This is a genomic window from Pseudomonas sp. C11 (assembly GCF_034683865.1).
Classification (GTDB): domain Bacteria; phylum Pseudomonadota; class Gammaproteobacteria; order Pseudomonadales; family Pseudomonadaceae; genus Aquipseudomonas.
Genome location: NZ_JAWIIP010000002.1, coordinates 258,399 through 489,084 on the forward strand (window position 1 = coordinate 258,399; position 230,686 = coordinate 489,084).

The 230,686-nt window shown below is 63.3% G+C and carries 192 protein-coding genes, 2 tRNA genes, 3 pseudogenes and 1 riboswitch (1 of these 198 running past the window's edge); of the genes and pseudogenes, 78 read left to right on the forward strand and 119 right to left on the reverse strand.

The annotated features are described in order from the left end of the window. Positions 1-2: 2 nt before the first annotated feature. From VC352_RS04250 to VC352_RS04345, 20 genes are all read right to left on the reverse strand, one after another. Positions 3-76, reverse strand: a tRNA-Arg gene (locus VC352_RS04250). Between the two features lie 71 nt (positions 77-147). Continuing rightward, a tRNA-Ser gene (locus VC352_RS04255) sits at positions 148-238 on the reverse strand. Between the two features lie 61 nt (positions 239-299). After that, positions 300-485 carry a carbon storage regulator CsrA gene (gene csrA, locus VC352_RS04260; RefSeq protein WP_003244478.1) on the reverse strand — a complete coding sequence of 62 codons (186 nt, stop codon included), beginning with the start codon at positions 483-485 and terminating at the stop codon, positions 300-302. A 188-nt stretch (positions 486-673) separates the two neighbouring features. After that, positions 674-1,912: an aspartate kinase gene (locus tag VC352_RS04265; RefSeq protein ID WP_322978342.1), complete on the reverse strand. Its 1,239-nt coding sequence runs from the start codon at positions 1,910-1,912 to the stop codon at positions 674-676. Between the two features lie 102 nt (positions 1,913-2,014). Continuing rightward, positions 2,015-4,639, reverse strand: coding sequence for an alanine--tRNA ligase (alaS, locus tag VC352_RS04270; RefSeq protein ID WP_322978343.1), 2,625 nt, complete (start codon positions 4,637-4,639; stop codon positions 2,015-2,017). A 113-nt stretch (positions 4,640-4,752) separates the two neighbouring features. Further along, positions 4,753-5,757 (reverse strand): low-specificity L-threonine aldolase, encoded by a 1,005-nt coding sequence (ltaE, locus tag VC352_RS04275; RefSeq protein ID WP_322978344.1) that lies wholly within the window; start codon positions 5,755-5,757, stop codon positions 4,753-4,755. Between the two features lie 150 nt (positions 5,758-5,907). Then, positions 5,908-6,921 carry a succinylglutamate desuccinylase gene (gene astE, locus VC352_RS04280; protein WP_322978345.1) on the reverse strand — a complete coding sequence of 338 codons (1,014 nt, stop codon included), beginning with the start codon at positions 6,919-6,921 and terminating at the stop codon, positions 5,908-5,910. Positions 6,922-7,000: 79 nt separating this feature from the next. Continuing rightward, a complete protein-coding gene (locus tag VC352_RS04285; RefSeq protein WP_322978346.1) occupies positions 7,001-7,279 on the reverse strand; it encodes a topoisomerase II in 279 nt (92 codons plus the stop codon). 25 nt (positions 7,280-7,304) lie between these two features. Beyond that, positions 7,305-8,651, reverse strand: coding sequence for an N-succinylarginine dihydrolase (gene astB, locus VC352_RS04290; protein ID WP_322978347.1), 1,347 nt, complete (start codon positions 8,649-8,651; stop codon positions 7,305-7,307). Continuing rightward, positions 8,651-10,114 (reverse strand): succinylglutamate-semialdehyde dehydrogenase, encoded by a 1,464-nt coding sequence (astD, locus tag VC352_RS04295; protein ID WP_322978348.1) that lies wholly within the window; start codon positions 10,112-10,114, stop codon positions 8,651-8,653. The genes astB and astD overlap by 1 nt, the downstream gene beginning before the upstream one ends. A 59-nt stretch (positions 10,115-10,173) precedes the next feature. Next, positions 10,174-11,190: an arginine N-succinyltransferase gene (astA, locus tag VC352_RS04300; protein WP_322978349.1), complete on the reverse strand. Its 1,017-nt coding sequence runs from the start codon at positions 11,188-11,190 to the stop codon at positions 10,174-10,176. Positions 11,191-11,266: 76 nt separating this feature from the next. Next, entirely contained in the window at positions 11,267-12,283 is a 1,017-nt protein-coding gene (aruF, locus tag VC352_RS04305) for an arginine/ornithine succinyltransferase subunit alpha (RefSeq protein WP_322978350.1), read from the reverse strand. A 98-nt stretch (positions 12,284-12,381) separates the two neighbouring features. Continuing rightward, complete coding sequence (locus VC352_RS04310; RefSeq protein ID WP_322978351.1) at positions 12,382-13,599, reverse strand: aspartate aminotransferase family protein; 1,218 nt, start codon at positions 13,597-13,599, stop codon at positions 12,382-12,384. Between the two features lie 298 nt (positions 13,600-13,897). Continuing rightward, the gene (gene argR / locus VC352_RS04315; RefSeq protein ID WP_322978352.1) at positions 13,898-14,878 is read right to left on the reverse strand and encodes a transcriptional regulator ArgR; all 981 of its coding nucleotides are present in this window, start codon (positions 14,876-14,878) and stop codon (positions 13,898-13,900) included. Positions 14,879-14,932: 54 nt separating this feature from the next. Next, the gene (locus VC352_RS04320; RefSeq protein ID WP_322978690.1) at positions 14,933-15,697 is read right to left on the reverse strand and encodes an ABC transporter ATP-binding protein; all 765 of its coding nucleotides are present in this window, start codon (positions 15,695-15,697) and stop codon (positions 14,933-14,935) included. Positions 15,698-15,725: 28 nt separating this feature from the next. Beyond that, positions 15,726-16,424, reverse strand: coding sequence for an ABC transporter permease (locus VC352_RS04325; protein ID WP_322978353.1), 699 nt, complete (start codon positions 16,422-16,424; stop codon positions 15,726-15,728). After that, positions 16,421-17,110: an ABC transporter permease gene (locus VC352_RS04330; protein ID WP_322978354.1), complete on the reverse strand. Its 690-nt coding sequence runs from the start codon at positions 17,108-17,110 to the stop codon at positions 16,421-16,423. The genes VC352_RS04325 and VC352_RS04330 overlap by 4 nt, the downstream gene beginning before the upstream one ends. A 159-nt stretch (positions 17,111-17,269) precedes the next feature. Beyond that, positions 17,270-18,043: an ABC transporter substrate-binding protein gene (locus VC352_RS04335; RefSeq protein WP_322978355.1), complete on the reverse strand. Its 774-nt coding sequence runs from the start codon at positions 18,041-18,043 to the stop codon at positions 17,270-17,272. Positions 18,044-18,456: 413 nt separating this feature from the next. Continuing rightward, a complete protein-coding gene (locus VC352_RS04340; protein ID WP_322978356.1) occupies positions 18,457-19,638 on the reverse strand; it encodes a CaiB/BaiF CoA-transferase family protein in 1,182 nt (393 codons plus the stop codon). 967 nt (positions 19,639-20,605) lie between these two features. Continuing rightward, entirely contained in the window at positions 20,606-21,928 is a 1,323-nt protein-coding gene (locus VC352_RS04345; protein ID WP_322978357.1) for a dicarboxylate/amino acid:cation symporter, read from the reverse strand. A 340-nt stretch (positions 21,929-22,268) separates the two neighbouring features. On the opposite strand from VC352_RS04345, the gene VC352_RS04350 reads away from it, so the two are divergent. After that, the gene (locus tag VC352_RS04350) at positions 22,269-23,264 is read left to right on the forward strand and encodes an AraC family transcriptional regulator (protein WP_322978358.1); all 996 of its coding nucleotides are present in this window, start codon (positions 22,269-22,271) and stop codon (positions 23,262-23,264) included. A gap of 3 nt (positions 23,265-23,267) precedes the next feature. Here VC352_RS04350 and VC352_RS04355 read toward each other — a convergent pair whose 3' ends face one another. The 6 genes from VC352_RS04355 to VC352_RS04380 all read right to left on the reverse strand — a co-directional run bounded on the left by VC352_RS04355 (position 23,268) and on the right by VC352_RS04380 (position 30,221). After that, positions 23,268-25,463: an OsmC domain/YcaO domain-containing protein gene (locus VC352_RS04355; RefSeq protein WP_322978359.1), complete on the reverse strand. Its 2,196-nt coding sequence runs from the start codon at positions 25,461-25,463 to the stop codon at positions 23,268-23,270. Positions 25,464-25,639: 176 nt separating this feature from the next. After that, positions 25,640-27,025 (reverse strand): ATP-binding protein, encoded by a 1,386-nt coding sequence (locus VC352_RS04360; RefSeq protein WP_322978360.1) that lies wholly within the window; start codon positions 27,023-27,025, stop codon positions 25,640-25,642. Continuing rightward, the gene (locus VC352_RS04365; protein ID WP_322978361.1) at positions 27,022-27,699 is read right to left on the reverse strand and encodes a response regulator transcription factor; all 678 of its coding nucleotides are present in this window, start codon (positions 27,697-27,699) and stop codon (positions 27,022-27,024) included. The genes VC352_RS04360 and VC352_RS04365 overlap by 4 nt, the downstream gene beginning before the upstream one ends. A 69-nt stretch (positions 27,700-27,768) precedes the next feature. After that, the gene (locus VC352_RS04370) at positions 27,769-28,374 is read right to left on the reverse strand and encodes a hypothetical protein (RefSeq protein ID WP_322978362.1); all 606 of its coding nucleotides are present in this window, start codon (positions 28,372-28,374) and stop codon (positions 27,769-27,771) included. Between the two features lie 114 nt (positions 28,375-28,488). Next, on the reverse strand, positions 28,489-29,661 hold the full coding sequence (locus tag VC352_RS04375; RefSeq protein WP_322978363.1) for an MFS transporter: 1,173 nt from the start codon (positions 29,659-29,661) through the stop codon (positions 28,489-28,491). A gap of 95 nt (positions 29,662-29,756) precedes the next feature. After that, entirely contained in the window at positions 29,757-30,221 is a 465-nt protein-coding gene (locus VC352_RS04380; RefSeq protein ID WP_322978364.1) for a TlpA disulfide reductase family protein, read from the reverse strand. Between the two features lie 30 nt (positions 30,222-30,251). Between VC352_RS04380 and VC352_RS04385 the strand changes: the two genes are divergently transcribed. Both VC352_RS04385 and VC352_RS04390 read left to right on the forward strand, forming a co-directional pair. Continuing rightward, positions 30,252-31,658: a PilZ domain-containing protein gene (locus VC352_RS04385; protein ID WP_322978365.1), complete on the forward strand. Its 1,407-nt coding sequence runs from the start codon at positions 30,252-30,254 to the stop codon at positions 31,656-31,658. A gap of 140 nt (positions 31,659-31,798) precedes the next feature. Next, on the forward strand, positions 31,799-32,194 hold the full coding sequence (locus VC352_RS04390; RefSeq protein WP_322978366.1) for a hypothetical protein: 396 nt from the start codon (positions 31,799-31,801) through the stop codon (positions 32,192-32,194). Positions 32,195-32,199: 5 nt separating this feature from the next. Here the strand turns inward: VC352_RS04390 and VC352_RS04395 are convergent, their stop codons facing one another. Together VC352_RS04395 and VC352_RS04400 are read right to left on the reverse strand one after the other, a co-directional pair. Next, positions 32,200-32,391: a hypothetical protein gene (locus VC352_RS04395; RefSeq protein WP_322978367.1), complete on the reverse strand. Its 192-nt coding sequence runs from the start codon at positions 32,389-32,391 to the stop codon at positions 32,200-32,202. 144 nt (positions 32,392-32,535) lie between these two features. Then, positions 32,536-33,771: a virulence factor BrkB family protein gene (locus VC352_RS04400; protein WP_322978368.1), complete on the reverse strand. Its 1,236-nt coding sequence runs from the start codon at positions 33,769-33,771 to the stop codon at positions 32,536-32,538. A gap of 201 nt (positions 33,772-33,972) precedes the next feature. Between VC352_RS04400 and arsC the strand changes: the two genes are divergently transcribed. The 4 genes from arsC to VC352_RS04420 are packed head-to-tail and all read left to right on the forward strand — an operon-like array spanning position 33,973 to position 36,009. After that, on the forward strand, positions 33,973-34,326 hold the full coding sequence (arsC, locus tag VC352_RS04405; protein ID WP_322978369.1) for an arsenate reductase (glutaredoxin): 354 nt from the start codon (positions 33,973-33,975) through the stop codon (positions 34,324-34,326). Then, positions 34,323-34,919, forward strand: a complete 597-nt coding sequence (gene wrbA / locus VC352_RS04410) for an NAD(P)H:quinone oxidoreductase (protein WP_322978370.1) — start codon at positions 34,323-34,325, stop codon at positions 34,917-34,919. Before arsC ends, wrbA begins: the two co-directional genes overlap by 4 nt. A 2-nt stretch (positions 34,920-34,921) precedes the next feature. Then, positions 34,922-35,332: a DUF2069 domain-containing protein gene (locus VC352_RS04415; protein WP_322978371.1), complete on the forward strand. Its 411-nt coding sequence runs from the start codon at positions 34,922-34,924 to the stop codon at positions 35,330-35,332. Then, on the forward strand, positions 35,332-36,009 hold the full coding sequence (locus tag VC352_RS04420) for an alpha/beta fold hydrolase (protein ID WP_322978372.1): 678 nt from the start codon (positions 35,332-35,334) through the stop codon (positions 36,007-36,009). The genes VC352_RS04415 and VC352_RS04420 overlap by 1 nt, the downstream gene beginning before the upstream one ends. A 166-nt stretch (positions 36,010-36,175) precedes the next feature. Here the strand turns inward: VC352_RS04420 and hda are convergent, their stop codons facing one another. From hda to VC352_RS04435, 3 genes are all read right to left on the reverse strand, one after another. Further along, complete coding sequence (gene hda, locus VC352_RS04425) at positions 36,176-36,880, reverse strand: DnaA regulatory inactivator Hda (protein ID WP_268183226.1); 705 nt, start codon at positions 36,878-36,880, stop codon at positions 36,176-36,178. Beyond that, complete coding sequence (locus VC352_RS04430) at positions 36,877-37,959, reverse strand: AI-2E family transporter (RefSeq protein WP_322978373.1); 1,083 nt, start codon at positions 37,957-37,959, stop codon at positions 36,877-36,879. The genes hda and VC352_RS04430 overlap by 4 nt, the downstream gene beginning before the upstream one ends. Before the next feature lie 66 nt (positions 37,960-38,025). Beyond that, complete coding sequence (locus VC352_RS04435; protein ID WP_322978374.1) at positions 38,026-39,075, reverse strand: DUF2066 domain-containing protein; 1,050 nt, start codon at positions 39,073-39,075, stop codon at positions 38,026-38,028. Between the two features lie 241 nt (positions 39,076-39,316). Between VC352_RS04435 and purM the strand changes: the two genes are divergently transcribed. The 3 genes from purM to VC352_RS04450 are packed head-to-tail and all read left to right on the forward strand — an operon-like array spanning position 39,317 to position 41,744. Continuing rightward, the gene (gene purM, locus VC352_RS04440) at positions 39,317-40,375 is read left to right on the forward strand and encodes a phosphoribosylformylglycinamidine cyclo-ligase (RefSeq protein WP_322978375.1); all 1,059 of its coding nucleotides are present in this window, start codon (positions 39,317-39,319) and stop codon (positions 40,373-40,375) included. Then, positions 40,375-41,019, forward strand: a complete 645-nt coding sequence (gene purN, locus VC352_RS04445) for a phosphoribosylglycinamide formyltransferase (RefSeq protein ID WP_322978376.1) — start codon at positions 40,375-40,377, stop codon at positions 41,017-41,019. The genes purM and purN overlap by 1 nt, the downstream gene beginning before the upstream one ends. Positions 41,020-41,027: 8 nt before the next feature. Then, positions 41,028-41,744: a DUF3108 domain-containing protein gene (locus VC352_RS04450; RefSeq protein ID WP_322978377.1), complete on the forward strand. Its 717-nt coding sequence runs from the start codon at positions 41,028-41,030 to the stop codon at positions 41,742-41,744. Between the two features lie 57 nt (positions 41,745-41,801). On the opposite strand, the gene VC352_RS04455 is transcribed toward VC352_RS04450, so the two are convergent. Next, the gene (locus VC352_RS04455; protein WP_322978378.1) at positions 41,802-43,010 is read right to left on the reverse strand and encodes an ammonium transporter; all 1,209 of its coding nucleotides are present in this window, start codon (positions 43,008-43,010) and stop codon (positions 41,802-41,804) included. A 357-nt stretch (positions 43,011-43,367) separates the two neighbouring features. Here VC352_RS04455 and VC352_RS04460 point away from each other — a divergent pair, with 357 nt between their 5' ends. The 7 genes from VC352_RS04460 to VC352_RS04490 all read left to right on the forward strand — a co-directional run bounded on the left by VC352_RS04460 (position 43,368) and on the right by VC352_RS04490 (position 51,167). Beyond that, on the forward strand, positions 43,368-43,685 hold the full coding sequence (locus VC352_RS04460; RefSeq protein WP_322978379.1) for a YqjD family protein: 318 nt from the start codon (positions 43,368-43,370) through the stop codon (positions 43,683-43,685). A 10-nt stretch (positions 43,686-43,695) separates the two neighbouring features. Then, positions 43,696-44,055 (forward strand): phage holin family protein, encoded by a 360-nt coding sequence (locus VC352_RS04465; RefSeq protein WP_322978380.1) that lies wholly within the window; start codon positions 43,696-43,698, stop codon positions 44,053-44,055. After that, complete coding sequence (locus VC352_RS04470) at positions 44,052-44,381, forward strand: hypothetical protein (protein WP_322978381.1); 330 nt, start codon at positions 44,052-44,054, stop codon at positions 44,379-44,381. The genes VC352_RS04465 and VC352_RS04470 overlap by 4 nt, the downstream gene beginning before the upstream one ends. Positions 44,382-44,479: 98 nt before the next feature. After that, complete coding sequence (locus VC352_RS04475) at positions 44,480-45,643, forward strand: EAL domain-containing protein (protein ID WP_322978382.1); 1,164 nt, start codon at positions 44,480-44,482, stop codon at positions 45,641-45,643. Between the two features lie 69 nt (positions 45,644-45,712). Further along, a complete protein-coding gene (locus VC352_RS04480) occupies positions 45,713-47,044 on the forward strand; it encodes a deoxyguanosinetriphosphate triphosphohydrolase (protein WP_322978383.1) in 1,332 nt (443 codons plus the stop codon). A 6-nt stretch (positions 47,045-47,050) separates the two neighbouring features. Next, complete coding sequence (locus VC352_RS04485; protein WP_322978384.1) at positions 47,051-48,115, forward strand: FUSC family protein; 1,065 nt, start codon at positions 47,051-47,053, stop codon at positions 48,113-48,115. Positions 48,116-48,215: 100 nt separating this feature from the next. Continuing rightward, complete coding sequence (locus tag VC352_RS04490; RefSeq protein ID WP_322978385.1) at positions 48,216-51,167, forward strand: HD domain-containing phosphohydrolase; 2,952 nt, start codon at positions 48,216-48,218, stop codon at positions 51,165-51,167. 42 nt (positions 51,168-51,209) lie between these two features. On the opposite strand, the gene VC352_RS04495 is transcribed toward VC352_RS04490, so the two are convergent. Further along, entirely contained in the window at positions 51,210-51,551 is a 342-nt protein-coding gene (locus VC352_RS04495; protein ID WP_322978386.1) for a YggL family protein, read from the reverse strand. Positions 51,552-51,709: 158 nt separating this feature from the next. Between VC352_RS04495 and dacB the strand changes: the two genes are divergently transcribed. Next, a complete protein-coding gene (gene dacB, locus VC352_RS04500; RefSeq protein ID WP_322978387.1) occupies positions 51,710-53,149 on the forward strand; it encodes a D-alanyl-D-alanine carboxypeptidase/D-alanyl-D-alanine-endopeptidase in 1,440 nt (479 codons plus the stop codon). A 92-nt stretch (positions 53,150-53,241) separates the two neighbouring features. On the opposite strand, the gene rlmKL is transcribed toward dacB, so the two are convergent. Then, positions 53,242-55,419, reverse strand: a complete 2,178-nt coding sequence (gene rlmKL / locus VC352_RS04505; RefSeq protein WP_322978388.1) for a bifunctional 23S rRNA (guanine(2069)-N(7))-methyltransferase RlmK/23S rRNA (guanine(2445)-N(2))-methyltransferase RlmL — start codon at positions 55,417-55,419, stop codon at positions 53,242-53,244. Positions 55,420-55,832: 413 nt separating this feature from the next. Between rlmKL and rmf the strand changes: the two genes are divergently transcribed. Continuing rightward, a complete protein-coding gene (rmf, locus tag VC352_RS04510; RefSeq protein WP_322978389.1) occupies positions 55,833-56,048 on the forward strand; it encodes a ribosome modulation factor in 216 nt (71 codons plus the stop codon). A 121-nt stretch (positions 56,049-56,169) separates the two neighbouring features. Here the strand turns inward: rmf and VC352_RS04515 are convergent, their stop codons facing one another. Both VC352_RS04515 and VC352_RS04520 read right to left on the reverse strand, forming a co-directional pair. Continuing rightward, entirely contained in the window at positions 56,170-57,192 is a 1,023-nt protein-coding gene (locus tag VC352_RS04515) for a quinone-dependent dihydroorotate dehydrogenase (protein ID WP_322978390.1), read from the reverse strand. A 79-nt stretch (positions 57,193-57,271) separates the two neighbouring features. After that, positions 57,272-57,493 carry a DUF2835 domain-containing protein gene (locus VC352_RS04520; RefSeq protein ID WP_322978391.1) on the reverse strand — a complete coding sequence of 74 codons (222 nt, stop codon included), beginning with the start codon at positions 57,491-57,493 and terminating at the stop codon, positions 57,272-57,274. 138 nt (positions 57,494-57,631) lie between these two features. Between VC352_RS04520 and VC352_RS04525 the strand changes: the two genes are divergently transcribed. Beyond that, entirely contained in the window at positions 57,632-58,507 is an 876-nt protein-coding gene (locus VC352_RS04525; RefSeq protein ID WP_322978392.1) for a DUF6685 family protein, read from the forward strand. Here VC352_RS04525 and recX read toward each other — a convergent pair. The 3 genes from recX to VC352_RS04540 all read right to left on the reverse strand — a co-directional run bounded on the left by recX (position 58,504) and on the right by VC352_RS04540 (position 60,606). After that, the gene (gene recX / locus VC352_RS04530) at positions 58,504-58,971 is read right to left on the reverse strand and encodes a recombination regulator RecX (RefSeq protein ID WP_322978393.1); all 468 of its coding nucleotides are present in this window, start codon (positions 58,969-58,971) and stop codon (positions 58,504-58,506) included. The genes VC352_RS04525 and recX overlap by 4 nt on opposite strands. A gap of 3 nt (positions 58,972-58,974) precedes the next feature. Further along, positions 58,975-60,018: a recombinase RecA gene (gene recA, locus VC352_RS04535; protein WP_322978394.1), complete on the reverse strand. Its 1,044-nt coding sequence runs from the start codon at positions 60,016-60,018 to the stop codon at positions 58,975-58,977. Between the two features lie 87 nt (positions 60,019-60,105). Further along, positions 60,106-60,606: a CinA family protein gene (locus tag VC352_RS04540; protein ID WP_322978395.1), complete on the reverse strand. Its 501-nt coding sequence runs from the start codon at positions 60,604-60,606 to the stop codon at positions 60,106-60,108. 79 nt (positions 60,607-60,685) lie between these two features. Here VC352_RS04540 and mutS point away from each other — a divergent pair, with 79 nt between their 5' ends. Together mutS and fdxA are read left to right on the forward strand one after the other, a co-directional pair. Further along, entirely contained in the window at positions 60,686-63,253 is a 2,568-nt protein-coding gene (mutS, locus tag VC352_RS04545; RefSeq protein ID WP_322978396.1) for a DNA mismatch repair protein MutS, read from the forward strand. A gap of 138 nt (positions 63,254-63,391) precedes the next feature. Continuing rightward, positions 63,392-63,715, forward strand: coding sequence for a ferredoxin FdxA (gene fdxA, locus VC352_RS04550; protein WP_021441853.1), 324 nt, complete (start codon positions 63,392-63,394; stop codon positions 63,713-63,715). Between the two features lie 498 nt (positions 63,716-64,213). On the opposite strand, the gene rpoS is transcribed toward fdxA, so the two are convergent. The 9 genes from rpoS to VC352_RS04595 all read right to left on the reverse strand — a co-directional run bounded on the left by rpoS (position 64,214) and on the right by VC352_RS04595 (position 72,264). Beyond that, a complete protein-coding gene (gene rpoS, locus VC352_RS04555; RefSeq protein ID WP_322978397.1) occupies positions 64,214-65,221 on the reverse strand; it encodes an RNA polymerase sigma factor RpoS in 1,008 nt (335 codons plus the stop codon). Positions 65,222-65,322: 101 nt separating this feature from the next. Further along, positions 65,323-66,195 (reverse strand): peptidoglycan DD-metalloendopeptidase family protein, encoded by an 873-nt coding sequence (locus tag VC352_RS04560; protein ID WP_416340084.1) that lies wholly within the window; start codon positions 66,193-66,195, stop codon positions 65,323-65,325. Between the two features lie 55 nt (positions 66,196-66,250). Further along, complete coding sequence (locus VC352_RS04565; RefSeq protein ID WP_322978398.1) at positions 66,251-67,180, reverse strand: DUF368 domain-containing protein; 930 nt, start codon at positions 67,178-67,180, stop codon at positions 66,251-66,253. A gap of 26 nt (positions 67,181-67,206) precedes the next feature. After that, complete coding sequence (locus tag VC352_RS04570) at positions 67,207-67,842, reverse strand: protein-L-isoaspartate(D-aspartate) O-methyltransferase (RefSeq protein ID WP_322978692.1); 636 nt, start codon at positions 67,840-67,842, stop codon at positions 67,207-67,209. 38 nt (positions 67,843-67,880) lie between these two features. Beyond that, entirely contained in the window at positions 67,881-68,630 is a 750-nt protein-coding gene (surE, locus tag VC352_RS04575) for a 5'/3'-nucleotidase SurE (protein WP_322978399.1), read from the reverse strand. Beyond that, positions 68,618-69,676 (reverse strand): tRNA pseudouridine(13) synthase TruD, encoded by a 1,059-nt coding sequence (truD, locus tag VC352_RS04580; protein WP_322978400.1) that lies wholly within the window; start codon positions 69,674-69,676, stop codon positions 68,618-68,620. The genes surE and truD overlap by 13 nt, the downstream gene beginning before the upstream one ends. Further along, on the reverse strand, positions 69,673-70,146 hold the full coding sequence (gene ispF, locus VC352_RS04585; RefSeq protein WP_322978401.1) for a 2-C-methyl-D-erythritol 2,4-cyclodiphosphate synthase: 474 nt from the start codon (positions 70,144-70,146) through the stop codon (positions 69,673-69,675). Before ispF ends, truD begins: the two co-directional genes overlap by 4 nt. A 101-nt stretch (positions 70,147-70,247) precedes the next feature. Then, a complete protein-coding gene (gene fghA / locus VC352_RS04590; protein ID WP_322978402.1) occupies positions 70,248-71,084 on the reverse strand; it encodes an S-formylglutathione hydrolase in 837 nt (278 codons plus the stop codon). A gap of 67 nt (positions 71,085-71,151) precedes the next feature. Next, entirely contained in the window at positions 71,152-72,264 is a 1,113-nt protein-coding gene (locus VC352_RS04595) for an S-(hydroxymethyl)glutathione dehydrogenase/class III alcohol dehydrogenase (protein WP_322978403.1), read from the reverse strand. A 139-nt stretch (positions 72,265-72,403) separates the two neighbouring features. Here VC352_RS04595 and VC352_RS04600 point away from each other — a divergent pair, with 139 nt between their 5' ends. Both VC352_RS04600 and VC352_RS04605 read left to right on the forward strand, forming a co-directional pair. After that, a complete protein-coding gene (locus tag VC352_RS04600) occupies positions 72,404-73,291 on the forward strand; it encodes a LysR substrate-binding domain-containing protein (protein ID WP_322978404.1) in 888 nt (295 codons plus the stop codon). A gap of 113 nt (positions 73,292-73,404) precedes the next feature. Then, positions 73,405-73,719, forward strand: a complete 315-nt coding sequence (locus VC352_RS04605; RefSeq protein WP_322978405.1) for an HPF/RaiA family ribosome-associated protein — start codon at positions 73,405-73,407, stop codon at positions 73,717-73,719. A 3-nt stretch (positions 73,720-73,722) separates the two neighbouring features. Here VC352_RS04605 and ispD read toward each other — a convergent pair whose 3' ends face one another. The 23 genes from ispD to rpsB all read right to left on the reverse strand — a co-directional run bounded on the left by ispD (position 73,723) and on the right by rpsB (position 99,483). Beyond that, positions 73,723-74,427, reverse strand: coding sequence for a 2-C-methyl-D-erythritol 4-phosphate cytidylyltransferase (ispD, locus tag VC352_RS04610; RefSeq protein WP_322978406.1), 705 nt, complete (start codon positions 74,425-74,427; stop codon positions 73,723-73,725). Then, on the reverse strand, positions 74,424-74,702 hold the full coding sequence (ftsB, locus tag VC352_RS04615; RefSeq protein WP_322978407.1) for a cell division protein FtsB: 279 nt from the start codon (positions 74,700-74,702) through the stop codon (positions 74,424-74,426). The genes ispD and ftsB overlap by 4 nt, the downstream gene beginning before the upstream one ends. A 287-nt stretch (positions 74,703-74,989) precedes the next feature. Then, positions 74,990-76,279, reverse strand: a complete 1,290-nt coding sequence (eno, locus tag VC352_RS04620; protein WP_322978408.1) for a phosphopyruvate hydratase — start codon at positions 76,277-76,279, stop codon at positions 74,990-74,992. Positions 76,280-76,427: 148 nt separating this feature from the next. Next, positions 76,428-77,273: a 3-deoxy-8-phosphooctulonate synthase gene (gene kdsA, locus VC352_RS04625; protein ID WP_322978409.1), complete on the reverse strand. Its 846-nt coding sequence runs from the start codon at positions 77,271-77,273 to the stop codon at positions 76,428-76,430. Between the two features lie 3 nt (positions 77,274-77,276). Continuing rightward, entirely contained in the window at positions 77,277-78,908 is a 1,632-nt protein-coding gene (locus VC352_RS04630; protein WP_322978410.1) for a CTP synthase, read from the reverse strand. A gap of 150 nt (positions 78,909-79,058) precedes the next feature. Then, a complete protein-coding gene (tilS, locus tag VC352_RS04635) occupies positions 79,059-80,381 on the reverse strand; it encodes a tRNA lysidine(34) synthetase TilS (protein WP_322978411.1) in 1,323 nt (440 codons plus the stop codon). A gap of 58 nt (positions 80,382-80,439) precedes the next feature. Then, positions 80,440-81,390 (reverse strand): acetyl-CoA carboxylase carboxyltransferase subunit alpha, encoded by a 951-nt coding sequence (locus VC352_RS04640; RefSeq protein ID WP_322978412.1) that lies wholly within the window; start codon positions 81,388-81,390, stop codon positions 80,440-80,442. A gap of 126 nt (positions 81,391-81,516) precedes the next feature. Next, complete coding sequence (gene dnaE, locus VC352_RS04645) at positions 81,517-85,047, reverse strand: DNA polymerase III subunit alpha (RefSeq protein WP_322978413.1); 3,531 nt, start codon at positions 85,045-85,047, stop codon at positions 81,517-81,519. Between the two features lie 71 nt (positions 85,048-85,118). Continuing rightward, positions 85,119-85,715 carry a ribonuclease HII gene (gene rnhB, locus VC352_RS04650; protein ID WP_322978414.1) on the reverse strand — a complete coding sequence of 199 codons (597 nt, stop codon included), beginning with the start codon at positions 85,713-85,715 and terminating at the stop codon, positions 85,119-85,121. After that, complete coding sequence (gene lpxB, locus VC352_RS04655; RefSeq protein ID WP_322978415.1) at positions 85,715-86,848, reverse strand: lipid-A-disaccharide synthase; 1,134 nt, start codon at positions 86,846-86,848, stop codon at positions 85,715-85,717. The genes rnhB and lpxB overlap by 1 nt, the downstream gene beginning before the upstream one ends. 5 nt (positions 86,849-86,853) lie before the next feature. Next, entirely contained in the window at positions 86,854-87,630 is a 777-nt protein-coding gene (gene lpxA / locus VC352_RS04660) for an acyl-ACP--UDP-N-acetylglucosamine O-acyltransferase (protein ID WP_322978416.1), read from the reverse strand. After that, positions 87,627-88,067 (reverse strand): 3-hydroxyacyl-ACP dehydratase FabZ, encoded by a 441-nt coding sequence (gene fabZ / locus VC352_RS04665; protein WP_036998539.1) that lies wholly within the window; start codon positions 88,065-88,067, stop codon positions 87,627-87,629. The genes lpxA and fabZ overlap by 4 nt, the downstream gene beginning before the upstream one ends. A 47-nt stretch (positions 88,068-88,114) precedes the next feature. Beyond that, positions 88,115-89,176, reverse strand: a complete 1,062-nt coding sequence (gene lpxD / locus VC352_RS04670; protein WP_322978693.1) for a UDP-3-O-(3-hydroxymyristoyl)glucosamine N-acyltransferase — start codon at positions 89,174-89,176, stop codon at positions 88,115-88,117. After that, on the reverse strand, positions 89,173-89,676 hold the full coding sequence (locus VC352_RS04675; RefSeq protein WP_322978417.1) for an OmpH family outer membrane protein: 504 nt from the start codon (positions 89,674-89,676) through the stop codon (positions 89,173-89,175). Before VC352_RS04675 ends, lpxD begins: the two co-directional genes overlap by 4 nt. 36 nt (positions 89,677-89,712) lie before the next feature. Then, complete coding sequence (bamA, locus tag VC352_RS04680) at positions 89,713-92,073, reverse strand: outer membrane protein assembly factor BamA (protein WP_322978418.1); 2,361 nt, start codon at positions 92,071-92,073, stop codon at positions 89,713-89,715. 73 nt (positions 92,074-92,146) lie between these two features. Then, entirely contained in the window at positions 92,147-93,499 is a 1,353-nt protein-coding gene (gene rseP, locus VC352_RS04685) for a sigma E protease regulator RseP (protein ID WP_322978419.1), read from the reverse strand. A 19-nt stretch (positions 93,500-93,518) separates the two neighbouring features. After that, entirely contained in the window at positions 93,519-94,703 is a 1,185-nt protein-coding gene (gene ispC / locus VC352_RS04690) for a 1-deoxy-D-xylulose-5-phosphate reductoisomerase (RefSeq protein ID WP_322978420.1), read from the reverse strand. After that, entirely contained in the window at positions 94,700-95,515 is an 816-nt protein-coding gene (locus VC352_RS04695; RefSeq protein WP_322978421.1) for a phosphatidate cytidylyltransferase, read from the reverse strand. The genes ispC and VC352_RS04695 overlap by 4 nt, the downstream gene beginning before the upstream one ends. Beyond that, the gene (uppS, locus tag VC352_RS04700) at positions 95,515-96,261 is read right to left on the reverse strand and encodes a polyprenyl diphosphate synthase (protein WP_322978422.1); all 747 of its coding nucleotides are present in this window, start codon (positions 96,259-96,261) and stop codon (positions 95,515-95,517) included. The genes VC352_RS04695 and uppS overlap by 1 nt, the downstream gene beginning before the upstream one ends. Positions 96,262-96,279: 18 nt before the next feature. Then, positions 96,280-96,837 (reverse strand): ribosome recycling factor, encoded by a 558-nt coding sequence (gene frr, locus VC352_RS04705; protein ID WP_322978423.1) that lies wholly within the window; start codon positions 96,835-96,837, stop codon positions 96,280-96,282. Then, the gene (gene pyrH / locus VC352_RS04710) at positions 96,834-97,577 is read right to left on the reverse strand and encodes a UMP kinase (RefSeq protein WP_322978424.1); all 744 of its coding nucleotides are present in this window, start codon (positions 97,575-97,577) and stop codon (positions 96,834-96,836) included. Before pyrH ends, frr begins: the two co-directional genes overlap by 4 nt. Positions 97,578-97,766: 189 nt before the next feature. After that, positions 97,767-98,630, reverse strand: a complete 864-nt coding sequence (gene tsf / locus VC352_RS04715; RefSeq protein ID WP_322978425.1) for a translation elongation factor Ts — start codon at positions 98,628-98,630, stop codon at positions 97,767-97,769. Positions 98,631-98,742: 112 nt separating this feature from the next. Beyond that, a complete protein-coding gene (gene rpsB / locus VC352_RS04720) occupies positions 98,743-99,483 on the reverse strand; it encodes a 30S ribosomal protein S2 (RefSeq protein ID WP_322978426.1) in 741 nt (246 codons plus the stop codon). A 284-nt stretch (positions 99,484-99,767) separates the two neighbouring features. Between rpsB and map the strand changes: the two genes are divergently transcribed. Next, positions 99,768-100,550 carry a type I methionyl aminopeptidase gene (gene map, locus VC352_RS04725; RefSeq protein WP_322978427.1) on the forward strand — a complete coding sequence of 261 codons (783 nt, stop codon included), beginning with the start codon at positions 99,768-99,770 and terminating at the stop codon, positions 100,548-100,550. A 33-nt stretch (positions 100,551-100,583) separates the two neighbouring features. Then, positions 100,584-103,283, forward strand: a complete 2,700-nt coding sequence (locus VC352_RS04730) for a [protein-PII] uridylyltransferase (RefSeq protein ID WP_322978428.1) — start codon at positions 100,584-100,586, stop codon at positions 103,281-103,283. Between the two features lie 45 nt (positions 103,284-103,328). Here VC352_RS04730 and VC352_RS25300 read toward each other — a convergent pair whose 3' ends face one another. After that, on the reverse strand, positions 103,329-104,093 hold the full coding sequence (locus tag VC352_RS25300; RefSeq protein ID WP_416340096.1) for a methyl-accepting chemotaxis protein: 765 nt from the start codon (positions 104,091-104,093) through the stop codon (positions 103,329-103,331). A gap of 90 nt (positions 104,094-104,183) precedes the next feature. Further along, positions 104,184-105,221: pseudogene (locus VC352_RS25305) on the reverse strand (cache domain-containing protein); the annotation flags it as partial. 196 nt (positions 105,222-105,417) lie between these two features. Between VC352_RS25305 and dapC the strand changes: the two are divergent. Next, entirely contained in the window at positions 105,418-106,614 is a 1,197-nt protein-coding gene (dapC, locus tag VC352_RS04740) for a succinyldiaminopimelate transaminase (protein ID WP_322978430.1), read from the forward strand. A gap of 161 nt (positions 106,615-106,775) precedes the next feature. Here dapC and VC352_RS04745 read toward each other — a convergent pair whose 3' ends face one another. Continuing rightward, positions 106,776-108,410, reverse strand: coding sequence for a Na+/H+ antiporter (locus tag VC352_RS04745; protein ID WP_322978431.1), 1,635 nt, complete (start codon positions 108,408-108,410; stop codon positions 106,776-106,778). A 158-nt stretch (positions 108,411-108,568) separates the two neighbouring features. Between VC352_RS04745 and VC352_RS04750 the strand changes: the two genes are divergently transcribed. From VC352_RS04750 to VC352_RS04765, 4 genes are all read left to right on the forward strand, one after another. Beyond that, complete coding sequence (locus tag VC352_RS04750) at positions 108,569-108,916, forward strand: ArsC family reductase (protein ID WP_322978432.1); 348 nt, start codon at positions 108,569-108,571, stop codon at positions 108,914-108,916. Positions 108,917-108,953: 37 nt separating this feature from the next. After that, a complete protein-coding gene (gene dapD / locus VC352_RS04755) occupies positions 108,954-109,988 on the forward strand; it encodes a 2,3,4,5-tetrahydropyridine-2,6-dicarboxylate N-succinyltransferase (RefSeq protein ID WP_322978433.1) in 1,035 nt (344 codons plus the stop codon). A 73-nt stretch (positions 109,989-110,061) separates the two neighbouring features. Further along, positions 110,062-111,264, forward strand: a complete 1,203-nt coding sequence (locus VC352_RS04760; protein ID WP_322978434.1) for a cysteine desulfurase — start codon at positions 110,062-110,064, stop codon at positions 111,262-111,264. A 118-nt stretch (positions 111,265-111,382) separates the two neighbouring features. Beyond that, positions 111,383-111,787: a SufE family protein gene (locus VC352_RS04765; protein ID WP_322978435.1), complete on the forward strand. Its 405-nt coding sequence runs from the start codon at positions 111,383-111,385 to the stop codon at positions 111,785-111,787. Here VC352_RS04765 and VC352_RS04770 read toward each other — a convergent pair. The 3 genes from VC352_RS04770 to tcdA form a co-directional block, all read right to left on the reverse strand. Continuing rightward, entirely contained in the window at positions 111,784-112,254 is a 471-nt protein-coding gene (locus VC352_RS04770; RefSeq protein ID WP_322978436.1) for a DUF1456 family protein, read from the reverse strand. The two genes, VC352_RS04765 and VC352_RS04770, sit on opposite strands and share 4 nt — an antisense overlap. A gap of 20 nt (positions 112,255-112,274) precedes the next feature. Beyond that, a complete protein-coding gene (locus VC352_RS04775; protein ID WP_322978437.1) occupies positions 112,275-113,057 on the reverse strand; it encodes a substrate-binding periplasmic protein in 783 nt (260 codons plus the stop codon). A gap of 95 nt (positions 113,058-113,152) precedes the next feature. Beyond that, on the reverse strand, positions 113,153-113,968 hold the full coding sequence (gene tcdA / locus VC352_RS04780; RefSeq protein WP_322978438.1) for a tRNA cyclic N6-threonylcarbamoyladenosine(37) synthase TcdA: 816 nt from the start codon (positions 113,966-113,968) through the stop codon (positions 113,153-113,155). A 141-nt stretch (positions 113,969-114,109) separates the two neighbouring features. Here tcdA and dapE point away from each other — a divergent pair, with 141 nt between their 5' ends. Genes dapE through VC352_RS04795 form a run of 3 tightly spaced genes read left to right on the forward strand, consistent with a single transcriptional unit; the run spans position 114,110 to position 116,438 of the window. Continuing rightward, positions 114,110-115,252: a succinyl-diaminopimelate desuccinylase gene (dapE, locus tag VC352_RS04785; RefSeq protein ID WP_322978439.1), complete on the forward strand. Its 1,143-nt coding sequence runs from the start codon at positions 114,110-114,112 to the stop codon at positions 115,250-115,252. Beyond that, positions 115,249-116,061, forward strand: coding sequence for a putative RNA methyltransferase (locus VC352_RS04790; protein WP_322978440.1), 813 nt, complete (start codon positions 115,249-115,251; stop codon positions 116,059-116,061). Before dapE ends, VC352_RS04790 begins: the two co-directional genes overlap by 4 nt. A 5-nt stretch (positions 116,062-116,066) precedes the next feature. Continuing rightward, positions 116,067-116,438 (forward strand): hypothetical protein, encoded by a 372-nt coding sequence (locus VC352_RS04795; protein ID WP_322978441.1) that lies wholly within the window; start codon positions 116,067-116,069, stop codon positions 116,436-116,438. Positions 116,439-116,744: 306 nt separating this feature from the next. Here the strand turns inward: VC352_RS04795 and VC352_RS04800 are convergent, their stop codons facing one another. From VC352_RS04800 to VC352_RS04820, 5 genes are all read right to left on the reverse strand, one after another. Next, complete coding sequence (locus VC352_RS04800; RefSeq protein ID WP_322978442.1) at positions 116,745-116,954, reverse strand: cold-shock protein; 210 nt, start codon at positions 116,952-116,954, stop codon at positions 116,745-116,747. Positions 116,955-117,185: 231 nt separating this feature from the next. Then, a complete protein-coding gene (locus VC352_RS04805) occupies positions 117,186-118,175 on the reverse strand; it encodes a DUF4340 domain-containing protein (protein WP_322978443.1) in 990 nt (329 codons plus the stop codon). A 220-nt stretch (positions 118,176-118,395) separates the two neighbouring features. Next, entirely contained in the window at positions 118,396-120,228 is a 1,833-nt protein-coding gene (locus tag VC352_RS04810; protein ID WP_322978444.1) for a GldG family protein, read from the reverse strand. A gap of 11 nt (positions 120,229-120,239) precedes the next feature. Further along, a complete protein-coding gene (locus VC352_RS04815; protein ID WP_322978445.1) occupies positions 120,240-120,971 on the reverse strand; it encodes an ABC transporter permease subunit in 732 nt (243 codons plus the stop codon). Then, positions 120,971-121,891 carry an ABC transporter ATP-binding protein gene (locus tag VC352_RS04820; protein ID WP_322978446.1) on the reverse strand — a complete coding sequence of 307 codons (921 nt, stop codon included), beginning with the start codon at positions 121,889-121,891 and terminating at the stop codon, positions 120,971-120,973. The genes VC352_RS04815 and VC352_RS04820 overlap by 1 nt, the downstream gene beginning before the upstream one ends. A 378-nt stretch (positions 121,892-122,269) precedes the next feature. On the opposite strand from VC352_RS04820, the gene VC352_RS04825 reads away from it, so the two are divergent. From VC352_RS04825 to VC352_RS04860, 8 genes are all read left to right on the forward strand, one after another. Then, positions 122,270-124,069 carry a methyl-accepting chemotaxis protein gene (locus tag VC352_RS04825; protein ID WP_322978447.1) on the forward strand — a complete coding sequence of 600 codons (1,800 nt, stop codon included), beginning with the start codon at positions 122,270-122,272 and terminating at the stop codon, positions 124,067-124,069. A gap of 36 nt (positions 124,070-124,105) precedes the next feature. Further along, positions 124,106-124,498 (forward strand): VOC family protein, encoded by a 393-nt coding sequence (locus VC352_RS04830; RefSeq protein ID WP_322978448.1) that lies wholly within the window; start codon positions 124,106-124,108, stop codon positions 124,496-124,498. Between the two features lie 682 nt (positions 124,499-125,180). Continuing rightward, positions 125,181-126,206, forward strand: a complete 1,026-nt coding sequence (locus tag VC352_RS04835; RefSeq protein WP_322978449.1) for a hypothetical protein — start codon at positions 125,181-125,183, stop codon at positions 126,204-126,206. A gap of 147 nt (positions 126,207-126,353) precedes the next feature. Further along, positions 126,354-126,770, forward strand: a complete 417-nt coding sequence (locus VC352_RS04840) for a GFA family protein (RefSeq protein WP_322978450.1) — start codon at positions 126,354-126,356, stop codon at positions 126,768-126,770. Next, complete coding sequence (locus VC352_RS04845) at positions 126,767-127,342, forward strand: hypothetical protein (RefSeq protein ID WP_322978451.1); 576 nt, start codon at positions 126,767-126,769, stop codon at positions 127,340-127,342. The genes VC352_RS04840 and VC352_RS04845 overlap by 4 nt, the downstream gene beginning before the upstream one ends. A gap of 89 nt (positions 127,343-127,431) precedes the next feature. Next, the gene (locus VC352_RS04850) at positions 127,432-128,274 is read left to right on the forward strand and encodes an EamA family transporter (protein ID WP_322978452.1); all 843 of its coding nucleotides are present in this window, start codon (positions 127,432-127,434) and stop codon (positions 128,272-128,274) included. A gap of 446 nt (positions 128,275-128,720) precedes the next feature. Beyond that, positions 128,721-131,204 carry a glycerol-3-phosphate 1-O-acyltransferase PlsB gene (gene plsB / locus VC352_RS04855; RefSeq protein WP_322978453.1) on the forward strand — a complete coding sequence of 828 codons (2,484 nt, stop codon included), beginning with the start codon at positions 128,721-128,723 and terminating at the stop codon, positions 131,202-131,204. 202 nt (positions 131,205-131,406) lie between these two features. Next, on the forward strand, positions 131,407-132,120 hold the full coding sequence (locus VC352_RS04860; protein WP_322978454.1) for a serine protease: 714 nt from the start codon (positions 131,407-131,409) through the stop codon (positions 132,118-132,120). 311 nt (positions 132,121-132,431) lie between these two features. On the opposite strand, the gene VC352_RS04865 is transcribed toward VC352_RS04860, so the two are convergent. The 5 genes from VC352_RS04865 to VC352_RS04885 all read right to left on the reverse strand — a co-directional run bounded on the left by VC352_RS04865 (position 132,432) and on the right by VC352_RS04885 (position 137,548). Next, complete coding sequence (locus tag VC352_RS04865) at positions 132,432-134,039, reverse strand: malate:quinone oxidoreductase (protein ID WP_322978455.1); 1,608 nt, start codon at positions 134,037-134,039, stop codon at positions 132,432-132,434. A 293-nt stretch (positions 134,040-134,332) separates the two neighbouring features. Next, positions 134,333-135,016: an LrgB family protein gene (locus tag VC352_RS04870; protein ID WP_322978456.1), complete on the reverse strand. Its 684-nt coding sequence runs from the start codon at positions 135,014-135,016 to the stop codon at positions 134,333-134,335. Continuing rightward, positions 135,013-135,369 (reverse strand): CidA/LrgA family protein, encoded by a 357-nt coding sequence (locus tag VC352_RS04875; protein WP_159973168.1) that lies wholly within the window; start codon positions 135,367-135,369, stop codon positions 135,013-135,015. Before VC352_RS04875 ends, VC352_RS04870 begins: the two co-directional genes overlap by 4 nt. Then, positions 135,366-135,884: a DUF934 domain-containing protein gene (locus tag VC352_RS04880; RefSeq protein ID WP_322978457.1), complete on the reverse strand. Its 519-nt coding sequence runs from the start codon at positions 135,882-135,884 to the stop codon at positions 135,366-135,368. The genes VC352_RS04875 and VC352_RS04880 overlap by 4 nt, the downstream gene beginning before the upstream one ends. Continuing rightward, the gene (locus VC352_RS04885; protein WP_322978458.1) at positions 135,881-137,548 is read right to left on the reverse strand and encodes a nitrite/sulfite reductase; all 1,668 of its coding nucleotides are present in this window, start codon (positions 137,546-137,548) and stop codon (positions 135,881-135,883) included. Before VC352_RS04885 ends, VC352_RS04880 begins: the two co-directional genes overlap by 4 nt. Positions 137,549-137,890: 342 nt before the next feature. Between VC352_RS04885 and ccoG the strand changes: the two genes are divergently transcribed. The 3 genes from ccoG (at position 137,891) to ubiM (ending at position 142,284) form a co-directional block, all read left to right on the forward strand. Continuing rightward, a complete protein-coding gene (gene ccoG / locus VC352_RS04890) occupies positions 137,891-139,303 on the forward strand; it encodes a cytochrome c oxidase accessory protein CcoG (RefSeq protein ID WP_322978459.1) in 1,413 nt (470 codons plus the stop codon). Positions 139,304-139,469: 166 nt separating this feature from the next. Continuing rightward, on the forward strand, positions 139,470-140,882 hold the full coding sequence (gene mapR / locus VC352_RS04895; RefSeq protein ID WP_322978460.1) for a GntR family transcriptional regulator MpaR: 1,413 nt from the start codon (positions 139,470-139,472) through the stop codon (positions 140,880-140,882). Positions 140,883-141,111: 229 nt separating this feature from the next. Further along, complete coding sequence (gene ubiM / locus VC352_RS04900) at positions 141,112-142,284, forward strand: 5-demethoxyubiquinol-8 5-hydroxylase UbiM (protein ID WP_322978461.1); 1,173 nt, start codon at positions 141,112-141,114, stop codon at positions 142,282-142,284. Positions 142,285-142,288: 4 nt separating this feature from the next. Here the strand turns inward: ubiM and VC352_RS04905 are convergent, their stop codons facing one another. The 3 genes from VC352_RS04905 to VC352_RS04915 all read right to left on the reverse strand — a co-directional run bounded on the left by VC352_RS04905 (position 142,289) and on the right by VC352_RS04915 (position 145,484). After that, positions 142,289-142,954: a TIGR04211 family SH3 domain-containing protein gene (locus VC352_RS04905; RefSeq protein WP_322978462.1), complete on the reverse strand. Its 666-nt coding sequence runs from the start codon at positions 142,952-142,954 to the stop codon at positions 142,289-142,291. Between the two features lie 202 nt (positions 142,955-143,156). After that, on the reverse strand, positions 143,157-144,512 hold the full coding sequence (locus VC352_RS04910; protein ID WP_322978463.1) for an EAL domain-containing protein: 1,356 nt from the start codon (positions 144,510-144,512) through the stop codon (positions 143,157-143,159). A gap of 72 nt (positions 144,513-144,584) precedes the next feature. After that, entirely contained in the window at positions 144,585-145,484 is a 900-nt protein-coding gene (locus VC352_RS04915; protein ID WP_322978464.1) for a LysR family transcriptional regulator, read from the reverse strand. 101 nt (positions 145,485-145,585) lie between these two features. Here VC352_RS04915 and VC352_RS04920 point away from each other — a divergent pair, with 101 nt between their 5' ends. The 6 genes from VC352_RS04920 to VC352_RS04945 all read left to right on the forward strand — a co-directional run bounded on the left by VC352_RS04920 (position 145,586) and on the right by VC352_RS04945 (position 151,052). Then, positions 145,586-146,449 (forward strand): MBL fold metallo-hydrolase, encoded by an 864-nt coding sequence (locus VC352_RS04920; protein WP_322978465.1) that lies wholly within the window; start codon positions 145,586-145,588, stop codon positions 146,447-146,449. Continuing rightward, a complete protein-coding gene (locus VC352_RS04925; RefSeq protein ID WP_322978466.1) occupies positions 146,446-147,138 on the forward strand; it encodes an SDR family oxidoreductase in 693 nt (230 codons plus the stop codon). The genes VC352_RS04920 and VC352_RS04925 overlap by 4 nt, the downstream gene beginning before the upstream one ends. Positions 147,139-147,368: 230 nt before the next feature. After that, complete coding sequence (locus VC352_RS04930) at positions 147,369-149,147, forward strand: acyl-CoA dehydrogenase C-terminal domain-containing protein (RefSeq protein ID WP_322978467.1); 1,779 nt, start codon at positions 147,369-147,371, stop codon at positions 149,145-149,147. A gap of 128 nt (positions 149,148-149,275) precedes the next feature. After that, positions 149,276-149,815 carry a chalcone isomerase family protein gene (locus tag VC352_RS04935; RefSeq protein WP_322978468.1) on the forward strand — a complete coding sequence of 180 codons (540 nt, stop codon included), beginning with the start codon at positions 149,276-149,278 and terminating at the stop codon, positions 149,813-149,815. A gap of 8 nt (positions 149,816-149,823) precedes the next feature. After that, positions 149,824-150,357, forward strand: coding sequence for a DUF3833 domain-containing protein (locus VC352_RS04940; protein ID WP_322978469.1), 534 nt, complete (start codon positions 149,824-149,826; stop codon positions 150,355-150,357). Next, the gene (locus tag VC352_RS04945) at positions 150,354-151,052 is read left to right on the forward strand and encodes an SDR family NAD(P)-dependent oxidoreductase (protein ID WP_322978470.1); all 699 of its coding nucleotides are present in this window, start codon (positions 150,354-150,356) and stop codon (positions 151,050-151,052) included. The genes VC352_RS04940 and VC352_RS04945 overlap by 4 nt, the downstream gene beginning before the upstream one ends. A gap of 7 nt (positions 151,053-151,059) precedes the next feature. Here the strand turns inward: VC352_RS04945 and VC352_RS04950 are convergent, their stop codons facing one another. Next, positions 151,060-151,461 (reverse strand): hypothetical protein, encoded by a 402-nt coding sequence (locus VC352_RS04950; protein WP_322978471.1) that lies wholly within the window; start codon positions 151,459-151,461, stop codon positions 151,060-151,062. 892 nt (positions 151,462-152,353) lie between these two features. Between VC352_RS04950 and VC352_RS04955 the strand changes: the two genes are divergently transcribed. Then, on the forward strand, positions 152,354-153,031 hold the full coding sequence (locus VC352_RS04955; RefSeq protein WP_322978472.1) for a DUF4197 domain-containing protein: 678 nt from the start codon (positions 152,354-152,356) through the stop codon (positions 153,029-153,031). Between the two features lie 55 nt (positions 153,032-153,086). Here the strand turns inward: VC352_RS04955 and VC352_RS04960 are convergent, their stop codons facing one another. The 6 genes and pseudogenes from VC352_RS04960 to VC352_RS04980 form a co-directional block, all read right to left on the reverse strand. Further along, positions 153,087-153,866, reverse strand: a complete 780-nt coding sequence (locus tag VC352_RS04960; RefSeq protein ID WP_322978473.1) for an EAL domain-containing protein — start codon at positions 153,864-153,866, stop codon at positions 153,087-153,089. Positions 153,867-153,917: 51 nt separating this feature from the next. Next, positions 153,918-154,781: a methyl-accepting chemotaxis protein gene (locus VC352_RS25310; RefSeq protein ID WP_416340098.1), complete on the reverse strand. Its 864-nt coding sequence runs from the start codon at positions 154,779-154,781 to the stop codon at positions 153,918-153,920. Further along, positions 154,773-155,549, reverse strand: a pseudogene (locus VC352_RS25315) (CHASE3 domain-containing protein); the annotation flags it as partial. The pseudogene VC352_RS25315 and the gene VC352_RS25310, both read right to left, overlap by 9 nt. 295 nt (positions 155,550-155,844) lie before the next feature. Further along, entirely contained in the window at positions 155,845-157,806 is a 1,962-nt protein-coding gene (acs, locus tag VC352_RS04970; protein ID WP_322978475.1) for an acetate--CoA ligase, read from the reverse strand. Positions 157,807-158,048: 242 nt separating this feature from the next. Beyond that, a complete protein-coding gene (locus tag VC352_RS04975; protein WP_322978476.1) occupies positions 158,049-159,068 on the reverse strand; it encodes a TRAP transporter substrate-binding protein in 1,020 nt (339 codons plus the stop codon). Positions 159,069-159,186: 118 nt separating this feature from the next. Then, entirely contained in the window at positions 159,187-160,107 is a 921-nt protein-coding gene (locus VC352_RS04980; RefSeq protein ID WP_322978477.1) for a LysR family transcriptional regulator, read from the reverse strand. Positions 160,108-160,274: 167 nt separating this feature from the next. On the opposite strand from VC352_RS04980, the gene VC352_RS04985 reads away from it, so the two are divergent. After that, the gene (locus VC352_RS04985) at positions 160,275-161,477 is read left to right on the forward strand and encodes a CaiB/BaiF CoA-transferase family protein (protein WP_322978478.1); all 1,203 of its coding nucleotides are present in this window, start codon (positions 160,275-160,277) and stop codon (positions 161,475-161,477) included. Between the two features lie 251 nt (positions 161,478-161,728). Continuing rightward, the gene (locus VC352_RS04990) at positions 161,729-162,664 is read left to right on the forward strand and encodes a hydroxymethylglutaryl-CoA lyase (protein ID WP_322978479.1); all 936 of its coding nucleotides are present in this window, start codon (positions 161,729-161,731) and stop codon (positions 162,662-162,664) included. Between the two features lie 149 nt (positions 162,665-162,813). Here the strand turns inward: VC352_RS04990 and VC352_RS04995 are convergent, their stop codons facing one another. From VC352_RS04995 to VC352_RS05035, 9 genes are all read right to left on the reverse strand, one after another. Further along, complete coding sequence (locus VC352_RS04995; RefSeq protein WP_322978480.1) at positions 162,814-164,340, reverse strand: DHA2 family efflux MFS transporter permease subunit; 1,527 nt, start codon at positions 164,338-164,340, stop codon at positions 162,814-162,816. Position 164,341: 1 nt separating this feature from the next. Beyond that, positions 164,342-165,529, reverse strand: coding sequence for an efflux RND transporter periplasmic adaptor subunit (locus VC352_RS05000; RefSeq protein WP_322978481.1), 1,188 nt, complete (start codon positions 165,527-165,529; stop codon positions 164,342-164,344). 9 nt (positions 165,530-165,538) lie between these two features. Then, complete coding sequence (locus VC352_RS05005) at positions 165,539-166,984, reverse strand: efflux transporter outer membrane subunit (RefSeq protein WP_322978482.1); 1,446 nt, start codon at positions 166,982-166,984, stop codon at positions 165,539-165,541. Beyond that, positions 166,984-167,451, reverse strand: coding sequence for a MarR family winged helix-turn-helix transcriptional regulator (locus tag VC352_RS05010; RefSeq protein ID WP_322978483.1), 468 nt, complete (start codon positions 167,449-167,451; stop codon positions 166,984-166,986). Before VC352_RS05010 ends, VC352_RS05005 begins: the two co-directional genes overlap by 1 nt. Before the next feature lie 468 nt (positions 167,452-167,919). Further along, on the reverse strand, positions 167,920-169,473 hold the full coding sequence (locus tag VC352_RS05015; protein WP_322978484.1) for a sigma-54-dependent transcriptional regulator: 1,554 nt from the start codon (positions 169,471-169,473) through the stop codon (positions 167,920-167,922). Between the two features lie 152 nt (positions 169,474-169,625). Beyond that, the gene (locus VC352_RS05020; RefSeq protein ID WP_322978485.1) at positions 169,626-172,700 is read right to left on the reverse strand and encodes an efflux RND transporter permease subunit; all 3,075 of its coding nucleotides are present in this window, start codon (positions 172,698-172,700) and stop codon (positions 169,626-169,628) included. Continuing rightward, on the reverse strand, positions 172,697-173,779 hold the full coding sequence (locus VC352_RS05025) for an efflux RND transporter periplasmic adaptor subunit (protein ID WP_322978486.1): 1,083 nt from the start codon (positions 173,777-173,779) through the stop codon (positions 172,697-172,699). The genes VC352_RS05020 and VC352_RS05025 overlap by 4 nt, the downstream gene beginning before the upstream one ends. Then, positions 173,776-174,777: an efflux RND transporter periplasmic adaptor subunit gene (locus tag VC352_RS05030; protein WP_322978487.1), complete on the reverse strand. Its 1,002-nt coding sequence runs from the start codon at positions 174,775-174,777 to the stop codon at positions 173,776-173,778. The genes VC352_RS05025 and VC352_RS05030 overlap by 4 nt, the downstream gene beginning before the upstream one ends. A 145-nt stretch (positions 174,778-174,922) precedes the next feature. Beyond that, positions 174,923-175,783 (reverse strand): alpha/beta hydrolase, encoded by an 861-nt coding sequence (locus tag VC352_RS05035; RefSeq protein WP_322978488.1) that lies wholly within the window; start codon positions 175,781-175,783, stop codon positions 174,923-174,925. Positions 175,784-176,911: 1,128 nt separating this feature from the next. On the opposite strand from VC352_RS05035, the gene phhA reads away from it, so the two are divergent. The 4 genes from phhA to VC352_RS05055 all read left to right on the forward strand — a co-directional run bounded on the left by phhA (position 176,912) and on the right by VC352_RS05055 (position 181,383). After that, positions 176,912-177,697: a phenylalanine 4-monooxygenase gene (gene phhA / locus VC352_RS05040; protein ID WP_322978489.1), complete on the forward strand. Its 786-nt coding sequence runs from the start codon at positions 176,912-176,914 to the stop codon at positions 177,695-177,697. Positions 177,698-177,939: 242 nt separating this feature from the next. Next, the gene (locus VC352_RS05045) at positions 177,940-178,293 is read left to right on the forward strand and encodes a 4a-hydroxytetrahydrobiopterin dehydratase (RefSeq protein WP_322978490.1); all 354 of its coding nucleotides are present in this window, start codon (positions 177,940-177,942) and stop codon (positions 178,291-178,293) included. Then, positions 178,290-179,486, forward strand: coding sequence for an amino acid aminotransferase (locus VC352_RS05050; protein ID WP_322978491.1), 1,197 nt, complete (start codon positions 178,290-178,292; stop codon positions 179,484-179,486). The genes VC352_RS05045 and VC352_RS05050 overlap by 4 nt, the downstream gene beginning before the upstream one ends. Before the next feature lie 637 nt (positions 179,487-180,123). Next, positions 180,124-181,383, forward strand: coding sequence for an OprD family porin (locus VC352_RS05055; protein ID WP_322978492.1), 1,260 nt, complete (start codon positions 180,124-180,126; stop codon positions 181,381-181,383). A gap of 210 nt (positions 181,384-181,593) precedes the next feature. Here VC352_RS05055 and VC352_RS05060 read toward each other — a convergent pair whose 3' ends face one another. Both VC352_RS05060 and VC352_RS05065 read right to left on the reverse strand, forming a co-directional pair. Further along, the gene (locus VC352_RS05060; protein ID WP_322978493.1) at positions 181,594-182,970 is read right to left on the reverse strand and encodes a GntP family permease; all 1,377 of its coding nucleotides are present in this window, start codon (positions 182,968-182,970) and stop codon (positions 181,594-181,596) included. Positions 182,971-183,021: 51 nt separating this feature from the next. Next, complete coding sequence (locus tag VC352_RS05065) at positions 183,022-183,555, reverse strand: gluconokinase (RefSeq protein ID WP_322978494.1); 534 nt, start codon at positions 183,553-183,555, stop codon at positions 183,022-183,024. Between the two features lie 338 nt (positions 183,556-183,893). Between VC352_RS05065 and VC352_RS05070 the strand changes: the two genes are divergently transcribed. From VC352_RS05070 to VC352_RS05085, 4 genes are all read left to right on the forward strand, one after another. Beyond that, complete coding sequence (locus VC352_RS05070; protein ID WP_322978495.1) at positions 183,894-184,925, forward strand: LacI family DNA-binding transcriptional regulator; 1,032 nt, start codon at positions 183,894-183,896, stop codon at positions 184,923-184,925. Positions 184,926-185,011: 86 nt separating this feature from the next. Continuing rightward, entirely contained in the window at positions 185,012-186,838 is a 1,827-nt protein-coding gene (gene edd / locus VC352_RS05075) for a phosphogluconate dehydratase (RefSeq protein ID WP_322978496.1), read from the forward strand. 102 nt (positions 186,839-186,940) lie between these two features. After that, positions 186,941-187,627, forward strand: coding sequence for a bifunctional 4-hydroxy-2-oxoglutarate aldolase/2-dehydro-3-deoxy-phosphogluconate aldolase (locus tag VC352_RS05080; RefSeq protein WP_322978497.1), 687 nt, complete (start codon positions 186,941-186,943; stop codon positions 187,625-187,627). A gap of 76 nt (positions 187,628-187,703) precedes the next feature. Next, positions 187,704-189,332 carry an NADP-dependent glyceraldehyde-3-phosphate dehydrogenase gene (locus VC352_RS05085; RefSeq protein ID WP_322978498.1) on the forward strand — a complete coding sequence of 543 codons (1,629 nt, stop codon included), beginning with the start codon at positions 187,704-187,706 and terminating at the stop codon, positions 189,330-189,332. A 124-nt stretch (positions 189,333-189,456) separates the two neighbouring features. On the opposite strand, the pseudogene VC352_RS05090 reads toward VC352_RS05085, so the two are convergent. Beyond that, positions 189,457-189,633 (reverse strand): annotated as a pseudogene (locus VC352_RS05090) (hypothetical protein); the annotation flags it as partial. 95 nt (positions 189,634-189,728) lie between these two features. Further along, positions 189,729-190,853 (reverse strand): M14-type cytosolic carboxypeptidase, encoded by a 1,125-nt coding sequence (locus VC352_RS05095; RefSeq protein WP_322978499.1) that lies wholly within the window; start codon positions 190,851-190,853, stop codon positions 189,729-189,731. Positions 190,854-190,977: 124 nt separating this feature from the next. Here VC352_RS05095 and VC352_RS05100 point away from each other — a divergent pair, with 124 nt between their 5' ends. Further along, positions 190,978-191,508 carry a tetratricopeptide repeat protein gene (locus VC352_RS05100; RefSeq protein ID WP_322978500.1) on the forward strand — a complete coding sequence of 177 codons (531 nt, stop codon included), beginning with the start codon at positions 190,978-190,980 and terminating at the stop codon, positions 191,506-191,508. Between the two features lie 91 nt (positions 191,509-191,599). Beyond that, positions 191,600-192,463, forward strand: coding sequence for a DUF6279 family lipoprotein (locus VC352_RS05105; RefSeq protein ID WP_322978501.1), 864 nt, complete (start codon positions 191,600-191,602; stop codon positions 192,461-192,463). Positions 192,464-192,466: 3 nt separating this feature from the next. On the opposite strand, the gene ung is transcribed toward VC352_RS05105, so the two are convergent. Then, positions 192,467-193,156 carry a uracil-DNA glycosylase gene (gene ung / locus VC352_RS05110; protein ID WP_322978502.1) on the reverse strand — a complete coding sequence of 230 codons (690 nt, stop codon included), beginning with the start codon at positions 193,154-193,156 and terminating at the stop codon, positions 192,467-192,469. A 140-nt stretch (positions 193,157-193,296) separates the two neighbouring features. Between ung and VC352_RS05115 the strand changes: the two genes are divergently transcribed. After that, positions 193,297-194,109 carry an HDOD domain-containing protein gene (locus VC352_RS05115; protein WP_322978503.1) on the forward strand — a complete coding sequence of 271 codons (813 nt, stop codon included), beginning with the start codon at positions 193,297-193,299 and terminating at the stop codon, positions 194,107-194,109. Positions 194,110-194,279: 170 nt separating this feature from the next. Here VC352_RS05115 and VC352_RS05120 read toward each other — a convergent pair whose 3' ends face one another. Continuing rightward, complete coding sequence (locus tag VC352_RS05120; protein ID WP_322978504.1) at positions 194,280-195,161, reverse strand: AraC family transcriptional regulator; 882 nt, start codon at positions 195,159-195,161, stop codon at positions 194,280-194,282. Positions 195,162-195,282: 121 nt separating this feature from the next. Between VC352_RS05120 and VC352_RS05125 the strand changes: the two genes are divergently transcribed. From VC352_RS05125 to mmsB, 7 genes are all read left to right on the forward strand, one after another. Further along, on the forward strand, positions 195,283-196,779 hold the full coding sequence (locus tag VC352_RS05125; protein WP_322978505.1) for a CoA-acylating methylmalonate-semialdehyde dehydrogenase: 1,497 nt from the start codon (positions 195,283-195,285) through the stop codon (positions 196,777-196,779). Between the two features lie 93 nt (positions 196,780-196,872). Continuing rightward, positions 196,873-198,120 carry a substrate-binding protein gene (locus VC352_RS05130; protein WP_322978506.1) on the forward strand — a complete coding sequence of 416 codons (1,248 nt, stop codon included), beginning with the start codon at positions 196,873-196,875 and terminating at the stop codon, positions 198,118-198,120. 6 nt (positions 198,121-198,126) lie between these two features. Further along, positions 198,127-199,290 (forward strand): isobutyryl-CoA dehydrogenase, encoded by a 1,164-nt coding sequence (locus VC352_RS05135; RefSeq protein WP_322978507.1) that lies wholly within the window; start codon positions 198,127-198,129, stop codon positions 199,288-199,290. 78 nt (positions 199,291-199,368) lie between these two features. Beyond that, positions 199,369-200,187, forward strand: coding sequence for an enoyl-CoA hydratase (locus VC352_RS05140; protein WP_322978508.1), 819 nt, complete (start codon positions 199,369-199,371; stop codon positions 200,185-200,187). Between the two features lie 92 nt (positions 200,188-200,279). Then, positions 200,280-201,383, forward strand: a complete 1,104-nt coding sequence (locus VC352_RS05145; RefSeq protein WP_322978509.1) for an enoyl-CoA hydratase/isomerase family protein — start codon at positions 200,280-200,282, stop codon at positions 201,381-201,383. 148 nt (positions 201,384-201,531) lie between these two features. Continuing rightward, positions 201,532-202,362, forward strand: coding sequence for an isocitrate lyase/phosphoenolpyruvate mutase family protein (locus VC352_RS05150; protein WP_322978510.1), 831 nt, complete (start codon positions 201,532-201,534; stop codon positions 202,360-202,362). A 22-nt stretch (positions 202,363-202,384) separates the two neighbouring features. After that, positions 202,385-203,266: a 3-hydroxyisobutyrate dehydrogenase gene (gene mmsB, locus VC352_RS05155; RefSeq protein WP_322978511.1), complete on the forward strand. Its 882-nt coding sequence runs from the start codon at positions 202,385-202,387 to the stop codon at positions 203,264-203,266. 36 nt (positions 203,267-203,302) lie between these two features. On the opposite strand, the gene VC352_RS05160 is transcribed toward mmsB, so the two are convergent. From VC352_RS05160 to VC352_RS05170, 3 genes are all read right to left on the reverse strand, one after another. Beyond that, entirely contained in the window at positions 203,303-204,661 is a 1,359-nt protein-coding gene (locus VC352_RS05160; RefSeq protein WP_322978512.1) for an HlyD family type I secretion periplasmic adaptor subunit, read from the reverse strand. Then, positions 204,651-206,807, reverse strand: coding sequence for a type I secretion system permease/ATPase (locus VC352_RS05165; RefSeq protein ID WP_322978513.1), 2,157 nt, complete (start codon positions 206,805-206,807; stop codon positions 204,651-204,653). The genes VC352_RS05160 and VC352_RS05165 overlap by 11 nt, the downstream gene beginning before the upstream one ends. 99 nt (positions 206,808-206,906) lie before the next feature. Then, complete coding sequence (locus tag VC352_RS05170; protein ID WP_322978514.1) at positions 206,907-208,259, reverse strand: TolC family outer membrane protein; 1,353 nt, start codon at positions 208,257-208,259, stop codon at positions 206,907-206,909. Between the two features lie 336 nt (positions 208,260-208,595). Between VC352_RS05170 and VC352_RS05175 the strand changes: the two genes are divergently transcribed. Together VC352_RS05175 and VC352_RS05180 are read left to right on the forward strand one after the other, a co-directional pair. Then, positions 208,596-222,830 carry a retention module-containing protein gene (locus VC352_RS05175; protein WP_322978515.1) on the forward strand — a complete coding sequence of 4,745 codons (14,235 nt, stop codon included), beginning with the start codon at positions 208,596-208,598 and terminating at the stop codon, positions 222,828-222,830. A 114-nt stretch (positions 222,831-222,944) separates the two neighbouring features. Then, positions 222,945-223,289: a tryptophan synthase subunit beta gene (locus VC352_RS05180; protein ID WP_322978516.1), complete on the forward strand. Its 345-nt coding sequence runs from the start codon at positions 222,945-222,947 to the stop codon at positions 223,287-223,289. A gap of 15 nt (positions 223,290-223,304) precedes the next feature. Here VC352_RS05180 and lapD read toward each other — a convergent pair whose 3' ends face one another. From lapD to VC352_RS05200, 4 genes are all read right to left on the reverse strand, one after another. Beyond that, positions 223,305-225,263 carry a cyclic di-GMP receptor LapD gene (gene lapD, locus VC352_RS05185; protein WP_322978517.1) on the reverse strand — a complete coding sequence of 653 codons (1,959 nt, stop codon included), beginning with the start codon at positions 225,261-225,263 and terminating at the stop codon, positions 223,305-223,307. 8 nt (positions 225,264-225,271) lie between these two features. After that, positions 225,272-225,910: a cysteine protease LapG gene (gene lapG / locus VC352_RS05190; RefSeq protein WP_322978518.1), complete on the reverse strand. Its 639-nt coding sequence runs from the start codon at positions 225,908-225,910 to the stop codon at positions 225,272-225,274. Between the two features lie 190 nt (positions 225,911-226,100). Then, entirely contained in the window at positions 226,101-226,346 is a 246-nt protein-coding gene (locus VC352_RS05195; protein WP_322978519.1) for a DUF1145 domain-containing protein, read from the reverse strand. 80 nt (positions 226,347-226,426) lie between these two features. Beyond that, a complete protein-coding gene (locus VC352_RS05200) occupies positions 226,427-226,840 on the reverse strand; it encodes a hypothetical protein (protein ID WP_322978520.1) in 414 nt (137 codons plus the stop codon). 296 nt (positions 226,841-227,136) lie between these two features. Further along, positions 227,137-227,239: riboswitch (guanidine-I (ykkC/yxkD leader) on the forward strand. A gap of 65 nt (positions 227,240-227,304) precedes the next feature. On the opposite strand from VC352_RS05200, the gene VC352_RS05205 reads away from it, so the two are divergent. The 4 genes from VC352_RS05205 to VC352_RS05220 all read left to right on the forward strand — a co-directional run. Next, positions 227,305-228,375 (forward strand): putative urea ABC transporter substrate-binding protein, encoded by a 1,071-nt coding sequence (locus tag VC352_RS05205; RefSeq protein ID WP_322978521.1) that lies wholly within the window; start codon positions 227,305-227,307, stop codon positions 228,373-228,375. Between the two features lie 62 nt (positions 228,376-228,437). Next, on the forward strand, positions 228,438-229,253 hold the full coding sequence (locus tag VC352_RS05210) for an ABC transporter permease (protein WP_322978522.1): 816 nt from the start codon (positions 228,438-228,440) through the stop codon (positions 229,251-229,253). Then, a complete protein-coding gene (locus tag VC352_RS05215) occupies positions 229,250-230,053 on the forward strand; it encodes an ABC transporter ATP-binding protein (protein ID WP_322978523.1) in 804 nt (267 codons plus the stop codon). Before VC352_RS05210 ends, VC352_RS05215 begins: the two co-directional genes overlap by 4 nt. Positions 230,054-230,055: 2 nt before the next feature. Beyond that, a protein-coding gene (locus VC352_RS05220; RefSeq protein ID WP_322978524.1) for an urea amidolyase associated protein UAAP1 crosses the window boundary here: on the forward strand, positions 230,056-230,686 show its 5' portion. 98 nt of this gene lie beyond the right edge of the window; the window shows 631 of its 729 coding nt (coding positions 1-631); it begins with the start codon at positions 230,056-230,058; its stop codon lies off the right edge, out of view.

Genomic DNA, 230,686 nt, shown 5'->3' on the forward strand with positions numbered 1-230,686 from the left:
GGCGGACTCAGGAGGATTCGAACCTCCGACCGCTCGGTTCGTAGCCGAGTACTCTATCCAGCTGAGCTATGAGTCCGGTCGGTGCTTTTATACCAGATCACCTCTGGTTGATTCGCCAGCCTGGCTTACGCCTGACTCGCTGAATAATGGCGGAGAAGGGGGGATTCGAACCCCCGACACCCTTTTGAGGTGTACTCCCTTAGCAGGGGAGCGCCTTCGGCCACTCGGCCACCTCTCCGCAACACGGGGCGCATGATAACCATGTTTTCCCCGTTTGCAAACAAAAATTTGTAGAAAAATTAGTGGCTTGGTTCGTCACCCTTCTCTTTCTGGATGCGTTGGTAGATTTCTTCACGGTGTACGGCAACCTCTTTCGGCGCATTGACACCAATGCGCACCTGGTTACCTTTCACACCCAACACGGTGACAGTCACATCATCACCGACCATCAGGGTCTCTCCGACCCGGCGAGTCAGAATCAGCATTCCTTTCTCCTCACGGATTACATTTCAGGACAACAGTCTGCAAAAAAGAAAATGGTGACAGCCTGCGGCCAAATCAAGCCCACACGCGTCCACCCAAGTATTGACCAGCCGGCGCAGAAAGAAAGTTCCCGCATGCCAATCAAAAAGACGAAAGGCGCGGAACCAGCCGCGCCTTTCGGATCAAGCCATCACTCGCCCTGTCGGGCCGGAGCGTCGAGCTCGAACGCCGTGTGCAGAGCACGTACGGCCAGTTCCAGGTACTTCTCTTCGATGACCACGGAGACCTTGATCTCGGAGGTGGAGATCATCTGAATGTTGATGGTCTCCTTGGCCAGCGCTTCGAACATGCGGCTGGCAACACCGGCGTGCGAGCGCATGCCGACACCGACGATGGACACCTTGGCGATATTGGTATCACCGACGACTTCACGGGCACCCAGTTCGTCAGCAGTCTTCTGCAGCACGTTGAGGGCGTTGTTGTAGTCGTTGCGGTGCACGGTGAAGGTGAAATCGGTGGTGTTATCGTGCGAAACGTTCTGCACGATCATGTCGACTTCGATATTGGCGGCGCTGATCGGGCCGAGAATCTTGAAGGCGATGCCTGGAATATCCGGCACCCCACGGATGGTCAGCTTGGCTTCGTCGCGGTTGAAAGCGATGCCGGAAATGATCGGCTGTTCCATGGATTCCTCTTCATCAAGGGTAATGAGGGTGCCCGGCCCCTCCTGGAAGCTGTGCAGGACGCGCAGCGGGACGTTGTACTTGCCGGCGAACTCCACCGAGCGAATCTGCAGCACCTTGGAACCGAGGCTGGCCATTTCCAGCATCTCTTCGAAGGTGATCTTTTCCAGACGCTGAGCTTTCGGCACCACGCGCGGGTCGGTGGTGTAGACACCATCGACATCGGTATAGATCTGGCACTCGTCAGCCTTCAGCGCTGCAGCCAGGGCCACACCGGTGGTGTCGGAACCGCCACGACCGAGGGTCGTGATGCTGCCCTGCTCGTCGACACCCTGGAAGCCAGCGACAACCACGACGCGGCCGGCTTTGAGGTCAGCGCGAATCTTCTGGTCATCGATCTGCAGAATACGCGCCTTGTTGTAGGCGCTGTCGGTGAGGATGCGCACCTGGGCGCCGGTGTAGGACACGGCCGGCACACCACGCTTGATCAGCGCCATGGCCAACAGGGCAATGGTCACCTGCTCACCGGTGGACACCATGACATCCAGCTCACGCGCAATCGGCTCGCCATCGGTGATCTGTTTGGCCAGATCGATCAGGCGGTTGGTTTCGCCGCTCATGGCGGAAACCACGACGACGATATCGTCACCGTTCTCGCGGAACCTCTTCACCTTCTCGGCCACCTGCTGGATACGCTCGATGGTGCCGACGGAGGTGCCTCCAAACTTCTGTACGATCAAAGCCATTTCAAAAAGCCGCCTGATTCCTCGAAGGGCGCCCATTAAACCCGCATCGGGTCATACTGCCAAGGCCCGCCGGACGCACTGCGGGCCCCGCTCTCTCGCTCGTTACGAAGCCTGCTCGACCAGGGTCGCAGCCAGGGCCAGTGCCTCATCCAGCTTGCCGGCATCGACGCCGCCACCCTGAGCCATGTCCGGGCGACCACCGCCCTTGCCGCCTACAGCTGCCGCGGCCTGACGCATCAGGTCACCGGCCTTGAGCTTGGCGGTCAGATCCTGGGTGACACCAGCGACCAGCACCACCTTGTCCTCGAACACGCCACCGAGCAGGATCACGGCACTGCCCAGTTTGTTCTTCAACTGGTCGACCAGCGCCAGCAGCGCCTTGCCGTCCAGGCCATCGAGACGCGCAGCCAGCACCTTGGTGCCCTTCACGTCCACGGCCGAGCCGGCCAGATCGTTACCCGCAGCGCTGGCGGCCTTGGCCTTGAGCTGCTCCAGTTCTTTTTCCAACTGACGGTTACGCTCGATCAGCGCAGACAGTTTGTCGAGTACGTTGTCGCGGCTGCCCTTGACCAGCGAAGCGGCTTCCTTGAGCTGCTCCTCTGCACCGTTGAGATAGGCCAGCGCGGCTGCACCGGTGACTGCCTCGATACGACGCACACCAGCGGCAACGCCGCCCTCGCTGACGATCTTGAACAAGCCGATGTCGCCCGTACGGGATACGTGGGTACCGCCGCACAGCTCGACGGAGAAGTCGCCGCCCATGCTCAGCACGCGCACCTGATCGCCGTATTTCTCACCGAACAGTGCGGTCGCGCCCTTGGCCTTGGCGGTTTCGATATCGGTGACTTCGGTTTCCACCGCCGAGTTCTCGCGCACCACGCGGTTGACGATATCCTCGAGCTGCTTGATCTGCTCGGGCTTGATCGCCTCGAAGTGGCTGAAGTCGAAGCGCAGGCGCTGGCTGTTGACCAGCGAGCCTTTCTGCTGCACGTGCTCGCCCAGCACCTGGCGCAGGGCTTCATGCAACAGGTGAGTGGCGGAGTGGTTCAGCGCGGTGGCTTGGCGCACCTCGGCTTCGACCTCAGCCTTGACGCTGGTGCCGACGGAGAGGCCGCCCTTGGTTACAACACCGTGGTGCAGGAAAGCGCCGCCAGCCTTGGTGGTGTCACGCACGTCGAAGCGCACGCCGGCACCCTCCAGATAGCCGCAGTCGCCGATCTGGCCACCGGACTCGGCGTAGAACGGAGTCTGATCCAGCACCACCACGCCCTCCTCGCCTTCGGCGAGGCTGTCGACTGCGCTGCCAGCCTTGAACAGGGCAATGATCTTGCCGCTGCCGCTGGTGCCTTCGTAGCCGAGGAAGCGGGTGTCACTGTCGACCTTGACCAGCGCGTTGTAATCCATGCCGAAGGCGCTGGCAGAACGGGCGCGCTCGCGCTGGGCTTCCATTTCACGCTCGAAGCCCTCTTCGTCCACCGACAGCTCGCGCTCGCGGGCGATGTCGGCAGTCAGGTCGACCGGGAAGCCGTAGGTGTCGTAGAGCTTGAACACCACATCGCCCGGGATCACATTGCCCTTGAGCTCGGCCAGATCCTGCTCGAGGATCTTCAGGCCCTGCTCCAGGGTCTTGGCAAACTGTTCTTCTTCGGTCTTCAGTACGCGCTCGATATGCGCCTGCTGTTGCTTGAGTTCGGGGAAGGCTTCGCCCATCTCGGCCACCAGGGCGGCGACGATCTGGTAGAAGAAGCTGCCCTTGGCGCCCAGCTTGTTACCGTGGCGGCAAGCGCGACGCACGATGCGGCGCAGCACGTAGCCACGGCCTTCGTTCGACGGGGTCACACCATCGGCGATCAGGAAGCTGCAGGAACGGATATGGTCGGCAACCACTTTCAGCGAAGCCTGACCCTCATTGGCGCAGCCGATAGCCTTGGCCGAGGCAGCCAGGAGGTTCTGGAACAGGTCGATCTCGTAGTTCGAGTTGACGTGCTGCAGCACGGCGCTGATGCGCTCCAGGCCCATGCCGGTGTCCACGCTCGGCGCCGGCAGCGGGTGCAGTACACCATCCGCGGTACGATTGAACTGCATGAACACGTTGTTCCAGATCTCGATGTAGCGGTCGCCGTCTTCTTCCGGGCTGCCGGGTGGGCCGCCCCAGATGTGCTCGCCGTGGTCGAAGAAGATCTCGGTGCACGGACCACACGGGCCGGTATCGCCCATCGCCCAGAAGTTGTCGGAGGCATACGGCGCGCCCTTGTTGTCACCAATGCGGATCATGCGCTCGGTGGGGATGCCGACTTCCTTCGTCCAGATGTCGTAGGCCTCGTCATCGGTGGCGTAGACGGTGACCCAGAGCTTTTCCTTGGGCAGGTTCAGCCACTTGTCGGAGGTCAGAAATTCCCAGGCGTAATGAATGGCATCACGCTTGAAATAGTCGCCGAAGCTGAAGTTACCCAGCATTTCGAAGAAGGTGTGGTGACGCGCGGTGTAGCCGACGTTTTCCAGGTCGTTGTGCTTGCCACCGGCCCGCACGCACTTCTGGCTGGTGGTGGCGCGGGTGTAGGCGCGCTTTTCCAGACCGAGGAAGCAGTCCTTGAACTGGTTCATGCCTGCGTTGGTGAACAGCAGGGTCGGGTCGTTCGCCGGGATCAGCGAGCTGGAAGCGACACGGGTGTGCCCTTTTTCTTCGAAGAAGCTCAGGAAGGCTTCACGGATTTCTGCGCTTTTCATAGGGATATCCACGGAATCAGGCGGCCACGGCAAAGGGACGCATTATATCGGCCCTTTCGCCCGCGGCTAGTGCCTTGTTGATAGCCGAAAGCTATGAACTGTCGGCATCTTGCTCAATGAGAGCGGAAAGCGGCGAACGCCTCGATCACGCGCTCGACGCCCTCGGTTCCGACATCCAGGTGAGTGAGCAGGCGCAGACGCGGCGCAGCACTGACGGCGATGCCGCGTTCGGCCATGAATGCCTTGATCTGCTCGGCACGTTCTCCGAGCTGTACGTAGACCATGTTGGTCTGCACGGGCTCGACGCTGTAGCCCAGCTCGCTCAACGCATCGCCCAGGCGTGCGGCCTTTGCGTGATCCTCGGCCAGGCGCTCGACCTGATGCTGCAGGGCATACAGCCCCGCCGCCGCCAGCACGCCGGCCTGGCGCATGCCACCGCCAACCATCTTGCGCAAACGACGCGCCTTGGCGATCAGCACATTGCTGCCACAGAGCACCGAGCCAACCGGCGCACCGAGGCCCTTGGACAGACACACCGACACCGAGTCGAAGTACTGGGTGATCTGCCGCGCCGGCACCTGCAGCTTGACCGCTGCGTTGTACAAGCGTGCGCCATCCAGATGCAGGCTCAAGCCTCGGCGACAAGTCAGTTCGCGGGCGGCGGCGAGATAATCGAGGGGCAGCACCTTGCCCTGCATGGTGTTTTCCAGCGCCAGCAGGCGGGTGCGGGCGAAATGGAAGTCGTCCTGCTTGATCGCCGCCTCGACCTTGGCCAGATCCAGCGAACCATCGGCCTCGCCCTCGATCGGCTGCGGCTGGATGGAGCCGAGCACGGCGGCACCGCCGCCCTCGTATTTATAGGTGTGCGCCTGCTGGCCGACGATGTACTCGTCGCCACGTTCGCAGTGCGCCATCAGGCCCAGCAGGTTGCTCATGGTGCCGGTAGGTACGAACAACGCCGCCTCGAAGCCAAGCTCAGCAGCCAACCAGTTTTCCAGACGGTTGACGGTCGGGTCCTCGCCGTAGACATCGTCGCCCAGCTCGGCGCCAAGCATGGCTTCGCGCATGGCGGCTGTGGGCTGGGTGACGGTGTCGCTGCGCAGGTCGATCAGGGGCATGGCTGGCTTTCCCATAGATTGGCGAAAGGCCCATGCTAAAGAGGTCGCCCGAAGGGTGACAGATACAGTTGAGGGCAAAAACCGTGGCAGGCGTTTCAGCGGCCATCAGGATGTCGCTACGTCGCGGCTAAAGCCCCTCCCACAGCAGCACTACACCAAACCGGTACCGTCGTCGGGGACGATCAGGATGCCGGCACGCAGGCCGTTCCTGACCTTGGGATTGGGGAAGATGATCCGTTCGCCCTGCTCTTCCACGATCCAGCGGGTGTCGGCGATATCCTCGGCCAGCAGGTAACCTGGCTCCAGCTCGGTGAAGTTCTCGATATCGGCAGGCAGGTGCAGACGGAAATCGTCGCTGTGCTTGATGATTTCCCGCGACACGGCGAACAGCTGCAGCCCCTCCAGCGTCGGCTCGCCATCAATGACCTCGCGCCCCTCGATCAGGGCATGCAGGGCATGCTCAAGCAGGTCGAGATTGACCAGCTCGTTCTGCCCGAACGCACGCGCCTTGCCCAGCTCCAGGGTGAACGCCTCGGCCCCGAGCTGCGCATAGGTATAGGCACTGAAGGTGATGGACGGTTTGCTCTGCAGCAGCACGGCCTCGATGCCGGCGGCGCGCAGACGCTCCAGCTCGCGGCGCGAATGGGCGCGCCCCTCGTGCCAGGGATAGAGGGCGAACTGCTCGATCTTCGAGCCTCGAATGGCGGTATGCAGATCGTAGTGCAGACGGGTACGGCCGCTGTTCTTGCCGAAGAAGGTGGCGACCAGATGCTCCAGATCACAGGCGCGAATCGCCTCGAAGCCACTGGACTGTTCATGCCGGCCATTGAACAGGCGATTGAGATCCTGCTCGACGTAACGCTCACCACGACGCATGGCCTCGGGATTGCCGAACAGAAAGAGAATCCGTGCTGCCGGATGCAACTCCTTGCGAGCGATACCGCGCAGCAGGCGGTCGAGCAGTTCGATCGGCGCGGTTTCGTTGCCATGCACACCGGCGGACAACACCAAGTCGAGCCCATTGTCACGCGCCGCAGGCGGCGTCACCTCCAGCGCGCCCTCGTCGAGCCAGCGCAGGCGCGTGCCGTCGGGCGTCAGTTGAATCTTCGCCGAGGGCTCGTGGCCGGCCAGGGTCAGTTCAAGCAGTTTGCCGAGAGCAAGCATTGCGCCTCCTTGGTTCGCAGCATTTTTGTGGGGTGGGCCGGGCGGCGCTCCGCTTCAGCCCTCCCACAACGGGCCACGATCAGTGATTGCAGTCGGGGCCATGCACGTGATCGTCGTCACCGACATCGGCCGGCTCCATTTCCAGCTGCAGGCTGACCAGGTTGGTGGCCTGCGGACGCAGCAGCAGGTTGGCGTACTCGGTATCGCCCTCCTCCACGTCGACGCCGATCAGCAGTTGATCACCCACGGCCTGAATCCACACTTCCTTGCCCTGCCAAACCACGGCGAAACGGGTGCAGGAGGTTTCCAGTTGGGTGCCGTCAGTGTCTTCGAGAACCAGTTGCAGGGCGTCGCTCATAAAATCTCCGGGATTGCTTCGGGGGTCAGGTCATCTGGAAAGGATAGACCGAGCCCAGTTTAAGGATCTGTGTCAGTTCATCCAATGCCGTGCGGCATTCGCTCAGCAATTGCGGGTCGGCCAGGTCGGTTTCGCTCAGACGGTCGCGGTAATGCTTGTCGACCCAGGCCACCAGAGTGTCGTGCAGCTCATGGCTCATCACCACGCCCGGATTGACCGCCGCCAGTTCCTGCTCCTTGAGCGCCACACGCAGGCGCAGGCAGGCCGGGCCACCGCCGTTCTGCATGCTCTGCTTGAGGTCGAACACGCGTACCTCGCGGATCGGCCCGCCACTGGCGGTCAGTTGCTGCAGATAGCGCCAGACGCTGGCGTTGTTACGGCACTCTTCCGGCACGATCAGCAACATGCTGCCATCGCTGCGCGTCAGCAACTGGCTGTTGAACAGATAGGACTTCACCGCATCCGCCACACTCACGGCAGAGGTCGGCACGCACACCGCCTGCAAACGTCCGCCACGTCGCGCCAGCTTGTCGCTCAGCTCGGCGAGCACCTTGCCGGTGTCGAGGAAGGCGTCCTGGTGATGGAACAGGACTTCGCCGTTGCCCACGGCGATCACATCGTTATGGAAAACGCCCTGGTCGATCACTGCGGGATTCTGCTGGGCGTAGACCACGCCCGCCTCGCTCAGCCCATGCAGGCGGGCGACCGCCTGGCTGGCCTCCAGGGTTTGCCGCGCCGGGTAGCGTGCCGGCGCCGGGTAGCGGGTGTCGAAGGCACTGCGGCCGTAGACGAAGAACTCCACACCGGCCTCGCCATAGCCCTTGCAGAAGCGCGTATGGTTGGCCGCCCCTTCGTCACCGAACTGCGCCACTGCAGGCAAGGCTGGGTGGTGAGCAAAGTGCGCATCATTGGCGAACATCGCCTGCAGCACGCGGCTGGTGGTCGGATGTTCGATGCTGCGATGGAACTTGCAGTTGAGGTTGGCAGCGGTGAAATGCACGCGCCCGTCTGCCGTGTCGGCGCTGGGGCTGACGGTGCAGGCATTGGCCGTCCACATGCTCGACGCCGAGCAGCTCGCCACCAGCAACGGCATGGCGTCACGCGCAGCGCGCTGGATCACCTCGACATCGCTACCGGTAAAGCCCAGACGCCGCAGCGCGGCGACATCCGGGCGCTCCTGCGGGGCCAACACGCCCTGCTTGAAGCCCATGTCCATCAGCGCCTTCATCTTCGCCAGGCCCTGCTTGGCGGCCTCCTTCGGGTTCGAGGCGACGTGGCTGTTGCTCTGCGAGGCCACGTTGCCGTAGGACAACCCGCCGTAGTTGTGCGTCGGCCCGACCAGCCCATCGAAATTCATTTCATAGGCAGGCATCACAGCGTCACTCCCGGGGCCAGGGTCGCGGGCAAGGCCAGGCTGTCGCTTTCCAGCGAGGCCACCGGGTAGGCGCAATAATCCGCCGCGTAATAAGCGCTGGCGCGATGATTGCCGGATGCACCGATACCGCCGAACGGCGCACTGCTGGCCGCGCCCGTGAGCGGCTTGTTCCAGTTGACGATGCCGGCGCGGCTATGCAGCCAGAACTGCTCATAGCGCGCCCGCGAATCGGACAGCAGGCCGGCGGCCAGGCCATAGGCGGTGGCATTGGCCTCGGCGATGGCGGCCTCGAAGCTGTCGTAGCGGATCACCTGCAGCAACGGGCCGAAGAATTCCTCGTCAGGACGCGCGCTCACGGCCGTGACATCGAGGATGCCAGGCGTGAGCAGCGCGGCATCGGCATGCGGCTGGGTCATCGCCAGCAGCGCCTTAGCGCCGCCACCCAGCAGATCCCGCTGCGCCTGCAGCAACTGCGCAGCCGCCGGCAGGGAAATCACCGAGCCCATGAACGGCGCCGGCTGCGCATCGAAACGACCGACCCTGATCCGCCTGACGACCTCTAGCAGACGCGCCAGCAGCGCATCCCCCCAAGCCCCTTGCGGCACCAGCAGACGGCGTGCGCAGGTGCAACGCTGCCCTGCGCTGATGAAGGCGGACTGGACGATGGTGTAGATCGCCGCATCGACATCAGCGACCTGATCGACGATCAGCGGGTTGTTGCCGCCCATCTCCAGCGCCAGGATCTTCTCCGGACGACCGGCGAACTGCGCATGCAGCAGGTTGCCGGTGCGGCTGGAGCCGGTGAAGAACAGCCCATCGATACCGGGATGACCGGCCAGGGCGATGCCGGTGTCACGCCCACCCTGCAGCAGGTTGAACACGCCCGCGGGCAACCCGGCCTCGATCCAGCATTGCACGGTCAGCTCCGCCACCTTGGGCGTCAGCTCGCTGGGCTTGAACAGCACGCAATTGCCGGCCAGCAAGGCCGGCACGATATGCCCGTTGGGCAAGTGACCGGGAAAGTTGTAGGGGCCGAACACGGCCACGACGCCATGGGGTTTGTGCCGCAGCACGCTGTTGGCCTCGGCGACCTGGCTGCGCTTCTCACCGGTGCGCTCGCGATAGCTCTGGATGGAGATGGCGACCTTGGCCACCATGCTGGTGACTTCGGTGGCGGCTTCCCACAGCGGCTTGCCGGTTTCTTCACCGATGGTCTGCGCCAACTGCTGCGCGCGATCCTTCAGGTGCACGGCAAAACGCTCCAGCACGGCGATACGGGAATCCAGCGATTGCCCGGCCCAGGCCGAGAAGGCCTGACGTGCGGCGGTGACGGCCGCATCGACCTGCCCGGCATCGGCGCCGCACCCTTCCCAGACCAGCGCCTGACTGACCGGATCGAGCGATTGCAGAGGCTCGCCAAGGCCTGCCAGCCACTGGCCGGCGATATAGTGAGTGCTCATTGTATTTTTCACTCCACACATTCACGGCCGGCAGGCTGACCGGCTCGGTACAAACTTTCTCAGTGGCCGACCGCCAACGGCACGGCACGCACCAGATCCCCGGCGGACAGACGCAGGCGCTTGGCCGTGAGTGGCGCCACCACCAGCGTGCCAGCGGCGACCCGCGCCGGCGCTGCGGTGATACGGCAGTCGTAGCGTTTGCGGTTGTGCACCAGATAGGGCACCGCATCGTCGCCTGGCGTGCCAATGGCCAACACCAGTTGCTGGCTGTCGCGCACGGCACGGATCTTCGCGGTTTCCGCCTCGATGGCCGGCCCCGCATCGAAAATATCGACATAGCCCTGGTAACTGAAGCCCTCGGCCTTGAGCATGGTCAGCGCCGGCTCGGTGTCCGGATGCACCCGGCCAATCACCGCCCGCGCGTCCTCGGAGAGAAAGCAGGTGTAGAGCGGAAACTTGGGCATCAGTTCGGCGATGAAGGCCTTGTTGCCAACGCCGGTGAGGTAGTCGGCCTGGGAGAACTCCATCTTGAAGAAGTGCCGGCCCAGGCTTTCCCAGAACGACGAACGACCACTCTCGTCGGACATACCGCGCATCTCGGCGATCACCTTGTCGCCGAACAGCTCACGAAACTCGGCGATGAACAGAAAGCGCGCCTTGGACAGCAGGCGACCGTTGAGTCCGGTGCGGTGGTCCGCGTGCAGGAACAGCGAGCACAGCTCGCTGTTGCCGGTCAGGTCATTGGCCATGAACAGGGTCGGAATCTGCCGATGGATATCCAGCTCCTGCGAGGCGGTGACGGTCAGGCCAACCCGGTAGTTGTACCAGGGCTCACGCAGGCCGACGGCAGCCGCCACGGCGGAAATCCCCACCACCTTACCGGCATCGTCTTCGAGCACGAACAGGTAGTCGGCATCGGCACGCTCGGCCTCGCCGCGAAAGGCCTTCTCCGCCCAGCCGACACGCTGCGCCAGACGCGCCTCATTGGCCGGCAAGGTGGTCAGGCCGGCGCCGGTACTGCGTGCCAGGTCGATCAGGGCCGGCAAGTCGGCACTGCGCACGGGACGAACGATCATTGGGATCCTCCGGATCAGCTATTAGCGCCTAGCGGCCAGCTACAAGTCAGCAGCCAGGCCAACTGGCCACTTCGATTCAAACCGCCACCAGGCGGACACTGCCACCTTCGCCCACCCCAAGTACCTCGGCGGTTTCGGCGTTGAGTGTCACGGGCTTGCCAGGCACCCAATCAAGCCTGGCGACGATGGCGCGAAAATCCTGCAATTGGCCATTGCTGACCAGATATTGGCGACCGCCCTGCTCGCTCTCGCCGATGCGCACCGGCACCAGGCGACTCTGCGCAATCGAGCGAATGCCCGAAGTGCGCGCATGCAGGGTCGGCCCGCCATCGAAGATGTCGATGTAGTGGTCGGTTTCGAAGCCTTCACGCATGAGGATGTCGAAGGTGATCTGCGCACGCGGGTGCACCTGGCCCATGGCCTCCTGTGCTTCGTCAGACAGCAGCGGCACGTAGATGGGGTAATTCGGCATCAGCTCGGCGAGGAAGGTGCGGCTCTTCAGCCCGCACAGGCGCTCAGCCTCGGCGTAGTTCATGTCGAAGAAGTTGCGCCCCACCGCATCCCAGAACGGCGAATCGCCGTTTTCGTCGCTGTGGCCAACTATTTCCACCACCACCGCATCGGCGAAGCGCTCGGGGTGCCCCGCCATGAACAACAGGCGCCCACGCGAGTTGAGCTCGGCGAACACGGTCGATACCAGCGGGCGCTCGACGTAGAAGCTGGTCAGCAGGCTGTTGCCGGTGAGGTCGTGGCACAGCGAGAGGACGTGAATCTTGTTGTGGATCTTCAGCTCACGCGAGTGGTGCACGAAGGTTTCGTTGCGAAAGCTGTAGAACGGCTCGGAATAGCCGGCCGAGGCGACGATGCCGGAGCAGCCGACCAGGCGTCCGCTGACGGTATCCTCGAGGACGAAGAAATAGGTTTCCTCGCCATTGAAGCTGACCTCGGCCGAGAAGGACGACTCCGACGCGACGATCTTGTCACCGAGACGGCCGGCATCATCGGGCAGTGAAGTGACTCCGACCGGGCTGTCTGCAGCCAAACGCTGCACATCGGCCAGGTCTGCCATTTGCGCGGGGCGCATCACCAGCATGGATCACTCCTTGTAAACGCGGAAGTTGCACGATTTGCAGCCAGAGTGGGAGGTACTCAAGCCGCAATTGTCGCGGCTAAAGCCCCTCCCACAGCCTGTCACGCTGTCAGTTTGCTCAGCGCACGCTCGAAACGGTTCAAACCCTCTTCGATGTCCGCATCGGACACCACCAGGCTCGGCGCGAAGCGCACTACGTCAGGCCCGGCCTGCAGCACCATCAGCCCTTCGGCAGTGGCGGCATCTAGCACCTGCTTGGCCTGACCTTTCCACTTGTCATTGAGCACGCAGCCGAGCAGCAGACCCATGCCACGCACCTGCTCGAACAGACCGTACTGCTCGCCGAGCGCCTGCAGGCGGGCCTTGAACTGCTCGCTCTTGGCCTTGACGCCATTCAGCGTCTCAGCGGTGTTGACGATATCCAGCACCGCCTCGCCCACCGCACAGGCCAGCGGGTTGCCGCCGTAAGTGGTGCCGTGGGTGCCGGGGGAGAAATGCTTGGCCAGCACGGTGGTGGTGAGCATCGCCGCGATCGGGAAGCCGCCGCCCAGGCTCTTGGCACTGGAGAGGATGTCCGGCACTACGCCGTAGTGCATGTAGGCGAACAGTTCGCCGCTGCGGCCCATGCCGCTCTGCACTTCGTCGAAAACCAGCAAGGCATTGTGTGCATTGCACAGCTCGCGAGCGCCTTCGAGGTAGGCCTTGTCCGCCGGCAGCACGCCGCCCTCGCCCTGGATCGGCTCCAGTACCACGGCGCAGGTCGTGTCGGAAATCGCGGCTTTCAGCGCGTCCAGATCGTTGTATGGCACATGGGTAATGCCCTGGATCTTCGGCCCGAAACCATCGGAATACTTCGGCTGACCGCCCACGCTGACGGTGAATAGGGTACGGCCGTGGAAGCTATTGGTGGCGGCGATGATCTCGTGCTTTTCCGGGCCGAAGCGGTCATGGGCGACACGCCGCGCCAGCTTGAACGCGGCCTCGTTGGCCTCGGCGCCGGAGTTGCAGAAGAACACGCGCTCGGCGAAGGTCGCCTCGACCAGCTTCTTGCCCAGGCGCAGGGTCGGCTCGTTGGTGAAGACGTTGGAGATGTGCCACAGGGTATTGGCCTGCTCGGTCAGCGCCGCGACCAGTGCCGGGTGGCAATGGCCGAGCACGTTGACGGCGATACCGCCGGCGAAGTCGATCAGCTCGCGACCGCTCTGATCCCAGACTCGCGAACCCAGGCCGCGCACGGGTACGAAGGCGGCAGGGGCGTAGTTGGGAACCATGAACTGGTCGTAGTCGGCGCGTTGCACCGCATCGTGCTGAACGGACATCGAAGCTCTCCTGCTGAGAAATACCGGCCGCGAACGGGCAGCCAAAACGCCCGAAACGACAGGGAATGCCAAGGATTGTAGGGACTGAAGCGGGGTCGGCATTGTCGCCATGCGACATGTTCTTACAGCGCAACCCCAGGTTTTCCGCGGGTTGTCGTCAAAGCGACAGAAAGCATCGGAAAGGCGCAGTTTAAACGCTGTTCAGCGCTGCGGTGCATGGCCCGGAAAAAAATCTCCACTGACGGCCTGCACCCGCATTTGCGCACCCGGTTGGCCAGGTGACCCAGCAAAGGCGGGATCAGCCACGCTCGACCGGCGTCGAACTCAGCTCGAAGGGGCTGTTACTGCGGCGCTGGTTGCGATCATCACGCGGCGTGGCGCCGAAGAAATTGCGGTAGGCGCTGGAGAAATGCGGCCCCGAGGAGAAACCGCAGGACAAGCCGATCTGGATGATCGACTTGCTGGTCTGCATCAGCAGTTGTCGCGCCTTGTTCAGGCGCAGCTCCAGGTAATACTGGCTGGGCACGCGATTGAGGTACTGCTTGAAAATGCGCTCCAACTGGCGACGCGACACGCACACATGCTGGGCGATCTCATCGGTGGTCAGCGGCTCCTCGATATTGGCCTCCATCAACAACACCGCCTGGGTCAGCTTGGGGTGACTGGAGCCCAGGCGGTTCTGCAGCGGAATACGTTGGCGCTCGCCACCCTCGCGGATGCGCTCGACCACCAGCTCCTCGCTCACCGCACCAGCCAGCTCGGCGCCATGATCGCGCGCCAGCACGGCCAGCAGCAGGTCGAGCACGGCCAGGCCGCCACAGGCGGTAAGGCGGTCACGATCCCAGTCGAACAGATGGCTGGTGGCGATGACCTTGGGGAAGCGCTCGGCGAAATCGTCCTGCCAGCGCCAGTGCACCGCCGCGCGATAGCCGTCGAGCAAACCAAGCTGAGCCAGTGGATAGACCCCGGCCGACAGCCCACCGATCATGCAGCCACTGCGCACCTGCTGCTTGAGCGCAGCAGCCAGGGACGCCGACACCTGCGCCGGCGGGGCATCGGCGAGCAGAAACAGCTTGTGCAGGCCATCCAGATGCCCGGCCCAAGGCTCACCCGGCAGGCGCCAGTCGCCTGCTACCAGCGGCTCGGCCTGAAGGAATACCAGCTCGTAAAGCACCTCGGGGTGCACCCGCTGCGCCACGCGCAGGGCTTCCTCGGCCAGAGAGAGGGTCAGGGCCTTGGTGCCGGGCCAGTAGAGAAAACCGATTCGATGGGGAGTCATGTGTGCCTTGAACGCCTGCAGCGCACCGTTTCAGGTGCGCAGTCTAGCTTCTTATTATTTGAGACTGCCGGAAAGAAACTGTTTGAGCCGTTCGGATTGCGGATTGGCCAGCACTTCGCGCGGACAACCGCGCTCCTCCACCAACCCCTTGTGCAGAAAGACCAACTGGTTCGACACCTCGCGGGCGAAGCCCATCTCGTGGGTCACCACCACCATGGTGCGCCCTTCGCTGGCCAGATCCTGCATCACCTTGAGCACCTCGCCGACCAGCTCCGGGTCGAGCGCCGAGGTCGGTTCGTCGAACAGCATCACCTCAGGCTCCATCGCCAGGGCACGGGCGATGGCCACGCGCTGCTGCTCGCCACCGCTCATGTGCGCCGGGTAGGCGTCCTTGCGGTATGCCACGCCGACCTTGCTCAGGTAATGCTCGGCCTTGTCGCGGGCTTCGGCCTTGCTCACGCCGAGCACGTGCACCGGCGCTTCCATCACGTTCTCCAGGGCGCTCATGTGCGACCACAGGTTGAAGTGCTGGAACACCATGGCCAGGCGCGAGCGCATGCGCTGCAGTTGCTTGGCATCGGCGGCGCGCAGCGAACCGTCCTTGGCCGGCACCAGTTTCAGCTCTTCGCTGTTGAGCAGGATCTTGCCGGCATGCGGCTGCTCCAGCAGGTTCAGGCAGCGCAGGAAGGTGCTCTTGCCCGAACCGCTGGAGCCGATGATGCTGATCACGTCGCCGGCCTTGGCCGCCATCGACACACCCTTGATCACCTCATGGCTGCCGTAGCGTTTATGCAGATCCTGGACTTCGAGTTTGTACATGTTCGGGTTCTCTTGAATCGGCATGGCGTCAGGCCTTGCGCGGAGCCATGTAGGCCAGCCAGCGGCGCTCGGCCCGTTTGAACAGGCGCACCAGGATGAAAGTCAGCGCCAGATAGAACAGGCCAGCGGTAATGAAGGCCTCGAACGGCATGTAGTACTGCGAATAGACCGTGCGCGCCGCGCCGGTTATGTCCACCAGGGTGACGATGGAGGCCAGCGAGGTGGTATGCAGCATCATGATCACTTCGTTGCTGTACTGCGGCAGCGCGCGGCGCAACGCAGACGGCAGAAGAATGCGGCGATACAGCTTGCTGCGTGACATGCCCATGGCCTTGGCCGCCTCGATCTCGCCCGGCGGCGTGGCCTTGAGGCTGCCCGCCAGGATTTCAGCGGTGTAGGCGCTGGTGTTGATGGCAAAGGCCAGACAGGCGCAGAAGGTGGCGCTGGAAAAGTACGGCCAGAGGAAGCTGTCGCGGATGAACTCGAACTGCGCCAGACCGTAGTAGATCAGGAACAACTGCACCAGCATCGGCGTGCCGCGAATCACGTAGGTGTAGAGCCAGGCCGGGAAGTTGATCCAGGGCGACTTCGACACCCGCATCAGCGCCAGCGGCAAAGCCAGCGCCAGCCCGACGCTCAGGGAAATGGCCAACAGCTTGAGCGTCACCAGCACACCGCTGAAGTACAGCGGCAGGTTCTCCCAGATCATCTGATAGTCGAAGATCATAGTTCAGCCACCTTGCTGCCCACCGAGTAGCGTTTTTCCAGCAGGCGCAAGGCCAGCAGCGACACGCTGGTCAGCAGCAGATAGAGCCCCGCCACTGCCAGATAGAAGGTGAACGGCTCGCGCGTGGCATCAGCGGCGTTCTTGGCCTTGAACATCATGTCCTGCAGGCCGACCACGGAAATCAGCGCGGTGGCCTTGGTCAGCACCAGCCAGTTATTGGTGAAACCGGGAATGGCGAAACGGATCATCTGCGGCACGAGGATGCGGAAGAACACCTGCGAACCGCTCATGCCATAGGCCGCGCCGGCCTCGCCCTGCCCCTTGGGAATGGCCATGAAGGCGCCACGGAAGGTTTCCGACAGGTAGGCACCAAAGATGAAACCCATGGTGAACACGCCCGCCACGAAGGGGTTGATGTCGATGTAGTCGTCATAGCCGACCATCGGCGCAAGCGTGTTCACCAGGCTCTGCCCGCCGTAGAAGATCAACAGGATCAGCACCAAATCGGGAATGCCGCGAATCACCGTGGCGTAGGTTTCCCCCAGCACGGCCAGCCAGCGCATCGGCGACAGGCGGCAGGCCGCACCGATCAGGCCGAGAACGATCGCCAGCGCCATCGACGTCAGTGCCAGAAGCAGAGTGAGCCAGGCACCATCGAGAATGGTCGAGCCGTAGCCTTGAAGCATGCGCGGGTACCTCATCGGCACCTAATCGGCGCCAGGGACACGGTGGAGAAGAAGGCGGTGGCCTACAGGCTCACCCCAAGGCCACCCGGCAAAGGTAGCCATGAAAAAGTGGCACGGCTCAAAGGAGCGCGTGCCACTGAGTCAGTCAGCAGGTTGGACTTATTCGCCGTAGACGTCGAAGTCGAAGTACTTGTCCTGCACCTGCTTGTAGGTACCGTTGGCACGGATCGCCGCGATGGCCGCGTTGATCTTGTCGAGCAGCGCCTGGTCGCCCTTGCGCACGGCGATGCCCTGCCCTTCGCCGAAATATTTCACGTCGGTGAAGTCCGGGCCAGCGAAGGCAAAACCCTTGCCGGCGTCGGTTTTGAGGAAGCCGTCATCGATGTTCACCGAGTCAGCCAGGGTGGCGTCGAGGCGACCGGCCTGCAGGTCGAGGAACACTTCGTTCTGCGAGCCGTAGCGCACCACTTCGGCACCGGCCGGGGCGAAAACCTCGGTGGCGTAGCGGTCATACACGGAGGAGCGCTGCACGCCGATTTTCTTGCCCTTCAGATCGACTAGCGGATCCTTCAGCTCGCTGCCGGCCTTCATCGCCAGCTTGGCCGGGGTAGCGTAGTACTTGCCGGTGAAGTCCACGGACTTCTTGCGATCTTCGGTGATCGACATGGACGAGAGCACGGCGTCGAACTTGCGCACTTTGAGCGCCGGGATCAAGCCGTCGAACTCCTGCTCGATCCACTGGCATTTGACCTTCATTTCTTCACACAGGGCATTGCCGATGTCGTAGTCGAAACCGGCGATCTGGCCATCGGGGGTCTTGAAGGCAAAGGGCGGATAGGCTGCCTCGATGCCGATACGCAGCGGCTTATCGGCCATGGCCAGGGGCGACAACAGAGACAGCGCCAGGGCGCCGAACAGTGCGAACTTCTTCATGACTTGCTCCTTCGAATTGGGTAGGGCATCGATGGCAGTGAGGGGCCCGGGCCTTTTATGGGTATTGAAGGCAGTGCTGCGCTGTCGTGCAGGGTGGACGACAAGGGGCCTTGGCTGGGTGTGCGGCATTCTAGCGGCAGGCAATGAGGCGATATTTCTTCAATGCGACAACTAATTACAGAAGCGCAGAATGCACAGGCGAAGGATATTGACAGTCAAGAAAAGGATTGATCAACAAGAAAAGGACAAACGAGTCATCACAGCAAGACTCAGACCAGAAATCATCAAATGCCTCTATCTCAGCCTATACAGCGGAGATCCATCTCTTCGTTGGACGCAGACGCGCACCGCATCAGGACATCGTCGTTTCCGAAACGCCCAATTCGGTGCGGGCTGTTACGCCCGCCCCTGAATCAGCCAAACACCCGTGCCTTGCGCAGCGCCTCGATGCGCGCATCATCAAACCCCAGCTCCGCCAGCACCTGCTCGGTATGTGCACCCACGGCGGCGCCGACATGGCGGGGCGGCGGCAGACCATCGGAGAACTTCAATGGGCAGGCCAACTGAGGCTGCGCCGACAGATTCTCACGCGGCACCTCGGTAACCAGGCCACGCGCCTGAATCTGCGGGTGCTGCAGGGCTTCGGACAGCGGCAGCAACGGCTCCACGCAGGCATCGAGCCCAGCGAAGCGCTCGCACCAGTCGGCGAAGTCACGCTTCTCGAACTCGATTTCGATCTCACGCTTGAGTGCACGCTGATCCTCGGGCTTCTGCGACAAGCCACGCGCCGCCAACTCCGGTCGGCCGATGGCCTGACAGAACGCCTGCATGAACTGCGGCTCCAGGCTGCCCACGGAGAACCAGCGGCCATCGCGGGTGCGGTAATAGTCATAGAAGCTGCCGCCATTGAGCGCCTGGTTTTCCATGGCCGGCTCCACACCGGCGCCCAGATACCCAGCCCCCGCCATGCCATGCAGGCTGAAGGCGCAATCGGTCATGCTTACGTCCACCTGCTGCCCCTTGCCGGTCACCTGACGCTGCACCACGGCAGCCAGCAAGCCGATCACGCCATGCAGCGAGCCGCCAGCGAGATCCGCTAGTTGCACGCCCAGCGGCAGCGGGCCACTGTCGCGACGCCCGGTGTAACTGGCGATGCCGGACAACGCCAGGTAGTTGATGTCATGCCCGGCACGGTCGCGATAGGGGCCGGTCTGCCCATAACCGGTGATGGAGACGTAGATCAGCCGTGGATTGATCGCCTTGAGCGCCTCATAGCCGACGCCCAGCTTGTCCATCACGCCGGGGCGAAACTGTTCGAGCACGATGTCGTAGTCCGCCACCAACTGGCGCACCACCTCCACGGCCTCAGGACGTTTGAGATCGAGGGCAATGCTGCGTTTGTTGCGATTGAGGTAGGCGTGGCTGGTGGACGTGCCACCATCATGCGGCGGCAGTACGCGCACCAGATCCATCCGCGTGGGCGACTCGACGCGCAACACCTCGGCGCCCATGTCGGCCAGCAGCAAGGAGGCGAAGGGCCCTGGTAGCAGGGTGGAAAAGTCGAGGATTTTCAGCGATGACAACGGCCCGGACATGATGCCTCCGATGAATTGCGGACGGCCAGTGTGACGCTGCACGCCAGCCTGCATTGACGCAGCTTAGGCAGCGGCACGTCGCCACTCAATGACACTTGCGCTCAAACGGCATGACCTCAAAGCTCGCCAAGCCCGCGGCTTATGGTCGGGATGGAATAGTAATTGAAGAGGCTTTCGCATCTTTTGGTGGACTGATTGCTTAATGCCGGACTGGCAAGTTGTTGGCTTCAGTGCTCAAGCTGCTTATCGGTGTTTCGATGATGTTTTTGGTTTCGCCTTCCCAGGCGAGTCACTTTTGCGGGCAAAAGTAACCAAAACCCTCCGCCCGTTCATCCGGCCCTGGCTGCGCCAGGGTTCGTTCACTCCATCGCCGCTCCAGAGGCCCGCCACGATGGGCCATCCATGGCCCTCCGTGGCTCTCGCGACATCCTGTCGCTCGACCTCTTCCACGACGACTCCGTTCGCCCTCCTGGGCGGGCTCTGCACGCGCCTGAACCAGCGGTAACCCAGAGGCTGTTCGGAGTGGTCTAGCAGGAGCAAGAGCAACCGACATGACTACGTAGTTAAACCAATAGTTTCAGGCGCGCGAATGGCCCCTTCAGGAGGGAGAGAGGAATCGTTGTGTAGAGGGTTGAGCGGCATGGATGCCGCGAGAGCTGCGATGGGCCAGGGATGGCCCTTCGCAGCGTACCCTCGGAGCAACGATGGAGCGAACGAACCCCGGCGCAGCCGGGGCCGGATGATGGGGTGCGCTTTCTTTTGCTTACTTTTCTTTGCGCACTTCAAAGAAAAGTGAGTCGCCCGAGGGGGCGAAACCCGGAATATCCGAAACACCCAAAGCGGCGTTCAGAACACCAACGCAAGCCATCAAGATCACACAAACTTGCCAGCCCAATCTTAGCCCCAATAAAAAGCCCGCCGAAATGGGCGGGCTGGAAACACTCCAGTGCGTGGCAGGAGCGAAAACTTAAGCGGTTTCGCGCGAAACGACAGCCGGACTTTCAGCTACAGGTACGTTACGTCCACCATCCGCCAGCTCACGCTGCAGCGTGTCCTCATCGAGCTCCTTGCACCACTTGGCAACCACGATGGTGGCCACGCCATTGCCGATCAGGTTGGTCAACGCACGCGCCTCGGACATGAAGCGGTCGATGCCGAGAATCAGCGCCAGGCCAGCCACCGGCAGGTGACCGACTGCCGACAGCGTGGCAGCCAGCACGATGAAACCGCTGCCGGTCACGCCCGCCGCGCCCTTGGACGCCACCAGCAATACCAGCAACAAGGTGATCTGATGGGTGATGTCCATCGGCGTATCGGTCGCCTGGGCGATGAACACCGCCGCCATGGTCAGGTAGATCGAGGTACCGTCGAGGTTGAAGGAGTAGCCGGTGGGAATCACCAGGCCGACCACCGACTTGTTGGCACCGAGCTTTTCCATCTTGCTCAGCATGCGCGGCAGTGCCGATTCGGAGGACGAGGTGCCGAGCACGATCATCAGCTCCTCACGGATGTAGCGAATGAAGCGCAGGATGCTGAAACCATGGGCGCGGGCGATGCCGCCCAGCACCACCAGAACGAAGAACACGCAGGTGATGTAGAAGCACATCATCAGTTGCCCCAGCTGTACCAGCGAGCCAACACCGTACTGGCCGATGGTGAAGGCCATGGCGCCGAAGGCACCGAGCGGCGCGACCTTCATGATCATGTTGATCACGCCGAACATGACGTGGGCAATGCGGTCGATGAACTCCAGCACCGGTTTACCGTAGTCGCCCATACGCTGCAGGGCGAAGGCGAACAGCACGGAGAAGAACAGCACCTGGAGGATGTCGCCATTGGCGAAGGCACCGACCACGGTGTTGGGGATCACGTTGAGCAGGAAGCCGATGGTGCTCTGCTGCTCGCCTGCCGACGCGAAGGCGGCGATCTTGCTGGCATCCAGGGTGTTCGGGTCAACGTGCATGCCGGCCCCCGGCTGAAGGACGTTGACCACCACCAGGCCGACGATCAGGGCGATGGTGGAGACCACCTCGAAGTACATGAGCGCGTAGCCGCCCGTACGACCGACCGCCTTCATGTCCTGCATGCCGGCGATGCCGCTGACCACGGTGCAGAAGATGATGGGCGCGATGACCATCTTGATCAGCTTGACGAAACCGTCGCCGAGCGGCTTCAGCGCAACACCGGTTTCCGGAGAGAAGTGACCGAGCAGAATGCCCACGGCAATGGCGAACAGCACCTGCACGTAGAGCATCTTGTAGAAGGGTTGGCGGGCGACGGCAGTCGTCATGGCAGTACCTCAATGACTCATGGCAGCATCCGCAGCGCACCATGAAGCCTTGCATAAGCGATGGCCCTCCATCCGGAGGGTTTTATTGTCGAGGTGCGCCCTGCGCACCCTTGAGCGCCTTATCGCAAACGCCATGCCATAGATTACAAAATATTAAATCCCCTTATTTTCAAAGGCTTGCAGAAGCTTATCGCCCACGGCGCACGTCAGCGGCTGGCGGTTTTCCGCACGCCCTCTCTTCACGCCTGGCGGATATCCCACTGCAAACCCCACGACGAACCGACTTGTTCGCCGCCACCACCGATGGCTACCATCGGCGACAAACAACAACGAGCACGCCATGCGCGAACGCACCATTGCCAGCCACTTCGTCCGGGCCGCCCTGCGCGGCGCTCAGCGTCATGGCCTGCCCTGCGACGGCATCCTGCGCGAGGCCGGCATTCAACCGGCCATCCTGAGTGAAGGCCGCGCGCGCATCGCCCCCGAGCAGTTCGCACGGCTGATACAACGGCTCTGGGAAACACTGGACGACGAATACCTGGGCTTCGGCAAACAGCCGAGCAAGCGCGGCACCTTCGCCATGATGGGCCACGCCATCATTCACTGCCGCACGCTGGAAAAGGCCTTGGGGCGCGGCGCCCTGTTCTATGGGCTGTTCCCCGATGCGCCGCGCATCGCGCTGCAGATCGAAGGGGATTGGGCCCGCTTGAGCGTGGACGACAGCGCACTATGGGATCCGGATCACTTCCTGCTGGAAAGCCTGCTGGTGATCTGGCATCGCCTCGGCAGTTGGCTGATCGGCCAGCGCATCCGCCTGGAGGAAGCCACTTTCGCCTACGCCGAGCCTGAACATGCGGCCGAGTACGACCTGCTATTCCCCTGCGCCAGGCGCTTCAGTGCCGGGCGCAACAGTCTGCTGTTCCATGCCCGCTACCTGGATATGCCGCTACTGCAGGACGAGCGCACACTCAAGCAGTTTCTCCTGTACTCCCCTGCCGACCTGCTGGCCCGCCCGGATGGCGGTGACAGCCTGATCAGCCAGATTCGCCGTCTGCTCGGCCGCGATTGCCGCACCTGGCCCGACCTGGAGCAGGTCGCGCACAGGCTGCACACCAGCCCGCAGACCTTGCGCCGGCATCTGCGCGAGGAAGGCAGCAGCTTTCAGGAACTCAAGGATCACCTGCGCCGCGACCTGGCCATCTACCACCTGGGCCGCGACGAGCTGAGCATCCAGGTCATCGCCGAGCAGCTCGGGTTTTCCGAACCATCGGCGTTCCACCGCGCCTTCAAGAAGTGGACGGGGCTGACGCCCGGCGCCTATCGGGCCGCCCAGTAGCGATCAGCTCAAACCAGCAGCGCGCGCACGGGCGGCGTGCAGTTTCTTGTAGCTGTCGATCAGGCGCTGGTGCTTGTCCAGACCTTCCAGCGCCAGGCTGGTCGGGGTCAGGCCATGGAAGCGCACGCTGCCATCTACCGAGCCAATCACCGCGTCCATGCGCTCGTTGCCAAACATGCGCCGCAGGTTGTGCTCGTAGTTGGCCAGCTCCAGCTCGTCGTCCAGCTGGATCTCCAGCACTGCGTTGACCGCCTGGTAGAACAGGCCACGCTCGACGGTGTTGTCGTTGTACTGCAGGAAGGCTTCGACCAGTTCCTTGGCGTCGTCGTATTTCTTCAGCGCCAGGTTGATCAGCAGCTTAAGCTCAAGAATGGTCAACTGGCCCCACACCGTGTTGTCGTCGAACTCGACGCCGATCAGCGTGGTGATGTCGGTGTAGTCGTCGACCTCGGTGTTGTTGAGGTTGCGCAGCAGCGACTTCAGCTCGCGGTCGCTGAGGGCATGCAGGTTGAGGATGTCCTTGCGAAACAGCAGCGCCTTGTTGGTGTTGTCCCAGATCAGATCCTCGACCGGGTAGATCTCCGAGTAGCCCGGCACCAGGATGCGGCAGGCGTTGGCGCCGAGGTCATCGTAGGTGGCCACGTAGACTTCCTTGCCCATGTCTTCGAGGATACCGAACAGGGTCGCGGCTTCCTGCTCGTTGGAATCGCTGCCTTCACCGGAGAAATCCCACTCGACGAATTCGAAGTCCGGCGTGGTGCCGAAGAAGCGCCACGACACCACGCCGCTGGAGTCGATGAAATGCTCGACGAAGTTGTTCGGCTCGGTCAGCGCCAGGCTGTCGAAGGTCGGCTGCGGCAGGTCATTGAGGCCCTCGAAGCTGCGGCCCTGCAGCAGCTCGGTGAGGCTGCGCTCCAGCGCCACTTCCAGGCTCGGATGGGCGCCGAAGGAGGCGAACACGCCGCCGGTGCGCGGGTTCATCAGGGTCACGCACATCACCGGGAATTCACCGCCGAGCGAGGCATCCTTGACCAGCACCGGGAAGCCTTGCTCCTCCAGGCCCTGGATGCCAGCGACGATGCCGGGGTACTTGGCCAGCACGTCTTGCGGCACGTCCGGCAGGCACAGCTCGCCTTCGAGAATTTCACGTTTTACCGCCCGCTCGAAAATCTCCGACAGGCACTGCACCTGGGCCTCGGCCAGGGTGTTGCCAGCGCTCATGCCGTTGGAGAGATACAGGTTCTCGATCAGGTTGGAGGGGAAATACACCGTCTCGCCATCGCTCTGGCGTACGAAGGGCAGCGAGCAGATGCCGCGCACAGTGTTGCCCGAGTTGGTGTCGTACAGGTGCGAGCCGCGCAGTTCGCCATCCGGGTTGTAGATGGCCAGGCAATGCTCGTCGAGAATCTCTTCGGGCAGTGCATCCTTCGGCCCTGGCTTGAACCAGCGCTCGTTGGGGTAATGGACGAACTCGGCGCTGGCGATGTCTTCGCCCCAGAACTGGTCGTTGTAGAAGAAGTTGCAGTTCAGCCGTTCGATGAACTCGCCGAGCGCCGAGGCCAGGGCGCTTTCCTTGGTCGATCCCTTGCCGTTGGTGAAGCACAGGTTCGACTGCGCATCGCGAATGTGCAGCGACCAGACGTTGGGCACGATGTTGCGCCAGGAGGCGATCTCGATCTTCATGCCCAGATCCGCGAGGATGCCCGACATATTGGCGATGGTCTGCTCCAGCGGCAGATCCTTGCCCGGGATGTAGGTGGTGGTATCGGACACCGGCATCAGCAGCGCCTGGGCGTCGGCGTCGAGGTTTTCCACCTCCTCGATGATGAACTCGGGGCCCTGCTGCACCACCTTCTTCACGGTGCAGCGGTCGATGGAGCGCAGGATGCCCAGGCGATCCTTCTCGGAAATGTCCGCCGGCAGCTCGACCTGAATCTTGAAGATCTGCGCGTAGCGGTTCTCCGGGTCGACGATGTTGTTCTGCGACAGGCGAATGTTCTCGGTAGGGATGTCGCGGGTCTGGCAGTACAGCTTGACGAAGTAAGCCGCGCACAGCGCCGAGGAGGCCAGGAAGTAGTCGAACGGCCCCGGCGCCGAACCGTCGCCCTTGTAGCGGATCGGCTGATCGGCGATCACCGTGAAGTCATCGAACTTGGCTTCGAGGCGAAGATTGTCGAGAAAGTTGACCTTGATTTCCATGGAGCGGCACCGGCAAGCGAAACGAAATGGCCGCCATTATCCGGGTTTTGCTTCGGATGTCTTGCGCCATGCGCCAAAGGGCGGGCAATCGGAGCGGTCGCGGCTGAAGCCCCTCCCACATCGAACCGACACCGTGGGAGGCGCTTCAGCGGCGACTCATTGGCAAGCAGCCCGCCTCAGTCGTACAGGCGCACACGGAAGCAGGCCCCGCCGAGTTCGGAATCTTCCAGGCTCAGCTCGCCGTCGTAGCTCTCGACGATGTCCTCGACCACGGCCAGGCCGATCCCCTGCCCCGGGTTCTGCACGTCCAGGCGCTCGCCACGCTGCAGCACGCGTGCACGCTGGTCAGTTGGCACGCCGGGGCCATCGTCCTCGATGGTCAGCAGACAGCCGCCCGGCAGCGGCGCCAAGCGCACCCGCACCTGGCGCAGGCACAGGCGATAGGCGTTCTCCAGCAGGTTGCCGAGCAGTTCCATCAACGCCCCACGCTCCATGGTGATCTGGCTGTGCTCGGGTACATCGAGGGTCGTCTCGACCTGTTTGTCGCGGTACACCTTGGCCAGCGAGCGACACAGGCCGTCAAGCAAGGGCCAGACCTGCTCGCGATGGCGCACCAGGCCGCTGCGGCGCAGGCTGGCACGCTGCAGCTGATAGCCGACCTGCTGGCTCATGCGCTCGATCTGCGCCTGCATCAGCAGCGCCTGCTCACGATTTTCCGGCTGCGCGGTGAGGGTTTCGCCAATGCCCTGCAAGACGCTGAGTGGCGTCTTCAGGCTGTGCGCGAGATCCTCCAGGGAGTCGCGATAGCGCTCACGCTGACGCCGCTCGCTGTCGAGCAGGCGGTTGAGGGAGTTGGTCAGGCGCAGCAGTTCGCGCGGATGGTCGTCACTGAGGCGCTGGCGGGTTCCCGCCTCGACGCCATCGAGTTCATCGCTCAAGCCGCGCAGGCTGCGAAAGCCCCAGGTCAGACCGAACCAAAGCAACCCCAGCAGCACCATCAGCGCCAGCCCCAGCCACAGGCGCAATTGCCAGGCGAAGCCATTGAACAGCGTCTGGTACTCACGCGTCGGTTGCATGGTGACGATGCTCAGCGCCGTTTCATCGCCGCGCAGCAGATCCACCTCGATGTCGTAGACGAAGTACTCCTGGCCGTTGTTGTCGTCACGCACCCGCACGAATTCGTGGCCGCGGCCGTCATACTGCGGCAGGTAACGCACCAGTTCGTCCTGGGAAGAGCGCGAGCGCCAGATCAGCTTGCCGTCGCGGTCGAAGATGAAACCGAGCAGGTGCGAGTCGAGGTTGTCGAATTCCTCGTCCGGCATCTTGTCCGGCATATGCAATTGGCCGTCATGGATGCGCGCTGCTGAAATCAGCGCTGCCGCATCGGAGGCCAGGCGCTTCTCCACGGTCTGTTCCAGGGCCATCATGAACACGCCCTGCAACACCGGCATCAGCAACAGCATGAACAGCACCGCCAGGGCAGCGGTGCCCAACATCAGGCGTAAACGCAAGGAACGGAAGCGAGCCCGCAGCGTGCGCAGAATGATGCGCGCACGCCTCACTTGCAGCGCTCGTTGAACAGGTAGCCCTGGCCACGCACGGTTTCGATCAGCTTGCTGTCCAGCGCACCTTCGAGTTTGCGGCGCAGGCGCCCGACCAATACTTCGATGACGTTCGGGTCGCGCTCGTCATCGCCAGGGTAGAGCTGCTCCATCAGGCGCTCCTTGGCAACCACCTGCTGATGATGCAGCATGAGGTATTCGAGGATGCGGTATTCGTAGGCGGTCAATTGCAGCGACTGCTCGTCGACGGTCGCCTGCTTGCGGTTGAGATCGAGCACCAGACTGCCGGCCTCTATGGTCGACTTGGTGAAGCCCGAGGAACGCCGCAGCAAGGCGTTGAGGCGCGCCTCCAGCTCCTCGAACTGGAACGGTTTGACCAGGTAATCATCGGCCCCGCAGGACAACCCTTCCACCTTGTCCTGCCAGTTGCCACGGGCGGTGAGAATCAGGATCGGGAAATGCTTGTCCTGGCTGCGCAACTGACGAATCAGGTCGATGCCACTCATGCCCGGCAGACCAAGATCGACCAGGGCCAGATCATGGTTGAAGTTCTCGGCACGATACAGCGCTTCCTCGGCGGTACGCACGGCATCGACCACATGGCCGTTCTCACTGAGGCGAGTGAACAAATGGTGACGCAGCAGCGCCTCGTCCTCGACCACCAGCAATTTCATGACGCGCTCCCCTCTTTCTAGTTGTACGAAGGCCGGGCATGCGCCCGGCCCGTGAACGAATGCCTCGGATCAGAAGGCGTAGTTGGCACCGAGGTAGAACTGCGAACTGCTGTGCAGATCCAGCGACCCGGCCTTGCCCTCACCGTGCGGCGCCAATTCGGTACTGGCGTTGGTGCGCAGGTAGCGATACCCGCCTTCGATCGAAGTATTGCTGCCCAGTTCCTGCACGATACCCGCCTGCAGGCCGGCGGCCAAACCTACGTCACTGTCACGGGAGAAGCCGGGGCTTTCCTGCTCCAGTTTGACCAGGCCGGCACTGACGCCACCGAACAGCTTGGTGCCGTTGTCACCCAATGGCAGAAACTTGTCGTAGCTGGCCAACAGGTTCTGCTGGCGCAGCTTGTAGCCTCCGTGGCTGTCGGAGAAATTCTCGTAGCCGAGGTAGTAGCGCCCGTCAGCCTGCTGCTGTCCGACACGTACCCCCCAGGTGCCGGTACCATCGATCACCTTGTCCAGGCTGGGATCATCGAGATTGGCGTTCAGCGCGTGGGACTTCTGAATGTTGTTGCTGGTCTGCCCCCAGGTCAGGCCCAGGAAGTTTTCATCCGCCTTGGCGGCGGTAGCACCCAGTGCCAGGCAAGTCGTCAGCGCGATGCGGTTCAGAATGACTTTCATCGAAGCGTTCCTCTCGTTGCGGTTGCGATCAACTCGCCAACGAGTCTGGGCGAAGACTACTGAATCCCTGCTGAACCCTCCTTGAACCTGCACTGAACGGCTGGCATTCCCTCGTTACAAGCGTCGCACCAGCACCGCCGCGAGCAGAAACAGGGCCGCCAATACGGCCAGCAATGCCAACCAGCCGGCATGCTCCCAGACGTAACCGCCCAGGTAACCCACCAGGCTCGAGCCCAGGTAATAGGCGCACAGATAAAGCGCCGACGCCTGCGCTTTGGCACCCTGCGCATGCACGCCAACCTGCCCGCTGGCCACTGCATGGGCCGCGAAGAAGCCCAGGGTGAATAGCGCCAGCCCCGCCACAGCGGCGCTCAGCCAGGGCGTGGCGCACAGGGCAACGCCCAGTAGCATCAGTGCGATGCCGCCGAGCAGCACCTGACGGGCACCGAAACGCGGCACCAGCCGCCCCGCCCAACCGGCACTGAGGATGCCCAACAGATAAACCACGAACAGCAGACCGATGACCGTCGCCGAGAGATTGAACGGCGCAGCGGCCAGGCGAAAGCCGACATAGTTGAACAGCGCGACGAAGCCGCCCATCAACAAAAACGCCAGGGCGAACAGCAGGCGCAGACGTGGATTGCCCAGGTGCATGGCGAAGTTGCGCGACAGCCCACGCAGCGACAGCGGCTGTGCCGTGAAATGCCGCGAAGGCGGCAACAGCCAGACGAACAGCCCCAACACCAGCAGCCCCAGCCCGGCGATACCACCGAGCGCCCAGGGCCAGCCACCGAGATCGCTGAGCAAGCCCGCCAGCAGCCGACCCAACAGACCGCCAAGAGCCGTGCCGCCGATATACAGGCCCATCGCCGCAGGCAGCGACTCCGGCGCGAACTCCTCACCGACATACGCCATGGCCAGCGCCGGCAGGCCGCTCAGCGCCAGGCCCAGCAGCGCACGCAGAATCAGCAGACTGTTCCATTGCTCCACCCAGGCGCAGGCGATGCCGAGCACTGCCGCCAGCCCCAACGCGGCCACCATTACCGGCTTGCGCCCCCAGCTTTCGGCCAGGGCGCCGGAAACCAGCAGGCACAGCGCCAGACTCAGGGTGGTCAGCGACAACGCCAGGCTGCTGCTGGCCGCCGACACGCGAAAGTGCGCCGCCAGCAACGGCAGCAGCGGCTGGACGCAGTAGAGCATGGCGAAGGTGGCGAAACCGGCGCAGAACAGCGCCAGCGTGGCACGCCGATAAGCGGCGGTACCACGAACGAGGTGGGTGGCGGACATCGAAGCGACTCTTGCAACTCGGCTCAGGAACGAACGAGGCAAAATCTTAGCATGCTATCGATATCCGCGACTGTCCGTCGCAGGTGTTTCTCCGCTTATTGCCCGCGCAGGCGCTGCAAATGAGCCTGCAGACCGGCCGCGGTCTGCTCGCCGAGCAGGCGTTCGCGCAGCTTGCCATGCTCATCGATGATGTAGGTCACCGGCAAGGCGTCGTTGTGCGGCAAGGCGAAGCGCGGCGCGGGATCCTGCGCCAGTACGGTGAACTGGATGTCGAAGGTATCGGTGGCATGCTTGAGATCCTCGCCCTGCAAGCCATCGAAGTTGACCCCGATGACGCGCGCGCCCTTCCCCTCCAGGGATTTGGCCAGCGCGTTGAGCTCGGGGATTTCGGTGCGACAGGGCGCACACCACTCGGCCCAATAATTGATGACCAGCCACTGGCCATCGAGGCTGTCAGCCGTTACCTTTCGTCCATGCTGATCCGGCCCAAAGTCCTCGCTGCAAGCGGCCAGCAACAGACCTGCGCAGATACCCATCACCATCTTGCTGAGAGAGCCCATGCCCTCGATCCTCGTGCTTCCGGGGTTGATATGACGCTGGATGCCCTACGCCTGGAAGTCCCGGAGATTCGCGCAGATGGCAGCGGCGTACCGGCGGATCTGGTCGAACAACTGGCCCAGGCGCGCCAGCAGGATCTGGGCAGCGCACTGCAACGAATCGTGGGCCTGCTGTTCAACCTCAACCGCAGCGTGGTGACCTTACTGGAAAGGCAACGCGCGCTGCAAAGCTTCAGTGACGAATTTCGCCACTATGCCGCCCTCACCGATGCAGGCAGCACGCCAGACAACCTGTTCGTGCGCCTGTGCCGAGAACTGGCGATCGGCTTCAAACGTCTGCTGCTGCAGATCCTCCAGGGACGTCAGCCATCACGCCCGCACCTGGCCTGGTGCCTGTACATGGCGCAGCACTTTCTCGCCCAGCAGATGCTGCGTCATTACCAGCTGTATCAGGAGCCACCGGCGTCGGTCTGGCGTGACAGCCACCTGCTGTACTGGATCGGCGAGCATCAGCAATGCCTGGACGAACCCATCGCCGCCGCCTTTCAGCCCAGGCCAGCCAGCACCCTGCGCGGGCTCTATCAGCAAAGCCTGCTGCTGGCCCTGAGCAATCCGTTCCACCTGGCCGAAGGTGAATGCCTGCTGCTGTTCGCCGCGCTCTCCCCTTACGCCGGTCTGGCACGACTGCTCGACTGGGAAGAAGACGAGGAAAGCGACGACCCGGTGGTCGATCTCAGCCAGTCACAGGCCTGCCTGAGCATGGATCAGCAAGCACAGGGCAGCGCGCAAAATCTGCGCCGCCTGGAACTGGGCGCCCTGCTGATCGCCCTGAATGAGCCGGCGCCCCTGCAAAGCCAGGCGGAACATGAGTTGCTGGCACGTGTTCATCATCACTGGCTCGGTCGTCAGCAGCGCAAACATGAACGCGCCGAACTCGACGGCCAGTGCGATCTGCTCGTTGGCCTGGCCGCGATCCATGCGCAGTTGCTCGACAAGCGGCCGCCGCGCACCGCTGCCACCCTGCTCGATGCCAGCGCCGGCGGTGCGCGCTTGCTGTGCAACGGCAACGAGGGCGCGCAAATGTGCGTCGGCCAGTTGGTGCTGCTGCTCACCAGCGGCACGCCCACCCTGGCGCTGGTGCGGTGGCGGCATCTCAACCATGAAGGTCTGCACCTGGGCCTACGCTACCTCAAGGGGTTACCTCGCCCGGTATGGTTGCGCCGCGCGCCGAGCGCTCAAACCCACCCTGGCGTGCTGCAAAGCACGCCCGCGCCAGGCAATGGCTGGCACCACGGGCTCTGGCTGCCCAGCGGTCAGTTCGTCGAAGGTGAACACCTGTGGCTGCAGTTGGCCAATGTCCACAACCAGGCGATCCTGCCGCTACCGGCCAGCAACCTGGACACGCCCGTGGTGACCCGCTACCCACTGCGGCTCAGCTGAACCAACGGCCTTACGCGCCGAATCTGCGAGACCGGTCACGCCCGGCAACGGCCGAGCGCACAGTTTGTACGGCACCCTCCTGCCTATAATTCTCGGCAAACGTGCTTTCTTTTCTCGGCCATAAGCGTGGAACTGTGCCCATGTCGCTTAACGTCCATGACAAGCTGATCGGCTCCGTGCCCGCACGGATCGTCGATGTCGCCCGCTCTCAACTGACGGCCTACGAGGGACGCGTGGCCGACTACAACATCGCCACCTGGCTGCAGTTGCCCGGTCAGGCCAACTTGCCGGTGTCGCTGCTGGTCAGTTACCGCGACGGCGAGCGGCGGCGGGAAGTCGAGGTGGATCACGGCAAGGTCAATGCACAGGGCAAGATCCTCTTGTCCGGCATTGCCCGCATGCCCTTCAAGCAGCGTATCGAAGACATGCAGGTGCGCCTGCGCTCGGCGGTGCCGGCGGCGACACTGGTGGTCGAGGAATTCTTCGTTCAGGCCGTGGAGCTGAGCAGCAGCGAGAATCGCCAGGCACTGGCCTGATCGGCTCAGCCTGGCTGCACCTTGGCGGGAGTGGGCTCGACCACCGTCTCACCACTGCCTTCCTGTGATTCGACATAAGCGAGCAGCGACTCCGGCCATTGCCTGAAGCGCAGCCCGGTGACGCGATTGAGGCGCTCCAGCGCCTCCTGCGGATCACGCTGATGCAGATGGATGACCCTTTGTCCGCGCGTTTTCATGCTTCACTGCCCACTCGATCATCCTACCCTGCTGCAACCTTAGCCAGAAGCATGCCAGCGCAGCGGTGGCCCACTGCGCTGTGTCATAGCGGCCAGAGCAGCCTGAATGCCTGGCGGAGCAACGCCGCAATCTGACATTTTCCGTCAGTGGGTCGCCTGAGATCCCTGACGCCCGGCCAGCCAGGCCGCCAGGTTGTCGCCAAACAGCTCATCCTGTTGCGCCTGCAGGGTTTGCAGGGCCTGACGCATGGCCGGATACCAGGGTTCGTCGAGGTGTTCGGGCAACTGGCGCAGATTCGGTAGCGGCCAGGGGCTGCTGGCCAGCAATTGCTGCAGGCTGAAGTGGTGCAAGTCGCGGCACAACACCCAGCCGCCGCCACTGGCACGGCAGGCGAGATGCTCCCGCTCGAGAAACGCCATGACTTCGCCCCACTCATCTTCCGGCACTCGCCAGCCCGAGCCCTGCAGATCATGGTGTTGCAACGGCTCGCCGCGCTGCTGGCGCTCCAGCAGCAAACGCAGAATGCCGAGTAACACCAGCGAGCGCGGCAGCGGGCGCCGTCGCCAGTGCTTGGGCAACGACAGGCTGCAGACCAGTTCGGCCCCCAGCAGCACGATCAGCCACGACAGGTAGATCCACAGCAGAAACAGCGGCACGGTGGCAAAGGCACCGTAGATCAGGTGGTAACCGGGAAACAGGCGTACATAAAGGCCGAACAGCGCCTTGGCGATTTCGAACAGCACCGCCGTGAACGCACCACCCAGCAGCGCGTGACGCAAGGGCACGCGGATATTGGGTACTGCCGCGTAGAGCAGCGTGAATGCCGCCACGCTCGACAGCAACGGCATGAACCGCAGCAGGGTCTTGGCCCCGAGCACCGCATCCGGCCCGGAGATCAACGACAGCGAGGTGATGTAGGTACTGACGGCAAAACCGGCGCCGAGCAACAGCGGGCCGAGGCTGAGAATCGCCCAGTACAGCAGGAAGCTGGACATACCACGTCGCGGCTGGCGTACCCGCCAGATGGCATTGAAGGTTTTCTCGATGGTCACCAGCATCAGAAAGGCCGTGACCGCCAGCACTGCGACACCGATCCAGGTCAGTTGCCGCGCCTGACCGGTGAACTCGCGCAGGTACTGCTGCACCGTCTCGCCAGTAGACGGCACGAAATTGTGGAAGATGAAGGTCTGGATATCCTCACCCACGCCCTGGAAGGCCGGGATGGCCGAGAGCATGGCGAAGGTGACGGTCATCATCGGCACCACCGCGAACAACGTGGTATAGGTCAGCGCCGCCGCACTGCTGGTGCCACGATCATCGACGAAGCGTTGCAACAGGGAGCGCCAGAAATCCAGCCAATCCCGCAGTCGATGCTGCATGCCCTCTCCTTTTGCACAACTGTGATCGACCCAGCGGGCCGCCGATGGACTGCCTTTCACGACAACCGCGCAAACCGCAGTTGCCGAACCACAATGGACAGCCCGCCGCGCGAAAAGGTCGCACCAGGCGCATGGGCGACCTTCACGTATCCACGCGGGAGGCGGTTAGAATAGCCAGCACCTCAAGCCGAATATAGTCCCATGACCGACCTGACCCTCTACCACAACCCACGCTGCTCAAAATCCCGTGGCGCGCTGGAGTTGCTCGAAGCGCGCGGCCTGCAGCCGAACGTCGTGCGTTATCTGGAAACACCGCCCAGCGCCGCCGAGCTGCGCGACCTGCTCGGAAAACTGGGCATCAGCGCCCGGCAACTGCTGCGCAGCGGCGAGGATGAGTACAAAGCACTGGGCCTGGACGATGCCAGCCTGAGCGAGGCGCAACTGATCGACGCCATGGCCAGCCATCCCAAGCTGATCGAGCGCCCCATCCTGGTCGCGGGTGGCAGAGCCGTGATCGGTCGGCCGCCGGAAAAAGTACTGGAGCTACTGGCATGAGCGCCCCCTATATCCTGGTTCTTTACTACAGCCGCCACGGCGCCACCGCGCAGATGGCCGCGCAAATCGCCCGCGGCATCGAACTGGCCGGGCTCGACGCACGCCTGCGCACGGTACCGGCGGTGTCCAGCGAATGCGAAGCCGTAGCGCCGAGCATCCCCGACGAAGGCGCCCCCTACGCCACCCTCGATGACCTGAAGAACTGCACCGGCCTGGCTCTCGGCAGCCCGACACGGTTCGGCAACATGGCCGCCCCGCTGAAGTATTTCCTCGATGGCACCAGCAACCTGTGGCTGACCGGCGAGCTGGTCGGCAAGCCGGCGGGCGTGTTCACCTCCACCGCCAGCCTGCATGGCGGCCAGGAAAGCACCCTGCTGTCGATGCTGCTGCCCCTGCTACACCACGGCATGCTGCTGTGCGGCCTGCCCTATAGTGAGTCGGCTTTGCTGCAGACCCAAGGCGGTGGCACGCCCTACGGCCCCAGCCACCATGCCGGCAGCGACGGCAAGCGTCCACTCGACGAACATGAAGTCGCCCTGTGCCGGGCCCTTGGCACGCGCCTGGCGCGCATCGCCCAGAAGCTGGAGAACTGACCGTGGCCCGTGCCAAGAAACCCCTGCCCAGCCTGCAATGGCTCGAACCGCGCATGAAACTGAGCCGCACCCTCAGCCTGTTCAGTTTCATCGCCCTGGTGCTTCTGCTGCTGATCTGGAACCTGGCTTTCGCCGATCTGCACGGTGCACGCATCGGCGTAGTGCTGGCCATCCAGCTGATCCCTTTGGCACTGCTCGCCCCTGGCCTGATCATGGGCAACGCCCGCGCGCATGCCTGGATCTGCTTCGTGGTGAACATCTACTTCATCCAGGGCGTACTCGCCGCCATCGACCCACAGCGCGCCTTGTTCGGCGCGCTGGAAGCGGTGATCAGCTTCGGCCTGTTCTGCTGCGCCCTGCTCTATACACGCTGGCGCTTCCAGTACGACCGCAAGCTGGCAGGAGAGGTCTGATGCGCCTGGTGCTGCTGCCTGGCATGAACGGCAGCAGCACTCTCCTCGGCCCCTTGCTCGACGCACTCGCGGGTATCGATTGCCAGGTTATAAACCTGCCAGCAAAGGGGCTGCAGGACTATCACAGCCTGAGCGAAGCACTTTATCCGCAGCTTGGAGGCACGCCCTTCGTGCTGCTGGGTGAGTCGTTTTCCGGCCCACTCGCTTACCGGCTTGCCCTACGCCAACCAACGGGTCTGCGCGGTGTGATCTTCGCCGCCTCGTTTCTGACCCGACCCAATGCCGCTCTGCCACTGTTCAGGCACCTGCCCATGCCGCTGGCACTCGCCACGCAGCCCTGGCTGCTGCGCGCGCTGTGCCTGGATAAGGCGGCAGAAGAAGAGATCCTGGAACGGGTGCTGTGGGAAGTTCGCCGGCTGGATCAAAAACTGCTGCGCGCACGACTCACCACTCTGGCCCGCCTGCAAGCACCGACGCAGGCACTGGATCTACCCTGCCTGCACCTATGGCCCCTGCAGGATCGCCTGGTCGCCAGCGCAGCCGCTGAACGGCTGCCCCAGTTCTGCAGCGATATCCGCCAGATTCGCCTGAATGGCCCGCACTTCATCCTGCAGACGCAGCCAAAGGCCTGCGCCGAGGCAATCGCCGAGTTCATGCAGGAACTGGGCGCGAGCTAGAAAGCCCTGGAGCGCGCCATGAATGTAGGAGCGAGCTCTGCTCGCGAAGCGCCTGTGCAGCTAAAAGTTCGCGAGCAACCCGTGGCCCGGATGAAATACGGGGATGGAGTGGGAAGGTTCCCGGATTGCATCCAGGCTACGCTCTGCAGCTTGAAGCTGCAGCCCTTCACCAGCCCAGGGTTTCCTTGAGGAAAGGAATGGTCAGCTTGCGTTGTGCCTGCAGCGAGGCCTGATCGAGGCGTTCGAGCAGTTCGAACAGTGCGCTCATGCCGCGCTCGCCACGGGTGAGGATGAAACGCCCGACCTCGTCGCTCATCTGCAGGCCGCGGCGCGATGCGCGTAGCTGCAGGGCACGCAGCTTGTCCTCGTCGGACAGCTCGTGCAGCTGGAAGACCAGCGCCAGGGTCAGCCGCGACTTGAGATCGGGCAACTGGATCGGCAATTCGCGCGGCGACATGGTGCCGGCCAGCAACAAACGCCGACCACTGTCACGCAAGCGGTTGAACAGGTGGAACAGGCCCTCTTCCCAGTCACTGCGGCCAGCGATTGCATCCAGATCATCGAGGCAGACCAGCTCGCACTGCTCCAAGTTGTCGAGCAGCTCCGGGCCATGCTGCACCACCTCGCCCAGCGGCAGATACACCACCGCCTCGCCACGCTGCTCAAAGCGCAAGCACGCTGCCTGCAACAGGTGGCTGCGCCCGACACCTTCGGCGCCCCACAGGTAGATCAGGCTCTCCGTCCAGCCCGCATCGGCCTCGCACAGACGCTCGACATAGCCCAAGGCCGCGGCATTGGCACCAGGGTAATAGTTGGCGAAGGTGGCGTCGTCGCGCAGACGCACCCCCAAGGGAAGCTGGATGGGTTTCATGTCGGGGGCTCGTGGGAACCGCTGTTCTCTCCGTAAAGGCCGGAAAGTTTATATAAATCATGAGCATGACGCAGCAAAACCATGATCACCGCCGCCACCGGCAGGGCCAGCAGCACCCCGGTGAAGCCGAACAGCTGGCCACCGGCGAGGATGGCGAAGATCACCGCCACCGGATGCAGGCCGATGCGATCACCCACCAGCAGCGGGGTCAGCACCATGCCTTCGAGCAATTGGCCAATCATGAACACCACCCCAATGCCGATCAGCGGATAGGGGTCGAGGCCGAACTGGAAGAGCGCGGCGGTCAGCGCCGCACCGATGCCGACGATGAAGCCCATGTACGGCACGATGCTCGCCAGGCCGGCCAGCACGCCGATCAAAAGCCCCAGTTCCAGGCCCACGAACATCAGGCCAACGGCATAAACGACACTCAGTGCCAGCATCACCATCAGTTGTCCACGCAGGAAGGCGCCGAGCACTTCATGGCATTCACCCGCCAGCTTGACCACCAGTCCTTCGCGCTGGCGCGGCAGCAGGCGGCGTAGGCGCTCGACCAGCAAATCCCAGTCACGCATCAGGTAGAAGCTGACCACCGGAATCAGCAGCAGGTTGCCCAGCCAGGCCAGCAGTGCCAGACCCGACGACGTCGCCTGGGCCAGCACGGTCTTGAGCACGTCGGTGGTCTTGCCGAGGTTGTCGGAGAACACCTGCTTGAGCTGATCGACCTGCAACACGTCGTTGCTCACGCCAAGGTGCGACTGCGACCAGGGCAAGGCCGTGCCCTGCAGCCAGTCGAGCATTTCCGGCGCCAGTTGATACAGGCGCACCAGTTGCCGCCCCAGCATCGGCACCAACACCAGCAACAGGATCAGCAAGGCCAGTGTGAACAGGGCGAAGACCACCACTACGCCACCAGTGCGCGACAGACGATGGCGCTCCAGGCGATCGACCAGCGGGTCGCCCATATAGGCCAGCAGGATGCCGACCAAAAAGGGGGAAAGAATCGGGTGCAGCAGATACAGCAACCAGCCGAGCAGAAACAGCCCAGCCATCCATAGCCAGCGAGTGGAATCGGTCATCCTCGGCTCCTTGGTATCGGGGCGCGCCACACAGGCGCTCCGGCCGGACGGCCAGAGCGCGGCAGTTTACCAGCGGAAATGCAGGGCGTTGTTGCTTGGCTGCACAGGCGTGGAAACCGGAGCACCCGGGGCCTGGCCAGCGGCGGCGGGCGCCGGTGTCGGCGCGATTTGCGGCGCTGCTTCTTCCTGCAACTGGCCCAGAGCCAATTGGGCGCGCAACTGATCGGCGCTGGCGCTGACCTGATAGGTCAGTTGCTTGCCGTTGACTGCCACCAGGCGCGGGGCGAACGGCTCGAGCAGGCGCTCGACGGCCGCGAAACGGTTCAGATCGGCACCGTCGAGCACCAGCGTCAGACTTTGCGCAGCACCCGGCTTGATGACGAAACGCGGCGCCAGGCGCTCGTTGACCGCCAGCATCACGGCATCGGCCAGGGCGGCCTGATCGGCAGCCTCGACACTGCCCTGCTCGCGCTCCTCGCCGATCCACAGGCGCCATTGCGCCTGCCACTTGTCATCGCGCTGCGTTGCCCGCACCGCCAGCAGCGCGTCCGCGCCATAACGTTCGGAGGCATCGCGCAGAGCCTGCGGATCATTGGCCGCGAGACCTTCCGGGGTGGCCACCAGTTGCTCGCTGAGATCGGCCATCGGCAGGCGCAGCGGCAGCCCGCGATGCTGAGCGGCATCGCGCAGTGGCGCGGCCTCCGCCTGGCTCTCGCCGACCAGTTGGCTGCCATCGCTGGTCTCGTTGAGCCACCAGGTGAGGATGGCCGGGCGATTGGCGCCCCACAGCGGCAGTCCGGCGCCACGCAGCAAACGTTCGGTGCTGGCCGGATCGAAGTCCACCATCAGTGCGTCGCCCTCGTAGCCGAACTGACTGACGATCTGCTGAGGATCCTTGCGCAGGCCGTCCAGCCCCGGATTGTTCACAGCCTTGGCGTCACCGGTCAGGCGTTGCACCAGGGTCTGCAGCGCCCGCTGCATGGCCTCGTCGCGGCTGGCAGGCTCCTGATCGGCAACCGGCTCACGCACCTGATACAGGCCACTGACCGGCGCCGCCATGACAGGCAGGCAGAGCAGCGACAGGCAGAACAGCAACAGACGGAGGAACGGACGCATGATGGGCTCTCGCAGAAGGAACGACGGCGCGGGGCCGTAAAGGGCCTATACCTTAAACAGCCGCTGACGACCGGGCAACCGGCGATGCCGAGCGCGACGAAGCGCATGCGCGTGAGTGGCCGCTACCGGGCAAGCCTGATAAAATCGCGCGCCTTCGCCAGCCGGTAGGCGCGCCGGGCTCCTTGGATGAGCCTGCGCCATGTCGGCGCTACCCGAACTCCCCATTCAAAGGCCCGGATCTATGAGCAAGCAACCCTCCATCAGCTACAAGGACGCAGGCGTCGACATCGATGCCGGTGAAGCCCTGGTCGAGCGCATCAAAGGCGTGGCCAAGCGCACTGCCCGTCCGGAAGTCATGGGTGGCCTGGGTGGCTTCGGCGCCCTGTGCGAGATCCCGGCCGGTTACAAGCAGCCGGTGCTGGTCTCCGGCACCGACGGCGTCGGCACCAAGCTGCGCCTGGCGCTGAACCTGAACAAGCACGACAGCATCGGCCAGGATCTGGTCGCCATGTGCGTCAACGACCTGGTGGTCTGTGGCGCCGAGCCGCTGTTCTTCCTCGACTACTACGCCACTGGCAAACTCAACGTCGACGTCGCCGCCACCGTGGTCACCGGCATCGGCGCTGGCTGCGAGCTGGCTGGCTGCTCCCTGGTCGGTGGTGAAACCGCCGAGATGCCGGGCATGTACGAAGGCGAAGACTACGACCTGGCCGGTTTCTGCGTCGGCGTGGTGGAAAAGAGCGAAATCATCGACGGCTCCAAGGTCGTCACCGGCGACGCGCTGATCGCCCTGCCCTCCTCCGGCCCACACTCCAACGGCTACTCGCTGATCCGCAAGATCATCGAAGTCTCCGGCGCCGACATCGAGCAGGTGCAACTGGACGGCAAGGCCCTGGCTGACCTGCTGATGGCGCCGACCCGCATCTACGTCAAGCCGCTGCTCAAGCTGATCAAGGAAACCGGCGCGGTCAAGGCCATGGCTCACATCACCGGTGGCGGCCTGCTGGACAACATCCCGCGCGTACTGCCGCAAGGCGCCCAGGCGGTGATCGACGTGGCCAGCTGGAATCGCCCAGCCGTGTTCGACTGGCTGCAGGAACAAGGCAACGTCGACGAGCATGAAATGCACCGCGTGCTGAACTGCGGTGTCGGCATGGTCATCTGCGTCGCTCAGGATCAGGTCGAAGCCGCTCTGAGCAGCCTGCGCGCCAGCGGCGAGCAACCTTGGGTCATCGGCCAGATCGCCGCGGCCGCCGACGGTGCCGAACAGGTCGTACTGAACAACCTGAAAGCTCACTGATGCCCTGCAATGTCGTCGTCCTGATCTCCGGATCAGGCAGCAATCTGCAAGCGCTGATCGACAGCTGCACGCATGACGACAACCCGGCACGCATCCGCGCGGTGATTTCCAACCGCGCGGACGCCTACGGTCTGCAGCGCGCGCAGCAGGCCGGCATTGCCACCCGCGTACTCGATCACAAGCACTACGACGGCCGCGAAGCCTTCGATGCCGCATTGATCGAGGCCATCGACGCCCATCAGCCCGATCTGGTGGTGCTGGCCGGTTTCATGCGCATCCTCTCCCCGGGTTTCGTCAAGCACTACAGCGGACGTCTGATCAACATTCATCCGTCCCTGCTGCCTCGCCACAAGGGCCTGCACACCCATCAACGCGCCCTGGAAGCTGGCGATACGGAGCACGGCTGCAGCGTGCACTTCGTGACCGAGGAACTCGATGGTGGCCCTCTGGTCGTACAAGCTGTGCTGCCCGTGCTGGCAGACGACACGGCCGAGCGCCTGGCCAGCCGCGTGCACCAGCAGGAACACCGCATCTACCCGCTGGCGGTACGCTGGTTCGCTGCGGGCCGCTTGCGTCTTGGCGCTCAAGGCGCAATGCTGGATGGCCAGCCGCTGCCCGCCAGCGGCCACGTGATTCGAACCTAGGAGACTTTATGCGTCGCGCCCTGTTGTTCGCCCTGACCCTGTTCAGCCTGCCGGCTTTCTCGGCAGAACTGGAACCCTTCTCCGCCAGCTACACCGCAGACTGGAAGCAACTGCCGGTCAGTGGCAGCGCCGAACGCAGCCTCGAGAAAGTCGATGGTGAGCGCTGGAAACTGGATTTCGAGGCATCGATGCTGGTCGCCGGCCTGACCGAACAAAGCACCTTCACGCTCGATAACGGCACGCTGCTGCCGCTGAGCTACCGCTTCGACCGCAGCGGCCTGGGCAAGAGCAAGAAGGTCGAGCAGGACTTCGACTGGCAGCAGAAGCAGGTCATCGGCAGCGACCGCGACAATGCCGTGCGCCTGCCACTCAATCGCGGCCTGCTGGACAAGTCCAGCTACCAGATCGCCCTGCAGCTCGACGTCGCCGACGGCAAGCAGAGCATGAGCTACCAGGTCGTCGATGGCGATGAAGTCGAGACCTATGACTTCCGTGTACTGGGCGAGGAAGTGGTACGCACGCGCGCAGGCCTGATCGACGCGATCAAGGTCGAACGCGTGCGCGACCCCACCCAGAGCAGCCGCAAGACCGTACTCTGGTTCGCCAAGGATTGGGGCCATTTGCTGGTGCGCCTGCATCAGGTGGAAACCGACGGCAAGGAATACCAGATCATGCTCAAGGAGGGCACGGTCAACGGCAAGCAGGTCGAAGGCCGCAAAGGCTGATCTTCAGCGATGAAAAAGCCGGGCCAATGCCCGGCTTTTTCACGCCCGTAGCAAACCTCAGTCGTGGCTCACCGAGCCGATCTTGTGAATCGACAGGTCGGCGCCATTGAACTCCTCTTCCTGACCCAGGCGAATCCCCAGGGTCGCCTTCAGCAGGCCATACACGGCAAAGCCACCCACCAGCGCAACCAGCACACCGACAGCCGTGCCGATCAGCTGGCTGGCCAGGCTCACACCACCCAGACCACCAAAACTTTCCTGGGCGAAGATGCCACACGCGATCCCGCCCCAGACGCCGCACAGGCCATGCAATGGCCATACGCCGAGTACGTCGTCGATCTTCCATTTTACCTGCGTGGCGGTGAAGGCCCAGACGAACAGTGCACCGGCAATCAGGCCGGTGAACAGCGCGCCTACCGGATGCATCAGATCCGAGCCTGCGCAAACGGCCACCAGGCCTGCCAGCGGGCCGTTATGCAGAAAGCCGGGATCGTTACGCCCCACCAGCAGGGCCGCCATGGTGCCGCCGACCATGGCCATCAGCGAGTTGACCGCCACCAGGCCGCTGATGTTTTCCAGATTCTGCGCGCTCATGACGTTGAAACCGAACCAGCCGATGATCAGGATCCATGAGCCCAGCGCCAGGAACGGGATATTCGACGGCGCCATCGCCACCAGACGACCATCGCGGTAGCGGCCATTGCGCCGGCCAAGCAGCATGACCGCACCGAAGGCCAACCAGCCACCGACGCCGTGCACCACCACGGATCCGGCAAAATCGTGGAAGCTGGCACCGAAATGCGCCTCCAGCCAGGCCTGGAAGCCATGGTTGCCGTTCCAGATCAGCCCTTCGAAGAAGGGGTAGACGAACGCCACGATCAGCACGGTGGCGCACAACTGCGGGCAGAACTTGGCACGCTCGGCGATGCCACCGGAGATGATCGCAGGAATGGCCGCGGCGAAGGTCAACAGGAAGAAGAACTTCACCAGACCGTAGCCATGGTTTTCGGTGAGCACGGCAGCCGGCTCGAGAAAGGTAATGCCGTAGGCCACCCAGTAGCCGACGAAGAAATACGCCAACGCCGAAACGGCGAAGTCCGAAAGAATCTTCGATAGCGCGTTGACCTGGTTCTTCTGCCTGACGGTTCCTACCTCGAGGAAGGCGAAACCGGCGTGCATGGCCAGCACCATGATCGCACCCAGCAGGATGAACAGCGTGTTGGAACCATGCACCAGCGAGGCGACGGCACTGTTGAGGTTTTCCATCTAAGACGAGGGCTCCGAAAATGGAAAAAGCACCAAATGAAAGCAAACCCTGGCAACTGCGCACCAGCAAGTGGCAAGCCAGACGGCATCGCCCGATACTGGCGCTGCACGACGGCACCAAAATGGCACCGTCAGCTTCTTTCGAAAAGGTACTTATTTTTTATTTATCAATAGGTTAATAGCGATTTCGGCCATCCTGACCCCACCCGAAAAAGCCCCATCAAAGGGCACGATCGAGGCATCACGCACCAGCACAATGCAATCGATGTACCAGCACACAGTTTGCTAATCTGACTGAACCCTCAAGGCCGTTCTGCACTCACAAGCCTTACATTCACCACGCAGAGGATGCGCACGATGCCCCGCAAAACTGCCGCTTCATCTCAACAAGACAGCCTGCTCGACGAGTTCCAGGCCCTGGTCAACGACACCGAGAAACTGCTGCAGCACTCCGCCAGCCTGGCCGGCGAGCAGGCCGATCATCTGCGCGAGGACATCCGCAGCAGCCTGTCTCGCGCCCGCGAAACCCTGCAGCACGCCGAGACCAGCCTGCGCGAGCAGGGCAAGATCGCCGTCGACGCCACCGAAGACTATGTGCACAAGCACCCCTGGCAGGCGCTCGGACTCTCGGCTGCCATCGGCATGCTGATCGGCCTGCTCCTGAGCCGACGCTGATACCGTGCAGATGAGCGATAGCCCTTCGCCGCGCCGCCTTGGCGGCGCCCTGCTCGGCTGGCTCCAGGGTCACCTGGAGCTGGTCGGCCACGAACTGGAAGAACAGCGCAGCCAGGCGTTGCGCATCCTACTGCTGGGCGGGCTGAGCCTGGGCTTCGCCCTGCTGCTGCTGATCGGCTTGTCCGCGTTGCTGCTGATCCTCTACTGGGACACCCATCGCCTGGCCGTGGCCATCGGGCTTTGTGCGTTCTATGGCATCGGCCTGTTGCTCTGCGCCGGCTGGCTGCTGGTCAGCCTGTTGCGTGCGCCCGCCCCGTTCAGCGCCAGCCTGGAAGAACTGCAACGTGACCGGGAGCAACTGCTGCCATGAGCCTACCCACACTGCCCAGTAATGCCTCGCGCCGTGAGTTGCGCAAAGCCATGTTGCGCATGCGCCTGGAAATGCGCCGCCAGGAAATCCGCCATGAGGCGCTGCTGCTGACCCAACCCTTGCGCCAGGCGAAAGACTTCGGCCTCAGCCTGCGTAGCGGCAGCGCACCAATATGGCTCACCGGTGGTGCCTTGGCCCTGGCTGGCCTCATCGGCGGCAAACGCGGCTGGCGCCGCTGGCTGCGCCTGGCCCTGCTGCTGGCGCCACTGCTCAGGCGCCGTAATTCCAACGCCCCTGCCACTCCGAGCGATATGACCAGCCGATAATTTTTTCGCTGGTCTATACCGCCTGGCCGCGATCTTGCTTAGTCGAGCCGTCTGCTTATCCAATAGCCATAACACAGCTCACAACTAAGGATGCCCAGGTGATCGACGGACTGCCTTTCGCCGTCTTCCAGCCCTTCATCGACACGGCAACCGGGCGCATTGCCGGGGTCGAAGCGCTGGCACGGCTGCGCGATGAGCACGGCCAGGCGCGCTCGGCTGGCCCTCTGTTCGCCGATCCCAAAACGCCGCCAGCGGCCCTGCGCCGGCTCGATCGCCAGGTTCGCGAAGATGCCCTGATGCGCTTTCACGAAGCGCCCAAGGACTGGTTTCTCAGCCTCAACATCTCACCGCGCTGGATCAGCCGCCTGCGCCCCACTCAGCCTTTGCCCAGCCTCATCCAGCTGGAACGCAGCGGCATCGAACCGGGCCGCATCGTCTTCGAGATCACCGAGCTGGGGGGCGCCAGTCAGCGCCTGCCACACGTGGTCGCGCAGTACCGCGAGGCCGGGGCACGCATCGCCATCGACGATTTCGGTGCCGGCTACTCGCAGCTCGACCGCGTACTGGCGCTGCAGCCGGACATCCTCAAGCTGGACATGCGCCTGTTCCAGGAGGCCGCCCGTGGTGGCCCCAGCGGTGAAGTGGTCAAGGCACTGGCACAGATGGCCGAGAAAACCGGCTGCTGGATCATCGCCGAGGGCGTGGAAACCGAGGCCGAGCTGAATTTCGCGCTGGAATGCGGCGCCCGCTACGTACAAGGCTTCCTGTTCGCCCGACCCGAGCGCGAACTGTTCGCCAGCGACGCCTTCGTCGGCCGTTTCGCCCACCTGCGCGACAGCTACGTGCAGCACAAGCTGTCCGAGCGCGCACGCTTGGTGAACATGCGCCAGCAACTGGCCGAACTGATGAGCGAGCTCAAGGCCTGGGCCGAAAGCGGCGCCTCGGCCGAGGCCCTGCGCCCACCGGATGGCTACCCCTGGCTGCTGCGCATCTACCAATGCGACCGTCATGGCACGCAACTCACGCCCAACCTGGAGTGGCGCGCACAACGCTGGCAGGCCGACAACCGCTATCTGGGCCACAACTGGTCGTGGCGACCGTACTTCTACCAACTGCTCGCCGAAGGTTGGGAAGAACGCCGCCTGACGCTCTCCAGCACCTACCGCGACGCCACCAGCAACCAGTACTGCCTGACGGCTGGCCAGTTCATAGATAACGGCCGTCGCCTGCTACTGGTCGACATCGACGCCGCCGGCCTGTAATCCGCGACTTGCAGGCAACCGCCCGAACACCCAAGCTAGGGGCCTTGATCAACCCGGCGAGGATCGGCCTTGGATTGGCATACCCTGCTCACCCGCGAACGTCTCGGCAAACCAGCGCCCAGCTCGGCCGAGTTGGGCCGTAGCCCGTTTCACAAGGATCATGACCGCATCATCTTCTCCGGCGCCTTTCGCCGCCTGGGACGCAAGACCCAGGTGCACCCGGTATCGAGCAACGACCATATCCATACCCGCCTGACCCACTCGCTGGAGGTCAGCTGCGTCGGCCGCTCGCTGGCGATGCGTGTCGGCGAGATGATCCGCGACGAACTGCCCGACTGGTGCGAGCCGAGCGATCTGGGCATGGTCGTGCAGTCGGCCTGCCTGGCCCATGACATCGGCAACCCGCCGTTCGGCCATTCCGGCGAGGATGCCATCCGCCACTGGTTCCAGCAGGCCGCCGGCAAGGGCTGGCTGGACGCCATGAGCGATGCCGAACGCGACGACTTTCTCAACTTCGAGGGCAATGCCCAGGGCTTTCGTGTACTCACCCAGCTGGAATACCACCAGTTCGACGGTGGCACGCGCCTCACCTACGCCACCCTGGGCACGTACCTCAAATACCCCTGGACGGCGCGCCACGCCGAAGCCCTGGGCTACAAGAAGCACAAGTTCGGCTGCTACCAGAGCGAGTTGCCGCTGCTCGAACAGATCGCGGCCAAGCTGGAGCTGCCCCAGCTGGAAAGCCAGCGCTGGGCGCGCCACCCGCTGGTCTATCTGATGGAAGCCGCGGACGACATCTGCTACGGCCTGATCGACCTGGAAGACGGCGTCGAGATGGAACTGCTCGACTACAGCGAAGTGGAAGCCCTGCTGCTCGACCTGGTCGGCGATGACCTGCCGGAAACCTACCGTCAGCTCGGCCCGAAGGATTCACGCCGGCGCAAGCTGGCGATCCTGCGTGGCAAGGCCATCGAGCACCTGACCAACGCTGCCGCCGGCGCGTTCGTCGAGCAACAGCAGGATCTGCTGCGCGGCGCCCTGCAGGGTGATCTGGTCGAGCACATGCACGGCTCGGCCAAACGTTGCGTGCAGCATGCCAAGGCCCTTGCGCGAGAGAAGATCTTCCACGACAAGCGCAAAACCCTGCACGAGATCGGCGCTTATACCACTCTGGAGATCCTGCTCAACGCCTTCTGCGGCGCGGCACTGGAGCTGCACAGCGGCCGCCCGCTGTCGTTCAAGCACCAACGCATCCTCGATCTGCTCAGTTACTATGCGCCGGAGCCGGGCTGGCCGCTTTATCGCTCGTTCATGCGGGTGATCGATTTCATCGCCGGCATGACCGACAGCTATGCAACCGAAATGGCCCGGGAAATGACCGGTCGCTCCAGCCCCATCTAGGCGTCCATGAAGAACCTGATTCGCAACAGCTTCACCTGGCATGCCGGGCCACCCGCCTGGGGCCCCGCCGTGATCGCCGGGCTGGGCTGCGCCCTGCCCTTGCTGCTGGGCCTGTTTACCTCGCACACGGGCTTTCTCTGGGCGTCGGTGGGCGCGTTTCAGGCGGCGCAGGCCAATCCGCTGCATCGCTTCGGCATGCTGCGCATGCTGCTACTCACCGCCCTTGGCGCCTGCAGCGCCGGCCTGGGTTTCTGGGCCGGCAGCCATCCGCTGATCAGCCTCGCGCTGTTCGCCACGTTCGGCCTGCTGCTGGCCTGGCTGCAACGCTTCGGCAGCGAGGCAGGCAAGCTCGGCATCGGCCTGTCGATCTGTCTGTGCCTCGGCCAGGGCCAGTTCGGCATGGGCAACTTGCACAACCCCTATGCCGTAGCCACGCTGTTCAGCCTCGGCGGCCTGTGGGTGATGCTGCTGGCGTTCGGTCTGCGCGGCGTGCATGGCCTGCGCATGTGGCCCTACATGCCGCGCGTGATCAGCCTGCTCAAGGTACTGCGTCGACATGCCCAGCGTCTGCCGCGTCGCCAGTGGCGCCTGCACGCACTGGCCTGCATGCTGGCCTTTGCCGCATCGGGGCTGGTGGTCAACCTCGCCGGCTTGTCGCGCGGCTATTGGTTGACCTTGGCAGTGATCACCACGCTGCAGCTGGATTTTCACAACAGCCTGGTGCGTGCCGTTCAGGCCAGCCTCGCCAGCCTTGCTGCCGCCGGGCTGCTGATCCTGCTCGGGCACAGCCTGCAGAGCCCGCCGATGATGGTGATGATGCTGCTGCCGCTGATCGTCCTCAGCCGCGCCCTGCAGGCCAATCACTATGGCCTGTTCGTCCTGCAGACCAGCCTGTGTTTCGTGCTGCTGGCCGAAAGTCTTTCGCGCGACTGGCATCTGCCCGAAGTGCGCCTGTTCAACGCGCTGATCGGCACCGCCCTGGCGCTGGCGGTGGCCTTGCTGATCCATGCGCTGCAATTGCGCCTGGGAAAAACGCCAGGCAGTGCACAGACCGACAAGACTCAGCACTGACGTCCCAGCAAGTCGGCCAACTCTTCACTACGCTTCAGAGGGCTCGCCTTATCAGCCAGCCCGAACCGTCGTCCGCAGCGCGACCAAGGAGTGAAGAGCGATGCTCAAGGCAGCAGTTCCCCGCGAACGCCGTTTTCCCCTGCACGTTCACATCAGCGTGCTGTTCACCCTGCTTCTGCTCTTTACCGGCGTTGTGCTCGGCCTGTTCAACTACCGACAGACCAGCCACCTGATCTTCTCCAGCAGCAGCACGCTGTTCGAGCGTATCCAGCTCGACGTCGAGAAGGATCTGGACAGCACCTACCGACCCATTCGCCACCTGCTCAGCCTGATCGCACTCAACCCCTCGACCCAGGCCGACAACCTCGACGACCGCCTCGCCCTGCTACCGCTGTTCGTCCAGGCGCTGCGCGACAACCCCAAACTGGCGTCGATCTATCTCGGCTACGAGGATGGCGACTTCTTCATGGTGCGCCCCCTGCGCAGCGACGTACTCAAGGAGCGCTTCGATGCCCCGGACAAGGCCGCCTTTCAGGTCTGGGCCATCGAGCGCAGCAGCATTGGCACGGCCAGCGACTACCTGTTCTATGACGGCTCGCTGAATCTGCTGAGCCGCCGGCAGAACCTCAGCGAGCGCTACGATCCGCGCGAGCGCGACTGGTTCAAGCGCGCCCGGGGTGATGGCGGGCAGATTACGACCGCGCCCTACCTGTTCTTCTCCACCCAGGAGATCGGCACCACCCTGGCACGCCGTACCGGGTTGACCACCGTGCTGGCGGCCGATCTCACCCTCGACGACCTGTCCGCCACCCTCGCCGCCCATCGTGTGACGCCCAACAGCGAAGTGGTGCTGGCGGACAGCGACGGCAATGCGGTCGCCTATCCGGACAGCAGCCGCTTGCTGGCAGAGAAAGATGGGCGCACCAGCCGGGTCAAGGTGCGCGACCTCAATCCCGCACTCGGCGAGCTGCTCGAACGCAACCTGGGCGAGCAAAGCCAGGGCGTGATCGAACTGGCTCATCAGCGCTGGGTCATGGCTCAGCGCCATATTCGTGAAGGCGGCCCGCAAGGGCTGAATCTGGCCCTGCTGGTGCCGGAGCACGAATTGCTGGCCGAGGCCTATCGCATCCGCTGGCAGGGCGCCCTGATCACCCTGACCACGCTGCTGCTGTGCCTGCCACTGGGCTGGCTGACCTCGCGGCTGGTGGTCAAGCCGCTGCGCTCGCTGGTCGAGGAAGCCGAGGCCATTCGCCGCTTCGACTTCGGCCATCCGGCCAGCGGCCGCTCGCCGATCCTCGAAGTCGACCAGTTGGCGCTGTCCATGACCCACATGAAGGACACGCTGTCACGCTTTCTCGACATCGCCGCCAGCCTCTCGGCGGAAACCCGCTTCGAGACGCTGATCAAGCGGGTGATGGATTCCACCGTGGCCATCAGCGAGGCTCAGGGCGGGCTGCTCTACCTGCTCGACGCCGACAGCGCGCGCCTGGAGCCCCAGGGTGTGTTGATCGACGGCGAAAGCCAGTCCATAGCGGCGCTCGGCATCGAGGCGTTGCAGCGTGATGACAGCAGCCTGCCGGCATGGCTCAGCGGCCCGGCACGCGGTGGCAATAGCGTCGCGACCTCAATCGGCTTCGACCAGGCCGGCCAGTTCCGCGGTCTGCTGTCGGCCATGGATAGCCCGCGCCTGCACCTGATCGCCGCCGGCCTGCACAATCGCCAGGGCGAAACGGTCGGTGTGCTGGTGCTGCTGCAGCGCGATAGCGGCGAACAGGACGACAGCATGCTCAGCCCCGAGCGCGTGGCATTCGTCGATGCGGTTTCCGGCAGCGCAGCCCTGTGTATCGAAAGCCAGCGTCTGCTGGCCCGGCAGAAACAGCTGCTGGACGCCTTCATCCAGTTGATCGCTGGCGCCATCGACGCCAAGAGCCCCTACACCGGCGGCCATTGCCAGCGCGTGCCGGAAATCACCCTGATGCTCGCCGAGGCTGCGGCCAATAGCGATGCACCGGCCTTTAGCGACTACCAACCCAACGAGGAAGAGTGGGAAGCACTGCATATCGCGGCCTGGCTGCACGACTGCGGCAAGGTCACCACCCCGGAATACGTGGTGGACAAGGCCACCAAGCTGGAAACCCTGTACGACCGCATCCACGAAATACGCATGCGCTTCGAAGTGCTCAAGCGCGATGCCTGGGTCAGCTACTGGAAAGGCTGCGCCGAGGGTGGCGATACGCAGGCATTGGCCCTGCTGCGCGACGAGTTGCTGGGCCAACTCGACGACGAATTCGCCTTCGTCGCCCACACCAACCTCGGCGGAGAAGCCATGGCCGAAGCCGATCTCGCCCGCCTCCAGCAGATCGCCCAGCGCCGCTGGCTGCGCACGCTCGACAACCGTCTTGGGGTGTCCTGGGAAGAGGCCCAACGCCTGGAGCGCACGCCAGCGGCCGCTCTGCCGGTCGCCGAGCCGCTGCTGGCCGATCGCCCCGAGCACCTGATCGAACGCGCCGAACAGGAGCGCATCGATGCGGACAACCCCTGGGGTTTCCAACTGGAAGTGCCCACCTACAAATTCAACCGCGGCGAACTGCACAACCTCGGCATCGGCCGAGGCACGCTGACGGCCGAGGAGCGCTACATCATCAACCACCACATCGTGCAGACCATACTCATGCTCAGCCGCCTGCCATTTCCACGGCACCTGCAGAACGTCGCCGAGATCGCTGGCGGTCATCATGAAAAAATGGACGGCAGCGGCTACCCCAAGCGCCTGACACGCGAGCAGATGAGCCTGCCGGCCAGGATGATGGCCATCGCCGATATCTTCGAAGCCCTGACGGCGGTAGATCGCCCTTACAAAAAGGGCAAGACACTATCCGAGGCGCTGAACATCATGGCCGGGATGTGCCGAGGCGCGCATATCGACCCCGATTTGTTCGCGCTCTTCATTCGTTCGGGCGTCGCAATGCGTTACGCCGAACGTTTCATGCAGAAGCAGCAGATCGATGCGCTGGACGAACAGGCCATCCTGGCGAAGGCAGGGCTGGCCTGAACGAGCAAAGAGAGAGTGCCGGGAGCCCGGCACTCCACAGGCTCACGCCTGGTTGATCGGATTACCCGGATACCAGACATCGAGCAGCGGGCTGACCTCGAAGCCCTGCAGCTCGTCACGGCCCTTGAGCCAGGCTTCGACGGCACTGCGCTGCTCTTCGTTGACCGAACCACGTTTGGCCAGGCACACCAGGCCATAATCTTCGCCACCGACGTAGTCCAGACCATTGCCGGCGATGGCATCGTCCAGGAACTGGTCGATGAAACTGTCGATCACCTGATCGCTCAGGTCGGCCTTGAAGTTCAGGGTCAGCTCGAAGCCCAGTTCCTGGAATTCATCGACACAGAGCTTCTTGCGCAGACGGCGGGAACGATTGGTCGCCATGTAACTTTCCTCTTAGGTGATAACGCGCGGCACTCTAGCAGTTTCCACGCCCGATAGCCCGTCTTGATCGCGTGCAAAAGCACAGCCGTACGGCATAATGGGCGCCATTCGTCCCTGCCCATCTATCGTTGCTCCGCTGCACGCGGAAGGTTTTCTCGATGATCCAACGGTTTCGCCAACTGGCGCTCGGCGCCTTTCTGCTCCCCCTCGCTCTGACCACCTACGCGGCAACGTCCATCAGCCTGCCGGCGAATGTCGAAAAAGCTCTGCGAGCGAACAAGATTTCCACCCAATCGCTGTCCGTGGTGACACTGCCGCTCAGTGGCCAGCCTGGTGGCTTGCAGTTCAATGCCGACGTTTCGGTCAACCCGGCATCGACCATGAAGCTGGTTACCACCTTCGCCGCACTGGAACTGCTGGGGCCGACCCACCACTGGCAAACCGAGTTCTATGCCGACGGCCCGCTGGAGAACGGTGTGCTGCAAGGCAACCTCTATCTCAAGGGCGGTGGCGATCCCAAGCTGAACATGGAGAAGCTCTGGCTGTTGCTGCGTGATCTGCGCATCAACGGCGTACAGCAGGTTCAGGGCGATCTGGTGCTCGACCGCAGTTTCTTCGTCACCCCGCAGCTACCTGCCTTCAATGACGACGGCGGCGATGAGAACAAGCCCTTCCTGGTCAAGCCTGATGCGCTGCTGGTCAACCTCAAGGCGCAGCGTTTCGTCGCTCGCGCCGCCGAGGGCAAGGTGCAGATCGCCATGGATCCGCCGATCCCCTCAATCCGTATCGACAACCAGGTCAAGCTGCTCAAGTCCGCGCCCTGCCCCGCCTGGCCGGACGTGCGCTACAACCCGGTCAGCCAGTACGACGGCACCACGGTGATCGTCACCGGCAAGCTCCCCGAGGGCTGCAGCGCACAGACCTACCTGTCGCTGCTCGACCACCCCAGTTACGCCGCTGGTGCAGTACGCGGGATCTGGCAGGAGCTGGGCGGCAAGATCCTCGGCAAGGATCGTCAGGGCCAGGTACCGGAGAAGGCGCGTCTGCTGGTGCAGGCGCAATCACCGGATCTGGTGGAAGTGATCCGCGACATCAACAAGTACAGCAACAACACCATGGCCAAGCAGCTGTTCCTCAGCCTCGGCGCGCACTTCCGCACCGCGGCCGACAAGGACGACGGCATGGCCGCTCAACGGGTGATTCGCAGCTGGCTGGCGCGCAAAGGCATCACGGCCTCGCAACTGGTCATGGAGAATGGTTCAGGGTTGTCGCGGGCAGAGCGCATCAGCGCACGCGAGATGGCTGCCATCCTCCAGGCCGCCTGGCGCAGCCCCTATGCCGCCGAGTTCCGCAGCTCCCTGCCGCTGGCGGCAATGGACGGCACCATGCGCAAACGTCTGCGCCGTACGCCGCTGGCTGGTGAAGCGCACATCAAGACGGGAACCCTGAACAATGTGCGCGCCATCGCCGGCTACAGCCGCGACAGCAATGGGCAGGACTGGGCCGTGGTGGCGATTCTCAACGATCCGAAACCCTGGGGCGCCAGCTCCATCCTCGATCAGGTGTTGCTGGACACCTACAAGCAGCCGAAACGCTGAGTCAGAACGCACGGCGGATGGCGCTTTGTCCATCCAGCCTGATATCGGCAGGTGATGACTGAACGCCTCAGTCATCACCTGCCGTTCTCGCGCTATCGTGCCGTGAAGCGCCAGGCACGGTGGATCTTGGGATTGCGCGCGAAATCCGCATCCAGCGTCTGCACACTGATCTCCTCCACCTGATAACGCGCCGCCAGCCCTTCATCGAGTTGGAACTTGCGGAAGTTGTTGGAGAAGTACAACACGCCACCACGCGCCAGACGCGCCATGGCCATGTCGATCAGCTCGATGTGGTCACGCTGCACGTCGAACACGCCCTCCATGCGCTTGGAGTTGGAGAAGGTTGGCGGATCGATGAAGACCAGATCGTATTCCTGGCGGTCAGCCTGCAGCCATTCCATGACGTTGGCCTGCTCCAGACGGTGCTTGTCGGAAAAGCCGTTGAGCGAGAGATTGCGTCGTGCCCAATCGAGATAGGTCTTCGACAGATCGACACTGGTAGTGCTACGCGCACCGCCCTTTGCGGCATGCACGGTAGCCGTCGCGGTGTAGCAGAACAGGTTGAGGAAGCGCTTGCCTGCGGCCTCCTTCTGCAGACGCAGGCGCAGCGGACGATGATCGAGGAACAGGCCGGTGTCGAGGTAATCGGTCAGGTTGACCAACAACTTCACGCCGCCCTCGACCACCTCCATGAACTGCCCCTGAGCGGCCTGGCGCTGATACTGCTTGGTGCCGACCTGACGCTCACGGCGCTTGATCACCACACGGTTCTGGGCCACGCCCAGCGCTTGTGGAATCGCAGCCAGGGCATCGAGCAGGCGCGCCTGCGCCTTCTCCGGGTCGATCGAACGCGGCGCAGCGTACTCCTGCACGTGCACCCAGTCGCGGTACAGATCGACCGCCAGGGCATACTCGGGCATGTCGGCATCGTACAGGCGGTAGCACTCCACACCCTCGCGGCGCGCCCATTTGCCCAGTTGCTTGAGGTTCTTCTGCAGGCGATTGGCGAACATCTGCCCACCTTCGGACAAGCGCGCCGGCGTCGCCGCCTCGGCGGGTACGTCTTCCTCGCTACGCACCTTGCGCTCACCGGTGACGAACTGCTCGGTCTGCACCTTGATCAACAACAGCTTGCACGGCAGCGCACCGTTCCAGAAGGCATATTGCTTATGGCTGCGCAGCCCCATGCGCTTGCCCAGCTCAGGTGCCCCGGTGAACACCGCAGCCTCCCAGCCCAGACAGGCCTGACGCAGGCGCTCACCGAGATTCTGATAGAGGTACAGCAGGCTGGCCTCGTCGCCCAGACGCTCACCGTAGGGCGGGTTGCTGATCACCAGACCTTTCTGATTCTGGTCGGGGCGCGGCTCGAAGGTACCGAGTTCGCCTTGATAGATCTTCACCCAGTCGGCCAATCCAGCGCGCTCGACGTTGTTGCGCCCCGGCTGGATCAGCCGGGGATCCGCCTCGTAACCTCGAATCCACAGCGGCGGCTTGGCCAGACCGGCGGCAGCACGCTGCTCGGCCTCGACATGCAGTTTTTTCCACAGCGCCGGCACATGACCGAGCCAGTTGGAAAAACCCCAGCGCTCGCGCTTCAGATTGGGGGCGATATCGGCCGCCATCAGCGCCGCCTCGACGAGGAAGGTACCCACCCCGCACATGGGGTCGGCCAGAGCGCCGCCCTCGGCAGCGATACGCGGCCAACCGGCACGGATCAGCACGGCCGCGGCAAGGTTCTCCTTGAGAGGTGCGGCGCCCTGCTGCAGACGATAACCACGCTGGTGCAGGCTATGCCCAGACAGATCCAGCGACAACACGGCCTCGCCCCGGTCGAGGCGCAGGTGCACGCGCAGATCCGGGTTGAGCTTGTCGATGCTCGGCCGCTCGCCCGTGCGGGTGCGCAGGCGGTCGACGATAGCGTCCTTGACCTTCAATGCGCCGAAATGCGTGTTGTCGATGCCGGAACCATGGCCACTGAACTCGACGGCCAGACTGCCCGCCGGCTCCAGATGATCACGCCAGTCCACGGCCTGAACACCCTCATACAACTGCTCGGCGCTGCCCATGGAGAAGCGCGACAACACCAGCAGCACGCGGTTGGCCAGACGCGACCAGAGGCACAGCCGATAAGCCACCTCCAGATCGCCCTGCCCGCGGACAGCCGCGGTCTGCTCGCGCGCCTCTTCCAGACCGAGACTGCGCGCCTCTTCCAGCAGCAGGCCTTCGATCCCCTTGGGGCAGGTAAGTACGATTTCGTAACGCTCGGACATGAACAATCCAGTGCCAGTGGCAGGTAAAAAAGGTGCAACGCACCTCGACTCACATTAAGTGACAAAGCGTCGCAGCGCGACCCTTCGTCGGAATAAGCAGCAATCTCATTTGCGCCATCACGGTGACAGCGCCGCAGTTGCAGCCCAGTCTTCACGCCGTTTGGCTGGCGCTGACTGGACGCATGACCAGTCTACTTATGGCTTGACCCTCGATAAGGTTACGCCCTTATGACAAATCGATCATTCACAGGGCAGAGGGCATTCGTTAGAACTCTACCTAAGGCTTCGCTGCAACGGCGAACGCAACAGGAGGCTCGCCACGCCGGCAGCGACCTCCGCAGGCAGACATCCATCTGCCAGGCCTCGCCACGAGGCCAACGGGACATAACAGTCAACAGTGAGGGCAACACCCTATGAGAAGACTTAAGCGTGATCCGTTAGAACGAGCTTTTCTGCGCGGCTATCAATACGGCATCAATGGTAAATCCCGCGAACTTTGCCCATTCACCCTGCCATCGGTACGTCAAGCCTGGATGAACGGCTGGCGTGAGGGCCGTGGCGACAACTGGGACGGGCTCACCGGCGCGGCCGGTATCCACCGACTCAACGAACTTCACGCTGTCGGCTGATTCAGGAGCCTGGTTCTACTGCCCAATCAGTTAGCCAGGCTCCAAGACTCTTCAGACTTCACCATGCCGACCCCATCCGGGCGGCGGGCGCAAGCCCAGGGGCTCCAGAGGGAGCCCCTTTTCATTTGCGGATGGCGGCAATCGCATCCACGGCTTCACGGATCAGCGCCGGCCCCTTGTAGATGAACCCAGAGTAAATCTGCACCAGACTCGCCCCGGCAGCGATCTTCTCCGCAGCATGCTTGCCTTCGGTAATACCGCCGACCGCGATGATCGGCAGGCGTCCGCCCAACTCACCTGCCAGCACCTTGACTACATGCGTGCTCTTGTCGCGCACCGGGGCTCCGGAAAGGCCGCCTGCTTCTTCGCTGTGCGCCAACCCTTCGACACCCTCACGGCTCAAGGTGGTATTGGTGGCGATCACCGCATCCATACCTGCCTCGACCAGAGCAGCGGCCACCAGAGCGGTCTCTTCATCATTCATGTCAGGGGCGATCTTGATGGCCAGTGGTACGCGCTTGCCATGCAATTGGGCCAGATCTTCCTGGCGCAGGCGCAACGCCTCAAGCAGAGCCTTGAGCTGATCACCGAACTGCAGGCTGCGCAACCCGGGTGTATTGGGCGAGCTGACGTTGACCGTCACGTAGCTGGCATGTGCGTAGACCTTGTCCAGGCAGGCCAGGTAATCATCCACGGCGCGCTCGACGGGCGTGTCGAAATTCTTGCCAATATTGATGCCAAGCACGCCTTTGAACTTCGCTGCCTGCACCCGTTGCAGCAGGTGATCGACGCCAAGGTTGTTGAAGCCCATACGGTTGATCACCGCTTCAGCCTGCGGCAGGCGGAACAGACGCGGCTTGGGGTTGCCCGGTTGGGGGCGCGGGGTGACGGTGCCGATCTCGACAAAACCGAAGCCCAACTGCGCGAAGCCGTCGATGGCATCACCGTTCTTGTCCAGCCCGGCGGCCAGGCCTACCGGATTGGCGAACTGCAGCCCCATTACCTGGGTCGGCAGGCTCGTCGGCGCCTTGGTCAGAAGTGCATTTAGCCCCAGGCGACCGCCAGCGCCGATCAGATCGATCGACAGCTCGTGGGAGGTTTCCGGGGACAACTTGAATAGCAGCTCGCGGGCCAGGGAGTACATGGACAGGCTCAGCTCGGCAGAAGATGGAGGGTCGCGATTATAGCCGCCGATCCCGCAACGACGCGAGGCGCGTCGCGCATCAGCCCAGTCGACGCAGACTCAGTAACTCGCCCTCGAGACTGAACTCCAGCTCGAAGGAACCATGGATGCCGGTATGAGTCAGAAAGGGCCGGAAATGGTGTGCAGGTAAACTGACTCGGCGTCCGTCACGGCTTTGCGCCATAATCCGGTTGGCATGGCCGCGATAGATGGCTTGCACCCGTTCCGCCGATAACGCGATATCCAGCACCAGGCTGGGCATGGAGGCACCCTCGCAAATGAATGCAGCTATTCTGCCACAGCGCAGACCCTACAGTTTTGCCCGTGGCGCCTGCCTGCATGCAGCAGCCAGCACTGTCTGCCACAATGAAGCAGATCCATCTGGAGCCGCCTGTTGGCCATGACTCTGCCCGAGCCTCAGACTTTCAGCACTCGGCTGACCTCGCTAGCCCAACGCCTGGGCTTGATCGGCCGCGGTGCGCGACAGACATTCCTGCGCGCAAGCGCCCTGCAGTTGCCATTCAAGCCACTGCCAGCACAGCATGACAGCATTGTCTGGCAAGACGGCCCGCCTCTTTACCGGCTGGTGGATTTACCGCGCGACGCGCTTTCCGGGCCGGTGCAGGAAGACAAAGCCCTGGCACACGCCGCCCTGGCCGGCGTGGTGTCCATCGAGCAATACACTCTGCAGTCCTTCGATCTACGCCTGGTCGACGGTTTCTCCAATACGCTTGCCAATGGCGCGAGCTATCGAACGTTCGAGGATTACGCCGCGAGCGAACACTGCAAACAGGTTCGCATCATCAGCTACAAGGATTTCATCCGTACATTCAGCCTGGCACTGCCCCGCTATCTGGCGGGCGATCCGATCGAACTGCGCCAGGCCAGTTGGCGCGCTCAGCGCACGTTCTGGGCTGGAGAACAGCAAGGCGCGAACTTCGCGGGCGCAATCGTTTATGCCCGCCGCCGCGGCCTGGAAGTGATGCTGCCTGCCAACTTGACGCATTACCGCCTCGACTCCAACGCTCTGGCGAGCCTTGAGCAGCGTTATCACGTCCTGGCGATGCCCTGCGAAGCCTGGAACGACCCGGCATTCATGGGGCTGTTACTGGATAGCGGCATGCCTTATGCCCGCCTGTCACTCTGGAAGAGCGCAGGCACGCCCGAACTGCTATTGCTACCCAAGGATCATCCGCAAGCCACGGCTTTGGGAGAAGGTCTGCGATTGGCCGGCGCACCGGACATGCTCACCTACCTGCACGACCTGACCGGCTAGTCCCACTCGCCACGGCCACTCAACAGGCGACCGATCATTTCCATGGAATAGCCACGATAGGCCAGGAAGCGCCCCTGTTGAGCACGCTCGCGTGCATCGCCGGGCAGACAACCTGCAAACTTGCGCTGCCAGACTTCACGCAACTGGGTGAACCAGTCAACGCCGCTATCACGCAACGCCTGATCGATATCACCCCGCGCAAGCCCGCGTTGCGACAACTCCTCACGAATGCGTTGCGGGCCGTAGCCAGCTCGCGCCCGTGATGCGACGAAACTTTCCAGATAGCGGGCCTCTGAGAGCAGCCCCTCCGCGGCGAGGCGCTCCAGCGCAGCGTCGATCAGCTCTTGCGGCGCACCACGCCGCAGGAGCTTGCGCGACAACTCGACACGACCGTGCTCACGCCGCGCCAGCAGATCCATGGCCGCCCGCCGCACTGCCGACGGGCTGTCCAGCACGACCGGCATGCTTTAGAAGTCGACTTCGGCGTCAGCCATATCCTCGGCCGAAGCCTTGGCAGGCGCACCGCCTACGAGCAATTTGTCGCGGATCTGACCTTCGATCTCGCGTGCAACAGCCGGATTGTCCTCCAGGTACTTCGCGGCGTTGGCCTTGCCCTGGCCAATCTTGTTGCCCTGATAGCTGTACCAGGCACCCGACTTCTCGACCAGACCTTGCTGGACGCCGAGATCGATGATCTCGCCGTTGCGATAGATACCCTTGCCGTAAAGAATCTGGAACTCGGCCTGGCGGAATGGCGGCGCCACCTTGTTCTTGACGATCTTCACGCGGGTTTCACTGCCCACCACTTCCTCACCTTCTTTCACCGCGCCGGTACGGCGGATGTCGAGACGAACCGAGGAGTAGAACTTCAGCGCATTACCGCCGGTGGTGGTTTCCGGGCTGCCAAACATCACACCGATCTTCATACGGATCTGGTTGATGAAGATCACCAGGCAATTGGCGTTCTTGATGTTGCCCGTGATCTTGCGCAGTGCCTGGCTCATCAGACGCGCCTGCAGACCAACATGCATGTCACCCATCTCGCCTTCGATCTCGGCCTTGGGCACCAGAGCGGCCACGGAGTCGACGATGATCACGTCGACGGCATTGGAGCGCACCAGCATGTCGGTGATTTCCAGCGCTTGCTCGCCGGTATCCGGCTGCGAAACCAGCAGGTCATCGACATTGACGCCAAGCTTGCCCGCGTAATCGGGATCGAGGGCGTGCTCGGCGTCGACGAAGGCACAGGTCGCCCCCATCTTCTGCGCTTCGGCGATTACCGAGAGCGTCAGCGTGGTCTTACCCGAGGATTCCGGGCCGTATATTTCCACGATACGGCCTTTCGGTAGGCCACCGATGCCCAGAGCGATGTCCAGCCCGAGCGAACCAGTGGAGATGGCCGGAATGGCCTGCCGCTCGTGATCGCCCATGCGCATCACGGCGCCTTTGCCGAATTGTTTCTCGATCTGACCCAGGGCAGCCGCCAAGGCGCGCTTCTTGTTCTCGTCCATTACCATCCTCACGTATTCACAAGGGCCTCGATGGCCGCCAACAACTGTATAAGTAGCCAGTATTATTCCACAGAGCAAGCCATCCGCCTACCCCGCCAGCGGATTTTCCCCTGATAGCAGGCTGATGAGCCCAGCCAGTGCGGCCTCGACCGTCTGTCGGCGCACCTGATCGCGGTTACCGGCAAACTGCTTGCGCAGGCTGAAAAGACGCTCTCCGTCCCCCCAGGCCAGCCAGACAGTGCCCACAGGCTTCTCGGGTGAACCGCCATCAGGCCCCGCCACACCACTGACCGCTACGGCATAACGCGCTCCACTGTGAGCCTGGGCGCCACGAACCATGGCTTCGACGACCTCCTGGCTGACAGCCCCGACCGTGCTGAAAAAGTCGGCACAGACGCCAAGTTGCCGCGTTTTCTGAACATTGGAATAGGTCACGTAGCCAGCCTCGAACCAGGCGGAGCTACCAGGAATGCGGGTGATCGCCTCGGCGATCCCCCCCCCTGTGCAGGACTCGGCCGTCGTCACCTGAGCATGGGCGGCCTGCAATTGTCGTCCGAGCTGCGCGGCCAGTTGGCTGATGGAATCCATGTCGTTCTCCGGGGTGAAACGGGCCAGCCCGATACCCTACACTAGGCGCTTTTGCGATTTAAGCCGGACAGCGGAAACCATGACGGATCTTTCAGCCCACACCCCGATGATGCAGCAGTACTGGAAACTGAAGAACCAGCACCCGGATCAGCTGATGTTCTATCGCATGGGTGACTTCTACGAAATTTTCTACGAAGACGCGAAGAAGGCAGCCAAGCTGCTGGATATCACCCTGACCGCCCGCGGTCAGTCGGCCGGTCAGTCGATCCCCATGTGCGGCATTCCCTTCCACTCGGTAGAAGGTTACCTGGCCAAGCTGGTCAAGCTTGGCGAGTCGGTGGTGATCTGCGAACAGATCGGCGATCCGGCGACCAGCAAGGGCCCGGTGGAACGCCAGGTGGTACGCATCATCACCCCCGGCACCATCAGCGACGAAGCTCTGCTCGATGAACATCGCGACAACCTGTTGGCTGCCGTGCTCGGAGATGAACGCCTGTTCGGCCTGGCCGTGCTGGATATCACCAGCGGCCGCTTCAGCGTGCAGGAGATCAAGGGCTGGGAAAACCTGTTGGCCGAATTGGAGCGCCTGAACCCTGCCGAACTGCTGATTCCGGACGACTGGCCGCAGGGCCTGCCTGCCGAGAAGCGCAAGGGTTCGCGCCGCCGCGCCCCCTGGGATTTTGACCGTGACAGCGCCTTCAAGAGCCTGTGTCAGCAATTCGGCACCCAAGACCTGAAAGGCTTCGGCTGCGAGAACCTGACCCTGGCCATCGGCGCCGCCGGTTGCCTGTTGGCTTATGCCAAGGAAACCCAGCGCACCGCCCTGCCCCACCTGCGCAGCCTGCGTCATGAGCGTCTGGACGACACCGTGATCCTCGATGGCGCCAGCCGCCGCAACCTGGAGCTGGACATCAACCTCGCTGGCGGCCGCGACAATACCCTGCAATCAGTCATGGATCGCTGCCAGACCGCCATGGCCAGCCGCCTGCTGGGCCGTTGGCTGAACCGCCCGCTGCGTGATCGCACGGTGCTCGAAGCGCGCCAGGAGGCCATCGCCTGCCTGCTCGACGGCTACCGCTTCGAAACGCTGCAACCGCAGCTCAAGGAAATCGGTGACCTGGAGCGCATACTCGCCCGTATCGGCCTGCGCAACGCCCGCCCGCGCGACCTGGCCCGCCTGCGCGATGCGCTGGCTGCGCTGCCCGAGCTGCAACGGGCGATGACCACGCTGGACACCCCACACCTGCAGCAACTGGCTTTGAGCATCGCCACCTATCCGGAACTGGCCGACCTGCTGGCCCGCGCCATCATCGACAACCCGCCAGCGGTGATCCGCGACGGCGGCGTCCTCAAGACCGGCTACGACGCCGAGCTGGACGAGTTGCAATCGATGAGCGAGAACGCCGGCCAGTTCCTCATGGATCTGGAAGCCCGCGAGAAAGCCCGTACCGGTCTGGCCAATCTCAAGGTGGGCTACAACCGTGTGCATGGCTACTTCATCGAGCTGCCGACCAAACAAGCCGAGTCGGCGCCGGCCGACTACATCCGCCGGCAGACGCTCAAGGGCGCCGAGCGCTTCATTACCCCGGAGCTGAAGGAGTTCGAGGACAAGGCACTGTCGGCCAAGAGCCGCGCCCTGGCACGCGAGAAGATGCTCTACGACGAGTTGCTCGAACGCCTGATCGGCCACCTCGCCCCGCTGCAGGACAGCGCTGCGGCACTGGCCGAACTGGACGTACTGAGCAATCTGGCCGAGCGCGCGCTGAATCTCGACCTCAATCGCCCGCGCTTCGTCGAAGAGCCCTGCATGCGCATCAACCAGGGGCGCCACCCGGTGGTCGAGCAGGTGCTCACCACGCCCTTCGTGGCCAACGACCTGGACCTCGACGACAACCGCCGCATGCTGGTCATCACCGGGCCGAACATGGGCGGTAAATCCACCTACATGCGCCAGACTGCGCTGATCGTGCTGCTGGCCCATATCGGCAGCTTCGTGCCAGCTGCGGCCTGCGAGTTGTCGTTGGTCGACCGTATCTTCACCCGTATCGGTTCCAGCGATGATCTGGCGGGCGGCCGCTCCACCTTCATGGTGGAGATGAGCGAAACCGCTAACATCCTGCACAACGCCAGCGAACGTAGCCTAGTGCTGATGGACGAAGTCGGTCGGGGAACCAGCACCTTCGATGGTCTGTCCCTGGCCTGGTCGGCAGCCGAGCACCTGGCGCACCTGCGTGCCTTCACCCTGTTCGCCACCCATTACTTCGAGCTGACCGTACTGCCGGAAAGCGAACCGGTGGTGGCCAACGTGCACCTCTCCGCCACCGAGCACAACGAGCGCATCGTCTTCCTCCATCACGTTCAACCCGGCCCGGCGAGCCAGAGCTACGGCCTGGCCGTAGCACAATTGGCGGGCGTGCCGGGTACGGTGATCAGCCGCGCGCGCGAGCACCTGGCGCGCCTGGAAGCGACGAGCCTACCGCACGACTTGCCCAAGCAATCGCCTGGCCAGCCACAAGTGCCGATGCAAAGCGATCTGTTCGCCAGCGTGCCGCATCCGTTGCTGGAGGAATTGCAGAAGATCAATCCGGATGATCTGAGTCCGCGCAAGGCGCTGGAACTGCTATATAGCTGGAAGACACGGATCTAACGCTAACGCGCGCAAGCTGTTAGAATCGCGCGCATTTTTACGACAGCCCGGTTTACAGCCTGAGCCGCGGCACTGACAGAACGCCTGGAGATTCTTCGCAGAAAGAACCCAGGCCGCCGCCCGAGGAGAGAATCAGACATGACCTTCGTCGTTACCGACAACTGCATCAAGTGCAAATACACCGACTGCGTGGAAGTCTGCCCGGTCGATTGCTTCTACGAAGGCCCGAACTTCCTGGTGATCCACCCGGACGAGTGCATCGACTGCGCCCTGTGCGAGCCCGAGTGCCCGGCACAGGCGATCTTCTCCGAAGATGAAGTGCCAGAGGACATGCAGGAGTTCATCGAACTGAACGCCGATCTGGCTGAAGTGTGGCCGAACATCACCGAGAAGAAAGACGCCCTGGCAGATGCCGAAGAGTGGGATGGCGTTAAGGACAAGCTGCAACATCTCGAGCGCTGAGTTCGCCCGAAACGAGAAGACCCGCGATATGCGGGTCTTTTTATTTGTGCCAAGGCCTTTTCACAGGCAAAAAAAGGGGCGGCTTGCGCCGCCCACTTTTATTCCCTAGTCCCTTCGTCTCCCAACTCCATCATCCTGATGAATCGCATCATGCGATGTTCCTGATCATCATCCTGATGATCTGTGCTTGTCCCTGAGTACGGAACCGATATTACCCGCTGGCAGAATCAGCTCAACTCCCCTGCAGCACGCTCTGACAGTCGATCAGAGACACCCGCATTACGAATAAATCAAATAAAAACAAAGGGTTATAAATTTTAAGAGACGAAATGCGCTGATATCCAGACTCGCCTTGCCACAAAGGCTGACGCCAGTTGTAAGCGATGGCTGACAATGAGCTTCTAAAAACCGTACCGCTCAGGGTTCATAGAAGAATCACGGGCAAGGCCCATAAAAGGCGAACCCCGGCCATGGCCGGGGTTCGTCGAAAGCGCATTGTTACTGAAACAATGCGTCGCTGGACAAGCCGTTCTTCTCGAGGATTTCGCGTAGACGCTTGAGCGCCTCGACCTGAATCTGTCTGACCCGCTCACGCGTCAGGCCGATTTCCTGCCCCACCTCTTCGAGCGTGCAGCTCTCGTGACCACGGAGGCCGAAACGGCGCACCACGACCTCGCGCTGCTTCTCGGTCAGATCCGACAGCCACTGATCGATGCTTTGCGAAAGATCGTCATCCTGCAGCAACTCACAGGGATCCGTCGGGCGGTCATCGGTCAGGGTATCGAGCAGGGTCTTGTCGGAGTCCGGCCCGAGCGAAACGTCCACGGAAGAGACACGCTCGTTCAGGCCGAGCATGCGCTTGACCTCACCGACAGGCTTCTCCAACAGATTGGCGATCTCCTCGGCAGAGGGCTCATGGTCGAGCTTCTGGGTCAACTCACGCGCCGCGCGCAGGTAGACGTTGAGCTCCTTGACCACATGGATCGGCAAGCGAATCGTGCGCGTCTGATTCATGATCGCGCGCTCGATGGTTTGACGGATCCACCAGGTCGCATAGGTGGAGAAGCGGAAGCCGCGCTCCGGGTCGAATTTCTCCACGGCGCGAATCAAGCCCAGATTGCCCTCCTCGATCAAGTCGAGCAGTGACAACCCACGGTTGACGTAACGCCGCGCGATCTTCACGACCAGGCGCAGATTGCTCTCGATCATGCGTTTGCGCCCGGCGGGATCGCCCTTCTGCGCGAGCCGCGCGAAGTGCACCTCCTCATCGGGAGTCAGCAGCGGCGAGAAGCCGATTTCATTGAGGTAAAGCTGAGTGGCGTCCAGCGCCCGGGTGTAATCGATGTGCTTGTGCTGTTTGGAGGGGGTGGCGTGTTTGGCTTTGGCACGCGACGTTGGCATTTGCGCCTCGTCGTTCTGAACCTCGCCCAAAACGATGCCTGGCTCCATGAGGAGCAGTTCATCGTCGACGTCAAACTCCGGCGCTTCTTCTTTTATGAGAGCCATTGTTGTAGTCCCAAGATGAGTTCGACAACAAGCTCTGGCGGACACGTCCTGGCCACACCTGAGCCCGTCCCTCCCACGTAGTGGAACGGATGGGCGACGGATCAACGGTTAGGCAGATACTGCAGCGGATCGACAGGTTTTCCCTGACGGCGAATCTCGAAATGAAGCTTCACCCGGTCGGCCCCTGTGGACCCCATCTCGGCAATACGTTGCCCAGCCTTGACCTGCTGCCCCTCCCGAACCAACAGCCTACGGTTGTGACCGTAAGCGCTAACGTAGGTGTCGCTGTGCTTGATGATGACCAATTCGCCGTAGCCCCGCAAACCACTCCCGGCGTACACCACCGATCCATCAGACGCAGCTAAAACAGGCTGTCCTAATTCCCCTGCGATATCAATGCCTTTATTCAAACTGCCGTTTGAGGAAAAACGACTGATCACCGCCCCTTGAGTGGGCCAGGCCCAACCGGTTGCCGAGCGGGTCACTGGCGTGACCGGGGTGGTAGCTGGTGTACTCGCTACGGGCTGCTTGGGGGCTGTCGCTACTGGGGCAGTTACGACAACAGGCTGACTGACTGGCTGAGACGGTGGAGCCTGGGGAGCCGGGTTGCTCGGTGCACTGGCTACGACCGGCGATCCGGACGCCTGACGATTATCGAAACGAATGACCTGACCGACCCGGATCAGGTAGGGATCACGCAAGCCGTTGTGCGCCGCGAGCGCCTTCCAGTCCCAGCCGAAGCGGAAGGCAATGGAGTACAGCGTATCGCCACGCTGTACCACGTAGTGACCGGTGCGCACCGGCTGGCGCTGGATCAGCGGAGCTCGTCCCTGATTCTGGCCACGATCGACGACCTGGACGCCACCGGGTGGCGAGCTGACGCAACCGGAAAGCAGCATAGCACCCAGCAGCGAGGTGAGCAGACGAAGGTCAACGGCTCTGAAAATCAGCGCGTGAACGGTTGTACGACTCACCCAGTGCTCCCTTGAACGATCCCGAAGTACGATCATGATGCGCTATTGTGCCGGATCAAGCAGCCACTTGCGGCTTGCGCCGCGCCAGCCACTCGAGCGCAAGCACGACGAAAATACCGGCGAAGGCCAGGAAGATGGCCAACAGCAACTGGGAATCCTGGCCGCTGACCTCGGCGAACTGGCCGGGCAGCAGATTATGCTGCAGCAATGGCACCTGCTCACCCTTGCTGTCGACACGCCAACTGATGGTCTCCTTCCAGGGCCAAACCTTGTTCAGCGAGCCCAGCATCAGGCCGGTGAGAAATGCCAGAGTCAGGTCACGCCAGTGCGACAACATCCAGCTGAGCAGACGCGCGAAGCTCAGCAAGCCGACCAGGCAGCCTGCCGCGAACACGGCCAGCACTCCTAGATCCAGGCTCTTCACCGCGCCCAGCACAGTGGCATACAGCCCCAGCAGGAGCAGGATGAAGCTACCGGAAATGCCCGGCAGGATCATCGCGCAGATGGCGATGGCACCGGCGAAGAACAACGTCAGCGGATCGCTGCCCCATTGGATTGGCGCGGCTACGGTGATCCAGTAGGCAAAGGCCAGTCCGAGGAGAAAACTCAGGTAACGGCTCCAGTTCCAACGCCCGATGTCGCGCCCCACCAGGTAGACCGACACCAGGATCAGGCCGAAGAAGAACGACCAGACCGGTACCGGATGATGTGCCAACAGGTAGGTGATCAACCGCGCCAGACTGAGAATGCTGGTCAGTATCCCGGCCAGCAGCACCAGCAGAAAGGTGGCATTAGCCGTTTGCCAGGCCGCTTTGATTCGTCCACGCACCAGTTGCATCAGCGCCTCGGGCACACTGGCGATGGAACGCAGCAGTTCGTCGTAGATACCACTGATGAACGCGATGGTGCCGCCGGACACGCCAGGCACGACATCCGCAGCGCCCATGGCAATGCCCTTGGCATAGAGCAGGAAATACTTTTTCATGGATCCTTCCAGGAGGGCCATGGCCGTCAGGCCAAGGGGCCATTTAACAGGGGAACGAAACGAACGGCGTCGAGCACGTGACGGGAAAACCCCTCATCCTCACGAATGATCAACAGCAACTGCTGCACATCACCGGTTCCGACTGGAATCACCAGGCGCCCACCGGGAGCCAGTTGGTTGAGCAGCGCTGCGGGCACATCGGCAGCCGCAGCCGTGACGATGATGCCGTTGTAGGGACCGAGGGCGTTCCAACCTTCCCAGCCGTCGCCCCAGCGAAAGACCACGTTGCGCAGGTTGAGTTCGACCAAACGCTCCTTGGCACGCTCCTGCAAGGCCTGGATACGTTCGACCGAGAACACCCGCTCCACCAGTTGCGCCAGCACGGCTGTCTGATAACCGGAACCGGTACCGATCTCCAGCACCTTGTCCAGCGGGCCCGCAGCCAGCAGCAGTTCGGTCATGCGACCAACCATGTAAGGCTGTGAAATGGTCTGGTTGTGGCCAATGGGTAACGCGGTGTCTTCATAGGCGCGATGCGCCAACGCCTCGTCGACGAACAGATGGCGCGGCGTCCGGCGAATCACTTCGAGCACGCGCGCATTCGACAGCCCTTCTTCATAAAGGCGCTGGATCAAGCGCTCACGCGTGCGCTGCGAGGTCATGCCGATCCCGTGGCGTTGCAGGTCGTCCTGTCCGCGCATCAGAAGATGCCCTCCAGCCAGTCGCTCATGCCCTCGAAGGCTGCACCGAAGGTGCGATCGAGCTGCAACGGTGTGACCGAGACGTAGCCTTGCATCACTGCATGGAAATCGGTGCCAGGGCCGCCCTCTTCGACATCGCCGGCAGCGGCGATCCAGTAGCCCTCCTTGCCACGCGGGTTGACCACCTTGACCGGCGCGGCGGCGCGGGCACGGTGGCCGAGACGCGTCAACTGCACACCGCGGATGTGTTCCAGCGGCAGATTGGGGATGTTGACGTTGAGCACGGTGCGCGGCGGCAGCTCGAGACGCTCGTGAGCCTCGACCAGCTTACGAGCGAAATAGGCAGCGGTCGGCAGGTTGTCCACCTGACGCGACAACAGCGAAAAGGCGAACGCCGGCTTGTTCAGGAAACGCCCTTCCAGCGCAGCGGCAACGGTGCCGGAATACAGCACGTCGTCCCCCAGGTTGGCGCCCAGGTTTATACCGGACACGACCATCTCCGGCATCTGCTCGAGCAGGCCGTTGAGCCCCAGGTGCACGCAATCGGTGGGCGTGCCATTGAGGCTGGTGTAACCGTTGGGCAACACCATAGGGTGCAGGGGACGGTCGAGCGTCAGCGAGCTGCTGGCACCACTCTTGTCCTCGGCCGGAGCGATCACCACGCACTCGGCGTAGTCGTCCAGCGCCTGGTGCAACGCGGCGATCCCCGGGGCATTCACCCCGTCGTCGTTGGAAATCAGAATTCGCATGGAGTATCCGTCTGCCCTGCTGGCACCAGATCGAGCAGTTCACGCACCACGACGGTGGCGAAACACCCGGCCGGCAGGACGAATGCAAGTTGCAGAATATCGGGCTCGGGATAATGCCACGACAGGCCGCCAATGGGGAGGCGCAGAATTCGCCGTTCGTGCGCCATGTCCGCCTTGACCAACCATTGCGCCAGCGCCGCGGCCTCATCGGCCACCGACTGCTCCAGCTCCTGCACCGCAGCACCGCTCGGCAGTGCCCCATCGCCCCAGAGTGGGCCGGTCGGATGCAGGTCGAGCGCAGCCAGTCGTGGATCACTGCATTCGGCCTCACCGGCGAGAAAGAAACTGCGACTGGTGGTGAACGCCAGCACATCGCCGATCTGGGCCTGATTCCAGGTACCGGCAGCAACACGCCTGGCCAGCACCTGGTTGAACAGGTAGCTACGCGCAGAGGAAAGCAGCCGTGAACGCAGGTTGCGCTGCACCGGTAGCTCCTGGCGCGAGGCGAAATCACGCGCCTGCTCGACATTGCCGCCATCGAAACCGAAGCGCTGCAGACCGAAGTAGTTCGGCACGCCCAGGGCCGCAATGCGCTGCAGGCGCTGCTCGAGTGCATCGCGCTCTGCTTCAAGCGCCGTCAGGCGCAGGGTGAAGCCATTGGCAGCGTGAGCACCGCGCTGCAGCTTGCGGTTATGCCGCTGGCTACGCAGGATCAGTAGATCATCGCCTTGAGCGGCGCTCAGCTCGGGGTCGGCCTTGCCCGGCAGGTGCAGGCTGAACCACTGCCGGGTCAGTGCCTGACGATCCTTGAGACCAGCATAGCTGACCGCCTTGAGCGGCAAACCGGCAGCACGGGCGATGCGCCGAGCAGCCTCTTCGGTGTTCAGGCCACGCTTTTCCACCCACAGCCAGAGATGCTCGCCCTGCCCCGTGAGCGGAATGTCGAGCACCTCGTCGACCTGGAAATCCTCGGCCGTGGCCTTGAGCACGGCACGCCCACAGGCCTCACCATGGGCGTGCGGCCCCAGCAGTTGCAGCTCGTTCATGCCTTGACCAGCAAGGCGACGGCGTGCACCGCGATACCTTCCTCACGCCCGGTGAAGCCGAGTTTCTCGGTGGTGGTGGCCTTGACGTTGACCTGATCCAACTGCACGCCGAGATCCTCGGCGATGCGCTCACGCATCGTGTCGATATGCGGCGCCATCTTCGGTGCCTGGGCGATGATGGTGGCGTCGACATTACCCACCATATAGCCCTTGGCCTTTACCAGGTCCATCACATGGCGCAGCAGCACACGGCTGTCGGCGCCCTTGAAGGTCGGGTCGGTGTCGGGAAAGTGCTTGCCGATATCGCCCAGCGCCACCGCGCCGAGCAAGGCATCGCTCAGGGCGTGCAGCAACACGTCACCATCGGAATGAGCGACGAGGCCGAATTTATGGGGAATCCGCACGCCGCCGAGGGTGATGAAATCGCCTTCGCCGAAGCGGTGTACGTCATAGCCATGACCGATACGCATAAAGAACAACGCCCTGAAAAAGTCAGGGCGTGATTCTAACCGAAAGCGGCAGTCGGCAAGCGCCTAGCCGCCACCAAGCTCTTACTTACCGCAGCTTACGGCTACCGCAACGCGGCCGCATGATGACTCAGGTGATCATCGATGAAGCTGGCGATGAAGTAGTAGCTGTGGTCGTAGCCGGGCTGCATGCGCAGCGTCAGCGGATGACCGGCAGCCTTGGCAGCCACCTGCAATGCCTGCGGTTTGAGCTGGCCTTCGAGGAAATCATCGCGATCGCCCTGATCCACCAGGATCGGCAGCTTTTCGATGGCCTCGGCAATCAGCACGCTGGCATCCCACTCGCGCCAGCGCGAGCGTTCTTCACCCAGGTACAGTGAAAACGCCTTCTCACCCCAGGGGCAATTCATCGGATTGCTGATCGGCGAGAAGGCCGACACGGACTGATAGCGCCCAGGATTCTTCAGCGCACAGATCAACGCACCATGCCCGCCCATGGAGTGGCCGGCGATGCCGCGCTTGTCCGAAACCGGGAAATTGGCTTCGATCAACGCCGGCAGCTCCTGCACCACGTAGTCGTACATGCGGTAGTGACGAGCGAACGGCTCCTGCGTCGCGTTGACATAGAAGCCAGCACCGAGGCCGAAGTCATAGGCACCATTGGCATCGTCAGCCACGCCTTCACCACGCGGGCTGGTATCCGGTGCGACGATGATCAGCCCCAGCTCGGCGGCCATGCGTTGGGCACCGGCCTTCTGCATGAAGTTCTCGTCGGTGCAGGTCAGGCCACTGAGCCAGTAAAGCACCGGCAGCTTGCCGCCCTGCTCGGCTTGCGGCGGCAGGTAGACGGCGAACACCATGTCGCAGTTGAGCGTGCTGGAGCGATGACGATAACGCTTGTGCCAGCCACCGAAGCTCTTGTTGCTGGAAACGATTTCCATAAGGCCCTCCAGGCAACGTCAAGCGGCAAGCAATGCGCTCCACTTGCAGCTTGACGCTTGCCGCTGGTTAGAAATGGATGACGGTACGGATGCTCTTGCCTTCGTGCATCAGCTCGAAGGCTTCGTTGATCTCATCCAGGCCCATGTTGTGGGTGATGAAGGTATCCAGCGGAATCTCGCCCTTCTGCGACTTCTCGACGTAGCTCGGCAGTTCGGTACGACCTTTGACGCCACCGAAGGCGCTGCCGCGCCAGACGCGGCCGGTCACCAGTTGGAACGGACGGGTGCTGATCTCCGCACCGGCCGGCGCCACGCCGATGATGGTCGACTCGCCCCAGCCCTTGTGGCAGCACTCCAGTGCGGCACGCATCAGTTGCACGTTGCCGATGCACTCGAAGCTGTAGTCGACGCCGCCGTCGGTCATCTCGACGATGACCTCCTGGATCGGCTTGCTGTGCTCTTTCGGATTGACGAAGTCGGTGATGCCCAGCTCACGGGCAACCGCTTCCTTGGCCGGGTTGATGTCGATGCCGATGATGCGCGAGGCCTTGGCCATCTTGGCGCCGATGATCGCCGCCAGACCGATACCGCCCAAGCCGAAGATGGCCACAGTGGAACCCTCGGTGACCTTGGCAGTGTTGAGCACCGCACCGATACCGGTGGTGACGCCGCAACCGAGCAGGCACACCTTGTCCAGCGGGGCTTCTTTGGGGATCACGGCAACCGAGACTTCCGGCAGCACGGTGTACTCGGAGAAGGTCGAGCAACCCATGTAGTGGTAAACCGGCTCACCGTTGTAGCTGAAGCGGGTGGTGCCGTCCGGCATCAGGCCCTTGCCCTGAGTGGCACGTACCGAGCTGCACAGGTTGGTCTTGCCAGATTTGCAGAATTTGCACTCGCGGCATTCGGCGGTATAGAGCGGGATAACGTGATCGCCAACCTTGACCGAAGTCACGCCCTCGCCCACGGCCTCGACGATGCCGCCACCTTCGTGACCGAGCACGCAAGGGAACACACCCTCGGAATCCTGACCGGACAGAGTGTAGGCATCGGTATGGCAGACACCAGTAGCCACGATACGGATCAGCACTTCACCGGCCTTCGGCGGCTGAACGTCGATCTCGACGATCTTCAGCGGCTCGTTGGGGGCGAAGGCGACGGCTGCACGGGATTTGATCATGGTGGCTCTCCTGAGCGTGGATGAAAGTGGGCAGAAGTCTAAAGCAACGCCCAAGCGAGATAATTCAGCAGATATCAAAACATTATTGCCAATCAGGGATAATCTATCGCGTTTGAAAGTGACCACACAGGAGACGACGATGAATCGCTGGGAAGGTCTGGACGAGTTCGTCGCAGTGGCCGAGTGCGGTCAGTTCAGCGCCGCAGCCGAACGACTGGGGCTCTCCACCTCACAGGTCAGCCGCCAGGTGGCGCGCCTGGAGGAGCGCCTGCAAAGCCGGCTGTTCTATCGCAGCACCCGGCGCGTCGCGCTGACCGAGGCCGGTCAGACCTTCCTGCAACACTGCCAGCGCCTGCAGGACGCCCGCGAGGAAGCGCTGCGCGCCGTCAGCGATCTGGGCGCCGAACCCAAGGGGCTGCTGCGCATGACCTGCGCGGTCGCCTACGGCGAGCGCTTCATCGTGCCGCTGGTCAACCAGTTCATGGCGCAGCATCCACAACTGCGCGTGGAGATCGAACTGTCCAATCGCCAACTCGACTTGCTGCACGAAGGGCTCGACCTGGCGATTAGGCTCGGCCGCCTGCAGGACTCGCGACTGGTCGCCGCTCGCCTGGCGCCACGGGTGATGTACCTGTGCGCCGCGCCCGACTACCTGCAGCACTATGGCCGCCCGCACTCGCTGTCCGAGCTGTCCCGGCACAACTGCCTGATCGGCAGCAGCGAACACTGGAGCTTCGCCGAAGGTGGACGCGAGACCCAAATCAGGGTGCAAGGCAACTGGCGCTGCAACAGCGGCCAAGCTGTACTGGATGCGGCGCTGCGCGCTTTCGGCCTGTGTCAGCTCCCCGACTATTACGTGCTGCCGCACCTGCGCAGCGGCGCCCTGATTTCCCTGCTCGAACAACACCAGCCGCCCAACACGGCGGTCTGGGCGATCTATCCGCAGCAGCGCCACCTGTCTCCCAAGGTGCGGCAGCTCGTCGACCATCTCAAGCGAGGTCTCGCCGAGTTCCCCGAGTACGCCTGACAGCATGGGCAACAGATTGTCACAGCGAAACGGGAACCCCTGGCTTTGGTTGCGGCCAGAATGAGTGATGCCCCGCTGCGGCATCGTCTTCACCGAAACCGGAGGTAAGCGCTATGCAAGTCATGGTCAACAGCGACAACCACATTCACGGCTCCGCAGCATTGGCGGACAAGGTGCGGGGTCGCGTGCTGCTCAAGCTGAGACGTTTCGAGGATCACCTGACACGCGTCGAGCTGCACTTCAACGACGAGAACAGCCACAAGGGTGGCGGCCTGGACAAACGTTGCCAGGCTGAAGCGCGACTGAAGGGGCGTGATCCGGTCTCGGTGAGCCACAACGGTGACAACCTCGAGCAGGCCCTGGAGGGCGCCATGGAAAAACTGGGTACGGTGCTCGAGCGCAACCTCAGCCGCCAGCGGCAGAACTGAGCCTCAACCCGCGCTGCGCCCGGCCCATGCCAGGCGCAGCCATTGCAGATCCTCCGGGCGGGTGACCTTGAGGTTGTCCGCCCGCCCCTCGACCAGGCGTGGCGCCTTGCCCGCCCACTCCAGGGCCGACGCTTCATCGGTGATCGGCACAGCCGCCGCCAGCGCAGCGTCCAGTGCCTGGCGCAAATCCCCCAAGCGAAACATCTGCGGCGTGTAAGCCTGCCAGATCACGGCACGATCCACGGTCTGCGCCACCCGCCCAGCAGCATCGGCACGCTTGAGCGTATCGCGTGCCGGCACCGCCAGCAGGCCACCCACCGGGTCCATGGCCAGGGTATCGAGCAGACGATCGAGATCGCTACGGGCGAGGTTCGGCCGCGCCGCATCGTGCACCAGCACCCAGTCATCCTCCGCAGCCCCAGCCAATTGCAGTGCACGCAACCCGGCCAGCACCGAGTCGGCACGCTCACGCCCGCCATCGGCGCGGCGAATGCGCGGATCGCTGGCCAACGCCAGGCTTGGCCAGTACGGATCATCCACGGCCAGGCAAACCATGGCACCGAGCAGTCCGGGGTGGTCGAGAAAGCAATCGAGGGTATGTTCGAGAATGCAGCGCCCGGCGACTTCCAGGTACTGCTTGGGCCGATCAGCGGCCATGCGCGCACCGACGCCAGCGGCCGGGATCACCAGCCAGAACGGTACGTTCATTTCGTCAGCAGATAGAGGGTTTCGCCCTCTTTGACCATGCCCAGCTCCTGCCGCGCACGTTCTTCGACGGTCTCCATGCCGCGCTTGAGCTCCATCACCTCGGCTTCGAGGATACGGTTGCGCTCCAGCAGACGCTCGTTCTCGCCTTTCTGCTCGGCGATCTGTTGCTGCAGGCGGCTGACATGGGCCAGGCTGCCCTCGCCCACCCACAGGCGATACTGCAGGCCAGCCAGTAGCAGAATCAGCACGATGAACAGCCAGTAGGGACTACGCATGGAGCGGCTCGCGGATTGAGTCATCGGCATGGTAGGGGCTGCGATCATGCTTGAAAAGGAGCCGGCTGATGGGTGACATGGGTTTTAAGGTTCTGCATCCGTGCAAGGGTTCCCGGAAATCGACGAAACGACGATGAAAAAGGGCATATCAGCAGTGGCACAGCCCTTGTGTAGGAGCGACTTCAGCCGTGAAAGATCGCGGATGAATCCGCTCCTACATGCCGCACCAGCGCTAGGGCCAGCACAAAAAAGGGCGACTTGCGTCGCCCTTTTCTCGTACGCAGTACTTAGCCGCGGAACTCGGCACGGCCCTTGTACGGAGCCTTACCGGCCAACTGCTCTTCGATACGCAGCAACTGGTTGTACTTGGACACGCGGTCGGAGCGGCACAGCGAGCCGGTCTTGATCTGACCAGCAGCAGTACCCACAGCCAGGTCGGCGATGGTGCTGTCTTCGGTTTCGCCGCTGCGGTGCGAAATCACGGCGGTGAAGCCGGCAGCCTTGGCCATCTGGATGGCTTCCAGGGTCTCGGTCAGCGAGCCGATCTGGTTGAACTTGATCAGGATCGAGTTGCCGATCTTCTCGTCGATACCGCGCTTGAGGATCTTGGTGTTGGTCACGAACAGGTCGTCGCCAACCAGCTGTACCTTCTCGCCGATCTTGTCGGTCAGGACTTTCCAGCCAGCCCAGTCGGACTCGTCCATGCCGTCTTCGATGGAGATGATCGGGTAGCGCTGGGTCAGGCCAGCCAGGTAGTCGGCGAAACCTTCGGCGCTGAACACCTTGCCTTCGCCAGCCAGATCGTACTGACCGTCCTTGAAGAACTCGCTGGAGGCGCAGTCCAGTGCCAGGGTCACGTCGTCACCCAGTTTGTAGCCAGCGTTGGCCACAGCTTCGGCGATGGCAGCCAGGGCGTCTTCGTTGGAGGCCAGGTTCGGCGCAAAACCGCCTTCGTCGCCCACCGCAGTGTTCAGGCCACGCGCCTTCAGTACGGCCTTGAGGTGGTGGAAGATCTCGGCGCCCATGCGCAGTGCGTCGGCGAAGTTCTTGGCGCCAACCGGCTGCACCATGAACTCCTGGATGTCGACGTTGTTATCGGCGTGCTCGCCGCCGTTGATGATGTTCATCATCGGTACCGGCATGGAATAGACGCCCGGGGTGCCGTTCAGGTCGGCGATGTGCGCGTACAGCGGCACGCCCTTGGCCTGGGCAGCAGCCTTGGCGGCAGCCAGAGATACGGCGAGGATGGCGTTGGCGCCCAGCTTGGCCTTGTTCTCGGTACCGTCCAGCTCGATCATCGCGTGATCCAGAGCCTTCTGATCGGCAGCGTCCTTACCCAGCAGCAGATCACGGATCGGGCCGTTGATGTTGGCGACGGCTTTCAGTACGCCCTTGCCCAGATAACGGCTCTTGTCGCCATCACGCAGCTCCAGCGCTTCGCGCGAGCCAGTGGAGGCGCCGGACGGAGCGCAAGCGCTGCCGATGATGCCACCTTCGAGGATGACGTCGGCTTCCACGGTGGGATTGCCACGGGAGTCGAGAACCTCACGACCCTTGATGTCGACGATCTTTGCCATTGTTGTTAACACTCCAAAGGTTGACGATAAGACGGCAGCAACGGGCTGCGCGAAACCGCCGCAGCCCCTGAGGGTAGCGGCGGCACACTCTGACTCACGGGTCAGGGGAGATTTTGCCGGAGCGGCACTTTACCGGATTGCGAATGGTTCAGGCAGTCTCGATCAGCGGAAAACTCTTCACCAGATCGTCCAGTTGCTTGAGCTGGGTGAGGAAGGGCTCCAGCTTGTTCAGACGCAGCGCGCACGGGCCGTCGCACTTGGCGTTTTCCGGATCCGGATGCGCCTCGAGGAACAGACCGGCCAGCCCCTGGCTCATGCCCGCCTTGGCCAGATCGGTGACCTGAGCACGGCGACCCCCGGCCGAATCGGCACGACCACCCGGCATCTGCAGGGCGTGAGTCACGTCGAAGAATACCGGGTACTCCATCTGCTTCATGATGCCGAAGCCGAGCATGTCCACCACCAGGTTGTTGTAACCGAAGGAGGAACCGCGCTCGCAGAGGATCAACTGATCGTTACCGGCTTCCTCGCACTTGCGCAGGATGTGCTTCATTTCCTGCGGGGCGAGAAACTGCGCCTTCTTGATGTTGATCACCGCACCGGTCTTGGCCATGGCCACCACCAGATCGGTCTGCCGCGAGAGGAAGGCCGGCAACTGGATGATGTCGCACACCTCGGCCACCGGGGCGGCCTGATGCGGCTCGTGGACGTCGGTGATCACCGGCACGCCGAAGGTCTTCTTCACTTCTTCGAAGATCTTCATGCCCTCTTCCAGGCCCGGGCCACGGAAGGAGGTCACGGAAGAACGGTTGGCCTTGTCGAAACTGGCCTTGAACACGTAAGGGATACCGAGCTTCTCGGTCACCCGCACGTATTCCTCGCAGGCCTGCATGGCCAGGTCACGCGATTCGAGCACGTTGATGCCACCGAACAGCACGAACGGCTTGTCGTTGGCGATTTCGATATTGCCGACCTTGATGATCTTCTGAGCCATTCCTTAAGCCTTCTTCGCTTTCTGCGCCAGGGCAGCGTTGACGAAACCGCTGAACAGCGGATGACCGTCACGCGGCGTGGAGGTGAATTCCGGGTGGAACTGGCAGGCAACGAACCACGGATGATCCGGCGCCTCGACCACTTCCACCAGCGCGCCATCGCCAGAACGACCGGTGACCTTCAGGCCAGCCTCGGTCAGCTTCGGCAGCAGGTTGTTGTTCACCTCGTAACGGTGACGGTGACGCTCGACGATCACATCCTTGCCGTAGCAGTCATGCACCAGCGAACCGCTCTGCAACTGGCAATCCTGCGCGCCCAGGCGCATGGTGCCGCCCAGGTCGGAGTTCTCGGTGCGCTGTTCGGTGGCACCGGTCGCGTCCTGCCACTCGGTGATCAGACCGACCACCGGATGCTGGCTGGCCATGTCGAACTCGGTGGAGTTGGCATCGCTCCAGCCCACCACGTTACGGGCGTACTCGATGACCGCGACCTGCATGCCCAGGCAGATGCCCAGGTAAGGGATCTTGTGCTCGCGAGCGTATTGCACGGTCTTGATCTTGCCTTCCACACCGCGCAGACCGAAACCACCCGGTACCAGAATGGCATCGACCCCTTCGAGCAGCGCAGTGCCCTGGTTCTCGATGTCTTCGGAATCGATGTAGCGAATGTTGACCTTGGTGCGGTTCTGAATGCCGGCGTGGCTCATGGCCTCGATCAACGACTTGTACGCGTCGAGCAGCTCCATGTACTTGCCGACCATGGCGATGGTGACTTCCTTCTCCGGATTGAGCTTGGCATCGACCACGCGATCCCATTCGGAGAGGTCGGCCGGATTGCACTGCAGGCCGAAACGTTCGACGACGAAGTCATCCAGCCCCTGAGCATGCAGCACGCCCGGAATCTTGTAGATGGTGTCGACGTCTTCCAGGCTGATCACCGCACGCTCTTCGACGTTGGTGAACAGGGCGATCTTGCGGCGCGAAGATACGTCGATGGGATGATCGGAGCGGCACACCAGTACATCAGGCTGCAAGCCGATGGAACGCAGTTCCTTGACCGAGTGCTGGGTCGGCTTGGTCTTGGTCTCGCCAGCGGTGGCGATGTACGGCACCAGGGTCAGGTGCATCAGCATGGCGCGCTTGGCGCCCACTTCCACGCGCAGTTGGCGGATCGCTTCGAGGAACGGCTGCGACTCGATGTCGCCCACGGTGCCACCGATCTCCACCAAGGCCACGTCGGCATCGCCGGCGCCCTTGATGATGCGACGCTTGATCTCGTCGGTGATGTGCGGGATGACCTGAATGGTCGCGCCCAGATAATCACCACGGCGCTCCTTGCGCAGTACGTCTTCGTACACGCGGCCGGTGGTGAAGTTGTTGTTCTGGGTCATGGTGGTGCGGATGAACCGCTCGTAGTGGCCCAGGTCGAGGTCGGTCTCGGCGCCATCGTGGGTGACGAACACCTCACCGTGCTGGAACGGGCTCATGGTGCCCGGATCGACGTTGATGTAGGGATCCAGCTTGAGCATGGTGACCTTCAGGCCCCGCGCCTCCAGGATGGCCGCCAGTGAAGCCGAGGCGATGCCTTTCCCCAATGAAGAAACAACACCACCCGTGACGAAGATGTAGCGCGTCATGAAAAACCCTAGAAGTCTGCGTTTAAGCGGTCAGTGCCGCCGGGGAAAGCGAAGGAGCGCCATCAACAACACAATGGCAAGCTCGCCAAGCTCCCTGAGGGAGTCGGCAAAAGCTGTATTAAGACGGGAGCGTAGTCTACTCGAAAGGCCTTACCAGCTCAAACCTTGCGCGCCGATGGGTGGCGACCAGCGCAAACGTAGGCCTTTCGCCTCGAATCCTGATGCCTGCGTCAGGTTCGCCACCGCCATCAGCTCATCGCCCTCGAACAGCAGCGGCAGGCGCGGACGCACGAATGCCGGCACGCGCAGCTCATTGAGCAGGCGCTTGAGGTCACGCCGGCCACGCCCCGGCAGTTGCAGCGACTCCCCGCCCTGGCGATAGCGCAGGTGCCAGCGCCCCTGCGGCAACTCGCCCGACAACTCGACACGCCCATTCCCGGGGAGGTCAACGGAGTCCGCGCCCAAGCTGCAAGGCAGATCGAGCGGCTGCGGTGGACTCAACCATTCGTCACTGAGCCACCACAACCGACCATCGGCGCGATGCAGCTCGCCATCGGCCAGCTTCCAGATTGGCGCCGCATCGCTTTTGGCATCACGCAGATCGAGCCAGCCCGCCCAATGATGGCTATCGGGCATGCGGCTCAACGGCACCAGCCAATGGCGTAGCAGGTTGCGCTGACGGACATCGCTCAACGCATTCACAGAGGTAAGATCCAGTGAAGGCAGGGGCAGCCAGGGCAATGCGGATTCACCACGCGCCGCCAGCAGATCGATCTCGGCCAATTCTTCCAGCAGTTGCTGGGCCTCGGCCAGATGGCTTGCGCTACGCGCCAGGCTGGTCGAGGCCTGCGGCCACCGCCCAGCTAGTAATGGCATCACCTGCCTGCGCAAGAAATTACGACTGAACCGCTCGTCAGCATTGCTCGGGTCTTCGATCCAGACGACCCCGTGATCTTGCGCATAGGCCTGCAGCTCGCCCCGCGAACAGTCGAGCAGCGGCCGAACCAGGCTGCCCAGCCCCAACGCTCGACTGGCCGGCATCGCTGCCAGGCCACGCACGCCAGCGCCGCGCAACAGACGGAACAGCAGGGTTTCGGCCTGATCCTCACGATGCTGAGCACTGAGCAATACCTCAGCCGGGCCCAGCCGCTCACTGAACGCCGCATAACGTGCTCGCCGCGCCTCCTGCTCGAGACTGGCGCCTGCCGCCACCTGCACCCTGACGATTTCCAGAGGAACACCCAGCCGCGCGCACACCTGCGCGCAATGCTCGGGCCAGGCGTCAGCCGCCGGCTGCAGGCCATGATGGACATGAATGACAGACAAGGGCGGCAGCGCCTCGCACCGTGCCCAGTCGGCCAGCAGATGGAGCAGCACGCTGGAATCCAGGCCACCGGAAAAGGCGATGCGCCAAGCAGGAGCCTTACGCCAGGGCTGAAGAGCCTGGCGCAGGCGAAGTTCGAGAGCAGTCATGGGCCAAGCTTAAACAACAACGGGCCCGAAGGCCCGTTGAGATGCATGCAGGAAGAACTCAGGCGATGCCGTAGCTCATCAGGCGATCGTAACGACGCTTGAGCAGCGCGTCGGTGTCGTGCTTCTGCAGGCTGGCCAGTTGCTTGATCAACTCCTGACGGATCGACTCGGACGCGGCAGCCGGATCACGATGGGCGCCGCCCAAGGGTTCGGCGATGACCTGATCGACGATACCCAGATCCTTCAGGCGCTCGGCGGTGATGCCCATGGCCTCGGCCGCTTCCGGCGCCTTCTCGGCGGTACGCCAGAGAATCGAGGCGCAACCTTCCGGGGAGATCACCGAATAGGTGGAGTACTGCAGCATGTTCAGTTGGTCGCAGACACCGATGGCCAGCGCACCGCCGGAACCACCCTCACCGATGACGGTGGCGATGATCGGCGTTTTCAGACGCGCCATCACGCGCAGGTTCCAGGCGATGGCCTCGCTCTGGCCACGCTCCTCGGCATCGATACCCGGGTAAGCACCGGGAGTGTCGATGAAGGTGAGGATCGGCATCTTGAAGCGCTCGGCCATTTCCATCAGGCGGCAAGCCTTGCGGTAGCCCTCCGGGCGCGGCATGCCGAAGTTGCGACGCACCTTCTCACGCACCTCACGGCCTTTCTGGTGACCGATGATCATCACCGGCTGATCACCCAGACGGGCCACACCACCCACGATGGCGGCATCATCGGAGAAATGACGGTCGCCATGCAGCTCGTCGAACTCGGTGAAGATGTGCTGGATGTAGTCCAGGGTGTAGGGGCGGCGCGGATGGCGCGCGAGCTGGGCGATCTGCCAGCTGCTCAAGTTGCCGAAGATGCTTTCGGTCAGCGCACTGCTCTTGTCTTGCAGACGAGCGATCTCGTCACCAATGTTCAGCGCGTTGTCATTGCCAACCAGGCGTAGCTCTTCGATCTTGGCTTGCAGGTCGGCGATCGGCTGTTCGAAATCGAGGAAATTCGGGTTCATAGTCATCCGTCTTGCGTCGACGGCCAAGTGGCCGGGGAGCTGTATCCATTAAGCGCCCTACCTTAAGGGATGGGGCGCTGCGGGTCGAGTGTGCCGAACCAAGAGGGAGCAAAGCCCCCTCTCGCATCAGCGGTAGTGCAAAAAGACGTTGTCGCGCCCGAACTGGTCACGCAATGCCTGAATCAAAGTGTCAGCTGGGTCGATTCGCCAGGCGTCACCGAACTGAAGCAAGGCACGTGCCTGCTCACCACTGTAGTCCAACGTCACCGGGCAGGCGCCCTTGTGCTTGCTACACAGTTCGGCCAACCAGCGCAGACGATCGCCCTTCAGAGCGTCGCTGGCGACCTTCACACGCAGGCTGTCGGCCAGGCCGGTACGCGCCTCCTCCAGGCTCATCACGCGCTTGGCACGCAGACGCAAGCCGCCGGAGAAATCGTCGTTACTGACCTCGCCCTCGACCACCACCAGCGCATCGTTCTGCAATAGCGCCTGGTTGCTGGCAAAGGCATCGGCGAACAACGAAGCCTCGATGCGCCCAGAGCGGTCGTCGAGGGTGATGAAGCCCATCTTGTCGCCCTTCTTGTTCTTCATCACCCGCAGGTTGACGATCATCCCGGCGATGGTCTGGGTGTCACGCGCAGGCTTGAGCTCGACGATACGCTGACGGGCGAAGCGGCGAATCTCGCCCTCGTACTCGTCGATCGGGTGGCCGGACAGGTAGATGCCCAGGGTGTCCTTCTCGCCTTTCAGACGTTCCTTGATCGGCAGCTCGCGGGCCTTGCGGTGGTTGGCGTAGACATCCGCTTCAGGCTCGGCGAACAGGCCGCCGAACAGATCCATGTGGCCGCTCTCGGCGCTGCGCGCGGTCTGCTCGGCCGACTGCACGGCCTCTTCCATGGACGCCAGCAGCACGGCGCGGTTCTTGTCCACGCTGGCCTGATAAGCCTTGAGTTCATCCTGGTAGTACGGGCCGAGGCGATCCAGCGCGCCACTACGAATCAAGGCTTCGAGGGTACGCTTGTTGATGCGCTTGAGGTCGACGCGGTTGCAGAAGTCGAACAGATCCTTGAACGGCCCACCTTCGGCACGGCATTCGACGATGGCCTCCACGGGCCCTTCACCCACGCCCTTGACCGCACCGAGGCCGTAAACGATACGGCCGTCGTCGTTGACGGTGAATTTGAATTCGGAAACATTCACATCTGGCGGGTCGATGCGCAACTTCATGTTGCGGCACTCTTCGACCAGGATCACCACCTTGTCGGTGTTGTGCATATCCGCCGAGAGCACGGCGGCCATGAACGGCGCCGGGTAATGCGCCTTGAGCCAGGCAGTCTGGTATGACACCAGGCCGTAGGCAGCGGAGTGCGATTTGTTGAAGCCGTAGCCGGCGAACTTTTCCACCAGATCGAAGATGTTACCCGCCAGCTCGGCATCGATACCGTTGTTGGCACAACCTTCGATGAAGCCGCCACGCTGCTTGGCCATCTCCTCGGGCTTCTTCTTGCCCATGGCGCGGCGCAGCATGTCCGCCTGACCCAGGGTGTAACCGCCCATGACCTGGGCGATCTGCATCACCTGCTCCTGATACAGGATGATGCCGTAGGTGGGCTTGAGCACGGGCTCAAGGCCGGCGTACTGATAATCCGGGTGCGGGTAGGACAGTTCAGCGCGGCCATGCTTACGGTTGATGAAGTCGTCCACCATACCGGACTGCAGCGGGCCGGGGCGGAACAGTGCCACCAGTGCGATCATGTCTTCCAGGCAGTCGGGCTTGAGCTTCTTGATCAGCTCCTTCATGCCGCGCGATTCAAGCTGGAAGACCGCCGTGGTCTCAGCCTTCTGCAGCATGTCGTAGGTTTTCTTGTCATCCAGCGGGATGAAGTCGATGTTGACCAGTTCCTCATCCGGCGCACCGTCGCGCTTCTGGATGCGGTGGATGGTCTCCATCGCCCACTTGATGATGGTCAGGGTACGCAGACCGAGGAAGTCGAACTTGACCAGGCCGGCCTGCTCGACGTCGTCTTTGTCGAACTGGGTCACCAGGCCGCCGCCCTCCTCGTCACAGGCGATCGGCGAGAAGTCGGTGAGTTTGGTCGGCGCGATCACCACGCCCCCGGCGTGCTTACCGGTGCCGCGCACCACGCCTTCGAGCTTGAGCGACATGTCCCAGATTTCCTGGGCCTCTTCGTCATTCTTGAGGAACTCGCGCAGCGGCTCCTCCATCTCGTAGGCCTTCTCCAGGGTCATGCCCACTTCGAAGGGGATCATCTTCGACAGACGGTCGGCCAGGCCGTAGGACTTGCCCTGCGCCCGCGCCACGTCGCGCACCACCGCCTTGGCGGCCATGGAGCCGAAGGTGATGATCTGGCTCACCGCGTTACGCCCGTACTTCTCGGCCACGTAGTCGATCACCCGGTCGCGGCCATCCATGCAGAAGTCGACATCGAAGTCGGGCATGGAAATCCGCTCCGGGTTGAGGAAACGTTCGAACAGCAGGTCATAGGCCAACGGATCGAGGTCGGTGATCTTCAGCACGTAGGCCACCAGCGAACCGGCACCCGAGCCACGACCCGGGCCAACCGGCACGCCGTTGTTCTTGGCCCACTGGATGAAGTCCATCACGATCAGGAAGTAACCGGGGAAACCCATCTGGATGATGATGTCGAGTTCGAAGTTGAGGCGATCGATGTAGACCTGCTTCTTCGCCTCGTAATCCGGAGTGTCCTTGGGCAGCAGCACCTCGAGACGCTCTTCCAGGCCCTCGAAGGAGGCATGGCGCAGGTAGTCGTCGATACCCATGCCACCCGGCGTGGGAAAGTCCGGCAGGAAGTATTTGCCGAGTTGCACCTCGATGTTGCAGCGCTTGGCGATCTCGACGGTGTTTTCCAGCGCCTCGGGCAGGTCGGCGAACAGCTCCCACATTTCCGCAGCGCTTTTCAGATACTGCTGATCGGAGTAATGACGCGGCCGACGCGGGTCATCCAGAGTACGACCTTCACCGATGCAGACGCGGGTCTCGTGTGCCTCGAAGTCGTCCTGCTTGATGAAGCGCACATCGTTGGTGGCCACCAGCGGCGCTTCGACGCGATCGGCCAGCGCCACCGCGGCGTGCAGGTATTCCTCGTCCCCCACGCGGCTGGTGCGCTGCACTTCCAGGTAGAAACGATCCGGAAACACCGCCATCCATTCACGCAGGCGCGCTTCGGCCAAGGCTTCGTCACCGGCCAGCAACGCCATGCCGACCTCGCCCTCACGAGCCCCGGAGAGCGCGATAAGACCTTCGGCAGCATTCTTGACCCAGTCACGCTGGATGATCACCAGGTCATTGCTCTGCCCTTCTGACCAGCCACGGGAGATCAGTTCGGTGAGGTTGCGGTAGCCCTTGGCGTTCATCGCCAGCAGGGTCAGGCGCGTCAGCGGGCCGTCTTCCTCGGCGCTGGCCATCCAGATGTCAGCACCACAGATCGGTTTGACCCCAGCGCCCATGGCCGCTTTATAAAACTTCACCAACGAGCACATGTTGCTCATGTCGGTGACAGCCACCGCCGGCATACCCGCCCCGACGACGGCCTTGATCAGCGGTTTGACCCGCACCAGGCCATCGACCAGGGAATATTCGGTGTGCAGACGCAGGTGGACGAACGCTTGAGTCATGGGCGGCCTTGCAGGTGAAAACGACAAAGCGCGGATTGTAGCCTAAGCGGGTCTGGCTTAGGGCCAGAGGTTCAGACTTCGAGCAGTGCACGCACCGGCGCGAAAGAGCGCCGATGAATCGGCGTCGGCCCCAGGCGCTTGAGCGCTTCGAGATGCACGGGTGTGGGGTAACCCTTGTGGCCGGCGATGCCATAGCCGGGATAGAGCCGATCCATCTCGAGCATTTCGCGGTCGCGACTGACCTTGGCCAGGATCGAAGCGGCGGCGATGGCCGGCACCCGGCTGTCGCCCTTGACCACCGGGGCACTGGGCACCGCCAGTTTCGGGCAGCGATTGCCGTCGATCAGTGCCAGTTTCGGCGTCACGCTCAAGCCTTCGACGGCACGCTGCATGGCCAGCATGGTGGCATGCAGGATATTCAGGCGGTCGATCTCCTCCACCTCGGCGCGGGCGATACACCAAGCCAGGGACTTTTCGCGAATCTCGTCGAACAGCGCCTCACGGCGCGCCTCGCTGAGCTTCTTCGAGTCATTCAGCCCAAGAATCGGCCGGGCCGGATCGAGAATCACCGCCGCTGTCACTACAGCGCCACAGAGCGGGCCGCGACCGACCTCATCAACGCCAGCGACCAGCTCTTCGACCAGGGTAAAGTCCAAGCCGAGCTGCATCAGGCGCGCCCCGCCAGTTTGAGCACCGCATCGGCTGCCGACACCGAGGCATCGCGGCGCAAGGCACGGTGAATCACATCGAAGCCCTCGGTCTGCACCTGACCACCCTCGATCAGCGGCGCGACGGCCTGAGCCAGGGCATCGGCAGTCGCCGCATCCTGGATCAGTTCAGGCACCAGCAGCCGCTCGGCCAGCAGGTTGGGTAACGAAATATAAGGGCTCTTCACCAGACGCTTGAGAATCCGATAGGTCATCGGCGCCACACGGTAGGCCACCACCATCGGGCGCTTGTACAGCAGCGCCTCCAGCGTCGCGGTACCCGAGGCGATCAGCACCGCATCGCAGGCGGCCAGCGCTTCGTGGGAACGACCGTCGAGCAGAGTCAGTGGCAGATCGCGATTGACCAGCATCTGTTCCAGTTGCTGGCGTCGCTCCGGCGTGGCGCACGGCAGCAGAAAGCGAATCCCGGGGCGCAGCGCGCGCAGGCGAATCGCCGCATCGAGAAACAGCTCACCAAGACGTGCGACTTCCCCCCCGCGACTTCCCGGCATCAGTGCAACCACCGGTTCATCCTGCGGCAGATCCAACGCCTCGCGCGCAGCGGCACGGTCGGCCTGCTGCGGGATGGCATCGGCCAGCGGATGACCGACGAAGCGCACCGGTACTTGATGCTCGTCGTAGAACTGCGCCTCGAACGGGAACAGCGTCAGCATCAGATCGCAGGCTTCGCGAATTTTCAGCACCCGCTTCTGCCGCCAGGCCCATACGGACGGGCTGACGTAGTGCACGGTCTTGATTCCGGCGCGGCGCAATTTGAGTTCGAGGCCAAGGTTGAAATCAGGCGCATCGATACCGATGAACACATCCGGCTGGGCGGCTATCAGATCACGCGCCAGTTGACGGCGGCGGCCAAGCAGCTCGAACAAGCGGCCGAGCACCTCGACCAGACCCATGACAGCCAGGCGCTCCATGGGGAAATAGGAGTTCAGGCCCTCGGCTTCCATACGGGCGCCGCCAACGCCGATGAACTCGGCATCCGGATAGCGCTGTTTGATGGCCTGCATCAGGCCGGAACCGAGGATGTCACCGGACGCCTCACCAGCGACCAGTGCGACGCGAAGGGGTCTACTCATGAGAATCAGCGGGTAATGCCGCGCGTGGAGGCCTGAATGGAGTCGCGGAAGATCGCCACTTCGGGGAACTCGACAGCGGACTCGGCGAGCTCTGTCAGCGCCTGCTCGACGGTCAGCCCCTGGCGGTAAACCAGTTTGTAGGCCTTGCGCAAAGCGGCAATCGCTTCGCTGGAGAAGCCTCGGCGACGCATGCCCTCGAAGTTCATGCTGCGTGCTTCAGCCGGGTTGCCGAACACGGTGACGAACGCAGGTACGTCCTTGCCGATGGCGGTGCCCATGCCGGAGAAGCTGTGCGCGCCAATTCGGCAAAACTGGTGCACCAGGGTATAGCCGGACAGGATCGCCCAGTCGTCGACCCACACGTGTCCGGCCAGCGCGGTGTTGTTGACCAGGATGCAGTGGTTACCGATCACACTGTCATGGCCGATGTGGGCATAGGCCATGATCAGATTATGGTCACCGATGGTCGTTTCACTGCGATCCTGCACCGTGCCACGGTGAATGGTGACGCCTTCGCGAATGACGTTGTGATCGCCGATCACCAACCGCGTCGGTTCGCCCTTGTACTTCAGGTCGGGCGTGTCCTCGCCAACCGAGGAGAACTGGTAGATACGGTTGTGCTTACCGATCACGGTCGGCCCCTTGAGCACCACGTGCGGGCCAATTACGGTACCCTCGCCGACCTCCACATCAGGCCCGACAATGCTCCACGGGCCGACGACAACGTCGTCGGCCAGTCTGGCACTGGGGTCGATGATGGCGCGAGGGTCAATCGAACTCATAGCTTGCGTTCCGCACAGATGATTTCAGCGGAGCATACTTCCTTGCCGTCGACAGTGGCACGGCACTCGAATTTCCAGATGCTGCGACGGTCGCTCAGGTACTTGGCCTCCAGCATAAGCTGGTCGCCCGGCGTAACCGGAGAGCGGAAGCGCAGCTTGTCGGAGCCGACAAAGTAGTACAGGGTGCCATCGGCCGGCTTCACGCCCATCATCTTGAAGCCGAGGATCCCGGCGGCCTGCGCCATGGCTTCAATGATCAGCACGCCTGGCATGATCGGATGCTCGGGGAAGTGCCCGTTGAAGAACGGCTCGTTGATGCTGACATTCTTGTAGGCGCGAACAGTCTTGCCTTCGACGTCCAGGTCCACCACACGATCCACCAGCAGGAAAGGATAGCGGTGCGGCAAATATTCACGAATTTCGTTGATGTCCATCATGTCCGGTTAAGCCTGTAAGAAAAGAAAAGAGCACGGCGACACCGTACTCAGGCATCAGATGAGACGTTTGCCGTCTGGGTCACGGCGGCGAGCTGTTTTTCCAGCTCACGCAGACGCTTGGCCATCTCGTCCAGCTGACGAATACGGGCAGCACTCTTCTTCCACTCGCCCGCCGGTTGCATGGCGGTACCGGAAGAATAAGCACCAGGCTCGGTGATCGAACGGGTCACCATGGTCATGCCGGTGACGAACACGTTGTCGCACACCTCGATGTGTCCGACCATGCCAACGCCACCCGCGATCATGCAGTTCTTGCCGATCTTGGTGCTGCCGGAAATGCCGCAACAGCCGGCCATGGCTGTGTTGTCGCCGACCTGCACGTTGTGCGCGATCATGATCTGGTTATCGAGCTTCACCCCATTGCCGATCAAGGTGTCGGACAGCGCGCCGCGATCGACCGTGGTGTTGGCCCCGATTTCGACATCATCACCGATGGTCACACCACCGATCTGCGCGATCTTCTGCCAGACGCCCTTCTCATTGGCAAAGCCGAAGCCTTCGCCACCGATCACCGCGCCGGACTGGATCACTACGCGCTTGCCGATGCTGACGTCGTGGTAGAGCGTCACCCGCGGCGCCAACCAGCCACCCTCACCGATCACGCAGCGCGCACCGATCACGCAATGCGCACCGACCGTCACCTGCGCGCCGATGCGAGCACCGCTTTCAATCACCGCATAAGCCCCGATACTGGCGCTCGGGTCGACCTGCGCATCGTCCGCGACCTGCGCCGTGGCGTGAACGCCGGCACTGGCCTTGGGTTTACGGTCGAACAGGTGCGAAAGCTGGGCGTAAGCCAGGTAGGGATTGGCAACGATCAATGCATCGCCAGCATAGCTTTCGGCATCACTCGCCGTGAGCAGCAAGGCACCGGCCTGAGTCTGCGCCAGGTACTTGCGGTACTGGGCATTGGCCAGGAAGCTCAACTGTTCGGGCCTGGCCTCCTGCAAGGTGGCCAGGCCCGTGATGACCTTGCCCTCGGCGCCACGCAAGGTGGCGCCCAGGCGCTCGGCCAGTTGGCCGAGAGTGAATGTCAGGGTCATGCTCAGCGCATCTTGTTCATGCGCTCGATGACCTGGCGGGTGATGTCGTATTGCGGTTTGACATCGACCACTGCGCCGCGCTCGAGCACCAGATCGAAGTTGCCACTCTTGATGACCTCTTCAACCGCCTTGTCCAGGTTCGGCTTGAGCTTGGCCAGCATCTCGCGGTCGGCGACGGCCTTGGCTTCGTTCAGCTCCTTGGACTGGAACTGGAAGTCACGGGCCTTCTGCTTGAACTCGAGTTCCAGGCGCTCGCGCTCAGCCTGCTGCATCTTGTCGCCTTCCTTGACCATGCGATCCTGAATGCGCTTGGCATCGCTTTCCAGGGTCTTGAGCTTGTTCAGCTGGGGGCCGAACTTTTTCTCCGCATCCACGGCGTAACGTTTGGCGGCATCGGATTCGAGCAGCGCCATCTGATAGTTCAGCACGGCCACCTTCATTTCGGCGAACGCCGGAGTGGCGATCAGAGCGGCGGTGAACAGAACCAGTTGAGTCAACTTACGCACAATGCACTCCTGCAACAAAGCTGTTGGCTTTCGGTGTTAGAAAGTTTGGCCGAGGGAGAACTGGAAGACCTGAGTTTCGGCATCTTCCGGTTTCTTGATCGGCATGGCCAGGCTGAAGCTCAACGGGCCCAGCGCGGTAATCCAGGTCAAGCCGACACCAACGGAACTGGCCAGGCTGCCAAAGTCGATGTTGCAGCTGTCGCTGATCTTCTTCTGGCTCGACGAGCAATTGGTGTCGAACACGTTACCCACATCCCAGAACACCGAGGTGCGTAGCGAACGCTGATCCTTGACGAACGGCAGGGGGAAGAGCATTTCCACCCCGCCTTGCACCATCACGTTACCGCCGAACGGCAGCGGATCCTGATCCGGGTCACGCAGGGTACCTGGCTTGTTGCCCGAACTCGGCGTGCTGCGTGGGCCCAGCGTGTTGTCCTTGAAGCCACGTACGGAGTTGAAGCCACCGGCGTAATAGTTCTCGTAGAACGGCAACTCGGACGTGGAGCCATAACTGTCGCCGTAACCCAGCTCGGTGTGGAAGCGCAGCGTGTAGTTATCGCTGATCGGCTTGAACACTTGGCCACGGTAGTCGAGCTTGTAGAACGCCAGATCGCTACCCGGCAGCGTGGTTTCCAGCACCAGGCTTTGCGAGTGACCACGAGTGGCAAGAGTGCCACGGTTAAGAGTCGATTCGGACCAACCAATGGAGCCCTTGAAGTTCAGGTAGTTGTCGCCTTCCTGCTCGATGAAATCGAAGATCTCGTCGACGGTGTAGCGACCGGTGTCGATGGTGTCCTGCTGCACGCTCAGACCGTAGGTCAAACGCGAAGTCTCACTAATGGGATAACCGATATTCACACCGGCGCCCAGGCTGTCTACCGAATAGCTGGATACATCGACGTCGAGTTCGTCGTAGTCGGTGGTGCGGTAGAAGGCGTTGTAGCCCAGGCTGATACCGTCGACGGTCCAGTAGGGGTCAACGAAGCCGAAGCTGTAACGGGTCTGGTATTCGCTACGGGTCAGACCGATGCTGACCTTGTTACCGGTACCCAGGAAGTTGTTCTGGCTGATCGAGCCACCGAGGATCAGACCGGCGTTCTGGGCGAAACCGACGCTGGCGGTGATGGAACCGGACGGCTGCTCTTCGACGCTGTAGTTGACGTCGATTTGGTCGTCGGTACCCGGAACCTGCGGTGTCTCGACATTGACTTCCTTGAAGAAGCCCAGACGTTCCAGGCGCGTCTTGGACTGGTCGATCAGGTAGGTGGAGGCCCAACCACCTTCCATCTGACGCATCTCGCGGCGCAGCACTTCGTCCTCGGACTTGGTGTTGCCACGGAAGTTGATGCGGTTGACGTAGGCGCGCTTGCCCGGGTCGACGAAGAAGGTGATCGATACGGTATTGTCCTCGTCGTGCGCTTCCGGCACGGCGTTGACGTTGGCGAAGGTATAGCCCTCGTTACCCAGGCGACGGGTGATCAGCTCACTGGTGGTGGTCATCACCTTGCGCGAGAACACCTGACCTTCCTTGACCAGCAACAGCGCACGTACGTCCTCTTCCGGCACCTTGAGGTCACCGGAGAGCTTCACGTCGCGAACGCTGTACTTCTCGCCTTCCTCGACGTTGACGGTGATGTAGACGTGTTTCTTGTCCGGGGTGATGGATACCTGAGTGGAAGAGATATCCATGTTGATGTAGCCGCGATCCAGGTAGTAGGAACGCAGACGCTCCAGGTCACCGGAGAGTTTTTCGCGGGCGTACTTGTCGTCGTTTTTGAAGAACGACAGCCAGTTGGTGGTCTTCAGCTCGAACAGGTCGGACAGCTCTTCGTCGCCGAACACGGTGTTGCCAACCACGTTGATGTGGGAGATGGCAGCCACGGTGCCTTCGTTGATGGTGATCTTCAGCGCCACGCGGTTGCGCGGCTGCGGAATCACCTCGGCTTCGATCTCGGCGGAGTAACGGCCCTGAGCGACATACTGGCGCTGCAGCTCGTTACGCACACCTTCGAGGGTGGCGCGCTGGAAGATCTCACCCTCGGCCAGACCGGATTGGTTCAGGCCCTTGAGCAGGTCTTCGGTGGTGATGGCCTTGTTGCCCTCGATTTCGATGCTGGAAATCGACGGACGCTCGACCACGGTGACGACCAGCACGTCGCCATCGCGACCGAGCTGGATGTCCTGGAAGAAACCGGTTTTGAATAGGGAACGGGTTGCGTCGACGAGTTGACGATCATCGACATTTTCACCCACGTTCAGCGGCAGAGCACCGAATACGCTACCGGCGGAGACCCGCTGCAGTCCGTTGACACGTATATCGGAGATGGTGAAGGACTCGGCGTGAACTTCGGCGATCATCAATGCGGACAGCACCGCAGGTAGCAGCAGACGTTTCATGAAGTCCTTTCTTATTCCAACTGACGATAAAAAATCTGCCGCACTAGGCGACAGATTTGTAATTCAGCACGGGTTACAGACGACCGAGATCGTTGACCAGGGCCAGCAGCATGACCCCGACGACCAGACTGATGCCGATCTGCATCCCCCAACCTTGAACCCGCTCAGACAAGGGGCGACCACGCACCCACTCGACCAGATAAAAAAGCAGATGACCGCCATCCAGCACAGGGATGGGCAGCAGATTGAGAACCCCCAAGCTAATGCTCAGATAGGCCAGGAAATTCAGGAAGTCCCCGATGCCCGACTGAGCGGAAGCGCCCGCCACTTTAGCAATGGTTATCGGCCCACTCAAGTTTTTTACCGAGAGCTCACCGAACAGCATTTTCTTCAGCGAATCGAGGGTTAGCAGACTCATCGACCAGGTACGCCTTGCGCCCTCGACGACACCGTCTATCGGGCCGTAACGCACCTCGCGCAACATTTCTGCCGGCCACTCGACACCTTTGACCCCTGCACCGAGGTAACCGGTACGCGCCTCACCCTCGCCACGACTGGCCAGCGTCAGTTGCAGATCCTGCGCCTGACCGTCGCGCTCGTAGCGCAACGTGATCCGCTGCCCCGGCAGCGCACGCACCTTGTCGACGACTTGCTGCCAATCATCCAGCGGCTGATCGTCAAGCGCCAGCAGGCGATCACCGGGGCGCAAACCGGCGGCCTGCGCCGGCCCCTGCGCATCGAGCTCTTCGAGTACCGGTTGCAGGGCCGGACGCCAAGGACGGATACCCAGCGAAGCAATCGGATCGGGCTCGTCAGCACCGCGCAACCAGTTGTTCAACTGCACACGCTTGGGCGACTCGACCGTCGAGCCCGGCTCGAGCACACCGATATCGAGTGTTCCGCTCTCACCAAGGCGACGCACCAGTTGCAGGTTCACCGCCGCCCAGCCCGTGGTGGACTGACCATTGACCGAAACGATTTCCTGCCCGGACTGCAAGCCAGCGGCAGCCGCCAGGCTACCCTCCTCTACCGCACCGATGACCGGACGCACCTGCTGGCTGCCCAGCATGGCGATGACCCAGAAGAACACCAGGGCGAGGAGGAAGTTGGCAATCGGTCCGGCGGCAACGATGGCGATACGCTGACCGACCGTCTTGCGGTTGAAGGCCTGCCCGAGCAACTCAGGCGGTACATCGCCTTCGCGCTCATCGAGCATCTTGACGTAACCACCCAGCGGGATGGCGGCGATGACGAACTCGGTGCCCTGCCGATCATGCCAGCGCACCAGTGGGCTGCCGAAGCCCACGGAGAAACGCAGCACCTTGACCCCGCAGCGGCGCGCCACCCAGAAATGACCGAATTCGTGGAAGGTGACCAGCACACCCAGGGCGATCAGCGTGCCCACCAGCATGTACAGCGCACTCATTTCTCTTCTCCAATCCGCATCAATGGCGAGCCAACCACTGCCTGGCCAGCTCGCGCGCCTGCGAGTCAGCCGCCAAAACCATATCGAGCGATTGGACAGCTTGCGACGCCTGGCTGTTCAACACCGACTCGATCATACGCGGGATGTCGGTGAAGCGAACGCGGCGCTGCAGAAATGCCTCAACCGCCACTTCATTGGCCGCATTGAGAATGGCCGGCGCCGTGCCACCCACCTGCGCCGCCTCGCGCGCCAGACGCAGACAGGGGAAGCGTTGCTCGTCCGGGCGCTGGAAGTCCAGGCGACCGACAGCGAACAGATCCAGTGGGGCGACACCGGAATCGATACGCTGCGGCCACGCCAGGGCATGAGCGATTGGCGTCCGCATATCGGGATTGCCCATTTGCGCCAGCACCGAGCCATCGATGTAGTCGACCAGTGAGTGAATCACGCTCTGCCGGTGAATCACCACCTCAATCTGCGCCGGCGCCGCGTCGAACAGCCAGCAGGCCTCGATCAGTTCGAGCCCCTTGTTCATCATGCTGGCCGAATCGACGGAAATCTTGCGCCCCATCGACCAATTGGGATGGGCACAGGCCTGCTCGGGCGTCACATGCTGCAAATCAGCTACAGGGGTTTCGCGGAACGGCCCACCAGAAGCGGTCAGCAACACCCGCCGTACACCGACCGCCGCCAGGCCACGCGCATAGTCATGCGGCAGACACTGGAATATGGCGTTGTGCTCGCTATCGATCGGCAGCAGCGTCGCGCCGCTGTCACGCACCGCCTGCATGAACAGGGCGCCGGACATGACCAGTGCTTCCTTGTTGGCCAGCAACACCTTCTTGCCGGCGCGGACTGCCGCCAGCGTCGGCTTGAGGCCTGCCGCGCCGACGATGGCCGCCATTACGGCATCGACCTCGGCATGCGCAGCAACCGCGCACAGGCCCTCTTCACCCACCAGCACTTCGCACGCCTGGCCTGCAGCGCGCAAGGCAACCTGCAACGTCTCGGCGGCAGCCTCATCGGGCACCACCACGAAGCGCGGTCGGTGCAGCAGGCACAACGCTTGCAACTCGGTCAGACGCGAGAAACCCGTGAGGGCGAAAACCTCATAGCGCTCGGGGTGGCGCGCGATCACATCCAGGGTGCTGAGGCCGATGGAGCCCGTCGCCCCCAGCACGGTAATACGCTGCAGCGCGCTCACAGCGAGCCCCAGCCAGCCAGCCAGAGCAGCGTCGCGAACAGCGGTATCGCGGCCGTGAGGCTATCGATGCGATCCAACACGCCGCCATGACCAGGCAGCAGATTGCTGCTGTCCTTGATCCCGGACTGACGCTTGAACATGCTCTCGGTCAGATCACCGACCACCGAGATCAACACCACCAACGCCGCACCAGCCAATGCCAGAAGCACGGAGAGCGCCGACCAGCCTTGCAACAGGCCGACCACCAGGGTGATCGCCAGGCTGGCGGCGAGGCCACCATACAATCCTTCCCAGCTCTTGCCGGGGCTGACACGCGGCGCCAGCTTATTCTTGCCGAACGCCTTGCCCGAGAAATACGCCCCGATATCGGCGCCCCAGACCAGCACCATCACGGCAATGATCAGCCAGTTCGCCTGAGGCCACTGCTTGAGCAGCACCAAGCCTTGCCAGGCCGGCAACAAAATCAGCAAGCCGATGCCCAGACGCCCGGGTACACCGCCCCAAAAACGACTGCTATCGGGATAACTGAGCACCAGCAAGGTGGCCACAGCCCACCAGGCAACCGCCAGCAGCAACACCACAGGCGCCAGTTGCGGCGCCTGATACAGGCCAACCAACAGCAGTGCCACCAGCGCCGCATAACCGACACGCTGCGCCTGAGCTGCCAGCCCGGCGAGCCGCGCCCACTCCCATGCGCCCAGGGTAACCACTGCACCGATGAACAGCGCGAAAGCCGCTCCATCGAGCAGGAAAAAGCCACCGAGCGCGATAGGCAGCAGCACCAGCGCCGTGATGATTCGTTGCTTCAACATTAGGAGCGCGCCTCTGCTTCTACCTGCTCGCAGGTCTTGCCGAAGCGACGCTGGCGAGTGGCGAAATCGGCCAGCGCCTTGCGCATGGCCTCGTGCTTGAAATCCGGCCAGTACAGGTCGGAGAAGTACAGCTCGCTGTACGCCAGCTGCCAGAGCAGGAAATTGCTGATGCGGTGCTCACCACCGGTGCGAATGCACAGATCCGGCAGCGGCATGTCGCCGGTTGCCAGACACCCCTGCAACACGTCGGCAGTGATCTCGTCGGGCTGCAGATGCCCGGCCTGCACCTCGCGCGCCAGACGCTGGGCGGCCTGGATGATGTCCCACTGGCCACCATAGTTGGCCGCGATCTGCAGCGTGAAACGCCGCGCCCCCGCCGTAAGCTGCTCGGCTTCGCGCATGGCGGCCTGCAGCTCGGGATGGAAGCGCGAGCGATCACCGATGATGCGCAAGGCGATGTCGTTGTCGAGCAAACGCCTGGCCTCACGCCGCAAGGCGCCCAGGAACAGCTCCATCAGCGCGCCGACCTCATCGGCCGGACGCTGCCAGTTCTCACTGGAGAAGGCGAACAGCGTCAGCACCTCGACACCGGACTCGGCACAGACCTCGATCACCGCGCGAACGGCATCGACCCCTGCCTTGTGCCCGGCCACGCCAGGCAACAGGCGCTTTCTGGCCCAGCGGTTGTTGCCATCCATGATGATGGCGACATGCCGAGGCACCGCCCCTTGCTTGTTCTTATCCATGTCGGGACGCCCGGGCCGTCAGACGGCCATCAGGTCCTTTTCCTTGACCTCGAGGGCCTTGTCGACATCGGCGATGAATTTGTCGGTGATCTTCTGCAGCTCGTCAGCGGCGCGACGCTCTTCGTCCTCGCTGATCTCCTTGGCCTTGGACAGCTTCTTCAGCTCGGCCAGGGCATCGCGACGCACGTTGCGCACCGCCACCTTGGCATCCTCAGCCACGCCACGCGCCTGCTTGGTGTAGCCCTTGCGGGTTTCCTCGGTCAGGGCCGGCATCGGTACACGGATGGTGGTACCGGCGCTGGATGGGTTCAGCCCCAGGTCGGAGGTCAGGATGGCCTTCTCGATGGCAGCGCCGAGGTTCTTGTCGTGCGCGACGATCTTCAGGGTACGGGCATCTTCGACGGTAACAGCCGCAACCTGATTGAGCGGCATCTCGCTACCCCAGGCAGGCACGCGAACGCTGTCGAGAATGCTCGGGTGAGCGCGGCCGGTACGGATGGAGGCCAGGTTGCGATCCAGCGCTTCCAGGGACTTGCCCATACGCTCCTGAGCGTCTTTCTTGATGTCGTTGATCATTGTGCTTCCTCCTCGATCAGGGTTCCTTCGGCGCCACCCACTACCACGTTCAACAGGGCGCCAGGCTTGTTCATGTTGAAGACCCGCAGCGGCATCGCGTGATCCCGGCAGAGGCAGATGGCGGTCAGATCCATCACCCCCAGCTTGCGATCCAGCACCTCGTCATAGGTCAGGCGCTCGAACTTCTCGGCATGCGGATCCTTGAACGGGTCGGCAGTGTACACGCCATCGACCTTGGTCGCCTTGAGCACCACGTCGGCATCGATCTCGATGGCGCGCAGGCAAGCGGCAGAGTCGGTGGTGAAGAAGGGGTTGCCGGTACCCGCGGAGAAGATCACCACCTCACCGGTTTTCAGATGGCGCATGGCCTTGCGGCGGTCGTAATGATCGGTCACACCGACCATGGAAATCGCCGACATGACGATCGCCGGGATGTTCGAGCGCTCCAGCGCGTCGCGCATGGCCAGCGAATTCATCACGGTCGCCAACATGCCCATGTGGTCACCAGTGACACGATCCATGCCGGCAGCGGACAGTGCGGCGCCGCGGAACAGGTTACCGCCACCGATCACCAGGCCGACCTGCACGCCGATACCGACCAACTGGCCGACTTCCAACGCCATGCGATCGAGCACCTTGGGGTCGATGCCGAAATCTTCAGAGCCCATCAGGGCCTCGCCGCTGAGTTTGAGCAGAATGCGTTTGTAGCGAGGTTGGCGACCCGTCGTCTGCTGAGCCATTGCAAGTCTCTCCTGCGGCGATATGTGTTTTGGACGCAGCGCGCTGAGCCGCTGCAATGATCTGGCACTTCGACAGCACCGACAGTCATTCGTTGGAACGACCGCCACTTTATTCTTCACCCCTTATTCGGCAAAGAGGCCGCCCGCGCAAACGGGCAGCCTCTCTGGGGGTACATACCGAAAAACCGATTACTGCTTGCTGGCAGCAACCTGAGCGGCAACTTCGGCAGCGAAGTCGGTCTCGACCTTCTCGATGCCCTCGCCCACTTCGTAACGAACGAAGGAAACGACTTCGGCGCCGGCTTTCTTCACCAGGTCACCGACTTTGACTTCCGGATCCATGATGAAGGCTTGCTCGACCAGGCTGGCTTCGGCCAGAAACTTGGCGATACGGCCTTTGACCATGTTCTCGACGATGTTTTCCGGCTTGCCGGCGATTTTTTCGGCGTTCAGTTGCAGGAAGATTTCTTTTTCCTTGGCAACCAGCTCTTCGGAAACCTGATCCGGGGAAACCACGGCCGGGTTCGAAGCAGCAACGTGCATGGCAACGTGCTTGGCCAGTTCGTCGTTGCCGCCCTTCAGGACGACCAGAACGCCGATGCGGTGACCGTGCAGGTAAGCACCTACGGTGTCGCCGGCAACAGCGGTCAGACGACGGATGTTGACGTTCTCGCCGCACTTGGCAACCAGCGCTTCGCGAGCGGATTCGCGGGAAGCGATCAGCGGAGCGGCTTCGGTCAGGTTCTTCTCGAAGGCTTCGTCGATGCTTTCTTTGACGAAAGCTTTGAAGTCGTCCTGCAGAGCCAGGAAATCGGTCTGCGAGTTGACTTCGATGATCAGGCCACGGCCACCTTCGACGCGAACGGCGATGGAGCCTTCGGCAGCGATGTTGCCAGCCTTTTTGGCAGCCTTGATGGCACCGGAAGCGCGCATGTCATCGATGGCCTTCTCGATGTCGCCACCGGCGGCAACCAGGGCCTTCTTGCATTCCATCATGCCTTGGCCGGTACGCTCGCGCAGTTCTTTAACCAGGGCTGCAGTAATCTCTGCCATCTTGAAAATCCTCTCGGTAGGTCTTCAACCAAATCAAAATCTGTGAGTGGCAAAAAGGGGGCTTAGCCCCCTTCTTGCACAGCGCATAACGCTAAATGCTTGGCGTTACCGCTTAGCCTTCGGCGCTCTCGGCCGCAGCTTCTTCGACGAACTCTTCGGTGGCGCCGCCAGCGTTGCTGCGACCACGGATCACGGCGTCAGCCATGGCACCCATGTACAGCTGGATGGCGCGGATGGCGTCGTCGTTACCCGGGATGATGTAGTCAACGCCTTCCGGGCTGCTGTTGGTATCGACGATGCCGATGACCGGGATGCCCAGCTTGTTGGCTTCGGTGATAGCAATGCGCTCGTGGTCAACGTCGATCACGAACAGCGCGTCCGGCAGGCCGCCCATGTCCTTGATACCACCCAGGCTGCGATCCAGTTTTTCCAGGTCACGGGTACGCATCAGGGCTTCTTTCTTGGTCAGCTTGGCGAAGGTGCCGTCCTGGGACTGGGTTTCCAGCTCACGCAGGCGCTTGATCGAAGCGCGGATGGTTTTGTAGTTGGTCAGCATGCCGCCCAACCAGCGGTGATCGACGAACGGCGAACCGCAACGAGCGGCTTCTTCGCGAACGATCTTGCCAGCCGAACGCTTGGTGCCTACGAACAGGATCTTGTTCTTACCGGCAGCCAGCTTTTCAACGAACGACAGAGCGTCGTTGAACATCGGCAGGGTTTTTTCCAGGTTGATGATGTGAATCTTGTTGCGCGCGCCGAAAATGTACTTGCCCATTTTCGGGTTCCAGTAACGGGTCTGGTGGCCGAAGTGCACACCGGCCTTCAGCATATCGCGCATGTTGACTTGGGACATGATAGTTCCTTGATAAGTCGGGTTAGGCCTCCACGTATCCCAGCTTCCAACCCTCGAACTTGTCGAAAGGCACCCAGGAAACCGTGTCGATACGTGTGTGGGTTTAGAGCTTTCGGGCCACTGCCCGTAAAGCGGCGCGTTTTATACCACAAAGAGCTGCCATAAGCTACAAGCCTCGAACAGCAAGCGGAGCATTAGCCGGCAGCCTGCCACCTGCGCCTGTAGCGCAAAGCCTGTAGCTGCTAAGATACCCGCCTTTATTTGTATGCACCCGAGAGCTTGCCATGACCGTTACCATCAAATCCCCCGAAGAAATCGAGAAAATGCGCGTCGCCGGTCGCCTGGCCGCCGAGGTGTTGGAGATGATCGGCGAGCACGTCAAGCCCGGCGTCACCACCGAAGAACTGGATCGCATCTGCCACGACTATATCGTCAACGTGCAGCAGGCCATTCCCGCGCCGCTCAACTACCGGGGCTTCCCCAAATCGATCTGCACCTCGATCAACCATGTGGTGTGCCACGGCATCCCCAATGACAAGCCGCTGAAGGATGGCGATGTGCTGAACATCGACATCACCGTGATCAAGGATGGCTACCACGGCGATACCAGCAAAATGTTCATGGTCGGCAAGGTCGCCGAATGGGCCGAGCGCCTGGCCAAGATCACCCAGGAATGCATGTATAAAGGTATCGAACTGGTCAAGCCGGGCACCCGCCTGGGCGATATCGGTGAAGTGATCCAGAAGCACGCCGAGAAGAACGGCTTCTCCGTGGTGCGCGAGTACTGCGGCCATGGCATCGGCGCGGTATTCCACGAAGAGCCGCAAGTGCTGCACTACGGCAAGGCCGGCACCGGCATGGAACTGAAAGAAGGCATGACCTTCACCATCGAGCCGATGATCAACCAGGGCCGCCCGGAAACCCGCCTGCTGGGTGATGGCTGGACCGCCATCACCAAGGATCGCAAGCTGTCCGCACAGTGGGAACACACGGTACTGGTTACCGCTGACGGCTACGAGATCCTGACCCTGCGCAGCGACGACACCCTGCCCCGCACTTCCGCCTGAACCCAGGCCCACCGATAGAAGGAAGGCTTCTGCATGCCGCAGATGGATCCCGAACTGTTCGACCGCGGCCAGTTCCAGGCCGAGCTGGCCCTCAAATCCAGCCCCATCGCCGCGTTCAAGAAAGCCATCCGCCGCGCGCATGAAGTGCTGGATGCACGCTATCGCGACGGGCGCGAAATTCGCCGCCTGGTGGAGGATCGCGCCTGGTTCGTCGATCAGATCCTGCAGGAAGCCTGGAAACGCTTCACCTGGAGCGAAGATGCCGATATCGCCCTGCTCGCCGTGGGCGGCTATGGTCGCGGCGAGCTGCACCCCTACTCCGATATCGACCTGCTGATCCTGCTCGGCAGCAGCGATCAGGAAGTCTTCCGCGAGCCCATCGAGGGCTTTCTCACCCTGCTCTGGGATATCGGCCTGGAAGTCGGCCAGAGCGTGCGCAGTGTCGATGAGTGCGCCGAAGAAGCGCGCGCCGACCTGACGGTGATCACCAACCTGATGGAAAGCCGCACCATCGCCGGCCCCGAACACCTGCGCCAACGCATGCAGCAGGTCACCAGCCCGGAACAGATGTGGCCGAGCAGGCACTTCTATCAAGCCAAGCGCGAGGAGCGCAAAGCGCGCCACGCCAAGTACAACGACACCGAGTACAACCTCGAACCCAACGTCAAAGGCTCGCCCGGGGGCCTGCGCGACATCCAGACCGTGCTCTGGGTCGCCCGCCGCCAGTTCGGTACGCTCAACCTGCAAGCGCTGGTCAGCCACGGTTTCCTGCTGGAAAGCGAATACGCCCTGCTCTCTTCCAGCCAGGAGTTCCTGTGGAAGGTGCGCTACGCCCTGCACATGCTCGCCGGGCGCGCCGAGGATCGCCTGCTGTTCGACTACCAGGCCCGCATCGCCGCCCTGTTTGGTTATCAGGACGGCGACGGCAAGCGCAGCATCGAACACTTCATGCAGAAGTACTACCGCGTGGTGATGGGCATTTCCGAGCTGTCGGATCTGATCAACCAGCACTTCGAGGAAGTCATCCTGCGCGCCGGCGAAGGCAGCCAGGCAACGCCGCTGAACAGCCGCTTCCAGGTGCGTGACGGCTATATCGAGGCGATTCACCCCAACATCTTCAAGCGCACGCCGTTCGCCATCATCGAGATCTTCGTACTGATGGCCCAGCATACGGAGATCAAGGGCGTACGCGCCGACACCATCCGCCTGCTGCGCGACAGCCGCCACCTGATAGACGACGATTTCCGCAAGGACATCCGCAACACCAGCCTGTTCATCGAGCTGTTCAAGTGCAAGGAAGGCATCCACCGCAACCTGCGGCGGATGAACCGCTACGGCATCCTCGGCCGCTACCTGCCAGAGTTCGGCCATATCGTCGGGCAGATGCAGCACGACCTGTTCCACATCTATACCGTCGATGCGCACACGCTCAACCTGATCAAGCACCTGCGCAAGTTCCGCTGGCCGGAGCTGGCAGAGAAATTCCCGCTGGCCAGCAAGCTCATCGACAAGCTGCCCAAGCCGGAACTGATCTACCTCGCCGGTCTTTATCACGACATCGGCAAGGGCCGTGGCGGCGATCATTCCGAGCTGGGCGCCGTGGACGCCGAGGCATTCGCCCGCCGCCACCATCTGCCGGCCTGGGACAGCGCCCTGATCGTCTGGCTGGTGCAGCATCACCTGGTGATGTCCACCACCGCCCAGCGCAAGGATCTTTCCGATCCCCAGGTGATCCACGACTTCGCCCAGTTCGTCGGCGACCAGACGCATCTGGACTATCTCTACGTGCTGACCGTGGCCGACATCAATGCCACCAACCCCAGCCTGTGGAACTCCTGGCGCGCCAGCCTGCTGCGCCAGCTGTACACCGAGACCAAGCGTGCGCTGCGTCGTGGCCTGGAAAACCCGGTGGATCGTGAAGAACAGATTCGCCAGACGCAAATTGCTGCTCTCGACATCCTGGTGCGCAGCGGCATCGACCAGGACGATGCCGAGCAGCTCTGGAGCCAGCTCGGCGACGACTATTTCCTGCGCCATACCTCTAGCGACGTCGCCTGGCACACCGAGGCCATCCTCCAGCATCCGCCTGGCAGCGACCCGCTGGTACTGATCAAGGAAACCACTCAACGCGAGTTCGAGGGCGGCACGCAGATCTTCATCTACGCGCCGGATCAGCATGACTTCTTCGCCGTGACGGTAGCCGCGATGAGCCAGCTGAACCTGAACATTCACGATGCGCGGATCATCACCTCGACCAGCCAGTTCACCCTGGACACCTACATCGTGCTCGATGCCGATGGCAGCTCGATCGGCAACAACCCGGCGCGCATCCAGCAGATCCGCGAGGGCCTGATCACCACCCTGCGCAACCCCGACGACTACCCGACCATCATCCAGCGCCGGGTGCCGCGCCAGCTCAAGCATTTCGCCTTCGCCCCGCAGGTGACCATCCACAACGATGCCCAGCGCCCGGTCACCATCCTCGAGCTGACGGCACCGGATCGTCCCGGCCTGCTGGCGCGCATCGGGCGGATCTTCCTCGAATACGATCTGTCTCTGCAGAACGCCAAGATCGCCACCCTGGGCGAGCGGGTCGAGGACGTGTTCTTCGTTACCGATGCCAATGGGCAGCCATTGTCTGACCCCGAGTTCTGCGCACGCCTGCAGGAAGCGATCATCGCCAAGCTGTCGGAGCCGAGCAGCACAGCGAGCCCGGCGCAGATCACCTTCTGATGGCTCCCGCCTGCTGCGCGCTACCAAACGCAGCAGGCGAGACGGTCAGATGCGGAAGCTCTCCACCAGTTGCTTCAGGCGTCCGGCCTGCTGATCCAGCTCGGTACAGGCGCTGAGGCTGGCCTGCAGGTTACGCACGCCATCCTGGTTCAGCGTGTTGATCTCGGTGATGTCCATGTTCAGGCTTTCGATCACCGAGGTCTGCTCCTCGGTCGCCGTGGCCACGGACTGGTTCATGCCGTCGATTTCACCGATACGGTGAGTCACGCCGCGCAGGTTCTCACCGGCCTGACCGCCGATGCGCACGCTGTCATCACTGAAGCGCCTGCTTTCGGCCATGGTCGATACGGCATCGCGGGCGCCCGCCTGCAGTTGCTCGATCATCTGCTGGATTTCCAGCGCCGAACTCTGCGTGCGCTGCGCCAGGTTGCGCACCTCGTCCGCCACCACGGCAAAGCCACGCCCGGCTTCACCGGCGCGCGCCGCTTCGATGGCCGCGTTGAGCGCCAGCAGGTTGGTCTGCTCGGAAATGCCCTTGATCACGTCGAGAATCTGGCCGATGTCGTTGCTCTTCTCGCTGAGCTGTTCGATATGCCGGCCGGCCGCCTGGATCTTCTCCGACAACTCGCTCATCGAGCTCAGGGTGCGCTCCACCATGCCTTGCCCTTCTTCGGCATCACGCCGGGCATCGCTGGCCTGCGCCGAAGCATCGGCGGCGTTGCGGGCGATTTCCTGAGCGGCGGCGCCCAGCTCGTTGATCGCGGCTGCGACGCTGTCGGTACGCGCCGCCTGCTCACTGGAGTTGCCCATCGACGCATTGGACGCCTGCACCACCGTGCTGACACGCGCATGCACCTCGCGCGTGGCCGAAGCCACCTCACGAATCGACTCGTGAATCCGCTCGACGAAGCGGTTGAAGGCACCGGCCAGCTCGCCGAACTCATCACCGGAGTCGCTTTGCAAACGCTGGGTCAGGTCACCCTCGCCATCGGCGATGCCGCTCATGGCCTGGCTCATGACATGCAACGGGCGCAACAGGATGCGGATCAGCACGCCAAGCAGCAGGAGAATGGTCACCACGCCAATGACCGTGGCCATCAACGCCGATAGCCGCGACTCGCGCAGCGCTGCGAAGGCCTTGTCTTCGTCCACCGACAGACCGACGTACCAGCGCACACCAGCCAGGCCCTTGACCGGCAGGAAGGTGACGATACGGGCACTGCCGTCGACAGCCATCGCATTCTGCAACTCCGAGACCAGCTTCGGTGCAGCGCCTGGGTAGAGATCCGGCAGTTTCTTCAGCACCAGACTCTTGTCCGGATGCACCAGCACCGTGCCTTGATCATCGACCAGGAAGGCGTAGCCCATGCCGCCAAGATCGAAGGAATTGAGGATGTCGTCGATGGTCTGCAGCTTGAGGTCACCACCGACCACGCCCTGCAGGCTGCCACCGGCGCTGACCGGCCGGGTGATGGTGATCAGCAGGCCATCGCGCGGGTCAGCTGCCAGGTACGGCGCCGTCAGCCCCGGGCCGCTGCTGCCCATTGCGCTCTTGTACCAGGGGCGCTGGCGCGGATCGTAGCCAGCCGGCAGTTCACTGGCGGGAAACTGCGTGTAGGTGCCATCGGCCTGGCCGAAGTAGGCGTAGAGGAACGCCGAGGCAATGCTGCGATGCTGCAGATTCCTGCGTAACGCCTCGGAAGAGCTGTCGTCCTGCACCGACTCGGCGAGGTTATCCAGCAGTTGCATGCGCCCATCGAGCCAGTTCTGGATGTTACCGGTGGAGACCAGCCCCACGTCGTTCAGGTAGTTGGCCAGGCCATCACGGATCGCATTGCGTTGCAGATAGTCGTTGTACAGCGCAAAGGAGGCGAAGGCTGCGATGACGACCAGCGATGCAGCCAGCATGATCTTGTGGCTGAACTTCAGGGTGCGCATTGAAAGAAGCCTCGTCAGAAAAAAGTCATACCTGCAGGCTATCGGCAGCCAATGACCATTTCTTGACCTCGCCCAGCATCAGCATTGCGACCTAAACGAATGCAAAACGGACAAGCAGCGGAATTTTCCTCCGGGCACTCCCCGTGCTAGTGTCGCCGCCTTTGTCGCCGCCTCACAAAGGACCCGTCGGATCATCATGAACCACGCCCTCGCCCAGTTGCAGCCCTACCCGTTCGAGAAACTCCGCGCCCTGCTCGCCGGTGTGCAGCCTGCCGCCGACCGCTCGCCCATCGCCCTGTCGATCGGTGAACCCAAGCACCGCTCGCCGGACTTCGTCGGCCAGGCCCTGACCGCCAACCTCGACAAGCTGGCGGTGTATCCTACCACCCTGGGCCTGCCCGAGCTGCGTCAGAGTATCAGCGCCTGGTGCGAACGCCGCTTCGGCGTACCGACTGGCTGGCTGGATGCCGCGCGCCACGTGCTGCCGGTCAACGGTACGCGCGAGGCGCTGTTCGCCTTTACCCAGGCGGTGGTCGACCGCAATGCCAAGGGCCTGGTGGTCAGCCCCAATCCGTTCTACCAGATCTACGAAGGCGCAGCGTTTCTCGCCGGCGCCGAGCCGCATTACCTGCCCTGCCTGGAAGACCACGGTTTCAACCCGGACTTCGACGCGGTGCCGGTTGAAGTCTGGCAGCGCTGCCAGATTCTCTTCCTCTGCTCGCCAGGCAACCCGACCGGCGCCCTGATCCCGCTGAAAACCCTGAAGAAGCTGATCGCCCTGGCTGACGAGCATGATTTCGTCATCGCCGCAGACGAGTGCTACAGCGAGCTGTATTTCGACGAAGACGCCCCGCCGCCCGGCCTGCTCAGCGCCTGCGCCGAGCTGGGCCGCAGCGATTTCAAACGCTGCGTGGTGTTCCACAGCCTGTCCAAGCGCTCCAACCTGCCGGGTCTGCGTTCGGGGTTCGTCGCCGGCGATGGCGAAATCCTCAAGCACTTCCTGCTCTATCGCACCTACCACGGCTGCGCCATGCCGGTACAAACCCAACTGGCCAGCGTCGCCGCCTGGAACGACGAAGCGCACGTGCGCGCCAATCGCGACCTGTACCGCGAGAAGTTCGATGCGGTGCTGAAGATCCTCGCCCCGGTGATGGACGTGCAGCGCCCCGATGGCGGCTTCTATCTATGGGCCCGCACGCCGGGTGACGACGCGCAGTTCACCCGCGAGCTGTTCGCTGCCGAGCACGTTACCGTGGTGCCAGGCTCCTACCTGTCGCGCGAAGTGAATGGCATCAACCCAGGCGCCGGGCGCGTGCGCATGGCGCTGGTCGCGCCGCTGGCCGAGTGCATCGAAGCGGCCGAGCGCATCGCCCGTCTCATTCGCGGCGCCTGAAGCTCTCTATAGTCGCGGCTAAAGCCCCTCCCACAGCAATCAAGCGAGCAGAGGGGCAGAGCCAGTAGGGCGGGTGCAACCCGCCCCCCTCCCCCGCTGCTGAGGCAAGGCCCGGCGGATTGTTCGCTGCGCGCCTGAATCCGCCCTACGCCTGAACCGCGTCAGCTCTTGTGCAAACGCGCCTCGGCGATATCCAGATCACGCAGGATCTCGGCCAGCAGGTCGTCATCCAGCTCGTTGTCATGGCGCATGCGGTACAGCTCCAGACGCTGGGTACGCAGGGCCTGCAAGCGCAGGCGGTACTCCAGGCGATCCGTCTCACGCTGCTGCTCATGCGCTTCGTCACCGCCACGGGCGCGCTCCAGCAGATCGCGGTATTCGCTCATCAGGCGCGCCTTGACCTCGACCGCGGCGATAGCCCCTTCGGCATCGGCAGCCCGTTCATCCTCGGACTCCAGATAACGAATCGCCGCTTCCAGCACGGCGGCGCGATGCCGATTGAGCTCACGCTCGTGCAGCGCCACGTTGTCCTGCGGCAAGCGCGGCAGGATGCGCGGCAAGGCGACGCTGGCCACCAGCAACGACAGCAGGATCACCCCGGCAGCAATCAGGATCAGCAGGTCGCGCTCAGGGAAGGCCTGGCCATTATTGAGCAGCAAGGGCAACGACATGACGCCCGCCAGGGTTACCGCACCGCGCACACCGCCCAGGGTCAGCACCGCGCTCAGGGCGATCCGTGACTGTCCGGCGAAACGTGTCGGCTCACCGCGTAGCCTGCGCAACGCCCCCGACACTCGCCAGTAGCCATACACCCAGACGAAGCGCAGCAGCATCAATACCGCGAAGATTGCCACCACCATGCCCAGCGCCTGCAAGGCGAACTGCCAGGGCGCGGTATGTTCGCCAATCGCCGCCTCGAGGATGTCGGGCAGTTGCAGACCGAGCAGCAGGAAGATCAGGCCATTGAAGGTGAATTCCAGCAACGCCCACACACTGCGGTTGAGCAGACGTGTGGAGGTTTGTTTGGGCAGCAGATCGAGGCGGCTCTGCATCATCCCCGCCGCTACAGCCGAGAGAATGCCGGAAAGCTCCAGATGCTCCGCGGCCACGTAGGCGGCGAACGGCAGCAGCAGGAGCAGCAAAACGTGCGGTGCCGGATCCTCCCAGCCACGGGCAATCATCCAGGCGCGCAGACGCCCCAGCAGGTAACTGAGCGCGACGCCAATGGCCAGACCGCCAACCGCCACCAGGACGAACTGCACACCGGCATCGGTGATCGAGAACACGCCGGTCAGCGTCGCTGCCACGGCGAACTTGAACGCCACCAGGCCGGAGGCATCGTTCATCAACGCCTCACCCTGCAACAGGTTGTTCAATGTGCTCGGCAGACGCCCGTGGGTGATCGCCGATACCGCCACCGCATCGGTCGGCGACAGCACGGCGGCCAGGGCGAAACAGGCGGCCAGCGGCACCTGCGGCAGCAACCAGTGAATGAAATGCCCAGCCACGAGAATGGTGAAGAACACCAGGGCGAAGGCCAGCAACAGGATCGGCGTGCGCAACTGGCGAAATTGCCCCTTGGGCATGCGCCAGCCGTCGACGAACAGCAGCGGCGGGATGAACAGCAGCAGGAACAGTTCCGGGTCGAGGCGTACATGCAGCCCCAGCACCGGAATCGCCAACAGCGCGCCGATCAGTATCTGCAGCAGGGGCAGCGGCAACGGAATGAATTGAGCGGTGATACGCGTACCACTGACCACCAGCAGCATGATCAGAATGGTGTAGAGCAATTGCATGGGATAACCATCGGAGGCGCGAGCTAGAGCGCCATTCTAGCCCTCGCCGGCCTGCAACCGACAGTTACCCTCGTGCCAAGACGCTGCCCACGAGCCATGGCATAATGGCCGGCCGTTTTTTCCGGACATCCCGGCACGCCACTCATCAGAGGAAGACCATGAGTTACGTCCTGTATGGCATCAAGGCCTGTGACACCATGAAGAAGGCCCGCACCTGGCTCGACGAGCACGGTGTCGCCTATGCCTTCCACGACTACAAGAGCGCCGGAATCGACCGTGCGAACCTGGAGAAATGGTGCAACGAGCATGGCTGGCAAACCGTCCTCAACCGTGCCGGCACCACCTTCCGCAAGCTGGATGACGCGCAGAAAGCCGATCTCGACCAGGCCAAGGCCATCGACCTGATGCTGGCCCAGCCTTCGATGATCAAGCGCCCGGTGCTCGACCTGGGCGACAAGACCCTGGTCGGCTTCAAGGCGGATCACTATCAAGCGGCATTGGCCTGATCAATCACTCCCGAATTTGTTGCAAGGAATTCCATCGATGAGCACCTCTCTCTTCAGCATCGCCTTCGGCGTCGGCACCCAGAACCGTCAAGGCAACTGGCTGGAAGTCTTCTACGCCCTGCCCCTGCTCAATCCGGCAGCCGATCTGGTGGCCAAGGCAGCCGAGACCCTCGGCTACCAAGGCGGCAACCAGGCCATCGCCTTCAGCAATGCCCAGGCCCGTGACCTGGCCGAAGCGCTCAAGGGCATCGACGCCGCGCAGGCTGCGCTGATGACCCGCCTGGCCGAAAGCAGCAACCCGCTGGTGGCCACCTTCCTGGCTGAAGACGCGGCACTGACCAGCACCCCAGAGGCCTACCTCAAGCTGCACCTGCTGTCGCACCGCCTGGTCAAGCCGCATGGCCTGAACCTGGCCGGCATCTTCCCGCTGCTACCCAACGTGGCCTGGACCAGCCAGGGCGCGATCGACCTCGCCGAACTAGCCGAACGCCAACTGGAAGCACGCCTGAAGGGCGAGCTGCTGGAAGTGTTCTCGGTGGACAAGTTCCCGAAAATGACCGACTACGTGGTGCCGGCTGGCGTACGTATCGCCGACAGCGCCCGCGTGCGCCTGGGTGCCTACATCGGTGAAGGCACCACCGTGATGCACGAAGGTTTCGCCAACTTCAACGCCGGCACCGAAGGTCCGGGCATGATCGAAGGCCGCGTCTCTGCTGGCGTGTTCGTCGGCAAGGGTTCGGATCTGGGCGGCGGTTGCTCGACCATGGGCACCCTGTCCGGTGGCGGCAACATCGTCATCAGCGTCGGCGAAGGCTGCCTGATCGGTGCCAACGCCGGTATCGGCATCCCGCTGGGCGACCGCAACACCGTCGAAGCCGGCCTGTACATCACCGCCGGCACCAAGGTGAACCTGCTCGACGAAGGCAACGCCCTGGTCAAGGTGGTCAAGGCCCGCGACCTGGCTGGTCAGCCGGATCTGCTGTTCCGTCGCAACTCGCTGACTGGCGCAGTGGAGTGCAAGACCCACAAGTCGGCCATCGAACTGAACGAAGCCCTGCACGCCCACAACTAAGAGGCAACGCCAGGCTGCAAGTGACAAACCGCAAGCTCTGCGGCTCCAACTTGCAGCCTGCGGCTTGAAGCTCATGGCTCTGAATTCCCCCTGGCGCGCCGAGTTCCCCGGCATCCGTGCCCTCGAAGCCGACGGCCAGACCTATCTGGACAGCGCCGCCACCGCGCAGAAACCGCAGGCGGTGCTGGACGCGCTGCTCGCCTACCTGGCCGGTGGCGTGGCCAACGTCCATCGCGCCCAGCATCTGCCGGGTGAACGCGCCACTCGCGCCTTCGAAGCCACGCGCAGCCAGGCCGCGCAATGGCTGAACGCCCTCAGCAGTGACGAGATCATCTTCACTCGCGGCAGCACCGAATCGCTCAATCTGCTCGCCTATGGCCTGGAGCATCTGCTACCACCCGGCGCGCAGATCGTGGTCAGTGCCGCCGAGCACCACGCCAACCTGCTGCCCTGGCAACAGTTGGCCAAGCGGCGTGGCCTGGAGCTGGTGATCCTGCCGCTGGATCAGGCCGGCAGCATCGACCTCAACGAGGCCGCCCGGCTGATCGGCCCGGCCACCTGCCTGCTGGCCATCACCCAGCTGTCCAACGTGCTGGGTCGCTGGCAGCCTGTGGACGCCTTGTTGGCGCTGGCCAAGACGCAAGGCGCGCTGACCGTCATCGATGGTGCGCAAGGCGCCGTGCACGCCAGACCGGATGTGCAGGCACTGGGCTGCGACTTCTACGTTTGCTCGGCGCACAAGCTCTACGGCCCGGACGGTGTGGGCCTGCTCTATGGCCGCAGCGAAGCGCTGGCGAAGCTGCAGCATTGGCAGTTCGGCGGTGAGATGGTGCTCGATGCCGACTATCAGGACGCACGCTTTCGCGCTGCCCCGCTGGGCTTCGAGGCGGGCACCCCGGCGGTATCCGCGGTGATCGGCCTGGGCGCCGCGCTGGATTGGTTGAGCAGGCTGGATCAGACCGCCGCCGCGCATGAAGCCGCGCTGCACGCCGCGTTGCTGGCCGGCCTGCAAGCCCGCCCAGGCGTGCAGGTGCTCGGTGAGCCGCAGTTGGCGCTGGCCTGTTTTCATGTCGAAGGCGTGCATAACGCCGACCTGGCCCACCTGCTCAGCGAGCAGGGTATCGCCGTGCGCACCGGGCATCACTGCGCCATGCCGTTGATAAAACGCCTTGGCCTGGCCGGCGCGACTCGCGTCTCGCTCGGGCTGTACAACGATGGCGCCGACCTGCAGCGCTTCTTCGCCGCCCTGGACAATGCCCTGGAACTGCTGCGATGAACCGCCAGCAACAGCTCTCCACAGGAGCGGCTGGGCGGCATTCCGCTTCAGCCACGAAAGAGCGCGTATGGATCTTCGCGGCTGAAGCCGCTCCTACGCGCGATGGGAGCCTCTTGCCATGAGCCTGTCAGTCGCCGCTCAAGAAGCACTGGAAGCCTTCGCCGCCTGCCCTGGCTGGGAGCAGCGCGCGCGCCTGCTGATGCAATGGGGCGAGCGCCTGGAGCCACTCAGCGACGCCGAGCGGATCGAGGATAATCGCGTGCACGGTTGCGAAAGCCTGGTCTGGCTGGTTGCCGAGCGCCATGGCGAGCGCCCGCATTTTCGCGCCAGCAGCGATGCCCGCCTGCTGCGCGGTTTGCTGGCGGTGCTGCTGGTACGCGTCGAGGGCTTGAGCGATGCCGAACTGACGACGCTCGACCTGGCCGACTGGTTCAACCAGCTCGGCCTGCAGCGCCAGCTCTCCCCCTCACGCAGCAACGGGCTCAATGCCGTGCTGCAACGCATGCGCGAGTTGGCGCGTTAAGCTGCAGCGCCCCGCTCGCGCAACGTCAACCCACGCAGGAAGTTGCGCAGAATCTGGTCACCGCACTCGCGATAGTGCTTGTGCCCCGGCGCACGGAACAGAGCACCCAGCTCGGCCTTGGTCATAGGCAGATCGACTGCCTGCAGGATTGCCTGGATGTCGTCATCACGCAGCTCGAAGGCCACGCGCAACTTCTTCAGGATAAGGTTGTTGCTCAGGCGCTTTTCCACCGGCAGACGCGGTCGACTGTCGTCCTTGCCGCGCTTGTGGAACACCAGCCCTTCGAGCACATGAGCGAGCAGCACATCGCTGCAGGAGCGGTAACCGGGCTCGTCCTCGCGCAGCAGGCAGGCGGATATCAGCCCCGGCTCGACAGGATAGTCGGCAAGCTGGCAGAACGACTCCAGTTTGGCGTCGCTGACATTCAGCAGGTAACGCACACTGCGCAGTACATCATTGTTGAGCATCTCTGGCTTCCTTGATCGACTCAGTCTCGCGAGGCCTGAACCGGGCCACTGGGCTGCCAGTCATCGGCATTGCCGCTATTGAGGGCGTCCTGCAGGCGGCGTAAATCACCGCGCTCGGCAAAACGACGCAGGCTGCTATTGAACTGACGCAGCAAGTTGGCGCTCCTTGCATCGTCCTTGCGGAACAGCAGGCGCAGCGGCTCCTTGTTCAGTTCGTGCGGATGATGGGTGATCGTTTGTAATGGGTCGTCCGGAAAAAGACGCCGCAACGCGGCATAACCAACGGCACGATCCTGCGGGTGCAGATCGATGCGCCCGAGTTCGAGCAAGCGAAAACTGGTGTCCTCCTTGCCGCTCAGCTCGATTTGTAGACGTCCCTTTTGCGCGGCTTCATCGAAGGCCGGCCCATAGGAATAACCGAGCGTGGTGCCGATACGATAAGGCGCAAGGTCGTCGATGGACTGCCAATCGAACGTCATGTCTCGACGATGGAACAGCACCACCTCACCGCGCACCAGCGGGTCACTGCAGATGCCATAGCCAAGCCGACTCGGGCTGCAGTTGTAGGGCATGATCGCCTGCAGCTCGCCTTTTTGCAGCATCAGCACGTTGCGATCCCAGGGATGGAAGACGAACTCGACGCGATAACCAGCCTCGGCGAATACCGCGCTGATCAGCCGTGCCAGTGCACCGCCATCGCGCCGACCTTGATCGACATAAGGCACCCAGTCGCCAGTACCGACTCGCAGCAGCGGCTGCTCGGCTCGCACGGCCACCATGCCCGACAGGAGCAACGCGGCCATCAACAGCACCGGCATCCTTAACCAGCGCGAAAACAGGTACGGCACAACTCACCTCAATGACTTGATAAGGTCAGAGCGTCCCTGCGCTAAAAGTGTCAACGCGGCTGCACGCCCGCGCGCTCGGAGGGTCTACGCGCCCCGGCAACCAGCTTGTCCACCAACTTGGCCGTCGCGGCCATGGCGAAGGTGGCAGTGACCATCATCACCGCACCGAAACCACCGGCACAATCGAGGCGTACCCCCTCGCCGACGAAGCCCTTGGCCTGGCACACGCTGCCGTCGGGCTTGGGGTAACGCAATTGCTCGGTGGAGAACACGCAGGGCACGCTGTAGTTGCGCCCCGGCGTGCGGGAAAAACCATAGTCGCGGCGCAGCAAGGAGCGCACCTTGGCCGCCAGCGGATCATTGAAGGTCTTGTTCAGGTCGGCGACCTGCACCTGGGTCGGGTCGATCTGTCCGCCCGCACCGCCGGTGGTGACGATCTGGATCTTGCGCCTTTTGCACCAGGCGATCAGCGCCGCCTTGGCCGGCACGCTGTCGATGCAGTCGATCACCCCGTCGAGCTGTTCGGTGATGTACTCGGCCATGGTCTCGCGGGTGACGAAATCGGCCACCGCATGTACCACGCAGTTCGGATTGATGGCGCGGATACGTTCGGCCATCACGTCCACCTTGGCCTTGCCCACCGCGCCGTCGAGCGCCTGGATCTGCCGGTTGGTGTTGGTGATGCAGACGTCATCGAGGTCGAACAGGGAAATCTCGCCGACGCCGGAACGCGCCAGCGCCTCGGCCACCCAGGAGCCGACGCCGCCAATACCGACCACCGCCACATGCGCGGCCGCCAGGCGCTGATAGCCCTCCTGGCCGTATAGCCGGGCAATGCCGCCGAAACGCTGATCGTCTGTGTTCATCTCACCCCCTGCAGGAAGGCGCGCATTATAGGGACAGCACCGCCCCCACCCAAGCCCGGCAGACAGCCGGTGGCTGGGTAGTTTCTGCGCGGGCCTGCTAAGATGGCCGGCTTTCACGCCAGCCGCTGTACCGGAGCCGCCATGACCGCCCCCCTGACCCCGACCCTGGAACTCGCCTTCGACCTGATCCGCCGCCCGTCCGTGACCCCGGTCGACGAAGGCTGCCAGGAACTGATGATGCGCCGTCTGGCCGCCTGCGGCTTCGAGGTGGAGCGCATGCGCATCGAAGAGGTGGAGAATTTCTGGGCCAAACGTGGTGGCGAAGGCCCGGTGCTATGCTTCGCCGGCCATACCGACGTGGTACCCACCGGCCCGCTCGACGCCTGGCAGTACCAGCCGTTCGATGTGCGCGTGGATGAAGACGGCATGCTCTGCGGCCGTGGCGCAGCGGACATGAAGGGCAGCCTGGCGAGCATGATCATCGCCGTCGAGCGCTTCGTCGCCGAATACCCGCAGCACAAGGGCGCCATCAGCTTCCTCATCACCAGCGACGAAGAAGGCCCGGCGCAGCACGGCACCAAGGCCGTGGTCGAACGCCTGCGCGAGCGCAACGAGCGCCTGGACTGGTGCATCGTCGGCGAGCCGTCGAGCACCACCCTGCTCGGTGATGTGGTCAAGAACGGCCGTCGTGGCTCGCTCGGCTGCACCCTCACGGTGTATGGCAAGCAGGGCCACGTGGCCTACCCGCACCTGGCCAAGAACCCGATTCACCTGGTCGCCCCGGCACTGGCCGAGCTGGCCGCCGAGCACTGGGATCACGGCAACGACTACTTCCCGCCGACCAGCTTTCAGGTGTCCAATCTCAACTCTGGCACTGGCGCGACCAACGTCATCCCCGGCGAGCTGAAGGCGGTGTTCAACTTCCGCTTCTCCACCGAATCCACCGTCGAGGGCCTGCAGCAGCGCGTCACCGCCATTCTCGACAAACATGGCCTGGACTATCACCTGGAGTGGGCGCTGTCCGGCCTGCCGTTCCTAACCCAGCCGGGCGACCTGCTCGACGCCGTGGCCGCCAGCATCAAGCACGTCACCGGTCGCGACACCACGCCGTCGACCAGTGGCGGCACCTCGGACGGCCGCTTTATCGCCACGCTAGGCACCCAGGTGGTCGAGCTTGGCCCGGTCAACGCCACCATTCACCAGATTAACGAACGCGTGCTGGCCAGCGATCTGAACCTGCTCACCGAGGTTTATTACCAGACCATGGTGAAGTTGCTGGCATGAGTCTGATCTGCCCCATCTGCCAGACGCCGCTGGAGCCGAGCGCCAGCGGCCTGGCCTGCGCAAACCGCCACAGCTTCGACCGCGCCCGGCAGGGTTACTACAACCTGCTGCCGGTGCAGCACAAGAACAGCCGCGACCCTGGCGACAACGCCGCCATGGTCGAGGCACGGCGGCGCTTTCTCGACGGCGGCCATTACGCCACGCTGGCCAAACGCCTGGCGGAACTCGCCGCCGAACGCACGCCGGCACGCTGGCTGGATATCGGCTGCGGTGAGGGGTATTACACCGAGCAGATCGCACGCGCCCTGCCCCACGCCGATGGCTACGCTCTGGACATCTCCCGCGAGGCGGTCAAGCGCGCCTGCAAACGCGCGCCACAGCTGAGCTGGCTGGTGGCAAGCATGGCCCGCGTGCCCTTGGCCGATGCCAGTTGCAACCTGCTGGCCAGCGTGTTCAGCCCGCTGGATTGGAGTGAAGCGCAGCGTTTGCTCGCCCCCGGCGGCGGCCTGCTGCGCATGGGCCCGACCCGCGTGCACCTGATGGAGCTGCGGCAGAAGCTGTACGACGAAGTACGCGACTATGACGATGAGAAGCACCTGGCGCTGATCCCGCCGGGCATGCACCTGGCGCACAGTGAAACCCTGGAGTTCACTCTGCACCTGGCCGACGCCCAGGCTCGCGCCGACCTGCTGGCCATGACCCCACACGGCTGGCGCGCCAGTGCCGAACGCCGCGAGGCGGTGATTGCCGCGCCCTTCGATGTCACCGTTTCGATCCGCTACGATTGGATCGTCAACACTCAGGAATGAACCTAATGCGCCAACCCGACATCGAGATCTACCTGAAAGACGCAGAACGCGACGCCGTGGCGCAGTGGCTGGGTGAGGCACTCGGCCCGTGCAGCGCCTGGCAGCAGAAAGGCCAGACCTTCAAGTGCACCGCTGGCGACGTGCCAGTGACCTGGCTGCCGAAAGCCGTGGGCAAATGGCACAGCCTGTACCTGGAAAGCGACGCCACGCCCTGGGCCGACGACCTGGCCTGCGCCCGCGCCGCCCATGCCGCACTCGGCGTGCAGATTCGCTGCGCACCCGGCACCTGGGTCGAAGACGAGAGCGATGAAGAAGCCGACCGCTGGATCAAGATCGATGCCGACGGTGAAAGCGAAATCGTCTGGCGCACCGAATAAAAGCAGCCGCTTCGCGCCAGCGCCAAACCTGTAGGAGCGGCGCCCCGCCGCGAATCCTCCTACGCGGGGTTGCGTCCAGGGCTGTTAGAGCACGGGTTTTCTTGGCGGGTTGCACCCGCCCTACGGCGTATGCAGGGGCATAGCCCGGATGCAATCCGGGAACCGGCGCAGGACTTCCCGGATTGCGCACGAGCGACAACCATGAGGCCGTGAGCTTTCTGGCGGGTTGCACCCGACCTACGGAGTGCGCGTTGCAGAAACGACAAGGCCCGTCGGTGACGGGCCTTGTCATATCGAGCCTGGGGCTCAGAGCTTGGAGACGTCTTCGGCCTGCAGGCCTTTCTGGCCCTGGGTCACGCCGAACTCGACCTTATCGCCTTCGATCAGCGTGCGGTGACCGTCACCACGGATGGCGCGATAGTGAACGAACACATCCGGGCCGCTTTCGCGCTGAATGAACCCGTACCCCTTGGAATCATTGAACCATTTGACGGTTCCGGTCTCACGTTCTGCCATTAGCAACTTCTCCAAACTCGCGATTTTTTTATTGTCCCGTAGGCGCTTTGACGGCTCGGTAAAGACGTTCTTCTCAGCCTTCGCCACCCCTGGCATCGCGCATGGAGCAGGTCAAGCGATTCGCGTTCTTGCTGCAGCCGAAGGCCGAGTATAAAGCATGAATTGCGGCTGAAAAGCGCTTTTTTGGCTGGAGCAAAAGCCCCCCGGATTCGCGTGTTTTGCCAGGCTTTCTCAGGATTTGGCCAGCAGATCGCGCAACTTTTTCATCAGCCGCTGCGCCTGTTCCGGGGTTAGCCGATAGGCCCAGTCCGGGCGCGCATTCACCTCACCCTCCTTGAAACCCTCATGCTTGTCGAGCACCAACCAGTATCCCTCGCCCTGCTTGTACAGCGCGCCTTCGAGCTTCTGCCCAGTAAAGCCACTGAGGCTCAGGCGCAGCACCGGTGCCTGCTTGAAGCCAATCTGCGCCAGCGGCGCGGCGTCGGCGAACTGCAGGTTGGAGAACAGCGTGGCCACACCATTGGCAGCGCCCTCGAAGCTGAGTTTCTGCTCCTTGCCCAACTCCTCAACGGCCAGGTTGTACTGCTTGGCATCGGCGCGCGTCAGGGTCAACGTTTGGCCATCGGCGTGACGCAGTTCGAGGCGGGCGATATCGAGGAAGGGAATATCGGTCATGCGCCGATCCAGCCAGTCCAGCTCCGCAGTCGGCAGTTGCAGCGCCTGGTCGATCAACCAGACCTGATCCCCCCCGGCGCGCCGTACCAGTTGCCCGCTGCCCTGTTGCGACAGCTTGCCCAGGCGCAGTTGCAAATCCGGATGGCCGTCGAATGTCAGCGTCAGGCGCTGCGCCTGTTCGTCAGCCTCGCCCTGCTCAGCCAGGCCCAGGCGTGCGTGCCACTGCGGGTTGGCGGTCTTGGCCTCGACGATGCGCGCCTCACGCAAGCCGCGCAGCAGGTCGGCCAGCGCCTGTGGCGCCGTCGGATAATCAGCCTTGGCCGGCACCACCCAGGCCTCGCCATGTCGCTCGATACGCACCGGCGGCTGGCCGGGCGACTCGATTTCCAGCGCCTGCAAACTGCCCAGGTAACCCTGCTCGGCGGCCAGCCACGGCGCCTGTTCGACCTGCGCGGTGCTCTGCTGCTGGCTGCGCTGCAAGGCCAGGTAGCCCGCCACGCAGAGCAGCACAATGACGATCAATGCGATCAGACCTTTGCGTCCCATACTCGTCTCACTGTTGATGATTCAGTAGCGGCGTAGGGTGGATCACGCTTCACCGATCCACCGTTGCGGTGGATGTTAAAAGCGACATCCACGCTCGGTTCGTGGGAGGGGCTTTAGCCGCGACTGTCGCCGCTCAAGCGCCTCCCACAGGTGATACAACGGTCGCGGCTGAAGCCCCTCCCACAGTTGGAGCCCTCAGCCCCACCCAGAGGTGCTGACCTCACGCGCGACGGCGGCGCCGCCACAACCACAGCGCCAACACACCCAGCGTGAGCAACGCCGGCACCAAGGCGATATTGATGATCTTCAACGTCCGCCCCAGCGCCTCGATATTGGCGTTGAGCTGGTATTGCACATCGCGCAGCTCCTTGCGGATCTCCAGCTTCTGCTGGATGAAACGCTGCAGCGTCTTCTGCTGCTCCGGCGTCAACTCCAGGGCCTTGTTCGGGTCATCGCTGTGTTGCAGCGCGGCCAATTGCTGCTCGGTCTCGCTCAGGCGCGCCTGCAGGGCCTGCTCCTTGTCGCGGAAGCGCTGCTCGGCGGCACGCTGCAGCTCATCCACCACGGTGAACGGGCGGCTGAAGCGGCCACGCGAACGCACGCTGATCAGCGCGTCGGAGCCACTCAGGTTATCCAGCGCGTTGATGGTGAAGCTGCCGTTGTCAGCCCAGGGCTGCGGGATGCGCTGGCCGAAGAAGTCCTGCACCTGCACCCACATGCGGTCGCTGAGGATATCGGTGTCGGCCACGGCGATCACATTGATGTTGTCGGCCTGCTTGAGACCATCCTTGTGCCCCTCGATGCCATCGGGGTAGGCGCTCTTGGCCGGCCCGTCGATGCGCGCGGCGATGGCGTAGCGCTCGCCGGTGGGCTCCAGGTCGCGAATCAGCTCCTCGGGGTTGCTGAGCATGGCGAAACGCTTGACGTCGAAGGGCATGGCGTATTCGGAGCTCTGGATCAGCGGGGTGAAATGCGTCTTCGCCCCTTCGACAGGTTCGAGGATGCCAGCCGTGGCGACGGTGATGTTCTCCAGCCCGGCGGTGGCGATGTCGTTCTGATCCAGCGCCTTGCGCGGCAGGTTCAGCCAGGCGGCATGGCGCACCGGACGCTGGCCCTGACCACGGTTGACCGACATGGCATAGGAGCCGTCGCCGAGCACCTTGTCCGGCACCATGCGCAGGCCCCAGGCCTTGAACAGCGGCTCGAGATTGGACGACTTGTCCACCGCCACCTCGCCCGGCATACCGCCCGTATCGGCTTCGGCATAGGGGTCGACGAACACCATCAGCTTGCCGCCGCGCAGGACGAACTGGTCGATGGCATAGAGCGTCTGCTGCGGCAGGTTTTTCGGGTGCACCAGCCACAGCACCGAAACCTTGTCAGGAATCTGATCGACGTCAGGCTTGAGGTTCTCGATCTGGAACAACTGGCGCACCTGCTCCAGCACCATCCACGGCGGCGTCGGCTGTTGCGTCATCATGTCGAAGCCGCCCGTCATCGGCAGCCCGGAGAGCACGCCAACCACCGGCAGTTGCGGTTTGGCCAGGGTCTGCACCAGGCGGCTCAGCTCGTATTCGAGGTGCTCCTCCTGATCCAGGGCGAAGAACGGGATCACCTGGGTGTCGTCCAGACCATTGGTGCCGGCCAGGCCGAAGTAGATCGAGTCGCCGCCCTGCTGCAGCGGGATGGCCTGCAGGCCGTACTGCGCCGCCTTGTCCTCGTCCTCGGAGAACGGCTCGGGGTCGATGATGTGCAGGTGAATCTTGCCGCCCGCCTGCGCCTGGTAGGCCTTGAGCATCTCCTCCACGCGCTGGGCATAGGTGCGCAGCGCCGGCAAGTCCTTGGCCACCTTGTCCGAGTAGAAGAAGTACAGGTTGATCGGCTCGTCCAGCTCAGAAAGGATCTGCTTGGTGCCATCGGAGATGGTGTAGAGCTTCTGCTCGGTCAGATCCAGGCGCGCACCGCCCAGACCGATACCGGCCAGCAGGTTGAAGGCGATGAAGGCGACCGCGATCAGCAGCAGCCCGGCGCCGGAATAGATCAGCTTTTTCATGGTGGCGGGCCTCAGTCAGCTTTCTTCAGGTCGATGACCACGGCGGTGGCGGTCAGCCAGGCAGCGATCAGCGAGAGGAAATACAGCAGGTCGCGCGCGTCGATCACGCCCTTGCTGATGGCATCGAAGCGCACCAGGAAGCTCAGCGAGGCGATGGCATCCACCAGCCACTGCGGAGCCCAGGCGAAGGCGTCGAGCACCATGGGAAAGCCGCTGACGATGAACAGGAAGCAGGCACTGACCGCGAGGATGAAGGCGATCACCTGGTTCTTGCTCAGCGCCGACATGCACGAGCCGATGGCCAGGTAGGCACCAGCCAGCAGCCAGCTACCGATATAGCCGGTGACGATGGCGCCGTTGTCCGGCTCGCCCAGGTAATTGACGGTGATGATCATCGGAAAGGTCAGCAGCAGCGCGATGCCGGCGAACACCCAAGCCGCCAGGAACTTGCCGGTGACCGCCTCGAAGCGAGTGATCGGCAAAGTCATCAGCAGCTCGATGGAGCCGGACTTGCGCTCCTCCGCCCACAGGCGCATGGCGATGGCCGGCACCAGGAACAGGTACAGCCAGGGATGGAAGTTGAAGAAGGCCGACAGGTTCGCCTGGCCACCCTCGAAGAAGCCGCCCAGGTAGAAGGTGAACACCCCGGACAGCACCAGAAAGATGACGATGAACACATAAGCCAACGGCGTGGCGAAATAGCTCGCCAGCTCGCGTTTGAAGATCACGGGCAACTGGGTCATCACTGCTCTCCCCGGGTCAGCGTGCGGAACACCTCATCGAGGCGACCGCGCTCCACATTGAGTTCACGCACCTTCCAGCCGCGCTCGGCGATCAGCGCATTGACCTGCGGGAAGATCACCGCACCCGGCTGCGCCAGCACACTCAGGCTGTGCTCACGGGCGTTCTCCTCGACAGCGGCGACGCCCGGCAGCGCCGCCAAGGCAGCCTGATCCAGCGCCTCATCGGCCAGCAGCGTCACCGCCTGGTGGTAGCGCGAGCGGCTTTCCAGCTCCAGCGGCGTGCCATCGGCCAGCAAGCGGCCCTGGGCGATGATCACCGCACGGGTACACAGCGCCGTGACCTCTTCGAGGATATGGGTGGAAATGATCACGATCTTGTCGCGGGCCAGGCCCTGGATAAGCTGGCGTACCTGATGCTTCTGGTTGGGGTCGAGGCCATCGGTAGGCTCGTCGAGAATCAGCACACGCGGGTCATGCAGGATCGCCTGGGCCAGGCCGACACGGCGCTTGAAGCCCTTGGACAGCGTCTCGATGCTCTGCTCCAGCACCGTTTCCAGCTCCACCTGCTCGACTGCGCTCTGCACCCGCAAGGTTTTCTCGGCGCCGCGAAAACCGCGCACCTCAGCGATGAACTCGAGGAACCCGCGCACCGTCATGTCGCCATAGCACGGCGCACCTTCCGGCAGATAACCGATCTGACGCTGAGCCTTGAGGGTTTGCGTCTGAATATCGCAACCGAGAATGCTCGCCGTGCCGGAGGTCGGCGCGAGAAACCCCGTGAGCATCTTCATGGTGGTGGATTTACCGGCACCGTTGGGGCCGAGAAAGCCCAGCACTTCCCCTGGCTGGACACTGAACGACAGATCATCGACTGCCGTATACTGCGCAAAACGCTTGGTCAGGTTTCTTATCTCGATCATGGCCTCTCACCGTCGCGAAGGGCACTGCGCTCAGCGAAACCACCGCACAAACGCAGCCCGCAAGAACGCCGGGCGCACGGCAAAGCACAGGCCCGGACGAGGGCATGACTCTGACAAAATCGAAGAGTTCAGTCAGCCAATTGCAACAGGCTGTAAATGGAATATGAGTTCAGCGAAGGGACAGTTTCGAGGCCTTTTACCCCAAGAAATGCCCTGCCGGTGAGATGCGCCGCGAAGGTCATTTCTTTCATGCCGACAGCACAGCAGACCATACTGAGGACGACCGGACAGTGTTAGTGGAAAGACACTTTCACTAAAGGTTCTGCACCACCAGTCGAAGCAGTGACAACCTAAGCTTTTTCCTCCAGGAGCTGCTGCATGCAGTCGATAAAGGCGCTGTACGACGCTATCGAGAGACACTTCTTCGATACCCTGACCAAGAAGCTGTCCAGCCTTTTCCTGCTGGTACTGGTCAGCGGCCTGCTGTTCTGGGTGGCCATCAGCCTGCGTGCCGACATCGTGCAATTGCTGCACGGCAGCCAACTCAACCCTGTGCTGCTCAAACAGGTCGAAGGCAAGCTCGACACCCTCGGCACCGCCCTGGCGCTCAGCGCGCTGTTCACCCTGACCATGATCAGCTTCATGGTCTGGTACTTTCGCCACCTGATCGTACGCCCGGTCAACAACATGACCCGCGCCCTGGAAGAAATCGCCAACGGCGAAGGCGACCTGTCGCGCGACCTGCCGCTGCTGACCCACGACGAAATCCGCACCCTGGCCAGCACCTGCAACCGCTTCCTGGCCAAGCAGCGCGAGATCATCAGCAACGTACAGGCCCTGACCGTACAGATCGCCGTGGAATCCGCCCGCTCGCTGAAGAACATCAGCGACTCCAGCGACAGCGCCACCCATCAGGCGCGCTTCGCCAATGAAGTGATGAGCGAGAGCAACGTCGCCGTCGGCCGCATCGACGAGGTGTCGCAGCAAACCCAGGCGATCTCCACCAGCACCGCGCACAACCTGAGCATGGCGCAGGATTCCTACGCCGAACTGCTGGAAGTCACCGGCAACATCAGCGACATCTCCAGCAGGCTCGATGAATTCAGCACCCTGGTCGCCGCGCTGAACGAGCGCTCCTCGAACATCAAGTCGGTGGTCGGCCTGATCCAGCAGATTTCCTCACAGACCAACCTGCTGGCGCTCAACGCCGCCATCGAAGCAGCCCGCGCCGGTGAGAGCGGGCGCGGCTTCGCCGTGGTCGCCGATGAAGTGCGCACCCTGGCGCAAAGCGTCAGCCAGGCCACCGGCGACATCTCGCAGAACATCGACGCCATGCTCAAGGAAGTCAGCTCGACCCACGAGCAAACCGCCAAGATCAGCCAGAGCGCCCGCGAGACGCAGGTGGTGGTCGAGCGCGCCACCCAGCATTTCGAGAGCATGATCGGCGACTTCGAATCCACCAACGGCAAGCTGGCCGAGATCGCCGAGCACATCCTCCAGGTCGCCGACGCCAACACCGGGATCAACCACCGCGTCACCCAGATCCATGCCGACAGCCAGGCCATCGACCAGCGCATGCAAAGCTCGGCCATCGCCACCCGCGACCTGTCCACCGTGGCCGAACGCGTGCAGACCCTGCTCGGCCGCTTCATCCTCGGCGAAGGCGAACTCGATGCCGCCATCACCCGAGCCACACGCTGCCGCGACGCTCTGCAAACGCGCCTGGCAGCGCTGCAACGCGAAGGCGTGAACCTGTTCGACCAGAACTACAAAGCCGTCCCCAACACCGACCCCAAGCAGTACATGACGGCTTACACCGAACGCTTCGCGCAGATCTGTCAGCAAGAGATCGACGCCCTGACCAAGGGCACCAACGGCGGCATCGTCACCTTCATCGTCGACAGCAAAGGCTATTGCCCGGTGAACAACAGCTGGGTCTCGAAGGCGCCGACCGGCAAGCGCGAAGTCGATCTGCCGGTGTGCCGCAACAAGCGCATATTCTCCGACCCGGTGGGCCTGCGGGCAGCCGGCAACACCCAGCGCTTTCTGCTGCAGACCTACCTACGCGACACCGGCGAAATCATGACCGAGATCGACGTGCCCTTCTTCTTCGAAGGCCGCCACTGGGGCAACCTGCGCATGGGCTTCGACGCTGCGCGTTTGCTGGGCAAGTCGTGAGCGCTCACTTAACGAAAGAGAAGCGCAGGAGGCGCCATGCTCGACCACATTGGCTTGACCGTTAGCGACATCGAGCAGAGCAAGGCGTTCTATACGCGCGCGCTGGCACCAATGGGTTTTCAACTGCTGACTGAAATACCCGTCTCGCTTTCCGGTAGCAAAGACTTCGCAGGCTTTGGCGAACCACCCAAACCAGAGTTCTGGATCAGCTCCGGCACACCTAACACCCCAGCCGTTCACGTCGCCTTTCGCGCCAGCACTCGCGCGCAAGTCGATGCCTTTTATGCTGCGGCGCTGTCGGCAGGTGGCCGCGACAATGGCGCTCCAGGCATTCGCCAGCATTACCACCCTAATTACTACGGCGCGTTCGTCCTTGACCCGGACGGACACAATATCGAAGTGGTGTGCCACGCTCCGGAGCCCCGATGAGGTAAGTGCATCCCCGCGCTTGCCGAGCCCAACTCAGCCGTCTGCCGATAGCACTGAAAGCGGAGATTGCATTTTGCCCACTCGGCATAGACAGCTTCGATACGGATGGAATAGTTTCTGACTCGAATCTGCTGACGCAATCGATCCAGCAGCTTGGGCTTGCCGTCGTCCATATCGCGCTTCTCCTTGGGTGCTACCGCGCTTGCTGCAACGCTCTCCAAGCTGACAAGAACTTGCAAGGCGACAAAGAAGAGTAGGCGACAGTTGTAGTGAGCAAACGCGACAGTAATGTCGCCTAATTAATAGTTAGGTATCACATGGAATCGTGGCGTCCTTTAATTTTCCGACTAGCCAGTTCATTGGCTTACGCATCTGTTTTTCCAATCACCAATTTGCTCGGCGGTGAAATCATGTTATTAGGCATACTTGTAAGCATCCCTTTTATGCCTATCGCCTGGATGACTGGTTTATTTTTCGTACAAATGTTTGACTCCGAAACTGCATATTTACCAGGCGCATCTTTTGCAATTTTTGTTCAATTTTTTGCACTCGCATGCTGGGTTGCTAGCGGTAGAAAGCCCGAGTCAAATACCTAACTAGCGGCTCAAATCGCTCGCATCGCTCACTGGAGCAGGCTAAAGCTCTCCTCCTCAACCAAACGTTAGACACATAGGGATATACCGTGGCAACAGTAAACTTTCCGAGCAATTGCAACGAACAAGCAATATTTAAATTTTGTACCGAGGTGGAAGGACACGCAGGCGTAGAGGAGCTTTTGATTGACTTCTCGTCCATGGGGCGAATTGAACCATTTTCGATGGCCTACGTAGCTAAGCACATAAGAGACTTCAATCGAAACAATAAAAGCACAACAGTTCGCTGCACGGGCCACAAGAATAAAGAATACGCTGCCAACATGGCTTTTTTCAGAGCATTTGGACTAAAGCACGGACGAGAGCCAAACTGCAAAGATGGAAATGAGAGCTTTGTACCGTTCACAATTTTGCGTATTCAAACCATTATTGACGAGGCATCCAAGGAGTGGAAAGAAGCCCAAGATATTATAGAAATACGTTCAGAACGCTTGGCAAAAATACTCTCCAGGAAAGAAAGCGGAAACTTAGTAGACGCACTTACTTTTTCAATAAGAGAGATAATGCGAAATGTTTTAGAGCACAGCCAATCTCGCAGCATAGAGTATTGCGCTCAATTCTGGCCGACATATAACAAAGTAGAGATTGCCATCATCGACAATGGCATTGGCTTGAGACAATCCCTCTCGACCAACCCCTTCATTCAAGTTCAATGCGACTCAGACGCCATTCAGCAAGCACTAATGCCTGCCATTTCTAGCAAGAATTTTAAAGGAGCGAATATCAATAGAAACAACCCATGGCACAACTCGGGTTTTGGCCTCTACATGATCAGCCGAATTTGCAGGCTTGGTGGAAGCTTCTTAATTTGCAGCGGCGATCACGGAATAGCATTAAATGAACAAGGGAAGCAGCATATTAATTTAGGACACAAGATCAGTGGCACTGCCGTTAGAATGGTTCTAAACACTAGCAAGCTTACAGATCTGAGCCAAATGCTTACCAAATTCAGAGATGATGGCTATGAAATAGCAAAAGAGATTAAAGGCGTAGGCATGTATACCGCCTCTGCTGCATCCCAAATGCTATCAAGGGACTTCAAGAACCAAGCCTAACAAATGCATATGGACTCCCCACAAGTAGTGAGAAATAGAAAAACGGGACGGACTTATTCATTACAAAAGCTACAACCCGCTTGTATATCGGCCATAAACTCCCGACTATCTCTGCTACCCCCTTTCCACCAGTCCCAGGTAGATCCCATGAAAGTCCACGGTAGCTGCCACTGCAATCAGATCCAGTTCGAAGCCGAGACCGATCCGGCCTTGGTCAGCATTTGCCATTGCAATGACTGCCAGAAGCTCACCGGTACGGCGTTTCGCCTGTCTACACCAGCGTTGCCAGGCACCTTCCAGTTGCTCACGGGTACGCCGAAGGTCTATGTGAAGGTGGCCGAGAGCGGCTCGCGGCGCGCCCAGGCATTTTGCGGCGATTGCGGCTCGCAACTGTTTACCTACGATGCGGACAATCCGGTGGCGTATGGCCTGCGCGTCGGTGTGCTGGACGAGCGTCGGCAGTTGCCGCCAACCTGGCAGAAATGGTGCGAGGCGGCCCTGCCCTGGACGCAGGACATCTCGGGGCTGGAACAGGCGCCGCAGAACCAGCGCACACGCAAATGACCGCGCGGCTCCTGCATGTGATGCCCACCGAGCGCTGGCACCTGGTGCTGGTGTTCGCTGGTGCCTCTCCTCGCCTGCTCGACCTCGGCCCGCTGCGTGAACAGCGTAACTGGCCGCTGCTGGCCTATCCCAACCACTACAAGCATGTGCGTATCGATGGTCAGCGCCTGTACTGGGCGCCGGGGATCGAGCTGGATGCTGCCGAGGCCTTCGCGCTTTCCACGCCCCTGGCCCAGGCGGAACTGGAGCATCAGGTGTTGCGGCTGGGCTATCGCAACCAGGCGCCGACAGCGGAACACCCTTCGCATCACGTTTACTGCATCTACCTCTATCCGTTCCGGGGCAAGCCTTTCGAGGTCGGCGAGTCGATTGGCGGCGGCCATATGGAGCGTGGTGGGTCGGTATCCCTGAATCTGCAGGAGCTGCGTGCCCGCGAGAACTGGCAGATGGACTTCGAGTTGGCCGGCTGCGGCTGGGCTGTCGATTCGATCACAGCGGCAGACGATAAGGCCGCGCTGCTGCAAGCGCTGGTGGTGGAAGTCTGTCGCCGGGCAAAGGACTCGGACAGCTGACGACGCCAGGCTGGTCGCGGTCGACGCTGTGTTGCGGATAGACTCGCGGGCAAACACGCCATCCCTGCTCACCACCACCGAGGCCCGCCTTGGATACCACGGTCTTTCTCGCCGTTATCGCTGCTGCCGCCCTGCATGCCGGTTGGAACGCCCTGCTCAAGATCGGCCTCGACCGCTTCCTCACCGCCACCCTGATCCAGATCGGCGCCGGCCTGGTGGCGCTCTGCGCGCTGCCGCTGGTGGCGCTGCCGCAGACCTCGGCCTGGCCGTGGATCGCGCTGTCGGCGCTGCTGCATATCGGCTACAACTTCTTCCTCGCCCGCGCTTACCAGTACGGCGACCTGGGCCAGGTCTACCCGATTGCCCGGGGCAGCTCGCCGCTGATGGTCGCCCTGCTCTCGCTGCTGTTCTTGCACGACGGGCTGGGCACTCTGCAATTGCTGGGGTTGCTGGTGCTGGTTACGGGCATCTGGCTGATGGCCCTGCGTGGCGGCCAGCACAAGGCGCCGCAGGGGGCGATGCTGTTCTGCGCGTTGATGACGGCGCTGTTTATCGCCGGCTATACCCTGAGCGATGCCATGGGCGCACGCAGCAATGGCGATGCGCTGAGCTATTCGTTGTGGCTGTTCAGCGTCAATGGCGTGGTGATGGCCGTGGTATTGGCCGTCAGCCGTGGGCCACGCGCCTTCCTCGCGCTGGGCCCGCATTGGCGTGGGGGATTGGCCGGCGGGGCGATGTCGATGGCGGCTTACAGCATCGTCATCTGGGCGATGACTCAGGCGCCAGTGGCGCTGGTGTCGGCTCTGCGTGAGACCAGCGTGGTGTTCGCCGTGCTGCTGGGGATGGTGCTGCTCAAGGAGAGGTTGCGGCCGATTCGCCTGGTGGCGTGCGTGGTGATCGCATCCGGCGTGGTGGTGATGAAGTTGGCGTGAGGGATTGCGGTGGCACAGGTGGTGGGCTGAAGCCCACCCTACGCCCTGCAGCAAAGTCGCAGCGAGTGCTTGGCTGAAACGAATCGCTGCCCGGCCCAGGCTGCAAGGACACCTGTAGGAGCGAGCTCTGCTCGCGAATCCCCAGGCAAAAAAGCTTCGCGAGCAGAGCTCGCTCCTACATGAGCCTGAACGCTACCCGCACGGTAGGAAGCGGTTCGCGTCATGGCAACGGCCTGACTCGGCATTCCGTTCGGGAACCCCAGACCCGCTTTGCAGTTCTGTTGAGCAACGGGTGCTGAGTCGTTGACCGTTTTTTCGTCATACGCCGCCGTCATGCTGGTCGGGCTGGGCGGCTGCAGGCGAGAGTTTTTTGCCCGCCAGACGCGGCTTGCGGCACACTAGCGCCCTTCCCGAGCATGCGCTCGTTTAACTGCCCAAGAGTTCGTATGACCCGTTCCCCCTTCCGCCGCATGGCCTTCAGCGCGCTGCGCCGCCTGCTGTACCTCTGGGTACGCTCGGAAACCATCAACCAGTCCGCCTTCACCCTCAGGCTCGACCGCAGCAAGCCGGTGTTCTACGTGCTGCAGCAGCCCTCGGTGAGCGATCTGGCGGTGGTCGACCGCGAGTGCACCAAGGCCGGCCTGCCGCGCCCGGTATTGCCAGTGGCCGTCGGGGAGCATATCGAGCCCGCCGCCTTCTTCTACCTGACACCGGAGCCGGACTGGTTCGGCCGTCAGGATAAGCGCGGCATCTCGCCGACCCTCGATCGCGTGGTCACCGCCCTCAGCCAGCATGCCGTAGACGACGCGCAGATCGTGCCGGTCAGCGTGTTCTGGGGGCAGTCGCCGGATCGCGAGACCAGCCCCTGGAAGCTGCTGTTCGCCGATAGCTGGGCCGTCACCGGGCGCCTGCGCCGGCTGATCAGCATCCTGATTCTCGGGCGCAAGACCCGCGTGCAGTTCTCCACGCCGATTCACCTGCGCGAGCTGGTCGAGCAGGACAAGGGCCAGGAGCGCACCCTGCGCATGGTGCACCGCATCCTGCGTGTGCACTTCCGCAACCAGAAGGCGGCGGTGATTGGCCCGGACGTGTCGCACCGACGCAACCTGGTCAAGGGCCTGGTGCACGACCCGATGGTGCGTCAAGCGATTGCCGAGGAAGCCGAGCGCGAGAAGATCAGCCTGGAGAAGGCCGAAGCTCAGGCACTGCGCTATGGCAACGAGATCGCCTCGGACTACACCTACACGGTGATCCGCTTCCTCGAACTGGTGCTGAGCTGGTTCTGGAACAAGATCTACGACGGCATCAAGGTGCACAACGTCGATGGCGTGCGCGACATCGCCCAGGGCCACGAGGTGATCTACGTGCCCTGTCACCGCAGCCACATCGACTACCTGCTGCTGTCCTACCTGCTGTTCCGCAACGGCCTGACGCCGCCGCATATCGCCGCCGGCATCAACCTCAACATGCCAGTGATTGGCGGCCTGCTGCGCCGTGGCGGCGCCTTCTTCATGCGCCGCACCTTCAAGGGCAACCCGCTGTACACGGCAGTGTTCAACGAATACCTGCACACCCTGTTCAGCAAGGGCTTCCCGGTCGAGTACTTCGTCGAGGGCGGCCGTTCGCGCACCGGGCGCATGCTGCGGCCGAAGACCGGCATGCTGGCCATCACCCTGCGCAGCTTCCTGCGCAGCCACCGCCTGCCTATCGTCTTCGTGCCGGTGTACATCGGTTACGAGCGCGTGCTGGAAGGCCGCACCTACCTGGGCGAGCTGCGTGGCGCGAGCAAGAAGAAGGAGTCGATCTTCGACCTGTTCAAGGTGCTCGGCGCGCTCAAGCAGCGCTTCGGCCAGGTCTCGGTGAACTTCGGCGAGCCGATCAAGCTGGCTGAATTCCTCGACCAGCAGCAACCCGGCTGGCGCCAGCAGGAGCTGGGCCCGCAGTACCGCCCTGTCTGGCTCAATGAAACCACCAACCGCCTGGGCGAGCGCGTGGCGCGCCACCTCAACGAGGCGGCGTCGATCAACCCGGTCAACCTGGTGGCCTTGGCGCTGCTGTCCACCAGCAAGCTGGCGCTGGATGACCGCGCCCTGGCCCGTGTCCTCGACCTGTACCTGGCGCTGCTGCGCGCTGTGCCCTACTCCCCGCACACCACATTGCCGGAAGGCGACGGCGCGGCGCTGATCGAGCACGTCAAGGGCATGAATCTGCTGGCCGAGCAGAAGGATGCACTGGGCAAGATTCTCTATCTGGACGAGCAGAATGCCGTCCTGATGACCTACTACCGCAACAACGTGCTACATATCTTCGCCCTGCCGGCGCTGCTGGCCAGCTTCTTCCAGAGCAGCGCGCGGATCAGCCGCGAGCAGATCCTGCGCTTTACCGGCGCGCTGTATCCCTATCTGCAGTCCGAGCTGTTCATCCGCTGGGAGCCGAGCGAGCTGGAAGGCGTGATCGACCAGTGGCTGGCGGCGTTCGTCGAGCAGGGTCTGCTCAAGGTCGAGGGTGACGTGTACGTGCGCCCGGCGCCCAGCTCGCGCCAGTTCGTGCTGCTGACCTTGCTGTCGCGCTCGGTGGCACAGACCCTGCAGCGCTTCTACATGGCCATCGCCCTGCTGCTCAACGCCGGGCAGAACGCGATCAGCGCCGAAGAGCTGGAAGACCTGTGCACGGTCATGGCCCAGCGCCTGTCGATCCTGCATGGTCTGAACGCGCCGGAGTTCTTCGACAAGAGCCTGTTCCGCCACTTCATCCAGAGCCTGCTGGATCAGGGCGTGCTGCGCCAGGACGAAGCCGGCAAGCTCAGCCATCACCCGCTGCTCAGCGAACTGGCCGAAGGCGCCGCCAAGCGCGTGCTGCCGGCGGAGATTCGCCTGTCGATCCGCCAGGTGGCGCTGGATCGCAACGAGGATGAACCGGCTAGCGTATGACGCGGATGGAATTTAACCCACCACGGGCTGGCAGCGTGGTGGGCTGAAGCCCACCCTACGAAGCTGTAGGGTGGATCGGGGCGCGTAGCTGTCGCTTTTTACATCCACCGTGCCAGCTCGATGCGCCAGGCGCGAATAAAGACGAACCAGTCACGCGCCTGGCAGTCATTGGATAAGCCCATACCGGCAGGAGGCCGCGACCATGATCGATTCCCTGATGCTCAGCGCAGCACGCATTACCACGCTGGCGGCTGGGCAGATACTGACCAACGCCAGCGGTTTCTTCTTCCGCCGTGAAGGCCGCCTGTATCTGGTCACCAGCCGCCACGTCGTTCTCGACGAGCCCAGTGGCCACCAGCCGGACAGCCTGCAGATCGAACTGCATACCGATGCCGACAACCTGGCCAGCACCGTCAGCTTCGCCATCCCGCTGTATGACGGCGAGCAACAGCTGTGGCGACAAGGCATGGATGGCGCGGGCGAGATCGATGTGGCGGTGATCGAGCTGGATCAGGCCGCTCTGCCCTGCAACGGCGCCTACCAGGCCTTCACCCCGCAGCACCTGCTGCAAGCCGACGAGCATGTGGAAATCGGCTCGACGCTGCTAGTGGTCGGCTTCCCGCTGGGCTTTCAGGACACCCTGCACCGCATGCCGGTGGCACGCCATGCCGGGCTGGCCTCGTCCTTCGGTTTGCGCTTCCACGGGCTGGGCTACTTCTTGACCGATGGCCGCACCCATCGCGGCCTCAGCGGCGCGCCGGTGGTCAAACGCGCCAACATCAACAGCGAACTGCCGTGGACGTTGCTGGGCATCCACTCCACCCGCCTGCTGGGCAACCGTGACGAGGAACAGGACGAAGCACTGGGCCTGAACTGCACCTGGTATGCCGATATTCTGATGACGCTGACGGAATAACCGTATGACCTCATGCCAAAAATGTCGCGGCTAAAGCCCCTCCCACAGGCACGGTGGGATCTGTGGGAGGGGCTTCAGCCGCGACTGGGTATGGGCATGTCCACGGGTTGCGACTGGGCTACGGTACTTGCATGCAAGCCGGTGCCTTGGGCGGACAAAAAGATCGCGGCTTAAGCCGCTCCTACAAGTATTCCCCCGCCCCGTAGGAGCGGCTTCAGCCGCGAAAGCTCCAGCTCACGAATTTCAGCCGCCCAATAAAAAACCCGCCGTGCGCATCACGCAGGGCGGGTTTCTCTACTGCGCCGGACGCCTTACAGGGTCACGGCTTTCGGCTCAGGTTCGGCAGCCACTTCTACGTCCGGCGCCACTTCGACATGCAGCAGGCCAAGACGCTCGCTGCTCCACTGACGGATGCGGTTGGTCAGTTCCAGGTCATCGTTCAGCTTCTGCCCGTAGGACGGGATGATCTCCTTCAGGCGCGCCTGCCACTCGGGGGTGGCGACCTTGTCGGCGAAGGCCTTCTCGATCAGGTGCAGCATGATCGGTGCGGCGGTGGAGGCACCCGGCGAAGCGCCCAGCAGCGCGCTGATGCTGCCGTCGGCGGAGGTCACCACCTCGGTGCCGAACTGCAGCACGCCACCCTTCTCGGCGTCCTTCTTGATGATCTGCACGCGCTGACCGGCATCGAGCAGTTCCCAGTCTTCGTCACGCGCCTGCGGGAAGTATTCGCGCAAGGATGCCATGCGCTCTTCCCGGCTGAGCATCAGCTGGCCCATCAGGTAGGTGCTCAGCGACCAGTTGTCCATGCCGGCGTTGACCATGGGCATGAAGTTGTCGGTGGTCATGGCGCTGAACATGTCGAGCAGCGAGCCGTTCTTGAGGAACTTGGTGGAGAAGGTGGCGAACGGGCCGAACAGCAGCACGGTCTCGCCATCGATCACGCGGGTGTCCAGATGCGGCACGGACATGGGCGGCGAGCCGACCGAAGCCTTGCCGTAGACCTTGGCCAGGTGCTGGGCGACCACGTCCTGATTGCGGGTCATGAGGAACTGGCCACCGACCGGGAAGCCGGCGTAGCCCTCGGCTTCTTCGATGCCGGATTTCTGCAGCAGCTTGAGTGCGCCACCACCGGCGCCAATGAAGACGAAGCGGGCGTTGACGGTCTGCTCGACGCCACCCTTGGCCAGGTCGGCCACGGTCACGCGCCAGGTGCCGTCATCGTTGCGCTGCAGGTCACGTACTTCGTGCTCCAGATGCAGGCTGGCCTTGTCCTTGCCGATCAGCGAGTCGATCAGCTGGCGGGTGATCTCGCCGAAGTTGACATCGGTACCGATGGCCATGCGCGTCGCCGCGACCTTCTGCTGCGGGTCACGGCCTTGCATGATCAGCGGCACCCACTGGGCGATCTGCGCGTGATCCTCGCTGAACTCCATGCCACGGAACAGATTGCTGTGCTGCAGCGCGGCATGGCGCTTGCGCAGGTACTCAACGTTCTCTTCACCCCAGACGAAGCTCATGTGCGGGGCATTGTTGATGAAGCTCTTGGGCTTGCTCAGCACCTCGCGCTCGACCTGGGTAGCCCAGAACTGCTTGGAGATCTCGAACGATTCGTTGATGACGATGGCCTTGCTGATGTCGATACCGCCGTCGGCGGTTTCCGGCGTGTAGTTCAGCTCGCAGAAGGCCGAGTGGCCGGTACCGGCGTTGTTCCAGGCGTTGGAACTCTCGCCGGCGACACGGTCGAGACGCTCGTAGATGTCGATGCTCCAGTCAGGCTGCAGCTCGTTGAGGTACGTGCCGAGGGTGGCACTCATGACACCAGCACCAATCAGTACGACATCGACGGTTTTCTCGGGCTCCTGGGGTTTGGAGCAACCGATGACGCTGAGGCAGAGCAGCGTCAGCAGGATTTTCTTCATGGGACAGTCCAGTGTTGTCGCACGGCGATGAGCCATGCAGGCAAGGTTTCGAGTAGCAGCCGTATGGGCCGCTCATGGGCGATAGCCGCAGGTCTGCGGCGCGGCGGGAGGAAGGGTGCTTCAGGCCTCTTGATGGGCGTACTCCAGCGCGCCGCGGGCTAGAGCAAGTTACGTGCCGCTGAAAGGTTTCAGCTGTACTTTCGCGGCTTTCTGCAGCAGGCCTCAGGAGAATCTGGCGAGAACTCGCCAGATACCTGAGCAGCAGCCATGGTAGGTGGCGGGATTTCGCCCGCTCAAGCCAGCAGCAGCGGCAAGAGCAACGCCGTGATGATCCCCAGCAGGCTCATGCCCAACGCCGCGAAGGCGCCGCACTCCTCACCTTCCTGCAGGGCGTGGGCGGTGCCGATGGCATGGGCGTTGATGCCATAACTCAGGCCACGAGCGGCTGGATGATCAACCCCTGCCCAGCGCAGCAACAGCGGTCCCAGCGCCGTGCCGATCACCCCGGTGAGCATCACCATCACCGCTGCCAGCGACGCCACACCGCCGATCTGCTCGGCCACCGGCATGGCAATCGGCATGGTGACGAACTTCGGCGCCAGGCTCATCACCACACTCCAGTCGGCGCCCAGCACCCAGCCGATGGCCAGGGTCAGCGCCACCGACAGCACGCCGCCGGCACAGAGGGTGATCAGCACCGGCCAGAACAGTTGGCGAATGCGCGCGATGTTGTGCTGCAGCGGCACGGCCAGGACGATGGTGGCCGGCCCCAGCAGCCAGGCGATGGGCTCGGCGCCGGCGCGGTAGGTGGCGTAGTCGACACCGCAGGCCAGCAGCGTGCTGACAATCAGCACCACGGACACCAGCACCGGTTGCAACAGCAACCAGCCGCTGCGCCGATAGAGCCAGGCAGCGATGAGAAAGGCCGCCAGGGTCAGCGCGATGGCGAACAGCGGATGTTGAGTCAGCGCGCTCATCGCTTGCGCTCCTGGCGGCGGATCAAGGTTTGCAGCAACCAACCGCAGAACGGCACGGTGATCAGCAGCGACAGCACCAGCGCGGTGGCGATCACCGGCAGCTCGGCGAGCAGCAGGTCACCGCTGGTCATGATGCCCGAGGCTGGCACGGCCAGCAGCAGCGGCAGGAATGGCAACAAACCGCCCGCTGCCTGTTGCAACGGCTCGGGCACGGCGCCGCGCCACATCAGCCACACCGACAGCAGCAACAGACCGATGATGGCAGCCGGCAGCATGGGCAACAGCCAGTGATTGAGCACGACACCCGCGAGCTGCAGCAGCACCAGCCAGAACAGGCCGCGCAGCAGCGTCATAGCGACTCCTCCTTGAGCCGTCCGCGCCGGAACAAGGGACGCGGCTCGATGGCCGAGCGGCCATAGAGCACGCTCAGGCCGGCCAGCCCCTTGAGGGCGTCCTCCACCGACTTGTCGGCGCGCACGGCAAAGGCATCGAAGCCGCACTGGCGCATATGTGCCAACTGGTCACGCAGCACGTCACCTACCGCGCGCAACTCGCCGCGCCAGCCCAGGCGGGTGCGCAGCAGGTACGCCTGGCTGTAGCCACGGCCATCGCGGAAGCTGGGAAAGTCGATGGCGATCAGCGGCAGGCTGGCGAGAAACGGCTGCAGCGCTTCCGGCTCGTCATCCACCTGCAGCAGCAAGCCGTCAACACTCGTCGCCCTGCCCTCCAACACCTCGGCGGATTGCCGTTCGCGCCAGGCGGCAAGGGGCAGGATCAGCGGCGCGCCGCTCTCTTCGCCCTGCAGTTGCCAGGGATCGTCGTCGACGATGCAGGCCTGGCCCTCGACCAGGCGTATCAGGTTGTTCATGCCACCTCCTCGCGGCGGTACACGCGCTCCTTGAACGGCTCCAGGCCGATGCGCTGGAAGGTGTCGAGAAAGCCCTCGCCCACCTCGCGATAGTCCACGTATGTGCCGACGATGCGCTCGATCACCTCGGGCACCTGCTCGGCGGCGAACGACGGGCCGATCACCTTGCCCAGCGCCGCCTGCTGACCCTGGCTGCCGCCGAGGGTGAGTTGGTACCACTCGCTGCCGTTCTTGTCGACGCCGAGGATGCCGATGTTGCCGATATGGTGATGGCCGCAAGCGTTCATGCAGCCGGAGATGTTCAGGCTCAGCTCGCCCAGATCATGCAGGTAGTCGAGGTCGTCGAAACGCTGCTGAATGGCCTGAGCAATGGGGATCGACTTGGCATTGGCCAACGAGCAGAAGTCACCACCGGGGCAGGCGATGATATCGGTCAGCAGGCCGGCGTTGGCGGTGCCCAGGCCGGCTGCCTGGGCCTCCAGCCATAGCGCATGCAGATCGGCCTTGCGTACGTCAGGCAACACCAGGTTCTGCTCGTGGGCGATGCGAATCTCGCCGAAACCGTAGCGCTCGCTCCATTCGGCCACGGCCTGCATCTGCTCGGCGGTGACATCGCCAGGCGGCGCGCTGATACCGGGCTTGGTCGACAGCACCACGCTGACGTAACCCGGCACCTGATGCGCCATGACATTGCGCGCGACCCAGCGGGCAAAACCGGCGTCGCGCGCCAGATGGGTGCCGAAGTCCAGATCGGTCTGCGCCAGCAAGGCGTAGGCAGGTCGACGGAAGGAGGCGGCAACACGCTGATACTCGTCCTCGGTCAACTGCGCCGGGCCGTCCTTGATCATCTGCCATTCGCGCTCCACTTCGGCGGCGAAGGCCTCGATGCCCAGGGCCCTGACCAGGATCTTGATGCGCGCCTTGTACTTGTTGTCGCGCCGGCCATGGCGGTTGTACACGCGCAGAATGGCTTCGACGTAGGACAGCAGGTCGCGCCAGGACAGGCCCTCACGCAGTGGCTGGGCGATGATCGGCGTGCGCCCCAGACCGCCGCCGACCAAGACGCGCAGCAGCAGCTCGCCAGCAGCGTCGCGGTAGACCTGCAGGCCGATGTCATGCACCTGCACCGCTGCGCGATCCTGCTCGGCGGCACACAGGGCGATCTTGAACTTGCGCGGCAGGAAGAGGAATTCCGGGTTGACCGTCGACCACTGGCGGAGGATCTCGGCCAGCGGACGCGGGTCAAGGTACTCGTCGGCGGCGACACCGGCGAAGGCTTCGGTGGTGATGTTGCGCACGCAGTTGCCGGAGGTCTGGATGGCATGCATGTCGTGATCGGCCAACCAGTCGAGGATATCCGGCACGCGCTCCAGCTCGATCCAGTTGAACTGGATGTTCTGCCGCGTGGTGAAGTGGCCGTAACCGCGGTCGTACTCGCGGGCGATATGCGCCAGCGCGCGCATCTGCCTGGCCGACAGGGTGCCGTAGGGGATGGCCACGCGCAGCATATAGGCATGCTTTTGCAGGTACAGGCCGTTCTGCAGGCGCAGCGGCAGGAACTCCTCCTCGCTCAGCTCGTCGGCCAGGCGCCGCTGTACCTGGTCGCGGAACTGGGCGACGCGCTCGCGCACCAGCGCGCGGTCATAATCGTCGTATTGGTACATGCAGGCATGCCTCCTGATCACGGGGCGTCGACTATGCCTGCCAGGCGTGCGCTGAAAACAGCGCCAGAAAAGCCTTAAAAAAGCGGATCAGATGGGTGCAGCAGTGACCTGTACAGGTCACTGATTGGCGTGGCGCGATGTCGCAGGGCGGCCTCTGTATCGCCAACTAGCAAAGCTACAGGCGCCAGACAGGGCGCGGCTTGGCGAGCCGTCTGACACCACCCCCTGCGCTCGTCTCAGCCATCTGATCTGCTTTTTTATCGAAAACCTGAGTCTGTTTTGCAAACAGCCCCACTCGGATCATGCAGCCAGCCTGAATAAACGCCTGATGAGGGCAACGCCATGACCGATCTGATCCCCGTGCGCAGCGTCGAGACCCTCGACCCGAGCAAACCCATCCGCCTGACACCGGCCCAGGCCGGCGGCCCGATCCATACGCGCAGCTTCACCGGGCGCTTTCGCAACCTGCGCCTGCTCGGCGCCGGCCTGCTGTTTTTGTTGTTCTTCGGCACCGCCTGGCTCGACTGGAATGGCCGCCAGGCCGTGCTCTGGGATCTGGAGAACCGCCAGTTCCACATCTTCGGCGCGACCTTCTGGCCACAGGATTTCATCCTGCTCTCGGCGATCCTGATCATCGCCGCCTTCGGCCTGTTCTTCATCACCGTGCTGGCTGGCCGCGTCTGGTGTGGCTATGCCTGCCCGCAGAGCGTGTGGACCTGGGTGTTCATGCGTGTCGAGCAGATCACCGAGGGTGACCGTGGCCAGCGCATCAAGCTCGACGCCGCGCCCTGGTCGCTGCAGAAACTGGCCCGGCGCGGCGCCAAGCATGGCCTGTGGCTGGCGGTGAGCCTGCTCACCGCACTGGCCTTCGTCGGCTACTTCACCCCGGTGCGCCAACTGACGCTCGATCTGGCGACCCTTGAAGTCGGCGCCACCACGGCGTTCTGGGTGCTGTTCTTCACCGCCGCTACCTATATCAACGCCGGTTGGCTGCGCGAGAAGGTGTGCCGCGACATGTGCCCCTATTCGCGCTTCCAGAGCGTGATGTTCGACAGCGATACGCTGGTCATCTCCTACGACGCAGCCCGTGGCGAGAACCGTGGCCCACGGCGCAAGGACGCCGACTACAAGGCCGAGGGCCTGGGCGATTGCATCGACTGCACGATGTGCGTGCAGGTCTGCCCAACCGGCATCGACATCCGCGACGGCCTGCAACTGGAGTGCATCGGTTGCGGCGCCTGCGTCGATGCCTGCGACAGCATCATGGATAAGCTCGGCTATGCCCGCGGCCTGGTGCGCTACAGCTCGGAGAACGAGCTGGCCGGCGGCAAGACCCACTGGTTGCGCCCACGCCTGATCGGCTACGCGGCGATGCTGGCGGTGATGATCGGCGCCTTCGTCTGGGCGCTGGCCGAGCGCCCGCTGATTTCCCTCGACGTGACCCGCGACCGTGGTCTGTTCCGCGAGAACGCCCTGGGTCAGATCGAGAACATCTACAGCCTGAAGATCATCAACAAGACCCAGCAGCCGCGCAGCTATGCCATCGCCCTGGTAGAGCCCGGTGACTTCGAGCTGCACGGCCCGCGCACGCTGAACCTGGCACCGGGCGAGATCCGCGATTTGCCGGTCAACGTCGCCCTGACCACCTCCAGTAACGGCGCCAGCACACGCACGGTGGAATTCGAGGTGAACGATCAGGCCAACCCGGACAGCCGCGTCAGCACCCAAAGCACCTTCCTCGCACCGCTGCGTTGAGGCCTTTAGCCCGGATGCAATCCGGGGGCTCTGTGCCCGTTCCCCGGATTGCATCCGGGCTACATCCGCCATCCCCCTCCTGAACGATTCACGAGGCACTGCCATGTCTGCCGCTCACCCCGTAAAGTGTTCGCCCATACCCTTTGCGGCGGTGAACCAGGACAGGATGAAACGCTACGAGAAATTCGCCGACGAGATCGCCGAGCTGATCCGCACCGGCGTGCTCGGCCCCGGTGAAAAAGTGCCGTCGGTGCGTCATGCCAGCCGTACCTACGGCGTCAGCCCGTCCACCGTGTTCCAGGCCTATTACCTGCTGGAAGACCGTGGTCTGATCCAGGCGCGCGCACGTTCCGGCTACTTCGTTCGCGAGCACGCCAAGCGCCCGCTGCACGAACCGGAGCTTAGCGCCCACGCAGCCCACACCACCGAGGTCGACGTCAGCGAGCTGGTGTTCTCCGTGCTCGCCTCGCTGAAAGACCCACACACCGTGCCCTTCGGCTCGGCCTTCCCCAGCCCCGATCTGTTCCCCCTGCCGCGCCTGGCCAAGAGCATGGCGCACGCCCTGCGCAGGCTCTCGCCGCACGAGATCATCGCTGACATGACCGCTGGCAACGCCGACCTGCGTCGGCAGATCGCCCTGCGCTACATGGTCAGCGGCGTGATGCTGCCGATGGAGGAACTGGTGATCAGCAACGGCGCCATGGAGGCGCTCAACCTCTGCCTACAGTGCGTCACCCAGCCGGGCGACCTGGTGGCCATCGAGTCGCCGACCTTCTACGCCTGCCTGCAGGTGCTGGAACGCCTACAGCTCAAGGCGGTGGAAATTCCCGTGCACCCGCGCGAGGGCATCGACCTGAAGGCCCTGGCGGAAAGTCTCAAGCAACTGCCGATCAAGGCCTGCTGGTTTATGAGCAGCCTGCAGAACCCGTTGGGCGCGAGCATGAGCGAGGAGAAGAAGCAGGCGCTGTACGAGCTGCTGGTCGAGCATCAGGTGCCGCTGATCGAGGACGACGTCTATGCCGAGCTGTACTTCGGCAGCCACCCGCCCAAGCCGGTGAAGAGCTTCGACCGCGACGGCCTGGTGATGCATTGCAGCTCGTTCTCCAAGAGTCTGGCGCCGGGTTATCGCATCGGCTGGGTGGCCGGCGGGCGCTATGCCGAGCAGATCGCCCGGCTCAAGCTGATGACCACCATCTCCCCTTCGGTGCCGGCCCAGGCCGCATTGGCCGACTACCTGCAGCACGGCGGCTACGACCGCCATCTGCGCAAGCTGCGCCATGCCCTGGAAATGCAGCAGAGCGCCATGCTCGCCTCGGCTGCCCGGCACTTTCCCGCCAGTACGCGGGTCACACGGCCAGCCGGCGGCTACTTCCTCTGGTTCGAGTTCCCCGAGCGCCTGGACTCGCTGCAACTGCTGCGCCTGGCACTGGCCCAGGGCATAAGCCTGGCGCCAGGGCCGATCTTCTCCGCCAGCCAGGGCTTTCGCCACTGCGCGCGGCTGAACTACGGCCACCCATGGAACCCACGCAGCGAACAGGCCATGGAAGTGCTGGGGCGCCTGGTGGCCGGGTTGTTATAGCCCGGAACAAGCGCTCCATTTCCTGTCGCGGCTAAAGCCCCTCCCGCAAATCATCTGCGCCTGTAGGTAGGAGCGGCTTTAGCCGCGATTCCTAACCATGATCCCGGACAATATCAGGCACTACCTGCCGGCCTAGACTCGCCCTTCCGAGTTCACGTAGGGCGGGTGCAACCCGCCAGCCTCGTGGCGGGCTTCGCCCGCCCCACCAACCCGCACGGAGAGCTGCAGCATGTCCCCCGATATCGTCATCGTCGGCGCCGGCCCAGCGGGCCTGTGCCTGGCGCGCGCCCTGTCCGGGCACGGCCTGTCCATTCTCGTGCTGGAGCGCCAGGCCGAACAAGCCGTGGCGGAGCCGGCTTTCGACGGCCGTGAGATCGCCCTCACCCATGGCTCGCAGGCGCTGCTCGAACGCCTCGGGCTGTGGGCGCGCCTGCCCGCTGAAGAGGTCGCCGTATTGCGCGATGCCCAGGTGTTCAACGGTCCGTCACTGTTCGCCCTGAAGATCCGCGCCGAACAGGCTGGGGCCGAGCGCCTCGGCCATCTGGTGGCCAACCAGGCGATCCGCCGCGCCGCCTATCAGGCCGTGAGCGACTGCGCCGATGTGCAACTGCTGTGCGAAAGCAGCGTGCGTACCATCGAGCACGGAGAGAGCAAGGTGAAACTGCTGCTGCACGACGGCCAGGTGCTGCAACCGCGCCTGCTGGTGGCTGCCGACAGCCGCTTCTCCGAAACCCGCCGTCAGCTCGGCATCGGTGCGCAGCTCAAGGACTTCGGCAAGACCATGCTGGTGTGCCGCATGCAGCACGAGCAGGATCACCAGCAGGTGGCCTGGGAGTGGTTCGGCTACGGCCAGACCCTCGCCCTGCTGCCCCTGAATGGCCGGCAGTCGTCCACCGTGCTGACCCTGCCGCCACGCGAGATCGAGCGCCTGCAGAAGCTGGACGAAGCCAGCTTCGCCCGCGAGATGGAGCAGCGCTTCGACCGCCGCCTGGGCGCCATGCAACTGGTCAGCGCTCGCCATGCCTACCCGCTGGTAGGCGCCTATGCGCGGCGCATGGTCGGCAACCGCTGCGCCCTGCTCGGCGATGCCGCCGTGGGCATGCACCCGGTCACCGCGCATGGCTTCAACTTCGGCCTGATCGGCGTGCAGCTACTGAGCGACGCCCTGCTGGCGGCTCATGCCAAGGGCCAGGACATCGCGGCAAGCTCCGCCCTGGCGCGCTACGAGCGTCAACTGCGCCTGGCCACCTGGCCGCTGTACCAGGCCACCAACCTGCTGGTGGAGCTGTACACCAACGACCGCCTACCCGCGCGCCTGCTACGCGGCGCCGGATTGCGCGTGGCACAGGGCCTGCTGCCGCTGAAGAAAGGCATCGCCCGTCATCTCACAGCCAGCGCCTGAGGCGTCAGACCCACTGGTCGTTACGCTTGCGGCGCACGCGCAGCATGGTCGGCAAGATCAGCCCGAGCAGCAGGCCAGCACCGGCGATACTGCCGCCATAGGCCATGTAGCGCATCAGCACCTGCTGCTGCTCGTTACCCAGTTGCGCCTGGGCATCACGCAGTTGCGAACGGGTGGTGGTCAGCTCGGCATCCAGCGCACCACGAGCGGCCTGCAACTCGTCGATCAGTTGCTTGCGTGAATCCAGGGTTTCCTGCATGCCCTGCACGCGCGCCTTCCAGGCATCGTCGATGCCCTTGAGCTCGGCCGTCAGGTCGGCGACCTTCTGCTCCAGTTGCGGCAGGCGCTCGGCCTGACCCGGCACCGATTGCAGGTCGCGGGTGGGAATCCAGACAGCATCGCCGTTCTCGCTGCGCACCTGGCTGTAATCGCCCTGGGAACGTAGCAGCGTCACTTTTTGCCCGGAGACCAGGGTACCAACGATGCGATAGCCATCGGTCGGGCCACTGCGTACGTAGGTGTTGAGGCTGTCGCTGACCCAGCGCTGATCGCTGGCGGCTTCTTCGGCGTGCAAGGGTGCAGCACAGAGCAGGCTGCCAAGCAGGCAGGCGCCCAGCAAGCGGGACGGTGTCGGAGTATGGCGAACGGAAAGCGGGCGGGATAAGCGCATAGGAAATCTTCGACTGGCAATGGTACGAAGCCCGACTGACGGGCGTGACAGAGGAAGGCCAACAGGTTGAATACAGGATCGCCACCGAAAGCTGCAAAATGACAGCAAATGGCCATTAAATCCCGCCCTGACAAGCCAACAGCAGACAGACCCTGGCAGGCCGCTGCGAGTTCAGTCGAAGCGCAAATGGAGGATGGACGGTTCAGCCGTTATGGCGCTGAACGAAGTGACAGAAGTCTTCGAAGGGCATCGGCCTGCCCAGCAGATAACCCTGGAACTGGTGGCAGCCGTTATCGTTGAGGAAATGCAGCTGCGCCTCGGTTTCCACCCCCTCGGCGATCACCGTCATGCCCATGCTCTGGCCGAGGGCGATCACGGTACGCACGATGGTTTCGCTGTTGGCATCGGTGGGTACGTCGCAGATGAACGAGCGATCAATCTTCAGCTTGCTCAGCGGCAAGCGCTTGAGGTGGCTGAGGGAAGAAAACCCGGTACCGAAATCATCCAGGGAGAAACGCACGCCACGCTCGACCAACGCCGCCATCTTGCTGGTGAGATCCTCCATGTCCTGCACGATCAGGGTTTCGGTCAGTTCCAGTTCCAGGCGCCGTGCGTCGATAGCATGGCGCTGGATCAGGTCGAGGATCTCGGCGACGAAACTGGCCTGGCCGGCCTGCTTCTGGCTGATGTTCACCGCCAGGCTGAGATCCTGGTAGAGCGGATCGTCCTGCCATTGGCGCAGGCGTGCGGCGGTCTGCTCCAGTACCCACTGGCCGATGGCAATGATCAGGCCGGTCTTTTCCGCATGATCGATGAACTCGCCCGGGCCGAGCAGCCCCCGTTGCGGGTGCTGCCAACGGATCAGCAGCTCGGCGCCGAGTACCCGATTGTGGTCGTCCAGCTGCGGCTGGTAATAGAGCACGAACTGTTGTTCACGCAGAGCGGCCTGCAGGTCGCGATCCAGCCCGGAACGCTCGGCAGTGTCGGTCTGCAGGATGTGCAGGAGCATGAACAGCATGGCCATGGCCGCCGCGCCCTGTAGCCAGGAGCCGAACGCACGCACCTCGTCGGGCAAGGCGTAGGCCAGGGTCGGCGACCAGTTAGAGGCGCCCAGCGCCAGAAACAGCACGAAGCAGAACAGGCACATGCCGTAGCGCAGCCACAGGGCTTCATCGCGGAAGGCCATCAGCGCGGCAACCGCCACTGGCAGCAGGTACAGGTGGGTCGCGCGTGGCGCGGCTGCCGTCTGCGGATCGAGAAACAGGGTCGAGCCGACGATGACCAGAATCAGCGCGGCGAACATCACCAGGTTGGCGCCGCGTACCCGGTTCTTCAGGGTCAGGATGAAAACGGTCACGCCACTGGCAATGAGCGCCACATCCATGACCACGATGGGCCAATAACCCCGGACAGCGAAGAACAGACCCCAGCTCAGCCCTACCAGTGGCATCACCAGGCTGGCCAACAGGCGCATGCGCCGCTCCCGGCGCTGACCGATCAGCGCGAGATCCGGGGCATTCCAGAGCTGGCGAATACGTTTGAGGAAACTGGCGAGCATGGAGGTGATATCCGATATGCCATCACCTTCATTCTCGAAGGTCGCTGGCCGAATGCAAGTATGGCTGGTGTTTCAGGGTTGCCAGTGTGCCTCGCTGGCCAGGCGTTCGGCGATGAAATCCAGCAACAGGCGCATCGCCGGCAGCATCTGCCGCCGCGTGCCGTAGAGAGCGTGGATGCCCAGTTCCGGCGGACGGTAATCCGTCAGCAGGCGTACCAGGCGTCCCTCGCGCAGCAGTCTGTCCACGGAGTACAGCGGCTGCAGGCTGATGCCGCTGCCAGCCAGGGTCGCCTCCAGCAATACCATCGACTCGTTGGCACTGAGGCTGCCGGCTACCGAAACGGCGCTCATCTCGCCCTGATGCTCGAACTCCCACAGGCTGCGGCCGAAATAGGCGTAGGCCAGGCAATTGTGCCGGGCCAGATCCTCGGGCCGCTGCGGCGTGCCGTGCCGCGCCAGGTAGGCCGGGCTGGCGCAGACCACCGAGCGGCATACGGCCAGGCGTCGGGCGATCAGATTGGGATCGAGCTGGTTGGTGATGCGCAGCGCCAGATCGATGCGCGCCTCCACCAGATTGACCGCTTCGCTGCCGACCAGGAGATCGACGCTGACCTGCGGATAACGCTCGGTGAAGGCCTGCAATGCATGCACCAGCCAGGCCTGAGCGAAGGACTGGCTGCAGGTCATGCGCAAGGTGCCGCGTGGCGTATCGTCCGCGCTCTGACCCAGCGCCTGCATGCGCTCGGCCAGCGCCAGCATCTCGCGGCACTGCGGCAGCATCTGCTCGCCGGCCACGGTCAGGCTCAGCTTGCGCGTGCTGCGGTGCAGCAGGCGCACGCCGGCCCAGCCTTCGAGCTCGGCCAGGTAACGCGACACCATCGCCCGCGACATGTCCAGCGCATCGGCAGCAGCGGTCTGACTGCCCCGCTCCACCACCTCGACGAATACCCGCGCTGCCGTCAGTCGATCCATGATTCGCTCGATTCATGCAATGAAGATGGCCAGCTTACGGGGCTTTTCGCTCGCCGGGTAGCGCATAGGATGCAGCCACCCTCACCTGCCTGGAGATCGTCATGTCCCTCGCCACCCGCCTCATCGCCGGCATCGGCCTGCTCGCCGCCGCCGGCAGCGCCCTCGCCCAGCCGCTCACCATGGAGACCTACAACCCGCGTGAAAACGCCGTCTTCCCGGTCAGCTCGACGCTGATCACTGGCACGAAGGATGCCATTCTGGTCGATGCGCAGTTTTCCAATACAGAAGCCCAGGCGCTGGTCGAACGTATCCGGGCCAGTGGTAAGCGCCTGACCACCATCTTCATCAGCCATGGCGACCCGGACTATTACTTCGGCCTCGACGTGCTGACCCGCGCCTACCCCGAAGCCAAGGTGCTGGCCACCCCGGCCACCGTCGCCTACATCGAGAAAACCCGCGCGCCGAAGCTGGCCTACTGGGGGCCGATCCTGAAAGACAGCGCGCCGGCCCGCACCCTGGTGCCGCAGGCGCTGCAGGGCAACCTGCTGGAGCTGGAAGGCCAGCGCATCGAAGTGGTCGGCCATGATCCGCAGCACACCAGCCTGTGGATTCCCAGCATCAAGGCCGTGGTCGGCGGCGTGCTGACCAGCGCCAATATCCACCTGTGGGTCGCCGACGCGCAGAGCGTCGAGGCACGGCAGGACTGGCTGAAGTCGCTGGACGAACTCGAAGCCCTGCAACCGACCACGCTGATCCCCGGTCACTATCTCGGTGAACCGGCGATGAACCTGGCCGATCTGCATTTCACCCGCGACTACCTGCTGGCCCTGGAGCAGGAACTGCCCAAGGCCAAGGACAGCCAGGCGCTGATCGCGGCGATGAAGGCACGTTACCCTAACCTGCAGGATGACAGCAGCCTGGAACTGAGCGCCAAGGTGCTCAAAGGAGAAATGCAGTGGCCATGAAACGCCAGATCCTGATTTGCGGCGCCTCGCGTGGGCTGGGCCTCGGTCTGGTGCGTGCCTTTCTCGATGCTGGTTGGCAGGTGCACGCCGTGGTGCGCGAGCTGCGCCCGGCCAGCCCGCTGGAGGCACTGAACACGCAGTATCCCGAAGCACTGCAGGTGATCGTCTGCGACCTCGACCGACTTGACGCCTCCTGCACCCTCGGCACCGCCCTGGCAGGCAAACGCCTGGACTGCGCCCTGTTCAATGCTGGTGTCTACGGCCCGGTGCATCAGGATCCACGCCAGGCCGAGGCCGACGACATCGCTCAGTTGTTCGTGAGCAATGCCATCGCCCCCATCCGCCTGGCCCAGCAACTGGCCGAGCAGGTGGTCGACGGCGGCGTGATCGCCTTCATGAGTTCGCAGATGGCCAGCCTGGAACTGGCGCGCGCCGCCGAGATGCCGCTGTACGGCGCCAGCAAGGCCGCGCTGAACAGCCTGTTACGCAGTTGGCAGGCGCAGATGCCGCAACTGCCCTGGAGCCTGCTGGCCCTGCATCCCGGCTGGGTACGCACCGACATGGGTGGCGATGCCGCGCCGTTGAGCGTGGAGCAGAGCGCCAGCGGCCTGCGCGACGTGATCATTGCCCAGCTAGGGCGTGGTCAGTGCGCCTTTCTCGACTACCAGGGCCAAGCCCTGCCCTGGTAGACCCGCCTCGCAAACCGCGCCCGGCAACGTCGGGCGCTTTGCTATCTGCCCCTGCAAAAGCTGTACAAGCCGTACAACCTGCACTGTAAAACTTCAGCCTCGGCTAGCGGATATCAGTTGGGCGAACCTGTTTTATCGGCAATAACACGCCGAGGGGGTTGCAAAACGACGCGCATAGCTATACAAAAGCTGTACACAAAAAATCCTTGTACAGCTTTGAGTGAATCGCCATGCCGTCATACCGCGCCCCGCTTCGTGACATGCGCTTCGTTTTCGAGGAAGTGCTCGATGCCTACACGACCCTCCAGGCTCTGCCCGAGCATCAGGAGCTCAGCGCTGACCTGGGTGGTGCGATCCTCGAAGAAGCGGCCAAGCTGGCCGAGAATGTCCTGGCGCCGCTCAATGGCCCGGGCGACAAGCAAGGCTGCCAGTACGATCCGCAGACTCACTCGGTACGCACCCCGGAAGGTTTCAAGGCGGCTTACAAACAGTTTGCCGAAGGTGGCTGGACTGCTCTGGCCTGCACCCCGCAATTCGGCGGTCAGGGCCTGCCCCACGTGCTCAACATGCTGGTCGAGGAGATGACCTGCTCAGCCAACCTGTCGCTGGGCATGTATCCGGGGCTGACCCATGGCGCCATCAACGCCCTGACCAGCCACGGCACGCCTGAACAGCAGGCGCAGTACCTGCCGCGCCTGATCAACGGTGAGTGGACAGGCACCATGTGCCTCACCGAACCGCAGTGCGGTACCGACCTCGGCCTGATTCGCACCCGCGCCGTGCCTCAGGCCGACGGCAGCTACGCCATCAGCGGTACCAAGATCTGGATTACCGGCGGTGAGCACGATCTGGTCGACAACATCGTCCATCTGGTGCTGGCCAAACTGCCGGATGCGCCGGACAGCGTGAAAGGCATCTCCCTGTTTCTGGTACCCAAGTTCCTCGAGGACGGCAGCCGCAATCCGGCCTTCTGCGGCGGCCTGGAACACAAGATGGGCATCAAGGGCTCGGCCACCTCCGTGATGAACTTCGAAGGCGCCAAGGGCTGGCTGATCGGCGAGCCGAACAAGGGCCTGAGCTGCATGTTCACCATGATGAACTCGGCGCGCCTGATGGTCGGCATGCAGGGTTTGGGCGTAGCCGAAAGCGCCTACCAGATCAGCCTCGGCTTCGCCCGCGAACGCCTGCAGAGCCGCTCCATCTCCGGGCCGAAAGCCGCCGACAAGCCGGCCGACCCGATCCTGGTGCATCCGGACGTGCGGCGCATGCTGCTGCGACAGAAAGTGATGATCGAAGGCTGCCGCGCCCTGGCCTATTTCACCGGTCTGCAACAGGACATCGCCCATGGCGCTGAGGACGCCGAAGCGCGCAGCCGTGCCGACGACCTGGTGCAACTGCTCACGCCGGTGGTCAAGGCCTTCCTCACCGATGAGGGCTTCACCTGCGCCAACGAAGGCCTGCAGGTGCTGGGTGGTTCCGGCTTCACCGAGGACTGGGGCATCGAACAACTGGTGCGTGACAGCCGCATCACCCGCATCTACGAAGGCACCAACGGCATCCAGGCGCTGGATCTGGTCGGCCGCAAGCTCGCCCTCGGCGGCGGTCGCGCGGTACGGGCCTTCTTCGCCCTGGTCGATGGCTGGCTCAAGGCCAACCCCGAAGCGCCGCACGTGGCGGCCGTTACCCAGACGCTGCGGCAACTGCAACAGGCCACCCTGTGGCTGGCCAGCGAAGGCAGTAAGGATCCGGAACAGGCAGCCGCCGCTGCCACGCCCTACCTGCGTCTGTTCGCCCTGAGCAGCCTGGCCTGGCTGTGGTCGCAGCAGGCTCAGGTTGCCCAACGGCAACTGGATGCCGGCAGCGCGGAAACCCATTTTTATTCGGCCAAGATCAAGTCGGCCGACTTCTTCGTGGCTCGGGTGCTGCCCGAGACCGAAGCCCTGCTCAACGAAATCAAGGCTGGCAAAGCCAGCCTGATGGCCTTCACTGAAGAGGAGTTTGCTGCCTGACGCCGGGCAGCCTCGACAAGCTGCGCAATCCGACAACCCACCACTCCCCCTTTTTGGTTGTCGGATTTTTTTATTCTGTGGTCGTGACCCGCAGCGGTCACGACCACCCCGCATCGGAGGGAAGGAACATGGCGACGCCTGCATTGCGCCTGTGTTCAGCCTGCCTGCTCAGCCTGGTACTGGTTCTGCCGGTGCAGGCCAACAGCCAGGGCTGGCGTGAGCAGTTGCCGCAAGCCAATCTGGTGGGCAGTGGTGATTTCAGCTGGTTCGGCTTCTCGGTCTACAACGCCAAGCTATGGAGCCCATCACCGCAGGTGGATTTCGCGGAGCCTTTCGCACTGGAGCTGACCTATCGCCGCAGTATCCGCCGCGAAACCCTGGTCGAGACCAGCCTCGACGAGATACGCCGCATCGACGTCAACGCCCTGCAAGGCGAACGCGAGGTGCAATGGGCCCGGCAGATGAGCAAGGCCTTCGTCGATGTAAGTGACGGCACGCGCATCACCGGCGTGTACCTGCCCGGCAAGGGTTGCCAATTCTATGTCGACGGCAAGCTGCAGCATGAGGTCGACGACCCGGCTTTCGCCCGTGCCTTCTTTTCCATCTGGCTCGATCCGCAGACCCGCAGTCCGAAACTGCGCGCAGCGCTGCTCGGGCTCAACCCATGAGGTATTCCATGAAAGCCCTGTTGATGGTGCTCGCCAGCCTGCTGCTGATCAGTTGTGGCCAGGTGCCGGTCGAGCGCTACGCCAACGAGAAACCGGCTCTGGATCTGCCGACCTTCTTCTCCGGCCCTGTACAGGCCTGGGGTATGTTCCAGGATCGTTCCGGTGAGGTGATCAAACGCTTCCATGTAAACATCGAGAGCCGCCGCGAGGGCGACAAGCTGATCCTCGATGAGCGCTTCCTCTACAGTGACGGCACCCGCCAGCGCCGGGTCTGGACGCTGACGCCCGACGGCACGGGCCGCTGGATCGGTACTGCCGGCGATGTGGTCGGTGAGGCCATCGGCGAAGTCGCCGGCAATGCCCTGCACTGGCGCTACTACCTCAACCTGCCGGTGGATGACAGCACCTACGTCGTCCATTTCGATGACTGGATGTACCTGATGGACGACGACACCATGGTCAACCGCTCGGTGATGAGCAAATTTGGCATCGAACTCGGCCAGGTGACGCTGTTCTTCCGTCGCGGCGCAGCCCAGCCATGAACCTGACCAGCCTGGGCAACGGCTATAAGGCACTGGTGATCGGCGCCAGCGGCACCCTTGGCCAGGCCTTCTGCCAATTGCTGCGCGCCGATGACAACTGCGCCAGCGTACGTGAACTGAGCCGCAGCAGTACGCCGGCACTCGATCTGGAAGACCCGCAGAGTATTGCCACTGCCGCTGAAGCGCTTGCTGACGAAGGGCCTTTCCAGCTTATTTTGCACACCGCAGGGCTGCTGCATCGCCCTGGCATCGCCCCGGAGAAAAGCCTCAACGCCATTGAGGCCGATGCCTTGCAGGCGGTGTTTCAGGTCAATGCCCTGGGTCCGGCGCTGGTGCTGCGTCACTTCCTGCCGCTGCTCGATAAACAGGGCGCCATGGCCATGCTCTCGGCCAAGGTCGGCAGCATCGGCGACAACCGCCTGGGCGGCTGGTACGCCTACCGCGCGTCCAAGGCCGCGCTGAACATGCTGATCAAGACCGCCGCCATCGAACTGGCGCGCAGCAAGCCCAAGGCGCGGCTGCTCAGCCTGCACCCCGGCACGGTGATCTCCCCGCTGTCGCAACCCTTTCGCGGCGCCACAGCCGCGCGACCGGCAGACCTGGCCGCCGCGCAAATGCTGCAGGTGATCGACAGCCTCGGCCCCGAGCACAGCGGCAGCTTCCACGCCTACGATGGACAGCCACTGCCCTGGTGAAGATCAGTTACAAACCACCGAACAGATCGAAGGAATCCAGCAGGCGCCAGGCGATTTCTGGGTTCTTTTCCATGGCTCGGCGGATGGCGGCAGGAATGCTCTGCCGGGTCTTGCGGCACAAACCAGGATGCGCGTCGAAGCGCATGTGAATGCCGCGCATGCTGCGAACCTCACCATGGCTCGGCTCGATATGCAGGCGAATGCCGAGGTTCTCGAACATGCGCTGTTGCATGCGTTCGAGGTCTTCCAGGCTTTGCAGGTTCTCGAGGCGCTCGAGCAGGCGCTGCTCTTCGCTGCGCGTCAGCAGCAACACGCGCGTGTCGGCGCCCGGGACCTGCAACAGCTCGTCGCGCTGGCAGTCGCAGGCGCCTGGTGGGCAGGAGTTTCGCAGGGGGAGCGGTGAATTCATGGTTCTGATCATAGCCATAGCCAGGCGAGCTGCCCATCCATGGCTACCGGCTGGCTGACGTCATGAACATGTTGCGGGGAATGCTGGCTTGATACCGGACTAGCAAATTTGTGTTTTTTGGTGTCTGTTCCGAATTGCCGCGTTTTTGTTGATGTTTTTGGTTTTGCCCTCCCGGGCAAGTTACTTTGCGGGCAAAGTAACCAAACCCTTCCGCCCGTTCATCCGGCCCTCGCTGCGCCAGGGTTCGCTCACTCCATCGCCGTTCCAGAGGCCCGCCGCGAAGGGCCATCCCTGGCCCATCGCGGCTCTCGCGACGTCCATGTCGCTCGACCTCTTCCACGACGATTCCGTTCGCCCTCCTGGACGGGCTCTGCGCGCGCCTGAACCTGAAGTAACTCAGGTGGAGCTGGGAGTGCTCTGGCAAGAGCAATAGCAAACCGCAGTGGTCCTCGAATCAAACCCGTAGTCTCAGGCGCGCGACTGGCCCCTTCAGGAGGGTGAGCGCAATCGTTGCGTAGAGGGGCGAGCAGCATGGATGCTGCGAGAGGCGTAATGGGCCAGGGATGGCCCATGTACGCCGACCCTCGTAGCGACGATGGAGCGAACGAACCCCGGCGCAGCCGGGGCCGGATGATGGGGTGCGCTTTCTTTTGCTTACTTTTCTTTGCGCACTTCAAAGAAAAGTGAGTCGCCCGAGGGGGCGAAACCCGGAATGTCTGAACACACCGAAGCGGCGTCCAGAACACCAAAAACATAAACCTGCCAGTCCAATATCACCCCCAACTTCCCCACCCTTTCAAAAAGAACCCTGCAAGCCTTCAGCACCAACGCAGCCGATTTCCCACCAGCCTGTTAAGCTCGAAACATTCCCCCCGATGCAAGGAACACCACCATGCTGCGCCTCACCACCCTAGCTGCCGGTCTGCTGCTCTCGGCCAACGTCTTCGCCCTGTCCCTCTCCGACCTGAGCCAGCAGGACGCCAGCGGCGGCCTCAAGGATGCGCTGATCCAGGGCGCGCAGGTGGCGGTCAAGCAACTGGGCACGCCAGGCGGCTTCAGCAACAACCCCGACGTGCGCATCGAACTACCCGGCAAGCTCGGCAAAGCCGCCAAGACCATGAAGATGATGGGCATGGGCGCACAGGTCGATCAGCTCGAAGAGAGCATGAACAAGGCCGCCGAAGCCGCCGTGCCTCAGGCCCAGGCACTGCTGGTCGATGCAGTGAAGAAGATGACCGTGGCCGACGCCAAGGCCATCCTCAGCGGGGGTAACGACTCGGCCACGCAGTACCTGAACAAGAGCAGCCGCGAGCAGATCCGCGCCAAGTTCCTGCCCATCGTCAAGCAGGCCACCGACAAGGTCGGTCTGGCCCAGCAGTACAACGCCTTCGCCAGCCAGGCGGCCAGTTTCGGCGTGGTCGATGCGAAGAACGCCACGGCCGAAGGCTACGTCACCGAGCAGGCACTCAACGGCCTGTTCGAGATGATCGCCAAGCAGGAAACCAGCATCCGTGAGAACCCGGCCGCAGCCGCCACCAGCCTGGCGAAGAAGGTCTTCGGCGCACTCTAAGTCCTCACGCGCACACTAAAACGCCCTGATGATCAGGGCGTTTTTCGTTGCAGCATCAGGGCAAGCAGAGCCTGTCGGTCTGTGGTCTGGCGAAAAGGAAACCCTGCATGTAGCGGATGCCCAATTCGAGCAAGGCGTCGCGCTCCCCGGCCGTTTCGATGCCTTCGGCGATGATGCGAATGCCCAGGCGCTGCGCCACCAGGACGATGCCGGCAACGATGGCCTGACGCACGTCGTCCTGGTCGATGCCCCGGGTCAGGGCCATGTCCAGCTTGAGGATGTGCGGCTGGAACTCAGCCAGCAGGTTGAGCCCGGAATAGCCGGCGCCGAAGTCGTCGATGGCCGTGGTAAAGCCCTGACGGCCATACTCGGTGAAGATTTGCTTGAGGTGCTCGGCATCGTGGATACGCTCGCCCTCGGTGACCTCGAACATCAACCGTTCCTGCGGAAAGGCGAAGCGTCTGGCTGCCTCCAACGTCGCGCGAATACAGGTTTCGGCGCGATAGACCGCATTGGGCAGGAAGTTGATGCTCAGCAGGCAATCCGGGATATCGAGCAAGCCCAGCGTGGCGGCCTGCTCGATGGCCTTGACCCGACAGGCCTGGTCGAAACGATAGCGATTGCTGTCGTTGACCCAGCCCAGCACCTCACCGGCAGACTCTCCGTTGCAGCCTCGCACCAGAGCCTCATAGGCGAACGGCCGCCGCTCCTCGATATCGACGATCAACTGAAACGCCATGGTGAAGTCGAAACCCAGGGCCTCAGCGTTTCGACACTCGGCGCATCCCACAGCCCGGAATGGCTGAGGAAAGATACTCTGGCTGGCAATACCCATCTGTGCTTCCTTATCGGGACCACCCTTGGTGGCTAGCTATTGTGAGCCTAGTCAAAAGCGGAAGAACGCGACATTTTTCTCCAGAGACACCGCCAACTGCTGCAGCTCGTGCGCCGTTCGCGAGGTATCGCTCACCGCTTCGCTGTTTTCCTGCGACATCTGCGCGATGCGCTCGACGTTGCGCGCCACGTCCTGGCTGGCAACGGTCTGTTCGCGCAGCGCCAGGGAGATCTGATCGACCACGCCGACGACGCGCCCGGAGGCATTACGGATGCTGACGATAGCATCGCCTGCCCGGCCGGCCTGCACCAGGCCACCGTTGACCTGTTGCACGCCAACCTCCATGTTGCTCACGGCGTTGCGTGTGCCGGTCTGGATCTTCTTGATCATCTCGGTGATCTCCTGGGTGGAGTTGGCCGTGCGCTGCGCCAGCAGGCGCACCTCGTCGGCGACCACGGCGAAGCCGCGCCCCTGCTCGCCAGCCCGAGCCGCCTCGATGGCCGCGTTGAGGGCCAGCAGGTTGGTCTGGTCGGCGATCTCCCTGATCACGTTGACGATGGAGGAAATCTGATCCGAATGCTGACCCAGTTCGGCGATCTGCGTGGCCGCGCCCTGCACGGTATCGGCGATGCGCTGCATGCTGCCCAGCGTCTCCTGGATCACCGCACCGCCGTCGGCTGACTGACGCCCCGACTCGCTGGACAACTCATGCGCCTCGTTGGCGTTGTCGGCCACGTGGTTGATGCTCACGGTCAGTTCCTCGACCGTCGCCGCCATGCTCGATGCCGCGTGCGACTGCTCCTGGGCGGAAACCGACAGTTGGCTCGACGCACTGGAAATGTTCTGCGCCGAAGCCACCAATTGCCCCGCTCCCGCGCGAATCTGCCCGATCATCTCGCGCAGGCGCTCCTGCATGGTGGCGAAGGCATCGAGCAGCACACCGATCTCGTCGCGGCCAGCCCGCTCGATAGTGGAATCGAGCCGACCTTCGGCGATCTTGCGCGCGATCTCGACCGCCTGCTGCAGACGCCCGGAGATGCTGCGCGACATCAGGAAGGCCACGCTCATGGCCAACAACGTGGCGATCACCCCACCCACCAGCAGGATGGTCAGCGACAGCGACTTGGCCGCGTTCATCGAGTCCGTACGACTCTCCAGCAGCGCGCGTTCCTCCCCCTGCAGCTCGCCGATGATCCGCCGCATGGCGTCCATCTTGACCTTGGCGCCACCGGCCGACACATGCTCGACCAGAGCGTCGAAGGTCTTCTGCCCCGACGTCACCTGGCGGCGCAGATCGAGATTGGTCTTGATCTCCTCGTTCAGCCACTGGTCATGCAGCGCCTGAATCTCGCCAAGGCGCCGCTGTTGGGTCGGGTTGTCACGCGTCAACTGGCGCAGTTGCGCCAAGTGCCCCTGAAAATCCTTCTCGCCTGCATCCATTGGCCCCAGAAACTGGTCGCGCCCGGTGATGAGGAACCCACGTGCACCGGTTTCGATATTGATCAGGCTGGCCAGCAGGTCAGCCGACTCGTTGATCACGTTATAGGTATGAATATTGTGCTTGACCGCGCTATCGACCTGATCGAAGCCACGCCAGGTGCTGAGCACCAGCAGCAGAATGACCAGCAATACGACGCCGAATCCGCTGTACAACTTCTGCGACATGCTGAGATTGGCAAACATGGGCACCCCTGAGTCGAAAGTGAGTTGCAGGCGCACACCATCGCGCCCTGAGCCATTTCAGTGCCCAGAGGGGTAAGACGGGATGCGAACGGAATGAATACGGTGGATCGGCCAGGAATCTGGCACCCGGCCATTATGCACATCGATACAACAGTTGTACAAAATTTTATTTACGTATAACTAATTTTCGTTGCAAACAGATCAGGCGCTTGCTCGGTATCCAGGAACGGGTACCCGAGAATGAAAAACCCCGCCGGGCTTTTGGCCGGGCGGGGTTTTCGGGTGCCGTTGCCGATCAGGCGCAGGCGGTTTGCATCTGCTTGTGCGTGTCGATGAGGTGCTGCACCACGCCAGGATCGGCCAGCGTGGAAATGTCGCCGAGTGCATCGTATTCGGCGGTGGCGATCTTGCGCAGGATACGGCGCATGATCTTGCCCGAACGGGTCTTGGGCAAGCCGGGTGCCCACTGGATCACGTCAGGCGTGGCGATCGGGCCGATTTCCTTGCGTACCCAGTTGCGCAGTTCCTGACGCAGTTGCTCGGAGGACTCCTCGCCAGCGTTCAGGGTGACGTAGACGTAGATGCCCTGTCCCTTGATGTCGTGCGGCACACCGACCACCGCCGCCTCGGCGACTTTCGGGTGGGCGACCATGGCGCTCTCGATCTCGGCGGTACCCATGCGGTGGCCGGAAACGTTGAGCACATCGTCGACGCGCCCGGTGATCCACCAGTAGCCGTCTTCGTCGCGACGCGCACCGTCACCGGTGAAGTACATGCCCTTGAAGGTCTTGAAGTAGGTATCGACGAAGCGGTCGTGGTCGCCGAACAGGGTGCGCGCCTGGCCCGGCCAGGAGTCGATGATCACCAGGTTGCCTTCGGCCGGCCCATCGATGATGTTGCCCAGGTTGTCCACCAGCGCCGGCTGTACGCCGAAGAACGGCCGTGCGGCAGAGCCCGGCTTGAGGCCATGTGCGCCCGGCAGCGGGGTCATCAGGCAGGCACCGGTTTCGGTCTGCCACCAGGTGTCGACGATCGGGCAACGGCTCTGACCGACGTTCTCGTAGTACCACTGCCAGGCTTCCGGGTTGATCGGCTCACCGACCGAACCGAGCAGGCGCAAGCTGGAGCCGTCGGCGCCTTCGACCGCGGCCTTGCCCTCGGCCATCATGGCGCGAATGGCGGTCGGTGCGGTGTAGAGAATGTTGACCTTGTGTTTGTCGACGATCTTGGCAACGCGGGAAACGTTCGGATAGTTCGGCACGCCTTCGAACATCACGGTGGTCGCGCCGTTGGCCAGCGGGCCGTAGACCAGGTAGGTATGACCGGTGACCCAGCCGATGTCGGCGGTGCACCAGAAAACCTCGCCCGGGCGGTAGTCGAACACACGCTCATGGGTCAGCGAGGCGTATACCAGGTAGCCGCCTGTGGTGTGCAGCACGCCTTTCGGCTTACCGGTGGAGCCGGAGGTGTAGAGGATGAACAGGGCTTCTTCGGCACCCATTTCCTTCGGCGCACAGACGCTGCCGGCAACCTTCATCAAGTCTTCGTACCAGATGTCGCGATGCTGGTTCCACTTGATCTGGCCACCGGTGCGGTTGACCACGATGATCTTCTGCACGCTGTTGGTTTCGGGGTTGGTCAGCGCGTCGTCGACGTTGGCTTTCAGCGGCACCTTCTTGCCACCGCGTACGCCTTCGTCGGCGGTGATCACCACCTTGGATTTGCAGTCGATGATACGACCGGCCAGGGCCTCGGGCGAGAAGCCGCCGAACACCACTGAGTGGATGGCACCGATGCGCGCGCAGGCCAGCATGGCCACGACAGCTTCCGGGATCATCGGCATGTAGATGGTCACCACGTCGCCGCGGTGAATGTCCTGGCCGCGCAGGGCGTTGGCGAACTTGCACACTTGCTCGTGCAGCTCGCGGTAAGTGATTTCCCGGTGCTCGGACGGATCGTCGCCTTCCCAGATGATCGCGACCTGGTCGCCACGCGTTTCCAGGTGACGGTCGAGGCAGTTGTAGGAGACGTTCAGGGTGCCGTCGGCGTACCACTTGATGTCGACGTGGTGGTCGTCGAAGGAGGTCTGCTTGACCTTGTCGTAGGGCTTGACCCAATCGATGCGCTTGCCCTGCTCACGCCAGAAACCCTCGGGGTTGACCACCGACTGTTGGTACATGGCCTTGTAGGTGGCCTCGTCGGTCAGTGTCCGCGCGGCCACTTCGGGACGCACAGGGTAAAGGGACGCAGCACTCATGGAATCACCTCGACGGGGAAGTTGTTTTTGTATGGTGCCTTTTGTATCCCCCGACCCTCCGTGAGGCCATTCGACCATGGTCTTACCAGGCTAAGACCATGGTCGTGAGGCTCTACCGGGCGCATGCCGAGCCAACTCGGCAGGGCCATGAACACGTCGAAAATGCAGAGCGCACTGGGGCGTCGCTCAGCCAACGAGCAAAACGGCGCGATGTGCGCCGTCCTGATCTGCCCCCCGCAGGCTTAGTGCTGGTTCGCGGCCTGCGCGGCCTTGATCACATCAGCGCCGATCTCGGCCTCGAACTTCTTCCAGGCCGGGCGCACGGCGTCACGCCACTTCGCGCGCTGCTCCGGTGTCAGAGTAATGATCTCGCTCTTGCCGGTGTCGAGGATCGCCTGACGGGCTTCGGCGTTCAGCGCCTCGGCCTGCTTGTTCACCTCGACGGTCACCTCGTCGACGATCTGTTCCAGCTCGCTGCGGATATCCCCCGGCAGGCCGTTCCAGAACTGGGTGTTGGTGATCAGCAGGTAGTTGCCGATGGCATGGTTGGACTCGGTCATGTACTTCTGCACCTCGAAGTACTTCTGCGAGTAGATGTTCGACCAGGGGTTGTCCTGGGCGTTGACCACCCCGGTCTGCAGGCCCTGATAGATCTCGGCGAAACTCATCTTGCGCGGTACGGCGCGCAAGGCGCTGTACTGCGCGGCCTGCAGATCGGACGGCTGCACGCGGAACTTCAGACCTCGGGCATCGGCCGGCTCACGCAGCGGCTTGTTGGCAGTGAACTGGCGCATGCCATTGAGCCAGTAGGCCAGGCCGGTGATGCCCTTGCTCTCCATCGACTTGAGCAGCGCCTTGCCCTTGTCCGAAGCCTGGAAGCGCTGCGCGGCGGCCACGTCATCGAACAGGAACATCATGTCGAACAGCTGCAGTTGCTTGGTGTATTGCTCCAGCTTGGACGGTGCCGGCGCCAGCATCTGCACTTCATTGAGCAGCAGCGCTTCCATTTCCTTGCCATCGCCATACAGCGAGGAGTTGGAGTAGACATCGACCTTGACCTTGCCGGCCAGGCGCTCCTCCACCAGCTTCTTGAACAGCAGTGCGCCCTGACCCTTGGGCGTGCTGTCGGCGGTGATATGGGAAAACTTGATCAAGATCGGGGCGGTCGGCTGCGACTCGGCTGCGTATGCCGACACTGCACCAAGCAGCGCACAACCGGCGAGCACGCCGGCCAGGCCACGACGGACGAATGAGAACTTCATGGAGAGCTCCTGTTGTTTTTGTCTGAGCGTCGAGGGCGGATCGCCGTCGATTGCCCCGGACTCTACTGCGGTGCCCTCCATGCTGAAATTCACATTTGAACAACCGAGCCTTCGGCATTCACGAAGGCAGCGCTGAAATAGCCTCTGTCGACGAGCTACTGCGCAGGTGATCGAGCATCTGCTTCGCGGTCAGCGAAAGGGTGTCCTGGTTGCGCACCGCCACCTTGAGTTCGCGCCGGGCCCAGGGGTCGTGCAGCGGGATCACCCGCACATCCAGCGCCGGTAGGTAGGTACGCACCGCCAGATCCGGCAACACGCCGACGCCCATACCGGTGTGGATCATCCGGCAGATGGCCTCGAAGCTGCGCACCTGGATGCGCAGGCGCAGGGCCACGCCCTGGCTGTGCGCCGAGTGCTGCAGCAGGCTGTGCAGGGAAGCGTCCTGCTGCAGGCCGATGAAATCGAAGCCCACTGCCTCGCGCAGGAACAGGCCGTCGCGTTCGGCCAGGGGATGCTCGCGTGGAGTGACCAGTACCAACTGGTCGTGGCGGTAGGTGAATACCTGCAGATCCTCGGCCGGCACATGTCCGGCGAAGATGCCGATATCGGTCAGCCCCTCGCGCACGGCGCGAATGGTTTCGCTACTGACGCGCTCCTCCAGATCGATCTTCACCTGCGGGTGCAGGCGGCTGAAGCCGGCCAGATCCTCGGGCAGGAACTCGATCACCGCCGAGGTGTTGGCGTGGATGCGCACATGGCCCTTCACTCCCTCGCTGAATTCGCTGAGGTCGGCGTTGAGCTGTTCGAGGTTGTCCATCATGTTGCGCGCGTGGTGCAGCAGCGCATGGCCCGCCGGGGTCAGCTCGACGCCCTTGGGCTGGCGATAGAGCAAGGCGATACCGAGCTGATTTTCCAGGTCACTGACGCGCTTGCTCACCGCCGCCAGGGCCAGGTGCTCGCGCTCGGCGGCGCGGGTCAGGCTGCGCTCGTCGGCGATGGCGACGAACAGTTTGAGGGTGACGAAATCGATACGGCGCATGGGGTCTCCATTTCGTGCCTGGCGAAGCGATGCTGCCAGGAAGCTGATTTACAGCATGCCACTTCGCGATACGCGAAGCCTAGCTTGGCCATTGGGCAATTGTCGGCACCGCGCCGCTGCGCCATCCTGCGCACCACGAGAAACGCACAGGCAAATCAGGTGCAGCCATGACTCAAAACAACACCAGCAACATGGCCCTGCTGGGGCTCAAGGTGATCGAGATGGGCCAGCTCATCGCCGGCCCCTTCGCCAGCAAACTGCTCGGCGAATTCGGCGCCGACGTGATCAAGATCGAGCCGCCGGGCGTCGGCGACCCGCTGCGCAAATGGCGCAAGATCAAGGACGGCACCTCGCTCTGGTGGCACGTGCAGTCGCGCAACAAGCGCTCGCTGACCCTCGACCTGAAGCAGGCCGAAGCCCAGGACATCGTGCGTAAGCTGGTAGCCGAGGCAGACGTGCTGGTGGAGAACTTCCGCCCCGGCACGCTGGAAGGCTGGGGCCTGGGGTATGACGCGCTGAAGGCGATCAACCCGCGGCTGATCATGCTGCGCATCTCCGGTTACGGGCAGACCGGCCCCTACCGCGACCTGCCCGGTTTCGGCGTGATCGGCGAAGCCATGGGCGGCCTGCGCCACCTCTCCGGCTACCCCGGCCAGGCGCCGGTGCGCGTCGGTATCAGCATTGGCGATTCGCTGTCCTCGCTGTACGGCGTGATCGGCGTGCTGCTGGCCCTGCAGGAGCGTGCGCGCAGCGGCGAAGGCCAGGAAATCGACGTGGCGCTGTACGAGTCGGTGTTCGCCATGATGGAAAGTCTGATTCCCGAATACGACGCCTTTGGCTATATCCGCGAGCCGGCCGGCAGCGCCCTGCCCGGCATCACGCCGTCCAACTCCTACCCGTGCAACGACGGCAGCTACGTGCTGATCGCCGGTAATGGCGACAGCATCTACAAACGCCTGATGAGCCTGATCGGCCGCGACGACCTGGGCAACGACCCGCGCCTGGCGCAGAACGACGGGCGCAGCCAGCATGCCGAGCTGATCGACGGTTCCATTGCCGAATGGAGCGCCCAGCGCAGCCGCGATGAAGTGATCGAAGCGCTCAAGGGCGCCCGCGTGCCGGCCGGCTACCCCTACACCGCCGCCGACATCGTGCAGGATCCGCACTACCTGGCGCGGCAGATGATCGAGCAGGTGCAGACCAGCGTCGGCCCGCTCAAGGTGCCGGGCGTGCTGCCCAAACTCAGCCGCACGCCGGGCCGTATCGGCACCGGCGGCCCGCAGTTGGGCGAGCACAACGACGACATTCTCGCCGGCCTTGGCCTGAGCGAGGAACAGGTCGCAGGTCTGCGCGAGCGCGGAATTATTTAACGGCAGCTACAGCGTAGGGTGCGCCGTGCGCACCAGTCCGTAGCCCGGATGAAATCCGGGATTTGCCGACGCATTTTCCCGGATTGAATCCGGGCTACAAGGCCTGCTGAGTACCCGTAGGGTGGACAACGCGAAGCTTGTCCACCACCGCCCCATCAACCAGGGCACCTAGATCACGCCTGCAATCACTCGATGATCGCAAGGGTGGATGAAAAGAGCGTCATCCCCCTACTACCCACCAGGATTCCCTCATGACAAAACGCCTTTACATCCAGGACGTCGCCACCCGCGACGGCTTCCAGATCGAAGCCGCCTTCATACCCACTGAAGACAAGATCGCCCTGATCGATCGCCTGTCCTGCACCGGCTTGGCGAAGATCGAGGTGACCTCCTTCACCTCGCCCAAGGCCATCCCCAACCTGCGCGATGCCGAAGAAGTGATGCGCGGCATCCAGCGTGTGGCAGGCGTCGAGTACACCGTGCTGGTGCCCAACGTGAAGGGCTGCGAACGCGCATTGTCCTGCGAGGTGGACGAGATCAATCTGGTGATGTCGGCCAGCGACACCCACGGCCTGGCCAACCTGCGCATGACGCCGGAACAGTCGCTGGCGCAGTTCGCCGAGATCATCGAAGTGACGCGCGGCAGCGGCGTATTTATCAACGCCTCGCTGTCGACCACTTTCGGTTGCCCCTTCGAGGGCGAGGTGCCCGAAGCCCGCGTATACGAGCTGACCGAGCGCCTGCTGGAGATCGGCGTGCAGGGCGTGACTCTGTGCGACACCACCGGTATGGCTGATCCGGCGCAGGTCGAGCGCATCTGCCGCGAAGCCTTGCAGCGCTGGCCGGAAGCGGTGTTCACCGCGCACTTTCACAACACCCGTGGCATGGGTCTGGCCAATGCCCTGGCGGCGCTGAATGCCGGCATCGACCGCTTTGACGCCTCGCTCGGTGGTCTTGGTGGCTGCCCCTATGCACCGGGCGCCAGCGGCAATATCTGCACCGAAGATCTGGTGCATATGTTCCAGCGCATGGGCCTGGACACCGGCGTGAACCTCGATGCCCTGCTCGAAGCCGCCGCCACCCTGCCCGACCTGATCGGCCACGACGTACCGGGCGCCATCCTCAAGGCCGGCAAGGCGGATCGTCGTTATCCCAAGCCAAAGTGGATGACCGAAGGCGAAGCCTGATGCAACAACCGACCATCGCGCGGTGACCAGCATCGCTTTCGCGCCGGGACGGCGCTCCTACACGGCTGCCAGGCGGCTCGCGGTCGTGTAGGAGCCGCGACCTCGCGGCGAATCGTGAGTGCGGCGCCGTAATCGCAGGCAAGCCGCGATCAATGCCCGCCCCCCGCCTCCGCGCCCTTGGCCGAGAACGGCGGTTTGGCCAGACAGATGATCAGGATCAGGCCGAAGAACAGCCAGCCAAGCAGGGTGAAGTAGTCCACCGTGGAGAGCATGTAGGCCTGGCTTTCCACCACCCGGTCGATCTGCGCATAGGCTGACTGCGAGGCACCGCCAAGCTGCTCCAGGTAATGCTGGGTGGCCGGGTCATAGGCGGTGACGTGCTCGGTCAGTTGCGCGTGGTGATAAATCTCCCGGCGATGCCAGATCCAAGTGGTCAGCGACGAGGCGAAGCTGCCCCCCAGCACACGCAGGAAGGTAGCCAGGCCCGAGCCGTCAGCGATGTCCTTGGGCGGCAGGCTGGAGAGCAGGATGCTGGTAGTGGGCATGAAGAACAGCGCCACGCCCAGCCCCATGAACACCTGCACCTCGGCGATATGCCGGTAGTCCACCTCGGTGTTGAACGAGGCACGCATGAAGCACGAGGCGCCGATCACCAGGAACGAAGCACCGGACAACAGGCGCAGGTCGACCTTGTGCGCGAACTTGCCCACCAGTGGCGACAGGAACAGCGGCAGGATGCCGATGGGCGCCGCCGCCAGCCCGGCCCAGATCGGCGTGTAGCCCAGTTGGGTCTGCAACCACTGCGGCAACAGCAGGTTGATGCCGAAGAAGCCGGAGTAGCCCAGCACCAGCGCCAAGGTGCCGAAGGTGAAGTTGCGGTACATGAACAGGCGCAGGTTGATGATCGGGTGCTTGTCGGTCAGCTCCCAGATCACCAACGCCACCAGCGACACCACCGAGATGGCGGTGCCGATCTGGATGAAGGTGGACTCGAACCAGTCCAGGTCGTTGCCCTTGTCGAGCACCACCTGCAGCACGCCGACGCCGAGCACCAGCAGCATCAGCCCCACGTAGTCGATAGGCTGGTGCTGGGTGACTTCAGGGCGGCTGCGTAACTGCGCCCAGACCACCAGGGTGGCGAGAATGCCGATCGGTACGTTGATGAAGAAGATCCACGGCCAGCTATAGCTGTCGGTGATCCAGCCGCCGGCAATCGGCCCGATGATCGGCGCCACCACCGTGACCATCGCCAGCAGCGCCAGGGCCATGCCGCGCTTGGCACTGGGGAAGATCGCCAGCAGCAGTGTCTGCGCCATCGGATACAGCGGTCCGGCCACCAGCCCCTGCAGCGCGCGGAACGCCACCAATTCGGGCATGGAACGGGCGATGCCGCAGAGAAACGAGGTGATCACGAACAGCACCACGGCGGCGAGGAACAGCTTCACCTCGCCGAAACGCCGCGCCAGCCAGCCAGTCAGCGGCAAGGCGATGGCATTGCACACGGCGAACGAGGTGATCACCCAGGTGCCCTGCTCCGAGCTGACCCCGAGGTTGCCGGAAATGGTCGGCAGCGCGACGTTGGCGATGGTGGTGTCGAGCACCTGCATGAAGGTCGCCAGGGAGATGCCGATGGTGGCCAGCAGCATGCTGGCCGGGCGGAAATTGGCGTCGCTCATCTCAGCCCTGCTTCGTCGCAACGGCGTTCTGCGGGCCGTTGTCGTGAATGATGCGCTCGATCAGCGCGTCGGCTTCGCCCAGCGAGGCGTCGTACACCGCAGTGCTGAAGCGCGCCTGCTTGGGCATCTGGCTGGTCAGCTGGGCGCCGCTCTGGTCATGCAGATCGACGGTCACCGTGGTCGACAGGCCGATACGCAGCGGATGCTTCTCCAGCGCTTCGTCGTCCAGGCGGATACGCACCGGCAGGCGCTGGACGATCTTGATCCAGTTGCCGCTGGCGTTCTGCGCTGGCAGCAGCGAAAACGCGCTACCGGTGCCCACACCAAGGCTTTCGACGTGGCCCTGGTAGGTCACGTCATCACCATACAGGTCAGCTTCGACGGTCACCGGCTGGCCGATGCGCATCTCGCGCAGCTGGGTTTCCTTGAAGTTGGCGTCGATCCACACCTCATGCAACGGCACCACGGCCATCAGCGCGGCGCCGGGCTGGATGCGGCTGCCGACCTGCACCGAACGCTGTGCCACGTAGCCGCTGACCGGCGCCACCAGTGTGCTGCGGGCATTGTTGAGGAAGGCCTGGCGCAACTGCGCGGCGGCACTCTTCACGTCCGGGTGCGAGGCGATCACGGTGTCGTCGACCAGCGCCTGGTTGGTGTCCAGTTGCTGCTGGGCAGACGTCAGGGCGCTCTGCGCGCTGTTCAGGGTATCGCGGGCATGCGCCAGCTCCTCGCGGGAAATCGCCCCCTTGCTGGCCAGGGCCACCCGGCGCTGGTAGTCGGCCTGCGCGCGTTGTACATCGATCCTGCGCGAGGCCACCTGGGCCTTGTAGCTGTCGACGTTGCTGTACAGCCCGCGTACCTGGCGCACGGTGCGCGCCAGGTTGGCCTCGGCACTCTGCTGGGCCACCTGGGTGTCGGCCGGGTCGAGCCAGACCAGCGGCTGGCCAGCTTCGACATAATCGCCGTCATCCACGGCGATACGGGTCACGGTACCGGTGATCTGCGGGGTGATCTGCACCAGGTTACCGCCGACATAGGCATCATCGGTTTCTTCGTAGAAACGCCCGTACAGCTCCTGGTAGGCGAAGATCGCCGCGCTGCACAGCACGATAACGGCGCCCAGGCCCAGCAGCAGACGTTTGCGCGAGCCTGAGTTCTCGGTGGTGGGAGTAGTTTGAGAGTCGGTCATGGCGAGTGCTCAGCGTGCGGAAGTGGATGACGGGGTGGCGGCCTCGAAGCCACCACCGAGGGCCTGCATCAGCAGCACCGAAGCGTCGATACGCTCGGCTTGCAGGCTGGCCAGTTGGCGTTCGCTCTGCAGCAGTTGCTGCTCGACACTCAGGGCATCGAGGTAGTTGCCGATGCCATCGGCATAGCGCTGCATGGCGATGTCGTAGGAGCTGCGGGCGATGTCACGGGCCCGTTGCTGTTGCTCGATCTGCCGCTGCAGGGAGTGGATGCGCTGGATCACGTCACCGATATCCCCCAGCGCAGTCACCAGCGTCTGGTTGTACTGCGCCACGGCCAGGTCGTAGTCGGCATCGCGCCCGGCCAGCGCCGCGCGGCGCGCGCCACCATCGAAGATCGGCAGGCTCAGCGCTGGCGCGATACTGAAGAAGCGGCTGGCCCCGCCGAACATGGCATCGCCGAGCAGCGACTTGCTGCCAGCGGCCACGCTCAGGTTGAGATTGGGATAGAAGTCGGCCTTGCCGGCATCGATGTCACGGCTGGCTGCCTCGACGCGCCAGCGTGCCGCCACCAGGTCGGGACGCCGGCCGATGAGCTCGGCCGGCACGTTGGCCGGCAGGCTCACGGCGCTGGGCGCGATCAGTTGCGGGCGTGGCAAGCTGGCGCCGCGATCCGGGCCCTGGCCGAGCATCACCGCCAGGCGAATGCGTGCACTCTGCACCTGCTGGGTGGCGGCCGTCAGGCTGGCTTCGGCAGCGGCTTCCAGGCTCTGGGTCTGCTGCAACTGGTATTCGCTGTCGAGGCCGGCTTCGACCCGGCTGCGGCCCAGTTGGAGCATGTCACGGCTGCGCTTGAGATCCTGCTCGGCCAGATCCTGGGTGGCGTAGGCCAGGCCCAGATCGTTGTAGGCGCGGGCCACCTCGGCGGCCAGGGTCAGGCGTGCGCCCTGTTGATCCACCTCGCTGGCACGGGCACGGCCGAGCGCCGCTTCCCAGGCAGCGCGCTCGCCGCCCCACAGATCGAAGTGGTAGCTCCCGTCCAGGGACAGGCTGCGCAAAGTGCTGTAGCGATCGCCCTGCCCGGTGGGGTCGTCGACCCGCGCCAAGCGGGAACGGGTCACCCCGGCATTGCCAGTCAGAGTCGGCTGGCGCTGGGCATCGGCCGCCAGCACGGCGGCATTGGCCTGGCGGGCACGGGCATCGGCAACCTGCAGATCCGGGTTGCTGCGCAGGGCCTCGTCGATCAGTGCATCGAGCTGTGGATCGCCCAGGCGATTCCACCAGTCACTGGCCGGCCAGGCCGCTGGCGACAGCTTGCCACTGAAGGTCGGCCCCTGAAGGCTGGCAGCATCCAGGGCCTGCCCCTGAGTATGCAGACCATGAGGGGAAGCACAGGCGGCCAGCAACAGCGCGCTGAAAAGCAGGGACAAGGGGGTACGCAACGGCATGGTGTTCATCATTCTCCTGGCTGCTGCGGCAAGGCATCGGCAGCCATCAGCATCTTTTTCATCAGGCGTTGGAATTCGTCGAGTTCGGCGCGCGTCAGGCAGCCGGTCAGCTCATTGGTGGCGTCCGCCGCGATCTGCGGCACCTGTACGCCGAGTGCCTCGCCGGCCTCGGTCAGACGCAGGTAAACCTGGCGGCGGTCTGCCTGGCTGCGCTCACGGGTCAGCAGGCCCTTCTGCTCCAGGCGATCGAGCATGCGGGTCATGGCCCCACTGTCGAGATTGAGCAGGCGCACCAGCTCGGCCGGGGTGCTGGCGCGCTGCTGGCTGACCAGCAGCACCACCTTGAATTGCGCGGCGGTGACCTGGTGATCCACCAGGTGACGCTCGATCATTCGATCCTTGAGCTGGTTGATCAGAGCGATCAGGTGCCCGGGAGAATGCTGCAGCGAGAAACGTTCACGATCGAAATGTGGCATTGGCGATTACCTGCTCAGGCAGTGATTGCCAGGCACAATACTGCCTAGGCAGAGATATGCCCAATCACAGTTGGTAATATTCGACATCGATGCCTGACATATTTAGAAATATCCAGGGGACAAGAGACTGACTCTCGGAAGCTGGACGAGTTCAGCGCGCGCCCTCTGGATGCACAGGTGTGACGGGCTTTACCTGGCGCCCCTCCTGACTGCCCAGAGACTCCAAAGCTGTCAGGCATGCGTGAGCACAGCAGACAGGGCGCAACGCAGATAAAGCGACCTGAGCAAGACGCCCAGGCAAACCAGAGGGCAAAAAAAAGGGCGACCAACTGGTCGCCCGCCCATTCAAGGCATTCCTCAAGAGGAATGCGGAAACGCTTGCACCCAAATCACGCAGGATCATTGGGACGGCCTCAGTGTCGCTGCAGGTGCCTGCCCTGCCTATTGCACCAAGGTCGTAGGTCGCGACTATTCCTTGCCCAGGCCGTGCTGGCGCAGCTTGTTGGCGATGGTGGTGTGGGAAACCCCGAGTCGCTTGCCCAGTTGGCGGCTGCTCGGGTGCTCGTGATACAGGCGCTCCAGCACCGCCTTCTCGAAGCGGCCGAGAATGTCATCCAGGCTGCCGTCGACCGAGAACTCACCCAGCGGCTGTGGTGCGCCGTAATCCGGCAGGCGGATGTGCTCGGCCTTCACCGTACCGCCTTCGCACAGTGAAACCGCCTGGAACAGCACGTTCTCCAGTTGCCGCACGTTGCCTGGCCAGTGGTAATGGGCCATGCGCTCGAACGCCTGCGGCGCCAGCTTGGGTAAGGCGCAACCGATCTGCCGGCTGGCCGAATCGAGAAAGTGCTCCACCAGCGGCGCCAGGCCGTCGAGGCATTCACGCAGCGGCGGAATGTGCAGGCTGAGCACGTTGAGGCGATGGTAGAGATCCTGGCGGAACTCGCCACGGGCGCACAGCTCGGACAGATCCACCTGGGTAGCACAGAACACCCGTACATCCAGGTACACCTCTTCGTCGCTGCCCACGCGACGGAAGCAGCCGTCCTGCAGAAAGCGCAGCAGCTTGGCCTGCAGGCGCGGGCTCATCTCGCCGACGCCATCGAGGAACAGCGTGCCGCCGGCGGTCAGTTCCAGCAGGCCGAGCTTGCCTTCCGGGCGCGCCCCTTCGAAGGCGCCCGGGCCATAACCGAACAGCTCGGTCTCGGCCATGGATTCGGGCAAGCCGGCGCAGTTGAGCGCCATGAACGGTGACTGCCCGCGCGGGCTGGCCAGGTGGCAGGCGCGCGCCAGCAGTTCCTTGCCGGTACCGGTTTCGCCCTCGATCAGCAAGGGCGCATCCAGCGGCGCCATGCGCCGCGCCTCGCGCACTACGGCCGCCATGACCTTGGAGCTTTGAAAGATCGAGTCGAAGCCGCGCAGTTCCTGTTTGCGCACGTGGTAGATACGCTCACCGACCCGGTCGGCGCGGTGCAGGGTCAGCACTGCGCCGGCCAGCGCCTCGCTGTCGTCATGCTCGTTCTGCAGCGGTGCAATATCGGCGAGGAACACATCGCCCTTGATCTTCACCCGCAGGCCATTGATCCGCGCCTTGTTGGCACGCACCAGCTCGGGCAGGTCGAAATCCTCGGCATAACGCGACAGCGCCATGCCCGGCACCTCATCCACACGCACGCCGAGCAACTGCGCGGCACTGCGGTTGGCCGCGACGATGGAGCCGCCCATGTCGATCGACAGCACCGGAAAATCCAATGCACCGAGCAAGGCATTGAGTTCCAGGTGACGGCGCTCGCTGGGCATCAGGCCGACCCGTTTTACGCCGAACACACCGGGAATGGCTTCGAATTTCGGCCGCAGCGACTGGAACTGCAGATTAATCAGGTTCGGGCAATGCAGGTAGATGGCATTGCCCTGCTCGCCCCCCACTTCGCCGCGGGCCACGTTGATGCCATAGTCGACCAGCAGGTTGAGCATGTCGCGCAGGATGCCGACCCGGTTCTGGCAATGAACCTTAATACGCATGGCAATCCTCCGGGCGATGCCCCACCGGCATTCGGCGGGAAGAAACTTGAAAATCAACAACGATCAATGGTCTTTATCCTTGTGTGAGAGGACGCCACGCCCGAAGGCGCAACGCCCGTGACCATTTTGTGCACGCTCATGCATTACTTGGCTCAGAGCACCTCTTGTCTTGCACTCCCCTCCCGCACCTCGGCGCCCTGCGCATGGCAGAGCAGGTACAACGCCGGCAGGAAGAACAGGGTGAGCACCGTCGCCACGGCAATGCCACCGATCATGGCATAGGCCATCGGCCCCCAGAATGCCTCACGGGCGATGGGAATCATCGCCAGGCCGGAGGCTGCTGCCGTCAGCAGAATCGGCCGGCAGCGGTGTTCGGTGGCGCTGACCACGGCTTGCTGCAGGGCCAGCCCCTGCTGGCGGAAGAGTTCGACCTGAGTGACCAGAATCACCGAGTTGCGCACGATGATGCCGATCAGCGCCAGCACGCCGAGGATGGCGACAAAACCCAGGGGCGAGCCCGTGATCAGCAAGGCACCGACCACACCGATCAGTCCCAGCGGCGCCACGCTCAGTACCAGCAAGACCTGTTTCACGTTCTGCAACTGGATCATCAGCAAGGTCACCATCAGAAACAGCATCCACGGGACGACACGCAGGATCGGCGCCTGTGACCGCGCACTGGCTTCTACCGCGCCGCCGACCGTCACCTTGTAGCGCCCTGGCAACTGCGCGGCAAAGTCCTCGACCGCCGGGCGCAGTTGTTCTACCAGCGCATCGGGCTGCAGCTTGCCGACGATGTTCGCTTTCAGGGTGATGGTCGGCTGGCGGTCACGTCGCCACACCAGTGGCTGCGCCTGCTCGTAACGGATACTAGCGAATGCCAGTAGCGGAATCGATTCACCCGTACGAGCCGAAGGTATCTGCAAGCTACCGAGCAGCTCCGGCGACTGCCGCTCATCGGCCTGCGCCCGAGCCACCACGTCGACCAGATGGATGCCGTCACGAATCTGCGTGACGCTGGAACCGGTTATCACGCTGTTGAGGATTTGCGCGGTGTCCTGCGAGGACAGACCGAACTGCCGCGCCTTGTCCTGATCGATGTCGATGCGCAGCACCTTGGCCGGCTCGTTCCAGTCGTACACCACCTGGCCGATGTTCGGATTGCTGTCGATGACAGCCGCCAGGCGCATGGCCTCGCGCCGCACCTGCTCGATATCGGGGCCACTGACCCGGTACTGGATCGGCCAGCCCACCGGCGGCCCCATATTCAGCGGCTGCACGTTGAAACCGATCCCAACGAACTCCTGGCGCAAGCGCTCGCGCAACCGGGCGAGCAAGCGATCACGCGCCTCGCCGCCCTGGCTGACGATCACCACCTGGCCATAGAACGGGTTGCTCAGTTGCTGATCCAGCGGCAGGTAGAAACGCACGGCGCCCTTGCCGACGTAGGAGCTCCAGCGCAGCACGTCCGGATCATCGGCCAGGGCTTGCTCGAAGCGATCCATCGTAGCGTGCGTGGCATTGATCGAGCCCTGTTGGGGCAGATGAAAGTCCACGAGAATCTCCGGTCGATCCGAGTCGGGGAAGAACTGCCGCTGTAGCAGCGGCGTCGCCGCCAGAGAGAGGGCGAAGACCAGCAAGGTCAGGCCCACCGTCCAGTTGCGATGACGCAACGCCAACGCCAGCCAGCCGGAGAACCATTGCTCCCAACGACGCTGGCCATGCACCTCGGGCCGCTCCGGACGACGCAGCAAGTACACGCCAAGCAGGGGCGCAAAGACCACCGCCACCAGCCAGGACAGCAGCAGCGCAATCGCGATCACTGCGAACATGGTGAACACGTACTCCCCGGCTGAGCTGGCATTGAGGCCAATGGGCACGAAACCGGCGACCGTCACCAGCGTGCCCGTGAGCATGGGAAAAGCCGTCGAGGTGTAGGCATGGGTGGCCGCCTGCGGCAGCGAATCGCCGGCTTCGATGCGCTTGATCATCATCTCCACGGTGATCATGGCATCGTCCACCAGCAGTCCCAGAGCGATGATCAGCGCCCCCAGGGAAATACGCTGCAGGGTGATGCCGCTGTAGGACATGAACAGAAATACCATGGCCAACACCAGCGGGATGGAGCACGCCACCACCAGCCCGGCGCGCAGGCCGAGGCTGATGAAACTGACCACCAGCACGATCAGCACCGCCTCGAACAGCGCCTTGGTGAAAGTACCGATGGCCTTGTCCACCACCTGCGCCTGACTGGAGACCAGATGGACATCCAGCCCGAGCGGCAGATCGCTGGTCAGCTCATTGATGCGCTGCTGCAGGGCCGCACCGAAATCCTGAATATTGCCGCCGGCCTGCATGGCCACGGCCAGGCCGATGGCCGCCTGGCCGTTGTAGCGGAACAGCGAAGACGGAGGTTGTGCGTAACCACGCTCGATACGGGCCAGATCGCTCAGGCGCAGCAAGCGGTCACCGAAACGCAGGCTGATGGCTTCGAGATCCGCCTCGCTGGCGAAGGCACCGCTGGCCTGCACGGCGATACGCTCCTGCTCGCCATCGATGAGCCCCGCCGGAGTCACCACGTTCTGCGCCTGCAGGCTCTGGATCACCTGGCGCAGATCGATACCCAGAGCCGCCAGGCGGCGAATGGAAAAGTCCAGGTAGATGACCTCGGGCTGATTGCCGAGCAGCTCGACCTTGCCCAACCCCGGTACACCCTTGAGGCCCAGGCGCAGTTGCTCGGCGTAATCGCGCAACTGACGCGGAGAAAACCCTTCCCCGCTCAAGGCATAGATGTTGCCGAAGACATCGCCGAATTCATCGTTGAAAGCCGGCCCCTGCACGCCGCTCGGCAACTCGCCACGCAGATCCTGCATCTTCTTGCGCACCGCGTACCAGGCATCGGGAATCGCATGGGCGGGCGTCTCACTTTTGAGAAAGACGAACAGAGTGGCTTCACCGGCCAGGGTGTAACTGCGCACGTAATCCAGCGCGTCGATTTCCTCGAGCTTCTTCTCCAGGCGATCGGTGACCTGTTGCAGGGTTTCGTCCAGCGTCGCGCCGGGCCAGCGCGCCTGGATGACCATGGTCTTGATGGCGAACGCGGGATCCTCCTCGCGCCCCAGTTGCAGATAGGCGAAGCTGCCCATGAGCAACGTCACCAGCATGGCGTACCAGACCAGTATGCGATGACGCAGCGCCCAGCCGGACAGATTGAATCCTTCCCTCATGACCCACCACGCTCCTCGAGCCTGACCCGCTGCCCCTCCTGCAGCCTTGCGACACCGGCACTGACCACCCGGTCGCCGGGTTGCAGAACACTGCGTATACGCGCCTGCGCACCGTCGCGCTCGAGCACCTCGACTTCGATGGCCTGTACCTGCGAATGTTGCCTGTCGACCCGCCAGACGTACTGCTGCCCGGCGTGCGCCCACACGGCCGAAACCGGCACGAAGGGTTCAGCACTGGCGGGCGCCGGAACCAGTTCCACACTGACCAATGAGCCCAGATGAATGCCCGCTGGCAGTTGCTCCACGGCCAGCCTGACGCGTTGCACGCGAGTCCCGGCATCCAGCTGCGGATCGATCTGCCGTACCTGCGCCCAACTGCCCATGACCGGCTCGCTCATCGAGGCGACCCAGATACGCGGCGCCTTGTCCCGAGCCAGCTCGTTCACGCGCTGAGCGGGCAGATCGAACCACACCTCCAGGTTGTCCAGGCGCGCCAGACTGACCACCGGCGCACCACTGGCCAGCACCTGGCCAACCTCGGCATGCCAGGTCGTGACCACGCCATCGAACTCAGCCCTGACCTGGGTCTGCTGCAGATGCTCTTCGGCGCGATGCAAGGCGATGCGCGCCTGACGCAAGGTGGCCGCACGCACCTCGACCTCACTATTCAGTTGTTCGAGCCTGGCGACGCTACCGACACCCTGTTGGTGCAGCCCTTGATAACGCACCAGCTCGTCACGGGCATTGCGCCACAGCACCTCGGTGCGGGCGACCTCCCCCTGCGCGCTGCGCACTTCGCTCCGCTGGTCGCTGCTTTCCAACGTCGCCAGCAGTTGTCCACTGCGCACTCGCTCACCGACTTCGACCTGTCTGCTGAGCAGATGGCCACTCTGACGGAAGGCTGCGACCAGGTGATGACGCGGCTGCACGGTGCCGGTGAAACGCGCACTCAGCGGACGCACGGCAGCGACCACTTCATGGAACAGAACCGGGCGTACCACCTGCGTCGAAGGCGCCTGCTCACGGCAGGCCGCCAGCAAGACACACAACAGCACCAAGCAACCGCACGCCTGCTTCATGGCCCCGGCACCTGCTCAGACGCAGCGAGCACACTGGCAATCTCGACACGCTGCCCGGGGTAGAGCAGTTGCCCGCCGCGAGCCACGACCAGATCACCATCCTGCAGACCGGCTGCGATCAGTACCTGCCCGGCGTCGTAGCGCGCAACCTGCACCGGAACCAGGCTGACGCGTTGCTGAACATCTATCAGCCAGACCGCTGGCTGGCCCCGGTCACGACTCAAGGCAGCCCACGGCAACGCGACAACCCTGCCCAAGGGTTCGCCCAGACTCGCCGACACCACGGAGCCCAGCGGCCAGGCTCTGGCCTGCGCAGGCAGGCTGACACGCAGACGCACGGTGCCGGAGCGGCTGGATACGCTGGGGGCAATTTCCCGCAGGTGACCGACGACCGTTCCGGCCGGATCGCCCAACGCATGCACGGAGAGCGGTGCTCCGATCTGCAGCCCTGCAGGCAGGGCTTCGTACCAGTCGAATACCGCCTCAGGTGCGTCGTCATGCGCCAACGACAGCACCACCTGACCAGCCTGCACCACCTCGCCAGCCGATACCGCACGCGCGACCACCACAGCATCGGCCACCGCCAGCAGTTCGGCATCCGCCACGGCATCCGTGGCGACCTGACGCCGCGCCATGGCCGTCATCAACTCGGCCTCAGCGCCTTTCAGGGCGGCCTGGGATCGCTCGTACTCGCTGCGATTGGTGTAGCCCTTGGGCAACAGCCGTGCCTGCCGCGCATGATCGGCACGGGCCAGTGCGAGCTGTGCCTGCAGGGCCTGCACCTGCGCCTCGCTGGTCTCCAGAGTGGTGCGCAGCTCCAGAGGATCCAGCCGTCCCAGGAGTTGCCCAGCGACCACCCTGTCGCCGACATCGACCGGCAACAGCGTCACTTTCCCCGCGCTGGGGAAGGCAAGTTCACTGACGAAGCGGGCCTGAACGTCACCCGTCAAGACGGTTTGCACCACGGCGGGCAGCATCTCGACCCGTTGCGCCGTCACCCGCAGCACATTCTTTTGCGGCGGCGAATCTGCGGAACACCCGGCCAGCAGGGCGCCCCACATGCAGAGCGACGAAACAGAGCACAGCCTCAAGCGCGTTACAGCTTCCAATCCACCCATCATTCCCTATCGCGCCCTCTGCGAATCACACCAGCGAAGGCGACAGTTCCAGGTGTCTGGGCGCTGCAACCTCGGCCCCGAAAAAAGACAGCGCAGTCTTTCGCGAAGCCAACCAGGCCGCCTTGCTTTCCAAATCGAGAAAATGTCCCGCCTCCGGCACCACGACGAAATGGCTGTTGGCCACATAGTTGGCGAATTGCCGCGCGTCCGCTGCCGTCGTGTAATCGTCCCGCTCACCGTTGACGAACAATACCGGGATTTTTATCTGGGCAAAGCGCTCCACATAGTTTTTGGCACTGAGTTCACGAACCTGAGCGATATGAAACTCGATCTGCTGGTATTCGTGTTCCGCCAGGCTGATCAAATGCTTGAAGTTGTACAACTTGAACAGCCTGGGCAAATATTTGCCCACCGTATCGTTGAGCAGACTGCCGATCTTCTTCTTGTCGCGTGTCGCCAGGTAGGCCTGACCCTTGTCGAGATAATCGCGCATCGCGTCATTGATCACTGGCGAAAACGAACTGATGATCGCGCGCTCGACACTGGGCGGTGATTCGGCCAGCGCCAACATGGCCGATACGCCACCCCAAGACACCGAGAGCAGGCAATTAACCTGAAAACGCTCGATCAGATCGAGGATGATCCTGACTTCATCCTCCTTGCTCACAACATGCCCAGGTGTGTTGTGCTCACGAGACTTACCCGCAAAGGGAAGATCGAAAAGAACCAAGTTGAAGTAAGGCTGCAAGTATTTAACCGTCTGCCCAAACGATCCTGTCGTCGATAAAGCACCATTGATCAGCAAGACCGTCTTGGCCTCTTCGCCCCGCCAATACAGCTCGGTGTAAACATTGAAACCCGCCGCCTGCAGTACCTTCGTTTCCATGCCCTAGACTCCATAAACACAAACAATAAGCACGACCATTCTCATCCATGAACGCAGCGAATACGTCAAAAAAACGTCACAATCCAGAATGAAAGCTTCGTGAAAGGATTCAGCTCCTGCCCCACCCCAACAGGAACGGAAATTTTTATAGCCCAGAGCAATCATGACCGACAAGTCACTGACGCCATGTTTTAGACGATCACCCAGACAGGTACAGCCCGCAAAGACAACCTTTCACCCCCTCTCTTCACCCACCTGCTGCCACCCTGACCAGCAGCCATCGGATGTTGTCTGACGGTGTAGCAATTTACTTACAGCTTGATGCCCGACATCTCAGAAATATTTTGTTACACACACTCGATATCACAAAGCCATTTTCAAGAGCTCGAGAACTCACATATATCCACACAGGCAGGCTGTAAAATTTTCATGACGTAAAAATAAACTTACAAAAAGCGCCGTTCTTTCCTGAGAGCACGAACCAGTCTTTAACAGGCTTCATATATAAAAATATGAATGCATAACTCTCATGAGCCATTGCTTAGATATGAAAAACAAATGATCCAATCGGCAAAACCACGCAATACACAACCACCCCGGATATTTAACTCTCGCCCCGGATTCTGAAATCTGATTGGCACTTACCCCATCATCTAACAGTAATGGCAAGACAATCGACGCAGATTTCTCATGCAACCCGATGAGCACAGCTTTGCTGCCCGCCATTCGAAGATATGAAGTTCAAACGCTTGCAAATTGCAGAGTATCCCGCACATGGAAAAGATATCGGATCAATCCGCACGCATCGTTTGCCGGGTATGAACCCTATCTCCCTCTCGATACTCCGCATCGTTGCACACCGTTACCACCGCCAACCCAAGGCAGACGCAAGACACCGACCAGAACGGTGTGGCTATTTTCGATGCCCTGGCGAAAAATCGTAACGATTAATTTACATATAGAACCTGAAAACGCCTTGATCGGCGCTAATCACCAAAAAAAGTAAATAAAACGTTACGAAAAGAGTGCCTTAGCCGCCCATACCAGCATTGCCCTGACCTGGCCGCAGGACCTCTCCCACGCCATGCTCGACCATGACAAGAACAACAGCCTCAGAAGGAGGCCGCGATGAAGAGTACGCAGTACCTGGCCCGTGAACCGGACGCGAGTGGCTTTATCCATTACCCGGATTGTGAGCATCAGGTGTGGAATACCTTGATCACCCGCCAACTGGAGGTGATCCAGAATCGCGCCTGTCAGGAATACCTGGACGGTATCGAGCAACTCGGCCTGCCCCTGGAGCGCATCCCACAGCTTGGCGAGATCAACCGTGTACTCGAATCCACCACTGGCTGGCGCGTGGCACGAGTACCGGCACTGATTCCCTTCCAGACCTTCTTCGAGCTGCTGGCCAGCAAGCAGTTTCCTGTTGCCACCTTCATCCGTACGCCCGAGGAGCTGGACTATCTGCAGGAGCCGGACATCTTTCACGAAATCTTCGGCCACTGCCCGTTGCTGACCAATCCCTGGTTCGCCGAATTCACTCACACCTACGGCAAGCTCGGCCTCCAGGCCAGCAAAGAGCAGCGTGTCTACCTGGCGCGGCTGTATTGGCTGACCATCGAGTTCGGCCTGCTCGACACGCCGGCTGGCCGGCGTATCTATGGTGGCGGCATTCTGTCCTCGCCGAGGGAAACCCTCTACGCGCTGTCCGATACCCCCGAGCACCAAGCCTTCGATGCGCTGGAAGCGATGCGCACGCCCTACCGCATCGATATCCTGCAGCCGGTGTACTTCGTCCTGCCCGAACTCAAGCGGCTTTTCGAGCTGGCCCAAGAAGACATCATGGCGCTGGTGCATCAGGCCATGACGCTGGGCCTGCACGCGCCGAAGTTTCCGCCGAAAGCGGCGTAGACCGTGATTGCCCATTACGCACGAATGGTGCTGCCCTCTCGATTCGCCGCGAGGGCGCGGCTCCTACACGATGGTGCAATCCGCCGACCTGCAGGAGCGCCGCCCCGGCGCAAAACGATTACAGCCTTAGTTCATCATCGACCCCGCCCTCTCGATTCGCTGGGGGCGCGACTCCTACACTCGATGGTTAACTGATAGGCAGCAGCCTGATTCACCCAAGTTTCTTACCCAGGAGACCCCCCATGAGCCTTGCCCAAGCCCAATGCGAAGCCTGCCGCGCCGATGCGCCCAAAGTGACCGATGAAGAGCTGGCCGAGCTGATCCGCGAGATCCCCGACTGGAGCATCGAGGTACGCGGCGACCACATGGAGCTGGAGCGCGTGTACCTGTTCAAGAACTTCCGTCACGCCCTGACCTTCACCAACGCCGTGGGCGCCATCGCCGAGGAAGTCGGCCACCACCCCGCCCTGCTCACCGAGTGGGGCAAGGTCACCGTCACCTGGTGGAGCCACGAAATGCGCGGCCTGCACCGCAACGACTTCATCATGGCCGCACGCACCGATGTACTAGCAGCCAGCGCCGAGGGTCGCAAGTGAGTCACTTCGCCCAGGTCGCCCGCGTACCGGGTGACCCCATCCTCAGCCTGATGGAGGCCTATCGCCTCGACAGCAACCCGGCGCGCCTGGATCTGGGCGTGGGTGTCTACAAGGATGCTCATGGCCTGACGCCGATCCCCGGTGCGGTTAAGCTGGCCGAGCAGCGCCTGATCGACGCCGAACAAACCAAGACCTATATCGGCGGCCATGGCGATATGGCGTTTGGCACGCTGCTCAGCCAACTGGTACTGGGGGCTGACTCCGCACTGCTCGCCGAGCAGCGCGCCGGCGCAACGCAAACACCTGGTGGCACCGGCGCCCTGCGCCTGGCGGGTGATTTCATCCGTCACTGCCTGCCAGGGCGCAGTATCTGGCTGAGCGACCCGACCTGGCCGATCCATGAGACGCTGTTCGCCGAGGCCGGGCTCGAGGTCGGCCACTACCCCTATGTCGGCGCCAACAATCGTCTCGACGTGGAAGCCATGATCGACGCCCTGGCCCACCTGCCCAAGGGCGACGTGGTACTGCTGCACGCCTGCTGCCACAACCCCACGGGTTTCGACCTCGCCCCGCGCGACTGGAAACGCGTGCTGGAGGTGGTCAAGGCGCGCGAACTGCTGCCGCTGATCGACTTTGCCTACCAGGGCTTCGGTGATGGCCTGGAGCAAGACGCCTGGGCCGTGCGTCTGTTCGCAGCCGAACTGCCGGAACTGCTGATCACCAGCTCGTGCTCGAAGAACTTCGGTCTCTACCGCGAACGCACGGGCGCGCTGATCGTCTGCGCTGGCGACACCGAAAAGCTCCTCGATATCCGCAGCCAGCTGGCATCCATCGCGCGCAACCTGTGGTCGACACCGCCCGCGCATGGCGCTGCCGTGGTGGCACAAATCCTCGGTGACGAGGCACTAAAAGCGCAGTGGCTGGATGAACTGGAAGGCATGCGCCTGCGCGTTGCCAGCCTGCGCCGTGGCCTGGTCGAAGCGCTGGCACCCCACGGCCTGAGCGAACGCTTCGCGCACATTGCCGAACAACGCGGCATGTTTTCCTATACCGGTCTGTCACCACTGCAGGTGCAACGCCTGCGCGAGGACTTCAGCGTGTACATGGTCGGCAGCGGCCGCGCCAACGTCGCCGGCCTGGACGCGAATCGGCTGGATTACCTGGCGGCTGCCATCGCGCGCGTCTGCAACTGACGCCCCAGGCCTGACGGCATAACGGATCAGGGGCTCGAAGAGCCCCGGCCCGACGACCACCGAGACGTGCCTGCGTGGCGCCCCGCCGCACCTTGATTTCCGCACTGAGGGCACCGAGCCCTGCCCCACGCGCAACAGCGCCTCCTGATAGATGAACTCGACTGGGGCCTTGTTCATAGGGTCAGGCATGCCTCGCTCCGCTCAGCCAAACCCGCAAGTCATCACACAACAAAATCATAAATTTTAAGTCACCGCACGCCGTCAACGGCGCTGACTTCGCGCGAAACATCGCAAAAACCGCGATTATTCGGGCACACGCCATTGAACTTTGGTCTAAACGGCGATTGACAAAAAGAAAAGGTGCTGCCGATAATCCATCAAGTTGTATGACAACGTATAACAAAAAGAACAGGATCACAGCATGAACATCCCCACCTCACGCATCGCATCTCGGCGCCCAGCCTCGCGCCATTACACGCCATTCAACGGATTCGCCGGAGGCTGAACTCAGCCGCCGGCAATGCTGGCATCGCCAGCCTGTCACCCCCACCGGGGTCATCCTGACCTCTCCGCCATGCAGAGCCGTTCCTGGCATCGGCAGGGGATGGTTCGTTCTGAAACTGGGAGCACAACAACAATGACTGCACGCACTACCCTACCCCTGGCCCTGCTGGGCAGCACTGCCCTGGCACTGATCATGCCGATGAGCGTCCAGGCCGGCGGCTTCGTCGACGATGCCAAGGTCTCGCTGAACCTGCGCAACTACTACTTCAACCGCAACTACCTCAACCATTCCGGGCCGCGCCTGAACGGTGACGACCAGTCCCAGGCCGAGGGCTGGACACAGAGCTTCATCCTCGATGCCCGCTCCGGTTTCACCGAAGGCACCGTCGGCTTCGGCCTCGATGTGCTGGGCCTGTACAGCATCAAACTGGACGGCAGCGACACCGTGGCCAACAGCCAGTTGCTGCCGATCCATGACGATGGCAAGCCGGCGGATCAGTTTGGTCGTACCGCCGTCGCCGCCAAGGCGAAGATCTCCAAGACCGAGCTGAAGGTTGGCGAGTGGTTCGCCGTGCTGCCGATCCTGCGCGCCGACGATGGCCGCTCGCTGCCACAGACCTTCCAGGGCGCGCAGATCACGTCCAACGAGATTGCAGGCCTGGGCCTATATGGCGGCCAGTTCTGGAAGAACAGCCAGCGTAACGATGCCAGCCGCGAAGACATGAGCTTCAACGGCTTCGATGGCGACGACTTCAACTTCGGCGGCGCCGAGTATCGCTTCAATGGCAACGCCACCATGGTCGGTGCCTGGCATGCTCGCCTGGAAGACGTCTACCAGCAGAGCTTCGTACAACTGACTCACAGCCAGCCGGTCGGTGACTGGGTGCTCGGCGCCAACCTCGGCTATTTCACCGGCAAGGAAGAAGGCGCAGCCAAGGCCGGTGACCTCGACAACAAGGTCTACCAAGCCAGCTTCTCAGCCAAGACCGGCAACAACACCTTCACCGCCTCCTACCAGCGCCTGACAGGTGACACCAAGTTCCTGCGCATCGATGGCGCCAGCGGCGGCAGCCTGGTCAACGACGGCTTCACCGCCAGCTTCGACAACCCCGAAGAGCGCTCCTGGCAGTTGCGTCACGACTACAACTTCGCCGGCCTCGGCATCCCTGGCCTGACCCTGATGAACCGCTATACCAGCGGCGACAACATCGAAACGACCAGCCGCAGCAACGCCGAAGAGTGGGCCCGCGAATCCGAGCTGGCCTACACCATCCAGGACGGCACCCTGAAAAACCTCAGCGTGCGCTGGCGCAACTCGAACATCCGTCGTGACGTCGGCCAGGACTTCCACGAGAACCGCCTGATCATCAACTACCCGCTGTCGATTCTGTAATCCCGAGCGAGCACTTCGCTTCGATTGACTCCAATGTGTTACGGCACCCTAGGCCCGTCCTCGTGACGGGCTTTTTTTCGACCGGCCAAAGGCAGAGAGCCAATCGAAGCCCGAAAAGCCTGGAATCTCATACAGCCAGAGCCTAAATAAGAATGCCTGGCTGCAGCAGCCAGGCATTCAACGCATCTCCCTCAGGTTCCTGCGACAGAATCAGAGCAACAGGCTGCCGATCAGCGCCAGCAGGAAGGCGATGCCGCCGAGCAGCGTCTCCATCACCGTCCAGGTCTTGAGGGTGGTTTTCTCGTCCATCTGCAAGAAGCGGCTGACCAGCCAGAAACCCGAGTCGTTGACGTGCGAAAGCACGGTCGCGCCGCCAGCGATGGCGACCACGATGAAGCACAGGTCGAACTGGCTGAGCCCGGGTGTGGCTGCCACGGTAGGTGCCATCAGTGCGGCGGCGGTGGTCAGCGCCACGGTTGCAGAGCCCTGCGCCACGCGCAGTGCCGCAGAGATGACGAACGCGGCGACGATCACCGGCAAGCCGGTATCGGCCAGCAACGACGACAGCGCATCACCAATTCCACTGGTGCGCAGCACATTGCCAAACATGCCACCCGCGCCGGTCACCAGCACGATGGAGCAGATCGGCCCGAGCGCCCCTTCGCAGGCTTTCTCCAGATGCTTGCCGCTGTAGCGCCCGCTGAACAGCAGCAGCGCCAGGAAGGTGGTGATCAGCAGCGCCACGGGCGTCTTGCCGAGCATGCGCAGAAACTGCACCCAGGTATCGCCCGCCTGGACATGGCCGGTCACGGTGAGCGTGTTCAACCCGGTATCGAGGAAGATCAGCACTAAAGGCAGCAACAGGATCGACAGCACCAGAGCGAAGCTTGGCGGCGCCACCGACGCATCACGCTCGGCGTCGGTGAGAAAGGTGCTCGGCAGCTTCACGTCGAAGCGCTTGCCGGCCCATTGACCGAAAAGATAACCACCGACGTACCAAGTGGGCAGCGCAATTATCGCGCCGATGATTACCAACAGGCCGATATTCGCGCCAAGCAGATCAGCCGCCGCCACCGGACCGGGATGCGGCGGCACCAGCGCATGCATGGCGGCGAAAGCGCCCGCAGCCGGCAAGGCATAGAGCAAGGTCGAGCCACCAAAGCGCTTGGCCACGCTGAAGATGATCGGCAGCATCACCACCAGCCCGGCATCGAAGAAAATTGGAAAGCCGAATAGCAGCGAGGTGACGCCTAGCGCCAGCGGTGCGCGCTTCTCACCGAAGGCGCCGATCAGGGTATCGGCCAACACCTGGGCACCGCCGGTCATTTCCAACAGTCGCCCGATCATGGCACCAAGCCCAACCAGCAGGGCTACGGAAGCAAGGGTATTGCCGAAGCCGGTCAAGAGAGTCGGCACGATCTGCTCGAAGGGGATCTGCGTCACCAGCGCCGTGACGACGCTGACCAGCACCAGGGCCAGAAAGGCATGCACCCGCAGGCGCATGATCAGCAGCAATAACAACGCGACAGCAGCCGCCGCCGTGAGCAGCAAGCCCGTGGCATCAGGCGTGGAAGCCAGTTGGTTCATGGTCTACCTCATTATTTTTGTCGTAGAACAGCAGCTAGGAAGCGAGGTCGGTCAGGCAGGCCTCGCAATGACATCCGCCGACTTCCACCAGGTCTCTGCCGCAAGGCTGAGCTGATCGACGGACAGGGTTGCGTCGAGCGCCAGCGTCAGCGGCTCGACGTGAGGGGGTTCCAGCGCAGCGAACTGACTGTCGATCAGGCTGGCAGGCATGAAATGGTCGGGACGACTGGCAACGCGCTGGCCAGCCGTCTCCCGGCTCAGCTCGAGATAGACGAAACCCAGCCCAGGCACTGACTGGCGCAGTTGCTGACGGTAAGCGAGACGCAAGGCCGAGCAGGTCAGGACTGCCCGCTGCCCCTGGCAAGTGGCCTGGCGCAACTCCTCGCCGAGGCGCGCCAGCCAGCCGCCACGATCGTCGTCATTCAGGGGAATGCCCGCACTCATCTTGGTGATGTTGGCGGCTGGGTGGAATGCGTCACCTTCGATGAACAGTGCATCGCAGCGGCGCGCGATGGCCTGCCCGACACTGCTCTTGCCACAACCGGCGACACCCATGACGACCAGTGCATTGATACGGCGATGCATAGGCACCTCACTGAAGTAGCGCTATCTCTGCTTTAGTCACAGAAAAAGCGCCGTGATTCATTATACTTTTATCGTGATCGCTGCATTAATTCGCACGATAGCGTCATTAAAGCTGTTTAAAGGCCTTCACCTATTTGCCAGCCTCCAAAGACAGCGCTATCCTAGACAGCAGTTTCTAGCTTGGCAAGCACCGCAAGTCTGCCGATGCGATCCCCGGAAAGCGTCCACGAGCGCCCCAGAGGCTGCGCCACGGCATTTCACTGATTGCCATGCAGGGCTCGCGATCCAGGCGCCGAGTGCAGCAAAATACAAGAAACACAACAGGCGACATGCCCCAGATGAGCACTGCAAAGACAGGTAAAAGCACCCGCACCACCGGCCGGCCGACCCTCAATGAAGTCGCCCGCCAGGCTGGCGTCAGCCCGATCACCGCTTCGCGTGCCCTGCGCGGCATCCCCACGGTCGCCGAAGATCTCGTACAGAAGGTGCGCGAGGCTGCCAGCAAGCTGGGCTACGTGGCCAACCCCGCAGCACGCGCCCTCGCCTCCTCGCATAGCCAGACCATCGCCGTGATCGTGCCGTCGCTGACCAACCAGCTGTTCGTCGAAACACTGGAAGCCATCCACGGCGTGATGCGCCCGCGCGGCCTGGAAGTGCTGATCGGTAACTCGCACTACTCGCGCGACGAAGAAGAAGACCTGATACGCAACTACCTGGCCTACCAGCCACGCGGCATGCTGCTGACCGGTTTCGAGCGCACCGAAAGCGCCCGTCGCCTGCTCGATTCCAGCGGCATCCCCTGCGTTTACATGATGGACATCGACCCCGGTGCCGGCCTGCACTGTGTCGGTTTCTCGCAGATCCAGGCCGGTACCTGCGCCGCTGAACACCTGATTGCTCGCGGTCGCCGTCGCCTGGCCTTCGTCGGCGCCCAACTGGACCAGCGCACCCTGCTGCGTGGCGAAGGCTTTCGCCGCGTGCTGCAACGCGCCGGCCTCTACGATCCGACCCTGGAAGTGCTGACACCCCGGCAATCCACCGTGGGCCTGGGCTGTGAACTGTTTGCCCGGCTGGTGGCCGAGCAACCGGATCTGGACGGCATCTTCTTCGGTAACGACGACCTGGCCCAGGGCGCCCTGCTCGAAGCCATGCGCCTGGGCATCCGCATTCCGGAACGCATGTCGGTGCTGGGCTTCAACGACCTGCAGGCCTCGGCATTCAGCGTGCCGCGCCTGAGCAGCATCCGCACCCCGCGCGAGGCCATCGGCCGGCGCTCGGCCGAAATGCTGCTGACCCTGATGGCCGGCCAGACACCGGCCGAACAGGTGCATGACCTGGGGTTCGAGCTGATGCTGCGCGAGAGCACCTGAAGGATGCCTTGCGCCCAACCACCAACCACAGTGAGCGAATGCCCTTCGCGCCTGTCGAGATGAATACCTGATTCGGAGTCCGCCACATGCATCCACGCATCCTTGAGGTCACCGAGCGCCTGATCGAGCGCAGCCGCGCCACGCGTGCGCGCTACCTCGCCATGCTCGATGCCGCGGCCGCCGATGGCCCGCAGCGCGGCAAGCTGCAGTGCGCCAACTTCGCCCACGGCGTGGCAGCCTGCAGCGGCAGCGACAAACAGCGTCTGCGCCTGATGGACTCGGCCAACGTGGCCATCGTCACCGCCTACAACGACATGCTTTCGGCGCACCAGCCCTATGCCGACTACCCGCAGCGGATCAAAAAGGCGCTGCAGGCGATCGGCTCGGTCGGCCAGGTGGCCGGCGGCGTACCGGCCATGTGCGACGGGGTCACCCAGGGCGAGCCAGGCATGGAGCTGTCTTTGGCCAGCCGTGAGGTGATAGCGCTGTCTACCGCTGTCGCCCTGTCCCACAACATGTTCGATGCCGCGCTCTACCTGGGCATCTGCGACAAGATCGTGCCCGGTTTGCTGATCGGTGCCCTGCGCTTTGGCCATCTGCCGGCGCTGTTCATGCCCAGCGGGCCGATGACCTCCGGCCTGTCCAACAAGGAAAAGGCCGACGTGCGCCAGCGCTTCGCCGAAGGCCGTGCCAGCCGCGAGGAACTGCTCGAAGCGGAGATGCAGGCTTACCACAACCCGGGCACCTGCACCTTCTACGGCACCGCCAATACCAACCAGATGCTCATGGAAGTGATGGGCCTGCACCTGCCGGGTTCGTCCTTCGTCAACCCGGACGCCGAACTGCGCCAGTGGCTGAGCGATGAGGCCGCGCGCCGCGTGGTACGCCTGACCCGACAGGGCGGCAGCTTCACCCCGCTCGGCCGCCTGGTCGACGAGCGCGTGCTGGTCAACGCCGTGGTGGCCCTGCACGCCACCGGCGGCTCCACCAACCACACCCTGCACCTGCCGGCCATCGCTCAAGCCGCTGGCATCCAGCTGACCTGGCAGGACATGGCAGATCTCTCCGAGGTGGTGCCAACCCTGGCGCGCGTCTATCCCAACGGCAAGGCAGACATCAACCACTTCCAGGCTGCTGGCGGTGTGGCCTTTCTCGTCCGCGAACTGCTCGATGCCGGCCTGCTGCACGAGGACGTGGACACCATCATGGGTCGCGGCCTGCGTCGCTACACCCAGGAGCCCTTCATCGACGGCGAGCGCCTGGTCTGGCGTGACGGCACGGCGCAGAGCCTCGACGAGAACATCCTGCGCCCGGTCGCCCGGCCCTTCTCCGCCGAGGGAGGCCTGCGCGTGATGAGCGGCAACCTTGGCCAGGGGGTGATGAAAGTCTCCGCCGTCGCCCCCGAACATCAGGTCGTGGAAGCGCCGGCGCGGATCTTCCATGACCAGCAGCAACTGGTCGACGCCTTCAAGGCCGGTGAACTGGAGCGCGACCTGGTCGCGGTGATGCTGTTCCAGGGCCCGCGTAGCAACGGCATGCCCGAACTGCACAAGATGACGCCCTATCTCGGCGTGCTGCAGGATCGCGGCTTCAAGGTCGCACTGGTCACCGACGGGCGCATGTCCGGCGCTTCGGGCAAGGTACCGGCGGCCATCCACGTTTACCCGGAGGCCATCGATGGCGGCCCACTGGCCCGCCTGCGCGATGGCGATACCATCCGCGTCGACGGCCGCCTTGGCGAACTGCAAGTGCTGGTCGACGCCGCCGAACTGGCCGCGCGCCAGCCAGTGCAAACCCCGACAGGCGGCGGTGAGGGTTGTGGCCGCGAATTGTTCGCCTTCATGCGCAATGCCTTCAGCTCGGCCGAGCAAGGCGCCAGCGTATTCACCCAGGCCCTGAACGAACTGAAATAACCCATACATCGCGACGCTCCAACAGCGTCGTGATGACAAAAGCAAAGACAGCGCTATCTTAAATGCAACACCGAGGCCAAGGCCTGAGCGAGGATAAAACCGATGAACACCCTGCAACGCCGCAAGGCCCACAGCCCGGAGCTACCCGACATGGCCAGCCATACCGCGCGCATCGATGAGCTGTGCGCCGCAGCGCGCATCCTGCCGGTGATAAAGATCGAACGCGAAGCCGATATCCTGCCGCTGGCCGACGCGCTCGCCGCAGGCGGCCTGCACACGCTGGAAATCACCCTGCGCTCGGATCTGGGCCTGGAAGCCATCGCCCAACTGCGCAAGCTGCGCCCGGATCTGCGCATCGGCGCAGGCACCGTGCTCGACGAATCGATGCTGATCGAAGCGGTGGCCGCTGGCGCCGAGTTCATCGTCACCCCCGGCGGCACCCAGGCACTGCTGGAGGCTGGCCGGGAATCGCCGGTTCCCCTGCTTCCAGGTGTCAGCAGCGCCTCGGAAATCATGCTCGGCTACAACCTGGGCTATCGCCGCTTCAAGCTGTTCCCGGCCGAACTGGCCGGCGGCGTCGCCGCGCTCAAGGCCTTTCGCGGCCCGTTCGGCAACGTGCGCTTCTGCCCCACTGGCGGACTCAACCCGGGCAACCTGCAGCAATACATGCAGCAACCCAACGTGATGTGCGTAGGTGGCTCGTGGATGCTGGAGGACGCCTGGATTCGCGGCGGCGACTGGCAGCGTGTCACCCAGGCCAGCCGCGAGGCGCTGCAACTATTGGCATAACCCTGTAGTAGCAGGCACAGTCGGCTCAACACCGCTGGCATTTTTCTCGTAGGGCACCTCTAAAAGGACTGGAACCATGAGCACAGAGAACCGCCTGGACACCCTCTTCCCCAGCGCCGCTCAGATACCCGAGCAGTACCGCCTGGACACGCCGATCGAGCAACGCGAATACCTGCTCGATGGCGAACTGCATACCTGGGAAGGGCCTCTGGCCAGCGTGCGCAGCCCGGTCTGCCTGACCCGGAACGATGGCAGCGTCGAGCAGGTGGTGCTCGGTAGCGCCCCGCTGATGGACGCCGACGCAGCCCTCGCCGCCCTGGACGCCGCCGTACGCGCCTACGACAACGGTCAGGGTCTGTGGCCCAACCTGCGCGTGGCCGAACGCATTCGTCATGTGCAGAGTTTCCTCGCGCGCATGCGTCAGCAGCGTGATGTCGTGGTGCGCCTGCTGATGTGGGAAATCGGCAAGAGCCTGAAAGACGCCGAGAAGGAATTCGACCGCACCTGCGACTACATCGTCGACACCATCGACGAACTGAAGAAGCTCGACCGTCGCTCCAGCCGCTTCGAGCTGGAACAGGGCACCCTCGGCCAGATCCGCCGCGCACCGCTGGGCGTAGCACTGTGCATGGGGCCCTACAACTACCCGCTGAACGAAACCTTCACCACCCTGATCCCGGCGCTGATCATGGGCAACACCGTGGTGTTCAAGCCGGCCAAGTTCGGCGTGCTGCTGATCCGCCCGCTGCTCGAAGCCTTCCGCGACAGCTTCCCGCCGGGCGTGATCAACGTCATCTACGGCAAGGGCCGCGACACCGTCAGCGCGCTGATGGCCAGCGGCAAGGTCGACGTGTTCGCCTTCATCGGCACCAACAAGGGCGCCAGTGACCTGAAAAAACTACACCCGCGCCCGCACCGCCTGCGCGCCGTGCTCGGCCTGGACGCGAAGAACCCAGGCATCGTCCTGCCGCAGGTGGATCTGGACAACACCGTGGAAGAAGCCGTGACCGGTGCCCTGTCGTTCAATGGCCAGCGCTGCACCGCACTGAAGATCCTCTTCGTCCACCGCGACGTGCTGCAGCCTTTCCTCGAACGCTTCAGCGCCAAGCTCGCCGCGCTCAAGCCGGGCATGCCCTGGGAGCCAGGCGTGGCCCTGACGCCGCTGCCCGAGCCGGGCAAGGTCGACTACCTGAACGGCCTGCTGCAGGACGCGCTGAGCAAGGGCGCCCAGGTGATCAACGAAGGCGGCGGCAGCCAGCGCGAGACCTTCTTCTATCCGGCGCTGCTCAGCCCGGTCAGCGCGGACATGCGCCTGTACCACGAGGAGCAGTTCGGCCCGCTGATTCCAGTGGTGCCGTACGACGAGATCGAGGAAGTGATCGACTACGTACTGCACTCCGACTACGGCCAGCAGCTCAGCCTGTTCGGCAACGACCCAGCGCAGGTCGGCCAGTTGATCGACGCCTTCGCCAACCAGGTCGGCCGCATCAACGTCAACGCCCAGTGCCAGCGCGGGCCGGACAGCTACCCGTTCAACGGGCGCAAGAACTCGGCCGAGGGCACCCTGTCGGTGTACGACGCGTTACGCGTGTTCTCCATCCGCACCCTGGTGGCCACCCGCGACCAGGAGGCCAACAAGGCGCTGTTCAGCGGCATCATCCAGGGGCGGCATTCAAGCTTCCTGACCACCGACTACATCTTCTGAGAGCCTGTTCATCATCTTTACTAGTTTTGCCTGAAAACTGGTGTAGATACCCACCAACTTCGTTAAGCAGCAGAGAATGATCGTAAACAGGCTCTAAGCGTCCCGCCGTACCGGCCTGTGCTTATCAGCGCAGGCGGGTCACCATCTGCGCCAGCACCGTCAACACGTCACGCCCCAAGCGAGCGGAGCGCGCCCCGTTCCAGCCGGTGTCCGGCTGGGGGCTATCGTCATGATCCTTGAACGGCATCTCCAGGGTGAACGACAGGCAATCGAACGCCTGGCCCACGGCATTGCAGGCCAGTTACGTAGGGTGGGCTTCAGCCCACCAATTTCATTAAGCAGCAGAGAACGATCGTGAACAGGTTCTAAGCGTCCCGCCGTACCTGCCTGTGCTTATCAGCGCAGGCGGGTCACCATCTGCGCCAGCACCGTCAACACGTCACGTCCCAGGCGAGCGGAGCGCGCCCCGTTCCAACCGGTGCGTGGCTGTGGGCTATCGTCATGATCCTTGAACGGCATCTCCAGGGTGAACGACAGGCAATCGAACGCCTGGCCCACGGCATTGCAGGCCAGCGCCAGGTTGGCCTGACCCGGCTCGGCACGCGGGTAGCCGAAGCGCGTCTGGAACTCGCCGACCGCCATCAGGCGCGAGCGAAACTCTTCTTCCAGTGCGGCCAGGCGCGACGTGTAACCCGGATTGCCCTCGCAACCAGCGGTGAAGACGTGGGGAATTTCCTCGTCGCCATGGATATCGAGGAACAAGTCGACGCCAATCCGCCGCATCTGCTCCAGCACGAACAACACTTCGGGGCTGCGCTCGGCACCGGCTGACTGCCAGGCGCGGTTGAGATCCTGGCCGGCGAAGTTGGTACGCAGGTGGCCGCGAATGGCGCCGTCCGGGTTCATGTTAGGTACCAGATACAGATCGGCCTGCGCCAGCAGCTCGGCCATCTGCGCATCCTGGGCATCGAGCAGCCGCTCGATCAGCCCCTCCATGAACCACTCGGCCATGTGCTCGCCGGGATGCTGCTGGGCGATGATCCATAGCTTGCGCGGCTGGGCAGCTCGCCCGCCGATGCGCAGCAACTCGATGTCGCGGCCCTCCAGGCTCTTGCCGCAGGCGACCTGCTCGGCACCGGCGGCCAGGCTGCGCGCGATCAACTGATCATGCCGCGCGCGGCTGTAGGGTTCGAAATAGGCAAAACGAACCTGCGGCTGCTCGGCCACCAGCTCGAAGCGGAGTTGCCCGTCGACGAACTGCGTGGGCACGCGGAACCAGTGTTCGCCGTCATAGCTGGCGGCGGTCTGGTAGCCCGTCCAGGCATGGTTGTAGGCCGACTGTCCGGCGTTGGTCAGCACGAATCCATAGCGCTGCCCGACCGCAAGTTCGGCGACCTGAAAGTGAAACCATTGAAAGTGCGAGCTGTTCAGATCCGGGCGGATCGCCAGCAGCACGCGCTGCGCGTTACTGCTGTCGATGACCTGGATATTGCCGCTGTCGAAATCCGCACTGATCTTCATGCACGCCTCGCTGAATCGAACGAAGGCGGCAGCATTGCAGGTGATCGCTCGCCTGTGAAGGACTCGAGAGAACTATGGTGTATGCCTGAGGCCTAATGCCCCACATCTGCCAACCGGAGCCCCCATGAATAACCCACTTCGCTACCCAGCCCTCGCGCTGTTCACCCTGGCGCTACTGGCCGGCTGTGCCAGCCAGAAACCCGAGGAAAAACCCAAGGAGCAAGCGCCTGCTAGCGAGATGACGCAGGAGCAACAGGTGCAGCAGAAGCTGCTCCAACAAGCGCAGCGCGGCGATCTGGAGAGCCAGTTCCAGCTGGGCAGCAGTTACTTCGTCGGCCAGCCGGTAAAAGACCTCAAGCAGGCTGAGTACTGGTGGAAGCAGGCCGCCGACAAAGGGCATGCCATGGCAGCTGTCAGCCTCGCCTACCTCTACACCGGCCGCGACGCCCCGGAGCTGGCCAACCAGAGCGAGATGCTGCGCTATCTCAACCAGTCCGCCGCCGCCGGTAATCCGATGGCGCAACACGTACTGGGCAACCTCTATCGCCGTGGCGAAGGCGGCCTGCCGCGTGACCCGGATCAGGCACGGCGCCTGTACGAAAGCGCCTGCAAGCAAAACTACGATGTGTCCTGCGCCGCGCTGCAGCGTGAGTGACCCGGCAACTCTTTAGCGGATATTTCCGCCCCCTTGCCCTGCGTGGCCAAGGCGGTAGGCTCGGGGGCTCCCGCCTTGCGAGATACCGCCCATGCACAAGTTCTGGCTGACGCTGTTGGGCCTGCCCGTGCTGCTGGTTGCCTGCAGCCGGGTCGACCTGGCCTACCGCAACCTCGACTGGCTGATCCCCTGGAAGCTGAATGACTACCTGGCGCTCGACGACCAGCAGCGCGCCTGGCTCAAACCACGCCTGCAGCAGCACCTGAGCTGGCACTGCAGCCTGGAGCTGCCGCGCTACCTGATCTGGCTGCGTGACAACCAGGCGCTGCTGAACGATCCGGATCCGCAGCGTCTGAACGAACAGCTGGACGAATTCGAGCAGGCCCTGCAACGGATCGCCGTGCAGGTCACACCCCATACCACCGAACTGCTGCGCGGCCTCAACCCGCGCCAGGTCGAGCAACTGTTCGCCGAACTGGACGAGCAGAATGCCGAGCTGCGCGACACCTTCCTGACACCGCCGCCAGCCGAGCAGATCAGGCTGCGCGTAGAACGCATGAATGAACGCCTGGAGCCCTGGCTTGGCACTTTGAATGCGCCACAACGGCAAAGCGTCGAGGCCTGGGCCAACCGGCTGGGCGCGCAGAACGCGGTCTGGCTGGACAATCGCCTGACCTGGCAACAGGCGCTGCGCGAGACGCTGGACGCGCGGCGCAGCGACAGCTTCGCGCCACGCCTGGAAGCCTTGCTGCAGGCGCGCGAGCGCTTCTATACAGAAGCCTATCGAGCCAGCCATGCAGCCAACCGCGAGGCGTTGGTGCAGTTGTTCGTCGCACTCATCCGCCAGGCCGACTCCGATCAGCTAGCCCGTGCCGACAGCCGCCTGAATGCCCTGCACGATGACCTCGCAGCGCAGCGTTGCCAGGCCGACGAGTCCGTGGCCAGCGCGGATTGACGATCAGAGCGGCGGCAGTTGCCAGTCGATGGGCGTCAGGCCGTTCTGGCTGAGGAACTGGTTGCAGCGGCTGAAGTGGCCGTTGCCGATGAAGCCGCGATGCGCCGACAGCGGCGATGGATGTGGCGAGCGCAGCACCAGGTGCTTGGTCGGGTCGATCAGGCGCTGCTTGCTCTGCGCATGGCTACCCCAGAGCATGAATACCAGCTTGTCCTGATGCGCGCTGACCACCTCGATCACCCGGTCGGTGAAGAACTGCCAGCCCATCTTGGCATGCGAGCCGGCGTTAGCGCGCTCCACCGTCAGCGAGGTGTTGAGCAGCAGCACGCCCTGGTCGGCCCAGCTTTGCAGATAGCCGTGCGCGGGGATGTCGAGGTTCAGGTCGCGCTTGAGTTCCTTGTAGATGTTGACCAGCGACGGCGGCGTCTGCACACCAGGCTGTACCGAGAAGCACAGGCCATGGGCCTGGCCCGGGCCGTGGTAGGGATCCTGGCCGATGATCACCACCTTCACCTTGTCCAGCGGCGTGGAGTTGAGCGCATTGAAGATCAGCGGGCCCGGCGGGTAGATCTCCTTGCCGGCCGCTTTCTCCGCCCGCAGGAACTCGCGCAGCTCCTGCATGTAGGGCTTGTCGAACTCCTCGCGCAGCGCGTCCTTCCAGCTGGCTTCGAGTTTGATGCGATCGTCGGTCATCCGCTTTTCCTGCCTGAGTCTTCACAAGTGCAGGCACGCTAGAGAAGGGGTTGCGGCAAGTCAAGGAAGGCTGACCCGGCAAACTCAATGATGCTTTGCTAGCCTTCAAACCATAACTACCGAGAACGCCCCCGAAGCCAATGCCGACCACCGCCGATACTCTGCGCCTCGCGTTACTCAACCGTTTTCTCAAAGGCGAAGCGAAGATTCCGCAGATGCCCGAAGCCGCCGTGCGCATTCGCAAACTACTCGATGACCCACACACGTCACTGGAACAGCTGACCCGGGTGATCAATGGAGATCCGCCCCTGGCCGCCTATCTGATGCAGTTCTCCAACACACCGCTGCTGCGCGGTAACCGCGCCTGCACCTCGCTGCGCGACCTACTCGGCCGCCTCGGTACCCGGCAATTGGCCGACCTGGTGCTGGGCTTCAGCCTGCAACACCTCTTCACTAGCCAGGACGCCGCACTGCAACAGGCCTTCCGCGCGCGCTGGAAGCATGCCCGCGAACGGGCCGCCTATTGCGCCGTACTGGCACAACACATCGGCTTCTCCATGGACGACGCCATGCTCGGCGGGCTGCTGCAGGACATCGGCAGCCTGCCGCTGCTGTCGGAGCTCGAGCACTGGCCGGATCTGCCACGCGACGCCGAATCCCTGCATGGGCTGTGCGAAGCGCTTTCAGGGGATGTCGGTGCACTGATCCTGACGCGCTGGCAATTGCCCTCGGCGGTGATCGAATGCGCACGCCTGCAAGGTCAACTGCAACGCTCGCACGAAGGCGCAGCCGACTTGGCCGATCTGGTGCTGCTGGCCAGCGCCCTGCAAACGGCGGACGAGTTCACCGAGCCGCAGCCGAGCCAACTCAAACTGGGCCTGGAACGCCCACTTGCCGAGCTGCGCAACGAATTGGCGGACGGGCTCAAACTGTGGAAGCGCCTGCTCGCCTGAAACCTGCCCGCTAGCAGGCCGTTGAAAAACGTAGGCGAGGCAGGCAAGACAAGGAAAAAACGACCGAAAAAGCGCAGTTTACGTGTTGTAAATGAGCATTTTGACTGGGCTCGCACGCGAGGGCGTTTTTAACGCAGTATTGCCAACGCAGGTAGTTTTTAAACGGCCTGCTACCCCTGGTGCAGCGCCCGGTAATGACTGGGCGCCATGCCCACCACCTTGCGAAACAACCGTGAGAAGTAATACGGGTCGTCGTAGCCCAACTGCTCGGCCACCTGACGCACCTCGATATCGCCGCGGTCGAACAGGCGGCAGGCCAGGGCCATCTTCAACTGGATAAAGTCCTGGATCGGCGCATGGCCGGTCAGCGCGCGGTAGGTCTTGGCGAAGTGAAAGCGCGACAGTTTGAACTGCGCGGCCAGGTCGTCGAGGTTGAGACTGCCGTGCAGGTGCTCGCGCATCACCGCCTGCACGGCCTCGATATCCAGCACCCGCCCGGACTTGAGGTTGACCCGCGCCGGCAGCACCGCCAATGAACTAAGCATCGCCTGCAGACGGTGCGCGGCATGAATGAAGGGCACGGCATTGAGACCCTGGCGCTGTACGGCCAGCAGCGCTTCGAAATCGCCCAGCAGACGCGGCTGCACACCGATGCGGCGCAACACCTGCTTACCCAGCAGACGCAGGAAGTCCTCGCTGAGGCTGCCGTCGAAGTGCACCCAGTAAATCGTCCAGGGGCTGTGCGCGTCGGCACCATAGGCATGTGCGATGTCCCTGGGCAGCACCAGCAAATCGCCAGCCATTATCTCGAATCGTCCATCCCCCACCTCCAACCATCCGCCACCCGAGCGGCAATAGATCAGCAGATGATCCTCCGGCCGCTCACGCCGCATCTGATGCCCGGCAGCCTCCGGGTAGAAGCCCATGGCCAATGGATAGCAGCCTGCACTCAGGGCATGGCGTGCCAGCAGGCGACGCAGGCGCGGTGGTGTGATGAAGCGCTGCCCGCCAACCGGCAATGGCCAGTTGGAGGTTTCCACACGCACCGCCATACACACCTCACACTCGCAGATCGAATGCCAAGATCGTCCATCCAATGACCAAGATCGTCAATCCACAAGTACGTCGCCAAGGGCTATAACGGAGCACAGACAAGAACAACAGGAGGCCACGATGCCCCATACCCTGCCGCAACTGATCGACGGCCAATGGCAGCAAAGCCAGGCCACGGATCTGATCGAAGTCACCGACCCGGCCACCCAGGAGGTGATTGCCCTGGCGCCCAAGGCCACTGCCGAGGAAATCGAGGCGGCAGTCGCCAGTGCGCAGAAGGCCTTCCTCGCCTGGCGCGAGGTGCCGGTATCGGAGCGAGCCCGCCTGATGCTGCGCTACCAGCACCTGCTCAAGGAGCATCACGACGAGCTGGCGCAAATCCTCGCCCAGGAAACCGGCAAGACTTTTGCCGACGCCAAGGGCGACGTCTGGCGTGGCATCGAAGTGGCCGAGCATGCGGCCAATATCGCCAGCCTGATGATGGGCGAGACGGTGGAGAACGTCGCCCGCGAAATCGACACCGCCAGTTGGATCCAGCCGCTGGGAGTGTGCGTCGGCATCACCCCGTTCAACTTCCCGGCGATGATTCCGTTGTGGATGTTCCCACTGGCCATCGCCTGCGGTAATACCTTCATCCTCAAACCGTCCGAACAGGATCCGCTGACGCCCAATCGCCTGGCCGAGCTGTTCATCGAAGCCGGCGCGCCCGCTGGGGTGCTGCAAGTGCTGCATGGTGGCCGCGAACAGGTCGATGCACTACTGGTACATCCGGCCGTACGCGCGATCTCCTTCGTCGGCTCGGTCAACGTGGGCCAACATGTCTACCGCACCGGCACCCAGCACCTGAAGCGCGTGCAGGCCTTCGCCGGGGCCAAGAACCATATGGTGATCATGCCGGACGCGCCCAAGGATCAGGTGCTCAGCAACCTGCTCGGCGCCAGTTGCGGCGCCGCCGGGCAGCGCTGCATGGCCATCAGTGTGGCGGTGTTCGTCGGCGAGTCGAAGCAGTGGATCGACGAGCTGGCCGAGCAGATGGCCGCCCTGCGCCCCGGCCACTGGCGGGACAGTGGCGCGGCCTACGGCCCGTTGATCAGCCCGCAGGCACGTCAGCGCGTGCTGCACCTGATCGACCAGGGCAAGGCGGAAGGTGCCGAGTGCCTGCTCGATGGTTCGCAGTGCGCGGTGGAGGATTACCCGAACGGTAACTGGGTCGGGCCAACGCTGTTCCGTGGCGTGACGACGGAGATGAGCCTGTACCGCGAGGAAATCTTCGGCCCGGTGCTGGTGTGCATGGAGGTCGATACCCTCGAAGCCGCCATCGCGCTGGTCAACGCCAGCCCCTACGGCAACGGCACCAGCCTGTTCACCCGCTCCGGCGGCGCCGCGCGGCACTTCCAGCATGCGATTGAGGTCGGCCAGGTCGGCATCAACGTGCCGATTCCGGTGCCGCTGCCGTTCTTCTCCTTCACCGGCTGGAAAGGCTCGTTCTACGGCGACCTGCACGCCTACGGCAAACAGGCGGTGCGCTTCTACACCGAGACCAAGACGGTCACCAGCCGCTGGTTCGACGACACACCGCTGGAGGCCGGGCCGAACATGACCATCCAATTGAAATGAGAACGACGTAGCCGTTATACGAAAAGACAATCACCCAGGCCGGACAAGCGGCGTACAACGTAGTCTGCAGAACAAAAACAAAAGGAGACTGCAATGCGCCGACTGTCCGCCGTCCTGGCCCTGTGGGCCACGATCACCGCCGGTGCGCAGGCTGCCGAGCCCATTACCCTCGGGCTCAACTACCCGCGCACCGGCCCGTATAAAGAGGAGGGATTGGCGCAGATGCGTGGAGCCCTGCTGGCCATCGATGAAATCAACGCCGCTGGCGGTGTGCTGGGCCGGCCCTTGCGCCTGTCCAGCAAGGACACTGCCTCGCGCCCGGCCAAAGCGGTGAAGAACGTCGACAAGCTGGCTGCCGAAGGCGCGTCGATGCTCTTTGGCGGCTCATCCAGCGCGGTGGCCATCGCCGCCGGCAAGCGCGCCAAGGAGCACGGCCTGCTGTATTTCGGCACCCTCACCTACTCCAACGACACCACCGGCAAGGACGGCCACCGCTACATGTTCCGCGAGTGCAACAACGCCTGGATGAGCGCCCAGGTGCTTGGCCAGTACCTGAGCAAAACCTTGCCGAACAAGCGCTATTTCTATGTCACTGCCGACTACACCTGGGGTCATACCACCGAAGCTTCGCTGCGCCACGCCACCGCCAGCAATGACCCTGGCCAGCATGCCGGCGTACGCGTGCCCTTCCCTGGCGCACGCCTGGCCGACTACACCGATGCCCTGACCCAGGCCGCGTCCAGCAAAGCCGACATTCTCGCCCTAGTGCTGTTCGGTGAGGATCTGGTGCGCGCCATGCGCATCGCCAAGGACATGGGCCTGACCGAACGCATGCAGATCATCGCGCCCAACCTGACCCAGAGCATCGTCGAACAGGCCGGCCCCAGCCTGATGCAGGGCGTGATCGGTACCGAGCCCTGGACCTGGCGTGTGCCGGCGCTGGAGAAATCCGCGCGCGGTGAAGCCTTCGTCGAGGCCTTCAAGACCCGCTATCAGATGTACCCCTCCAGCTCAGCCGCCTCGGCCTACAGCATCGTCCAGCAATGGGCCGATGCCGCCAAGCGCGCCAACAGCCTCGACAGCGAAGCGCTGATCAAGGCGCTGGAAGGCCACCGCTACAGCCTGCTGAAAGACGAGCAGCAATGGCGCACCTTCGATCACCAGAACCTGCAGACCGTCTACGCAGTGAAGGTCAAGTCACGTGACGAGGTGCTCAAGGATCCGCTCAAGCAGGACTACTTCGAAATCGTCGACCGCCTCGACGCCAGCACGGCGCTGCCCAGCCTCGCCGACTGGCAGGCCGAGCGCGAGGCCGGCGGCCAACCCCTGACCTTGCAATGAGATGCCATGGACTTCGAACTCAGTGATGAACAACGCCTGCTCACCGACAGCGCCCGCGCCTTCGCCACGCGGGAGCTGGCGCCCCACGCCGCCGACTGGGATCGCGACCACCACTTCCCCGTCGAGGTGATTCGCCGCGCCGCCGAACAGGGCTACCTGGCCCTGTACATCGCCGAAGAGGATGGCGGTCTGGGCCTGTCCAGGCTGTCCAGCGCGCTGATCTTCGAGCAACTGGCGGCCGGCTGCGTCGCCACCACCGCCTACCTGACCATCCACAACATGGCCACCTGGATGCTCGCCAGCTTCGCCGACCCGGCGCTCAAGGACGCCTGGCTGCCTGGGCTGATCAGCGGCCAGTCGTTGGCTTCCTACTGCCTGACCGAACCGGACGCTGGCTCCGACGCGGCCAACCTGCGCACCCGCGCCCGCCGCGATGGCGACGAGTACGTGATCGACGGCAGCAAGTGTTTCATCTCCGGCGCCGGCAGCACCGATGTGCTGATCGTCATGGCGCGCAGCGGCGAAGACGGCGCCAAGGGCATCTCCTGCTTCCTGGTGCCGGCCGATGCCCCCGGCGTGCGCTACGGGCGCAACGAGGACAAGATGGGCTGGAAGGCGCAGCCGACCCGCACCATCACCTTCGAGGGCGTGCGCATTCCCGCCAGTCACCGTATCGGCCCGGAAGGCGAAGGCTTCGTCTACGCGATGAAGGGCCTCGATGGTGGCCGTCTGAATATTGCCAGTTGCTCGCTCGGTGCCGCTCAGGCGGCGCTGGAACAGAGCCTGCGCTACGTCGAGGAACGCAAGCAGTTCGGCAAGCCGCTCAGCCAGTTCCAGGCCCTGCAGTTCAAGCTCGCCGACATGCTCACGGATCTGACCGCCAGCCGGCAGATGGTGCGCCTGGCCGCGCACAAACTCGATCACGGCCACGGTGAAGCCAGCCTGTATTGCGCCATGGCCAAGCGCTTCGCCACCGACCACTGCTTCGCGGTGTGCAACGAAGCCCTGCAACTGCATGGCGGCTATGGCTACCTCAACGACTATCCGCTGGAGCGCTGGGTGCGCGACGCCCGCGTGCACCAGATCCTGGAAGGCACCAACGAAATCATGCGGGTGATCGTCGCCCGCCGCCTGCTTCTGCAGGGCGGCATGCTCGATCGCCTGCTGTAGTAGTAACCCCAGTTAGGTGCGAGCGATGTTCGCGAGCAGAGCTCGCTCCTACGGCAATGATGAATATCGAGGACGACCATGAGCACTGCACTGGAAACCTACAAATCCGGCATCTTCGACCTGACTCACAAGCTCACCGTGGAGAAGCACGGCCACACCGCGCTGATCACCATCAACCACCCGCCGGCCAACACCTGGGATCGTGACTCGCTGATCGGCCTCAAGCAGGTGATCGAGCACCTCAACCGTGACGACGAGGTGTACGCCCTGGTGGTGACTGGCCAGGGGCCAAAGTTCTTTTCCGCCGGCGCCGACCTGAACATGTTCGCCGATGGCGACAAGGCCCGTGCCCGAGAAATGGCGCGACGCTTCGGCGAAGCCTTCGAGACCCTGCGCGATTTTCGTGGCGTCTCCATCGCCGCGATCAACGGCTACGCCATGGGCGGTGGCCTCGAATGCGCCCTGGCCTGCGACATCCGTATCGCCGAGCGTCAGGCACAGATGGCCCTGCCGGAAGCCGCCGTCGGCCTGTTGCCCTGCGCCGGTGGCACCCAGGCACTGCCCTGGCTGGTCGGCGAAGGCTGGGCCAAGCGCATGATCCTCTGCGGCGAACGCATCGACGCCGACACTGCCCTGCGCATCGGCCTGGTCGAGCAGGTGGTGGACACCGGAGAGGCACGCGGCACCGCCCTGCTGCTGGCCTCCAAGGTGGCGCGGCAGAGCCCGGTGGCGGTGCGCACCATCAAGCCGCTGATCCAGGGCGCCCGCCAGCGCGGCCCGAACACCTGGCTGCCGGAGGAGCGCGAGCGCTTCGTCGACCTGTTCGACGCCGACGACACCCGCGAAGGCGTCAACGCCTTCCTGGAAAAACGCGATCCGCAGTGGCGCAACAAGTAAGCACGCTCGTAGGGTGGACGTCGCCTTTCACGTCCACCACAACACACGCGGTGGATGGACAAAGCGCCATCCACCCTACGCGGGAAACACGCATGAACCTGCAATTCGAAGAACGCCCCAGCCTGCATGGCTACCGCATCGGCATCGCCAGCCTGGATGCCGAGAAGAGCCTCAACGCCCTCTCCCTGCCGATGATCGAGGCGCTCGGTGCACGCTTGCAGGCCTGGGCCGATGACCCCGAGATCGCCTGCGTGGTGCTACGCGGCAACGGCGCCAAGGCCTTCTGCGCCGGCGGCGACGTGGTGCAGCTCGTGCACCAGTGCCGCGAACATCCCGGCGAGGTGCCGCCGCTGGCGCGGCGCTTCTTCGCCGACGAATACCGCCTCGATTACCGCATCCACACCTACCCCAAGCCCTTCATCTGCTGGGCGCATGGTCACGTACTGGGCGGCGGCATGGGCCTGATGCAGGGCGCCGGCATCCGCATCGTCACCCCGAGCAGCCGCCTGGGCATGCCGGAAATCAACATCGGCCTGTACCCGGATGTCGGCGGCAGTTGGTTCCTCGCCCGCCTGCAGGGTCGCCTGGGCCTGTTCCTCGGCCTCACCGCCGCCAGCATCAACGCCCGCGACGCGCTGGATCTAAACCTGGCCGACCGCTTCCTACGCGACGACCAGCAGAACGCCCTGCTCGACGGCCTGGTGCAACTGAACTGGCGCGAGCAGCCCAACGCCCAGTTGCACAGCTTGCTGCGCGCGCTGGAAAGCGAGGCGCGCAGCGAACTGCCCGCCGCGCAATGGCTGCCACGCCGCGAGCGTATCGACGCGCTGCTCGATTTCGCCGACCTGCCGGCTGCCGTGCAGGCGCTCAGCGCCCTGCAAGAGGACGACGATGCCCCGCTCGCCCGCGCCGCCAAGACCCTGGCCCACGGCTGCCCGCTGACCGCGCACCTGGTCTGGGAGCAGATCCGCCGCGCCCGCCACCAGTCGCTGGCCGAGGTATTCCGCATGGAATACGCCATGAGCCTGAACTGCTGCCGTCACCCGGAATTCCCCGAGGGCGTACGCGCGCGCCTGATCGACAAGGATCAGATGCCGCACTGGCATTGGCCGGACGTGGCTGCAATCCCGGCAGCCGTGATCGACGAGCACTTCGCCCCGGCCTGGGACGGTGAGCATCCATTGGCGGATTTGTAGAAGGCCGTGCACCCCATGCGTAGCCCGGATGCAATCCGGGAATCGGGTTGCACGAAACGCCCCGGATTGCATCCGGGCTACACGCTTTTGCGGGAGGGGCTTTAGCCGCGACCTGAAGAGCTGCAACCACTTACCAAGGAGCGACGGCATGGCCGACACGCAGCAGCAAAAAGCCCTGGCCTTCCAGGCCCTGCACCAACGTGACGAGCTGCTGGTACTACCCAATCCCTGGGATGCCGGCTCGGCGAAGATCCTCGCGGCGCTCGGTTTCGAAGCGCCGGCCACCACCAGCGCCGGCCTGGCCTTCAGCCTCGGGCGCGTCGATGGCGAAGGCCTGATCAGTCGCGAAGACACCCTGACCAATGCCCGCGCCATCGTCGAGGCCACGCCACTGCCGGTGGCAGCCGACCTGGAAAACGGCTTCGCCGACGAGCCGCTGGGCTGCGCCGATACCCTGCTGCAGGCCGCTGCCTGCGGGCTGGTCGGCGGTTCCATCGAGGATGCCAGCGGCAACCCGCAGGCCCCCATCTATCCGCTGGAGTTGGCGGTCGAGCGCATCCGCGCCTCGGTGGCGGCCGTACGCAGCCTGCCCTTCCCCTTCACCCTCTGCGCCCGTGCGGAAAACTTCCTGCACGGGCGCGAAGACCTGACCGATACCTTGCGCCGCCTGGAAGCCTATGCCGAAGCCGGCGCCGACGTGCTCTATGCCCCCGGCCTGACTACTCGCGCGCAGATCGATGCCGTGGTGCGAGCCGTGGCACCGCGCCCGGTCAACGTGCTGCTGGGGCTGTCCAGCAGCGCACTGACACTGGATGACCTGGCCGAGCTGGGCGTGCGCCGCGTCAGCGTCGGCTCCAGCCTGGCGCGCGCGGCCTTTGGCGGCTTCCTGCAGGCCGCACGCGCGCTGCGTCAGGGCGATGCTGGCTTCGCCAGGGAGGCGGCACACTTCGCCGAGCTCAACGATCTGTTCAAGCGCTGACAACAAGAAAAGGAGAACCAACATGACCCAGATCGCCTTTATCGGCCTCGGCCACATGGGCCTGCCCATGGCCCGTAACCTGCTCAAGGCGGGCTACCCGCTGAAAGTCTTCGACCTGGTGCGCAGCGCCGTCGATAGCCTTGCCAGCGAGGGTGCGGTGGCGGCCGACAGTGCTGCAGACGCCATCGATCAGGCGCAGGTGGTGATCAGCATGCTGCCGGCCAGCCGCCATGTGGAAAGCCTGTACCTGGGCGAAGACGGCCTGCTCGATCGGCTCAAGGCCGGCACGCTGGTCATCGAGTGTTCGACCATCGCTCCGGAGTCCGCGCGCAAGGTGCACGCCGCTGCCCGCGAACGCGGCATCGCCCTGCTCGATGCGCCCGTGTCCGGCGGCACCGGCGGCGCGGCGGCCGGCACCCTGACCTTTATGGTCGGCGGTGAAACCCAGGCGCTGGAAAGAGCCCAGCCGATCCTCGCCAGCATAGGCCGCAACATCTTCCACGCCGGCCCGGACGGTGCCGGTCAGGTGGCCAAGGTGTGCAACAACCAGGTGCTCGCGGTGCAGATGATCGCCACCGCCGAAGCCATGGCCATGGGCGTGGCCAACGGCCTGGAGCCAGCCGTTCTGGCCGAGATCATGCGGCAGAGTTCCGGCGGCAACTGGACGCTGGAGAAGTACAACCCCTGGCCCGGCGTGATGGAGAACGCGCCGGCATCGAACGGCTACAGCGGCGGCTTCATGGCCGAGCTGATGGCCAAGGACCTCGGCCTGGCCCAGGAAACCGCCAGCCATAACGGCAACAGCGCGCCAATGGGCGCCCTGGCGCTGCAGCTCTATCGCCTGCTGCTCAAACAGGGCAAGGGCAGGCAGGACTTTTCGGTCATTCAACAGTTGTTCGTCTGAGCGAGCTGGCGGGCAAGGCGCCCGCCACGCCTTCGATCAGCGCTCGCGCAAGGCCTCGGCGCGGGCGCGGATGATGGGCTTGAGCAAGTAGCTGAGGATGCTCTTCTTGCCAGTCATGATGTCGACCGAGGCCACCATGCCGGGGATGATCAGCAGCGGTTTTTCGTCGCTGCCCAGGTGGCTTTTGCGCGTGCGCAGCTTGATCAGGTAGAAGCTGTTGCCGTCCTCGTCGGTGACGGTGTCAGCGCCGATCTGCTCCAGCTCGGCCTCTAGCCCACCATAGATGGTGAAGTCGTAGGCAGTGAACTTGACCATGGCGCGCTGCCCGGGATGGAGGAAGGCGATGTCCTGTGGGCGGATGCGTGCCTCCACCAGCAGGGTGTCGTCCAGCGGCACGATTTCCACCAAGTCGCTGCCGGGCTGGATCACGCCGCCGATGGTGTTGACCAGCAGTTGCTTGACAATGCCCCGCACCGGCGAAGTGACCAGGGTGCGCTTGACCCGATCTTCCAGCGCCTTGCCGGTCGCCTCGGCCTTGTTCAGGTCGGTGCGCGCCTCGTTGAGCTGGCCCAGCGCCTCGCTGCGAAAGCGCGAACGGGTTTCGGCGATCTTCTGCTCGACTTCCTTGATTGCCGATTCCGCGCGCGGAATGGCCAGCGTCGTGGCATCCAGTTGCCCGCGCGTTTCCACCTCGGCGCGGCGCAGGCGCAGCACCTCGACGCGGGAGATGGCGCCTTCTGCCACCAGCGGCTCGGAAATGCCGATTTCCTGACGCAGCAACTGCAAACTGTTGCGGAATTGCGCCTGCTTGGAGATGAACTCCTGCAGTTCCTGACGCCGCTGCACCAGTTGCTGCTCCAGGCCGCCAACCTCATTGTTGAGCTGCTGGCGACGGCTGAGGTACAGCGCCTCTTCACTGGCCGCCTGCGCTGGCGCCGCGGCGCGCAGGGAATCGGCGACGACCAGCGGGCGATCATCCACCTCGGCGCTCAGGCGCTCGACACGCAACTGCATGGCGTTGCGATCGGCATCGGTCTCACCGACGTTGGATTCGAAACGCGTGGGATCCAGACGCAGCAACGGCGCCCCGATTTCCACCACCTGGCCTTCGCGCACGAACAGCTCGGAGACGATGCCGCCCTCGAGGTTCTGCACCTTCTGCAATTTGGAGGACGGGATCGCCTTGCCCTCGCCGCGGGTGACCTCGTCGATCTCGGCGTAATTCGCCCAGATGCCGAGGAAGGCGACGAAGCCGAGCAAGACCCAGATGGTCAGACGCACCACCCGTGGGGCGTCCTCCACCAGGGCCTTGTCCACCTCGGGCAAGGGCTCGCCGGACAACGACTCACCGCCCTTGAAGTACTGACGCAACGTCGAGAATGGGTTAAGCGACACTGATCTGCCCCTTCTTCAGTGCTTCCATGACCGATGCCTTGGGCCCGTCGGCGATGATGCGACCACGGTCGACGATCAGCAGGCGGTCGACCAGCGACAGCATCGAGGCCCGGTGCGTGACCAGCAACAGGGTCTTGTTGGCGATTACCGGAGCAAGGCGCTCCTTGAGGCGCTCCTCACCCGGGTTGTCCATGGAGCTGGTCGGTTCGTCGAGCAGCAGGATCGGTGGGTCGAGCAACAGCGCGCGCGCCAGGGCGACGTTCTGCCGCTGGCCACCGGAAAGGTTTTGCCCGCGCTCGCCAACCTGCAGCTCATAGCCCTGCGGGTGCAGCCGGGCGAACTCGTGCACGCCAGACAGCTCCGCCGCCTGCAGCACCAGCTCGTCCTCGACGTAGCGCGCGCCTGCCATCAGGTTGTCGCGCAGGCTGCCGCTGAACAGTTGGATGTCCTGCGGCACGTAACCGACGTTGTGGCGCAGCTCGCTGACATCCAGCTGGCGGATGTCGGTGCCATCGACCAGCAGGCTGCCGGCATCGGCCTGGTACAGGCCGACGATCAGCTTGGCCAGCGAACTCTTGCCCGAGCCGCTGCGGCCGATGATGCCGATCCTCTCGCCCGGACGGACGATCAGGTTGATCTCGCTGAGCGCCGGAGTCTGCTGGTGCGGGTAGGTGAAGCTGACCTGGCGCAGTTCCAGACTGCCCTGCAGCTTGGCACGCACCAGCGGCTGCTCGCCCTCTTGCCGTTCCTGCGGCAAGTCCATCATCTGGTCGACGTTGAGCATGGTCAGGCGCGCCTGCTGATAACGGGTGAACAACCCCGACAGTTGGCTCAGCGGGCCGAGTGCGCGGCCGTTGAGCATGTAGCAGGCGATCAGCCCGCCCATGCTGAGGTCGCCGGCCATGATCAGGTAGACACCGGCGACGATCATCACCACGCCAGCCAGTTGCTGGATCAGCAGGGTCAGGTTCATCGCCAGGCTGGAGAGCATCTTCACCCGCAGCTCCAGACGCCCGAGGGTGCCAATGGTCTGCTCCCAGAGGTACTGGCGGTCGCTCTCGGCGTTGTTGACCTTCACCGCGTCGAGGCCGGCGAGGGTCTCGATCAGGCTCGACTGACGCTCGGCGGCCAGGGCCATGGTGCGATCCATGGTCGCCACCAGCGGTTTCTGCAGCAGCCAGCTGATGCCCATGGCCAGCGGGAAGGCCAGCAGCGGCACCCAGACCAGATGCCCGCCGAGCAGGCCAATCACCAGGAGGATCAGCAGGGTGAACGGCAGATCGATGACACTGGTCAGCGTCAGCGAGGCGAGGAAGTCGCGCAGCGTCTGGAACTCGTGGATGTTCTGAGCGAAGCTGCCGACCCGCTGCGGACGGTGCTTCATGGCCATGCCGACGATGCGCTCGAACAGCGTGGCGGAGATGATCAGGTCGGTCTTCTTGCCGGCCAGATCGAGGCACAACCCGCGCATGGTCTTGAGCAGCAGGTCGAAGATGTAGGCGCCGCAGATGCCGATGGCCAGCACCCAGAGGGTTGCAGCGGCCTGGTTGGGCACCACGCGGTCGTAGACGTTCATCACGAACAACGGCGCGCCGAGGCCGATCAGGTTGATCAGCAGGCTGGCGGCGACGGCATCCATGTACAGCCAGCGCGAGCGCTTGAGGGTGTCGCGGAACCAGGACTTCGTACGCGGGATCAGGCTGCCCTGATCCAGATCGTACTTGTGCTGCGGCTGGGCGAAGAACACCTGGCCGCTGTAATCGTCATTGAGCAGATCGCGAGCGACCACCACCTCGCCACCGTCGCTCTCGCTGAGCAGCAGACGCGCCTGGCCCTTCTCGTTCCAGCCCAGCAGCACCGCACAGCGCCCTTCCTTTAATAGCAACAGGGCGGGCAAGGCGATCTTCGGGATCTGCTCGAGGCTTCTGCGCAACAGGCGCCCCTGCAGGCCGGCACGCGCGGCCGCTCGCGGCAACAGCTCGGCGGTCAGGCGCTGCTTGGGCAGCGGCAGGCCGCTGGTGAGCATGGCCCGGTTGGCAGGCTTGCGGTGCAGGACGCAGAGGGAAAGAAGCGAGTCCAGCAGTGGATCATCATGCTGGCCACGGGGATCGGAATGGCTTTCGACGCGACTGGCTTGTGGATCCACACCAGGACTCTCTAATTGGGGATTCTTCGGAGCTGCACAGGCCACAAACTCGAACGCCCGCCGGGAACCAGACGGCTCCCGACAGGCGAAACGGGTCGATCAGTTGAGGCCGGGCAGTGTTGCCTGAGGCTTGAGCTCGGACTGAACCACGGTTGCCATCGGCGCTACAACCCCCTGGCTCTTGAGCAGTTCGCCCATGGTGGCCTTGATGCGGTACTGAGTAAACAGTTCGGTGTAACGCAGGTCACTCAGGCGACGCGAGGCGGTGAACAGTTCGTTCTCGCTGTCGAGCAAATCGAGCAGCGTACGCTCACCGATGCTGAACTGCTTCTGGTACGACTCACGCACACGGGTGCTGTACTCCACGTAGTTGCGAGCGATCGGCAACTGTTCGCGGGCGTTGTTCAGGGCGTTCCAGGACAGACCGAGGTCTTCGTTGAGCACGCGCAGGGCGTTGTTGCGAATATCCAGCGCCTGGTTGGCCTGGTAGGACTTGGCCTCCAGATCAGCCTTGTTGCTGCCACCAGCGAACAGGTTGTAGCGCATGCGCAGCATGGCCTGCCATTCGTTGGAGTGGCCATTCACGCCATCGAGGTCATTGTCGGCGTTGCGCGACAGCTCGGCGTCGAAACGCGGGTAGAACAGCGACTTGGCTGCTTCGTACTGCTTCTCGGCTGCCACCACGTCGGACTCGGCCGAACGCAGGATCGGGCTGTTGGCCATCAGCGCCTGACGCGCGTCCTGCAGAGTGCCCGGCAACTGGCCCGGCAGACCGGCCGGCTCGACCAGTTCAGCCGGATCCATACCCACGACACTGAAGAAGTTGGTGCGGGCATCGGCCAGGTTGGTCTGCTCGGTGAGCAGGTTGTTGCGCGCCTGAGCCAGACGGGCTTCGGCCTGATCCTGGTCGGCCAGACGACCAACACCGCGCTGGCTGCGCAGGGTGATCTGATCGTAGATACGTTCGTGGCTGCGCAGGTTGTCTTCAGCCAGACGCACCATTTCCTGGCGACGCAGCACGTCGATGTAGACCTGTGCAACGTCCAGCGCGGTGCGTTCGGAGGTGCCGAGCAACGCATAGGCGCGCGAGTTGACGGTGGCCTGCTGGCGACCGACCTCGCTCTGCGTGGCGAAACCGTCGAACACCATCTGAGTCAGGCGCAGGCTCGATTCACCACGATTCAGGGTCTCGAACCCGCCTTTTCCGGCGGCACGCGTGGAGGTGTTGTCGGTGCCTTCACGGCCATATCCGGCCAGCAGGTCAACCGAAGGCAGGTAGCCGCCGCGGGCAGCATCGAGTTGCTTGTCAGCGGCCAGGCGACCATTCACACCAGCCTGGATTTCCGGGTGCATAGCCATCGCATATTGCATGGCTTCGGAGAGGGTCTGGGCATGCACAGGCAGGTTGAAGGCCAAGGCAAGCGGCAGAGCGTGGAACAGTCGCAAACGCATAATTCTGGGCTTCCTAAACAAGAGAGTGTGGACATCCGAGGCCACCTGTGGACGGTGCTTTCAGTCCGGGCCTCGAGACGTGATCCAAGTCACATTGAAAAACACCAGACGAAAAGCAAATATCAATGTGACATCAGCGCGGCGATTGTTTAGGATGCGAGCCAATAGGTCAATACTCTGACGCAAAACCAGGCGTCAAAAGTTCAAAAGTCAAAAAAACGTCAAACCTGTTTCATAACCTTTACACCGTAACAGCCAGTTAAGTGTCAGCCTCGCTCACCAGGCCGTCGCAACGCCCGTGAGCCCGCTGAGAACCGCCTCCAGGAGAGTCACACGATGAGCAGCGTCATTGCGACCGTCAAAAGCATTGTTGGCCAGGTATTCGCCATTTCCGCAGAGGGCGCACGACGCGTTCTGGTAGAGGGTGATCGACTCTTCAGCGGTGATCAGGTGCTGACCAGCGCCAACGGCGCAGTCACCCTCGAACTGGCCGACGGCCGTATGCTCGACCTGGGGCGTGAGAGCCAATGGAGCGAAGGCGACAGCCGCGCCGCTGCGCAGAACGCCGAGACGGCTCAGCAGGTCGAAAGCCCGGGCGATGACGTCGCGCAACTGCAACAGGCGATCGAGGCCGGCCTCGACCCGACGCAAGCCTTCGAAGCAACCGCGGCGGGCCCGGCTGCTGCCGGTGGTAGCAACGCCGCCAGCGGTGGCCATAGTTTCGTGGTGCTCGACGCCACTGCCGAGGTACTGCAAGCCTCCATCGGTTTCGAAACCAGCGGCCTGGGTAATTTCGGCCCGGCACTCGGTACGACGCAGGAACCTCTGCAGAACCAGGCCCCGCAGTTTCTCGATGGCAACGGCGGCGCCCAGGGCCCGCTGAACCTGCAGACCAACGAAGACACGCCGATCAGCGGCGTCTTCAACGTCCGTGACGTGAACGGTGACCTGATCACTCTGACCATCACCCGCGCGCCGACCAACGGCACCCTGGTGATCAATGCCAATGGCACCTGGACCTATACCCCGGCGCAGGACTACAACGGCAACGACAGCTTCCAGGTAACCGCCAGCGACGGCCGTGGTGCGTCCACGCCACTGAACGTCAACCTCGGCATCATCCCGGTCAACGATGCGCCGGTAGCCAGCGGTACCTACGAGAGCACGGTCACCGACAGCGAAGCCGCCGATACTTTCGCCGATATCAAGGGCCAACTGACCGCCAGCGACGTCGACGACACCCAACTGACCTGGAGTGGCAGCGCCAAGGGTGCCTACGGCGAGCTGACCGTCAACGCCGATGGCAGCTACACCTATGTCATCGACGCTGCCAAGGTCAACGCCCTGGCCGAAGGCGAGAACGCCAGCGAGAACTTCACGGTGACGGTGCGCGACCCTTCGGGCGCCAGCGACACCCGCGTCATCAGCATCAATTTCACCGGTAGCAACGACACCCCCATCGCCGAGGCCAGCGTCGCCGAAGTCAGCGAGGACGACAGCATCAAGGGCACGCTGCCAGGCAGCGATGCCGATGCAGGCGCCACCCTGAGCTATGGTCTGGACAGCCCGGCACCGGCCGGCTTCAACCTGAAGGACGACGGTAGCTGGACGTTCGACGCCAGCCACGAAGCCTATCAGTCGCTGGCCGAGGGCCAGACGCTTACGCTGACCATCCCCTACGTGGTCGTAGACGAATTTGGCGCCGCCAGTGGCAACACCCTGACCATCACCGTCACCGGGGTGAACGATGCCGCCATTCTCGGCAGCGCCGACGTTCAACTGACCGAAACCGATGAGCCGCTGAGCACCGGTGGCACCCTGAGCATCAGCGATGTCGATAGCCCCGCGACCTTCGTCGCGCAGAGCGACGTCGCCGGCACCTACGGCAGCTTCAGCATCGATGCGAACGGCAACTGGACGTACGTGGCCAATTCCGCCTTCAATGAGCTGAACGTCGGCCAGTCCTACAGCGAGTCCTTCAAGGTCGCCAGCGCCGACGGCACCGAGAGCAGCGTCACCGTCACCATCAACGGCAGCAACGATGCTGCCGTCCTGAGCAGCGCCAGCGTTCAACTGACCGAAACCAACGCCCCGCTGACCGCCAACGGCACGCTGAGCATCAGTGACGTCGACAGCCCCGCGACCTTCGTCGCGCAGAACAACGTTTCCGGTCAGTACGGCAGCTTCAGCATCGACGCGACCGGCAACTGGAGCTTCGTCGCCAGCTCGGCCTATAACGAGCTGAACGTCGGCCAGTCTTACAGCGAAACCTTCAACGTCGAGTCTGCCGACGGCACCCAGACCAGCGTCACCGTCACCATCAATGGCAGCAATGATCGCCCCGTTGGCGTGGCCGACCGCATTGCCATGGACGAAGACACCACCGCCACCGGCAACGTGCTGAGCAACGATACCGATGTCGACAACACCAGCCTGAGCGTCACCAAGTTCAGCCTCACCAATCTGCCGTTCGTCAGCGTCAAGGCTGGTGAAACCCTGGATCTTGGGGTCGGCAAACTGACCATCCAGGCCAATGGCGACTTCACCTTCGTCCCGGCGAGCAACTACAACGGTGCGGTACCGTCCGTCACCTACACCCTGAGCGACGGTAGCCTCACCAGCACGGCCACCCTGCGTTTCGATATCACTCCGGTCAACGACGCCCCGGTCAACACCACGCCCGGCGCCCAGACCCTGGCCGAAGACGGCAGCAAGACCTTCAGCCTGCTCAATGGCAACAGCATCGCTGTCAGTGATGTGGACGGCGACCGCCTGACTACCACCCTCTCCGTCGAGCATGGCGTACTGACCCTCGGCCCGCTGAAAGGCGGCGTGACTTTCAGTGGCAACGGCACCGGCAGCATTACCCTGGTCGGCACCCAGGCGGCCATCAACCTGGCCCTGCAAGGCCTGAAATACGTACCGGGCAAGGACTACAACGGCCAGGACACGCTGACCATCAACAGCAGCGACGGCAAGCTGAGCGACAGCGATAGCGTCAGCCTGACCATCACCCCGGTGAACGATGCACCGGTGGCCACGCCAACCTCCGCAGCGACCAGCGAAGACGCACCCGAGATCGGTGGTCAACTGGCAGCCAGCGACGTCGATGGCGACAGCCTGACCTTCACCGCCCAAGGTGCCCTGCCCGCCGGTTTCACCCTGAACGAAAACGGTACCTGGACGCTCGACCCGAGCAACGCGGCCTATCAGCACCTGGCCGAAGGTCAGTCCACCACGCTGACCATCAACTTCACCGCCAGCGACGGCAAGCTCACCAGCAACAGCACTCTGACCCTGACCGTCACCGGGGTTAACGACCAGCCGACCATTACCGCTGCCCAGGCCGAAGCCGTCGAGGGCGCGGGTGAGATCAAGGGTCAGATCGCCGCCAACGACGTCGACGATGGCGCCGTGCTGAGCTTCAGCACCACCGCCAACATCGCCGGCCTGAGTCTGGGCAGCGACGGCAGCTGGACGTTCGACGCCAACCATTCCGCGTACGACTACCTCAAGGCCGGTGAGCAACTGGTACTCGAAGTACCGGTCAGCGTCACCGATGAGCACGGCGCCAGCGCCGACAGCACCCTGACCATTACCCTCACCGGCACCAATGACGCGCCGGTGGCCAATGCCGTCAGCGCCTCGGGCAACGAAGACCAGGCCGCACGCATTCAGGTCAACCTGTCCGGCAGCGATGTCGACGGCAGCGTCAGCAGCTTCACCATCGGCACCCTGCCGGCCAACGGCACCCTGTACGCCAGCGCCAACGGCGGTACCGCCCTGAATTCTGGTGATAGCGTCAACGGCCCGGTGTATTTCGTACCGAACAAGGACTGGAACGGCACCACCACCTTCGAATACAGCGCCGTGGACAACGATGGCGCCACCTCGGCAGCGCCGGCCACAGCCACCATCACCATCGCGGCGGTCAACGATCGTCCGGTCGGCGTCAATGACAACGTCACCCTGGACGAAGACACCACCGCCACCGGCAACGTGCTGAGCAATGACCGCGATGTCGATGGCGACACCCTGAGCGTGACCCGCTTCAGCCTCACCAACTTCCCGCTGGTCAGCGTGCGCGCTGGCGAAACCCTTGACCTGGGCGTTGGCAAGCTGACCATCAAGGCCAATGGTGATTTCACCTTCGAGCCGGCGAAGAACTACAACGGCGCGGTGCCGTCCGTCACCTACACCCTGAGCGATGGCAGCCTCAACAGCACTGCCACCCTCAAGTTCGATGTCACCCCGGTCAACGACGCCCCGGTCAACACCACCCCGGGCGCCCAGACTCTGGCCGAAGATGGCAGCAAGACCTTCAGCCTGCTCAACGGCAACAGCATCAGCGTCAGCGACATCGATGGCGACCGCCTGACCACCACTGTCTCCGTCGAACACGGCGTACTGACCCTCGGCCCGCTGAAAGGCGGCGTAACCTTCAGTGGCAACGGCACCGGCAGCATCACCCTGTCCGGCACGCAAGCCGCCATCACGGCAGCCCTGCAAGGGCTGAAATACGTCCCGAGCGAGAACTACAACGGCCAGGACAGCCTGACCATCAGCACCAGCGACGGCACGCTGAGCGATACCGACAGCATCCGCCTGACCATCACCCCGGTGAATGACGCCCCGGTAGCTGCGGCCACTACCGCCGAGACCGTCGAAGACGCCCCGGCCATCGGTGGTCAGCTCGCCGCCAACGATGTCGATGGCGACACCCTGAGCTTCAGCCTGAACAATCCGGCCCCGGCCGGCTTCAGCCTCAATGCCAACGGCAGCTGGACATTCGACCCCAGCAACGCCGCCTACCAGTCGCTTGGCCAGGGCGAAGAGCTGGTCATTCAGGTGCCCTTCACCGTCACCGATGGCAAGCTTTCCAGCGCCAGCACCCTGACCCTGACCATCACCGGCGTCAATGACGCGCCGGTGGTCACCGGCGCCATCAGCGTCAGCACCGACGAAGACGCCGCCGGCCAGGTCATCAACCTGCTGGCCAACGCCAGCGACGCCGACGCCAAGGACAGCCTCAGCGTCGTCAACCTGAGCGAGCGCAGCGGCAACGACGCCTCGGGCGTCAGCCTGCAGGGCAACACCCTGGTGGTCGACCCGTCCAAGTACAACTACCTGGCTGCCGGCGAGCGCGTCGTGCTGACCTACGACTATCAGGTCAGCGACGGCAAGGGCGGCCTGGTGACCACCAGCGCCACCGTCACCATCGACGGCGTCAACGATGCCCCGGTGGTCAGCACCGCCATCACCCAGACCACCAACGAAGACGCCAGCGCGCTGCAGGTCGACCTGCTGGCCAATGCCAGTGATGTCGACACCAGCGACGTACTCTCCGTGACCAACGTCCAACTGGTCGGCAGCGGCGACACTTCCGGCGTTACCGTCTCGGGCAATAGCCTGCAGGTGAACCCCAACGCCTACAACTACCTGGCCGCCGGCCAGGAGCTGAAGCTCACCTACAGCTATGACGTGATCGACGGCAATGGTGGCGTCACCCCCACCACCGTCACCCTCACCATCGAGGGCCGCAACGATGCGCCCGTAATGGAAAGCAGCGTGCAGAGCGGCAGCGTCACCGAACGTGGCGATGGCGTACCGGGTGAGAATGCCGGCAGCCTGACCGCCAGCGGCGATATCGGCTTCAGCGACGCGGATCTGAGCAACACCCATACCGTGGGCACTCAACTGATCAGCGCGAAGGACGGCAACGGCCAGAATGTCGACGCGCTGGGCAATCTCAGTGCCGCCATCAGCGATGCCGCGCAGGGCGACGGCGAAGGCTCGGTGCACTGGAACTACAGCGTGGCCGCTGGCGCACTGGATTACCTGGGAGCGGGCGAGACGCTGACCCTGGTCTATCGCGTCACCGTCACCGACAGCAGCAACGCCAGCACCAGCCGTGATGTGACCATCACCCTGACCGGCAGCAACGATGCGCCGATCGTCAGCGGTGCCATCACCTCGCTGACCAACGAAGACGCCTCGGCCTACAGCATCGACCTGCTGCAGAAGGCCAGCGACGAGGATGCCAATGACCAGCTCAGCGTCAGCAACCTCAAGCTGGTGGGCAGCGGCGACACCTCCGGTGTCACCTTCGACGCGGCCAGCAACAGCCTCAAGGTCGATCCATCGCAGTACGACTACCTGGCAGTCGGCGAGAAAGTCGTCCTCAACTACAGCTACGACATCAGCGACGGTCATGGCGGCCTCGTCAGCACCACGGCCTCGCTGACCATCGAAGGTCGCAACGATGCGCCGGTGGTTACCGACACCCGGATCACCTCGGCCGAGGAAAGCACCGGCACGCCGCTGAACATCGCCGCTCCGACCGATGTCGACAGCAGCGACAGCCTGACCATTAACGTCACTGGCCTGCCACTGGTGGGTCGCGTCACCCTGGCCGACGGCAGCCCGGTCAGCAATGGCCAGAGCCTCACCCTTGCCCAACTGCAGGGTCTGAAATACGACGCACCGGCTGACTACAAGGCCGGCGACACCGTCGGCAACTTCACCTACAGCGTCAACGACGGCACCACCTCGGTGGTCGGCAGTGTCGCCATCAACGTCACGCCGGTGAACGACCTGCCGGTGGTCGACAGCACCTCCCTGACCGTTGCCGAGGAAAGCGTCGGCACGCCGCTGGGCCTCAAGGCGCCCAGCGATGTCGATGGCGATACCCTGACCATCAAGGTCACCGGCCTGCCGCAGGTCGGTCAGATCACCCTCGCCGATGGCAGCCCGGTCAGCGACGGCCAGACGCTCAGCAGCGAACAGCTGCAGGGCCTGAAATACAACGCTCCGGCCGACTACAACGCCGGCGATGCGGTCGGTAGCTTCACCTACAGCGTCAACGATGGCACCACCAGCGTGACCGGTAGCGTCACCCTGGGCGTCACCCCGGTGAACGATCTGCCGGTGGTGGACAGCACCTCCCTTACCGTCGCCGAAGAAAGCGTCGGCACGCCGCTGGGTCTGCAGGCACCGACCGACGTCGACGGCGATGCGCTGACCATCACCGTCACTGGTCTGCCGGTGGTCGGTCAGATCACCCTTGCCGACGGCAGCCTGGTCAGCAATGGCCAGACACTGACCAGCGACCAACTGCAGGGCCTGAAATACAACGCCCCGGCCGACTACCAGGCCGGCGATGCCGTCGGCAACTTCACCTACAGCGTCAACGATGGCACCGCGACCCTGAGCGGCAGCGTCGCGCTCGGCGTCACCCCGGTGAACGACGCCCCCGACGCTCGTGATGACGTCCCCGTGCTCACCGGTCTCAAAGGCAACTACTACGCCTACCGCGAAGGCGCCGACGGCCCGAACCTGAGCAATCTGGCGATGGTCAAGGACTTCATCGGCAAACACGCTGCCGATGCCACCTTCACCGCCACCTCGCTGGACTACGGCAACGGTGTCAGCAGCGACCTGGGCGGTGATGGCAACCTGCAGAAATTCCTCGGCAGCGACGCCACGTCCCTGAACACCGACCCGGCCAACAGCTCCGACGCCATCCTCGAACTCAGCGGTGCAGTGAACCTGAACGCCGGCAACTACCAGTTGCGCGTCACCGCCGATGATGGTTTCAGCATCGTCATCGATGGCAAGGTGGTTGCCGAGTACAACGGCAACCAGGGCCCGACCACCCGCGAGTTCGCCACCTTCAACGTGCCGACCAGCGGCGCACACCAGATTCAGATCGTCTACTGGGATCAGGCCGGCCAGGCCCAGCTCAAGGTGGAAATGCGCCCTGAGGGCGGCAGCTACACCGTGCTCGGCGGCACCAGCCTGAGCCACAGCCTCGATGCGCTGATCACCAACGAAGACACTGCGCTGACCATCGAGCCGGCTACCCTGCTCGGCAACGATACCGACGCGGACGGCGACAGCCTGACCATCGTCAGCGTGCAGAATGCGGTCAACGGCACCGTGGAACTGGTTGGCGGCAAGGTGGTGTTCACCCCGGCAGCCAACTTCAACGGCACCGGTTCCTTCACCTACACCGTCAGCGATGGCAACGGCGGAACCGATACCGCCACCGTCAAGGTGGGTGTCACAGCGGTCAATGACCTGCCGCTGGTCGATAGCCATGCGCTGACCGTCAACGAGAAGAGCACCGGCACCGCGCTGGGTATCCAGGCGCCCACCGACGTGGACAACGACGCGCTCACCATCACCGTCACCGGCCTGCCAGTGGTTGGCCAGGTGACCCTCGCCGACGGCACCCCGATCAGCAACAACCAGACGCTCACCAGTGAGCAGTTGCAGGGCCTCAAGTACAACGCTCCGGCCGACTACAAGGCCGGCGATGCCGTGGGCAGCTTCACCTACAGCGTCAACGACGGCACCGCCAGCGTGAATGGCGCCATCAACCTCGCGGTGAACCCGGTCAACGACGCGCCGGTGCTGAACAACGTCTTCATCAACGTGGACGAAGACGGCACCCTGGTCAGCCAGTTGAACGCCACCGATGCGGACGGCGACACGCTCACCTACACCCTGAAATCGGGTGTGAGCAACGGCACCCTGGTGCTCGACAGCGCCACCGGCCAGTACACCTACAAGCCCAACGCCAACTACAACGGCCCGGATTCCTTCATAGTCACCGTCAAGGATGGCAACGGCGGCGTGGTCGATGCCGTGGTACGGATCACCGTTGACCCGGTCAACGACGCGCCGACCGCCAACCCGGCCAGCCTGACGACCAACGAAGACACCCCGATCAACGGCAAGGTGGATGCTCAGGATATCGACAACGACACCCTCAGCTACCGCATCGCCAGCGGCAACGGCCCGCAGAACGGCACCCTCACTCTTTACACAGACGGTTCCTATACCTACCGCCCGAACAAGGACTACAACGGTTCCGACTCCTTTACCATCACCATCAGCGACGGCAAGGGCGGCGTCACCACCAGCCTGATCAGCATCGACGTGCTTCCGATCAACGATGCGCCGATCACCGCTGACCAGACCAAGGAAACCGACGAAGACCACAGCGTCAGCGGCCAGATCGTCGCCCGCGATGTGGAAGGCGACACGCTGACCTACACCATCGCGTCCGGTGTCGACCACGGCTCCCTGCTGCTCAACACCACCAACGGCGAGTACACCTACACGCCGAACAAGGACTACAACGGTAGCGACTCCTTCACCATCCGCGTTTACGACGGGAAAGGCGCCTACACTGACGCCGTGGTGAACGTGACGATCAACCCGGTCAATGATGCCCCGGTCAGCGGTCCGTCCAGCATCAGCACCAATGAGGACACGCCAATCGATGGCCGTGTGACCGCACGTGATGTCGACAGCGATCCCCTCACCTACAGCATCGCCAATGGCGACGGCCCGCAGCATGGCAGCGTCACGCTCAAAGCCGACGGCACCTATACCTATGAGCCGGCCAAGGACTTCAACGGTAGCGACTCGTTCACCGTCACCATCGACGACGGCAAGGGCGGCACCACCACCAGCGTGGTCAACATCACCGTCAAGCCGATCAACGATGCCCCGGTCACCGCTGATCAGAGCAAGGAAACCGACGAAGATCAGAGCGTCAGCGGCAAGATCGTTGCCAGTGACGTGGACGGCGACACGCTGACCTACGTCATCCAGGCCGGCGTCGACCACGGCTCCCTGCTGCTCAACACCACCAACGGCGAGTACACCTACACGCCGAACAAGGACTTCAACGGCACCGACACCTTCACCATTCGCGTCTACGATCCGAAGCTCGGCTATGCCGACTCCGTGGTGAACATCAAGGTCAACCCGATCAATGATGCCCCGGTCAGCGGCCCGTCCAACATCAGCACCAATGAGGACACGCCGGTCGATGGCCGCGTGAACGCTCGTGATGTCGACGGCGATACCCTCAGCTACAGCATCGCCAACGGCAACGGTCCGCAGCACGGCAGCGTGGTCATGGGCCCCAACGGTACCTATACCTATCAGCCGGCCAAGGACTTCAACGGCAGCGACTCGTTCACCGTCACCATCGACGACGGCAAGGGTGGCACCACCACCAGCGTGGTCAACGTTACCGTCAATGCCCTTAACGATGCGCCCGAGGCGCCGAACAGTCAGGCCTCGGTCGATGAGGATGGCACGCTGACCAGCCGCATCGTTGCCACCGACGCGGAAGGTGACAGCCTGACCTATGCGATCAAGACCGGTACGGCACACGGCAGCCTGGTACTCGATCAGTCCACTGGCCAGTACACCTACAAGCCCAACGGCGACTACAACGGCAGCGACAGCTTCGTGGTTACCATCCGCGATGGTAAAGGTGGCGTGACCGACACCCAGGTCAACATCACCGTCAACCCGGTCAACGACGCGCCGACCAGCGCCGACAATACCGTCACGACCGACGAAGACACCCCGCGCGGCTTCTCCAGCGCCGACTTCGCCTTCAACGACATCGATGCCGGCGACAGCCTCAAGGCCATCCGCATCAACAGCCTGCCGGCCAGCGGCAGCCTGAGCCTGGGCAACGAGGCGGTGACCATCGGCATGATCATCACCGCAGCGCAGATCGCCTCGCTGGTCTACACCCCGACGGCCAACGCCAACGGCAGCAGCAGCTTCAGCTTCTCGGTGCAGGATCAGAGCGGTGCCTTCTCCACCACGCCGAACACCATGACCCTGCAGGTTACGGCCGTGGACGATGCGCCCGGACTGGTCGACAGCAGCGTCAGCTTCGCTGAGAACCTGGCCTCCGGCAGCACCATCGCCAACCTCAGCGACCGTTTCACCGGTACCGATCAGGATCGTGACGGCGAGCCGCTGCTGTACAGCATCACCGGTGGCAACGACGCCGGCCTGTTCGCGATCAACTCGAGCACGGGGGTCATCACCCTGGCCAACGGCAAGTCCCTGGATTACGAGACTGCCACCCAGCACCAGCTGCAGGTCAGTGCCACCGACGGCAAGACGCCGGTCAGTGCGACCGTGACCGTCAATGTCACCAACATCAACGACAACGGTGTGGTGATCAGCGACAGCGACGCAGCGGCCAACCGCGTCGTGGAGAACGCCAGCACCGGCACCGTCGTCGGCGTCACCGCCAAGGGCGTGGACGGCGACGTGGGCGCCACCGTGACCCAATACGAACTGCTGGACAACGCTGGCGGCCGCTTCGCCATCGACGCCAGCACCGGCGTGGTCACCGTCGCCGACGGCAGCAAACTTGACTACGAGAGCGCCACCAGCCACGACATCACCGTCAAGGCCACCAGCTCCGATGGCAGCAGCAATACCCAGGTGTTCACCATCAACCTGAGCAACGTCAACGACAACGGTGTGGTCATCACTGACAGCGATGCAGCCGCCAACCGGGTCAACGAGAACGCCGCCAACGGTACGCTGGTAGGCATCACCGCCAAGGGTGTTGACGGCGACGTAGGCGCCACCGTGACCCAGTACGAGCTGCTGGACAACGCCGGTGGCCGCTTCGCCATCAATGCCACCACCGGTGTGGTCACCGTCGCCGACGGCAGCAAGCTCGACTACGAGACTGCTACCAGCCACAACATCACCGTCAAGGCCACCAGCTCCGACGGCAGCAGCAATACCCAGGTGTTCACCGTCCAGCTCGGTAACCTCAACGAGTTCGGCGTGACCCTCAGCGATGTCGATGCGACCACTAACAGCGTCGCGGAGAACGCCGCCAACGGCACCGCCGTGGGCATCACTGCACGCGGGGTCGACGGTGACGCCGGCACCACGGTCAGCTACGCGCTGACCAACGACGCTGGTGGCCGCTTCGCCATCAATGCCACCACCGGGGTGGTCACCGTCGCCGACGGCAGCAAGCTGGACTTCGAAACCGCCACCAGCCACAGCATCACCGTACTGGCCACCAGTTCCGATGGCAGCACCCGCGCGGAGACCTATTCGATTGCCGTGACCAACGTCAACGAGGCCCCTGTGGTGGTCTCCGGCGCCAGCGTTACCGGTGCCGAAGACAGCAACTACACGTTCGCCTGGAGCGACTTCAAGGTCAGTGACGTCGACGCCAACAGCAGCCTGTCGATCAAGATCGAAAGCCTGCCCGGCGAAGGCAAGCTGCAGATCAAGTCCGGCAACAGCTGGGTCGATGTCAGCGCCAACGCCACGGTCAGCAAGTCGGTGATCGATGCCGGCGGCCTGCGCTTTGTCCCGGACAGCAACGAGTCTGGTCACGACAGCTTCGGCGGCAACGGCGTCGGCTTGAACCAGGCTACCTACGCCACGTTCAAGTACAGCGGTAGCGACGGCAGCCTGAGCACCGCCAGCAGCACCATGAACATCGACATCGCGCCGGTAGCCGATGTACCGACTCTGACCGTGAAGTCCGCTGCCACCAGCACGCTGTTCACCACTACCTGGGAAAGCGCGCCTGACAGCAACTACACCTCCGAGTTGATCAGCGGTTCGACCTTCGAGAACTGGACGCTGGTCACCACCGGTGACAAGCTCACCGGCGGCAGCAATGTCTTCGAGGTCTGGGGCCACAACGACCGGATGGAGAACCAGGCCGGCACCGAGATCACCATCAAGATGCAGGGCAGCGGCAACAACGATGCTCTGGAGCTGAACGACTCCGCTGGCACGATGGCTCAGACCCTGGGCATCACCCGCAACGTCGCCACCGAAGTCGGCAAGGTCTACGAGCTGTCGATGGACTACGCAGGCCGCCTGGGCTTCGACACCAGCTACACCAAGATCGCGGTCTACCTGGGCAATACCCTGGTCGGTGAATACGGTTCCACCAGCAGCCAGACCAGCCTGAACTGGGAGAACATCCATTTCAGCTTCGTCGGCACCGGCAGTACCGAGGCCCTGACCATCAAGCTAGCGGGCACTTCGACCAACGATGCTGGCCGCGGCGCGCTGATCGACAACATCAGCCTCTCCTCGTCCCAGGGCGTGGTGGCCGGCGATGGCGGCGTCAGCGGCAAGACCAGTATCGCCCTGAGCAACTACATCAGTGGCGTGCTGACCGACACCGACGGTTCCGAGAGCCTGCGCTACGACCTTTCCAACCTGCCCAGCGGCGCCAGCGTGGTGGTCGGTGGCACCACCCTGTCGGCGGTTAATGGCGTGATCTCCCTGACCGCAGCCCAACTAGCCACCGCCAAACTGCAGATAGACAGCAGCGTACGCGGTGAGATCGGCCTGGATATCAAGGCCGTATCGGTGGAACCCAACGGCAGCTCGGCCAGCTCTTCCAGCCAGCACCTGACCCTGAATATCATCGATGGCGGCGTGGAGCACAGCAGCTACACCACCAACACCATCACCGCGAGCGAAACCGCGGGCGTAACCGCCCTCGGCAGCGGCCTGACCGGCGAGTACTGGGGGTATCAGGAAGACAGCAACAACCCGAACCTCACCAGCCTGAGCCAGGTGGAGAACTACATCGAGAGCCGCAGCGGCAACAACAGCAGCCTGGTCGGCTCGAACACCAACGCGGCCAATGGCTCGCTCAATGCCAGCTTCATCGCCAACCAGATCGACTATGGCCTGAAGAACGGCAGCCCGGTGTTCAGCGATGATCTGGGTGACAACCGTGACGTGAGAAGTGGCAGAACCATCGGCAGCTCCAACGACAGCCAAAACAACCTGTACGACTTCCTCACGGCAGCCAGCGTCAGCAATGTTTCGAACCTCAGGGCGGGCGGTGCCTGGCTGGGCGATACCACGGATGCCATCATCCGTGCCCACGGTTTCGTCTCGGTCGCTGCCGGTACCTATGACATCCGCATCACGGCGGACGACGGTTATCGCCTGCTAATCGGTGGCCAGGATGTAGCCAACGTCGACAAGGTTCAGTCCACCACTACCGATACCTTCAAGGGCGTCAATCTGACGGGTGGCCTGCAAGCGCTCGAGTTGCTGTACTGGGATCAGGGCGGCCACGCCAGCCTGAAGGTCGAGTTGAAGCTCAGCGGCAGCAGTGACTCGACCTACCAGACCCTCGGTGCGGGTGACTACAAGCTGTTCCAGGCCACGACTCTGAGCAGCGGTCAGGAACTGGTGCAGACCGATACCGGCTGGGCGGTACACACCATTCAGACCACCACCGGCTCCGAGGCCAACGACCTGATCAATGGCAGCAAGTACTCCGACATCCTCAATGGCGGCAACGGCCACGACGTGCTTTACGGCAACGCCGGCCATGACCTGCTCAATGGTGGTGACGGCAACGATCTGCTGATCGGTGGTGTGGGCAACGACACCCTGACTGGTGGTGCCGGTGCCGATACCTTCGTCTGGAAGGCTGGCGATCTCGGCAACGACGTGATCACGGACTTCAAGGCCAGCGACGGTGACCGCATCGACCTCAGCGACCTGCTGCCCGATGCGGCCAACGCCAACAACCTGCTCGACTACCTGAAGGTCGACACCACCACCAACACCCTGCAGGTCAGCACCACTGGCAATGTTGCCAACGGCGCCGACGTGACCATCAAGCTCGAAGGCGTGGATCTGACTCAGTACGGCTCCACCTCCGCGCAGATCGTCAACTCGCTGGTGGCCGGTGCCGATCCGCTGGTGAAGACCGAGCATAGCTGATGATCGCCCTCACCCACCGCGTTCGCGCGCGGTGGGTGAGGTGCATCCTTCTTGTCGAGGGCTCCGGCTGCGCGTATAGATGTGCGTCCGGCGCACATCCCATCGGGGGTATCCATGCTCTACGTACAACACGACGACCAGGGCCGCCTGGTGCGCGTCGAAGCGGCCGCGTTCGCCGGTCATACCGGCCAGCTTCCGGCCGACGCGCCTGACGTGCTCGCCTGGTACGCCAATCAGGCGGTCGAATCGAGCCTGCTGCAACTGCGCCAAAGCGACCAGGAAATGATCCGGGTGCTGGAAGACCTGATCGGTGCGCTGATCGCCAAGGGCGTCATCCGTATCACTGACCTGCCACCCGCCGCGCAATCCAAGCTGCTCAGCCGTAACCAGGCGCGCGAGGCTCTGGGCGGCCTGTCACGCCTGATCGGTGAAGAAGAAACCAGCACCGGCCTGATCTAGCCGGCGCTCTCAGATTCAGTCCGCAGTCGGCCACGGCATGGGCGCGCCAACGCGTTGCCCCTGCACACCCTTGAAGCCCATCTCGGCCAGCACCTGCAACTCCCCTTCGGTTTCCACACGCTCGGCGATCAGCGGCAGATCGATGCTGTTCGCTGCACGCTGCATGGCATCGATGAACAGGCGTTTGTCCGCCTCCATATCGATGGCGCGGATGTAGCTGCCATCCACCTTCAGGTAGGCCAGGCCCAGGCGCGCCAGGTTGCCGATCATGCTGAAGCGCCCGCCGAAGTGCTGCAGGCTGAGGCTGAAGCCCAGCTCGCGCAGGCGCCGGGTCAGTTGTTCCAGGGCGAGCGGATCCGGCAGTTGATCCTCCTCCAGCTCGAGGATCAGGCGCGGCCCGAGCGCAGCATGCCGGCGCAACAACTCGAACGCCGCCTCCAGCGCCTTGGGCTCGCGCAGTAGCGCGCCGGAGAGGTTCAGCGCCAGCGTCTGCTGGTGCTGGGTCAGTTGTTGCAGCACCTTTTCCAGCATCAGCAGATCCAGCCGCGACGACCAGCCGAAGCGCTGCAGCCAGGGCAGGAAGCGCCCGGCCGGAATCGTCTTGCCGGCTTCGTCGCGTAGCCGTGAGAGCACCTTGTAATGCAGCACCTGCTCAGGCGCCCGAGCGCTGACCACCGGCTGGAAATACAGCTCCACCTGGCGCCGACTCAGGGCGGTGTCGAGCAACTGGTGCCAGGCATGACGCTCGTCACCGACGCTGTGGCTCTGCTTGCGCGACACCAGTGCCCAGGTCTGCTCGCCCGAGGCTTCGGCCTTGGCCAGCGCCTCGTCGGACAGGCGCAGCAGGTCATGGCAATCATCGCCCGGCTGGAACGGCGCCAGGCCGATATGCGCCACCGGCGCACAATCAGTGGCGCCGATGCTGACCAGATTGCCCAACGCCACTTCCAGGCGTATCGCCAGTTGCTCGGCCTCCTCGCTCATCAGCCCCGGCGCCAGCAGTGCGAAGTCGCCGCCCCGGCAACGCGCCAGCAGGTGGCCTGAGCCCAGCGGCAGCGCCTCGCGGGCGAGCAGCTCGCTGACGGCCTGCAGCAACTGGTCGGTACGCTGACCACCGAGGCGCTGGTTGAGCCCACCCAGGTCATGCACGCGCACCAGCAGCAGGTAGCCGGCATTGGCCTGATCCTCGGCCCCCAGACGCGTCTGCAGTTGCATCTCGAAGTGGCGACGGTTGGCCAGCCCGGTCAGGGCGTCCTTGTAGGCCTCGTCGCGCAGGCGTTCGCTACGCTCGGCCTGTTCCTGAAACAGCGCCTTGAGCTTCTCCACCATCAGGTTCATCGCCTGCACCACCCGGCGCAGCTCCGGGGTGCGCGGCAGCATGGGCAGGCTGAGAAATTCGCGGCGGGCAATGGCATGGGATTGCTCGACCATGTAGTCCAGTGGTTTGAGCTGGCGGCGCAGCACGAAAGCACCGACGCCGGCGCTGAGCAGGCCACACAGCAACAACCAGCCCAGGCTACCCAGCGCGCTGCGCCAGAGTCGGGCGATGGCGAACAGCGGATGGCTGCGCACCTCCACCCGCGCCGCCTGCTCCCAGCCGCGACTGACGATGGCGTCACCGGCCTCGGCGTTCAGACCGATCAGGTCGACGAACCATTGCGGAACTTCGGTGCCGGCGGCATCCGGTACGCCAGTACGCTCGACCAGGATATTGCCGCTGGCGATGTCGATCACCCGGATGCTCTGGAAGTAGCCGCTGTCGAAGATCGAGCTGACCATCAGCTCCATCATCGCCGGGTCGTCCACGTGCGGCGTCAGCGACAGGCCGAGCGCGGTCGCGGCGTCCTGCGCGTGCGAGCGCAACTGGTTGACGTACTGCTCGCGGGAGCTTTCCAGACCGACCATGAAGCTGCCGGTGAAAGCGACCACGAGGAACAGGCAGATGGCAATCAGCAATTGTTTGAACAGCGACATCTCGACTCCTATCGACCCGACTCCGCCGGGAATCCCTCGGCCGTCATCTTTTTCATCAGTTCCTGCCAGCGCGACAGGCGCTTGGCATCTCCCACCTGCTTGCCACCGCCCTTGCCCGCCAGCCACATGCCTTCGGCATTGAAGGCATACACCGGCAACAGATCCGAACGCTCGCTGGCGGGCCGGATGACGTTGATCAGATTGTCCAGCACCAGCGGCATGGCTTCGGGGGTGGCGTAATAGGTCAGCACCATGTGCGCCTGGTTCAGGCGCAGTGCCTTGACGTAGGTGATCCGCAGTTTTTCACTGGCGACACCGGCTTCACGCAGGGTGAAGTACTTGGCGATGGCGAAGTCTTCGCAGTCGCCCGCGCCAATGCGCAATGCCTCGACCGGCGTCGCCCAGTAATCGTTCTGGTGCCAGATTTCGATGTCGTCACGGAAGCGCAGGCTGGCATTGAAGAAGCGGTTGACCGCCTCCAGCTGCGCCGGCTCGTCGAGCGTCGGCAGTCGCTCCAGCAGCGCCTGCCAGTCGTCGATGCGTGCCTTGCCGGCGCCCAGCGGGCCGTAGAGCTTTTCGGCACGCTGGCTGATCAGGTTGAAATCCCAGTCCGCCTGCAGGGCACCGGCCAACGCGATCAGCAGCAATGGCGCGGCCAGGCGCGATTTGCGCCGCCGCCACCCTGCTCGACCTGTGCCTATGCCACCTCGGAACATCATCCATCCGTCTCGGGGCCACCCGCCCCTGGAACAAGGCAGGAATGGTGCGGGCTGGCCCGGAAAAAGACAATGGCACTTCGCCGTTATCCGGCGCGCCGGCCGGAAGGCGGGGATGGCTTCAGCGCAGGCTGCGCAGGTGCAACACGCCGAACAGCAGCACCTGCAGGCGTTGCCACCACAGCCCGGGCAACGCGCTCAGGCGCGAGCGAAACAGCAGCAACTCGCCGACGTGCGCCAGCAATATCAGCAAGGCGGCCCAGTTGACCCAGCCGCCCAGTGGCACTGCGAAGGGATAGAAGAGATTGAGCAGCGCCACCAGCCAGAACATGGCCAGGGCACCCTTGGCGAAAGACAACAGCTTCATCGTTGGCCTCCAGTGCAGTGAAGCCTGGAGTGTGCAGAGAAGCGGCGGCTCATGCCGCCGCTCTTTGGATGGGTGATCGGCTAGCGACGGTGTTCGCCCAAGCCACGCGGTTGCTGATCGCGCCCCTGCGAGTAACGGCGATCACTGCGCTCCCAGCCACCCCGGGAAATACCACCGCCGCGCTGCTCGTAGCGGCGGCTGTCTCGGTAATGCTCATTGCGCGGCTGCCAGCGCGGCGGTTGTGCTTCGTGGTAGCGCGGCGGCTGAACGTAACGCGGTGGCGGGGGCAGGTAGCGACGATCCTGCCGGTAGTCGTAGCGGCGTTCCTCGTAGTAATAGCCCGGCACGTAAATTGGCGGTGAGGCGTAATAGCCGCGATAGCCATCGTTGTAGCGGTGTTCATAACGGCCATAACCGGGGCTTTCATAGCCCCCGCCATAAACCGCGCACCCTGATAACGAGAAGAACAGCAGGAACAGCATCTTCTTGAGCATGGCGGCCTCCTTTCGACCGCGAGACATAGCCGGCGCATGCCGGCAATAGGGAGTCGATCCCTGTTCCATCAGACAGCGGCAAGACCTTTAGGTGCGGCGGGAGGTGCTGCGTTTTTCACGGCGCGCCCCAGCAGGCAGCACATCCTCTCGCGCCCGCACCAACACGGCGCACACCAGCCACCCGCGCCCGCTGCAGCCCAGGCAGAACCAGGGGTTGAATACCTGGCACGATGTTCGCTTGAGCTACTGCGTGCAGGAAATACCCCGGTACGCCGGGTACGCGGCACCACAATTTGCAAATAGCCGACTAGGGTTCCGGCTCGCCAGAAAAGCGAGTGACTGGTCCGAGAGTTGGCGACCTCCTTCGAGGTTACACGGCGGGACAAAAGCCCGGGAGACGCGCCCCTGTATCGGGGAACCGCCGCGAACTCCTGCCCGCCCCTTTCTCGAACTGGAGGTTCTCCATGCGTAAGTCCCGTCTGCTCTCCGTTCTCGCTGCCGCCGGTCTCGGCGCCGCACTCAGTCTGTCCGCCCAGGCCGCCCCGAAAACCGACTTCAGCGTGTGCTGGACCATCTACGCCGGCTGGATGCCGTGGGAATACGGCGCGGCCCAGGGCATCGTCGACAAGTGGGCGAAGAAGTACGGCATCAACATCGACGTGGTGCAGATCAACGACTACGTCGAGTCGATCAACCAGTACAGCGTCGGCCAGTTCGACGGCTGCACCATGACCAACATGGACGCCCTGACCATTCCCGCCGCCGGTGGCGTGGACAGCACCGCACTGATCGTCGGCGACTTCTCCAATGGCAACGACGGCGTCGTGGTCAAGGGCGAAGGCAAGACCCTGGCAGACCTCAAGGGCATGGACGTCAACCTGGTCGAGCTGTCGGTCTCGCACTACCTGCTGGCCCGTGGCCTGGAGAGCGCCGGCCTGAGCGAGCGTGACCTCAAGGTGGTGAATACCTCCGACGCCGACATGGTCGCCGCTTTCGCCACGCCTGGCGTGCAGGCCGTCGCCACCTGGAACCCGTTGCTGGCTGAGATCGAAGCCACGCCGGGCGTGACCAAGGTGTTCAACTCCAGCCAGATCCCCGGCGAAATCATCGACCTGATGGTGGTCAACAGCGAAACGCTCAAGGACAACCCCGCCCTGGGCAAGGCCCTGACCGGCGCCTGGTACGAAATCATGGCCACCATGGGCAGCGACTCGGCCGAGGGTAAGGCTGCGCGTGAGCACATGGCCAAGGCCTCCGGCACCGACCTGGCCGGCTACGAGGCGCAACTGGCCGCGACCAAGATGTTCTATACCGCCCAGGACGCCGTGGCCTTCGCCACCAGCACGCAACTGCCGGCGACCATGACCAAGGTGGCCGAGTTCTCCTTCACCCACGGCCTGCTCGGTGAAGGCGCGCAGAGCAGCGACGCCATCGGCATGAGCTTCGCCGGCGGCGTGGTCACCGGCGACAAGGGCAACGTCAAGCTGCGCTTCGACCCGAGCTACATGCAGATGGCCGCCGACGGCAAGCTCTGACGCCTCTCCCGCCCGTTCCCCTGCGGGAACGGGTTCAGGCCCCAAGCCAACCGAGAGATCCCATGCGCCTGATCAATCGACACCCGGATCGCGGCAGCCGTCTGCTGCTGATCCTCCTGCCCTTCGCGCTGGTGCTGCTGGTGTACTTCAGCAGCTCGGCCACGCGCCTGGCGGAAAACCCCAACGACAAGCTGCTGCCCAGCGCCGGGCAGATGGCCGATGCCATCGACCGTCTGGCGTTTACCGAGGACAAGCGCACCGGCCAGTACCTGTTCTGGGCCGACAGCGCCTCCAGCCTGACACGCCTCGGCCTCGGCCTGGGCATCGCCGCACTGGCCGGCCTGACCCTGGGCATCGCCGCCGGCAGCCTGCCGCTGTTCGGCGCGCCGCTGTCGCCGCTGCTCACCGTGCTGTCGATGATTCCGCCGCTGGCCATCCTGCCGATCCTGTTCATCGTCTTCGGCCTGGGCGAGCTGTCCAAGGTCATGCTCATCGTCATCGGCGTCACACCGATGCTGGCGCGCGACCTCGAACAGCGTGCGCGGGAAATCCCCAATGAGCTGCTGATCAAGGCGCAGACCCTCGGCGCCAGCACCTGGACGCTGATCCTGCGCCTGGTGCTGCCGCAACTGCTGCCGCGCCTGCTGATCTCCCTGCGCCTGGTGCTCGGCTCGGCCTGGCTGTTTTTGATCGCCGCCGAGGCCATCGCCAGCACCGACGGCCTCGGTTACCGCATCTTCCTCGTGCGCCGCTACATGGCCATGGACGTGATCCTGCCCTACGTGGCCTGGATCACCCTGCTGGCCTGGGCCATGGATCTGGGCCTGCGCCAGCTCACGCGCCTATGCTTCCCCTGGTATGAGGGGGCCAAGGCATGAGCGCCTTCATCGAAGTTAAAAACGTCTGGCAGCAGTACGGCGACCAGACCGTCCTGGAACGCCTCGACCTGAGCATCGCCGAGGGCGAGTTCTGCACCCTGGTCGGCGCCTCCGGTTGCGGCAAGTCCACCTTCCTGCGCCTGCTGCTTGGCCAGGAGCGCCCCAGCCGTGGGCAGATCCTGCTCGGCGGCGAGCCGCTGGTGGCCGAGCCCGATCCCAGCCGGGGCGTGGTGTTCCAGCGCTATTCGGTGTTCCCGCACCTGAGCGTGCTGGACAACGTCGCCCTCGGCCTGGAACTGCGCCAGTCACGCCTGCTCGGCCGCCTGTTCGGCTCCGCCAAGCGCGAAGCGCGCGAACGTGCGGCCGAGATGCTGACCAAGGTCGGCCTCGGTCACGCTCTGGACAAATACCCCAGCGCCCTCTCCGGCGGCATGCAGCAACGTCTGGCCATCGCTCAGGCGCTGATCATGAAGCCGCGCGTGCTGCTGCTGGACGAACCCTTCGGCGCGCTCGACCCCGGCATCCGCAAGGACATGCACGCCCTGCTGCTGGAGTTGTGGCACGAGACCGGGCTGACCGTGTTCATGGTCACCCACGACCTGTCCGAGGGTTTCAGCCTCGGCACGCGGCTGATGGTCTTCGACAAGCTGCGCCATGACCCGCATGCCCCGGGCGCCTATGGCGCACGGGTGACCTACGACATACCCCTCAACGCAAGCCGCCGCAACCAACGCGCGGCGGCCGACCTGCTGCCCGAGCACCTGCTCGGCAGCCTGCAACCCACTCACCAAGGAGCCTGAGCATGACTGCCTCTCTCGCCCTGCGCCCAACTTTGTACGAAGAAACCGTCCCCGGTGGCGGCCACACCTCCTTCATCCTCAAGCGCGGCCAACAACTGCGCATCACCGATCTCGAAGGCGGCGCGAACGTCAGCCTGCTGCTGTTCAACGCCGCCGAGAAAAGCGAGCGCCTGAACCTGCCCGACACCCTCAAGGGCCAGCACACCGCCAAACTCACCGCCGGCCACTGCCTGTACTCGGACATGGGCAAGGTGCTGGCGGCCATCACCGCCGACACCTGCGGCTGGCACGACAGCTTCGGCGGCGTGCTCAACGCAGAAGAAACGCTGGAGAAGTACGGCCAGGGCCGCTACCAGGAACTGCGCAACGGCTTCTTCCGCAACGGCATGGACAACCTGCTGGTGGAAATGGGCAAGTGGGATCTCGCGCTGGCCGACCTGTTGATGAACCTCAACCTGTTCAGCCGCGTGGACGTCGATGCAGACGGTACCTTCCACTTCCAGCCCAACAACAGCAAGGCCGGCGACTACATCGAGCTGTACGCACCGATAGACACCCTGGTGGTACTCACCGCCCTGCAGCACCCGATGGATCCCAACCCGCAGTACGCGCCCAAGCCGGTGCAACTGACCT

What these genes read in the sequence shown, in the direction of transcription:
- csrA (WP_003244478.1), bottom strand. Translation starts at nt 485, where the DNA reads ATGCTGATTCTGACTCGCCGGGTCGGAGAGACCCTGATGGTCGGTGAT.
- VC352_RS04265 (WP_322978342.1), bottom strand. Translation starts at nt 1,912, where the DNA reads ATGGCTTTGATCGTACAGAAGTTTGGAGGCACCTCCGTCGGCACCATC.
- alaS (WP_322978343.1), bottom strand. Translation starts at nt 4,639, where the DNA reads ATGAAAAGCGCAGAAATCCGTGAAGCCTTCCTGAGCTTCTTCGAAGAA.
- ltaE (WP_322978344.1), bottom strand. Translation starts at nt 5,757, where the DNA reads ATGCCCCTGATCGACCTGCGCAGCGACACCGTCACCCAGCCCACAGCC.
- astE (WP_322978345.1), bottom strand. Translation starts at nt 6,921, where the DNA reads ATGCTTGCTCTCGGCAAACTGCTTGAACTGACCCTGGCCGGCCACGAG.
- VC352_RS04285 (WP_322978346.1), bottom strand. Translation starts at nt 7,279, where the DNA reads ATGAGCGACGCCCTGCAACTGGTTCTCGAAGACACTGACGGCACCCAA.
- astB (WP_322978347.1), bottom strand. Translation starts at nt 8,651, where the DNA reads ATGCCTGCCTATGAAATGAATTTCGATGGGCTGGTCGGGCCGACGCAC.
- astD (WP_322978348.1), bottom strand. Translation starts at nt 10,114, where the DNA reads ATGAGCACTCACTATATCGCCGGCCAGTGGCTGGCAGGCCTTGGCGAG.
- astA (WP_322978349.1), bottom strand. Translation starts at nt 11,190, where the DNA reads ATGATCGTTCGTCCCGTGCGCAGTGCCGACTTGCCGGCCCTGATCGAC.
- aruF (WP_322978350.1), bottom strand. Translation starts at nt 12,283, where the DNA reads ATGCTGGTGATGCGCCCCGCGCAAATGGCAGACCTGGCCGATGTGCAG.
- VC352_RS04310 (WP_322978351.1), bottom strand. Translation starts at nt 13,599, where the DNA reads ATGTCCGTTCAGCACGATGCGGTGCAACGCGCCGACTACGACCAGTTC.
- argR (WP_322978352.1), bottom strand. Translation starts at nt 14,878, where the DNA reads ATGACTCCCCATCGAATCGGTTTTCTCTACTGGCCCGGCACCAAGGCC.
- VC352_RS04320 (WP_322978690.1), bottom strand. Translation starts at nt 15,697, where the DNA reads ATGTACAAACTCGAAGTCCAGGATCTGCATAAACGCTACGGCAGCCAT.
- VC352_RS04325 (WP_322978353.1), bottom strand. Translation starts at nt 16,424, where the DNA reads ATGATCTTCGACTATCAGATGATCTGGGAGAACCTGCCGCTGTACTTC.
- VC352_RS04330 (WP_322978354.1), bottom strand. Translation starts at nt 17,110, where the DNA reads ATGCTTCAAGGCTACGGCTCGACCATTCTCGATGGTGCCTGGCTCACT.
- VC352_RS04335 (WP_322978355.1), bottom strand. Translation starts at nt 18,043, where the DNA reads ATGAAGAAGTTCGCACTGTTCGGCGCCCTGGCGCTGTCTCTGTTGTCG.
- VC352_RS04340 (WP_322978356.1), bottom strand. Translation starts at nt 19,638, where the DNA reads ATGTCCGGGCCGTTGTCATCGCTGAAAATCCTCGACTTTTCCACCCTG.
- VC352_RS04345 (WP_322978357.1), bottom strand. Translation starts at nt 21,928, where the DNA reads ATGACGACTGCCGTCGCCCGCCAACCCTTCTACAAGATGCTCTACGTG.
- VC352_RS04350 (WP_322978358.1), top strand. Translation starts at nt 22,269, where the DNA reads ATGCGCGAACGCACCATTGCCAGCCACTTCGTCCGGGCCGCCCTGCGC.
- VC352_RS04355 (WP_322978359.1), bottom strand. Translation starts at nt 25,463, where the DNA reads ATGGAAATCAAGGTCAACTTTCTCGACAATCTTCGCCTCGAAGCCAAG.
- VC352_RS04365 (WP_322978361.1), bottom strand. Translation starts at nt 27,699, where the DNA reads ATGAAATTGCTGGTGGTCGAGGACGAGGCGCTGCTGCGTCACCATTTG.
- VC352_RS04370 (WP_322978362.1), bottom strand. Translation starts at nt 28,374, where the DNA reads ATGAAAGTCATTCTGAACCGCATCGCGCTGACGACTTGCCTGGCACTG.
- VC352_RS04375 (WP_322978363.1), bottom strand. Translation starts at nt 29,661, where the DNA reads ATGTCCGCCACCCACCTCGTTCGTGGTACCGCCGCTTATCGGCGTGCC.
- VC352_RS04380 (WP_322978364.1), bottom strand. Translation starts at nt 30,221, where the DNA reads ATGGGCTCTCTCAGCAAGATGGTGATGGGTATCTGCGCAGGTCTGTTG.
- VC352_RS04385 (WP_322978365.1), top strand. Translation starts at nt 30,252, where the DNA reads ATGACGCTGGATGCCCTACGCCTGGAAGTCCCGGAGATTCGCGCAGAT.
- VC352_RS04390 (WP_322978366.1), top strand. Translation starts at nt 31,799, where the DNA reads ATGTCGCTTAACGTCCATGACAAGCTGATCGGCTCCGTGCCCGCACGG.
- VC352_RS04395 (WP_322978367.1), bottom strand. Translation starts at nt 32,391, where the DNA reads ATGAAAACGCGCGGACAAAGGGTCATCCATCTGCATCAGCGTGATCCG.
- VC352_RS04400 (WP_322978368.1), bottom strand. Translation starts at nt 33,771, where the DNA reads ATGCAGCATCGACTGCGGGATTGGCTGGATTTCTGGCGCTCCCTGTTG.
- arsC (WP_322978369.1), top strand. Translation starts at nt 33,973, where the DNA reads ATGACCGACCTGACCCTCTACCACAACCCACGCTGCTCAAAATCCCGT.
- wrbA (WP_322978370.1), top strand. Translation starts at nt 34,323, where the DNA reads ATGAGCGCCCCCTATATCCTGGTTCTTTACTACAGCCGCCACGGCGCC.
- VC352_RS04420 (WP_322978372.1), top strand. Translation starts at nt 35,332, where the DNA reads ATGCGCCTGGTGCTGCTGCCTGGCATGAACGGCAGCAGCACTCTCCTC.
- hda (WP_268183226.1), bottom strand. Translation starts at nt 36,880, where the DNA reads ATGAAACCCATCCAGCTTCCCTTGGGGGTGCGTCTGCGCGACGACGCC.
- VC352_RS04430 (WP_322978373.1), bottom strand. Translation starts at nt 37,959, where the DNA reads ATGACCGATTCCACTCGCTGGCTATGGATGGCTGGGCTGTTTCTGCTC.
- VC352_RS04435 (WP_322978374.1), bottom strand. Translation starts at nt 39,075, where the DNA reads ATGCGTCCGTTCCTCCGTCTGTTGCTGTTCTGCCTGTCGCTGCTCTGC.
- purM (WP_322978375.1), top strand. Translation starts at nt 39,317, where the DNA reads ATGAGCAAGCAACCCTCCATCAGCTACAAGGACGCAGGCGTCGACATC.
- purN (WP_322978376.1), top strand. Translation starts at nt 40,375, where the DNA reads ATGCCCTGCAATGTCGTCGTCCTGATCTCCGGATCAGGCAGCAATCTG.
- VC352_RS04450 (WP_322978377.1), top strand. Translation starts at nt 41,028, where the DNA reads ATGCGTCGCGCCCTGTTGTTCGCCCTGACCCTGTTCAGCCTGCCGGCT.
- VC352_RS04455 (WP_322978378.1), bottom strand. Translation starts at nt 43,010, where the DNA reads ATGGAAAACCTCAACAGTGCCGTCGCCTCGCTGGTGCATGGTTCCAAC.
- VC352_RS04460 (WP_322978379.1), top strand. Translation starts at nt 43,368, where the DNA reads ATGCCCCGCAAAACTGCCGCTTCATCTCAACAAGACAGCCTGCTCGAC.
- VC352_RS04465 (WP_322978380.1), top strand. Translation starts at nt 43,696, where the DNA reads ATGAGCGATAGCCCTTCGCCGCGCCGCCTTGGCGGCGCCCTGCTCGGC.
- VC352_RS04470 (WP_322978381.1), top strand. Translation starts at nt 44,052, where the DNA reads ATGAGCCTACCCACACTGCCCAGTAATGCCTCGCGCCGTGAGTTGCGC.
- VC352_RS04485 (WP_322978384.1), top strand. Translation starts at nt 47,051, where the DNA reads ATGAAGAACCTGATTCGCAACAGCTTCACCTGGCATGCCGGGCCACCC.
- VC352_RS04490 (WP_322978385.1), top strand. Translation starts at nt 48,216, where the DNA reads ATGCTCAAGGCAGCAGTTCCCCGCGAACGCCGTTTTCCCCTGCACGTT.
- VC352_RS04495 (WP_322978386.1), bottom strand. Translation starts at nt 51,551, where the DNA reads ATGGCGACCAATCGTTCCCGCCGTCTGCGCAAGAAGCTCTGTGTCGAT.
- dacB (WP_322978387.1), top strand. Translation starts at nt 51,710, where the DNA reads ATGATCCAACGGTTTCGCCAACTGGCGCTCGGCGCCTTTCTGCTCCCC.
- rlmKL (WP_322978388.1), bottom strand. Translation starts at nt 55,419, where the DNA reads ATGTCCGAGCGTTACGAAATCGTACTTACCTGCCCCAAGGGGATCGAA.
- rmf (WP_322978389.1), top strand. Translation starts at nt 55,833, where the DNA reads ATGAGAAGACTTAAGCGTGATCCGTTAGAACGAGCTTTTCTGCGCGGC.
- VC352_RS04515 (WP_322978390.1), bottom strand. Translation starts at nt 57,192, where the DNA reads ATGTACTCCCTGGCCCGCGAGCTGCTATTCAAGTTGTCCCCGGAAACC.
- VC352_RS04520 (WP_322978391.1), bottom strand. Translation starts at nt 57,493, where the DNA reads ATGCCCAGCCTGGTGCTGGATATCGCGTTATCGGCGGAACGGGTGCAA.
- VC352_RS04525 (WP_322978392.1), top strand. Translation starts at nt 57,632, where the DNA reads ATGACTCTGCCCGAGCCTCAGACTTTCAGCACTCGGCTGACCTCGCTA.
- recX (WP_322978393.1), bottom strand. Translation starts at nt 58,971, where the DNA reads ATGCCGGTCGTGCTGGACAGCCCGTCGGCAGTGCGGCGGGCGGCCATG.
- recA (WP_322978394.1), bottom strand. Translation starts at nt 60,018, where the DNA reads ATGGACGAGAACAAGAAGCGCGCCTTGGCGGCTGCCCTGGGTCAGATC.
- VC352_RS04540 (WP_322978395.1), bottom strand. Translation starts at nt 60,606, where the DNA reads ATGGATTCCATCAGCCAACTGGCCGCGCAGCTCGGACGACAATTGCAG.
- mutS (WP_322978396.1), top strand. Translation starts at nt 60,686, where the DNA reads ATGACGGATCTTTCAGCCCACACCCCGATGATGCAGCAGTACTGGAAA.
- fdxA (WP_021441853.1), top strand. Translation starts at nt 63,392, where the DNA reads ATGACCTTCGTCGTTACCGACAACTGCATCAAGTGCAAATACACCGAC.
- rpoS (WP_322978397.1), bottom strand. Translation starts at nt 65,221, where the DNA reads ATGGCTCTCATAAAAGAAGAAGCGCCGGAGTTTGACGTCGACGATGAA.
- VC352_RS04565 (WP_322978398.1), bottom strand. Translation starts at nt 67,180, where the DNA reads ATGAAAAAGTATTTCCTGCTCTATGCCAAGGGCATTGCCATGGGCGCT.
- VC352_RS04570 (WP_322978692.1), bottom strand. Translation starts at nt 67,842, where the DNA reads ATGACCTCGCAGCGCACGCGTGAGCGCTTGATCCAGCGCCTTTATGAA.
- surE (WP_322978399.1), bottom strand. Translation starts at nt 68,630, where the DNA reads ATGCGAATTCTGATTTCCAACGACGACGGGGTGAATGCCCCGGGGATC.
- truD (WP_322978400.1), bottom strand. Translation starts at nt 69,676, where the DNA reads ATGAACGAGCTGCAACTGCTGGGGCCGCACGCCCATGGTGAGGCCTGT.
- ispF (WP_322978401.1), bottom strand. Translation starts at nt 70,146, where the DNA reads ATGCGTATCGGTCATGGCTATGACGTACACCGCTTCGGCGAAGGCGAT.
- fghA (WP_322978402.1), bottom strand. Translation starts at nt 71,084, where the DNA reads ATGGAAATCGTTTCCAGCAACAAGAGCTTCGGTGGCTGGCACAAGCGT.
- VC352_RS04595 (WP_322978403.1), bottom strand. Translation starts at nt 72,264, where the DNA reads ATGATCAAATCCCGTGCAGCCGTCGCCTTCGCCCCCAACGAGCCGCTG.
- VC352_RS04600 (WP_322978404.1), top strand. Translation starts at nt 72,404, where the DNA reads ATGAATCGCTGGGAAGGTCTGGACGAGTTCGTCGCAGTGGCCGAGTGC.
- VC352_RS04605 (WP_322978405.1), top strand. Translation starts at nt 73,405, where the DNA reads ATGCAAGTCATGGTCAACAGCGACAACCACATTCACGGCTCCGCAGCA.
- ispD (WP_322978406.1), bottom strand. Translation starts at nt 74,427, where the DNA reads ATGAACGTACCGTTCTGGCTGGTGATCCCGGCCGCTGGCGTCGGTGCG.
- ftsB (WP_322978407.1), bottom strand. Translation starts at nt 74,702, where the DNA reads ATGCGTAGTCCCTACTGGCTGTTCATCGTGCTGATTCTGCTACTGGCT.
- eno (WP_322978408.1), bottom strand. Translation starts at nt 76,279, where the DNA reads ATGGCAAAGATCGTCGACATCAAGGGTCGTGAGGTTCTCGACTCCCGT.
- kdsA (WP_322978409.1), bottom strand. Translation starts at nt 77,273, where the DNA reads ATGGCTCAGAAGATCATCAAGGTCGGCAATATCGAAATCGCCAACGAC.
- VC352_RS04630 (WP_322978410.1), bottom strand. Translation starts at nt 78,908, where the DNA reads ATGACGCGCTACATCTTCGTCACGGGTGGTGTTGTTTCTTCATTGGGG.
- tilS (WP_322978411.1), bottom strand. Translation starts at nt 80,381, where the DNA reads ATGACTGCTCTCGAACTTCGCCTGCGCCAGGCTCTTCAGCCCTGGCGT.
- VC352_RS04640 (WP_322978412.1), bottom strand. Translation starts at nt 81,390, where the DNA reads ATGAACCCGAATTTCCTCGATTTCGAACAGCCGATCGCCGACCTGCAA.
- dnaE (WP_322978413.1), bottom strand. Translation starts at nt 85,047, where the DNA reads ATGACTCAAGCGTTCGTCCACCTGCGTCTGCACACCGAATATTCCCTG.
- rnhB (WP_322978414.1), bottom strand. Translation starts at nt 85,715, where the DNA reads ATGCAGCTCGGCTTGGACTTTACCCTGGTCGAAGAGCTGGTCGCTGGC.
- lpxB (WP_322978415.1), bottom strand. Translation starts at nt 86,848, where the DNA reads ATGAGTAGACCCCTTCGCGTCGCACTGGTCGCTGGTGAGGCGTCCGGT.
- lpxA (WP_322978416.1), bottom strand. Translation starts at nt 87,630, where the DNA reads ATGAGTTCGATTGACCCTCGCGCCATCATCGACCCCAGTGCCAGACTG.
- fabZ (WP_036998539.1), bottom strand. Translation starts at nt 88,067, where the DNA reads ATGATGGACATCAACGAAATTCGTGAATATTTGCCGCACCGCTATCCT.
- bamA (WP_322978418.1), bottom strand. Translation starts at nt 92,073, where the DNA reads ATGAAACGTCTGCTGCTACCTGCGGTGCTGTCCGCATTGATGATCGCC.
- rseP (WP_322978419.1), bottom strand. Translation starts at nt 93,499, where the DNA reads ATGAGTGCGCTGTACATGCTGGTGGGCACGCTGATCGCCCTGGGTGTG.
- VC352_RS04695 (WP_322978421.1), bottom strand. Translation starts at nt 95,515, where the DNA reads ATGTTGAAGCAACGAATCATCACGGCGCTGGTGCTGCTGCCTATCGCG.
- uppS (WP_322978422.1), bottom strand. Translation starts at nt 96,261, where the DNA reads ATGGATAAGAACAAGCAAGGGGCGGTGCCTCGGCATGTCGCCATCATC.
- frr (WP_322978423.1), bottom strand. Translation starts at nt 96,837, where the DNA reads ATGATCAACGACATCAAGAAAGACGCTCAGGAGCGTATGGGCAAGTCC.
- pyrH (WP_322978424.1), bottom strand. Translation starts at nt 97,577, where the DNA reads ATGGCTCAGCAGACGACGGGTCGCCAACCTCGCTACAAACGCATTCTG.
- tsf (WP_322978425.1), bottom strand. Translation starts at nt 98,630, where the DNA reads ATGGCAGAGATTACTGCAGCCCTGGTTAAAGAACTGCGCGAGCGTACC.
- rpsB (WP_322978426.1), bottom strand. Translation starts at nt 99,483, where the DNA reads ATGTCCCAAGTCAACATGCGCGATATGCTGAAGGCCGGTGTGCACTTC.
- map (WP_322978427.1), top strand. Translation starts at nt 99,768, where the DNA reads ATGACCGTTACCATCAAATCCCCCGAAGAAATCGAGAAAATGCGCGTC.
- VC352_RS04730 (WP_322978428.1), top strand. Translation starts at nt 100,584, where the DNA reads ATGCCGCAGATGGATCCCGAACTGTTCGACCGCGGCCAGTTCCAGGCC.
- VC352_RS25300 (WP_416340096.1), bottom strand. Translation starts at nt 104,093, where the DNA reads ATGGGCAACTCCAGTGAGCAGGCGGCGCGTACCGACAGCGTCGCAGCC.
- dapC (WP_322978430.1), top strand. Translation starts at nt 105,418, where the DNA reads ATGAACCACGCCCTCGCCCAGTTGCAGCCCTACCCGTTCGAGAAACTC.
- VC352_RS04745 (WP_322978431.1), bottom strand. Translation starts at nt 108,410, where the DNA reads ATGCAATTGCTCTACACCATTCTGATCATGCTGCTGGTGGTCAGTGGT.
- VC352_RS04750 (WP_322978432.1), top strand. Translation starts at nt 108,569, where the DNA reads ATGAGTTACGTCCTGTATGGCATCAAGGCCTGTGACACCATGAAGAAG.
- dapD (WP_322978433.1), top strand. Translation starts at nt 108,954, where the DNA reads ATGAGCACCTCTCTCTTCAGCATCGCCTTCGGCGTCGGCACCCAGAAC.
- VC352_RS04760 (WP_322978434.1), top strand. Translation starts at nt 110,062, where the DNA reads ATGGCTCTGAATTCCCCCTGGCGCGCCGAGTTCCCCGGCATCCGTGCC.
- VC352_RS04765 (WP_322978435.1), top strand. Translation starts at nt 111,383, where the DNA reads ATGAGCCTGTCAGTCGCCGCTCAAGAAGCACTGGAAGCCTTCGCCGCC.
- VC352_RS04770 (WP_322978436.1), bottom strand. Translation starts at nt 112,254, where the DNA reads ATGCTCAACAATGATGTACTGCGCAGTGTGCGTTACCTGCTGAATGTC.
- VC352_RS04775 (WP_322978437.1), bottom strand. Translation starts at nt 113,057, where the DNA reads ATGGCCGCGTTGCTCCTGTCGGGCATGGTGGCCGTGCGAGCCGAGCAG.
- tcdA (WP_322978438.1), bottom strand. Translation starts at nt 113,968, where the DNA reads ATGAACACAGACGATCAGCGTTTCGGCGGCATTGCCCGGCTATACGGC.
- dapE (WP_322978439.1), top strand. Translation starts at nt 114,110, where the DNA reads ATGACCGCCCCCCTGACCCCGACCCTGGAACTCGCCTTCGACCTGATC.
- VC352_RS04790 (WP_322978440.1), top strand. Translation starts at nt 115,249, where the DNA reads ATGAGTCTGATCTGCCCCATCTGCCAGACGCCGCTGGAGCCGAGCGCC.
- VC352_RS04795 (WP_322978441.1), top strand. Translation starts at nt 116,067, where the DNA reads ATGCGCCAACCCGACATCGAGATCTACCTGAAAGACGCAGAACGCGAC.
- VC352_RS04800 (WP_322978442.1), bottom strand. Translation starts at nt 116,954, where the DNA reads ATGGCAGAACGTGAGACCGGAACCGTCAAATGGTTCAATGATTCCAAG.
- VC352_RS04805 (WP_322978443.1), bottom strand. Translation starts at nt 118,175, where the DNA reads ATGGGACGCAAAGGTCTGATCGCATTGATCGTCATTGTGCTGCTCTGC.
- VC352_RS04810 (WP_322978444.1), bottom strand. Translation starts at nt 120,228, where the DNA reads ATGAAAAAGCTGATCTATTCCGGCGCCGGGCTGCTGCTGATCGCGGTC.
- VC352_RS04815 (WP_322978445.1), bottom strand. Translation starts at nt 120,971, where the DNA reads ATGACCCAGTTGCCCGTGATCTTCAAACGCGAGCTGGCGAGCTATTTC.
- VC352_RS04820 (WP_322978446.1), bottom strand. Translation starts at nt 121,891, where the DNA reads ATGATCGAGATAAGAAACCTGACCAAGCGTTTTGCGCAGTATACGGCA.
- VC352_RS04825 (WP_322978447.1), top strand. Translation starts at nt 122,270, where the DNA reads ATGCAGTCGATAAAGGCGCTGTACGACGCTATCGAGAGACACTTCTTC.
- VC352_RS04830 (WP_322978448.1), top strand. Translation starts at nt 124,106, where the DNA reads ATGCTCGACCACATTGGCTTGACCGTTAGCGACATCGAGCAGAGCAAG.
- VC352_RS04840 (WP_322978450.1), top strand. Translation starts at nt 126,354, where the DNA reads ATGAAAGTCCACGGTAGCTGCCACTGCAATCAGATCCAGTTCGAAGCC.
- VC352_RS04845 (WP_322978451.1), top strand. Translation starts at nt 126,767, where the DNA reads ATGACCGCGCGGCTCCTGCATGTGATGCCCACCGAGCGCTGGCACCTG.
- plsB (WP_322978453.1), top strand. Translation starts at nt 128,721, where the DNA reads ATGACCCGTTCCCCCTTCCGCCGCATGGCCTTCAGCGCGCTGCGCCGC.
- VC352_RS04860 (WP_322978454.1), top strand. Translation starts at nt 131,407, where the DNA reads ATGATCGATTCCCTGATGCTCAGCGCAGCACGCATTACCACGCTGGCG.
- VC352_RS04865 (WP_322978455.1), bottom strand. Translation starts at nt 134,039, where the DNA reads ATGAAGAAAATCCTGCTGACGCTGCTCTGCCTCAGCGTCATCGGTTGC.
- VC352_RS04870 (WP_322978456.1), bottom strand. Translation starts at nt 135,016, where the DNA reads ATGAGCGCGCTGACTCAACATCCGCTGTTCGCCATCGCGCTGACCCTG.
- VC352_RS04875 (WP_159973168.1), bottom strand. Translation starts at nt 135,369, where the DNA reads ATGACGCTGCTGCGCGGCCTGTTCTGGCTGGTGCTGCTGCAGCTCGCG.
- VC352_RS04880 (WP_322978457.1), bottom strand. Translation starts at nt 135,884, where the DNA reads ATGAACAACCTGATACGCCTGGTCGAGGGCCAGGCCTGCATCGTCGAC.
- VC352_RS04885 (WP_322978458.1), bottom strand. Translation starts at nt 137,548, where the DNA reads ATGTACCAATACGACGATTATGACCGCGCGCTGGTGCGCGAGCGCGTC.
- ccoG (WP_322978459.1), top strand. Translation starts at nt 137,891, where the DNA reads ATGACCGATCTGATCCCCGTGCGCAGCGTCGAGACCCTCGACCCGAGC.
- mapR (WP_322978460.1), top strand. Translation starts at nt 139,470, where the DNA reads ATGAAACGCTACGAGAAATTCGCCGACGAGATCGCCGAGCTGATCCGC.
- ubiM (WP_322978461.1), top strand. Translation starts at nt 141,112, where the DNA reads ATGTCCCCCGATATCGTCATCGTCGGCGCCGGCCCAGCGGGCCTGTGC.
- VC352_RS04905 (WP_322978462.1), bottom strand. Translation starts at nt 142,954, where the DNA reads ATGCGCTTATCCCGCCCGCTTTCCGTTCGCCATACTCCGACACCGTCC.
- VC352_RS04910 (WP_322978463.1), bottom strand. Translation starts at nt 144,512, where the DNA reads ATGCTCGCCAGTTTCCTCAAACGTATTCGCCAGCTCTGGAATGCCCCG.
- VC352_RS04915 (WP_322978464.1), bottom strand. Translation starts at nt 145,484, where the DNA reads ATGGATCGACTGACGGCAGCGCGGGTATTCGTCGAGGTGGTGGAGCGG.
- VC352_RS04920 (WP_322978465.1), top strand. Translation starts at nt 145,586, where the DNA reads ATGTCCCTCGCCACCCGCCTCATCGCCGGCATCGGCCTGCTCGCCGCC.
- VC352_RS04925 (WP_322978466.1), top strand. Translation starts at nt 146,446, where the DNA reads ATGAAACGCCAGATCCTGATTTGCGGCGCCTCGCGTGGGCTGGGCCTC.
- VC352_RS04930 (WP_322978467.1), top strand. Translation starts at nt 147,369, where the DNA reads ATGCCGTCATACCGCGCCCCGCTTCGTGACATGCGCTTCGTTTTCGAG.
- VC352_RS04935 (WP_322978468.1), top strand. Translation starts at nt 149,276, where the DNA reads ATGGCGACGCCTGCATTGCGCCTGTGTTCAGCCTGCCTGCTCAGCCTG.
- VC352_RS04940 (WP_322978469.1), top strand. Translation starts at nt 149,824, where the DNA reads ATGAAAGCCCTGTTGATGGTGCTCGCCAGCCTGCTGCTGATCAGTTGT.
- VC352_RS04945 (WP_322978470.1), top strand. Translation starts at nt 150,354, where the DNA reads ATGAACCTGACCAGCCTGGGCAACGGCTATAAGGCACTGGTGATCGGC.
- VC352_RS04950 (WP_322978471.1), bottom strand. Translation starts at nt 151,461, where the DNA reads ATGAATTCACCGCTCCCCCTGCGAAACTCCTGCCCACCAGGCGCCTGC.
- VC352_RS04955 (WP_322978472.1), top strand. Translation starts at nt 152,354, where the DNA reads ATGCTGCGCCTCACCACCCTAGCTGCCGGTCTGCTGCTCTCGGCCAAC.
- VC352_RS04960 (WP_322978473.1), bottom strand. Translation starts at nt 153,866, where the DNA reads ATGGGTATTGCCAGCCAGAGTATCTTTCCTCAGCCATTCCGGGCTGTG.
- VC352_RS25310 (WP_416340098.1), bottom strand. Translation starts at nt 154,781, where the DNA reads ATGCAGGAGCGCCTGCGCGAGATGATCGGGCAGATTCGCGCGGGAGCG.
- acs (WP_322978475.1), bottom strand. Translation starts at nt 157,806, where the DNA reads ATGAGTGCTGCGTCCCTTTACCCTGTGCGTCCCGAAGTGGCCGCGCGG.
- VC352_RS04975 (WP_322978476.1), bottom strand. Translation starts at nt 159,068, where the DNA reads ATGAAGTTCTCATTCGTCCGTCGTGGCCTGGCCGGCGTGCTCGCCGGT.
- VC352_RS04980 (WP_322978477.1), bottom strand. Translation starts at nt 160,107, where the DNA reads ATGCGCCGTATCGATTTCGTCACCCTCAAACTGTTCGTCGCCATCGCC.
- VC352_RS04985 (WP_322978478.1), top strand. Translation starts at nt 160,275, where the DNA reads ATGACTCAAAACAACACCAGCAACATGGCCCTGCTGGGGCTCAAGGTG.
- VC352_RS04990 (WP_322978479.1), top strand. Translation starts at nt 161,729, where the DNA reads ATGACAAAACGCCTTTACATCCAGGACGTCGCCACCCGCGACGGCTTC.
- VC352_RS04995 (WP_322978480.1), bottom strand. Translation starts at nt 164,340, where the DNA reads ATGAGCGACGCCAATTTCCGCCCGGCCAGCATGCTGCTGGCCACCATC.
- VC352_RS05000 (WP_322978481.1), bottom strand. Translation starts at nt 165,529, where the DNA reads ATGACCGACTCTCAAACTACTCCCACCACCGAGAACTCAGGCTCGCGC.
- VC352_RS05005 (WP_322978482.1), bottom strand. Translation starts at nt 166,984, where the DNA reads ATGAACACCATGCCGTTGCGTACCCCCTTGTCCCTGCTTTTCAGCGCG.
- VC352_RS05010 (WP_322978483.1), bottom strand. Translation starts at nt 167,451, where the DNA reads ATGCCACATTTCGATCGTGAACGTTTCTCGCTGCAGCATTCTCCCGGG.
- VC352_RS05015 (WP_322978484.1), bottom strand. Translation starts at nt 169,473, where the DNA reads ATGCGTATTAAGGTTCATTGCCAGAACCGGGTCGGCATCCTGCGCGAC.
- VC352_RS05020 (WP_322978485.1), bottom strand. Translation starts at nt 172,700, where the DNA reads ATGAGGGAAGGATTCAATCTGTCCGGCTGGGCGCTGCGTCATCGCATA.
- VC352_RS05025 (WP_322978486.1), bottom strand. Translation starts at nt 173,779, where the DNA reads ATGAAGCAGGCGTGCGGTTGCTTGGTGCTGTTGTGTGTCTTGCTGGCG.
- VC352_RS05035 (WP_322978488.1), bottom strand. Translation starts at nt 175,783, where the DNA reads ATGGAAACGAAGGTACTGCAGGCGGCGGGTTTCAATGTTTACACCGAG.
- phhA (WP_322978489.1), top strand. Translation starts at nt 176,912, where the DNA reads ATGAAGAGTACGCAGTACCTGGCCCGTGAACCGGACGCGAGTGGCTTT.
- VC352_RS05045 (WP_322978490.1), top strand. Translation starts at nt 177,940, where the DNA reads ATGAGCCTTGCCCAAGCCCAATGCGAAGCCTGCCGCGCCGATGCGCCC.
- VC352_RS05055 (WP_322978492.1), top strand. Translation starts at nt 180,124, where the DNA reads ATGACTGCACGCACTACCCTACCCCTGGCCCTGCTGGGCAGCACTGCC.
- VC352_RS05060 (WP_322978493.1), bottom strand. Translation starts at nt 182,970, where the DNA reads ATGAACCAACTGGCTTCCACGCCTGATGCCACGGGCTTGCTGCTCACG.
- VC352_RS05065 (WP_322978494.1), bottom strand. Translation starts at nt 183,555, where the DNA reads ATGCATCGCCGTATCAATGCACTGGTCGTCATGGGTGTCGCCGGTTGT.
- VC352_RS05070 (WP_322978495.1), top strand. Translation starts at nt 183,894, where the DNA reads ATGAGCACTGCAAAGACAGGTAAAAGCACCCGCACCACCGGCCGGCCG.
- edd (WP_322978496.1), top strand. Translation starts at nt 185,012, where the DNA reads ATGCATCCACGCATCCTTGAGGTCACCGAGCGCCTGATCGAGCGCAGC.
- VC352_RS05080 (WP_322978497.1), top strand. Translation starts at nt 186,941, where the DNA reads ATGAACACCCTGCAACGCCGCAAGGCCCACAGCCCGGAGCTACCCGAC.
- VC352_RS05085 (WP_322978498.1), top strand. Translation starts at nt 187,704, where the DNA reads ATGAGCACAGAGAACCGCCTGGACACCCTCTTCCCCAGCGCCGCTCAG.
- VC352_RS05095 (WP_322978499.1), bottom strand. Translation starts at nt 190,853, where the DNA reads ATGAAGATCAGTGCGGATTTCGACAGCGGCAATATCCAGGTCATCGAC.
- VC352_RS05100 (WP_322978500.1), top strand. Translation starts at nt 190,978, where the DNA reads ATGAATAACCCACTTCGCTACCCAGCCCTCGCGCTGTTCACCCTGGCG.
- VC352_RS05105 (WP_322978501.1), top strand. Translation starts at nt 191,600, where the DNA reads ATGCACAAGTTCTGGCTGACGCTGTTGGGCCTGCCCGTGCTGCTGGTT.
- ung (WP_322978502.1), bottom strand. Translation starts at nt 193,156, where the DNA reads ATGACCGACGATCGCATCAAACTCGAAGCCAGCTGGAAGGACGCGCTG.
- VC352_RS05115 (WP_322978503.1), top strand. Translation starts at nt 193,297, where the DNA reads ATGCCGACCACCGCCGATACTCTGCGCCTCGCGTTACTCAACCGTTTT.
- VC352_RS05120 (WP_322978504.1), bottom strand. Translation starts at nt 195,161, where the DNA reads ATGGCGGTGCGTGTGGAAACCTCCAACTGGCCATTGCCGGTTGGCGGG.
- VC352_RS05125 (WP_322978505.1), top strand. Translation starts at nt 195,283, where the DNA reads ATGCCCCATACCCTGCCGCAACTGATCGACGGCCAATGGCAGCAAAGC.
- VC352_RS05130 (WP_322978506.1), top strand. Translation starts at nt 196,873, where the DNA reads ATGCGCCGACTGTCCGCCGTCCTGGCCCTGTGGGCCACGATCACCGCC.
- VC352_RS05135 (WP_322978507.1), top strand. Translation starts at nt 198,127, where the DNA reads ATGGACTTCGAACTCAGTGATGAACAACGCCTGCTCACCGACAGCGCC.
- VC352_RS05140 (WP_322978508.1), top strand. Translation starts at nt 199,369, where the DNA reads ATGAGCACTGCACTGGAAACCTACAAATCCGGCATCTTCGACCTGACT.
- VC352_RS05145 (WP_322978509.1), top strand. Translation starts at nt 200,280, where the DNA reads ATGAACCTGCAATTCGAAGAACGCCCCAGCCTGCATGGCTACCGCATC.
- VC352_RS05150 (WP_322978510.1), top strand. Translation starts at nt 201,532, where the DNA reads ATGGCCGACACGCAGCAGCAAAAAGCCCTGGCCTTCCAGGCCCTGCAC.
- mmsB (WP_322978511.1), top strand. Translation starts at nt 202,385, where the DNA reads ATGACCCAGATCGCCTTTATCGGCCTCGGCCACATGGGCCTGCCCATG.
- VC352_RS05170 (WP_322978514.1), bottom strand. Translation starts at nt 208,259, where the DNA reads ATGCGTTTGCGACTGTTCCACGCTCTGCCGCTTGCCTTGGCCTTCAAC.
- VC352_RS05175 (WP_322978515.1), top strand. Translation starts at nt 208,596, where the DNA reads ATGAGCAGCGTCATTGCGACCGTCAAAAGCATTGTTGGCCAGGTATTC.
- VC352_RS05180 (WP_322978516.1), top strand. Translation starts at nt 222,945, where the DNA reads ATGCTCTACGTACAACACGACGACCAGGGCCGCCTGGTGCGCGTCGAA.
- lapD (WP_322978517.1), bottom strand. Translation starts at nt 225,263, where the DNA reads ATGTCGCTGTTCAAACAATTGCTGATTGCCATCTGCCTGTTCCTCGTG.
- VC352_RS05195 (WP_322978519.1), bottom strand. Translation starts at nt 226,346, where the DNA reads ATGAAGCTGTTGTCTTTCGCCAAGGGTGCCCTGGCCATGTTCTGGCTG.
- VC352_RS05200 (WP_322978520.1), bottom strand. Translation starts at nt 226,840, where the DNA reads ATGCTCAAGAAGATGCTGTTCCTGCTGTTCTTCTCGTTATCAGGGTGC.
- VC352_RS05205 (WP_322978521.1), top strand. Translation starts at nt 227,305, where the DNA reads ATGCGTAAGTCCCGTCTGCTCTCCGTTCTCGCTGCCGCCGGTCTCGGC.
- VC352_RS05210 (WP_322978522.1), top strand. Translation starts at nt 228,438, where the DNA reads ATGCGCCTGATCAATCGACACCCGGATCGCGGCAGCCGTCTGCTGCTG.
- VC352_RS05215 (WP_322978523.1), top strand. Translation starts at nt 229,250, where the DNA reads ATGAGCGCCTTCATCGAAGTTAAAAACGTCTGGCAGCAGTACGGCGAC.